This is a genomic window from Pseudomonas sp. PDM20 (genome assembly GCF_014852575.3).
In the GTDB taxonomy this organism is placed as follows: domain Bacteria; phylum Pseudomonadota; class Gammaproteobacteria; order Pseudomonadales; family Pseudomonadaceae; genus Pseudomonas.
In genome coordinates this window covers 2182769-2413454 of record NZ_CM181224.1, presented here as the reverse complement: position 1 = coordinate 2413454, position 230686 = coordinate 2182769, and the positions used below count along the sequence as shown (strand labels likewise).

The window sequence follows — 230686 nt, the reverse complement described above, 5'->3', positions numbered from 1 at the left end:
AGACATGGGTATTCGCCCTGTCGATGACGCTGCTGCTCACCGTCACCAACCTGTTCAGCGTCGCCAAGTACGGCGAGTTCGAATTCTGGTTCGCCATGCTCAAGGTGGTCGCCATCGTCGCCTTCATCGGCCTTGGCGCGGCCGCGCTGTTCGGCCTGCTGCCGGGGCGCGAGGTGAGCGGCCTGAACAAGCTGATGGGCGAGCACGGCGGCTTCATGCCCAACGGCTGGACGGCCATCTTCAGCGCACTGATCACCACCCTGTTCAGCTTCATCGGCACCGAGGCGGTGACCATCGCCGCCGCCGAATCCAGCGACCCCAGCCGCAACATCGCCAAGGCCACGCGCTCGGTGATCTGGCGCATCAGCGTGTTCTACCTGCTGTCGATCCTGGTGATCATCTCGGTGGTGCCGTGGAACGACCCGCGCCTGGTGGAGATCGGCTCCTACCAGCGCACCCTGGAACTGCTGAACATCCCCAACGCGCAACTGCTGATGGACCTGGTGGTGCTGGTCGCCGTGGCCAGCTGCCTGAACTCCTCGGTGTACATCGCCTCGCGGATGATCTATTCCCTGAGCCGGCGCCACGATGCGCCGGCTTTCATCCAGCGCACCTCCGCCGCCGGCGTGCCGCGCGCGGCGGTGATCGCCAGCACGCTGATCGGCATGTTCACCACCCTGCTCAATTTCTTCGCACCGGGGCGGCTGTTCGAGTTCCTGCTGGCCAGCTCCGGCTCCATCGCCCTGCTCGTCTACCTCGCCATCGCCGTGTCGCAGCTGCGCATGCGCGGCATCCTGCGCCGGCGCAACCACGAGCTGGTGTTCCGCATGTGGCTGTTCCCCTGGCTGACCTGGCTGGTGATCGGGATCATCAGCTTCATCCTCGCGGTGATGTTCATCATGCCGACGCACCGCATCGAAGTGAGTTCGACCCTGGCGCTGACGGTAATCATCATCCTGCTCAGCCAGACCAGCCGGCGCACTTCGCCCTCAGGCCAATCCGCCCTCGGCCGCCGCGCCGTGCGCGGTTGAGCCGGTCACCAACCCACGCAGACGAGGTGCCGATTGGTCGAACGCCGCCAGTTCAGTGGGGCCATGCAGGGCCGCAACCTGCGCTACCTCGACGGTGATTCCAGGGAGCCCGGCCGCCTCGCGCGGGTGGGCTTCCTGCTGCTCGAACACTTCTCCCTGCCCGCCTTCACCCAGGCGCTGGACACACTGGTCACCGCCAACCTGATCCGCACGCAGACGTTCGCTACCGAGACCTTCAGCCTCGACGGAGAGTCGGTCACCAGCGACCTCGGTCTGGTGATCTGCCCCGGCGCCATGCTGACCTCGACGCAGCTCGCCGAGCTGGACCTGCTGGTGGTCTGCGGTGGGTTGCGCACTCCGCTGCGCGCCATCCCGGAGCTGACCCGCCTGCTCCAGGCCGCCGCCGACAAGGGCATCGCCCTGGCCGGCCTGTGGAACGGCGCCTGGTTCCTCGGCCAGGCCGGCCTGCTCGACGGCTACCGGTGCGCCGTCCACCCGGAGAACCGCGCGGCGCTGGCGGAAATCGCCCGGCACAGCGAAGTCACCAGCGAGAGCTACCAGGCCGACCGCGACCGCCTCACCGCCGCCAGCCCCACGGGCGCCTTCAACCTGGTACTGGAGTGGATCAACGCCCGCCACGGCCGCGAACTGGTGGACGCCATCGTCGACATCCTCGCCTTCGAGGAATCACGCTTCCGCCGCACCCGCCCGGCGCTGCACGAGAAGCTCAGCGAGCCGCTGCGCGAGGCGATCAACCTGATGAGCGCGAATATCGAAGAGCCGCTGAACCAGGACCAGTTGTCGAGCTACGTCGGGCGTTCCAAGCGGCAGATCGAGCGACTGTTCCAGGAGCAACTGGGGACCACGCCGGTGCGCTATTACCTGGAACTGCGCATCACCGAAAGCCGCCGCCTGCTGCAGCATTCAAGCCTGCCGATGTACGAGGTCGGCCTGGCCTGCGGCTTCGTCTCGCCCAGCCATTTCAGCAAGTGCTACACGTCGTTCTATGGCTACTCGCCGTCGAAGGAAGCACGCTTTGGTTGCGTGAAGGCACAGCGAACCTTGTAGGTGCGGGAGATTGGGTGCTGTGCGGTTCGCGAGCAAGCTTGCTCCTACAAATAGCCCTCACGCCCACCCCTGACGTTGGCTCGGTTCGTAGGGCGCATAGCGCGCCAGCGTTATCCGCCGCAATGACATCGGCGGATAACCCGTTCCGGGTTATGCGCCCTACATGTCTGAGTGCACACCAAAGCGGTGCAGGAACACCCAAGCCAAAGCAGCAAAACCTGCACCAGAGGAGCTGAGACAGGCGCCGGCTCTGCCGACGGATCGCGGGCATGGCCCGCTCCTACAGGGGAGTGCCAGTGCCACCGGTGAATACCAGGCTGGTTCACGAGCTACCCATGCATCGGACCATCGACAACGAGGCCCCCACACTTTGCGACCATAAAAAAACCGCGCCCAGGGGCGCGGTTTTTCGTCATGCAACCGGTCAGGCCAGCGGCGGCGTGCTCGGCGGCACCAGGCGCTTGGAGCCGGTGGCTTCGAAGGCCGCTGCGAAGCGCAGCAGCGCGGAGTCGTCATAGGCGCGACCGGCGAAGGTCAGGCCCACCGGCATGCCGATGTCGGCCATCACGCCCATCGGCACGGTGACGGTCGGCACGCCCAGGTGACGGATCGCCAGGTTGCCGTTGGCGACCCAGATACCGTTACTCCAGGCGATGTCGGCCGACTCCGGATTGACGTCGGCGTCCGCCGGGCCGACGTCGGCCACGGTGGGGAACAGCACGGCGTCGAGCTTCAGGCCGTCCATCCAGTCTTCCAGGTCGAGCTTGCGGGTCTTCTCCAGGCCGCGCAGGCCGTCGGGCAGGGACTCGATCTGGTCCCAGGTCTTCAGGCCGCGCTTGGCCATGTTGACGTACTCGTCCATGCCGGCGACCAGGTCGTCCTCACGGTTCGGCAGGGTGCCCGGGTCGTGCGGAAATATCTGCGGGCCATCGACGTCGGCCAGCTTGTTCAGCTTGGGGTCGCCGTTGGCGCGGAGGAAATCGTCAAAGCCCCAGCCGGACAGCTCCCACAGCTCGTCATGCATGAACTGCTCGGTGACGAAACCACGGTTGAACACGGTCGGCGCGCCCGGGCGGTCGCCCTCGCAGTTGGAAACCAGCGGGAAGTCCACTTCGACGACTTCGGCGCCAGCGGCTTCCAGGGCCTTGCGGGCCTGTTCCCAGAGGTCGATGACCGAGGCGCGGGTGTTGATGCGCTGGCCGGTCGGGCCGCCGATGCCGGGCTTCTCGCTGGTGCCGGCGAGTTCGTCCTTGTTGATGAACATGCGCGGCACGCCCAGGCGCTTGCCCTTGAGGGCTTCGGGGCCTGCTGCGAGGTCCAGGTAGGACGCCGGGCGCACGTCGGCAACGGCGGGAATCGGCACCCACGGCTGCAGGCGCCAGAGGTCGCCACGCTTGTCGGCGTCTTCGGCAACGACCACGTCGAGCACTTCCAGCAGGTCGGCCATGGTGCGTGCATAGGGCACCACCACGTCCATGGTCGGGGTCAGCGGCCAGTTGCCGCGCACCGAGATCACGCCACGGGACGGGGTGTAGGCGCACAGGCCGTTGTTCGAGGCCGGGCCACGACCGCTGGACCAGGTTTCCTCCGCCAGGCCGAAGGCCGAGAAGCTCGCGGCGGTCGCGGTGCCGGCACCGTTGGAGGAGCCGGAGGCGAAGGGCGCGGTGAGGAACTTGCGGTTGTACGGGCTTTCCGCACGGCCGTAGACGCCGCGCTGCATGCCACCGTTGGCCATGGGCGGCATGTTGGTCTTGCCCAGGCAGATGGCGCCGCCAGCGCGCAGGCGCTCGACGGTGAAGGCGTCGCGGTAGGCGACCAGGTCCTTGAAGGCCGGGCTACCGGAGGCGGCGGTCAGGCCCTTGACCAGGTAGCTGTCCTTGGCGGTATAGGGGATGCCATCCAGCGGGCCGAGGGTCTCGCCACGGGCGCGACGGGCGTCGGAGGCTTCGGCTTCCTTCAGGGCCTGCGTGTTGCGCACGACCACGGCATTGAGCTTGCCCGGGCCATCGTAGGCATCGATGCGCGCGAGGTAGGCCTTGACCAGTTCGACCGCGGTGGTGCGGCCCGACTCCAGGGCTTCACGCAGCTGCGCAATGGAAACTTCGGTTACCTCGATCATGCTGTCACCGTCGGCTGAAGGGTGGTGGGAAGGGGCAGGTCTGCGTCGCGACGGACCCAGACGGCGCAAGTCGGAAAATGCGTGTTCATCTCGATTCTCTTGTACTTCTGTTACGCGACGGGAGTGAGTGTACCGTCGGCCGGCGGCAGCGTTCAGCGCCCGGCGGACAAACCGGATGCGCATCGACAGGCTGTGAAGGGCGAATACAGCCGCCAGGGCGCACACACTGGCATGACCGATCAGAATACACAACAGTCGTAAATTAAAAAAAACGCCCGCCGAGTGGGGGGACTCGCCGGGCGATAGTCGGGCGCTGGGGGGAGCGCCCCTGGAGAGTGAATCAGCGGCAGCCCGAAGGCAGACGCTGACGCAGGCTATTCGCCGCCTGCCGGCGCTGAGCGGGCCGCTGGGGGGAGCGGCCCGCTCGAAGACGGTTCAACTGTGCTGTGCGCACTGGTAGGCGGCATCCAGCAGCTCGCCCTTGTCCTGCCAGGCGCTGCGCTGGTAGGCGCTGAAGTGGTTGCCACCGGCAATCGGGGTCACCTGGACGATGCCACTGGCCTGCCGCGGATCGGCGCTGCCGGTGAGCAGCTGGCGGGTGGCGCCGCTGTCACTGACGAAGGTGGCGGTGCCGGGGGTGAGCCGGCCGTCGACGCAGCTCAGGTAGGTGCTGCTGTCCTGGGCGGTGGTACCGCCGAGGCTGTCCCAGCTCAGCCGGGTTTCCGAGGTCGCCGCGCAGCCGGTCAGACTGGCCACGGCCAGCAGCAACGGACCAAGGGCGATGCGGGCGGCCAGGCGATTGGGTGTGGGGCGCTGTGTGTTCATCGTTTCTGTCCCTTGCTCGGTTCGACAAGCTCTTGGGACAGATAGTCAGCTGCGCCCGGCCGGCGCACCACTCGATTGCATCGATAGTGAAGCTCGACGTCGTCGATGGTTGCGCCGCACCGCGTTGGCGCACCGCCGCGCAGGAAGTTCGAACCCTCCCCGCCCGGCCGGGTCGCAACTCAGGAAGGCCCTGCATTGATGACCCCGGAGGACACGCCATGAGCTACGACTGGGACCTGATCGAACGCCTGCTGCTGCGCGCCCAGGAATGCGCCGACCAACCCTACAAGGCCCGCGAGTGCGGCGAGGAAGTGGCCGAGCAGCACCGGCTGCAGGGCGAGCCGGTGGACGGCAGCGTCGATCACCTGAAGAAGGTCGCCGGCGACCTGGAGGGCGACCTGCTCGCCAACGGCTATATCCAGGAACGCCCCCGCGAGCACGGTGGCACCGGCAACAACTTCGAGCTGACCGAGCGCGGCACCGAGCTGCTGACACTGATCAGCCGCAGCTTCCCGGACCACCTGGTGTTCCGCCAACTGCTCGACGAACAGGGCGAAGCCGCGCTGCTGCCGGAAACCTTCGACCTGCTGGCCGAACGCGCCACCCGCGACCGGGTGAACGACCGGCCGGAGCGCTGACGCTTCAGCGATCAGGCGGCAGGCAGCTCCATCACCATCTCGTGCCACGCCATGCCGCCGTGGTCGGACGCCGACGGCTTCACGTAGCGATAGCCGAAGCGCTCGTAGAGCGGCACGTGACGGTCCTTGCACATCAGGTGGATGCTGCGCTTGCCCAGGCCGGTCATGCGTTCGATGAAGGTACGCATCAGCAATGTGGCGTAGCTCCTGCCCTGCTGCGCCGGGTCGATCACCACCGACATGATCACCACGTTGGGCGCCGCCGCGTCGTGGCCGATGAGTTCCTTGAACTCCTCGTCGGACATCACCACCTCGAAAGCGCAGCCGCTGTTGATGAAGCCAATGATCTCGCCGTCCAGCTCCATGATCAGGAAGCCTTCGGGATACTGTGCGATGCGCGTGGCGATCTTCTCGCGGGTCGCGGCCTCGTCGCCTTCGTAGGCGGATATCTCGATCTCGAAGCAGCGGTCGGTATCGGCGGCTGTGGCGGTGCGGAAAGTCGGTTGGCTCATGGTGATGTTCCGGTGGATCAGGTGGATCGGAGACAACAGGATAATGAAAGCGCAGAATGCACGTACTGCATTTTCTTCACCGGATACTGAACACCGTGCACGCCAACCTGCGCCGCCTCGACCTCAATCTGCTGCTGGTGTTCGACGCTCTGTTCCGCCACCGTAGCGTGGTGACCGCCGCCGACGAGCTGGCCATGAGTCCCTCCGCCTGCAGCCACGCGCTGGGCCGCCTGCGCGACACCCTGGGCGACGAGCTGTTCGTCCGCGCCGGTAGCGCCATGCAGCCCACCGCCCAGGCCGAGCTGATGGCCGAAGGCATCGGCGAGGCCCTGGCGCTGCTTGCCGAAAGGCTGTCCAGCGCCGCGCCTTTCGACCCGGCAAGCACCACCCAGACCTTCGTCTTCGCCGCCACCGACTACACCAGCTTCACCCTGCTGCCGGGACTTGTTTCGCGGATCGAGAAACTCGCCCCGCACCTGCGCATCAAGGTGGTCTACGCGACGCAGCAGGACTCGCTGGACGACCTACGCGAAGGCCGTGTGCACTTCGCCCTGGGCGTTACCCACGAGCGCAGCGAAGGCGATGCCCTGGAGGCCATCGAGTGCTTCAGCGACGACTACGTGATAGTCGCGCGCAAAGGGCACTCGCGGATCAGCGGCGGGCTTTCACTGCAGCAATACCTCGCCGAGCGACACGTGGTGGTGCTGCCCTGGAGCGACGCCGTCGGCGTGATCGACGCTGCCCTGGCGCGTCAGGGCATTCAGCGCGACGTGGCGGTGCAACTGCCCAGCCTGCTGGCCGCACCGAGCCTGATCGCCGTCTCCGACTACCTGCTCACCCTGCCCCGCCGCGTGGCGCAACAGCTCAATGCCGACGGTGCGCTGGTGTTGTACCCGGCGCCCCTCGAGCTGCCGCGCTACAGCCTGCGCATCCTCTACCACCCGCGCCACGCGAGCCGCCCGGCGCACCGCTGGCTGCGCGAGCAGATGCTGCGGGCGCTGGGCGACACCTAGCGGCCTTCCGGCAGCCTGGCGATCACCTTGATCTCGAAATCGAAGCCATACAGCCAGGTCACTCCCACCGCCGTCGCCGTCGGATAGGGCGCCATGCCCCAGTAGTCGGCAGCGACCTGCCAGGCACGCTCGAAATTCATCTGCGGATCGACCATGAATACCGTCACGTCGATCACGTCCTCGAAGCTGCAGCCGGCGGCGGCGAGTATCGCGTTGAGGTTGTCGAAGGCCCGGCGCACCTGGGCTTCCAGCTCCGGTTCGGGCGAACCGTCCTCGCGGCTGCCGACCTGGCCGGAGACGAACAGCAGGCCGTTGCTGCGGATCGCCGGGGAATAGCGGTTGCGTTCATAGAGGGCCTGGCGGCCAGCGGGGAAAACCACGTCGCGAGTAGTCATGGACTTGCTCCATCAGAGGGGGCCACAGCCCCGGTTTCAACGATGGAGTCAGGTTAGGGCGCAGCGCACCGGCGATAATCGGGCAATACGGGTCAGCATTGTTTGTAGAATCCAAACAATCAGCCCGGGGACAGCCCCTTTCACCAGCCAGCCGGAGCCACCATGGACCGTTTCGATGCGATGCAAGCCTTCGCCCGCGTGGTGGAAACCGGCAGCTTCACCAAAGCCGCCGACACCCTGCACATGAGCCGCACCAGCGTGACCCAGCTGATCCAGCAACTGGAGGCGCGGCTGCGTGTGCGCCTGCTCAACCGCACCACGCGCAAGCTCAACCTCACCGCCGATGGCTCTGCGTACTACGAGCGCGTGGTACGCCTGCTGGCGGACATGGACGATGCCGAGACCAGCCTCTCCAGCGCTGCCGCCCTGCCGCGCGGGCGCCTGCGGGTGGACGTCCCCAGCCCGCTGGCGCGCCTGCTGCTGATCCCCGCGCTGCCCGACTTCCACGAGCGCTATCCGGACATCCAGATCGACCTGGGCGTCAGCGACCGAATGGTCGACCTGATCGACGAGAACGTCGACTGCGTGGTGCGCGGCGGCGAGCTCACCGACCTGTCGCTGATGGCGCGCAAGATTGGCGAGCTGCAACTGGGGGTTTTCGCAGCTCCCGCCTACCTGCAACGCGCCGGTGTGCCGCAGCACCCGAGCGAGCTGGAAAACAGCCAGCAACGCATCGTCGGCTACCTCTGGGCGCGCACCGGCAAGCCACTTTCCTATGCCCTGCAGAAGGACGGTGAGAGCGTTCAGGTCCACGGTCGCCCGGTACTCACGGTGGACGATGGCAACGCCTACCTGGCCGCCGGAATTGCCGGCATGGGCGTGCTCTGGTTGCCGCGTTACATGGCGCTGGATGCCCTGGCGCGCGGCGAGCTGGTGGAACTGTTCGGCGACTGGAGCATGGAGAGCATGCCGCTGTACCTGGCTTTCCCGCCCAATCGCCACGTCAGCGCCAAGCTGCGGGTGTTCATCGACTGGGTCGCCGAGCTGATGGCGCGGCATGCACCGGTGGCCCACCCGCCGCTCTAGCCAGCGCAGCTTCAGCCCAGGCGCATGGACAGCTCCACATCGTCCGCGAAGGGAATCGACAGGTAGCGCCCGCCCGGCAGGCGAACTTCGGCCAGGTACTCGGGGCAGTAGTCGGCGTTGTCGGCGATGACCATCGCGCCGGGGCGAAGACGGCTTTCCACCAGGGCGAGGATCTCCGGATAGAGCGACTTGGCGCCGTCGAGCAGCAGCAGGTCGATGCTCTCCGGCAGGTCGCGGGCCAGGGTCTGCAGCGCGTCGCCCTGGCGAATCTCCACCAGGTCGGCGACGCCGCCGGCCTCCAGGTTGGCCTGAGCCCGCGCCACTTTCGACGGCTCGAACTCGCTGGTGATCAGCCAGCCACCGCCGTTGTCGCGCAGGGCTGCGGCCAGGTGCAGGGTGGAGATGCCGAACGAGGTGCCGAACTCGACAATGTTTTTCGCGCCGATGCCGCGCGCCAGCATGTACAGCAGCGCACCGGTTTCCCGCGAGACGGGCAGCGGCTGGTCCTTGAGCTGGCCGTAAAGCTCGCGGTACTGCGTCTTGCTCTGCATCAGGCGGGTCAGCACGGCCTGGTCGAGGTTGGCGAAAGCTGGGCTGGACTGCGGAGAAGCCGCGTCGGCCTCCTCGAACAGGTGTTGCAGCAGGGGCGCCACGGGGGCGGAAGTGAGGGTTGTCATGGTGGGTTTCCCGTGTGGAATTTGAGTGCGAAAAAGCGCCCGACTAGAATGCGATCTTTTCGTCAGGTTTTACTATTCGCATTGCCGGAGCCAGCCATGAGCGAACGCCGCAGCCCGCGTATTTCCACGCGCAAGGAGCCGAAACAGGCCCGTTCCAACGACCTCGTGACGGCCGTTCTCGACGCTGCTGTTCAGGTTCTGGAGAAGGAAGGCGCCCAGCGTTTCACCACCGCGCGGGTCGCCGAGCGCGCCGGGGTCAGCGTCGGTTCGCTGTACCAGTACTTCCCGAACAAGGCCGCGATTCTGTTCCGCCTGCAGAGCGACGAATGGCGGCAGACCACCGAGATGCTGCGCGGCCTGTTGGTCGATGAAAGCCAGCCGCCGCTGCAACGCTTGCGCAACCTGGTGCACGCCTTCATCCGCTCAGAGTGCGAGGAAGCGCGCATGCGTATCGCCCTGAGCGATGCCGCCCCGCTCTACCGCGACGCCCCCGAGGCCAGGGAAGCCAAGGCTGCCAGCGAAGGCATCTTCCAGGCGTTCATCGCCGAGGTCCTGCCGCAAGCCAGCGACACGCAGCGCACGCTGGCCCGCGAACTGATCACCACGACGCTGAGTTCGGTGGGCAAGCAGTTCTCGGAAAGCCCGCGCAGTGCGGAGGAAATCCAGGCTTTCAGCGAGGCCATGGCGGACATGTTCTGCGCATACCTGGAAAGCCTGGTGAAGTGACGGCTCACGCCCTGCAATGCACCAGCAGCACCTCGGCCCGAGCCCCCGGCATCATCGCCAGCAATCCGGCGACAAGCTGGTCGCCCGCTTCGCGCAGGGCCTCCAGCGGCATCTCCGGCAGGCTTTCGAGGATGAACCACATACGCTGCGCCTCGGCGTCCAGGCGAGTGCGCACGCCCTGGCGCCAGTTCCAGCGGCGGCAGGTGACACCCATCTCGTCGCGCCAGATGACTTCGCCGGCGCCGGGGGATTCATGGGCCGGCGCGCCGTCCTTCAGGGTGTCGAAGGTCTCGCTGCCCTCGGCGATTACCAGGCGCGGAGTACCGGCGTAGGCGGCGAGGTTTTCCCCGCCGACTGGAATGGCGAATTGCACGCTGATGGCGTTGTACAGGTCCACTACCGGGTCGATGCTGGGCAGGCTGCCGTCGCGCAGCGCGCGCTTGCGCAGCGCCTCCGCCGAACAGGGCGTGCGCTGGGGCTTGGCGCCGAAACGGCGGAACACCTCGGCCCAGGCCGCCAGGTGCGCGTCGCCCCAGGCCGGCTCGCCCGCCGCCAGTGCCGCGCAGGCTCGCTGCAGCGCCAGCTCCGCCACCTCCGGATGGAGGATCGGTGCGGCGTCCACGGTGATGCTCAGGGCACGAAAGCCAGGAGCGAGGGTTGCGATGGCAGGGTCGATTTGCGGCGTGACGGCTTGCATGGCGGAATCCTTGAGGTGCAGCGGCAACGAGGTGGAACGGTCTGGCGCAGGGCCTGCCTCAGCGGCGGACGAAGTTGCGTTTGTTGTAGTCGCCCCAGGCGACGGAGAGGGTTTTCAGCACACACAGCAAAGCGGTCCATCTGGACGTCATTGGAATAACTCCGGAATCAGTGGGAATGGGCACGAACAGCGCGCCCGACCCGCACAGTTCTACCGGCATGGCGACATCGCTGCCATGAAATCCCCGAATGAATAATTAGCTCTGCTTATGAAGCGCCGCGAAAATCACTTCCGCTAATCGCGATCACCAACGGATCCGCAGGCCGATAGCACCGCTCAGAGACTCCTGGTTCTCGCTGTCGACATTGCCGCTGTAGGTGGTCGAAGCGTACAGCGCGACCTCCTCGGACAGGCGCGCGGCGATGCCGCCACCGATGTCCATGGCAGAGCCCTGGTGATCGGTGCGAATGGCATTCGTGTGGTCGTAGACCACCGCGTCGCGGCCACCGAAGTTGTGCCAGAGGTTGGTACGCAGCCAAGGCTCCAGCGGCGTGCCGTTGACCAGGTAACGGCCCTTCAGGCGCGCGCCGAGCCGACCGGTGTAGTACTCCTGGTTGTCGAAGGAGACGTGGGAAATACCATCGTTGTCGCTGTCCAGCGAGACCTTCTGGACGATCAACTGCGCCTGGGGTTCGACCACCCAGCGCAGACTGACCGGGATCGGCCGGCCGACCTCGGCGGATACCGCCCAGGCGTGGCCATCGAGGTCGAGCTTGTAACCGCGCTCCGAACGGCTGCGTCCGTCCAGGCGTGTACCCATGGCCAGCAGGTCGAGGTAGCCGCCAGCGGGGCTGCTCAAGGTCCAGTAGGCGCCCAGGTTGTCTGCATCTAGATCGAGATCGCCTGCGCGCAGGCTCTCGAAGCCGAGATTGAAGCCCCTGACATCGCCATCGACACTCGAATGCCCGACGAACAGGCCGGCGCGCTGGATATAGCCGTTGTCCATGGCCGCGCCAAACAGGTCATGGCCGACCTGGAAGCCGTTGAGGTGGCCATCGAAACTGGGCGAAACGGTGCCCGACCAGCTCTGTCGCAGACTCTGCCCCATCACCCGCACCCAGCCGGCCGGCGCACCGCCGGTTTCACCAAGCAGGCTCTGTTCACCCTGGCGCTCGTGGAAGGTACCGATGGCACTGGTGACCAGCAGCGCCGCCACGGGTGGGACGGCGGAGTACACCGGCACTTCCGGGCGGTAGATGACGATGGTTTCGCCGGGGTTCGGCGTGGGCAGCGACGGAGTACCCGGAGCCGCCACCGGCGCGGTGGCCGCGGGTTCCAGCGGAGCTTGCGGACCGGGGACTGTCGGCTGAGCAGGAGGGACAGCTGGCGGCGTTACCGGTGGCGTCGGCGGCGGCTCAGGTGGCGTGCCGGGTGGATTTTCCGGTTGTTCGGGCGGTGTGACCGGTGGCTCTACAGGCGGCTCAGGCGGTGCTACCGGCGGCTCAGGCGGAGTGACCGGTGGCTCAGGCGAGTTGGCCACACTGGAACGCAGGTACCAGGCGTTCTCCGAGCCGGCGGTGTAGCCACCCTTGAACAGGTAATACTGATAGGGGCCGGCGGAAAGTCCGTGGGCCAGGCGGAAGGCATCGCTGCTGCTAACTGCGCCCTGCCCGGCTTCCACGACCTGAATGCCGTTCAGCTCGGTGAGAGCACCAGCGCCGCCGAGGTTGCTGACCTCCAGCAGCGTATTGCCGGAAAGGCCACCGCGATTGACCACCAGGCGGTCGGAAGGGGCATCGTCACCGGCCAGTACGGCCTGCAGGCGCACGCTGCCATTCTCGCCGAGGTAGTCACCATCGATCGAAAGGCGATCGGCAGCACTGGTACCAGAGGCAGTGAGGTCAATGACCCCGGCATTCACCACCCGCGCATTGAGGGCACTGTTGAACGGCAGAATGCTCCCGCGGCTGGAGGTCAGCAGGCTGCTGGAGTCCAGCAACAGGCTGCCGGTACCGCTGCCGGCGTCGCCCAGCCCCAGGCTGTCATTGAGGTCCAGCCGCGCCCCCTGGGTCAGCGCAATGCTCTCCCAGCCGACGTAGCGCCCGCCCCGGTTGGTCGTGCTGCCGACAAAGGTGAGGCTGTCGCTCCCCGGCCCACCATCGAGGGAGGAAGTGCTGGCCAACTGGGTTTCGCTGAGGTTGCGCAACTGCGCCGTGTCGTCGCCATCGCCCATGAAGATGGCGCTGCGCACGGTGCCGCCACCCTCCCAGGTCAACCGATCGTTGCCGGCACTCAGCAGGACCTGCCCGCGAATGACGCCGCCGTTGATCGTGACGTTATCGTCGCCGCCGCTGAGGCTGACATTTCCGCCAATGCTGCCGCCGGAAACGATGACGGTGTCATGGCCGAAGCCGGTAATCAGGTTGCCGATGATCGAGCCGCCGGAAAGCTCGAAGAGGTTGTTGTCCAGTTTCATGTCCACCCGGCCGATGGTGCCGCCACTCATGGTCGCCGTGTCGCCGTCCTCGAAGGCCCCGACGATGGTGCCGCCAGTCATGGTGAAGGTATCGTGCTGGTCGCCCTGGGCCAGCGAGCCGATGACACCGCCGGTCATGCTGAAATCGTCGCCGCCCTCCCCCTGGTTGACAGCACCCTGGACCGCTCCCGCGCTCATGTGGAAGCTGTCGGATCCACTGCCCAGGCTGAGGCTGCCGCCGATGCTGCCCGAATCCATGACGACCGTGTCGTCGCCGTTGCCAAAGGCAACGTTGCCGGTGACGACGCCGCTGCCCCCGGCGGGAAAAGTCAGGCTGTTGTTGCCCGCCGTATCACTCAATGACGCGGCGGTCCCGGAACTGCAGAGGTGTGGATCGTTCCCCGCCCCCGGAGAAAAACTGCAATCGGCCCGGGCGGAGGCTTCCGGCAGGAGCAGAGCCAGCGGCAGAAGCGCTCCCAGGGCTTGATGCAGGCAGGACCTTGTCATCGTGGGTTGTATCCCGGTGATGGCTCTCCGAAAGTCATAGTTGAATGGTCGGATATGACAAGGCAGCCGATCGGCTGCCGCTTCGCTTTCCCGCCCCCCGCTCTGGCAGGCGATACGGACCATGCCGGCGGATGCTTTAGCCGGACGCCAGCCTGAGGCTTTAGAAATCGTGCATTGAAGTACACCCTCGCCAGCGGTGAGATGGGCCGGCGGACAACCCGCCACCCCCGACAACAACGAGAAAGAGGTTCGCGCCCCATGCGCACGCTGATCAAAGCCCTGGCCCTGGCTTCCACCACACTCCTCGGCGCGCCCTTCGCCACGACCGCCGCCGAAGCCCCCAAGGCCGAAGCCCCCAAGGCTGAAAAGCCGGCCTTCGTGGTACACAAGCTGACGGACTTCCTCTACGCCATCGGCGAGCCGAACTACTACCAGAAGAATTATTCGTACCTGCTGGTGGGAGCGAACCAGGCGCTGATGTTCGACTCCGGCGCCAACCAGAAGGAAGACATCACCCAGGTCGCCCGCCAGATCACCGACAAGCCGCTGTCGGTGCTACCTTCGCACCTGCACTTCGACCACCTGGGCGGGCTGCACAACTTCCAGAGCATCTACCTGGTGGATACGCCCTTCACGGCGAAATTCCGCCGTGCCGACGGCCTCTACCAGGTGCCCGAGCCGGTCTACCTGGGCAACATCGACCACATGACCCTGGCGCCCTTCAAGGTCTCGCGACTGGTGAAGCCCGACGAGGTGATCGACCTGGGCGGTCTCAAGCTGCGCCTGCTGAGCATGCCCGGCCACACCCCGGACGAAGTGGCGCTGCTCGATGAGGCGCACAACATCCTGCTCTCCGGTGACCACCTCTATCCGTCCTGGCTGCTGGCCGGGAATCTCAAGGACTACGTCGCCTCGCTGGACGCCACGCTGAAGGTGATCAACCCGCAGACCACTCTCTACGGCGCCCACGCCGACGAGGACCCGAGCAAGGTACCGGCCATGACCTACGCCGACGTGGTGGCGGTGCGCGACAAGATGCAGCAGATCCAGGCCGGCCGCGCCAAGGGCGAAGCCTTCAGCGACCCGGAGCTGATCAGGAGCTCGGAGCTGTACAAAGTGGAGAAGGACATCAGCATCCTCACCGATATCCAGTTCACCGATGGACGCGGTTACGGCTACTGAGCCGGCTCGCTGATCGACAGCAACCACTCGATGAACGCCCGGACCTCCGGGCGTTCGCGTTTCGCCTCAGGGCAGACCACGTAGTAGTTGTGCACCGCCGCCACCGAGATCGGCAGCGGGCGCACCAGCCGGCCTTCGTCGAGGTCGCGCTGTGACACCGTCTCATCGCTGAGCGCCACGCCGAAACCATCGCGCGCGGCCTGCAGGACCATGCCGAAGTCTTCGAAATGGATGTCCTCGGCACCACCCCGACTGTATCCAGCCTCGGCCAGCCATTGCTGCCACTGGCTGCCGTCATCCTCATGCAGCAACCGGTGCCGCGCCAGATCGGCGGCCTCGACGATGGCCAGCGGCCCGCGCAGGTATTGCGGGCTGCACACCGGCGTCATGCGGATGCCATGCAGCAGGCGCCACCAGACACCCGGCCAGGGCGGTGTGCCGTAGATCACCGCCACGTCGGCGCGGCGCCAGTCCACCTGCGGCATGCCCGGCGCGGTGATCACGCTGACCCGCACCGAGCGCGACTCCTCCATGAAGCGCAGCAGCGGCCGGGTCAGCCACTCCACGCCTTCGGCCGGCGGGATCGACAGGCAGATGTCCACCCTGTCCTCTTCCAGCCGAACTCCCGCCTGCAACGCCTGGACCGCCTCGGTGATCTCGCCCATGGCACTGGCCACGCGCTTTTGCAGCTCGCGGCCGCTGTCGGTCAGCACCAGCTGACGGCCGCGTTTCTCGAACAGCTCCACGCCCAGGCTGGCCTGCAGCGCCTTGACCTGCTGGCTGACCGCGCCCGTGGTGACGTGCAGCTCGACAGCAGCCGCGGCCAGGCTGCCCAGGCGGGCCACGCTTTCGAACACCCTGAAACTGTGCAGCGGTGGGAGGGCCATCTCTTTTCGAAATCCAACGAAAACCAAGGCGGACGGTTATAGCAGGAGCAGCCTTCGCCGGGGAGGACGGCGAGCACGGCGCATCACTGGCCCGCAATTTGCGATGACCTGTGTACAGGTGGCCGGCACGAGTCTTTCAGAGACTTGCATGCAGCCAAGTGGTGCTTTTGGATTCAAACATGCACACATTTCGTGCAACACACTCCGGGTCAGGAATTCATGCAGAAAGCCGATTGCAGAGCCATCCACCCCGATAAAACACATAACCGACCGGTCAGATTCCGGACCATCGACCGCAAACATGTATACAAAACAGTGGATATTCACCACGGACTTTGTCTACAGTGGCCCCACAACAAAAACAAGCGAGTCCTCAGCCATGAATGATCGTTCAGCTGTAGCGTCCGCCGGAGCACGCCCGGAAGACGAGAACCTCGGAATCGGCGCCAACCTGGCGTACGGCCTGCAACACGTTCTGACCATGTACGGCGGTATCGTCGCCGTGCCCCTGATCCTCGGCCAGGCGGCCGGGCTCTCCCCCAGCGAGATCGGCCTGCTGATCGCAGCCTCTCTCTTCGCCGGTGGCCTCGCCACCTTGCTGCAGACCCTCGGTCTTCCCTTCTTCGGTTGTCAGTTGCCGCTGGTGCAAGGCGTGTCCTTCGCCGGTGTGGCCACCATGATCGCCATCCTGGGCGGCGGTTATGAAGGCGGAGGCCTGCCTGCCGTGCTCGGCGCAGTCATGGTGGCGTCGCTGATCGGCTTCCTGATCACGCCGATTTTCTCGCGCATCACCAAGTTCTTCCCGCCCCTGGTGACCGGTATCGTGATCACCACCATTGGTCTGACGCTGATGCCGGTGGCGGCGCGCTGGGCCATGGGTGGCAACTCCAAGGCGCCCGACTTCGGCAGCATGAGCAACATCGGCCTGGCGGCCATGACCCTGGTGATCGTCCTGCTGCTGAGCAAGCTGGGCAGCGCAACTATCTCGCGTCTATCGATCCTGCTGGCCATGGTAATCGGCACCCTGATCGCCGCTGCCCTGGGCATGACCGACTTCTCCCGTGTGGCCGAAGGCCCGATGGTTGCCTTCCCGACGATCTTCCATTTCGGCATGCCGACCTTCCACGTCGCCGCCATCATCTCGATGCTGCTGGTGATCATGGTGACCCTGGTGGAAACCTCGGCGGACATACTCGCCGTCGGTGAAATCATCGGCACCAAGGTCGACTCCAAGCGCCTGGGCAACGGCCTGCGCGCGGACATGGCCTCCAGCATCGTGGCGCCGATCTTCGGCTCCTTCACCCAGAGCGCCTTCGCCCAGAACGTCGGCCTGGTGGCCGTGACCGGCGTGAAGAGCCGCTACGTGGTCGCCACCGGCGGCCTGATCCTGGTGACTCTCGGCCTCCTGCCAGTGATGGGCCGGGTGATCGCTGCGGTGCCCACATCCGTTCTCGGTGGCGCCGGCATCGTCTTGTTCGGCACCGTAGCTGCCAGCGGCATTCGCACCTTGTCCTTCGTGGACTACCGCAACAACATGAACCTGATCATCGTCGCCACCTCCCTGGGCTTCGGCATGATCCCGATCGCCGCCCCGAGCTTCTACGAGCATTTCCCCAGCTGGTTCGCCACCATCTTCCACTCGGGCATCAGCTCGGCCGCGATCATGGCCATCGTTCTCAACCTGCTGTTCAACCACTTCAAGACTGGCAACTCGGACCAGCAGTCGGTGTTCGTCGCCGCCAGCGAGCGCACCCTGCGCTATCAGGACATCGCCGCGCTGAACGACGGCGACTACTTCCAGAACGGCAAGCTGTACGACGCCAAGGGCAACGAGGTTCCGCTGATCAAGGACGATCACGACAACCACCACGCGCCAGCACCCCGCCCCTCACGACGAGAGGCGGAAAACAGCAGCGCCTGACGCTCAGTCAGACGCCCATGAAAAAGGCCCCTTCCGGGGCCTTTTTCGTTCTTGCCAGCCAAGGGCAACTTCAGTGCAGCGCCACCGCAGAGTCTTCTTCGGCCGAAGCCACCACCATCGCCACCGGACCAGCGTGCGGCGGCTCTGATTCCGCTTCGGCCTGCGGCGGCGCGCTCACTTCCAGCATCAGCGACGCAGAAGGACCACCACCCGGCGGCGGGTTGACCACCACCACGGCCAGGCTGCCGCCAACGGCGACATCCTCGGGCAACAGCTGGAAGGCCAGGCGCGAACTGTCGGCCAGCGACGTTTCGCGCTCCTTTCCATTCACCTGCACCCGCGCGCCACGGCTGAAACCCTTGCCACGCAGGGTGACGTAGAGCGACTGGGCATCGAGGACCGGCGGCTGTGCTTCGGTGATAACGGCGAGGGGGTTTTCCAGCGGGTCCTTGCGCCGCGCGTCACCGGCCGGATGGCGGATGCGAAATAGCGCATCAAGGAGGACGGCGAACTTGTCGGTACCCTGCTTGGACGCCATCCCCACCAGAGCGGCCATGGCCATCAGCCCATAGAGATTGACGCTGGCCGGTTCGCTGGCGCCGCTCACCGTGAGCACCACCGCGCGCACGATCAGGTAGAGCATCAGCGCCAGCGCCATGCCGATGCAGGGCTTGAGCAGGTACCACCAGATCCAGCTGGCCATGAAGCGGTCGTTGCCGACGAAGTCGCCGAAGGACTTCGCGACATGGACGAAACTGCCCAGCGCGCCTGCGACCATGACCATCACCAGCAGCCGCGCGTCCGGGCCAGGACACCAGCCGACCAGGCATTGCACGCCGGGGTCGCCCACTGCGCCGGCGCGAGGAAACTGCGGGTAGGACTGCGGCCACAGGCCGACCAGGGCGACCGCAAGGGTCAGGGCGAGGAGCATCAGCCCCGCCCCCATCAGGGTGATCTGCAGGGTATTGGCGCGTCGTCTCTTGCTGCGTGTCTCCATCATGCGCTCCGGGCAGAAGGTCAGCGGGAAAAACGCCCTGCCGCGAAGGGTGTTTCCCGCCTTCGCACGACGAACAGAGAAACTCACGTTAGCGCAGCGCCAAGCCGCTGCAAGAGGCCCTGGTGAATTTTTAACCGCTGTCTCGACGGCGTTACGTAACGCTGGCGAAACGGCGCGCGCGAAGTCCCGCGCTCAGGCCACTTCAGCCTCGGACAGGGGCGCATCCAGTAGTCCGATAAATGCCCGCAGCGCCGGCGTATCGGTGCCGCGCCGCCAGAACAGCCAGGTCGTCGCGTCGGCATGCTGCGGCGCCAGGCGATGGATCGCCACGTTGCGCCCGCCAGCCAGGCTTTCGAACATCGCCCGCGGGATGATCGCCACGCCGCCGCCCGCCGCGATGCAGGCGAGCATGCCGTGGTAGGACTCCATCTCCATGATCTTGCCCGGCACCACGCGGTGCTCGGCGAACCAGCCTTCCAGGCGCTTGCGGTAGGAGCAGGTGTCGCGGAAGGCGAACACCGTCTCCCCCGCCACGTCCCGCGCGTCATGCACCGGTGCATGGTGCTTGGCACTCATCAGCACCAGCTCCTCGCGGTACACCGGCTTGCCGTCCAGTTGCGGATGGTTGGCCGGGCCATCGGCAAAGGCGGCGATGAAACGGCCGGAGAGCACGCCGTCGATCATCTCGCCTGAGGGGCCGGTAGACAGGTCCAGCTGCACCTTCGGGCACTGCTGGTGATAGCGCGCCAGCATCTCGGGAATGCGCACCGCCGCCGTGCTCTCCATCGAACCCAGGGAGAAGCCGCCATGGGGCTCGGCGCCCACCGCCACCTGCCGGGCCTCTTCCACCAGATCGAGGATGCGCTCGGCATATTCGAGGAAGCTGCGGCCGGTAGGCGACAGACGGAGGCGCAGCTTCTCGCGGATGAACAGCTCGGTGCCCAGCTCCGCTTCCAGCTGCTTGATCCGCGTGGTCAGGTTGGAAGGCACGCGGTGTAGACGGGCCGCGGCGGCGGTGATGCTGCCCTCGTTGGCGACGGCGCGGACGATTTCCAGCTGGGTGAGGTCCATAATTCTCTCCGAGAGAAAGAGTCTTTCTTGATTATTCATTTTACATGAATGGTTGCGCATCTTAATTTCTGCGCCATCCCGGAGCCACCGCGCCCGGACGAACGACCGGCCTTGCGCCCCCCCCTAGAACAAGCAGGACTCACCATGAACCAGATCGCCGCCATCCCCGCTGCCATCTCCCGCAGCCCCGCCACCGGCCAGGAACTGGCCCGCTACACCTTCGAAGACGCCGCCCAGCTGGAAACCTCGCTGGCCCACACCGATGCCGCGTTCCGCCAATGGCGCGACACCAGCATCGCCGAACGTGTCGCCGTGCTGCGCAAGATGGCCGAAGTCCTGCGCGCCAACGTCGAGCCGATGGCCCGCATGGAAGCCCAGGAAATGGGCATGCCGGTCACCCAGGCCCGTGGCGAGATCAACAAGTGCGCCAACCTCTGCGAGTGGTACGCCGACAACGGCCCGGCCATGCTCGAAGACGAGAAGACCAGCATCGAAGGCGCGTACATCTCCTACCTGCCGCTGGGCCCGGTGCTGGCCGTGATGCCGTGGAACTTCCCCACCTGGCAGGTCATGCGTGGCGCGGTGAGCATCATCCTGGGCGGCAACACCTACGTCCTCAAGCACGCGCCGAACGTCATGGGCTGCGCCTATCAGCTGCGCGACGCGTGGCTGCAGGCCGGCCTGCCCGAAGGCGTGTTCGAGGTGCTGAACGTCGAGCCGCCGCTGGTCTCCAAGGCCATCGCCGATGACCGCATCGCTTCCATCGCCGTGACCGGCAGTGTCGGCGCCGGCGCCGCCATCGCCTCCCAGGCCGGTGCCGCGCTGAAGAAGTGCGTGTTGGAGCTGGGCGGTTCCGACGCCTTCATCGTGCTCGCCGACGCCGACCTCGATGCCGCCGTGAAAGCCGCCGTCGCCAGCCGCTTCGGCAACTGCGGCCAGGTTTGCATCGCCGCCAAGCGCATGATCCTCGAAGAATCCATCGCCCCGGCCTTCACCGAGAAGCTGCTGGCAGCCGTCAAGGCGCTGAAGATTGGCGACCCGCTGGCGGACGACACCTTCGTCGGCCCGATGGCCCGCTTCGACCTGCGTGACGAACTGGACGGCCAGGTACAGCAGGCCATCGCCGATGGCGCCACCCTGCTGCTGGGCGGCCACAAGCTCGAAGGCGAAGGCAACTACTACGCACCGACCGTGCTGGCCGACGTAAAACCGGGCAACACCGCGTTCAGGAAGGAAATCTTCGGCCCCGTCGCTTCGCTGATCGTCGCCCGAGACGCCGAGCACGCCCTGGAGCTGGCCAACGACAGCGAGTTCGGCCTCTCCGGCGCGATCTGGAGTGCCGACAAGGCCAAGGCCCAGCACATGGCCCGTCGCCTGGTCAGCGGCGGCGTGTTCATCAACGGCTTCTCCGCCTCCGATCCCCGCGTACCGATCGGCGGCGTGAAGAAGAGCGGCTTCGGTCGCGAGCTGTCGCACTTCGGCCTGCGCGAGTTCACCAACCCGCAGACCGTGTGGATCGACCGCAAGTAAGTCGCCCCACAAAAAAGGCCCCTTCGAGGGGCCTTTTTTATTGCGCGTCACAACGCCCACACCGCTCCTACAATGTACGTCAGGGCTTGCTCGCGTCCTTCTTCAGCTGCAGCAGCTCCAGGGTGCTATGCCGCAGGTTCTCGGCCAGGCTGCCCTGCTCGTTGAAGCAGTCTTCGACGAGCCAGCCGCCAGCCGTGCGATGCAGCAACAGGCCGAGATCGCGATCCTCCCCCGTCAGGGCATCCTTGAGCACTACCCGTGCCTTGATGCGCTCGTCGTCCACCGGAGTGAACGCCAGCGACTTCACCTTGATATCGCCCCAGTCCTGGCAATCACACAAAGGGTCGCCACCGAGGTAGCCCAACTCGCCATCGGCGGCGTCCTGGTCAGCCTTCATCAGTGCGATCAGCGAGGCATCGTAGACGTCCTCTTCCTTCAATGTCGGGTTCGGCACGCCCGGGCCGTCCGGCGTATAGCTGGCGTACAGCCGGCGCAGGAAGCGTTCGGCGCTGGCGCTATCGGTCGCCGACGTCGAGGCCGCGAGCGAAGTATCGAAGAGCGTCAGCAGGATCAGCGACAGGGCGAAAGCGGATCGCAGGAAGGCCATGGGATTCTCCATCGGTCAGCCGGTCATCATCGCCCGACGCGGCCTCGAAATTCCGTGAAGTGGTTAAAGCTGCAGTCGATAGCCCTGGGACAAAAAACAGATCCGTAGGGCGCATAACGCCTACGGTGTTATCCGCCACACCCAGTCACCGGCTAGCGCCGGAGTAGGATGGGTGGAGCTTGCGATACCCATCGAGCGACCCCTCCCAGGAATTGATGGGTATCGCTTCGCTCCACGCCATCCTGCGAAGAGCCCTCACGCGAACGTCCAGCGGACCCATAACGCCAGCGGCGCTATCCGCCATGACGGGGGCTGCGCAATCAGGATCGCGGACGATATCCCTGGGACAGCAGCCAGCCCTGGAAGGCCCGGCGGCGCTCCGGCGGCAGGTCTGCCAGCACCTGGGCCTCGGGCTCCGCGCGCAACCGCCGCAGCCAGGGCGCCAGCTCCAGCCCGTCGAGGTGCCAGATGCCCAGCGGCTGATCGGCGCTGACCACCACTTCCGCCTCGTCGACGAACTCACCCTTCAACACGGGAGCGCGCTCGATACGCAGGCTGGCGAAGTCCGCCGACATGTGGCTCGGCTGCTCGTCGGGCCAGGCGCGGCGCGCCTGCCAGAACGGCAGATCGGCCCACTGCGTTTCGCTGGCATAGAAGTCGCGGCCGACACGGGCGAAGCGCAGGAACAACTGCTCGACCCGCTGCTGATGGAAGCGCTTGGCCAACTCCGCCCGCTCCGGCGCGCGCAGCAGCGTGTTGATCACCAGCGGCGCCTGCAGGGCCGAGGACAGCGACTGGAAGATGCCATTGCCGGACAGCGGGTCCACGGCCATCGCCGCATCGCCCACGCGAATCCAGTAGTCGCCACAGGCTTCCAGGCAGAGGATCGCCGTGCTGCTGCGGGCGTGCAGGTCCAGCTCGTGCTCGGCGGCATCGCCGAAGAACTGTCGGACCAGCGTCGACGCGGCGCGGCGCTCGCGGCAGTAGTCCAGCAACTGCTCGCGGGGCGGCAGTTGGCTGCAGGCAACATCCAGGGTGAGCTGCCAGTAGCAGCGCCCGTCCTCCAGCCGCGCCATCCATGCCCAGCCATCGGCCAGGCTTTCCACCGCCGTCGCCAGCGGGCCAGGCGCGCCCTGCCAGCGATTGAGCAGGCTGAGGGTTTCCGGGCCGCGCCGGGCCTTGCTGCCCTTCTGGTTCAGCGGCGCCTGCCGGCCGCGGGCCTCGACCAGAAAGGCGCCCTGCACTTCGCGGCCGCCTTCGAGCTTTACCCGCCAGCCGGGGGCTTCTTCCGCCACGGTCAGCACCTGGGCTTCGATCAGTTCGACGCCGGCTTGCTTCAGGTCCTCGCGCAGCCCGGCATCGAAGCGCGGGCGGTCGAGGACGCATTCGATGTTCTGCGCGCTTGCCACGCCGTTCCAGTGCACGCGCCGTTGCGACGGCGGCGCGGCGCACGCCAGTGCGCGCTGCAGGCCGGAATTGCGCAGACCTTCCAGCACGCGCTGGGACACACCTTCCACCGCAGCGAAGCGACGCCATTCACTGATCACGGTGACGGGGTGTCCGAGACGGCGCAGGCCGAGGCCGACCGCCGCTCCGGCCGGGCCGGCACCGAGGATCAGGATGGGGAGATCAGTCATGCTCCGGATGCCCTCACCCTAACCCTCTCCCAGAGGGAGAGGGGACTGTTCGGTGCTTTTGGAGGTTTCTGCGCACGCCGATAGCAATGGACAAACGCCAGAGATGAGCCCCTACGGAGGACGGCCCCCTCTCCCTCCGGGAGAGGGCTGGGGTGAGGAGGACGGACTCGACCTCCACTCACAACCCCACCCTCCGCTCAATCCCCCGAAAAGCCGCCTGCGCCCGCATCAGCTCGACGAGCTGAACATTCGACAACTCCGGCCGCTCCGCCAGCAACGCCGCCAGATGCCCAGCGAATGCCGCGCATCCCAGGCTCGCACCGGAGCGCCCGCCCACCTTCACCGCCGCACCGAAATCGGCCTGCGGGCTGTCCAGCCAGGACCACTCGCCCTCGCCGCAACGGGCATCGCCGGTCACCCGGATCACCCCCGCGTAGCTTGCCGGGAACACCGGCTCGCCCCGCGCCGGGCTGGACGCGCAAACCAGTACGCCGGCCTCGATCAGCTCCGTCACGGCTTCGCGCAGGATCGGCCGGTCCTGGCGCACGCCCAGGCTCAGGTTGATCAGCCGCACACCCTGCTCGCCGAGCCAGTGCAGCGCGGCGGCGATCTGCAGCGGGCTGGTCACGCCACGCTCATCGAAGACCTGGGCGACGGAAAGGCGAGCTTCGGGCGCCTGGGAAAGAATCGCTTCGCAGACGACGCTGCCGTGGCCCAGTGCATCCACCACAGGCTCGCCGTCAGCATGACCGTCATCAGTCAGGAAGAACCGCCGCGCACCGCTGACGCTCGCGGATTGAGCCTCGGCAAAACCACTGTCGACCACTCCAACCCGCAGTTCAGGCCTCATGCTGCTGCACCAGCTGCGCCTCACGCACACGCATCTGCCCATCCTGCAACTCCAGGTGCAGGTCGGCGGCGGCCAGGGTCGAGGTGCGGTGGCTGATCAGCAGCCGCGTGCGCCCGGCGAACAGTCGGTCGATAGCCGCGATCACCTCGCGCTCGGTGCTCTCGTCCACCTGCGAAGTGGCTTCGTCGAGCACCAGGATCAGCGGGTCCTGCAACAGCGCGCGGGCGATGGCGATGCGTTGCTTCTGGCCGCCGGAAAGCTGCTGACCCCGTTCGCCCAGGGGGCTGTCGAGGCCTTCGGGCAGGCTGGCGATCAGGCTGTCCAGCTGCGCCGCGCGGGCGGCCCTGTCGATGGCCTCGCGGCTCGACTCGGGCGCGCTGTAGGCCAGGTTGTCGGCGAGGCTGCCGCGGAACAGCACGATGTCCTGGCTGACCACCGCCACGCGCCGGCGCAGGGCGTGCAGGTCGAGTTCGCGCAGGTCGATGCCGTCGAGCAGGATGCGCCCCTGGTCGGGGTCGTAGAAGCGTTGCAGCAGATCGATCAGGGTGCTCTTGCCGACCCCGGACGGGCCGCTCAGGGCAACCTTGAGGCCGGCGGGAATCACCGCCTGCACATCCTGTAAAACCGGCTGCACACGGCCAGGCCAGGCGTAGTGCAGATTCTCCAGGCGCAGCTCGCCCACCGCCGGCATCGGTCGCGGCGCGGCGGGCGAAACGATGGTCGCTTCCTCGCCACGCAGCTCCATTACCCGGCCGAGGCTGACGGTCATGCGCTGCAGCGCGACGTACAGGCCGAGCAGGCTCTGCACCGGCCCGATGGCCATGCCCAGGTAGGTGGAAAAAGCGATCAGCGAGCCGAGCTGCCAGGTGCCCTGCACCACCCAGTAACCGCCGACCAGGAAGGCGCAGGCGCGGGACAGGGACATCAGCGTGCCGGGCACCGCCTGGGTGAAGAACTCGGTGAGTTGCAGGCGCAGCAGTTGGCCGAGGTAGCCCTGCCCCAGGCCTTCCAGGCGCCCGGATTCGCGGGATTGCTGGCCGGCGGACTGGATGAATTTCATCGCCGGCAGCGTCTCGACGAAGAACGACGACAGGTCTGCCGAACGCTCGCGCAGGCCCCGCGCCTCGCGCTCCACCTTGCGCCGCATCCAGCGCAGCCAGAGCACGTCCAGCGGAATCAGCAGCGCCACCAGCAGCGAAAGCTTCCATGACAGGGTCAGCAGAAGCACCAGCGCGCCGACCAGGCCGATCACGCTGGAGACCGCGGAGAACAGCGAGTCCACGGCGAAGCGCTGGATCTCGGCGACGTCGCCGTCGAGCCGGGACATCAGGTCGCCGATGCGGCGGCGGCCGAAGAAGCTCGGCGAGAGCGTCTGCAGGTGGCGGTACAGCGCGTCGCGCAGGGAGAACAGGATGCGTCCGGACAGGCGCGTGTGCAGGTAGCGGTTCAGGCCGGACAACGCCGTGCCGACCAGGCCGACGACGATCATCGCGCCGGCCACCATCACCAGCACCGGGAAATCCCTCGCCAGCAGGCCGTCGTCGATCAGCGTCTTGGTCAGCCAGGGCTGCGCGAGCACCAGGATCGAGGCACAGAAAGACAACCCGAGCAGGCCGGCAATGGCGGTCTTGTGCGGCCGCACGAAGCCGTACAGCCAGCGCAGCGAGGCCTTGAGCTGCTGCGGGTCCTCGGTGTCGATAAGGCGGGTGAAGAACATCAGCCCACCTTGAGTTGCTTGAGCTTGCGGTACAGCGTGGCGCGGCTGATACCCAGTGCGTCGGCGGCGGCGGAGACGTTGCCCTGGTGGCGCTCCAGTGCCTGGCGGATCAGCTCCAGTTCGTTCTCGCGGATGCTGCCGCTCTGCGGGCGCTCGCCGGCGGCGAGTTCGTCCAGGGTGCTGTCGGGCAGGTGCTCGAGGGCCAGTTCCTCCTCGCCCTCCTCGCGCATGGCCAGCGCGGTGCGCAGGACCATCTCCAGCTGGCGGATGTTGCCCGGCCAGTGGTACTCGCGCAGCAGGCCGAGCAGCTCGGCGGAGAGCTTGACCTTCGGCGCGCCCAGGCGCGCCAGCAAGCCAGTGGCGAGCTCGGCGAGGTCGTCGCGCTCGCGCAGCGCCGGCAGCTTCACGCTGATGCCGTTGACGCGGTAGTAGAGGTCCTCGCGGAAGTGCTTTTCCTCCACCAGGCGCTTGAGGTCGCGGTGGGTCGCACAGATCAGCGCGACGTCGATGTCCTGTTCCTCGCCCGCGCCCAGCGGCGCCACCTTGCGCTCCTGCAGCACGCGCAACAGGCGCGCCTGCAGGGCCAGCGGCATGTCGCCGATTTCGTCGAGGAACAGCGTGCCGCCATGGGCCTGCTGCAGCCGGCCGACCATTCCGCCGCGCCGCGAGCCGGTGAAAGCGCCGTCGCGGTAGCCGAACAGTTCAGATTCGATCAGGCCCTCGGGGATCGCCGCGCAGTTCACCGCGACGAAGGGTTTGTCGCTGCGCGCGCTGGCCTGGTGCAGGGCGCGGGCGACCACTTCCTTGCCGCTGCCGGTTTCACCCAGCAGCAACACCGGCAGTTCGTTCACCAGACCCTGGCGCGCCATGCGCAGGGCGCGGGCGTAGCGCGGGTGGCTGCCGGCGAGGGCTTCGAGTTCGGGGCCGGCGGCCGGGCGCGGCGCGCGGGCGCTGACCGGCACCGCGTGGCTGCGCAGCGGCGCTTGCAGCGTCTTGTAGAACAGCTCGCCCTTGGGCGTCTGCAGGCTGCCGACGCCGCCCTGGTAGAGGCGGCCGAGCAGCTGGTCGCCGCGCAGGCCGAGGAAATCCTCGCTGCGCCGGCCCACCAGGCTCTCTCGGTTGGCACCAAGCAGTTGGCAAGCCTGGCCGCTGACGGCCAGTACCTTGCCGTCCAGCCCCAGCGCCAGCAAGCCCTGCCAGGCGGAATCGAGGTACTGGCGACGGTAATGGAAGGCGATCACCACCTGCCCCGGATGGCTGACGGCGAACAGCCGCGCCTCGATCTGGAACACCGCGAGACTGAGCAGCGAGAGGCTTTCGCGCGGGCCGGAGAGCGGCCCTTCACGGGTCATGTCGAGCACACCGAGCAGTGTGCCCTGCGGCCCCTCGATGGGCACCGAGGTGCAGGAGAAACGGCTCAGGCGATCGAGGAAGTGTTCGCCGCAGTCGATCTGCGTGGCGCGCTTCTCTACCAGCGCGGTGCCCAGGGCGTTGGTACCGCGCGAGGCTTCGCTCCAGCAGGCGCCCTGGACGATGTCGGCCAGGCCCTTGCTCTGCATGCGCTCGCGGGCGCCTTCGACACAGAGGATGGTGGCGTCGGCGTTGGCCAGGATGATCACGCCGTCGTGGCCCTGGCGCTGTTGCAGGTAGTCGAGTTCGGGGGTGGCGGCGTCGAGCAGCAGGCGGTTGCCGGCCAGCAGCACGTCGGGCTTCACCCGCGTATCGAGGCCGTGCTCGGTGCCGCTGGCGCAGTCCAGGCCATGGCCGACACTGCGCCGCCAGGAGGCGTCGATTTCCTCGCGGAGCACGCCGCTGGGGACTTCGCCTTCCTGTTGCAGGCGTTCACGGGCCAGGTGGGCTTCACGCAGCAGGTCGCTGCTTATTGTTCTTGTAGTCATGCATCGCTCCGGTAGGTTCCGTGCCCCTTTTCAGGGATGTCGGGGCGCGGAACTCGCAGGCTGGTCAGGGCTGTGTACACCCGCAGACGGCGTCAGTAAAGGGGAAGCCCCAGGTAGGAAAGTCTAGTAGGGAGCAGCAGGCAATTCCCGCGCCACTCCCCCTTCCTACGCCGCCTTCGAGTTGTATTGACACTGACTCAAGGCAGGTTTACGTTAACGTAAAGGTAAACGACCTAGCAAGAGCATTCCCATGGCCACGACCTACACCATCTCCGAGCTTGCCCGCGAACTGGACGTCACCACCCGCGCCATCCGCTTCTACGAGGAGCAGGAAATGCTCAGCCCCGAGCGTCGCGGCCAGGAGCGCGTCTACAGCGCGAAGGACCTGGTGGCACTGAAGCTGATCCTGCGCGGCAAGCGCATCGGCTTCTCGCTGGCCGAGTGCAAGGAGCTGATCGACCTCTACGACCCCAGCAGCGGCAACACCAAGCAGCTGCAGACCTTCCTCGACAAGATCACCGCGCGCCGCGCACAGCTGGAACAGCAGTTGCTCGACATCGAGCAGATGAAACTGGAACTGGACACGGCCGAGGAGCGCTGCCTGGCGGCCATGGCCGAGACCGACAAACCCCGCAAGCAGCGCGTGCCGGTTTAAGACAATCTCCTGGGCCTCGCGAGCTAGAGCCAGGCAAGGCGAAAGGCGCCGAGAACGCGGAGTTTACGCTTGTAAATGAGCAGTTCTCGGCGGCTTTCAACGCAGCATGGCCGACGCGCAGCAGGTCCATTCACCCATCAGATTACAAATACAAGTACAGGTGATCCCATGAGCTACCCCTCCCTCAACTTCGGCCTCGGCGAAACCATCGACATGCTGCGCGAGCAGGTGCAGGGCTTCGTCGCCAGCGAACTCGCCCCGCGCGCCGCGCAGATCGACGCCGACAACCTGTTCCCCATGGACATGTGGAAGAAGTTCGGTGACATGGGCCTGCTCGGCATCACCGTCGCTGAGGAGTACGGCGGCGCCAACATGGGTTACCTGGCCCACGTCATCGCCATCGAGGAAATCAGCCGTGGCTCGGCTTCGGTCGGCTTGTCCTACGGCGCGCACTCCAACCTGTGCGTCAACCAGATCAAGCGCAACGGCAACGCCGAGCAGAAGGCCAAGTACCTGCCCAAGCTGATCAGCGGCGAGCACATCGGCGCCCTGGCCATGAGCGAGCCCAACGCCGGCTCCGACGTGGTGTCGATGAAGCTGCGCGCCGAGAAGCGCGGCGACCGCTTCGTCCTCAATGGCAGCAAGACCTGGATCACCAACGGCCCGGACGCCAACACCTACGTCATCTACGCCAAGACCGAGCCGGAGAAAGGCGCCCACGGCATCACCGCGTTCATCGTCGAGCGCGACTGGAAAGGCTTCAGCCGTGGCAGCAAGTTCGACAAGCTGGGCATGCGCGGCTCGAACACCTGCGAGCTGTTCTTCGATGACGTGGAAGTGCCGGAAGAGAACGTACTGGGCGCAGTCAACGGCGGCGTGAAGGTGCTGATGAGCGGCCTGGACTACGAGCGCGTCGTCCTCGCCGGTGGCCCGATCGGCATCATGCAGGCCTGCATGGACGTGATCGTCCCCTACATCCACGACCGCAAGCAGTTCGGCCAGAGCATCGGCGAGTTCCAGCTGATCCAGGGCAAGGTCGCCGACATGTACACCCAGCTCAACGCCAGCCGCGCCTACCTCTATGCCGTGGCCCAGGCCTGCGACCGTGGCGAGACCACCCGCAAGGACGCCGCCGGGGTGATCCTCTACACCGCCGAGCGCGCCACCCAGATGGCCCTGGACGCCATCCAGATCCTGGGCGGCAACGGCTACATCAACGAGTTCCCCACTGGCCGCCTGCTGCGCGACGCCAAGCTCTACGAGATCGGCGCCGGCACCAGCGAAATCCGCCGCATGCTGATCGGCCGCGAGCTGTTCAACGAGACCCGTTAAGCCTAACTCGCCGATTCGTAGGATGGGTGGAGCGAAGCGATACCCATCAGCTTGACCTGCGATGGGTATCGCAGGCTCCACCCATCCTACCTGCCCTTCGCACGTGGAGACGCCATGACCATCCTCGGCACCCAACTCAACACCCGTTCCCCGGAATACGCCGCCAACGCCGCGACCATGCTGGAGAACGTCCAGGACCTGCGCGCCGTCCTCGGCCGCGTCCATGAAGGCGGCGGCGCCGCCGCCCAGGCCAAGCACACCGCGCGCGGCAAGCTGCTGGTGCGCGAACGCATCAACCGCCTGCTCGACGCCGGCTCGCCCTTCCTCGAAGTCTCCGCCCTCGCCGCCCATGACGTGTACGGCGAAGACGTCGCCGCCGCCGGCGTGGTCGCCGGCATCGGCCGCGTGGAAGGCGTGGAATGCATGATCGTCGGCAACGACGCCACGGTGAAAGGCGGCAGCTACTACCCGCTGACCGTGAAGAAGCACCTGCGCGCCCAGACCATCGCCCAGCAGAACCGCCTGCCGTGCATCTACCTGGTGGACTCCGGCGGCGCCAACCTGCCGCGCCAGGACGAAGTCTTCCCCGACCGCGAACACTTCGGCCGCATCTTCTTCAACCAGGCCAACATGAGCGCCCAGGGCATCCCGCAGATCGCCGTGGTGATGGGCTCCTGCACCGCCGGCGGCGCCTACGTGCCGGCGATGAGCGACGAGACCATCATGGTGCGCAACCAGGCCACCATCTTCCTCGCCGGCCCGCCGCTGGTGAAGGCCGCCACCGGTGAAGTGGTGAGCGCCGAGGACCTGGGCGGCGCCGACGTGCACTGCAAGACCTCCGGCGTGGCCGACCATTACGCCGAGGACGACGAGCACGCGCTGGCCATCGCCCGCCGCTGCATCGCCAACCTCAACTGGAGCAAGCAGGGCCAGCTCAACACCCGAGCTCCGCGCGCCCCGCTGTACGCCAGCGACGAGCTGTACGGGGTGATCCCGGTGGACAGCAAGCAGCCCTTCGACGTGCGCGAGATCATCGCCCGCCTGGTCGACGGCAGCGAATTCGACGAGTTCAAGGCGCTGTTCGGCACCACCCTGGTGTGCGGCTTCGCCCACCTGCACGGCTACCCGGTGGCGATCCTCGCCAACAACGGCATCCTCTTCGCCGAGGCCGCGCAGAAAGGCGCGCACTTCATCGAACTGGCCTGCCAGCGCGGCATCCCGCTGGTATTCCTGCAGAACATCACCGGCTTCATGGTCGGCCAGAAGTACGAGGCCGGCGGCATCGCCAAGCACGGCGCCAAGCTGGTCACCGCGGTGGCCTGCGCCCAGGTGCCGAAGTTCACCGTGATCATCGGTGGCAGCTTCGGCGCCGGTAACTACGGCATGTGCGGCCGCGCCTACGACCCGCGCTTCCTGTGGATGTGGCCCAACGCGCGGATCGGCGTGATGGGTGGCGAGCAGGCCGCCGGCGTGCTCGCCCAGGTCAAGCGCGAGCAGGCCGAACGCGCCGGTAACGCGCTGTCGGCCGAGGACGAGGCGAAGATCAAGGCGCCGATCCTCGAACAGTACGAGCGCCAGGGTCACCCCTACTACTCCAGCGCGCGCCTGTGGGATGACGGTGTCATCGACCCGGCGCAGACCCGCGACGTGCTCGGCCTGGCCCTCTCCGCCTCGCTCAACGCGCCTGTCGAAGCCACGCGCTTCGGCGTCTTCCGCATGTAAGGCCGCAGCCATGACCGACTATCAGAACATTGAGCTTGATATCGACCCGCGCGGCGTCGCCACTCTCTGGCTGAACCGCCCGGAGAAGAACAACGCCTTCAACGCCCAGACCATCGCCGAGCTGATCCAGGCGCTGGCTGCCGTGGCCAGCGACGAGCGCGTGCGCCTGGTCGTGCTGCGCGGCCGCGGCCGGCACTTCTGCGGTGGCGCGGACCTGGCGTGGATGCAGGAATCCGTGCAGCTGGACTACCAGGGCAACCTCAACGACGCCCAGCAGCTCGCCGAACTGCTCTACAACCTGCACCAGCTGAACAAGCCGACCCTCGCCATCGTGCAGGGCGCGGCCTTCGGTGGTGGCGTCGGGCTGGTGGCCTGCTGCGACATGGCGCTGGCCGCCGAGGACGCGCAGTTCTGCCTGTCCGAAGTGCGCATCGGCCTGATCCCCGCGACCATCGGCCCGTTCGTCACCAAGGCCATCGGCCAGCGTGCCGCCACCCGCTACGCCATGACTGCCGAACGCTTCAGCGGCCTGCGCGCCCGCGAACTGGGCCTGGTGGACGAGCACTACCCGGCCGCCGACCTGGATGACGAAGCCGACGCCTGGATCGCCAACCTGCTGAACAACAGTCCGGCGGCCCTGGTGGCCTGCAAGGCGCTGTTCCACGAAATCGGCGCCGGCGAACTCACGCCCGAGCGCCGCCGCTACACCGAAGCCGCCATCGCCCGCATCCGCATCAGCCCCGAAGGGCAGGAAGGCCTGCGCGCCTTCCTGGAAAAACGCAAACCGGCCTGGCAGGAGCAAGTCTGATGAAGAAGATCGATACCCTGCTGGTGGCCAACCGCGGCGAGATCGCCTGCCGCGTGATGCGCACCGCCAAGGCCCTGGGCCTGACCACCGTGGCCGTGCACAGCGCCACCGACCGCAACGCCCGCCACGTCGAAGAGGCGGATATCGCCATCGACCTGGGCGGCGCCAAACCCGCTGAAAGCTACTTGCGCGCAGACGCCGTGCTGGCCGCCGCGAAAGCCGCCGGCGCCCAGGCCATCCACCCCGGCTATGGCTTCCTTTCGGAGAACGCCGGCTTCGCCCGCGCCTGCGAAGAGGCCGGACTGGTGTTCCTCGGCCCGCCGGCCAGCGCCATCGACGCCATGGGCAGCAAGTCCGCCGCCAAGGCGCTGATGGAAACCGCCGGCGTGCCACTGGTACCCGGCTACCACGGCGAGGCGCAGGACTATGCGACCTTCCAGCGCGAGGCCGAGCGCATCGGCTACCCGGTGCTGCTCAAGGCCGCCGCCGGTGGCGGTGGCAAGGGCATGAAGGTGGTCGAGCGCGAGGCCGAACTGGCCGAGGCGCTGGAGTCCGCCCAGCGTGAAGCACAGTCCGGTTTCGGCGACTCGCGCATGCTGGTGGAGAAGTACCTGACCAAGCCGCGCCACGTGGAAATCCAGGTATTCGCCGACCAGCACGGCAACTGCCTGTACCTCAACGAACGCGACTGCTCGATCCAGCGTCGTCACCAGAAAGTGGTCGAAGAAGCGCCGGCTCCGGGCCTCTCCCTGGAACTGCGCCAGGGCATGGGCGAGGCCGCCGTGCGCGCCGCCCAGGCCATCGGCTACGTCGGCGCCGGCACCGTGGAGTTCCTCTACGACGAAGGCAGCGGCCAGTTCTTCTTCATGGAAATGAACACCCGCCTGCAGGTGGAGCACCCGGTCACCGAAGCCATCACCGGCCTCGACCTGGTCGCCCTGCAGATTCGCGTTGCCCGTGGCGAACCGCTGCCGATCACCCAGGAACAGGTGCCGCTGATCGGCCACGCCATCGAAGTGCGCCTCTACGCCGAAGACCCCGAGGGCGGCTTCCTGCCTGCCAGCGGCCACCTCGCGCTGTACCGCGAACCCGCCGCCGGCCCCGGCCGCCGGGTGGACAGCGGCATCCGCGAGGGCGACGACATCTCGCCGTTCTACGACCCGATGCTGGCCAAGCTGATCGCCTGGGGCGAGAACCGCGAGGAAGCGCGCCAGCGCCTGCTGTCGATGCTCGGCGAAACCGCCGTCGGCGGCTTCAAGACCAACCTGGCTTTCCTGCGCCGCGTGCTGGCCCACCCGGCCTTCGCCGAGGGCGAGCTGGATACCGGCTTCATCGGCCGCTACCAGGATGACCTGCTGCCCGCGGCCACCGCCCTGCCCGAACGTTTCTGGCAGCTCGCCGCCGAAGCCTGGGTGCAGAGCGAAGCCGCCCGCGTGCGTGGCGACGATGCCCATTCGCCATGGTCCGCCCAGAGCGGCTGGCGCAGTGGCCTGCCGGGGGAAACCGACCTACACCTGCTGGCCAAGGGCGAGTCGCATGTCGTGCGCCTGCGCCACGCTGATGGCCAGCGCATTGCGAATCTGGACGGCCAGTATCTGGACGTGAAGGACGGCGACATCCGCCGCCGTCACCAGGTGATCCGCCGTGGCGACAGCCTCTACCTGGAATGGAACGGCGAGCTGGTCAGCGTGCAACGCTTCGACCCTATCGCCGAGGCCGAAGCCGCGCACTCGCACCAGGGTGGCCTGGGCGCGCCCATGAACGGCAGCATCGTGCGCATCCTGGTCGAACCCGGCCAGAGCGTCGAAGCCGGCGCCGCGCTGGTGGTGCTCGAAGCGATGAAGATGGAACACAGCATTCGCGCGCCGCACGCTGGCGTGGTGAAATCGCTGTATTGCAGCGAAGGCGAACTGGTGTCGGAAGGTACGGCGCTGGTGGAGCTGGAGGAGGCGTCGGCCTGACGCCGGCTTTTGTAGGGCGCATAACGCGCCAGCGTTATCCGCCGCCAGACAATGGCGGATAAAGCGTTCCGCTTTATGCGCCCTACACGACTTCCGCTTGATGCCGCATTTGCAGGAGCGAGCAAGCTCGCTCCTGCAGAAAGCACCGCCCTTCGCGTGAACCCAACGAGGACATTCCATGACCCTGCCCCCATCCGTCCGCCTGGTCGAAGTCGGCCCGCGCGACGGCCTGCAGAACGAGAAACAGCCCATCGCCGTCGCCGACAAGGTGCGCCTGGTGGACGACCTCACCGCCGCCGGCCTGAGCTACATCGAGGTCGGCAGCTTCGTCTCGCCCAAGTGGGTGCCGCAGATGGCCGGCTCGGCCGAAGTCTTCGCCGGCATCCAGCAGAAGGCCGGCGTCACCTACGCCGCGCTGGCACCGAACCTGAAGGGCTTCGAGGCCGCACTGGAATCGCAGGTGAAGGAAGTCGCGGTATTCGCCGCCGCCTCCGAGGCCTTCTCGCAGAAGAACATCAACTGCTCGATCAAGGAGAGCCTGGAGCGCTTCGTGCCGGTGATGGAAGCCGCGCGCCAGCACGGCGTGCGCGTGCGCGGCTACGTCTCCTGCGTGCTCGGCTGCCCCTACCAGGGTGAGGTGGACGCGGAACAGGTTGCTGCCGTCGCTGCGGAATTGCACGCCATGGGCTGCTATGAAGTTTCCCTGGGCGACACCATCGGCGTCGGCACCGCCGGCGCTACCCGGCACATGTTCGAAGTCGTCGGCCAGCGCGTGCCGCGCGCGCAACTGGCCGGGCACTTCCACGACACCTATGGCCAGGCCACGGCGAACGTCTACGCGAGCCTGCTGGAAGGCATCGCGGTGTTCGACAGCTCGGTCGCGGGTCTTGGCGGTTGCCCCTACGCCAAGGGCGCCACCGGCAACGTTGCCACCGAAGACGTGCTCTACCTGCTCAACGGCCTGGGCATCCACACCGGCATCGACCTGGACCTGCTGATCGACGCCGGCCAGCGCATCTGCGCCGTGCTCGACAAGCCCAACGGCTCCCGCGTGGCCAAGGCGCAGCTGTCCAAGCGCTGAAGTCGGCGCAGACCGTAGGGCGCATAAAGCGGAACGCGTTATCCGCCGCCAGGCCATCGGCGGGTAACGCCCTACCCGGCTGACCTCATCTCCACATCCCGGTACAGTGCGCTCTCTGCCCTTCTCGCGCACGGCCCCCCGATGACCGATTCCGACAGCCTCAAGGACTACCCCAGCGTCCGCCAACTGGCGATCCGCTCGCTGTTCGAGATCTTCGAGCAGTTCAGCGAAGGCACGGTGATAGTCGACCGCGAGGCGCGCATCGTCTGGATCAACCAGCGCTACGCCCAGCGCTTCGGCCTGGACAGCGCCGAGCAGGCCGTCGGCCGCCCGGTGGAACAGGTGATCCCCGGCAGCCTGATGCGCGAAGTGGTCAGCAGCGGCCGGCCGATGCTGCTGGACATCCTCGACATGGCCAAGGACCCGCTGGTGGTCATGCGCGTGCCGATCCGCGACGATTCAGGCGTGGTCATCGGCGGCATCGGCTTCGCCCTGTTCGACGAACTGCGCGCACTCTCGCCGCTGCTCACCCGTTACCAGCGCATGCAGGCCGAACTGGCCTCGACCCGCTCGCTGCTGCAGGCGCGCCAGGCCAAGTACAGCTTCGCGCATTTCATCGGCACCAGCCCGGCCAGCCTGGAAGTGAAGCGCCGCGCCCGCCGCGGCGCCGCCAGCGAGGCGCCGATCCTGCTGCTGGGCGAGACCGGCACCGGCAAGGAACTGCTCGCCCATGCCATCCACGCATCTTCGCCACGCGCAGACAAACCCTTCGTCAGCCTCAACGCCGCCGCCATCCCCGAGACCCTGCTGGAAGCCGAGTTCTTCGGCACCGCACCGGGCGCCTTCACCGGCGCCGACCGCAAGGGCCGCGCCGGCAAGCTGCAGATCGCCCAGGGCGGCACGCTGTTCCTCGACGAGATCGGCGACATGCCGCTGACCCTGCAGAGCAAGCTGCTGCGCGTGCTGCAGGAAAAGGAATTCGAGCCGGTGGGCTCCAACGAGGTGCTGCGCAGCGACATCCGCCTGATCGCGGCCACCTCCATCGACCTCGACGCCGCCGTGCGCGAAGGGCGTTTCCGCGCCGACCTGTTCTACCGCATCAACGTCCTGCCCATCGAGATTCCGCCGCTACGTGAGCGCCTGGAAGACCTGCCGGCGCTGTGCGAAGCCATCCTCGACGGCCTGCGCGACGACCGTCAGACCCTCTTCGAGCTGGATGCCGGCGGCCTCGCCCTGCTTGCCCGGCACGCCTGGCCGGGCAACGTGCGCGAACTGCGCAACCTGCTGGAGCGCACCGTGCTGCTGGGCGACCGCCCGCAGATCGATGCCGCTGCCCTGCGCTCGGCGCTGGGTGAGCTGCAACCGTTGCCGGTCGGCACAGCAGCGCCGTCAGCCAGGCTGGGCGAAGGGCAGGATTTCTATGCGGCACGGGATGCCTTCGAGCGCGAGCTGATCGCCAACACCCTGGCCGAGCAGGCCGGCAACGTCGACGCCGCCGCGCAGCGCCTCGGACTGGGCCGTTCCACCCTGTACAAGAAGATGGCGACACTGGGTCTGCAATCCTGACCCGCCAATCCCGAAACAGAGACAAGTCTCAAAAACGAGACAAGCCAGTTTCTCCACAAAATCACTGCCCCCTGGCATAGCCTTGCGGAAATCCGTCTCCATTCAGAGACAAACGATACCCATCAGCAGTCGATTTTCTCAAAATAAGACTTGAAAATCATATAGTTACAATCCTGGCACGGTCCTGGCTATGTCGCCTCTCGCGGCCTTCGCGCCGCACAGCCGACATAACAACAATCAACGCTGCCCGAACGCGAACAGACCCCAGCGGACACCACGGCTAGTCCCGCTTCGCACACGGCGCCGCGCCAGGAGATCACCCGATGAGCCGTACCGCCATTCTGGCCGCCCTCGGTTCCACCCTCGTCCTTTCGCCCCAGGCCTTCGCCGAATTTCTTGCCGACAGCAAGGCCAGCGTCGAACTGCGCAACTTCTACTTCAACCGCGACTTCCGCCAGGACAACGCCGCGCAGTCCAAGCAGGACGAATGGGCGCAGGGCTTTCTGCTGCGCTACGAATCCGGCTACACCGAAGGCACCATCGGCGTGGGTGTGGATGCCCTCGGCCTGCTCGGCGTGAAGCTGGATTCCAGCCCCGACCGCGCCGGCTCCGGCCTGCTGCCGCGCGCCAAGGACAAGGTCAACGGCGCGCCGGACGACTACAGCGAGCTGGGCCTGACCGCCAAGCTGCGCGCCTCAAAAAGCACGCTGAAGATCGGCACCCTGTTGCCCAAGCTGCCCACCGTGCTGGCCAACGATTCGCGCCTGCTGCCGCAGACCTTCGAAGGCGCGCACCTGAATTCCGCCGAGTTCGCCGGCCTGACCTTCGACGGTGGCCGCCTGCGCCAGGTGAGCCAGCGCGACTCGTCCAACCGCGAGGACATGACCGTCACCAGCGGCAGCGCGCGCGGCATCGTCGCCACCGACACCAGCGACCAGTTCGACTTCGCCGGCCTGAGCTACAAGTGGACGCCGCAACTCACCACCGGCTACAGCTACGCCAAGCTCGACGGGCTCTACGACCAGCACATCGTCAACCTGGTGCACGTGCTGCCCGTCGCTGCCGGCCAGTCGCTGAAGACCGATCTGCGCTACGCGCGTTCCGACGACGACGGCCACAGCAACGTCGACAACCGCGCCTTCGGCGCGATGCTCACCTACACGCTGGGCGGCCACGGCTTCGGCGCCGGCTACCAGAAAATGAGCGGCGACACCGGCTTCGCCTACATCGGCGGCACAGACGCCTTCCTGGTCAACTTCGTGCAGATCGGCGACTTCGCCAACCGCGACGAGAAGTCCTGGCAGGCTCGCTACGACTACGACTTCGGCGCCCTCGGGGTTCCCGGCCTGACCTTCATGACGCGCTACCTGTCCGGCGACAGCATCGAGCTGGGCGCGGGCAAGCCCGAAGGCAAGGAATGGGAACGCGACACCGATATCGGCTACGTGGTGCAGAGCGGCCCGCTGAAGAACGTCGGCGTGAAGTGGCGCAATGCGACGGTGCGCTCCAGCCACTTCGGCAACGACCTGGACGAGAACCGCCTGATCCTCAGCTACGTGCTGCCGCTCTGGTAACCAACTGACCGCCTGACTCCTGATCGTCAAGCAAGCCCACTACAACAAGAACGACGCGCGGCTCCTGGCCGCGCGACAACTGGAGATACTTCGATGAGCGTGGTCATCGCCCTTGCGGCCCTCGCCCTGCTGATGCTCGCCGCCTACCGCGGCTACAGCGTGATCCTCTTCGCCCCCATCGCGGCGCTGCTCGCGGTGCTGCTGACGGACCCTGCCGCCGTCGCCCCGGCCTTCACCGGGGTGTTCATGGAGAAGATGGTCGGCTTCGTCAAACTCTACTTCCCGGTGTTCCTGCTCGGCGCGGTGTTCGGCAAGCTGATCGAGCTGTCGGGCTTCTCGCGCTCCATTGTCGCCGCCGCCATCCGCCTGCTTGGCACCAGCCAGGCGATGCTGGTGATCGTGCTGGTCTGCGCCCTGCTCACCTACGGCGGCGTCTCGCTCTTCGTGGTGGTGTTCGCGGTCTATCCGTTCGCCGCCGAGATGTTCCGCCAGAGCAACATTCCCAAGCGCCTGATCCCGGCAACCATCGCCCTGGGCGCGTTCAGCTTCACCATGGACGCCCTGCCCGGCACCCCGCAGATCCAGAACATCATCCCCACCGCCTTCTTCAACACCACCGGCTGGGCCGCGCCCTGGCTGGGGGTGATCGGCAGCCTGTTCGTCTTCACGGTGGGCATGCTGTTCCTGCGCCGCCAGGCCGGCAAGGCGCGCGCCGCCGGCGAGGGCTACGGCAGCGAGCTGCGCAACGAGCCGGAAACCGCCGACGACATCCGGCTGCCCAACCCGCTGCTGGCGCTCTCGCCGCTGGTGCTGGTGGGCGTCGCCAACCTGCTGTTCACCCACTGGATTCCCCAGGTCTACGGCAAGACCCACAGCCTGCAACTGGCCGGCATGGCCGCCCCGGTGGCCAGCGACGTGGCCAAGCTGACCGGCATCTGGGCGGTGCAGGCGGCGCTGCTGCTGGGCATCCTGCTGGTGCTGGTGACCAGCTTCACGGTGATCCGCAGCAAGCTTGCCGAGGGCAGCAAGACCGCCGTGGGCGGCGCACTGCTGGCGGCCATGAACACGGCCTCGGAATACGGCTTCGGTGCGGTGATCGCCTCGCTGCCGGGCTTCCTGGTGCTGGCCGATGCGCTGAAGAAGATTCCCGATCCGCTGATCAACGAGGCCATCACCGTCACCACCCTGGCCGGCATCACCGGCTCGGCGTCGGGCGGCATGAGTATCGCCCTGGCGGCCATGTCCGAGCAGTTCATCGCCGCCGCCCACGCCGCCAACATCCCGCTGGAAGTGCTGCACCGGGTCGCGGCCATGGCCTCCGGCGGCATGGACACCCTGCCGCACAACGGCGCGGTCATCACCCTGCTCGCGGTCACCGGCCTGACCCACCGCGAGGCCTACAAGGACATCTTCGCCATCACCCTGATCAAGACCCTCGCGGTGTTCGTGGTGATCGGCACGTTCTACGCCACCGGCATCGTCTGAGAATCCGCTTGTGGCTAGCTGCGCGTCGGCATAACTGCGTCAAAAGCAGGCGATGGCTGCTCATTGACTACACGTCAACTCCGCGTCCTCGCCTGCTTTTTCCTTGTTCTGCTCTAGCTCGCAAGGCCACAAACGAATTCTGGGCAATCCAATGTTTTGATAGTCGCAGCAATGCGGCCAACCCGTTCCAGAGGAGATTTGCATGACTCTCAAAGGCAAGACCGCACTGGTCACCGGCTCCACCAGCGGCATCGGCCTGGGCATCGCCGCGCGCCTTGCACAGGCGGGTGCCAACGTGGTGGTCAACGGCTTCGGCGATATCGACGCGGCGGTACGCGAGCTGTCGGTACACGGCACGCGTATCGGCCACCACGGCGCGGACATGGCGCAACCCGAACAGATCGCCGAGATGATCGCCTACGTCGAGCGCGAGTTCGGCGGCCTCGACATCCTGGTCAACAATGCCGGCATCCAGCACGTCGCGGCGCTGGAGGAGTTCCCCGTGGAGCGCTGGAACGCGATCATCGCCATCAACCTCTCCTCGGTGTTCCACACCACCCGCCTGGCGTTGCCGGGCATGCGCCAGCGCGGCTGGGGGCGCATCCTCAACATCGCCTCGACCCACGGCCTGGTCGCCTCCGCCGGCAAGAGCGCCTACGTGGCCGCCAAGCACGGGGTGATCGGCCTGACCAAGACCACCGCCCTGGAAACCGCTACCAGCGCCATCACCTGCAACGCCATCTGCCCCGGCTGGGTGCTGACGCCGCTGGTGCAGCAGCAGATCGACGCGCGCATAGCGGCCGGTGTCACACCCGAACAGGCACGCCACGACCTGCTGGCGGAGAAGCAGCCGTCGCTCGACTTCGTCACCGCCGACCAGCTGGGCGAGCTGGCGCTATTCTTGTGCTCTGAATCCGCCGCCCAGGTCCGCGGCGCCGCCTGGAACATGGATGGCGGTTGGGTCGCGCAGTGATCCACCCGCAGCGGCGAAGCACTTCCGGCGACGCTTCGTGTCAAGATGATGGGGGCCGCTGGTCGGCGGTGCCCACCGTTCCTTCGCTGGAGTCGTCGTCAATGAACCCACTGCTCTGGACACCCTCCCCCGAACGCATCGCCGCCACCCGGATGGACGCCTTCCGCCGCAAGGTGGCGCAGCAGCACAGAGTCGACCTGCCCGACTACGCCGCATTGCATGCCTGGAGCATCGCCGAGCGCGAAGCCTTCTGGCTGGCCATCATCGACACCTTCGGCGTGCAGTTCCACGAGGCACCCACGGCGGTCCTCGAGGAAGGCCCGGAAATGCCCGATGCGCGCTGGTTCCCCGGCGCCACCCTGAACTTCGCCGAACACCTGCTGCGCCGTCGCGACAACAAGCCGGCGCTGATCGCCATCAGCGAGGATGAGCGTCGCGAGGTGATCAGCCATGCCGAGCTGGCCGCCCAGGTCGCCGGCCTGCAGCGTGCACTGCGCGAAGCCGGCGTGGGCGTCGGCGACCGCGTCGCGGCCTTCATGCCCAACACCTGGCAGACCGTGGTCGGCATGCTCGCCACCACCAGCCTCGGCGCCACCTGGTCGAGCTGCTCGCCGGACTTCGGCACCCATGGCGTGATCGACCGCTTCGGCCAGATCGAGCCCAAGGTGCTGATCGCCTGCGCCGGCTACCGCTACGCCGGCAAGATGCTGGACCTCAGCGCCAAGCTCAACGAAATCCTCGCCCAGCTGCCCACCCTGGAGCAGCTGGTGATCGTCCCCTACGCCAACGGCCACGCGCGACGCAGCGACTTCCAGACGCCGGCACGGGTCAGCCTCTGGCAGGACTTCTTCCACAGCGGAGGCGAGCCGGTATTCACCCCGGTGCCTTTCGACCACCCGCTGTACATCCTCTACTCCTCCGGCACCACCGGCGTGCCCAAGTGCATTGTCCACGGCGCCGGCGGCGTGCTGCTGCAGCACCTGAAGGAGCACGGCCTGCACGTCGACCTGGGCAACGACGACACGCTGTTCTACTACACCACCTGCGGCTGGATGATGTGGAACTGGCTGGTCTCGGGACTCGCCGTCGGCGCGACGCTGGTGCTCTACGACGGCTCGCCCTTCCACCCCGGCCCCGAGCGCCTGATGGACCTGATCGACGCGGAGAACATCAGCGTGTTCGGCACCAGCGCCAAGTACATCGCCGCACTGGAAAAGGCCAACGTGCGGCCGCGCCAGAGCCACTCGCTGGAACGTCTGAAGACCCTGCTCTCGACCGGCTCGCCACTGGCCCACGAGAGCTTCGACTACGTCTACCGCGAGGTGAAACCCGACCTCTGCCTGTCGTCGATCTCCGGCGGCACCGACATCGTTTCCTGCTTCGCCATCGGCAATCCGACCCTGCCGGTGTGGCGCGGGGAAATCCAGTGCAAGGCACTGGGCATGGCGGTGGAAGTCTGGGACGAGGCCGGCAGACCGGTGCGCGGCGAGAAAGGCGAGCTGGTCTGCGTGCGGCACTTCCCGTCGATCCCGGCGGGCTTCTGGAACGACGAGAACAACGAGAGATTCCTCGATGCCTACTTCGCCACCTTCCCCGGCGTCTGGGCCCACGGCGACTACGCCGAGGAAACCGAGCACGGCGGTCTGGTGATCCATGGCCGTTCCGATGCCGTGCTCAACCCCGGCGGTGTGCGCATCGGCACCGCGGAAATCTACCGCCAGGTGGAGAAGATCGAACAGGTGCTGGAGTCCATCGCCATCGGCCAGGAGTGGCAGGGCGACGTGCGCGTGGTGCTGTTCGTGCGACTGCGTGACGGCGTGGAGCTGGACGAAGCGCTGCAGGAACGCATCCGCCAGACCATCCGCAGCAACACCACCCCACGCCATGTGCCGGCGAAGATCCTCGCGGTCAGCGACATCCCGCGCACCATCAGCGGCAAGATCGTCGAACTGGCGGTACGCAACGTGGTGCACGGCCAGCCGGTGAAGAACACCGACGCGCTGGCCAACCCGCAGGCGCTGGAGTTGTTCAGGGATCGCAAGGAGTTGGAGAGCTGAGGCCTTTCAGCATGGGCATCGCTTCGCTCCACCCATCCTGCGAGAGCTCGATTGACCTGCAGGAGCGGGCCCATGGGGCGCTCCTGCGGGATCGGATCGTAGGGCGCATAACCTGGAACAGGTTATCCGCCGGCAAATCCTGCGGCGGATAACGCTGGCGCGTTAGCCGCCCTACCAGAGCGGCCCGAGCGTCAGCCAATCAGTCACCGCCCGGATGCGTGGTCCGGGCGGCACTGATCAGGCGTCGCCCAGCGACTCGGTGCCCAGCTCGTCCCACACCGCCTCGGCGAGGTGGAAGGTGGCGTTGGCGGCCGGAATGCCGCAGTAGATCGCACTCTGCAGCAGGACTTCCTTGATCTCTTCGCGGGTCACGCCGTTGTTGCGCGCGGCGCGCAGGTGCAGCGTCAGCTCGCCCTCGCGGTTCATGCCAATCAGCATGGCGATGGTGATCAGGCTGCGGGTGTGGCGCGGCAAGCCGGGGCGGGTCCAGATGTCACCCCAGGCATGGCGGGTGATCATTTCCTGGAACTCTTCGTTGAAGGTGTTGCGCTTCTGCAGGCTGCGGTCGACGTGGGCGTCGCCCAGCACCGCGCGGCGCACCTGCATGCCGGCTTCGTAGCGTTCTTTCTCGTCCATCTGGTAACTCCAAAGTGAACCTGTAGGAGCAACTGTCTTTCTCTGAAAACTCGTGCCTGGGTTTCCCCTCTCCCCCAAGCACAGTACTTTCCAGGTAAGCGGGCCCATGGGGCGCTCCTACAAGGGAAGGCAATCAGGCGCGCAGGAAGTCCAGCACGCGCTGGCTGAAGGCATCGCCGGCCTGCACGTTGGACAGGTGCGCGGCGCGGAATTCCGCCAGCTCGGCGCCGGGAATGCGCGCCTGCAGGAAGCGGCCGTCCTCGGTGGTGGTCACCGGGTCGGCAGCGCCGCAGACCACCAGGGTCGGCGCAGTGATCGCACCGATCTCACCACGGAAATCGGCATCACGCACAGCCGCGCAGTTGGCTGCGTAACCTTCCGGCGAGGTCTGCGCCAGCATGCCGACGATAGGCTCGACCTTGCCCGGCTCAGCTTCGGCGAAGTCGGCGGTGAACCAGCGCGAGATCGAAGCATCACGCAGATTGCGCATGGCCTCGGCGCCGCCGCTGAGCACGGTCTCGATACGCGGGTTCCAGACTTCCGGGGTGCCGATCTTGGCGGCGGTGTTGCACAGCACCAGGCGCTCGATGCGCTCCGGCGCATGGATGGCCAGCCACTGGCCGATCAGGCCGCCCATGGACAGGCCGCAGAAATGCGCGCGCGGGATGTCCAGAGCGTCCAGCAGGGCCAGCACGTCGCGGCCATTCTGCTCGATGCTGTACGGGCCGGGAGTGACCAGCGAAGCGCCGTGGCCACGGGTGTCATAGCGCAGCACGCGGAAGTGTTCGGCGAAGGCGGCGACCTGCGCGTCCCACATGTGCAGGTCGGTGCCCAGGGAGTTGGACAGCACCAAAACCGGAGCGTCGGCGGGGCCTGAGAGTTGCGGCCCTTCAAGTAAGTAATTCAGGTCGCCATCGGCGAGACGTACGGCAGGCATGCAAGGCTCCTATGGGGATTCTTTGCGCAAGGAAAGTGCGTGGTGTTCGGCCAGCGCGCGCTCGACCCAGCGACGCGCCTGGCCCAGGTAATGGGCGGGATCGAGCAGGCGATCCAGTTCCCCGGCATTCAGTTGGGCGGCGACTTCGGCGTTGGCGCCGAGCACCGCGCGCAGGTGTGCACCCTCCTTCACCGCCTGCTTGCAGCACTGCTCCACCAGGTGGTGTGCCGCGTCGCGGCCGATGCGCTGGGCCAGGGCGATGCTCACGGCTTCGGCGAGCACCAGGCCACGGGTCAGGTCGAGGTTGGCCAGCATGCGCTCGGCATCCACTTCCAGGCCCGGTACCAGGCTCAGTGCCTGTTGCAGCGCACCAGAGACAAGGCAGCACAGCTCCGGCAGGCTTTCCCATTCGGCGTGCCACAGGCCGAGGCTGCGCTCGTGCTCCTGGGGCATGGCGGCGAACAGGGTCGAGACCAGGCCGGGCGCGCGGGTCGCCGCGCCAATCAGCACGGCGGCGCCCACCGGGTTGCGCTTGTGCGGCATGGTGGAGGAACCACCCTTGCCCGGCGCGGAAGGCTCGAAGACTTCGCCGGCCTCGGTCTGCATCAGCAGGCTGAGATCGCGGCCCAGCTTGCCCAGGCTGCCGGCGATCAGGCCGAGCAGGCTGGCGAACTCCACCAGGCGGTCGCGCTGGGTGTGCCAGGGTTGTTCGGGGAGTTGCAGGTCCAGCTCTTCAGCCAGCGCTTCGGCCACGGCGAAGCCCTGCTCGCCCAGCGCGGCGAGGCTGCCGGAGGCGCCGCCGAATTGCAGGCACAGCAGGCGCGGCTTGAGTTCGCTCAGACGCTGGCGATGGCGGGTAATCGCACCCAGCCAGCCGGCGATCTTCATGCCGAGGGTGACGGGCGTGGCGTGCTGCAGCCAGGTGCGGCCGACCATGGGCGTGCCGGCGTGGGCTTGTGCTTGTACGGCGAGCGCGTCGGCCAACTGGGCGAGGTCGCCTTCGAGCAGCTCGATGGCGGCACGCAACTGCAGGACCAACCCGGAGTCCATGGCGTCCTGGCTGGTGGCGCCCAGGTGCACGTAGCGCTCGGCTTCGGCGTCCTCGGCGGCGATACGCTTGCCCAGCGCCTTCACCAGCGGGATCGCGGAATTACCGGCGCTGCAGATGGCCTGCGCCAGTGCAGCGAAATCGTAGAGTTCGGCGCGGCAGGCGGCGGCGACGGGCGCCACGGCGCTTGCCGGGATCACACCCACGCGGGCCTCGGCACGGGCCAGCGCGGCCTCGAAGTCGAGCATGCCCTGCACCCGGCCGAGGTCGCTGAAGATCGCGCGCATGGCGGGCTGGGTGAAGTAGGCGTCGAACAGAAGGTTGGTGCTCACGAGGTGGCTCCGGAGATCGGCGGGCGTTGTCGGACAGTATGACCGGAGAGTTGCCTTTCGTAGGGCGCATAACGCGCCAGCGTATCCGCCGACCCATGGCCGGCGGATAACCTGTTCCAGGTTATGCGCCCTACAAGGCCAGAGGTCAGACGCGCTCGACGACCAGCGCCACGCCCTGCCCTACGCCCACGCACATGGTGCACAGGCCAAGCTTGCCGCCGGACTTCTGCAGCTGGTGCACAGCGGTCAGCACCAGGCGCGCGCCGCTGGCACCCAGCGGGTGGCCGAGGGCGATGGCGCCGCCGTTGGGGTTCACCCGTACGTCGTCATCGGCGATGCCCAGATCACGGGTCACCGCCAGACCTTGCGCGGCAAAGGCTTCGTTCAGCTCGATGGCATCGAACTGGTCGACCGACAGGTTCAGGCGTTCCAGCAGCTTGCGCACCGCCGGCACCGGGCCGATTCCCATCACGCGCGGGGCGACACCGGCGCTGGCCATGCCGAGCACCTTCGCGCGCGGCGTCAGGCCGTGTTTCTTCACCGCCTCGGCGCTGGCGAGGATCAGAGCCACGGCACCGTCATTCACGCCGGAAGCGTTGCCGGCAGTGACGGTCTTGCCTTCGCCGTTGACCGGCTTGAGCTTGGCCAGCGCTTCCAGGGTGGTGTCCGGGCGCGGGTGTTCGTCGGTGTCGACGACGGTCTCGCCCTTGCGGCCCTTGATCACCACCGGGACGATTTCCTCGGCGAAGTAGCCGTTGGCCTGGGCGACGCCGGCACGCTGCTGGCTGCGCAGGGAAAAGGCGTCCTGGTCGGCGCGGTTGACGTTGTAATCGTCGGCCACGTTGTCGGCGGTCTGCGGCATGGCGTCCACGCCGTACTGCGCCTTCATCAGCGGATTGATGAAGCGCCAGCCGATGGTAGTGTCCTCGATCTTCTGACCGCGGCCGAAGGCGCTGTCGGCCTTGCCCATCACGTAGGGCGCGCGGGACATGGACTCGACGCCGCCAGCGATGACCAGCTCGGCCTCGCCGCTGGCGATGGCGCGGAAGCCGGTGCCTACCGCGTCCAGGCCCGAGGCGCAGAGACGGTTGAGGGTCACGCCCGGCACGCTTTCCGGCAGGCCGGCCAGCAGCAGCGCCATACGCGCCACGTTGCGGTTGTCCTCGCCGGCCTGGTTGGCGCAGCCGAGGTAGACCTCGTCCAGCGCGGCCCAGTCGACTTGCGGGTTACGTTCCAGCAGCGCCTTCACCGGCACGGCGGCGAGGTCGTCGGCGCGCACACCGGAGAGCGAGCCGCCGAAGCGACCGATGGGCGTGCGCACGGCGTCGCAGATGAAGACCTCGCGGCTCATTCCTCACCTCCCAGCTGGCCGTGGGCGGCGGCGGTGCGGGCTTCGAGGGCGCGCAGGGCTTCCAGCTCGACGTCGGTCGGCGCGACGGTCTCGGTCACCTGCTCGGCGAAGCGGATCGCCCAGCCGGTGTTCTCGACCACCTGCTCGCGGGTCACGCCCGGGTGCAGGGTGGTGACGATGAATTCGTTGCTGCCGGCTTCCGGCTCCATGATGCACAGGTCGGTGATGATCGCCACCGGGCCCTTGCCTGGGAGGCCGAGCTGCTTGCGATGGTCGCCGCCCTCGCCGAAGCCGACCGAGGTGATGAAGGCCAGCTTGTCGACGAAGGTGCGGTGGGACTGCTTGAGGATGATCAGCACTTCCTTGGCGGAACCGGCGATCTCCGGTGCGCCACCGGCGCCGGGCAGGCGCACCTTGGGCTTGTTGTAGTCGCCGATTACGGTGGTGTTGATGTTGCCGAAGCGGTCGACCTGGGCTGCGCCGAGGAAGCCGACGTCGATGCGCCCGCCCTGCAGCCAGTAGCGGAAGATCTCGCCGGTGGGCACCACGGTGTCGGCGGTCTCGGCCAGCTCGCCGTCACCGATGGACAGCGGCAGCACGCTGGGCTTGGCGCCGATGGGGCCCGATTCGTAGATCAGGACCACGTCCGGCGAGGCGGTCAGACGCGCGAGGTTGGCGGCCTTGGACGGCAGGCCGATACCGACGAAGCAGACGGCACCGTTCTTCAGGCGGCGGGCGGCGGCCACGGTCATCATTTCATTGGTGCTGTAGGCGCTCATTACTTGGCCTCCGCGAGCTTGGCTTTGAACTCGTTGAAATCTTTCGTGCCGCGGATGTAGGTATCGATCCAGGCGTTGAAGGTGTCGCGGTCGCGGGCGATCGGGTCCCAGGCCTGGTAGAAGCGGTTGTCGCGTTCGGAGTAGCCGTGGGCGTAGGAAGGGTGCGAACCGCCGGGCACCAGGCAGACGGCGGACAGTGCCCAGGTCGGCAGCACGCAGGAGTTCATCGGCGCATTCAGGTCGTCGACGATTTCCTCGACGGTGACGATGCAGCGCTTGGCGGCCAGGGCGGCTTCCTTCTGCACGCCAAGGATGCCCCACAGCAGCACGTTGCCCTTGCGGTCGGCCTTCTGCGCGTGGATCACGGTGACGTCCGGACGCACCGACGGCACGGCAGCCAGTTGCTCACCGGTGAACGGGCAGTTGATGAACTTGATGTTCGGGTTGACCTTCGGCAGGTCGGAGCCGGCGTAGGCGCGCAGCACGGCGAACGGCAGGCCCGAGGCGCCGGCGACGTAGGAGTTGGCGAGGTCGGCGTGGCTGTGCTCGTCGATCTCCAGCTCCCGCGGCCAGCCCTTCTCCACCGCGTCACGCAGGCGATGCAGCGAACCGACACCGGGGTTGCCGCCCCAGGAGAAGGTCAGCTTGCGCACGCAGCCGGCACCGATCAGCAGGTCGTAGACCAGGTCGGGGGTCATGCGCACCAGGTGCAGGTCTTTCTTGCCCTGGCGGATCAGCTCGTGGGAGGCAGCGGTCGGGATCAGGTGGGTGAAGCCTTCGAGCGCGACGGTATCGCCGTCGTTGACGAAGCGCTCGACCGCTTCGCGGAGAGTCAGGAGTTCAGCCATGGTCGGTCTCGTTGTGTAGGGGGTGCCGATGGGAAAACAGTACCGTCGGGGGGATGGGCGAACAATGCGATAATCGACTATTGGTGCGAATATCGAACACTTCTCTTAGGGGGCTAACGGCTGGTTTTCACGGGATCGGAGGTGTCTGAAGGTGGACGCGGACGTTGTCCGCGGGTCGCGGGCATGGCCCGCTCCTACAGTGTTGGCACAGCGTTGATCTGTAGGAGCTGGCCATGCCTGCGACAGCCCGAGCTGCGGAGCATCAGGGCGCTCTGCGTAGGATGGGTGGAGCGCAGCGATACCCATGCGGTCGGTGCACGGATCGATGGGTATCGCTGCGCTCCACGCCATCCTACGTCGGGGTTACCGGCAAAGTCGGAGCGTTGGCGGGAATCAGGCTTCCTGCAAGGCGCGGGGACGGTTGCTGCGGTCCTCGGCATCGGCAGAAACCGCCTGCTGCAACTGGAAGTCGAACTCGATCTCGGCGAAGCGCCCTTCCACGCCGCGCGCCTTGGCGGCAGCCGCGTCCTCGACAAAACGCACCTCGCCGATCAGTCCGTCACGGGTGGCATAGGCGAAGTCGTCCCACAGGTATTGGTCGCCGGCGAGGTTGATCTGCGTGGTCAGGTGGCGATGCCCCGGTGCGGAGATGAAGAAGTGGATGTGCGCCGGGCGCTGGCCATGGCGGCCAAGCTGATCGAGGAGCTCCTGGGTCGGGCCGTCCGGCGGGCAGCCGTAGCCGCTGGGCACGATGCTGCGGGCCTTGTAGCGGCCTTCGGCGTCGGTGACGATGCGCCGGCGCAGGTTGAACTCGGACTGGGTGCTGTCGAAGTACGAGTAGGTGCCCTGGGTGTTGGCGTGCCAGAGGTCGACCACGGCGCCGGCCAGCGGCTTGCCCTGCGGGTCGAACACGCGGCCGGAAAGGAACATCACGGTGCCCGCGTCCTTGCCGTCATCCATCCGCGCTTCGCCTTCGGACAGCGGCGCGCCGGCCACATACAGCGGGCCTTCGATGGTGCGCGGGGTACCGCCGCCGATGCCGGCAGCCGCGTCCTGGGCATCCAGCAGCAGGTCGAGGTAGTGCTCGACGCCGAGGCCGGCGACGACCAGGCCGGCTTCCTGGCGGGAGCCAAGACGGTTGAGGTAGTCCACCGCTTTCCAGAATTCGTCGGGAGTGACGTTCATGTCTTCGATGAGTTTCGCGGTGTCCTGCAGGATGCGCAGGACGAGGTTCTTCACGCGCGGGTTGCCCTGGTCATTCAGGGCGCCGCTGGCCTCTTCGAAGAACTTCTGGATGTCGGCAGTCTGGGAAATCTTCACGGTCATGATGCGATCCTCAAGTCTTGTTCTTGTTGATTCGTCCGGGACGTAAATCAGCGGTCGTCGGTATGGATCGAGGACGGATGGCGGCAGAGCCCGTCGACCTCGATGTCCATGTAGGGGAACAGCGGCAGCTGCATCAGGGTGTCGTGCAGCTCCTCGACGCTGGCGAGGTCGAACACGCTGTAGTTGGCGTAGTGCCCGGCGATGCGCCACAGGTGGCGCCACTTGCCCTCGCGCTGCAGGCGCTGGGCCAGCTCCTTCTCGTCGGCCTTGAGCTGGGCGGCCTTGGCCGGGTCCATGTCGACGGGCAATTTCACGGTCATCTTCACGTGGAACAGCATCGGGTCTTCTCCTCTATCGGGCAGTCGGAAAGGGTTGCAAATCAGTGGCGGCGGAAGCGCGCCAGGCGCTCCTCGTCGAGGGTCAGGCCCAGGCCGGGCGTGCGCGGAACGTGCAGCTGGAAGTCGCGGTAGACCGGCGCCTCGGTGACGATTTCCTCGGTGAGCAGCAGCGGGCCGAATAGCTCGGTGGCCCAGGTCAGCTTCTCCAGGGTGAGGAAGGCGTGGGCCGAGGCCAGGGTGCCGACCGCGCCTTCGAGCATGGTCCCGCCGTACAGCGCGATGCCGGCGGCTTCGGCGATCTGCGCAGTGCGCAGCACGGCGCGCGGGCCACCGTTCTTGGCGATCTTCAGGGCGAAGATGCTGGCGGCGCCGTCAGCGGCGAGGCTGAAGGCGTCGGCCACGCTCTCGATGGATTCGTCGGCCATGATCGGCGCCGGGCTGCGCTGGTTCAGGCGCACCTGGCCGCTGCGGTTGATGCGCGAGATGGGTTGTTCGACGAGGTCGATGCCGTTCTCGCCGAGCACCTGGCAGCCACGGATGGCCTGGGATTCGTCCCAGCCCTGGTTGACGTCCACGCGCACGCTGGCGCGCTCGCCCAGTGCCTTCTTGATCGCCACCACATGCTTGAGGTCCTGCTCCAGCGGGTTGGCGCCGATCTTCAGCTTGAAGATGCGGTGGCGGCGGATGTCGAGCATCTGCTCGGCTTCGGCGATGTCGCGGGCGGTGTCGCCGGAGGCCAGGGTCCAGGCCACTTCGAGACTGTCGCGCAGCCGACCGCCGAGCAGCTCGCTGACCGGCAGGCCGAGGCGCTTGCCCTGGGCGTCCAACAGCGCGCTCTCGATACCCGAGCGGGCAAAGGTGTTGCCCTTGATCGACTTGTCCAGGCGCTGCATGCAGGCGTTGATGTTGCTGGCGTCCTGGCCCTTGAGCAGCGGCGCGAAGTGCGCGTCGATGTTGGCCTTGATGCTTTCCGGGCTCTCGTTGCCATAGGCCAGGCCACCGATGGTGGTGGCTTCGCCGATGCCCTCGACGCCGTCGGAGCAGCGCAGGCGGATGATCACCAGCGTCTGCTGCTGCATGGTGTGCATGGCCAGCTTGTGCGGGCGGATGGTCGGCAGGTCGACGATGATCGACTCGATGCGTTCGATGACGGGGCTACTCATGGACGGCGTTCCGGTCTGGGATTTGTGGGTGGGCCGGGCCGCATTGCGGCGATACCCGACAGGTCTTTTCACGATTGACGAAGGATTGCGCCGGGGCCTGCAGGCAGTCCAATATCGTTGCCATCTTGTTGCATACCCTGGAGGTATCATGGAGCTGCGACACCTGCGCTACTTCCGCGAAGTGGCCGGCACCCTCAACTTCACCCGCGCCGCCGAGCGCCTGCACATCGCCCAGCCGCCACTGAGCCGGCAGATCCAGCAGCTCGAGGAACTGCTTGGCGTAGCGCTGCTGGAGCGTGGCCGACCGCTGCGCCTGACCGACGCCGGGCGCTACTTCCACGAGCAGACCGGCACCCTGCTGGCGCAGCTGGAAAGCATCTGCGAGAGCACCCGGCGCATCGGCCAGGGCGAGCGCCAGTGGTTCGGCATCGGCTTCGCGCCCTCGACGCTGTACGACGGCTTGCCCGAGCTGATCCGCGAGTTGCGCGGCGACGCCGCTCTGGAGCTGGGGCTGCAGGAAATGACCACGGTGCAGCAGGTCGAGGCGCTGAAAAGCGGGCGCATCGACATCGGCTTCGGGCGCATCCGCATCGACGATCCGGCGATTACCCAGCAGGTCTTGCGCGAGGAGCCGATGGTCGCCGTGTTGCCCGCCGGCCATCGCCTGCTCGGCACGCCGCTGAGCCTGGAACAGCTGGCCGGCGAGGACTTCGTGCTCTACCCCGCCAACCCGCGCCCCAGCTACGCCGACCACGTGCTCGCGCTGTTCGCCAACCACGGCCTGAGCATCCGCGTGGCGCAGTGGACCAACGAATTGCAGACCGCCATCGGCCTGGTCGCCGCCGGCCTGGGCGTGGCGCTGGTGCCGGCGTCGGTGCAACAGCAGCACCGCGCCGACATCGGCTACGCCACGCTGACCGACGCCGGGGCGGTCTCGCCGATCATCCTCAGCCAGCGCCGCGGCGACGTCAGCGCGCCGCTGCAACGCTGCCTGCAACTGATCGGCGCAAACCTGCCGTAAGGGCATCATGGCGGCGACTCAGCCCAGGTCGCCGCCACCCACCGGCAGGGTCACGCCGGTGATGTAGCTGGCTTCGTCGGAGGCGAGGAAGAGGATCGCGCCGACCTGCTCGTCGATGCTGCCGTAGCGCTTCATCAGGCTGCTGTCGAGGGTCTGGTCGACGATCTGCTGGTACCAGGCTTTCTCCTCCTCGCTCTGCTGCGCCGCGTTGCGCGGGATGCGCCGCGGCGGCGCTTCGGTGCCGCCGGGCGCGGTGGCGTTGACCCGCACGCCGCGCTCGGCGGTCTCGAAGGCCAGGCACGCAGTCAGCGCGTTCACCCCGCCCTTCGCCGCCCCGTAGGGCACGCGATTAACCCCACGGGTGGCGATGGACGAGACGTTGACGATGGCGCCCGCGCCCTGCTCCAGCATCGGCACCAACGCCGCGCGGCAGCACCACAGGGTCGGGAACAGCGAGCGGCGCACCTCGGCTTCGATCTCGTCCTCGGCGTAATGCTCGAAGGGCTTCGCCCAGATGGTGCCGCCGACGTTGTTGACCAGGATGTCGAGGCGGCCGAAGCGCTCGATGGCCTGGGCGACCACGCCCTGGCAGTCGGCAAAGCGCTCCAGGTCGGCAGTCAGGGTGAGCACTTCGCCGTGCTGGCCGAGGGCTTCCTGCAGTTCGTGGACGATTTCCGAGCGGTCCACGGCGATGACCTTGGCGCCCTCTTCCACCAGGCGTTCGGCGACGCGCCGGCCGATGCCCTGGGCGGCGCCGGTGACGAGGGCGATCTTGTTGTTGAATCGGTTCATGGAAACCTCATGTTCAGTTGATTCCCGAAACTTGGTGCGTTACCCACCACCCTCACCCCAGCCCTCTCCCAGAGGGAGAGGGGGCCGTCCGTACCGGTTGATACCGTGGTTCTATCCTGCGCCGAACGGTCCCCTCTCCCGCTTGCGGGAGAGGGTTAGGGTGAGGGGCTCTTGACCCATCAGGCCGCGCTCGCCGCAAACTTCTCGTAGTAGAAATTCGCCGGCGTGATGCCCTGCTCGCGGATGTGCTGGCTGACCGCCTCGACCATCGGCGGCGGACCGCAGAGGTAGATGTCCACCTCGCCGTCGTTCAGATGCACCGGCTCGATGTGCTGGGTGACGTAGCCCTTGCGCGGATAGCTGCTCTCCGGGCTGGCCACGCAGGCGCTCCAGGTGAAATTGGGGATGCGCGCGGCGAAGGCTTCCAGGCGGTCCATCTCCACCAGGTCGAAGTCATGGGTGACGCCGTAGATCAGGTGCAGCGGATGTTCGCTGCCACGCTCGGCGATCTGTTCGAGCATCGCGGTGAAGGGCGCCAGGCCCGTGCCACCGGCCAGCAGAAGCAAGGGCCGCTTGATCTCGCGCAGGTAGAAGCTGCCCAGCGGGCCGGCCAGGAACAGCGCGTCCCCGGCCTTGGCCAGACCGGTGAGGAAGCTGCTCATCAGGCCGCCCGGCACGTTGCGGATCAGGAAGCTGACCTCGCCGTCCTTCTGCAGCGAGCTGAAGGAGTAAGCGCGGCTTTGCTCGCTGCCCGGCACCTGCAGGTTGACGTACTGCCCCGGCAGGAAGGCCAGCCTGCTCAGCGACTCGCCCTTGATCGACAGCGCGATGGTGCTTTCGGAGAGCTGGCGCACCGCGCTGATGCTGGCCTCGAAACTGGCCTGGGCGGTCTTGCAGACTTGCGAGGAGGCCGGCACGCGCACCACGCAATCGCTCTGCACGCGCATCTGGCAGGTGAGCACGTAGCCCTGCTCGGCTTCGTCCTCGGTGAGCGCGTCCTCGATGTAGTCCTGGCCCAGGTCGTAGCGGCCGGCTTCGGCGAAGCACTTGCAGGTGCCGCAGGCGCCGTCGCGGCAATCCAGCGGAATGTTGATGCCCTGGCGGTAGGCCGCATCGGCCACGGTCTCGCTGGGGCTGGCGTCGATGAAGCGGGTAACGCCGTCTTCGAAATTGAGGGCGATCTTGTGGTTCATGGCGTGCACCTCGGTGCCGCGCAGGCAGCATCGCGCGCGGCGAATCCACGCACGCGCCGCACAGCCTGCGACGGCGAATCAGATGTGGTAGATGTCGATGACTTGCCTGACGTAGTCGTTCTTCAGCACGACCTTCTTCGCCTTTACCAGCGGCTGCTCGCCACGCACGTCGAGCGTGTAGAAGCTGGTGCCGAAGTAGCTGTCGACGGTCTTGTAGCGGAAGCTCAGGGTGTGCCAGTTGAAGCGCACCTGGCACTGCCCGTCGGCCTCGCCGAGCACCTCGATGTTGCTCAGGTTGTGCGAGGTGCGCGTGTCCGGCAGGGTCGCGCTGGAGCGCTCGGTCTTGATGCGGAACACGCGGTCTTCCAGGCCGCCACGGCTGCCGTACCAGATCAGCGAGATTTCCCGCTGCGCGTCTTCGGTGAGCTGGTCGCGGTCATCCCAGGAGGGCATCCAGAAGGTGGCGTCGGCGGCGTACAGCTCCAGCCACGCATCCCAGTCCTTGTCATCGAGGTAGCGCGCTTCGCGGTAGAGGAAGTCGCGGACGCTCTCGTAGCGGCTCATCACACGCCCTCCTCTGTCACGGCGATGCGATTGGCCTGCTCGGCGGCCAGCGCATCGATCATGATCTGCTGCCAGTACTGGTGCTGCAGCACGAACAGGCCTTCGTCCTCGGTGCGTACGCCGGACAGAGCCGGCGCCAGGTCGATTTCCCGCGCCGCATCGTCGGCGCCGTCGATCCAGTGCTGCGCCCCGCGCGACATGTCGTTCCAGCCGCCCGCGCTGCCCTGGTAGGCCTGCTGGCAGGATCGGAATTCCTCCAGGTCGTCCGGCGTGGCCATGCCGCTGACGTTGAAGAAGTCCTCGTACTGGCGGATGCGCTGGGCACGAGCCTCGCTGCTCTCGCCCCTGGGCGCGATGCAGTAGATGGTGATTTCGGTGCGGTTGACGTCGATGGGCCGGGCGATGCGGATCTGCGAGCTGAACTGGTCCATCAGGTAGACGTTGGGGTACAGGCAGAGGTTGCGCGAGTTCTCGATCATCCAGTCGGCGCGGGCGCGGCCATGGTCGCGGGCCAGTTCGTCGCGGCGCTCGAAGGCCGGGCGCGCCTCGGGGTTGGCCCAGCGGCTCCAGAGCAGCAGGTGGCCGTGGTCGAAGGAGTAGAAACCGCCGCCATGCTTGGCCCAACCACCGGCGCTCATGGTCTTCACTTCTTCGCCGGCTTCGCGCTGCTGGCGCTGGCTCTGGGTGGCGGCGTAGTTCCAGTGCACCGAGCTGACGTGGTAGCCGTCGGCGCCGTTTTCGGCGGTGAGTTTCCAGTTGCCTTCGTAGATGTAGCTGCTGGAGCCGCGCAGCACTTCCAGGCCTTCGGGGGACTGGTCGACGATCATGTCGATGATCTTCGCCGACTCGCCCAGGTGCTCCACCAGCGGCTTGACCTCGGCCTTCAAACTGCCGAAGAGGAAGCCGCGGTAGGACTCGAAGCGCGCCACTTTCGTCAGGTCGTGGGAGCCTTCGCAGTTGAAGCCTTCCGGGTAGCCGGCCTCGGCCGGGTCCTTGACCTTGAGCAGCTTGCCGGAGTTGTTGAAGGTCCAGCCGTGGAACGGGCAGGTGTAGCTTGCGCGGTTGCCGGACTTGTGCCGGCAGAGCATGGCGCCCTTGTGGCTGCAGGCGTTCAGGAAGGCGTTGAGCACGCCGTCCTTGTTGCGCGCGATGAAGACCGACTGGCGACCGATCATCGTGGTCAGGAAGTCGTTCTTCTCGGGGATCTGGCTTTCATGGGCGAGGTAGACCCAGTTGCCTTCGAAGATGTGTTTCATCTCCAGGTCGAACAGGCGCGGGTCGGTGAACATCTCCCGCCGGCAGCGATAGACGCCTTTGGCAGGGTCTTCCTCAAGCAGCGAACGCAGGTAGTCGATACCCAGGGACATGGCCGGGGCCTCCGTTGTTATTGTTCAGGCAGGCTCAGGTTAGGGCTGGGTTCGGCGGGGCAATATCCGCTTTGTGCAGAGTGCTATCCGTTTTCTGCAGGGTTGCCGTGAAGCCGCAACGAAGGCCCGCGCGAGCAGGCCGCCGGGGATTCAGAGGTGGAAGATAACGCCGTATTCAGCGGCCACTTCGACGGTCTTCGGTACGTCCACGGGGCCGGGCGCAAGCTCGCGATCCAGGGCGCGGAACATCTCGATGGCCTGGCTCTGGGCGCCGGTGATTTCGAGCATCTCGCCACCGCCGGGGCCGAAGTTGAAGCCATGCAAAGTGCCGGCGGGAATGTGGATCAACGTGCCGGCCTGGCAGGCGGCCGTGCGTTCGGCGACCGTGAAGACGACTTCGCCGTGGAGCACATAGAAGGACTCGTCCCAGTCATGGGTGTGCGGCGGCGGCCCGGCCCCCTCCTCGCCTGCCTGAAAGGTAATCCTCAGCGCCGCCGAGTCGGTGTCGGCGACCAGCACGTTGATGCGGATGCCGACGACATTGAGGGCCGGGCTGCGCGCTCCCGGCGAGAGAATGAACGGGGTGGGATTCATGGACGCGACCTCGCTGGAATTGCGCACGCCTCTTCCCAGTACAGCCCCACCCCGGCAAGCGAAGCGGGGAATCGGAGGAACGGCAGCACGTAGGGCGCATAACCCGGAACGGGTTTTCCGCCGGCCACCTCGCGGCAGATAACGCTGGCGCGTTATGCGCCCTACCAATCGGCTTTCGCAGGAATGGCCTGGTGCCCTGCCGCCTTCCCCGGCGAACGCTTGAGTAGGATGGGTGGAGCTTGCGATACCCATGCTGTCGGTGCGCCGGAATTGATGGGTATCGCTGCGCTCCACGCCATCCTACGTTGGTGCTCAAGCATAACGTCGGCGTGAGCCAGCAGAGATCAGCTGCGGCGCTTGAGCGTCTCCGAGGGCAATTCGCCGAACTGCTGGCGGTAACCTTCGGCGAAGCGCCCCAGGTGCAGGAAGCCATAGTCCAGCGCCAGCTCGGTGACGTTGCGCACCGGGCAGGCCGGGTCGCTCAGGCAGGCGCGGATGCGCTCCAGCTTGAGGCGGCGGATGTACTGGCGCGGCGTGGCGCCTGCATGCCGCTCGAACAGCGCGTAGAGCGAGCGCAGGCTCATTGAAGCCTGGCGCGCCAGCGCTTCGACGTCGATGTCCTCGCGCAGGTGGCCCTCGATGTACGCCTCGATGCGTTCGAAGGAAGCGCTGGCACCGGCGATGGGTTCGCGGCTGACGTTGGTCTTCAGCAGGGTCAGCAGCTTGCTGGCGACTATCTGCTGGTAGTGCTCGTCGACCCGCGCCAGGCGCTCGCCGGCTTCGGACTCCTGGCAGACCATCGACAGCAGGTTGACGAAGCCTTCCAGTTCGCCCAGCTGGTAGCGGTTCTCGGTGAAGCGCACACCGGCGCGCGGGTGGTTCCAGCGCTGCTCGGCGCAGACGGCTTCGAGCAGGGTCACCGGAATCTTCAGGATGAATTTCTCGCAGTCGTCCGAGTAGGTCAGGTCGACCGGGTCGTCCGGGTTGATCAGCAGCAGCTCGCCCGGCGCCAGGTAGTGCTCCTGGCGCTGGCCGCGCCACAGGCAGTGGCCACTGAGGAGGATCTGCAGGTGGAAGATGCTCTCCAGCGCCGGCGAGGTGACGCGCACCGCGCCGCCATAGCTGATGCGGCACAGGTCGAGGCTGGCAAAACGCCGGTGATTGAGGCTGGCCTGGGGATGGCCGTGGGCCGGCAGGCGCAGGTCGTGGGTGCCCACATGCTGGTTGACGTAGCCGGACACCGCATAGGGATCGGCACGCTCGAACACGCGGCTGCGCTCGCTCAGCAGGCTTTGCATACAGGCACTCACTCTTGTGGTTGGCCGCGCTCTTCGTCGCGGCTCGTGCGCCCAGTCTATGCCGTGGCCCGGAATACGGGCAGCGGCCGGGATGGACGGTCGCGCGGGTAATCCAGGTGCAAGGCAGGCCCGCGAATCCGCTTCACCCTAGGGGCCGGTACCGGCCGGCGCAATTCGACCTGTGGCGCAGTGTTCGCCAATCGCACGCTTTCGTCGCCCACTCATTGCCAGCAGGTGGTGCCGGTTCCGGTGCCGGTATTGCTGCGAGTGCCGGCCTGGTCGAGGCTCAGGGTCAGGCACGGGGCATCCTTGGCCTGGGAGCCCGTGGCGGTGGCGGTGAGCGTGTAGGTGGTGGCGGTGATGTTGGAAATGACCAGGCTGTAGTACTGCAGAGCGTTGACATTGCTGGTCATGTTCAGCGCGGCGGCAGTGCTGGCGTAGGCATTGTTCTGCGAGTAGTAGCGCTCCTGCCGGGCCGCCGCCTCGCTGAGCACGGCCTGGGCTTCGACCCGGTGGCCGCGCAGCACGTAACGCTGGTAGCTGGGGAAGGCGATGGCGGCGAGGATCGCCACTATCGCCACCGTGACCATCAGTTCGATCAGGGTGAACCCCCTCTCCTGCCGACGTTGATTCATGCTTTCTCCCTGTCAGTTGGCTGGCTGGATCTGCCAGGTACGCCGGCCGCTCACGGTGCCGGAGTTGGTGCGGATGGCGTCCGGCAGCAGGTTGGTGCCGCCGCCCTCGCCGCCGGTGTAGGTGTAGCCACCGGAGACGGTGATATCGCCACCGCCGGTGATGAACGCCGAGAGCGCATCGAAGCTGCCGTCGTTGTTCAGGTCGAAGACGTTGTACGGCGTCAGCCCGCCGCGCTCGGGATCGATGGCGTAGCGGGTGCCGGAGAGGCCGGCGGCGCAGGTGCCGGTCTGCGGCGTGGAGCTGCTGAAGATGAGGGCGGAGCCGTAGAGCGTCATGTCGTAGATCTGCCGCTCGCCGGCCACCGGGAAGTCGAAGTACCAGCCCCATTTGTTGACGTTGGCATCGGCGGTGTTGCCAGAGGTGTCATACCACGCCACTTCGTTGTTGCTCAGGGTGTAGGTCGAGGTGCTGTTGAAGGTCCCCGTGCTGAGCGTCTGTGCCTGCAGGTTGCTGCGCGTGCGCGCCGCCGTCAGTGAGGAGGTGGTGGCCTCGCCGGCGATCTTGCGGTCCCAGATGCCGTAGACACTCTGTTGCGCCGTGGAGGTCTTGTCGGCGGTGAGCAGATAGCGGCCCGTGCCGAAGGCGACGATGTAGCCGGTGCCGCTGGGGTGATCGACCAGCGACGGCGCGGTGGTGATCGGTTGGCGCGTACCGCTGGCATTGCGCGCAACGTACAGCGGGTTGCCGCCGAAGGAAACGGCGTATCGCGCCTCCGAGGCCGTGCTGTTGAGCGGGTCGCCCCCGCTGGTGTCGATCAGGTCGAAACGCCAGAGGTTGCCCAGCAGGTCGCCGCCGTAGGCATAGTCGGCGATGCCGTCATTGTTGGCGTCCGCCACGAACAGTCGCGACAGGCCGTTGTTGAGGGCATCCAGAGAGGCGGTCTCGGCGGCGGTCAGGCTCGGCGTGGCGGTGATCTTCTTCAGCAACGCACCGGTCTGGATGTCGATGATCAGCAGCGACGCAGTGCTGCTGCCGATGTCGTAGCCATTGGGCACCAGTGCCACCCACTTGCCGTTGTGCAGGCGCGCAATGGAAGGACGCGCCGCCGTGTAGCCGAGGCTGCTGTCGTTGTCGCTGGTGAACTCCCAGAGCAGCCTGGGCGCGGCAGGGTCGGTGACGTCAAGGGCGAACACCTCGCGGCCGCCGGCGCCAAGGCTGCCCAGCAGGACCTTGTGCCAGGCCGAGCCGTAGTAGACGTCGGACACCACGGGCGTGCCGTCGACGAAAAAGCGATGCTCGGTGCCTTGCTGCTTGCCGTAGTCCGGCGCGGTGAGGGCGTTCAGGTTGGGGATCACCGCGCTGGGGATGAAGGCGAAGATCTCGGCGCCGGTGGTCGCGTTGAAGGCATGCAGCATGCCGTCGTTGGCGCCGACATAGACCACCGAGGGCTTCGCCGCCAGCGCGGTGGCGAACGCCGCATAGGTGGTGCTGCCCTCCAGGGCGTCGGCGCGCGAGGACAGATAGTCGGAGCCGCTGACCAGCACCGGTGCCGAATTGATCATGTCGCCGAGCAGCGTCGTGCGGGTGCGGAAGGTGTTGTTCTCACCACGCAGGAAACCGACCCGCGCCTGCCCCTGGGTATCGACCACACCGGCAACGGTGCGATTGAGCTGGGTCTGCTGGGCGGCGGTCAGGTTGCTCCAGTTGAAGGCGGTGAGCGCTCCGCTCTTGGCGAACAGGATGTTGCGCGTGCTGGGTGTGCCCAGTTGCGCCGACGCCCGCCACAGCGTGGTTGTGGTCGTGGTGACGGCGCCGGAGCTGCTGGTGGTCATGGTTCGCTGCTTCTTCAGCAGGTCGCCGGTCCAGTCGCCGGTGACGAAGCTGGTGCCGTAGGTGTAGCTGCCACTGTCCAGCGACTGGGAGTCGACCGCCACGGCGGCGACCGACGTATTGAGCTGGAGGATGTCGTCGAAGGCCGACTTGAGCTGGGAGGCGAGTTTGCTGGGGTTGCTGACCAGGAAGTAGTTGTCCGGCACGCCATCGCCGTCGCGGTCCCAATTGGTGAGGTCGGTCTTGCCGTACTTGGCGGCGTACCACATGGGGTCCTGCAGGCTGGTCACGGCGGTAGTGGCCGACGGCGTGAAATTGCGCGTGTGATAGGCCGGCCGGTTGCCGCTGAGCGCGCCGCTGCTGCCACTCAGGCCAGGCAACAGCGCGCAGGTGATCGACGAGCAGTCGCCGGGGGACCGGCCATCCGGAGTGTCGAGCCGGAAACGCGAACTGCCGCTGCCACCGCCGGTGACCTCCAGGTACACGCCATCCTTGGTGGTGCCGGCCATGGTGTAGCCCATGTGCGATTCATCGCCGGCCACCGAGTATTCGGTCTGGCTGGTCACGTCCACGGTACCGTCGCTCCTGGCCGTCACCGTGTAGAGCACGATGGCGTCCATGTCGTAGTCACGGCCCTGGGCGGAGTCGTCGTAGACCACGCGGAAGGTGATGGAGGTGAGGTTGCCAGCGCTGTCGCGGGTCAATGTGTCGATGTAGAAGCCGGTGATCTGGCTGACCACGCTCTGGCTGACGTTCATGCTGAACGGCACCAGGCGCAATGTCCCCTTGCTGGTCTTGATGCGGATGTTGGGCAGGGTCGAGGACTGGGCGATGGAGAAGCTCTGCACCCGGTTCGAACCCGCGGTGGTGAGCGCGTTCTGGCTGCCGAAGAAGGACACGGCCGAGGTTGCGTAGCTGCCCTGGCGCGTGGGCTCCTCGGCAAGCCCGCGAATGGTGGCGAAGCTGCTGGCGGTCTTGGCGGTGGGCGCCGAGTCATTGGTGCCGCCGGACTGGCCGACGTTCACCGAGGCACTGCCGCCGACCTCGCGGCTCCACAGGGTGGCGCCGATGCTGGCGAAGTTGAAGCTGATGTCGTTGGTCGGCTGGCTGTCGGTGCCCAGGGAGCTGCCCGGCACATCCGAGTCGTAGCTCGGGTTGACGTCGCTCATCAGCGTCATGAACGGCCGGGTGCAGGACGGGTAGGTGCTGTAGGGGTTGGCCCAGCTGGTCAGGCTGGAGAGGCCCAGGTTGGTGTCGGCTGTGCCGGCCGCGTAAGCCGCGGTCGGCGCCTTGCCGGCGTAGTAGCGCAGCGTCTCGTAGGCCATCTCGCCGAGCGGGTTGCCCCAGTCGACGCACTTGCCGTTGGTCAGCGGATTGAGGTTGTAGCCGCTGGAGTCAGTGCAGCCGGCGGAAAACACCAGGCGGTCGAGGTTGGCGACTATGCCGCTGTTGTTCACGTAGCAGCGGCCGTTGAGGCAGCCGGTGCCGGTGGTGGAGTCGGTCAGAAAGCGCCCGGTGGAGCTGTTGTATTCGTTGCTGAAGGACGCCGCCGCCTTGCGCACCACGCCACCGCGCAGGTTGTTGGCGTAGGTGCCGGTGACCAGGCCGAAGTACATCTTGTCCGAGGCGCCGTAGTCGTGGAGCACACCGGTAGGTTTGTAGAGACTGCCGTACTGGGCGCAGTTGCTTTCCAGCAGACCGGCCACACACACCTGCACCCTGACGTTGAGGTCGTACGCGGGGATGATGGTGGTGTCGCTGTTGGTGGTGCTGGTGACGGTGTTGGTGCCCTGGGCCGACTCGCGCGACACCCAGCCCCAGATCCGGTACGTGCCCAGCAGCGCCTGCTGCAGGCTGGTGATGATCCGCAGCCGCGGCGTGGCGCTGCTGTTGTACGAGCCCAGCGTGCTGGAGCCGATCGAGGTGTTGGCGAAGAGCACGTACTTGCCGTTGGTCGGCACCGGGATCGGGGTGTAGTCCGCCAGGCTGTAACCGTCACGGGCGACGCTCAGGTATTCCTTGCCCCAGCTGTGCGCATCATTGGGGATGAAGGCGCGTTCGAGCACAGTGGAAAGGGTGTTGTCGGTGGAGCGGTAGCCGCCGTAGAGCACCTTGCGCAGCACATCCTGGCGCGACATGGTCAGGTAGTTCAGGTAGTCGCCGCTCCAGCGGCCAACCGCGCTGGTGCACTTCTTGGTGCTGGTGGCGCTGGAGGGCGCGAAGGTGCCGCTCAGCACATCGTAGATGTAGCACTTGTAGGAGTCGAAGTAGCCGGTGTAGTCGATGCTGGGCTTGTAATAGGTATCCAGCTGGCCGTCGCCGTCGATGTCGGAGGCGTCGTTGTAGGCCGGGAAGTAGAGCTTCTGGTCGCGGCCCACCACCAGCATGTTCATCGGCGGCGCGATGTTGCTGACGAACAGCGGCGTCTGCGCCAGGGACGCGCCCCAGGCCTGGCCACCCGCCAGGCAGGACAGCAGCAGGAACAGCGTCGCACGCAACGACTTCATGGTGTCGGCATCCTTGTACGACCGGAAAAATTCACTGGATCACCAGCCCGAAGGTCGAGCGCAGGCACAGCGCGTCGGCACCGCAGGCCTTGCTGGTGGCCGTGCCCTTGTAGGCCTGGGAGTTGACCTCGTAGTAGTAGGTGCACCCCACCTGCCCCTTCGACAGGTAGGAATTCGCGCTGCCTCCCGCGCCGCCCTTGCAGTTGTTGGAGATGTAGCGCAGGTACCAGCGCGCACTGCGCAGCAGGCTGGTGCCGCCTTCCATGCCGGAGTACAGGTTGGACTTGCTGAAGTCGGTGCTGTAGTTGGTCGCCGCTGCGGTGAAGCACGGCGAGGTGCCCGCCGTGCAGTTGTCCAGTGCGCGGGTACTCTTGCGCAGGCGCCCTTCCCCTTCGCGCAACGCGGACTCGGCCGCGCTCATCAGCCGTTGCTGCTCCAGGCGATTGCCGGTCATCCGCCCTTCCAGCTGCATGCCGCGCATGCCGCTGACGGCAGCCAGGGTGATCAGCAGCAACATCACCAGCGCGACGAACAACACCGCGCCACGCTGCCGGCGGGAAGACAGTCGTTTCATGGCATCAGGTTCCTCAACATGCTGGTGCCGCTGACGATGCGCCGCACGGGCCCGTCGCCATCGGTGCAGGCCTTGCTGCCGTAGAGGTCCTGCCAGCGCTGGCAGGTGGTGGCAGCCAAGCCGCCGCTCACCGAGCTGCTGCTGGCCAGCAGCAACGCGTAACGCAGACTGCGCACTGTCTGACCAGCCGCCGGCGTGGCGACGTACTGCGCCACCTGGCGATTGAATTCGTCGCTCTCGCTGTCCACCCCGAAGTCGAAGCGCAGCGCCACCACGTTCTCCACCAGGCTGGAACCGTTACAGGTCAGCTTGCCGTTGCTCAGGGTGAGTTTCTCGACCACGTTGTTGCTCGGGCTGTAGTTGCTGTAGGGCTTGTTGACCCCGGCGCGGCTGGCCAGCGATGCGCCGGTGCAATCGACGTCAGTGGTGTCGCGCGGCTGGTAGCGCAGGCAGACGGTGTTGGCATCCACCCGCACCAGCGCCTGGCCGGCTGCGAAGACGCAGCCATTGCTGGTCTGCGCGGGAAACGCGGCGGTCATGCGCGAGGACGGCAGGCGCCGGTAACCGGCTTTCGACAGGCGCCCATCAAGCATCTGCTGGGCGTAGCGCGCGCTGTCCTGGTTCTGCGCCTGGCCATCGAAGTAGCGCGAACGGTTCTGCCCGTCGAGGAACATCTGGGTGATGCCCAGGATCAGGAACAGGCTCAGGCCCATGGAGATCATCAGCTCGATGAGCGTCACCCCAGCCTGGGCACGCAAGCCTGGCCCGCGCATCCTAGGGTTCCTCCCGCAGCACGTAACGGCAGATGGTGTTGTCGCCGGTGGCGTTGGCGTCCAGGCACTCGCCGGCCTTCACCCGCCAGGCCAGCTGGATCTCGATCGCTGACCCGCTGTTACTGCACGTGCTGCTGCCATTGGTACGGCAGACATAGAATTCGCTGGCCAGGTCGGAAGCGCCCGGCAGCGCCTGGTTAACCCGCTGCGACCAGCAGGCCAGGCGCTGGCTGGCAGTCAGCGAAGCCAGTGAGGCGCAACTGCTGGGAGCGGTGGGAAATGACGCGCTGGCAGCCTTGTAGTAGCCCCAACTGGTCGGTGGCACCACCTGGGCCGCGCTGCCGTCCTGGGTGGAGTAGATATCGGTGCGCATCATCTCCATCAGCTCGTCCGCCAGCTCCGCCGCGTTGCTGCGCAGGATGGTGTCCTGGGCATAGGCGATGGTTCGCCCCTGCATCGCCAGCATGCCGAGCACGCCGAAGCAGGTGACCAGCAGGGCCACCATCACCTCCACCAGGCTGAAACCGGCCATGCTCCGGCTCGCCATGTTCCGTTTCATTGCCCGGTCGCTCCCTGCAGGCTGATGTAACCCGAAGCGGCCACCTTGATGCTGAATGCCTTGCTGGTGCCGCTGCTGGATATGTCCAGGTCAGCCGCCGCGGCGCTGCCATCAGGCTTGAACGAGAGGTTACTGATGGTGCTGCTCACGCTGAGGCTGCTCGGCAGGTCCAGGCGCTGGCTCACCGAGGTGGAGGTGATCGAACCACAGGTGCTGGCGCGCACCACCACCCACTGCAGGTTTCCACTGCTGGGGCAGAGCGTGAGGGTCTGTCGGGTGTTGACCGCATCCGCACGGGACGCCTGGAGCAGCCGGAAAAGCGTCGATGCGCCGCTCTGCACACGGCTGGATTCGATCAGGTAGCGAAAACCTGGCAAGGCCACGCCAGCGAAGATCGCCAGCAGCGCGACAACCACCATCATTTCCACCAGGGAGAAGCCTTCCTGGCGTCCGGGGCCCCGCCGCGATTTCAGGCGGGAAAATGAGCATCCAACTGCATGAAGAACCATGGACTTTTCCAACGATGGTCAGGTGGCCGGGCCCCGTGTGGAGCCCCCCTTTTGGGGTGCCAGGACAAAGATTGGCTATTGGTCCGACAGCAATTTCTTCAGGGAGTTGAATCTATTTCAGCGAAACGGGCCGATTTTTCGACCGTTCACTCCCACCCAGAGACCGTTCATCCTATTGACGCCAGAACAACCGACATTGCGTCGAGCTCTGCAGCGTAGGAAACGTTCGCCAGCGGAAGGGCCACGACCTTGCATCGCGGCCCCTTTCAGACGCGTCCGTCAGGTCGCGTCGGCGTGGCTCACCAGCCCCTTGATCAGCACCGCGGCGGTGGCGATGGCGGCGGGCACCATCAGCGCGGTCAGCACCTGCTCGAAGTTCCAGCCCAGGCCCAGCAGCGTGGCGCCGATCCAGGCACCGAGGATGGCGCCGAAACGACCAATGCCAAGCATCCAGGAAACCCCCGTCGCACGACCCTGAGTCGGATAGAAGCGTGCTGCCAGCGACGGCATGGCCGACTGCGCGCCGTTCACGCACATGCCAGCCGCCAGCACCAGGGTCGCCAGCAGCGTGACGGTGCCCAGGCTCTGCCCCACGCAATAGGCGAACACCCCGGCCAGGCAGTAGAAGATGCCGATGACCTTGTGCGGATTGAAGCGGTCCATGGCCCAACCGACCGCCACCGAACTGAGCACCCCGCCGAGCTGGAACAGCGCACCGATGAAGGCAGCCTGTTCCATGCTCGCGCCGGCGTCGCGCATCAGCGTCGGCAACCAGTTGGTGAGCAGGTAGACGATCACCAGACCCATGAAGTAGGTCAGCCACAGCAAAAGGGTTCCGGCGCTGTAGGTGCCGGAGAAGATCACCCTGAACACGTTGCGGCTCTGCACCGTCTTCTGCTCGGGCACGCTGAAGTCACGGGCGGCAACCACCTCGGCCGGCGCGATGGGCGCCAGGGCGCGCTTGACCTTGTCCGCCCCGCGATTGCGCACCACCAGGAAGCGCGCCGACTCCGGCAGCCACACCAGCAGCACCACCGCCAGCACCAGCGGCAGCACGCCGCCGAGCAGCAGCAGGCTATGCCAGCCGTAGGCCGGGATCAGCTTGGCGGAGACGAAGCCGCCCGACGCCATGCCCAGGTTGAAGCCGCAGAACATGCTGGTCACCAGCAGCGACTTGAGGCGCTCGGGGGTGTACTCCGAGAGCAGCGTGGTGGCGTTGGGCATCGCCGCGCCGAGGCCGATGCCGGTCAGCAGGCGCAGCGCCATCAATTGCTCAAGGTTGCTGCTGTAGGCCGAGATCAGGCTGAACAGGCCGAAGAGGAACACCGCCACCACCAGCACGCCCTTGCGCCCGAAGCGGTCGGCCAATGGGCCGGAGCCCAGGGCGCCGAACACCATGCCAATCAGCGCGGCGCTCATCACCGGGCCGAGGCTGGCGCGGTCGATGCCCCAGTCCTGGGTCAGCGCCGGGGCGATGAAGCCCATGGCGGCGGTATCCAGGCCGTCGAGGAAAACGATGAGGAAGCACAGCAGCACGATGCGGCACTGGTACAGCGACAGCGGCTGGGCGTTGATGAAGGACTGGACGTCGAGGGTGCCGGCAGCGGGCACGTGGGCGGAGCTGGTCATGCGAAGACTTCCTGCGAAGGCGTCGTCGCGGGAAGGCCGGCTTTATCGCCCTGCACTCCCGCAAGCTGGACAGGAATGAGGCGCGAGCCGGTGGACGCACGGACCGGCGGATGGGGCAGGCACACAGGGGCCATGGCTGACGCTCATTGTTGTTATTGCCCGTCCGGCTGGACGGGTCGCTCAACAGTACGAAGAGACGTTCAGCCGTTCAATTCGATAATCGCGCCTGTGGGCGGTTAGCGAACAGGGAATGCCGAAGGCCGGCGAAAGACGCCCGACCTCCCTCACACTCAATGGAACAGCCGCGTGCCCAGCTCGCGGCTGGCTTCCAGCAGCACCGGCAGGAAGCGCGTTTCCAGTTCCTGGCGGGAGACGCGGCCGGCGTGGGTGCCGACGTTCAGCGCGGCCAGCACCTGGCCGGCGGAATCCTTCAACGGCACGGCGATGGAGCGCAGGCCGACCTCCAGTTCCTGGTCGATGATCACCCAGCCCTGCTGGCGGATCTCGGCGATGCTCGCACGGAGCATTTCCGGGGTATGTACGGTGCGGCTGGTCTTCACCTGCAGGTCGGCGTGGGCCAGGTAATCCTCCAGCGCGTCGTCGTTCAGCCCGGCGAGCAGGATGCGCCCCATGGATGTGCAGTAGGCCGGCAGGCGGCTGCCGACGCTCAGGTCCACCGAGATCAGGCGCTGCGGCGTGGCCGAGCGGGCGATGTAGAGAATCTCGTCGCCTTCGAGCGTGGCCATGGAGCAGGCCTCGTGCAGTTGCTCGCTGAGACGGTCGAGGATCGGCTGGGCGGTGACCGCCAGCGGCGTCGAAGACAGGTAGGCGTGACCGAGGGTCAGTACCTTGGGCAGCAGCGAATAGGTGCGGCCGTCGGAAGTGACGTAGCCCAGCTTCATCAGTGTGTGCAGGCAGCGGCGCACGGCGGCGCGGGGTATCTCGGTACGGTGGCTGATCTGCGCGATGGTCAGGTGGCGCTTGCGCTCCTGGAACGCATGGATCACCGCCAGGCCTCGGGCCAGCGAGGTCATGAAATTCGGGTCGCCGGTAAAGGCCTCGATGCGCTTGGCGGGCGAAGCGATGATCGGCGGCGCGAGGGGCGGCAGGCTGGCACGGGGAGCGTCGGTCATTGTTGTTGTCCTGGCAGGCGAATGCCGGGCGATTATCGACACGCGCGGGCGATTATCGCAATACAAATGGCCGATTATCGAACAGAGGTTGTAACCCTTTCTTGGGAAATACCCTGCACAGCCTAACCCTCTCCCCCGCCCTCTCCCTGAAGGGAGAGGGCTGGGGTGAGGGGGAAAGCACAAACACCGAACTACCAGGGAAAGACAGTTGCTCCTACAGGTTGAATCCGTCCTTCGCTGAAACAGCGCGGCTACAGCGGCTCCAGCTTAAGCTGCCGCAGCCGGCTCAGCGTGCGCGAGAAATCCAGTGCTGCGCCGCCTGCCGCCAGCTCCTCCAGCGATACCCTGGCGAACAGCTGCAGCTTCAGCTGCCGGTCATAGGCAATGTCGATGAAATTGAGGAAACGCATGCTCACGTCCGGCGGGTAATCCGCCAGCGGGCCGAGGCCGCTCACCGCCATGCGCGGGTAATGCTCGATCAGCCACAGGTAGTCGCTGGCCGAGCGCGGACGTTCGAACATCTCGCTGAAATCCATCCACGCACAATGATCGTCGTGGGCATGCACCTTCAGCGGGTGGTGGTTGACGCTGAGCGTTTCATTGAAGTGCGCCTCGTCCGCCAACCCCAGGCGCGAATCAATCAACTCGATATCATCCGTCGTCGCCGGCCAAAGATAAGTGCCCCACTCCTCCAGCGACGTGCTGTGCTCGCGGTAGTCCTGGCCGGCATCCACCGAAATCACGTCGAAGCGCTTTTCGATCAGCTCGATGGCCGGGCGGAAGCGCTCGCGGTACAGCGGGTTCGGACAGAGATTTTCCGGCTCGTAGTTGGACGTACAGACCAGGCCTACGCCCTCGTCCACCAATACCTTCAGCATCCGCCCCAGGAGCATGGCGTCGCCGATGTCGTGCACGTGGAATTCGTCGAAGCACAGCAACCGGGTTTCTTCGGCGATGGCGCGGGCCACGCGCACCAGCGGGTCGGACTGCCCGGTGATCGCCAGCATGCGCACCTGCAGTTCCTGCAGGAAGGCATGGAAGTGCACGCGGCGCTTGGCCTGGGTCGGCGCGGCAGCGAAGAACTGGTCCATGACGAAGCTCTTGCCGCGCCCCACCCCGCCCCAGAGGTATACGCCGGCGACAGGTTTGCGCAGGAAGCCGTGACGGCCGGCGAGGAAGTCGTCGAGCCAGTTGGCGAGGTGGTCCACCGCTGCCATCTGCGCATCATCCGCGCGGTAGCCGCGCTCATCGAGCGCGGCGGCGAAATGCCGCCGGACACGGTCGGCGACCGGCTCGGCGGATGTTTCCTGTAGTCGTGTATCAGAAGTCAAAGAACACCGTTTCCGCATTTCCCTGGACGCGGATATCAAACCGGTAAGCGAGCTTCCCGTCCACCTCGCAACGCTTTGCGATGAGGGTTTGCCGACGTTCGGGCTGCTCGATCAGGTTCAGCACCGGGTCCACCGCGTTCGCCTGCGCCTCGTCCTCGAAGTACAGGCGGGTCTGCAGGTGGATGTTGATGCCACGAGCGAACAGCGACAGGTTGATGTGCGGCGCCATGGGCACACCGGCGGCGTTTTTCACCACTCCGGGCTTGATGGTCTGCACCTGCCACTCGCCGGCATCGAAGGTCGTTGCCGTGCGTCCGAAGCCGTTGAAGGGCTTCTCCTGATCGTAGGCAGCGTCATACACACCTTCATGATTCGCCTGCCACAGCTCCAGGAAGGAGTCGCGGATCAGATGGCCGTTGCCGTCGTACACGTTACCGATCAGCAGGATGTGTTCGCCGGGCGCGCCAGACTTGGCCATCTCGCTCCAGATTTCCTGGTCACGGGCCAGGTTGCCGGCGGCGGAAAGCGCCAGGCCGATGTGTACGTACGGGCCGGCGGTCTGCGAGGGGGTTTCCGGCAGCAGTTCGATAGGCATGGTCGGTCCTCCTCACTGGTTCTCGAAATGGGTCTTGCGTTGGCCGCGCAGCACGATGTCGAAGCGGTAGGCCAGGCAATCCATGGGATTGGCGTTGCTCATGTCGAGCTTCGCGATCAGCGACTCCACCGCGTCCGGGTTGGCGATGGACTTGACGATGGGGCACATCGGAATCAGCGGGTCACCCTCGAAGTACAGCTGGGTAATCAGCCGCGTGGAGATCGACGGGCCGCTGATGGAGAAGTGGATGTGCGCCGGGCGCCAGTCGTTCGGGCCGTTGCGCCACGGGTATGGGCCGGGCTTGATGGTGCGGAAGACGTAGCGCCCTTCGCTGTCGGTCAGCGCACGGCCGACACCGCCGAAGTTCGGGTCCAGCGGGGCCAGGTAGCGGTCGTTCTTGTGCCGGTAGCGGCCGCCGGCGTTGGCCTGCCACATCTCCACCAGGGTGTGCGGGATGGGCTTGCCGTACTGGTCCATGACCCGGCCGGAGACGATGATGCGCTCGCCGATGGGCAGGCCGCCGTTGTTGAAGTTGAGCAGCAGGTCGTTGTCGTGCTCGCCCATCTTGAGGTGCGAGAAGTCCGGGCCGCTGGTTTCGGAGACCGATTGCGGAATGCTCACCAGCGCCTGGCGCGGGGAGCGGGCGATGGAGGTCTTGTAGTCGGGGGTCAGGGCTTTGGGGTGCCAGTTTCGGTCACGAATGACGAAGCGGCTGTTCTCCGCGTCGGACATGTCGGTCTCCTCTTGTTGGATTTATAGGAGCCTGTTGCATCAGGCAGTGCGACGGAGTGTCGCCCGCAAGCCCGACGCCGAAAACTGAAAAGATGCCCACAATCCATAACCATTCAGTTATGGATAAGCACCCTCGCGGTACGCTTCCCCGACCTCGCGCAGCACCTCCAGGCACCAGTGCGCACCGAGCGAAAGCGGCAGCGTCGAGTTGCTGCAAACCCCTACTGAACCGCCCGGTTCCTGTACATCCAGAGGCAGTTCGACCATCTCGCCGGAACGCAGGTCCAGGCGCACCGAATCCAGCGGGGCGATCCACAGTGCGTCGCTGGTCAATACATAACGGCGGCTGAGTACCGTGGACAGGGTTTCCAGTCGACGACGCGGCTGGCCGAGGCCGCTCTGCACCAGCAGGCTGTCGGCGGACTTGCGGATGGTGGTGCCGGCCAACGGCAGCACCAGCGGCCAGTCGTCCAGCGCCGAGGGCGGCAGCGGGCGACCCAGCAGTGGGTGCCCGGCGCGGGCCACCAGGGTCATGGATTCGCTGTACAGGTGTTCGAAGGCAAGACCCTGGATCTGCGGGCTTTCGGTCATGCGGCCGACCACCAGGTCCAGCTCGCCCACGCGCAGTTGCGAGAGCAGGTGCGCGCTCGGCCCGGTCACCACGCTGACCACCAGCGCCGGGTGGCGCTCGTGCAGGCGCCGCACCGTCTCCGGCATCAGCAGGCTTTCCACGGTGGAGAGCACGCCAAGGCGCACGGTGCTGGAGGCGTACTCGCCGCCGCGCAGGCTGTTCACCCCGTCGCGCAACGCCTGCACGCAAGGGCCGGCGTAGCGCAGGAAGGCCACGCCGGCCTCGGTCAGGCTGGCGCCGCTCTTGCCGCGCTCGAACAGGCTGGCCTCGAGCAGGTCCTCCAGCTCCTTGAGCGTCTTCGAGATGGCCGGCTGGCTCACCGCCAGGGCGTCCGCCGCCCGAGCCAGGCTGCCCTGCCGGGCCACTTCGAGGAAACACACCAGGTGGCGGAACTTGATACGCGAATCGATATTCATGGCGGCTCAACGCGGCTCGCGGAACGCGCGGGGCGAGACCCCGGCGTAGCGCTTGAAGAATCGGGAGAAGTAGGCGGGTTCGGAGAAGCCCAGGCTGTCCGACACCTGCTGGATGGTCATGGCTGTGTACACCAGGTTGCGCTTGGCCTCCAGCAGCAGGCGCTGGTGGATCATCTGTAGCGCCGACTGCCCGGCCAGTCGCCGGCACAGCGCATTGAGGTGCGCGGCGCTGATACCCAGCGCCGCCGCGTAATGCTCGATGGGCCGGTGTAAACGGAAGTCCTGCTCGAGCAGGCGGGAGAACGCATGCACATGCTCGACGCCACGATCCTGCTGGCTCGCCTGCGCGCGAGCCTGCTCCAGCGCCCGGCGGCTGAGCCAGACCAGCAGCATGTTGAGCAGCGACTGCAGCATCAGGTCGCGGCCCGGCGCCTGCTGGGCGTACTCACGGTCGATGGACTCGAACAGCGCATCCAGCTGGCGCTTGCCCTCGCCCACCGTGAAGCACGCCGGCTGCTCCAGTACCGGGCTCTGCAGCAGGCCGCCGAGCTGCTCGGCCAGCGGCAGGCCCATGCTCAGCACCCAGCCCTGCACGTCCTCGGCAAAGCGGAAGCCGTGCACAGCCAGCGCCGGCGTGACCTGAAGCGAAGCCTCGCGGACTGGCGTGACCCGCCCTTCCACTTCCAGCTCCGCCGCGCCGGACTGCACATACAGCAACTGCACCAGATCGCCATGCCGGTGCGGGCGGATTTCCCAGTCATGCAGGCGGCTGCGCGAGGCGATGGATTCGCAGTGGATCAGGTCCGGCGTCGGCCACACCGTCGTCTCGCCATACAGGCGGAACACCGGGACCGGCGTGTCAGCGCGTTGTTCGATCACCGCCCACATCCATGAAAAATCCAAGAAGACTGTTGGAAATTACCTTCAAAGGCCGATCTCATCCACAAAAAATGCAGGAGACAAAAACAACAGCGCTCTCCAAGGAGCCACCCCATGAAGACTCAAGTCGCCATCATCGGTGCCGGTCCTGCCGGCCTCCTGCTTGGCCAGCTGCTGCACAAGGCTGGCATCGACACCGTGATCCTCGAACGCCAGACGCCTGACTACGTGCTCGGCCGCATCCGCGCCGGCGTACTGGAACAAGGCACCGCCGACCTGCTGCGCGACGCCGGCGCCAGCGCCCGGATGGACGCCGAAGGCCTGCTCCACGACGGCTTCGAACTGGTCCTCAATGGCCGCCGCGAGCGCATCGACCTCAAGGCCCTCACCGGCGGCAAGCAGGTGATGGTCTACGGCCAGACCGAAGTCACCCGCGACCTGATGCAGGCCCGCGCAGCCAGCGGCGCGATGAGCGTGTATGAAGCGGCCGACGTGGCGCTGCATGACGTAACCAGCGAAAAGCCCTACGTCACTTTCACTCACCAGGGCGAACACGTGCGCCTGGACTGCGACTACATCGCCGGCTGCGACGGCTTCCACGGCGTGGCCCGGCGCAGCATTCCCGCCGAGCGCCTGAGCGTCTTCGAGCGCGTCTACCCGTTCGGCTGGCTCGGCCTGCTCAGCGACACCCCGCCGGTCAACCACGAACTCATCTACGCCAGCAGCGAGCGCGGCTTCAGCCTGTGCAGCCAGCGCAGCGCCACCCGCAGCCGCTACTACCTGCAAGTGGGGCTGGAAGAGAAGGTGGAAGACTGGTCCGACGAACGCTTCTGGGAAGAACTCAAGCGCCGCATTCCCGAGGACGCCGCACGCCAGCTGGTCACCGGCCCGTCGCTGGAAAAGAGCATCGCCCCGCTGCGCAGCTTCGTGGTGGAGCCGCTGCAATACGGCCGGCTGTTCCTCGTCGGCGACGCCGGCCACATCGTCCCGCCCACCGGCGCCAAAGGCCTGAACCTCGCCGCCAGCGACGTCGACGCGCTGCACCGCATCCTCGTGAAGGTCTATGGCGAGGGCCGCATCGACCTGCTGGAACAGTATTCGCCCATCGCCCTGCGGCGCATCTGGAAGGCCGAACGCTTCTCCTGGTGGATGACCTCGATGCTGCACCAGTTCCCCGACAGCGACGCCTTCACCCGGCGCATGCTGGAGACCGAACTGGACTACTTCCTCGGCTCCGAAGCTGGCCGCACGACCATCGCGGAAAACTACGTCGGCCTGCCGTTCGAGAAAGTGGACTGACGGCATTTCTCCAGCCCCGTAGGGCGCATAACGCGCCAGCGTTATCCGCCATTCAAGAGCCGGCGGATAACCTGTTCCAGGTTATTCGCCCTACGATTCTGTAGGAGCGAGCTTGCTCGCTCCTACAAGCAGCCCGCTACTATCCTTACCCTCCAGCCACACCGCTCGCCGCGACACCGCCGGAGGCCGTCATCGACCCGGACGAAGCGAACTTCCTCAGCTACCTGCTTGCCGAAAGCGGCGACGGTGACGCGCGCGCCTTTGCCACGCTGTACCGCAGCACAGCCTCGCGCCTCTACCCACTGGCGCTGAAGCTGAAGACCGATCAGACAGAAGCGGAAGCCCTGCTGGTCGACACCTTCCTCCACGTCTGGACAGACGCCGATCGCTATCACCCCACGCGCATCGCCGCGCTGGACTGGATGATCGCCCTGCTCTACCAGCTCGCCGACCACCCTTCCCCACCAGCCAGCGACGAACCCTGGCCAGAACTGCCACCACCGGACGAACTCTGGCCCGCCATCCACGCGCGCATTCCCGATGACGAGGCCGACAGCCCCGGCCTGCGCTGGCCGCTGATCATCGCCAGCGTGGTCGGTGTGCTGATCGGCGCGGCGATCTGCCTGAGCCTGCTGCTGGAGCTGCGCCCCGCGTCCTAGGCATTCACCTGAAGGGCGATGGGTATCGCTTCGCTCCACACCATCCTACGACGTGCCACCTGCCCACCTTGGAGCTTCCGCAGGATGGGTGGAGCGCAGCGATTACCCATGCTGTCGCTCTTCGAACAAAGCCAGAAACACGCCGCTCCAGCCCCGTAACCCGCCATAAAAACCCTGAATTCCGTACGGCATCACCTTGCCAAGCCGCCGCGTACTTGGCATAAACGTCCGATTCTTTTTCGCACACATAACAAGGAAGTTTCGATGCGCATTATCGGCCGCGTCCTACTTGCAGTCCTGCTGCTGCTTTTGCTCATCGGGGGCGTCATCGCCTGGTACACCGCGCATCCCAATCTCCCCGAGTATTCCAGGCCGGAGAAGATGATCCACCTCGACCAGTGGAGCCCGGCAGACCGCGAAACCTACTACTACACGCCCCAGGGCACCCAGGTGAAAGGCCTGCGCTACGACTGGTTCACCCACCTCGAGCAGCCCTTCTCCAGGGACAAGTTCGCCAGCCCCGAAAACCTCGCGCGCTTCGGCTTCCTCATCGAGCCCGAACAGATCGGCCGCGACGCCGACGACACCCTGGCGGCCACCTCCAGGAACCCCGGCAACCTGCCGGTCGGCTTCGCCCGCCACCAGGACGGCGAGTCCGGCGCCTGGTACCTCGACATCACCTGCTCCGCCTGCCACACCGGCGAGCTGCGCTACAAAGGCACCGCTGTGCGCATCGACGGCGGCGCCGCCATGCACTCCATCGCCTCCACCGTGCCTACCCTGCGCGGCGGCGCGTTCGGCCAGGCGCTGGGCGCCAGCCTTGCCTCCACCTACTACGTGCCGTGGAAGTTCGACCGCTTCGCCAAGGGCGTACTCGGCGACCGCTATCCCAAGGGCAAGGCCGCACTCAAGCGCGACGTGCGCAACGTGCTTGGCACCCTGGTCTCCACCGCCTGGAACGACACCCACCGCGGCCTCTACCCAACCCTGGAAGGCCCCGGCCGCGCCGACGCCTTCGGCCGCATCGCCAACAGCGTTTTCGGCGACGGCATCGATGCCTCCAACTACCGCGTCGCCAACGCCCCGGTGAACTACCCGCAGGTGTGGGACATCTGGAAGTTCGACTGGGTGCAGTGGAACGGCTCGGCCATGCAGCCCATGGCACGCAACATCGGCGAAGCCCTCGGCGTCGGCGCCACCCTGCGCATGTTCGAGAGCGACGGCAAACCGGTGATGGGCGATGAGCGCTACGCCTCCAGCGTGCGCCTGCGCGACCTCTACACCCTGGAAGAGACCCTCAAACAGCTCAAGCCGCCGGCCTGGCCGAAGGACGTCTTCGGCGAGATCGACCTGAAGAAGGCCTCCCAGGGCCGCGCCCTGTTCCAGGCCAACTGCGTCTACTGCCACGGCCCGCACGTCAAGGAGCCGGGCGCCAAGGACTACATCGCCCCGGCCCGCGTGCCCGAGTGGCGCATGAAGATGGTCCCCACCAGCGAGATCGGCACCGACCCGACCACCGCCGACAACATCGCCGACCACACCTTCGACGTGCGCCCGCTGAAGCTCAAGCTCGATGAGCTGCAGAACATGAACGTGGTCCTCGTGCCCAAATCCGACGCGCCGCTGGACCTGTCGAAGATCTCCGCCGCCAAGGGCCTGGCCTACGTCACCGCCTTCGTCGAGCAGCGCGCCTACCGCGACGCCCACATCAGCCCGCTGCAGCAGCAGGAAATGAACGGCTACGGCCTGCCCATCGGCGTCCGCGAACTGCGCGCCTACAAGGCCCGCCCGCTGGATGGCATCTGGGCCACCCCACCCTTCCTGCACAACGGCTCGGTGCCCAACCTGTTCCAGATGCTCTCCCCGGTGGCCGAGCGCGACAGCCAGTTCTGGGTCGGCAGCTTCGAGTACGACCCGAAATACGCCGGCTACCGCACCGAGCGCTTCCCCGGCGGCTTCCTCTACAAGACCAGCGTCACCGGCAACAGCAACGGCGGCCACGAATTCCGCGACGGCTGCCGCAAGGACGGCGCCATCGGCCGCGCCCTGTCGCCGGAAGAACGCTGGGCACTGGTGGAATACCTGAAGGTGCTGGGCAACCCCGACTACGAAAGCAAGCTCGACCCGAACGTCCCCACCCCGCCGTGGACGCCGGGGCCGAAGTGCGAGTGAGCCAGGCAGGGGAATACGCCACCACTCGGACCAGTTCCCTCTCCCTTCAGGGAGAGGGCTAGGGAGAGGGAAACGCCCAGCGCCATTCCCCTCCCGCAACACCGATCCGCCAAGCAGTCCCCTCTCCCCAGAGAGAGGGTCAGGGAGAGGGAAGCTCCTGGGGTCCCCTCCATAAAAAGAACACGAAAGGACCCCGTGCCATGCGCTCCCTGCTCACCCGAATCTGGCTCTTCCTCGGCAAATGGCTCGGCCGTCTGCTGCTCGCCGTCGCCGCCATCGGCCTGCTCGGCTGGGGCATCGGCAGCCTCTACTACGCGTGGAAATTCTCCGGCCCCGTCTCCGCCCAGGAAGAAATCCCGCCGGGCGAAGCCCAGCTCACCCAGGCCATCATCGAAGACGCCGTGCGCATCGTCGAACAGCACCGCGACAACACCCGCGTCCTGCGCGACGCCCACGCCAAGGCCCACGGCTGCGTGAAGGCCGAAGTCACGGTCGCCAGCGACCTCGCCCCCGGCCTGCGCCAGGGCGTGTTCGCCGAACCGGGGCACAAATGGGAGGCCATGGTCCGCTTCTCCAACGGCAACGCCTACCCGCAGTTCGACAGCGCCCGCGACGCCCGCGGCATGGCCATCAAGCTGCTCGACGTGCCCGGCGCCAAGTTGATGCCCGGCAAGGGCCACGACACCGAGCAGGACTTCGTCATGTTCAACCACCCGGTGTTCTTCGTCCGCGACGTCGCCGAGTACCGGCAGAACTTCGCCGCGCAAGCCAGCGGCCAGAAGGTCGCCGCGTTCTTCCCCAGCTGGAAGCCCAGCACCTGGGAAGTCCGCCACCTGGTCATCGCCCTGCAGACCCTCGCCCCCGCCCCGGACAGCCCCCTTCAGGCCGGCTACAACGGCATCGCCCCCTACAAGCTCGGCGAAGCCAACAACATCAAATACCGCGTCATCCCGCTGAGCGAAGGCTGCCCGGCCTACCAGCTACCCAAGCTCAACGAGAAGCTGCCCAACTTCCTGCGCACTGCGATGTACCAGCAACTCTCGGTCGACCGCGTCCCCGCCTGCTTCGCCCTGCAAGTGCAGAAACAGGACCCGAGCAAGTACATGCCCATCGAAGACGTCAGCGTCGAATGGAGCGAAAAGGACTCCCCCTTCCAGACCGTCGCCACCGTCAGCATCCCGCCCCAGGACTTCGACAGCCGCGAACAGAACCTCGCCTGCGACAACCTCTCCTACAACCCCTGGCACGCCCTCCCCGAACACCGCCCGATTGGCGGCATCAACCGGCTAAGGAAGGCGGTTTATGAAGCGGTGAGTGTTTATCGGCATCAGAGGAATGGGAGCAGTGACTCTCAATAAATAAAAGGCCTTCGAATTAATCGAAGGCCATTTTTAAATCGAACAATTCAAATATGAAAACCACTAGTCCGGCTCATAATCCTTTACAGCAGCAGCCAACTGATCTTCTGCCTTCCAACTGAGAACACCAGCCGGACACTTATCAACCTTTCCCACCAAGTACTCTAGCAAACTCGAAACTCTTTCACGCACCTCGGCATCACCTCGCAATTTCTCCCATGCGCCATAGGGCTTTTCTCCATCAGCAGGCTCACCAAACATTGCCATTTCGAAATTCGGTATAGAAGCGGCCAGCCTTGCCGTGCCAGGGACTGCATTAACGACGTCAAGAATCTTAGAATTGGCTGCCCATGCAGAATTTTTCCTTAACCCCTTCTTCCCCCTGACAGTGGTTGTATCAGCATCATGAAGAACGGCATAGGGGCTGCCAAATTGGTTCAAAATCTTGCACAATGCAACAATAGTATATTTACCTCTTGCTCGCACAACATGAACCCCTCCGAAAGTTTCCTTATTCGACTGAATTACTTCTTTAAAAGCAGTATATTCCGTATCACCTTCAACCACGACGGTGCTTCCACCGAAGAAGAATTCCGCCACGTATGGATCATAAATATTGAGAAGCTTCAACTCCTCGCGATCATCTTCGCTTAACCGTGCGCGCTCGGGCCTAAATATAGTTGTCCCAGAAACCTCACCCTTGGCCGTTCGCTCCACTCTAACTATCGAAGTATTATCTCGAGAGAGATCAATGAACACTGGAGAGTGCGTTGTAACAACAACCTGCCACTTTCCAGATTTCGGGAGAGAATAAAGCACATTACAAGCATCTCTAATAGCGCTTGGGTGCAAGCACATCTCGGGCTCATCAAGCAATAGGACATGCGGCCGTTCTACAGCATCGGCTTTTGCGGGTTTTGCCCTATTATGTTCAGCGAGGATTCTAAGCGCTGTCCAAAGCAATGTTCTTCGCGCACCGCTGCCTTGTCGCTCAAGCGTCGTCTGGTGGCCATCAGCCGGGCCCATACGTAGAACAGGCGCAGCCTTGAAAAGACTGATTGCCTTATCAAGGTCGTCCTCTGGCCTTGCATCTAGACTGACGCTGTACCCTGGAAAAACTTCTGCAATTGACGTATTCAGACTAGCCTTAACTTCATCAATCGCCCCAACTGCATCGATAGCCAAACTTCTCTGAAGCTGAGCTACTGATTCTAGAAGTTTTTCGTATGGCCCTTTCTCCTCCCCTTCCCCCGCCCGTCTCTGGCTAATGTCCTTAACTTTTTCTTTAATGGCCTCTTGCAACAGCCCAACGACCTCAGCAGCTTGCTCTTCCGGATCATGAAAAGCATCTATACGATGAGGCTCTGGGCGATTTACTTGCGCTACGGAGCTCACCCCCCAAGGGCCATGATTCTCATCCCACGCACCATCAATAACGTTGAAGCCTCTCTTCTCCGGCTTCCCAATATCACGCCAAACCCAGCGCTCTTTGACGTGCCTATCACCATTCTCTTTAACTTCAACCCACTTTTCAGCAGGTGGGTTACTACCTTCGTAAAGTACAGTTTCGAGCTCTATTGTTGGGAAAAGCCCCGCATCATCACTCGGAACTTTCCCTCCAGGAAAGTCTTCAACTGAAAGCTCATTGAGCTTTCCAGACTGCATAACCACCTCATAAGCCCGGAGTATCGAGCTCTTCCCCGCATTATTCGGCCCAACCAGCACCACAATATCGTCCAGCTCTATGGTTACTGGAACATTTCCTATAGCGCGGAAATTCCTAATTATAAGCTTATGAAGTCGCGCCCTCGGAGCGATCTCGTCGACAACATCCCCAGCCTTCTTTGCACTTTGCTTTGCCATTCCCTTGTTCCTTGTGCTAGTTAGAACATCCTAAATACTCCAGCAAAAATAAAAATTCAATAAATGCAGCAAGAAATAATTTTCAACAACATAAGTATATAATTTTTAATGCTTTTCTAAAAAACACTCCCTGCTCGCCGTACGCTCTTGACCACGCTATCCGAAAATCTTTAATCTCCACCGGCCCCGTGAAACCGACGGGGCCGGGATTAGCAGCCCGAAAACTCCAAAGACTCGGTAATGCCATGGCATTTCCCGACGACTGTGTTCGTCCGGAGATCGCCTTTTATGGCGGCCGCACTGGGAGGCTTTCGGGCCTGCCGATGTCTTTGGAGATCGGTACTGCTAACCCTTTGCGGCTCGCCTCCATTACCGATTAGCAGCGGCTGGTGGCGATTTTTGGACACTCCAAAGGACTACCACCATGGACGATTTACCCTTACCCACCCCACTCCCCTTCCTCCGCAATCGCCGCACCCTGCGCGCCCTGCTGATCGACGATCAGGTCTGGTTCATCCTCTCCGACTTCTGCCGCGTGACGGGCTACCCGCACGAAGACCGCCTGGCCATGCGCATGGCCGACGACCAGATTCGCCAGGAGCGGCTGCTGACCGAGGACGGCCTTGAACTCGATTACGTGCTGCTGAGCGAATCCGCCGTGTACCAGGCGCTGGTGACGTTCAACGTGCCGGACTATGGCGCGCTGCGGCGCTGGATCAGCGGCACGGTGGTGCCGCAGGTGCGCAGCCAGTTCAACGCCGCCGGCCCGCGCCATGTGCAGCTGCAATTCGAACGGCACTGCCTGCGGGTGCTGGATTGGCAGGATGATCTGTGGGTGCGCTTCGGCGATCTGCCGCGCGTGCTCGGCGGGCGCTCGCCGATTGCCGGGCGCGGCGGCTGGCGGGGTTGGGCGAAGCGGTTGCGGACGTAGGGTGTCGTCTGACCGAGGCTGCGAAGCTCCCTGTAGGAGCGCGCCATGCGCGTGATCGCGGGCATGGCCCGCTCCTACAGGTACTTACCGGCTTTTCAGATAGAGAACGGCAGAGCCGTAACGCTCCAGCTTGGCGTCCGCCGTCACTAGTTGCAGCCCCTCGACCTGTGCCTGGGCAACCAGCATGCGATCGTGCGGGTCCTTGTGGTCCTCATGCAGCGGCAGCGCGCGCAGTGCAACAGCATGAGCGCCGACGAAGGGCAGTTCGCGCAGACCACCCTCAAGGGACGCTCGGCGCAGATCATCGGGCTCCACGCCCAGCGACTTTTTCGCAAGGCTGGCCTTGATGGCGACTTCCGCCAGGCTGATGGCGCTGAAATGCACAGGCTGGCCATTGTCCAGCGCACTCTCGATCATCTGGCGGGCTTTGGGAGTCAGCCGTGGGTCATCCGTGGCGGCCCAGATCAGGATGTGGGTATCCAGCAATATCAATCGGATGGCTCCTCGAGATAAAGCTGGGCAATTTCGTCATCCAGAGCATCGAACTCGTCGGACAGACGTCCTTTCAGGCTACCGATGAAGGGTTTGCGCTGCCCCTCTCCATAGGTCAGCGATACCAGCTTGGCGACGGGCTTGCCTGCCTTGCCAATGATCACCACCTCCCCTTTCGCCGCCTGATCGACAAGCTTGGACAGGTTGGATTTTGCGTCATGGATGTTGTGGACGTCAGGTGCTTGCATGGCTGCGCCCCTCCGGGGGCAGGTTGGCGACGTGTCCAGCTTAGCTAAGGTATTAGCTAAAATACATCGGCTTCCGCCGAATCACCTGCAGGAGCGCGCCATGCGCGCGATCGCGGGCATGGCCCGCTTCTACAGGGTTAGCCTAGAGGGTCCCGTCAGAGCTTCCCGCCCAGTTTGAGGAGGGTCGTTATCAGCCCGCCGATGGTCATGAAGGACGCGAGCAGCGTGCCGAGGATCAGCGGGACGACACCGATCGGCGAGACGTAGGGCGTCACTTCCAGCAGGAAGCCAGGGCGGATGTGCTGCGGGGTCAGGCAGGTGATCCGGTAGTCGCCGGGGTCGCTGCAGTGGAATTCGCCCAGGGGATTGCTGGAGTTGCCGCCCATGTCGCTGCGGCGCACGGTGAAGACGTTGAAGCGGCTGTACGCCTCGTAGGGCACGGGATTGCCACTGGCGCTGGCGGTGATGGCGAAATCGGCGTTGAAGTGCGCGGTACCGGTGACGACGGTGAAGGGCGGGAAGACGATGTTGACCACGTAGCGCCCCGGTTGCGGCAGCGCCACTACTTCCGCGCGGGCGGGGTCGGCCCAGCGGTAGCAGATGTCAGGGGCGATCACCCGGCGCAGCCCGCCGATGCAGCGGATCAGCAGGTAGCCACCGAGCAGCATCACCAGCGGTGCGCCCCACAGGAGCATCGACAAGTCTGACTTCATTCCACCAACCCTTGGTTAACCATCATGCTGTCCCTTTGCGACGCGGCGGACAGACCGTCTACATCAGATCACAGGCCAGTGCTTCAGCTCTTGGCAGGAACGCACCAGTCATGCATCAGCCGCCGAAGTTGGCCACGAGAGACTTCGTAATTATCGCCGCTACGTGCAGGAATTTTCCGATAGAGCTCATTCCCTCGGCTCCCTAGCCTTGCGCTCCATGTCATCGACGCGCGCAAGCTGCTCATCCCGTGCAGCACTTTCCGCCGTCGTCGTGCCCTGGAGAATCCTGCATGTCTGCCGCCGAGAAGAAGTTGAACAAGCTGGCCGCCACTTTTCGGGCGGCGCTGGCCAAGGGGAATTACCGACTGGGCCGCGATACGGCGCGCGAGGCGCTGAAGATCGCGCCGACCCATCCCACGCTGCTGGCGGATTATGCCCTGTGCCTGATGCGGACCCAAGACTACGAACAGGCCTACAAGACCTACCTGAAACTGCTGAACAAACTGGGCGAGGAGAATATGCCGGGCACGGCGCTGGACGGGCTGACCGAGGCCTGCGGCTGGCTGAAACGAGAGGACCTGGTGCGCCGCTACGGCAACCTGTCGCTGAGCGTGGCGGACCGCAAGTACAGCCAGTTCCCCGCCCACCCGCTGCCCGAGGCGCCGCCACCGGCTTTCGACGGGAGCAACCCCGAGCACAACCTGATCGTCTTTTCGCTGTTCGGCGCCCGCCCGCGCTATTGCGAGAGCGCGCTGAAGAACGTGGAGGCCGCGCACGAGCTGTTCCCGCAATGGCGCTGCCGCTTCTACGTGGATGACTCGGTGCCGCAGGCAGTGCTGACCCGATTGAAGGAGTCTGGCGCGCAGGTCGTGCTGGTTGACGAAGCGACTCGCAGCGCCATCCCCGCGACCATGTGGCGCTTCCTGGTGATGGAGGACCGCGAGGTCTCGCGCTTCCAGGTGCGCGACGCCGACTCGCTGCTCTCCGAGCGCGACCGCGCGGCGGTGGAGGCCTGGCTGCAGAGCGGCTGCTGGTACCACCACATGCGCGATTACTTCAGCCACACCGAATTGCTGCTGGCGGGCATGTGGGCCGGTTGCCACAACCCGAACCTGCCGGGCATCCGCGAGTTGATCGCCCAGTACCTGAAGGAAGAGAAAGCGCACCAGCGCTTTGCCGACCAGTACTTCCTGCGCCGCAGCCTGTGGCCGACCATCCGCCAGAGCCTGTTGAGCCATGACGATCTGTTCGGCTTCCTTGAGGCGCAGCCCTTCCCGCCGCATGAGCCGGTGCGCTGGCGGACGGAGTCGTTCCATGTGGGCTGCAATGCCAGCTACCAGGGCATCAAGGTGCAGAGCAAGCTGAAGGACGGTGAGTTGCAGCCCTGGGGGTTGTTCGATACCGAGGGCACGCTGCTGTGTCGTTACGAATCGCCGGTGGCCAGGGGGCACTGGGAGGAATGGATGCCCTACTTCCTCTGCGAAGCCATTGCGGATGGCAGTTGCTCGGTGCGCAGTCTGGCCAAGTAAGGGGATCGCTTCGGGAGCGGGTCCGTTCCTGCTACGCAGCCGGGGCAACCGTAGGATGGGTGGAGCCTGGGTGATACCCGTGCTGTTGGTGCGCCGGACAGCATGGGTATCGCTGCGCTCCCCGCCATCCTGCAAAAGCCGCCCGAAGTCAGCCGGTGCAGCGTCAGTAGACTTCCGGCACCTGCAGTTCCTGCGGCGTGGGATGCCGGCGATAGCCTTCGTGGCGCTGCCGCTCGGGCAGGTCGACGGCGGGCTGTTGTACTTCCTGGTAGGGAATCTGGCTCAACAGGTGGCTGATGCAGTTCAGCCGAGCGCGCTTCTTGTCGTCGGCCTGGACGATCCACCAGGGCGCTTCGGGGATGTGGGTGCGTTCGAGCATCACTTCCTTGGCCTTGGTGTAGGACTCCCAGCGACGGCGCGATTCCAGGTCCATCGGGCTGAGCTTCCACTGCTTGAGCGGGTCGTGGATGCGGCTGAGGAAGCGGTAGTGCTGTTCCTCGTCGGAGATCGAGAACCAGTACTTGAGCACCTGCACGCCGGAGCGCACGAGCATGCGCTCGAACTCGGGCACGCTGCGGAAGAATTCCTCGTACTGGGCGTCGGTACAGAAGCCCATTACCCGCTCGACGCCGGCGCGGTTGTACCAGCTGCGGTCGAACAGGACGATCTCCCCCGCCGCTGGCAGGTGCGAGACGTAGCGCTGGAAGTACCACTGGGTGCGTTCGCGATCGTTCGGCGCGGGCAGCGCGGCGACCCGGCACACGCGCGGGTTCAGGCGCTGGGTGATGCGCTTGATCACCCCGCCCTTGCCGGCGGCGTCGCGACCTTCGAAGAGGATGACCACCTTGTGGCCGGTCTTCACCACCCAGTTCTGCAGCTTGACCAGCTCGGCCTGCAGGCTGAACAGGGTGTGGAAGTAACGCTGGCGCGCCAGGCGTTCCTCGTGGGTCTGCAGGCTGCCTTCGCGCAGCCCTTCGAAGTCGTAGAGTTCGTCGAACAGTTCGAGTTCGAGCTCTTCGTCGCGGTCATCCAGCAGGTCGCGCTGGACGCGTCGTGGGAAGTTCTTGTCATCGAGCAGCATGGTGGGTTGCCTTGTGCCGTCACTGGCTCAGTCACATCGAGTGACACTTTCATGACAGAAAAATGTAATCACGCTTTATGACGAATTCATTACAGCCAGCGAAAGATATTTCTTACAAAGCCCGTGCTAGAGCGTTCTTCGATAGGACACCCAATGGATTAAGAAGGTCTTCATGATAGCCATCTCTGCGCTAAGCGGTTTTGCGGATTTATTGAGCCCGCCTCGCATAAGACGATGAACAGTGTGAACCTGCGGTTTTATACTCCCCTCGATTCCAGGCATTCGCCAGTTCCCAGAGGCCAGTTGCCGGACCGTGCTGCCTTGCCTGAGCAGAGACAAACAGATGAATGGAAGCACCCCCAGCGGATTTACAAAACGGAGATTTCTCCAGGCCGGTATGACCGTGATAGCGGTTGGTGCACTGGCACCCTGGCCCTCATGGGCGAGGGAACCGCGCGTCCTTATCAACGATGTGACGCGGCTCAATCCGGTGTGGGTCAAGCAGGTTCTCGTACCCACTAGCACCGCCGAAATCTGCCAGGCGCTGGCCACCAGTGATGATCCCGTGAGCATCGGCGGTGGCTGCTACAGCATGGGCGGGCAGATCGCGGCGCAGGACAGCCTGCATCTGGATATGCGCCAGCTCAACCAGGTGGTCAGTTTCGCCCCCGAACGACGTGCCATCCGCGTGCAGAGTGGCATCCGCTGGCGCGATCTGCAGACGGTCATCGACCCGTACGACCTCTCCGTCAAGATCATGCAGAGCTACGCCGACTTCACCGTGGGTGGGGCATTGTCGGTCAATGCTCACGGGCGATACGTCGGCGCAGGCCCACTGATCAATTCGGTGCGCAGCCTCCAACTGGTGCTGGCCAATGGTTCGGTAGTCGAAGCCTCCCGCCAGGAGAATGCGGACCTGTTCCACGGCGCCATTGGTGGATACGGTGCACTGGGGGTCATTACCGAGGTCGAGTTGGACCTGGTGCCCAATGTCGTCATGGAGCGCCACGTGGAGCACATGCCGTTAGCTGCTTATCTCGCATTCTTCAACGAGCAGGTCCGAGGCAGTGCGAAAGCGATCCTGCACAATGCCGATCTTGCCCCACCCCACTTCGACCAAGCCGTTTGCGTGACCTGGCGAGAGACGAACAAGAAGCTGACGGTCAACGATCGACTGGTCCCAGCGCAGGCATCCTACAAACTGGAGCGGGCAGCGATGTGGAGCATCACCAGGCTGCCGGGTGGCCCCCTGATTCGCCAGGCCCTGATCGATCCCCTGCGATACAGGGGTGCTGCAGTGGTCCACCGAAACTACGAGGCGAGCCTGGATGTTACCTCCCTCGGGCCTATTGCCACTCAACACGACACCTATGCGCTGCAGGAATATTTTGTGCCGATCGCTCAGTTCGGCCCATTCGCCATGCGGATGGCGGAGATCCTCCAGGCGCACAAGGCGAATGTCATCAACGTTTCCGTTCGCCATGCGCCGCGTGAAACGGAATCGTACCTGTGCTGGGCGCGTGAGGAGGTCTTTTCATTCGTGCTCTTTTACTGGCAACGAACAGCCCCGGAGGCCTGCCTGGAAGTCGGACGGTGGACACGCGAGCTTATCGACTGCGCCTTGGCACTGGGCGGCACCTACTACCTCCCCTATCAACTTCACGCCACACGCGAACAATTCTCGGCAGCTTATCCCGGTGCGCGACGTCTGCGCGATCTCAAGGCCAAGGTGGACCCAGGCAATCGCCTGCGCAATAAGTTGCTGGAGCACTATTTCCCCGTGTAGCAGCCGGATGAACCGGTTGGTCGAAACCAACTCGCCGAGCAGTCAAAGGTGCAGTCGGACGGACGGCTTCCAATCCGATAGCTTTCGACTCGCTGGCCGGGCGTCAGGCGTCAGCCAGCGGGCGTGGCTTATTGACGTACTTGAAGGTGCCGGAAGCGGTCGCGACGACCACGCCCTGGCTGTTGCGCAGTTCGCCCTCGCAGAAGGCGATGGAGCGGGTGTGGTGCTGCACCTTGCCGTGGGCTTCGAGTACTTCGCCGACTTCGCCGCCGGGGCGCAGGAAGCTGGTCTTCATCTCCACGGTCACCACGCCGCGATAGGCTTCGTCGGCATCGCTGGCACTCAGGGCCATGGCGACATCGAGCAGGGTCATGATCAGGCCGCCATGGGCGTTGGCCCAGCCATTCACATGCTGCGGTTCGACGCGTATGACCAGGCGGCCCGGCCCGTTTCCATCTTCCGCCGGGGCATGGCGGAACTGCAGGAAGTCGAGCATGGGAATGGCGATGCCACGGTGGGCGGTGTAGAGCTTGAGCTGGTCGATATCGAGGGGCATGGGGCTTCCTGGTGCACGAGTGAGGCCAGGCGATGTTCCCCGCTCAGGCCAGCGGATCGCAAGCCCGAAGTGGCTTCATGCACGACAGGAATGCCCGGCGATTGCAGCGCTCGGGCGAACAATCGGCGCCCCTCGCCCCGGGTGGTCAGCGCGAGCGGCGGGTGCCGTTCTTCTTTTCGCTCTGGCGCTCGACGGCCTGGACAAAGAGTTCCTCTACCAGCAGTGACTGGATTGGCGTGCGGGTCTCCAGCGACAGGCTCATGGCCTCCAGCTTCTGGTTCACCCCCAGGCGGGCGATGCCGCACAGCAGGATGCGCTGGGCGCCGAAGATATTTCCCTTGTCGACCAGCACTTCCCGGGGCTTTTCGCCGTCCAGGTAGCTGATCTTGAGGGCGATGGCGGTGTCATCGCGCACGGCCAGGTTGAGCCAGGTGGCGACGTTGAACTCGACCACCCAGCCCAGGCCTGTCTTCTTGGCCACGGCTTCACGGACCAGATGAGCGGGAACCGGACCCAGGGGGGTGCTGTGGTTTTCCATGGGGCTACTTCTGACTGCTGCGGGTAGAGCGAAATGCGCTAACGGTATCCCCGATTTTATGTGAAGCAGTTCAAGTTTTCAGTCTGAATTTTGTAAGACAACTGCTATCAGGTATGCGTGACATTACAGAAGCGGGCCGCTCTGGAATGCCGCTCTGCTGCCGGAATGAGCTGAAGGAAGGGCGCGCGGCAGTGTCGGGATACCGAATACTGTCCGACGAAGTGAATGAGTGGGGTCAAGCGTCACGCAAGGCCGGTCCGGCGCGATGCCGAATCGACCCTGCCGTGTCTCCTTGGCTGGCGCAAGCGCCAGTGAGGCCGGGCCTGGGGCCCGCTTGCTCAGGCCGCGCCAGCGAAAGTGCGGGGCCTGTGTTCGCCCGAGCGGTTCTTGCGCACTTCCCGGCGCTCTCTGAAGTCCAGTTCTTCCAGGGCGTCCATGCGTTCCTGCAGGTCTTCGATGACCTGCGGGGTCAACAGCTTGCGATGTCGAGTCATACGCACCTCCTGCGTGCTGATGCCTCATTAATTGGACTAGCACGCGGGTACGAAGATTCAACAGCCAGGCGGGGTGGATTGACCAAACGGTCAGGCGGGCGAGGTGTAGGCATTGTGCAGAAAAGCGTCGCGGGCATGGCCCGCTCCTACACGGAATGCCGGTGCAGGAGCGGTCCATGCCCGCGATCAGCGCCTGAAGGCGCTCAATCGATCAACGCAATTCGTCGATCAGGCTCGCCACCGTCACCAGCACCGCCCCCGCCAGCGCCTTCGAACGCGCGCCGCTCCACCCGGTGCGGGCATTGGGCGACAGGTTGTGGTCCTTGAACGGCATCTCCAGGGTCAGCGACAGGCAGTCGTAGGTGCGGCCGACGTGGTTGCAGGCCAGGGTCAGGTTGGCCTGGCCGGGGGCGTCCTTCGGGTAGCCGTGCACGCTCTGGAATTCGCCGTTGGCTTCCAGGCGCTCGCGGAACAGGCTTTCCAGGCGATCCAGGCGCGGCGTGAACTCCGGGTTGCCCTCGCAGCCGGCGGCGAACACGAAGGGGATTTCCTCGTCGCCGTGCACGTCGAGGAACAGGTCCACGCCGTATTTGGCCATCTGCTGCTGGACAAACAGCACTTCCGGGCTTTCCTCGGCGCTGGGCGCGGCCCAGGCGCGGTTGAGGTCCTTGCCGGCAGCGTTGGTGCGCAGGTGGCCGTGGAAGGCGCCGTCCGGGTTCATGTTCGGCACCAGGTAGAAGTCGGCGCGCTCCAGCAGGCGCTGGATGTCAGCGTCGCCGGATTGCAGGCGGTCGATCAGGCCTTCCATGAACCACTCGGCCATGTGCTCGCCGGGGTGCTGCTGGGCGATCAGCCAGATCTTGCGCGCACCCGCCGCGCCCTTGCCGATGCGCAGCAGGGGCAGCTCGCGGCCTTCGAGGCTATGGCCAGTGGCGAGCAGTTCGGCGCCACTGGCCTGGGCGCGTTTCACCAGTTCGGCGTGGCGTTCGCGGCTGTAGGGCTCGAAGTAGGCGAACCAGGCCTGGGGCTGCTCGGCATCGAGGCTGAAGTGCAGGCCATTGGAGTCGTAGGTACTCGGCACGCGGAACCACTCGCGCTGATCGAACGACGCCACGGCGTTGTAGCCCGGCCAGCCGCCGATGTAGCTGGAGCCGGGGGTGTTGGTCAGGCTGAACTGGTACTGCTGGCCGGGTTCGAGGCCTTCGGCCTTGAAGTGGAACCACTGGAAGTGCGGGCTTTTGCTGTCCGGGCGCAGCGCCAGGCGCACGTGGCGCGGATCGCTGTCGTCAATGACCTGGATGTTGCCGCTGTCGAAATCGCAGTCGATCTTCATGAATTCTCCGTAGGCGCACGAACCTGAGGCGCCAAAGCCCTGCATTTTCGCCCTCCCCGCCGCGCCTGTCATGTAGCGGCGACTTGCCCGCACAAATATATTATGCATGCAATATAAATAAGGTGACGGATTGAAGCGGCCCTGCGCTGGTGATCCAGCGACCACCGGCTAACCTCGATTGACCCTTTCCACTGACTCTTTCCAAGCATGGAGAACACGGCATGAGCGCATACGATGTGATCGTCATTGGCGGCGGCCCCGGTGGCTACAACGCTGCGATTCGCGCGGGCCAGCTGGGCCTGAAAGTCGCCTGCGTGGAGGGTCGCGAAACCCTCGGCGGCACCTGCCTGAACGTCGGCTGCATGCCGTCCAAGGCGCTGCTGCATGCATCCGAGCTGTATGAAGCGGCGGCCGGCGGCGAGTTCGCCAACCTTGGCATCCAGGTCAATCCCAAGCTGGACCTGGCGCAGATGATGAAGCAGAAGGCCGAGAGCGTGGCCGCGCTGACCAAGGGCGTGGAATTCCTGTTCCGCAAGAACAAGGTGGACTGGGTGAAGGGCTGGGGCCGCATCGACGGGCCGGGCAAGGTCGAGGTGACCGACGCTGAAGGCAGCAAGACCACGCTGACCGCCAAGGACATCATCATCGCCACCGGCTCGGAGCCCTCCCCGCTGCCGGGCGTCGAGGTCGACAACAAGCGCATCCTCGATTCCACCGGCGCGCTGTCCATCCCCGAGGTGCCCAAGCACCTGGTGGTGATCGGCGCCGGCGTCATCGGCCTGGAGCTGGGCTCGGTGTGGCGCCGCCTGGGCGCGGAAGTCACGGTGATCGAATACCTCGACCGCATCTGCCCCGGCATGGACCTGGAAACCGCCAGGACCTTCCAGCGCGCACTGACCAAGCAGGGCATGAGCTTCAAGCTGGGCTCGAAGGTCACCCAGGCCAAGGTCAGCAGCAAGCAGGTGACCCTGAGCGTGGAGCCGGCCGCCGGCGGCGCGGCGGAGTCGATCCAGGCCGATTACGTCCTGCTCGCCATCGGCCGCCGCCCCTATACCCAGGGCCTCGGGCTGGAGAGCGTGGGGCTTACGACCGACAAGCGCGGCATGCTGGAGAACCACGAGCACCGCAGCAGCGTGCCGGGCATCTGGGTGATCGGCGACGTCACCTCCGGCCCGATGCTCGCGCACAAGGCCGAGGACGAGGCCATCGCCTGCGTCGAACTGATCGCCGGCAAGGCCGGGGAAGTGAACTACGAGGTGATCCCCAGCGTGATCTACACCCACCCGGAAGTCGCCACCGTGGGCAGGACCGAGGAACAGCTCAAGGCCGAGGGCCGCGCCTACAAGGTGGGCAAGTTCCCCTTCACCGCCAACAGCCGGGCGAAGATCAACCACGAGACCGAGGGCTTCGTGAAGGTGCTGGCGGACGAGCGCAGCGACGAGATCCTCGGCGTCCACATGATCGGCCCGAACGTCGGCGACATGATCGCGGAGTACTGCGTGGCGATGGAATTCCGCGGCGCCGCCGAGGACATCGCCCGCACCTGTCACCCGCATCCGACCCGTTCCGAGGCGCTGCGCCAGGCGGCGATGAACGTGGACGGCTGGGCCATGCAGGCCTGACCGCCCGTCGCTTCTGACGAGCGGTAGGTGCGGCGCGATAGCGCACCCACCACAACGCTGCAGGCCACGGCTGACGGGGCCTGCAGCGATTAACTCGGATTAATTTGCGACTACTTTGTGTACAAACGCGACATGGGCTGTGACTTTCTTCGACTCTGAAACCATCAATTGCGTGAACGAACACGAAAGTGGATGAACCGCTTTCGCCACCTTCGCAATGGATTACCGCAGAGAGATCACAACCATGCATGCGACTCTTCGTTTCAACGAGGCTCTGCTGATCACCGGACGAGCCTTCCAACCCTTCAATTGTGTGACCTGGGTTGACCAAGGGGGCGACGGCAGCCTCGACCTGTCCGTCCTCGATCGTACCGGTGCCCGTCTGCTGGGCCTCACCCGCATTCCCAGCTCCGCCTACTCCGACCCGGAGCAGCTCGAAGGCCTGCTGAACCAGGCCCGCGACGAGCTGAACCGCGAAGGCTACCGCCTGCAGGAATGGCACATGCCCGCCTGATCCGCAGACAGGTACCCGCGAAAAAGCCCGGCCTCCGCCGGGCTTTTTCATGGGCGCTGCCAGCCGTCGGCAAGCGCTCAATTTCCCGCCTCTTCCGCCGATAGCGCGTTATCGGTCGCCTCACCGGCTGCATCGTTTCAGCTTCGATTCCGAACCCTGGCTTCCCACTCGTCTGAATCCGTCCTCGTGACGCGGCTTTCGCGGGTGCAGCGACCGACAATGATGGCAATTTGCAGCCATCCTGTGTTTTGCTTCCCCCAGTCTCGTCTTCCACCGGGCCTTCGGCACGCAGTACGGTCTTCGTTCAATGCTCGATCTGCAGCGATATTTCTACAGTGGCGACACCCCTTCGCTGCTGGTTTTCGGCGAGCACAACACGGCGCTGGTGGCGCTCTCCATCCTCATCGCCATCTTCACCTCGGCCATGGCCCTGCAGCTGTCGGGCGTGGCGCGGCTGGCGCGCAGCCCGTTCTACCGCCAGTTGGCCATCGGCACCGGCGCGGTGGCGCTGGGCGGCGGCGTGTGGGCGATGCACTTCATCGGCATGCTGTCCTTCCAGCTTTGCGCGGCGGTGCGCTATGACCCGCTGATCACCCTGCTCTCCGGCCTGCCCAGCCTGTTCGCCTCGTGGATCGCCCTGAACCTGCTGGCCCGGCGCAACGTCAGCCCCCTGCAGCTTATCGGCGGCGGCGTGCTGGTCGGCGCCGGCATCGGCGCCATGCACTACAGCGGCATGGCAGCGATGCAGATGGCTCCGCTGCTGCGCTACAACCCTTGGATGTTCGCCCTGTCGATCCTGGTCGCCGTGGTGCTGGCGGTGATCGCGCTGTGGGTGCGCTTCGGCCTGCGCGGGCGGATGCGGCCGAACCTGACGATTCTGGTCAGCGGCGTGGTGATGGGGCTGGCGATTGCCGGCATGCACTACACCGGGATGGCCGCCGCGCGTTTCGTCGGCCGGGAGGAATTCGGTGTGCCGCAGGGCGTGCAGGGCAGTTTCTACCTGGCGATGGCAGTGTCCATGGCCACCATCAGCCTGAGCATCTGCGTCGCCGCGGTGAACGGCCTGCTGCGCTACCGCCAGCTGTTCCAGGAACTGCAGCGCCGGCGCAAGCACCTGGACTCGCTGCTCGACGCCGCCGTCGAGGCCATCCTCACCATCGACCACAGCGGCGTGATCCGCTCGGTCAACCACGCCGTGCTGCGCCTGTTCGGCTGGCACCCTCACGAGCTGGTCGGCCAGCCGATGCAGGTGCTGATGAACGAGGCCTACGGGCAGCAGTTCCGCATCGCGCTGGAGAACTACAAGCGCAGCGGCGAACGCCAGTTCCACAACTCCGAACTGGAGCTGGAAGGCCTGACCCGTGACGGCCGTGAATTCCCCGCGCGGGTCAGCCTTGGCGTCACCGACCACGACGGCAAGCCCTGGTTCGTGGTGTTCGTTGCCGATATCAGCGAGCGCCGCGTGATGGAGCAGGCCCTGCGTACCAGCGAGGAACAGTACCGCTCGCTGATTCGCAACATGCCCGGCATCGCCTTCCGCGTCCTGCCGGACGACGTCTGGAGCACGCTGTTCGTCAGCGACGCCGTCGAGGCCGTCACCGGCTGGTCGGCACAGGACTTCATCGAACGGCGCATCACCTTCGGCGAGCTGTATCACCCCGATGACCAACCGGCGGTGAACGAAGAAGTCCGTCGCGCCATCGCTGAACGCCGCAGCTATGTCGTCGAATACCGCATGTTCGACCGCAGCGGCGCGGAGCATTGGATCTGGGAAGGCGGCAGCGCCTGCTACGACGAAGCCGGCAAGCCGCAGTGGATCGACGGCGTGCTGCTCGACCAGACCGAAACCAAGTTGCTGAGCAACGAGTACGAAGGCAAGGTCACCGCCATCGGACGCGCCATGGCGCTGATCGAGTTCGACCTCGACGGCCGCGTGCTCGCCGCCAACGAGAACATCCTCGAACTCTTCGGCTACACCGAAGCCGAGGTGCTGGGCCAGCACCACAGCCTGTTCTGCCCGCCGGACGTCGCCGCCAGCGCCCGCTACCAGACGTTCTGGCAGGGGCTGCGCGACGGCGAGTACAGCGCCGGCGAATACCGCCGCCTGGCCAAGGACGGACGCGAGGTGTGGATCCACGCCACCTACAACCCGATCCTCGACTTCGACGGCAAGCCGGTGAAGGTGGTGAAACTGGCCACCGACCTCACCCCGCGCCGCGTCATGGAGCAGGAACTGCGCAGCGCCCGCGACCGCGCCGAACAGGCCGCTGCCGCGCGCAGCAGCTTCCTCGCCAACATGAGCCACGAAATCCGCACGCCGATGAACGCCATCATGGGCTTCACCGAACTGCTGCTGGATTCGCCGCTGGAAGAGAACCAGCGGCGCTACCTGACCACCGTGCAGAACGCCTCGCGCTCGCTGCTGGGCCTGCTCAACGACATCCTCGACACCGCCAAGCTCGACCGTGGCGCCATCGAACTGGAAGCGCTCGACTTCTCCCTGCCGGAGCTGTGCGAGCAGGTCTGCGCGGCGCTGCGACTGTCCGCCGAGCGCAAGGGCCTGAGCCTGCAGATCGACTACGGCCAGCGCGCCGGCGAGTACTTCCAGGGCGACCCGCTGCGCCTGCAGCAGGTGCTGACCAACCTGCTGGGCAACGCGGTGAAGTTCACCGAGCGCGGCGAAGTCCGGCTGCTCATCAGTGGCGAACCGGGCGCGCTGCGCCTGGCCATCCGCGACACCGGCATCGGCATCGCCGCCGACCGCCTGGAACGCATCTTCGACCCCTTCGCCCAGGCCGACGCCTCCATGAGCCGGCGCTTCGGCGGCACCGGGCTGGGCACCACCATCTCGCGCCAGTTGGTGGAGCTGATGGGCGGCCGCATCACCGTGGAAAGTGAAGTGGGCCGCGGCAGCGTGTTCACCGTCGACCTGCCGTTGCCGGCCGGGCGCTGCGTGCAACCGACGGCCCGCAGCCACGCGCCGAGCCTGCCACCGCTACGCATTCTGGTGGCCGACGATGTACCGCAGAACGTCGAGCTGCTGGAGCTGAACCTGCGCCGTCTGGGCCACCAACCGTACAGCGTCGGCGACGGCCAGGCCGCCGTGGATGCGTACAGCGCAGAGGACTTCGACCTGATCCTGATGGATGTGCAGATGCCCGGCATGGATGGCCTGGAAGCCACCCGGCGCATCCGCAGCATCGAACAGGAAAGGGGCATTGAGGCCGTGCCGATCATCGCCCTCACCGCCAGCGTACTCGACCGCGACCGGCAGAACGCCCTGGACGCCGGCATGAACGGCTTCGCCAGCAAGCCGCTGGACCTCGCCGGCCTGCTGGATGAAATGGCCCGCCTGCTCGGCACCGCTCCTGCGGTGCGCAGCGCGCAGACCGCCGACAGCACGCCGCTGGCAACCCTGGACTGGGCCGCCGGCGCGCGCCTGTGGGGCGGCCCGCTGCCCATGGCGCGGGCCATTGTGCGCTTCCTCGACGAGCAGAAAGCCAGCCTGGATACCCTGGAAATCGCCGTGAGCGAAGGTGACCGCGCCGGCATCGCCGCCCTCGCCCACCGCCTGCGCGGTGCCGCTGCCAACCTTGCCCTGCCGCGCCTGGCCAGTGCCATCGGCGCGCTGGAAGGTGCCGCCGAGCATGGCCCGGCTGAGCAGCTGAACTCCACGCTGGAGCGTGTCCGCGTGGAGTTCGCCACGGTCCGCGAGTCGGTGCCACTGGTGCCGGAAGCGGTTACCGAGGCGGTCGGCCAGATCGTCGGCGAGGCCGCCTCGCAGGACCTGCGCGACGCGCTGCAAGCCCTGCAACTGGCCCTCTCCCGTGGCGGTCTCGACGACCAGGCACTGGAACGCCTGCGCCTGGGCACCGCCCAGGGCGAGCACCGCGAGGCCTTCGAGGCCCTGCGCTACGCCATCGACGATTTCGACTTCGACCAGGCCCTGGAATGGGTCCGGACCCTCGGCACCCGCCTGGAGCAAGCATGACCCAGACCGCCCAAGATCATCGGCCCTGCCTGCTGCTGGTGGACGACGAAGCCACCAACCTCCAGGTGCTGCGCCACATCCTGCAGGATGACTACCGCCTGCTGTTCGCCAAGGACGGCGACAAGGCGTTGGAGCTGGCCAACCGCGAGCGCCCCGACCTGGTCCTGCTGGACGTGATGATGCCCGGCATGACCGGCTTCGAGGTCTGCCAGCGGCTCAAGGCCGAGCAGGCCACCTGCGCCATCCCGGTGATCTTCGTCACCGCCCTGGCCGACGTGCCGGACGAGGCCAAGGGCTTCGAGGTGGGCGCGGTGGACTACATCACCAAGCCGGTCAGCCCGCCCATCGTCAAGGCGCGGGTGCGCACGCACCTGTCGCTGGTGAGCGTGGAGGAGCTGCGCGAGACGCGCCTGCAGATCGTCCAGCGCCTGGGCAAGGCCTCGGAGTACAAGGACAACGAGACCGGCCTGCACGTCATCCGCATGAGCCACTACGCCCACCTGCTGGCGCGCGCCGCCGGCTACTCGGAGAAGGCCGCCGACGACCTGCTCAACGCCGCGCCCATGCACGACGTGGGCAAGATCGGCATTCCCGACGCCATCCTGCGCAAACCCGGCCGGCTCGACGAGCACGAATGGCAGGTGATGCGCCAGCACCCGGAGATCGGCGCGCGGATCATCGGCGAACATGACTCCAACCTGCTGCGCCTGGCCCGCAGCATCGCCCTCACCCACCACGAGCGCTGGGACGGCACCGGCTACCCGAAGGGCCTGCGCGGCGAGGAGATTCCCGTCGAGGGGCGCATCGTCGCCATCGCCGACGTGTTCGACGCGCTGACCAGCGTGCGCCCCTACAAGCCGGCCTGGAGCATCGACGAGGCGGTGGAACTGCTGCGCCGGGAGAAAGGCAGCCAGTTCGACCCTGAGCTGGTGGAGCTGTTCCTCGGCTGCCTGCCCGACATCCTCGCGGTGCGCGAGCGCTGGGCCGACGCCGGCTGAACGGCGGACCGCGCAAATCCTGCTTTACTCTCTGACCTTTCCCCTGCCGAGAGTAAGCAAGATGAATGCGAAACAGCACGACACCCTGCTGGCAACACTGCAGGCCCGCTTCGACCAGCACCCCGAACGCCACCAGGGCATCGACTGGGCGGACGTCCAGGCGCGCCTGAAGAGTGCCCCGGCCAAGCTCAAGGCGCTGGAGCAGATGGAAGCCACCGGTGGCGAGCCTGACGTGGTCGGCCGCGAGAGCGCCAGCGGCGCCATCCTGTTCTTCGACTGCTCCGCCGAGACCCCGACCGGGCGCCGCAGCCTCTGCTACGACCGCGAGGCGCTGGACGCCCGCAAGAAGGACAAGCCCGCCGGCTGCGCCACCGAGCTGGCCGCACAGATCGGCATCGAGCTGCTCGACGAGGCGCAGTACCGCCAGTTGCAGGAGCTGGGCAGCTTCGACCAGAAGACCTCCAGCTGGCTGCGCACCCCCGGCTCCATGCGCAAGCTGGACGGCGCGCTGTTCGGCGACCGCCGCTACGAGCGGGTCTTCACCTACCACAACGGCGTGCAGTCGTATTACGCGGCGCGGGGCTTTCGCGGCGTGCTGAAAGTCTGACGGAGGACTGGATGTAGTCCGTTTCTGAACGATTCCTGTACCGCCGCTGAACTTTCCCAGGGCCGCCCGGCGGCCCTTGATACAAGTCAGGCGGATTCCTCCGAGTGGCGCGCAGCCTTGTCGCATCCCACTCGATGACGAGGAATCTTCCGTGAAAACCCCCGCCTGCCTTCTGCTCGCCAGCCTGCTCGTCGGTTGCGGCCCGACGCCTTCGGTGCCGGCCGACAGCGTGCGCCCGGTGAAGCTCTACAGCGTGCCCGCCGCGGCTGCCGAAGGTGTGCGTCAGTTCCCCGGCCAACTGGTGGCCTCGGATGAAGTCGACCTGTCCTTCCGCCTCGCCGGGCATCTCAAGACCCTGGCGGTGAAGACCGGCCAGCGCGTGGAGCGCGGCCAGCTGATCGCCGAGCTGGATGATGCCGACCTGCGCCTGCGCCTGCGTGACCGCGAAGCCACTTTCAACCTGGCCCGCGCCCAGTACCAGCGCGTCGCCACGCTCAACGAGCGGCAACTGGTGGCCCGCGCCGAGCTGGACCAGCGCAAGGCCCAGCTGGACTCCGCCGAGGCCGCGCTGAAGCTGGCCCGCCAGGAGCTCGGCTATGCGCGCCTGACCGCGCCGTTCGAGGGCGTCATCGCCCAGCTGCCGGTGCAGAACCACCAGATGCTGCAACCCAAGCAGCCGGTGGCGATCCTGCAGTCCGCCGATACCTATGACGTGCAGTTCCAGCTGCCGGAAAGCCTGCTGGAACGCGTCAACGGCGCCAGCCTGCGCATTGACTACCAGCCCATCGTGCGCCTGGCCCGCGTGCCCGGGCGCGACTTCCTGGCGCAGTACAAGGAACACAGCACCCGCCCCGATCCGGCGACCCTGAGCTACACCGTCACCCTGACCCTGCAGCGGCCGAAGGACGTCACCCTGCTGCCGGGCATGAGCGCCACCGTCGAGGTGGACTTCGCCCAGCTCGGCCGCGACGCCCAGACCAGCCTGCGCGTCCCGGTGGAAGCAGTGTTCAGTGCTGACGACAGCGCGCCGGGCCAGAGCCAGGTGTGGGTGGTGAAAGGTACTGGCGATGCGCTGCACGTCGAGCGCCGCGCGGTGCAGCTCGGCCAGCCGGGCGCCGAGGGCATCCAGATCCTTTCCGGGCTCGAGCCGGGTGAGCATATAGTCGCCGCCGGCACTGCCGAGCTGCGCGAAGGCCAGCGCGTGCGCCCGTGGCAACGCGAACGGGGGCTGTGATGGATATCAGCGGCTACTTCATCCACAACAAGGTCAGCAGCTGGATCGTCATTCTCCTGCTGGCCCTCGGCGGCCTCTACGCGATCCTCGAGATCGGCCGCCTGGAAGACCCGGCCTTCACCGTGAAGACCGCCGTGGTCGCCACCCGCTATGCCGGCGCCTCGCCGCAACAGGTCGAGGAAGAGGTCACCTACCCGCTGGAAAACGCCATCCAGCAGCTGGCCTACGTCGACAAGCTCACCTCGATTTCCAGCGCCGGGCTGTCGCAGATCACCGTCAACGTGAAGCCGCAGTATCGCGCCGGCGAGCTGCCGCAGATATGGGACGAGCTGCGGCGCAAGGTCAACGACCTCGCCCCGCATCTGCCGCCGGGCGCTTCGCCGCCGCAGGTGAACGATGATTTCGGCGACGTCTACGGCATCCTCCTGTCGCTGTCCGGCGACGGCTATCGCTACCAGGAACTGCGCGACTACGCCGACTATCTGCGCCGCGAACTGGTGCTGGTGCCGGGCGTGAGCAAGGTGGTGGTTTCCGGGCTGCAGGCCGAGCAGGTCCAGGTGGAGGTCTCGCGGGAGAAGATGAACGCCATGGGCGTGCCGCTGCAGCGTCTGGCGGACCTGCTGAACCGGCAGAATGTGGTGTCCGACGCGGGCAGCCTGCGGGTCGGCAGCGAGAGCATCCGCCTGCATCCGACCGGCGAGTTCGCCGACGTCGGCGAGCTGGAGCGCCTGCTGGTCAGCGCGCCGGGCAGCGCCCAGTTGATCCGCCTGGGCGATATCGCCACGGTGAAGCGCGGCTTCACCGACACGCCCAGCCACCTCTGGCGCGCCGATGGCAAGCCGGCGCTGGCGCTGGGCATCGCCTTCGCCCCGCAGGTGAACGTGGTGAAAGTCGGCGACGCCGTGCACCAGCGCCTCGACCAACTGGAAAGCGAACGCCCGGCCGGCATGCAACTGACGCCCTTCTATGACCAGGCCGTGGAAGTGCACGGCGCGGTCAACGGCTTCCTGCTCAGCTTCGTCATCGCGCTGGCGATTGTCGTCGGCACCCTGCTGGTGTTCATGGGCCTGCGCAGCGGGCTGGTGATCGCCGGGGTGCTGGCGCTCAACGTGCTGGGCAGCCTGCTGCTGATGTACCTGCTGGGCATCGAGCTGCAGCGCATCAGCCTCGGCGCGCTGATCATTTCCCTGTGCATGCTGGTGGACAACGCCATCGTCGTGGTCGAGGGCGTGCTGGTCGGCCGCCTGCGCGGCCAGGGCATCGACGCCGCGATCCGCCATATCGTCCGCCTCACTGCCCTGCCCCTGCTTGGCGCCACGGTGATCGCGGTGCTGGCCTTCGCCCCCATCGGCCTGTCCGCGGACTCCACCGGCGAATACTGCCGCTCGCTGTTCGACGTGCTGCTGGTGTCGCTGCTGCTCAGCTGGGTCACCGCCATGACCCTGGCGCCGCTGCTCGCCCGCTGGGCCTTCGCCAAAATGCCGGTGAAGGCGGACAGCGCCGAGCCGCACGCCGGCTGGCTGTACCGTGCCTACCGCAGCCTGCTGGAAGCCTGCCTGCGCCAGCGCGCGCTGACCCTCGGCGTACTCGCCGTGGCGCTGGCCGCCTCGCTGCTGGGCTTCTCCCAGGTGCGGCAGAACTTCTTCCCGCCGGCCAACACGCCAATGTTCTTCGTCGACCTGTGGCTGCCCCAGGGCACCGCCATCGAGCACACCCGCGACCTGGCCGCCGAGATCGACCGGCACATCACCGCCCTGCCGGGCGTGGAGCGCACGGTCACCAGCATCGGCCAGGGCGCGCCGCGCTTCATCCTCACCTACGGCGCCGAGCGCCAGCACGCCAACTACGCCCAGGTGCTGGTGCGCACCGAGAACCGCGCGCAGATTCCGGGGCTGATCGCAGGCCTGCAGCACTACCTCGACGAGAACTACCCGCAGGTACAGACGGGGCTGAAGCGCCTGATGTTCGGCCCCTCCAACGGCAGCGCCATCGAAGTGCGCCTGACCGGCCCGGACCCGCAGGAGCTGCGCCGCCTCGGCGCGCAGGTGGGCGACATCCTCGCCGCCGACCCGGTGGCCACCGGCGTCAGCCACGACTGGCAGGCCCGTGCGCTGCTGGTCAGGCCGCAGTTCAATGAGGCCCGCGGCCGCGAGCTGGGCATCGACAAGCGCGACCTCGACAGCCTGCTGCGCATGAGCTTCAGCGGCCTGACCGTAGGCCTCTACCGCGACGGCACCCAGCAGATGCCGATCGTCGTGCGCGAACGCGACGTGGACGCCGGGCAGATCAACGACCTGATGCTGTGGAGCCCGGTGAGCCAGCGCTACCTGCCCATCGAGCAGGTGGTCGGCGGTTTCGACAGCGTCTGGGAGGACCCGCTGATCCTGCGCGAGGACCGCAAGCGCACGCTGACGGTGATGGCCGACGTCGCCCCGCAGAGCGGCGAGACCTCCTCGCAACTGCTGAATCGGGTGCGCCCGCAGATCGAGGCGCTGACCCTGCCGCCGGGCTACGAGCTGGCCTGGGGCGGCGACGTGGAAAGCTCCAGCGACGCCCGCAACGGCGTGCTCGGCAGCCTGCCCATGGCCTTCCTGGCGATGTTCATCATCACCGTGCTGATGTTCTCCTCGCCGCGCAAGGCGCTGCTGATCTGGCTGACCGTGCCGCTGGCGATGATCGGCGTGACGCTGGGCTTCCTGCTCACCGGCATCCCCTTCGGCTTCATGGCCCTGCTGGGGCTGCTGAGCCTGTCCGGCATGCTGGTGCGCAACGGCATCGTGCTGCTGGAAGAAGTGGACAACCTCGCCGAAAGCGGCCAGCCGCCCCGCGAGGCACTGGTGAACGCTGCCTGCGCGAGGCTGCGGCCGATCTGCCTGACCGCGCTGACTACCATCCTCGGCCTGGCGCCGCTGCTGCTGGACGCCTTCTTCCAGAGCATGTCGGTGGTGATCATGTTCGGCCTGGGTTTCGCCACGCTGCTGACGTTGATCGTGCTGCCGGTGCTGTACGCCAGCGCCTACCGCCTCGGCGGTTCGAAGGTGACTGCCCACTGATTTGGCAAGATCCGTGGGGTGACTGACGTTGCCGCCAGCGTCGGTCACCGCCACACTCGTGGCATCCAATGAACGAGCCTTGCCATGGAATCGCCACGCCGTATCGCCTGCCTGCTCTACCCCGAGGTCATGAGCCTGGACATCACCGGGCCGCTGCAGGTGTTCGCCTCCGCGAACGTCGAGCGCCAGCGCCAGGGCCTGGCGCCGCTCTACGAGCTGCTGGTGCTGGGCGAACAGGCCGGACCGGTGGCGACCTCGGCTGGCATCCGCATCTGCGCCGACCAGGCGTGGCGCGAAGTCGATCCCTCGAGCCTGGATACCCTGCTGGTCCCCGGCGGGCTGGGCGTACCGGAGCAATGCGGGAACAGCGAGCTGCTGCACTGGCTGGCAGCCGCCGAACCGCAGGTGCGCCGCCTCGGCTCGGTGTGCTCCGGTGCGCTGATCCTCGCCGCCGCCGGCGTGCTCAATGGCCGCCCGGCCACCACCCACTGGGCGGATGTCGACGAACTGTGCGCCGGCTTCCCCGAAGTGCTGGTCCAGGGCGACCGCCTGCACACCTACGACCCGCAGCGCCGCGACGGCGACGATCACGTGTTCACCTCGGCGGGCGTCACCGCCGGTATCGACCTTGCCCTGGCGCTGGTGGAGGCCGACCTCGGTCGAGCGCTGGCCCTGGCGGTCGCACGGCGACTGGTGATGTTCCTCAAGCGTCCCGGCGGGCAGGCGCAGTTCAGCCACTGGCTGACCCCGGAGCCGACCCGCACGCCAAGGCTGGCCGCGCTGCTGGAGTGGATTCCAGCGCACCTGGGCACCGACCTGTCGCTGGAAGCCCTGGCCGAGCAGGCCTGCATGAGCCCGCGCACGCTCTCGCGGGTGTTCATCAACGAACTGGGCATGGGGCCCGGCCGTTACGTCGAGCGGGTGCGCCTGGAAGCGGCTCGGGCGCTGCTGCAGGACGCCCAGGCGTCGATCAGCACGGTGTCGCGGCTGTGCGGTTTCGGTCATCCGGAAAACCTGCGCCGCACCTTCCACAAGCACCTGGCGATCAGCCCGCAGGAATACGCCGAGCGCTTCGGCCAGTTGCACTGACAACGACGACCACCCAAAGGAAGATTGCCATGCTCGAACTCCGCCCCGGCTGCGAGTGCTGCGACCGCGACCTGCCCGGCGACAGCGCCGACGCCCGCATCTGCAGCTTCGAATGCACCTTCTGCACCGACTGCGCCGAGCAGGTGCTGAAAGGCCAATGCCCGAACTGCGGCGGTGAGCTGGTGCCGCGTCCGCGCCGCCCGCTGGCGAAGCTGGCGGCCAATCCGGCCTCGACCCAGCGGGTGCTCAAGCCCAACGGCTGCCAGGGCTGAGGACGGACCATGCTGCTGCGCACCCCGGCAATCCGCCTGCTGTTCACCAGCCAGGCGCTGTACTGGTCCTGCTCGCTGATCGGTATCACCCTCACCTCGCTGGTGGGCGCCCAGCTCGCTCCGCTCAACAGCCTGGCCACGCTGCCCCTGGCGATCCTGGTGCTGGGCAATCTGCTGGCGGTGCAGCCGCTGTCGCTGTTCATGCAGCGCCACGGGCGCCGGCGCGGCCTGCTGCTGGGCGCCGCCTGCGGCGTGCTCGGCGGCCTGCTCTGCGCGCTGGGAGTGTGGCTGGCGGATTTCCTGCTGTTCTGTCTCGGCGCGCTGCCCATCGGCGCGTACCAGGCCTCGGCGATGTACTACCGCTTTGCCGCGCTGGAGGCGGTCGATGAAACCCACAAGGGCCGTGCGACGGCCTATGTGATCGGCGGCGGCGTGCTCGCGGCACTGCTGGCGCCGAGCCTCGCCCTGTGGTCGCGCAACGCCCTGCCCGCTCCTTTCGTGGGTTCCTATCTGGCGATCGCCGTCCTGGCGCTGGTCGCCATCGCCGTGCTCAGCCGTCTGCCGGAGGGTGCGGCGCCCGCGCCATCCACCGGAGGCTGGAAAGTGATGCGCGAGCTGCTGGCGCGCCCGGCGGTCCGCGCGGCCATGGCCTGCACCGCCGCCGGCCACGGGCTGATGATCCTGATCATGAACGCCACGCCGCTGGCGATGAGCTTCTGTGGGCTGCCGCTGGAGCGCTCGGTGAGCGTGATCCAGTGGCATGTGCTGGGGATGTTCCTGCCCGCCTTCGTCGCCGGTCCGCTGGTAGACAGATTGGGCGGGCGCCGGGTGGCCTGGGTCGGCATGGCGTTACTGGCGGTGAGCGCGGCGGTGGCCCTGAGCGGGCAGTCGGTGGCGCAGTTCCTGGTCAGCTCGCTGCTGCTGGGTATGGGCTGGAACCTGATGCTGGTGGCAGGCACCACACTGCTTGCCTTTGGCCACACGCCCCAGGAGCGCGGCCATGCGCAGGGCCTGATGGAGCTGGGCAATGGCAGCCTGGCGGCGCTTATGTCCTTCAGCTCCGGCGCGCTGATCACCAGCGTCGGCTGGAGCGCGGTGAACCTGCTGGTGTGGCCGGTGCTGCTGGTGGCGCTGGTGATGGTCTGGTCGGGGCGCAGGGAATTGGCGGCCGCTTCGTAGGGCGCATAACCCGGAACGGGTTATCCGCCGCATTGGCGGATAACGCTTGAGGCGTTATGCGCCCTACGACTGCGTGGAAGTCCACCAATGAAAAAGGCGACCCGAAGGTCGCCTTTTCGCTGCCAGACGCCGACTCAGTAGTAGGCGTTCTCGCGGTTGCTGTGGTCGGTGACGTCACGCACGCCCTTCAGCTCCGGGATGCGCTCGATCAGGGTCTTCTCGACGCCATCCTTCAAGGTCATCTCGACCGCGCCGCAGCCCTGGCAACCACCGCCGAAACGCAGCACGGCGATGTTGTCCTCGACCACGTCCACCAGGCTCACCTGGCCGCCATGGCTGGCAAGCCCTGGGTTGATCTCGGTCTGCAGGTAGTAGTTGATGCGCTCGGTGATCGGACTGTCTTCGTTGACCATCGGTACCTTGGCGTTGGGCGCCTTGATGGTCAGCTGGCCGCCCATGCGGTCGGTGGCGTAATCGACCACGGCGTCGTCCAGGAACGGCTCGCTGATGGCGTCGATGTAGGCGGTGAAGGCTTTCAGGCCGACCGGGGTGTCTTCCGGCTTCTGCTCGCCCGGCTTGCAATAGGCGATGCAGGTTTCGGCGTACTGGGTGCCCGGCTGGGTGATGAAGATGCGAATGCCGATGCCGGGAGTGTCCTGCTTGGACAGCAGCTCGGCCAGGTAATCCTGTGCGGCTTCGGTGATGGTGATAGCGCTCATGGCAACTCCTCGCAAACGTGGCGCCAGTTTACGCCATTCGGGGGGACGGGATAAAGCCCTACCGTTTTAGTAGGAATAATTCGCAGCTGGATGGACAGCAGGTAACTCCCTGCAGGATGGGCGGGGGCGCCTGGCCCATGCCCGCGATCACGGGCATGGGCCGTTCCTACAAAGAGCGTACCGGTCAGAGGTTCTCGTAGCGGTTCATGTCCAGCACGCCCGCTTCCACCGGCTCGGTTTCGCGCAGGTAAGCGTCCAGGTCATGGAAGTAGAACCAGAACTGCGGGTGGCTGCGGCGAATGCCCCAGCGGTCGGCGACCTTCTCGAAGTCCGCCGCGCTCTTCACCTGCTCCAGCGCGGCGACGAAATCGCTCACCTCGGCGGCCTTCAGGTTGAACATGAAGTTCGGGTAGCTCGACAGCACGCCGGGGTAGATGGTCAGGGTGTCCAGCCCCGGCTGGTAGCGCAGGGATTCGCCCGCAATGAAAGCGACGTTGCTGTGCGCGCGGTTGCGCAGCACGGTGTAGATCTCGCGCTCGCCGTCGGGCAGTTCCACACGCAGGATGGTCGCCTCGGGGAACTGGTCGATCACCGGCAACCCGGCGGCCGGACGGCTGACCAGCCGGCTGAAGGCCTGCTCGGCGTCCTGCAGCGGCGCCGCCACGGTGTTGCGGTAGCAGGCACCGTTCTCACACAGGTTGATCGGGTCGGGCCGCGCATTGAGCGCCACGTAGTTCTTCAGCAACTGCTTGGCGAAGGCCAGCTTGGCGCCCTTTTCCGGCAGGAACAGGCCGGTCGGCTGGTCACTGTCATTGCTGTAGTAGTCGGCCCACATCTTGATTTTCCCGCTGTTCTGGTACCAGTCGTCGAGCAGCTTCTTGCGTGCGCCGACAGGCATCAGCCGCAGGAAGTTCTGTTCGGCGCCGTTGCGGATCAGGTCGAAGTACAACCGCGTCTGCGCCTGGTGGGCGACGTTGCCGAACACGTCGAAATTCACCACCAGCCCGTAGTAGGTGCGCTCCAGCAGCGGGTAGTCGAGCCACCAGATGGTCTGCGGCACGCCGCCGATCAGGCCCTTGCGCACCGAAGCGCTGTCGTACTGGCGGAAGATGCTCAGCACGGCATTGTCGTTGCCGGCCCAGATATCGGCCCAGGTCGGCGTCGGCGCATCGTCGTAGACGTCCTGGCGCAGCTCTTCGTACTGGTTGCGCTTGTCGCGGTAGGAACGCCACTGCGACAGCATGGCGCCCACGTCATCGATCTGCCCCGGCAGCGCCAGCAGCGGCGAGGCCTGGCGCTGGAATTTCGGGTCGGTGACATAGAGGTCGTGGTCCGGGTCCTGGAACAGCGCCCAGAAATTGTCGCGGATCACATCGGTGGCGATCTGCCCGCGGCACACCGGACCGCGAATGAAGGTGCGGACAAAGTACTCGGCATTGTCGAGCATGAACTGGTAGCGCGCCCGCGCCGGGATCGCCTCGAAGGTCACGAAAGGATTGGCGCGGTGCTGCAGGCCGTAGCCCGGTACCTTGTCGGTGTTCCAGTCGCTGCCGTAGAACAGCTCCTGGTTGCGCTTGAGGCGTGCCTCGTTGAGCGGATAGGTGATGTGCGTCTTGTGCACGATCACGCCCTGGATGGGCCACAGGCGGTAGTAGAAGGTATTGCCCGGATCGTCGTTGGGCCGACGCGTGGCGATAGGGTCGATGGGCTGGCCGCTGGGCGTGCGCGAACGCACCAGCTGGAAGAAATGCCCCGGCTCGCCGCGTTCGGTGAAGTACAGGTGGGCAAGGAACAGGTGCTCGTAGATCCAGCGCTGCACCAGGCTCTGGCGCGCGCCGGGCTGGTTGAGGAAGGCTTCCCAGTCGGCGATCTGCGCGGCCTCGCCGGCGCCCGCCTGCCAGGCCTTTTCGTCCACCGGCGCGCCCTGGGCCAGCCAGGTCTTGATGGTCGACAACTGCTTGTCGCTCAGGCCGGTGACGGCGAACGGCATGCCGCTGCGAGGATTTTTGGCAGCGAAGTCGTCGATGGAATCGGGTGTCGGGCACTGGTTGGTGCGGTTGATCGACAGGTCCAGCCCGTCGGGAATCTTCGCGTTGGGCACCAGCGGATGCTCATGTCCAAGGTCGATCATCCGCGCCATCAGCGCCGCCTGGCTGCCGCGGCCGTCGAGCACCGACCAGAAGTCCTTGCGCCGCCAGGCATCCGCGCCCTGGGCGTCGAGGAACAGCCGCGTCGGGTCCTGCGCCTTGCTGCGCCCACCGTCGTAGACCGGCAGCTTGTTCGCCCCGCGCTGCGCGCCTTCGGCGGCCGTCAGGTTGAGCTGGCAAGGCGAGTCGTAGCAGGCGTGGCAGGCCACGCACTTCTCGGTGAAGATCGGCTGGATGTCCCTGGTGTAGGACAGCCCTCCCGCCAGGGCCTGCGCCGAAAACGCCAGGGATGCGATGAGCAACGTGAAACGGGCTCGCAGGGACATGAAGGACTCCGGACATCAGAATGGAGCGGATTCTAGCGGGAGTACCGGCGCAATGCGCTCCAACCAAAGGCGGAACATGAGGAATCTTCATGTAAAACCGCGCCCGGTCAAATTTCCTGCAGCTTTGTTATCATCAGCGACCTTTCGTCACGCCTTTTTCCGAGAATTCCAATGATCGACCGTGCCGCACGCCTGCAAGCCCTCCAGCAAGCCCTCAAGGAGCGCATCCTGATCCTCGATGGCGGCATGGGCACCATGATCCAGAGCTACAAGCTGCAGGAAGAGGACTACCGTGGCGCGCGCTTCGCCGACTGGCCGAGCGACGTGAAGGGCAACAACGACCTGCTGCTGCTCAGCCGCCCGGACGTCATCCAGGCCATCGAGAAGGCCTACCTCGACGCCGGTGCCGACATCCTCGAGACCAACACCTTCAACGCCACCCGCGTGTCCCAGGCGGACTACGACATGCAGGAACTGGCCTACGAGATGAACGTCGAGGGCGCGCGCCTGGCCCGTGAAGTGGCCGACGCCAAGACCGCCGAAACCCCCGACCGCCCGCGCTTCGTCGCCGGCGTCCTCGGCCCGACCAGCCGCACCTGCTCGATCTCCCCGGACGTCAACGACCCGGGCTTCCGCAACGTCACCTTCGACGAGCTGGTGGAGAACTACAGCGAATCGACTCGCGGCCTGATCGAGGGCGGCGCGGACCTGATCCTGATCGAGACCATCTTCGACACCCTCAACGCCAAGGCGGCTATCTTCGCCGTGCAGGGCGTCTATGAAGAGCTGGGCGTCGAGCTGCCGATCATGATCTCCGGCACCATCACCGACGCTTCCGGCCGCACCCTGTCGGGCCAGACCACCGAAGCCTTCTGGAACTCGGTAAGCCACGCCAACCCGATCTCCGTCGGCCTGAACTGCGCCCTCGGCGCGAAAGAGCTGCGCCCGTACCTGGAAGAGCTGTCGAACAAGGCCGGCACCCACGTCTCCGCGCACCCCAACGCCGGTCTGCCCAACGCCTTCGGCGAATACGACGAGACCCCGGCGGAAATGGCCGTGGTCGTGGAAGAGTTCGCCGCGTCGGGCTTCCTCAACATCATCGGCGGTTGCTGCGGCACCACGCCTGGGCACATCGAAGCCATCGCCAAGGCCGTGGCCAAGTACGCGCCGCGTGCGATTCCGGAAATCCCCCGCGCCTGCCGCCTGTCCGGCCTCGAGCCGTTCACCATCGACCGCAATTCGCTGTTCGTGAACGTCGGCGAGCGCACCAACATCACTGGCTCGGCCAAGTTCGCCCGCCTCATTCGCGAGGAGAACTACGCCGAAGCGCTGGAAGTGGCGCAGCAGCAGGTGGAAGCCGGCGCCCAGGTGATCGACATCAACATGGACGAGGGCATGCTGGATTCGAAGGCCGCCATGGTCCGGTTCCTCAACCTGATCGCCTCCGAGCCGGACATCTCCCGCGTGCCGATCATGATCGACTCCTCCAAGTGGGAAGTGATCGAGGCAGGCCTGAAGTGCATCCAGGGCAAGGGCATCGTCAACTCCATCTCCATGAAGGAAGGCGTCGAGCAGTTCAAGCACCACGCCCGTCTCTGCAAGCGCTATGGCGCCGCCGTGGTGGTGATGGCCTTCGACGAAGCCGGCCAGGCCGACACCCAGGCGCGCAAGGAAGAAATCTGCCAGCGTTCCTACGACATCCTGGTCAACGAAGTGGGCTTCCCGCCGGAAGACATCATCTTCGACCCGAACATCTTCGCGGTCGCCACCGGCATCGAGGAACACAACAACTACGCGGTCGACTTCATCGAGGCGTGCGCCTACATCCGCGACAACCTCCCCTACGCCCTGACTTCGGGCGGGGTGTCCAACGTGTCGTTCTCGTTCCGCGGCAACAACCCGGTGCGCGAAGCGATCCACTCGGTATTCCTCTACTACGCCATCCAGAACGGCCTGACGATGGGCATCGTCAACGCCGGCCAGCTGGAGATCTACGACGAGATCCCGCAGGAACTGCGCGACAAGGTCGAGGACGTGGTGCTCAACCGCAGCCCGGACGCAACCGAGGCCTTGCTCGCTATCGCGGACAACTACAAGGGCGGCGGCGCGGTCAAGGAAGTGGAAGACGAAGAGTGGCGCAGCCACAGCGTCGAGAAGCGCCTGGAGCATGCACTGGTCAAGGGCATCACCACCTTCATCGTCGAGGACACCGAGGAGTGCCGGCAGAAGTGCGCGCGCCCCATCGAGGTCATCGAGGGCCCGCTGATGAACGGCATGAACGTGGTCGGCGACCTGTTCGGCGCCGGCAAGATGTTCCTTCCGCAGGTGGTGAAGTCCGCCCGCGTGATGAAGCAGGCGGTGGCCCACCTGATCCCCTTCATCGAAGCCGAGAAAGGCGACAAGCCCGAGGCCAAGGGCAAGATCCTCATGGCCACGGTGAAGGGCGACGTGCACGACATCGGCAAGAACATCGTCGGCGTGGTGCTGGGCTGCAACGGCTATGACATCGTCGACCTGGGCGTGATGGTCCCGGCCGAGAAGATCCTGCAGACCGCCCGCGAGCAGAAGTGCGACATCATCGGCCTGTCCGGCCTGATCACCCCGTCGCTGGACGAGATGGTCCACGTCGCCAAGGAAATGCAGCGGCAGAACTTCCACCTGCCCCTGCTGATCGGCGGCGCCACCACCTCCAAGGCGCACACTGCGGTGAAAATCGACCCGCAGTACAGCAACGACGCCGTGGTCTACGTGACCGACGCCTCCCGCGCAGTGGGCGTGGCGACCACCCTGCTGTCGAAGGAAATGAAGCCCGAGTACACCCGCAAGCTGCGCGAGGAGTACGCGGAAGTCCGCGAGCGCACCGCCAACCGCAGCGCACGCACCGAGCGCCTGAGCTACGAACAGGCCATCGCCGCCAAGCCGAAGTTCGACTGGGCCGGCTACCAGCCGCCGGTGCCGAGCTTCACCGGCGTCAAGGTGCTGGATGACATCGACCTCAACGTGCTGGCCGAGTACATCGACTGGACGCCCTTCTTCATCTCCTGGGACCTGGCCGGCAAGTACCCGCGCATCCTCACCGACGAAGTCGTGGGCGAAGCGGCGACCAGCCTGTTCAACGACGCCCAGGCGATGCTCAAGAAGCTGATCGGCGAGAAACTCATTCGCGCCAAGGCAGTCTTCGGCTTCTGGCCGGCCAACCAGGTGCACCACGACGACCTGGAAGTCTACGGTGACGATGGCCACAAGCTGGCTACCCTGCACCACCTGCGCCAGCAGACCATCAAGCCCGACGGCAAGCCGAACTTCAGCCTGGCCGACTTCGTCGCGCCGAAGGACAGCGGCGTGAAGGACTACGTCGGCGGCTTCATCACCACCGCCGGCATCGGCGCCGAGGAAGTGGCCAAGGCCTACGAGGCCAAGGGCGACGACTACAACGCGATCATGGTCAAGGCCCTGGCCGACCGCCTCGCCGAAGCCTGCGCCGAATGGCTGCACCAGCGTGTGCGCAAGGAATACTGGGGCTACCAGCCCGAGGAGCACCTGGACAACGAGGCGCTGATCAAGGAGCAGTACGTCGGTATCCGCCCGGCGCCCGGCTACCCGGCCTGCCCGGACCACACCGAGAAAGGCACGCTGTTCAAGCTGCTCGACCCGAAGGGCCTGTCCGGCGTGACCCTGACCGAGCACTTCGCCATGTTCCCCGCCGCCGCCGTCAGCGGCTGGTACTTCGCCCACCCGCAGGCGCAGTACTTCGCCGTGGGCAAGGTCGACAAGGACCAGATCGAACGCTACAGCGTGCGCAAGGACCAGGAAATCACTACCAGCGAACGCTGGCTGTCGCCGAATCTGGGCTACGACAACTGAGCACCCCATGTCGCGACCGGGCCCGCCCGGCGCGACATCCTCGTCAGGGCTTGCAACTGCCCGGGCAAAACCTTCGCTGCACTTGCGGCGCAGATGCGGGATAATCCCGCCATCCTGGGTACCCCCGGGCCACAACGGACCGAAGCCGGCCACCCGCCAGGCTTCCGCTGACGAGAGCAATGCGAATGAAATACCTCACCCCCGAACAGATGGCCAAACCGCGCAAGCGCCGCCTGCTGAAGAAACTGCGCCTGGCCGAGTTCCAGGAATTCGGCTTCAGCCTGGAAGTGAACTACAGCGGCGACCTGGATGACGTGCTCGACCAGTGGATCGCCTTCGTCGAGTCCGAGGGCTGGGTCTTCGTCGGCGGCGCCACCGAAGCCGGCGAGTTCACCGGCTACCTGTGCCTGAACGCCGTCGGCAGCCTGACCGAAGCCGACCGCGAGACCACCCGCCTGTGGCTGGAAAAGCAGTCCTGGGCCAAGTCCTTCGAGCTGGGCGAGCTGAGCGACTGCTGGCACGGTCTGTTCGAGTAATACCCGCACCAAAGGAAACGTGGGCAAGCCTCCCCGGCAAGCCCACGCTTTCACCCCGCCCTTTTCGTTACATCGCCATCTGCCCCTCCACCTCCTGCAGCTTGCGCCGGGCCAGCGCCAGATTGGCTTTCACCTTGTCCAGCACGTAGTACATGAACACGCCTTCATGCTTCGCCATGGGGCGGATGATGTGGTACTGGCGGCCCAGGGTGATGAGGATGTCCTCGATCACATCGTTGAGCGCCAGCGACTTCATGGTCTTGAGCTTGGCGCGGACCACCTCGGTGTTACCCGCTGCCGCCAGTTCCAGGTCCACGCCGCCACCCGCCTGCCCGAGCAGCATGCCGCTCTTGGCATCCACCACGGCCGACGCCAGGGCACCATCCAGGTTCAGCAGTTCGTCCAGCGATTGTTGCAGTGCTGCCATAGCGATTACTCCTTGAGTGCGCGTCCTGTTGTAGGGGCCCCGCAGCCGCGCGCGCCGCGAAGCCTTTTGTCTCAGCCGGCCAGCGACAGATCCGCCAGCCGTGTTGCCGTGCGTTTTGCCTGGTAGAGCACCTGGCCGAGCATCTCCTCGCGGTCGGCGACCAGGTTGAGGATCATCGGGTGGCTCGGGTGCGGGATGTCGACGATGACGATGTAGCCTTCGCTCGCCTCGACGATCACGTTCTGGTGCGGCCCGACTTCGCTCTCCTGGCCGACCATCGCACCCAGGGCAGAGATCGAGCAGGCCATCGCCGCCAGCTTGGAAACCTCCAGCCCCTTGCCGGCGCGGGAGGCGACTTCGAAACCATCGGTGGTGGCAATCACCGCCGCGCTCAGCCGGCCGAGGCTGGCGCCCAGTTCGTCCAGCGCCAGCTCGGCGTCGTGGCGCAGTCTTTCCGGCAGGCTCATCAGGGCATGTTCCATGGTCGACTCCAGTCGGTGGCGAACGTCAGGCCTCAGGCCGCCGTGCATTCCAGTTGCAGCAGGAGCAGGTCGAGCAGCAGCCGCACCTCCTCCGCTTCGCGTACGTCCACCTCGATCACCGGGAAGCTGTATCCGGCCTGCGCCAGGGCGGCGGCGTAGTCGTCCAGGCCGGGATGGGGATTACCCGGCAGGCGGCCGACACCGATCACACAGGGCGCGCGGCCGATACAATCGGCGAAGCCGTCGAGGTAGACGCGCAGGTCGCCCAGCGGGTCTGGCCGCGAGTTGTCGATCAGGATCACCAGCCCGAGCGCACCTCGGGCGAGGATTCCCCACATGAAGGCGAAGCGCGCCTGGCCTGGGGTGCCGTACAGGCGCAGGCGCTCTTCCGGGCCGAGGACCACTTCGCCGTAGTCCAGGCCGACCGTGGTGCGCGCCTTGTCCAGGCTCGGGTCGTTGTTCTGCACATCGGTGCTGACCGGGTCGATATCGCTGATCGCGGCGATGGCGGTGGTCTTGCCGGCGCCCATGGTGCCGGTGAAGAGGATCTTGTATTCCCTCATCGGCTGGCCTCCGCAGTACCGCCCAGACCGAGATGACGACGGATGCGCGCCAGCAGGCCGATGGGCGCTGCGGTTTGCTGCGCGGGCGCAGCAGGCATGGCCTCGACGGGTTGAAGCATCTGCTGGGCGTCCATCAGGCGGACGAAGCTTTCCGCCACCTGGCGCGGCACGCCGGAGCGCTCGCACAACTCATCCAGGCTCATGGCCCGCGCGCAGAGCAGTGTGGCCAGGCGCACGTAGCGATGCTCACCCTTGAGCAAGGAAGCCGCCGGCCAGTGCTTCAGGCGCAGCGCTCCGCCAGGAGTCTCCACTGGCCGGTGACCGATGGCACGGGCGGCGCGCTCAAGACAGTCGAAGACTTCACTGGCACGCAGTGGCCAATGGACCCAGAGCGGCTCGCCTTCGGCGGTGCGCAACTGGACGCGGGGCTCGCCTTCCTCCCCCTCGACCAGCAGATCGGCCGGGCCATCGACATACGCCCAGCTCGCCAGCGTGCGACCGCTGAGCAGGCCGACAATGGATTTGAAAACCACCTGATCCCGCAACGCCATCCGGGCGAACCCGTAGGTGTAGTGAACCTGATACGGCTGATTCATCGGCGCGCTCCCTTGGGCCAACAAACACCATCAACCTGCACGGGTTGATCAGGAGGCTCACCGGGACGTTGGAAGATGCCGAGCGCAAGCTCGCAGAAGGCGCGGACGAACGTCCGGCCTGCTTGGCAACCCCGCGGTCATGGCCCTTTCGGGCTGTAGATCGGTGGCTTTGCGTCCCTGGCTTTCGCACAGGTTTGCCCTGGTCAATTGAGTCTCAGCGTAGTACGCCGATCTCGTTCGCCAAGGCGAAAAAACGTGACGCGCCTCACACAAATATCGGAAATATCGCCGGAACAACTTCGCAATATTCGTAGGCATACTCCGTTCTAAAAGGGGGCGGGAAGCGCTCCCTTCGGCTAGGATTTCCTGCAGCGAAGCCCTACCGGCACGGGCCCGCCGGATGTCCAGAACAGGCCGGAGCTTACTGCCCAGAGACGCCATGCTAGAGCGCCAGCGGTTCCAGAATATTCTCAGCCTGGGCTTGCCGATCATCGGCGGGATGCTCAGTCAGAGCCTGCTTAACCTGGTGGATGCGGCCATGGTCGGCCACCTCGGGGAAAAGTCCCTCGCCGGGGTCGGCATCGGCAGTTACGCCAACTTCGTCGCCATCTCGCTGGTGATGGGCCTGGGCGCAGGCGTGCAGGCACTGGTGGCGCGCCGGCGGGGTGAAGGCCGCAACGCCGAGCTCGCCGCTCCGTTGAACTGCGGGCTGCTGGTGGCGCTGGGCCTGTCGCTGCCGATCACGCTGATCTGCCTGTTGTTCGCCGAGCCCATTGTCCGCGCTCTGTCCAACGACCCCGAGGTGCTCGCGGTCGGTATTCCCTACTTCGAATGGCGCGCCTTGTCGGTGCTAGCCGTCGGCCTGAACTTCTCCTTCCGCGGCTACTGGAACGGCACCCGGCGCTCGGGCATGTACATGCGAACCCTGGTGGTGATGCACCTGGCCAACGCGGCGATCAGCTACAGCCTGATCCACGGCCTGTTCGGCCTGCCCCGGATGGGCGCGGTGGGCAGCGGCCTGGGCACCACGCTGGCGCTGTACCTCGGCTCGCTGATCTACGCCTGGATCACCTGGCGCGACGCCCGCGCCCAGGGCTTCCACCCGCGCCTGCCAAGCGAAAGGGACATCCGCACGCTGCTGCGCCTGTCGCTGCCCAACTCGTTGCAGCAGTTCTTCTTCGCCGCCGGCATCACCCTGCTGTTCTGGATCATCGCCCAGGTCGGCACCCGCGAGCTGGCAGTGGCCCACGTGCTGATCAACCTGGCGCTGTTCCTGATCCTGCCCGGCGTCGGCCTGGGCATGGCGGCCACCACGCTGGTCAGCCAGAGCATGGGCGAGCGCGACTTCGACAGCGCGCACCGCTGGGGCTGGGACGTGGTGAAGGTGGCGGCCTGCGGCCTGGCACTGCTGGGCGCGCCGTTCTGGATCTTCCCCGAAGCCATCCTGCGGCTGTTCGTCAGCGATCCTGCGCTGATCGAACTGGGCCGGGTGCCGCTGATGCTCACCGGCATGGGCATGGTGATCGATGCCACCGCGCTGGTACTGACCCAGGCGCTGCTGGGCGCAGGCGCCGTGCGCACGGTGATGGCGGTCAGCCTGGGCAACCAGTGGCTGTTCTTCCTGCCGCTGGCCTACCTGGTCGGCCCGGTGCTGGGCGGCGGGCTGCTGGCGATCTGGAGCATGCAGATACTCCAGCGAGGGCTGGCCTCGGCGATCTTCGCGGTGATGTGGCAGAAGCGCCAGTGGACGCAGATCGAACTCTAACGTCTAGGATTGGATGCAAAAGGAGGACGAACGATGGACGAGCAACAGAACAAGCCGCCGAGCTTCTGGCAGATGCTCCACAGCGTGCTGGCCGCGGCCTTCGGCGTACAGAGCGGGCGCAACCGCGCGCGCGACTTCACCCACGGCAAGCCCAGTCATTTCATCGCCATGGGCATTCTCTTCACGCTGGTCTTCGTGTTGCTGCTCTACGGGCTGGTGCAGTTGGTGCTGCATTTCGCCGGGCTGTAGAAAAGCCGGCCGGGAAGTGAGGTACCGGGCGGGCCGCAGCGCGACCCGCCGGCACCGCTGTCACTGGTGGCTGACCCAGAATACGGCGGTCGCGACCACCAGCAGGATCAGGATGAATGCGGCGCGGGCATCGACGACGCTGTCGCTGGTCTTGCTGGACGTTTCTTCGCTCATGCTTCCCCCATCTTCTCGTTATTGGCTGAAGGACCACAGCCCAGAGTTAAGACCAGCCCGGCCCGCAGCTCAAGGAACCGCCCCTTTCCGCCACTGCGCAAATGCCGTTAGGCTGCTGGCTCCATAAGAACAAGCGAGTGGATGAAGCACGTGGACTCACTGCAAGACACTGTCGCGCCGGAAGGCGTCTGCTACGGCTGCGGCGGCAGCAACCCGCACGGACTGCACATCAAGAGCCGCTGGCACGAGGACGGCATCCACGTCGTCGCCGAACACCTGCCCGAAGCCAAGTACTGCGGCTGGCCGGAACTGGTCTACGGCGGCCTGATCGCCATGCTGGTGGACTGCCACTCGAACTGGACCGCCATGGCCTACCACTACCGCGCCGAAGGCCGCGAGCCGGGCAGCCTGCCGCGCATCGACTGCGTCACCGGCAACCTCGGTATCAAGTACATCAAGCCGACGCCCATGGGCGTGCCGCTGACCCTGAAGGCCCATGTAGAAGGTGAAGTCGGACGCAAGAGCCGGATCATCTGCGAGGTCTACGCCGGGGACGTGCTGACCTGCGTCGGCGACTCGATCTTCGTCCGCGTCGACACCTCACAATTGCGCGACGCTGCCCACGGCCGGGATGCCTGATCGGCTCCCGTTGCGCCGCCGCCCATAGCCCGGCGAAGCGGCGCAACGGAGCAACGGCCGTCCTGCTTCAAGTCCCCGTCCCGCCTGTGTTTCAGGCCTGGCGCGACTTATACCCGAAAGTTCTCGCCATATACTCAAACATCACTTTTGCGCATATTCCCGAACTGGTATCGTGCGCCCCACTCCGCGTGGAGCGCGTTGCCGTGCGCGCTGGGATACGCAATACGCCCTGAGCGCTATAGCCTGACAGCAGGATGATTCATGTACGTATATGACGAATACGATCAGAGGATCGTAGAAGATCGCGTCAAGCAGTTCCGCGATCAGACCCACCGTTACCTGGCGGGTGAACTGACCGGCGAGGAATTCCGCCCGCTGCGTCTGCAGAATGGCCTGTACATCCAGCGCTACGCGCCCATGCTGCGAGTGGCTGTGCCTTACGGCCTGCTGTCCTCCCGGCAGGTCCGCAAGCTGGCGCAGATCGCCCGCGACTACGACAAGGGCTACGCGCATATCAGCACCCGCCAGAACGTGCAGTACAACTGGCCGGAACTGGAAGACGTGCCGGAAATCCTCGCCGAACTGGCCACCGTGCAGATGCACGCGATCCAGACCAGCGGCAACTGCATCCGCAACACCACCACCGACCAGTTCGCCGGCGTCGCCCGCGATGAACTCGTGGACCCGCGCCCCTGGTGCGAGATCATCCGCCAGTGGTCGACCTTCCACCCCGAATTCGCCCACCTGCCGCGCAAGTTCAAGATCGCCGTCAACGGCGCCGTGAGCGACCGTGCGGCCATCGAGGTGCACGACATCGGTCTGGAAGCGGTGCAGAACGAAGCCGGCGAGCTGGGCTTCCGCGTCTCCGTCGGCGGCGGCCTGGGCCGTACCCCGATCGTCGGCAGCTTCATCAATGAATTCCTGCCTTGGCAGCACCTGCTGTCCTACCTGGACGCCATCCTGCGCGTGTACAACCGCTATGGCCGTCGGGACAACAAGTACAAGGCGCGCATCAAGATCCTGGTCAAGGCGCTGACGCCGGAAGTCTTCGCCCAGAAGGTCGACGCCGAATGGGCGAACCTGAAGGACGGCCCGAGCACCCTGACCGACGCCGAGCTGCAGCGCGTGGCTGCGCACTTCGTCGATCCGGCCTACCAGGCCCTGGAAGACCAGGACGCCACCCTCGCCCAGCTGGACGCCGAGAACCCCGGCTTCGCCCGCTGGCGCACCCGCAACACCTTCGCCCACAAGAAGCCCGGCTACGTCGCCGTGACCCTGTCGCTCAAGCCCACCGGCGTGGCGCCTGGCGACATCACCGACAAGCAGCTGGACGTGGTCGCCGACCTGGCCGACCGCTACAGCTTCGGCGAAGTGCGCAACAGCCATAACCAGAACATCATCCTCGCCGACGTCGAGCAGGCGCAGCTGTTCACCCTCTGGGGCGAACTGCGCGAGAACGGTTTCGCGACCCCGAACGTGGGCCTGCTGACCGACCTCATCTGCTGCCCGGGCGGCGACTTCTGCTCCCTGGCCAACGCCAAGTCGCTGCCGGTGGCCGAAGCCATCCAGCGTCGCTTCGATGACCTGGACTACCTGTTCGACATCGGCGACCTCGACCTCAACATCTCCGGCTGCATGAACGCCTGCGGCCACCACCACGTGGGCCACATCGGCATCCTCGGCGTGGACAAGAAGGGCGAGGAGTTCTACCAGGTCTCCCTCGGCGGCAGCGCCAGCCGTGAGGCGAGCCTCGCGCAGATCCTCGGCCCGTCGTTCGCCCAGGACCAGATGGCCGACGTGATCGAGAAGATCATCAAGGTCTACGTGGAACAGCGCACCGAAGAGGAACGTTTCCTCGATACCTACCGTCGCATCGGCATCGACCTCTTCAAGGAGCGCGTATATGCAGCGAATCATTAAGAACCGCGAGGTCGTCGACGATCGCTGGCACCTGCTGCCCAAGGACGCGACCCTCGAGACCGTGCCCAACTGCGACGACGTGATCATCCCGCTGAACCTGTGGCTGGAACACGGCCCTGCGCTGCGCGGCCGTGACGGCGGCCTGGGCGTGTGGCTGGACGCGGACGAAGAGCCCGAAGCCATCGCGCAAGACCTGGACAAGTTCAAGGTCATCGCCGTGAACTTCCCCGCCTTCACCGACGGCCGCGGCTTCAGCACCGCGCGCCTGCTGCGCGAGCGCTTCGGCTACAAGGGCGAAGTGCGCGCCATCGGCGACGTGCTGCGTGACCAGCTGTTCTTCATGCAGAGCTGCGGCTTCGACGCCTACGCCATCCGCGCCGACCGCGACCCGCAAGCGGCGCTGGCCGGTCTGGATGACTTCTCCGAGGTCTACCAGACCTCGGTGACCCAGCCGCAACCGCTGTTCCGTCGCCGTCAGCTCGCCTGATTCAGCGACAGGAAAAAGCCCCGCACTGCGGGGCTTTTTCATTTCTGCTCGGCACGGTTTCTCGCAGGGCGCCTATCGCGCCAGCGTTATCCGCAGCCGGGACAACGGCGGATAACCTGTTCCAGGTTATTCGTCCTACGGTTCGGCGAGCCCCCTAGTGGCTCGCTCCTACCGGGTGCCATTGCGCGACCACGGTATCAGGCGCGGACGCTGTCCCACGCGATCTGCGCCAGTTGCTCACGGCACTCGATCAGGTCCACCCGCGTGCGACCGGCCAGCCAGTTGCGCGCGTAGTCATGAGTCGGACCAATCACCACGGAGTTGAACAACTCCGCCGACAGCGCCTTGAACGCCCCCGCCTTGCGGTGTTCGGCCAGCAGCTCGGCAATACGCCGGCCCTGCTGGCGGTTGGCTTCGCGCAGTTCCTCGCCCACCTCCCCCGCTTCCACCCGCCCGCGGCTGTGCAGGATGAAGCGCGCCCACTGCGGATTGGCCGAGACCCAGTCGATGTAGGAGGTGACGAACAGCTTCACCACTGCCTCGGCGCTCTTCGCCCCCTCCAGCCCGGCGTCGAGCAACGCCGCGTACTGGCCGATGCCGGTCAGGTACAGCGCGCCGATGATGCGCTCCTTGTTGCCGTAGTGGTGATAGAGGCTGCCGATGCTGGCACCGGAGCGATCGCGGATCATCTCGATGGTGGTGGCGTCCACGCCGGATTCACTGAAACAGGCCAGCGCGGCCTGGAGGATGTCGTCTTTGCGGGAAGGTCGGGCCATGGGGGTCCTGTATCGGAATTCGGTCCAGAAAGTAATTCTAGAATAATTTTCTAGAATTACTTTCTAATCTTCGTATACTGCCTGGGCGCGCACCGCTCTTCAATGACAGTTCTTCAATCACAGCTCTTCAATCCCAGCTTGCCCACCCCATCAGCCTGCGGAGCCACCATGAGCCAGATGCTGCAGATGTTCCAACAGGCCGGCCCGGCGCAGTTCAGCGCCATGATCGGCCAGGTCGCCCCCTACTTCTCTACCATCGCCCCGCAGTTCGTCGAGCTGCGTCCGGGCTATGCAGAAGTCACCTTCCCCAAGCGCCGAGAAGTGCTGAACCACATCGGCACCGTGCACGCCATCGCCCTGTGCAACGCCGCCGAACTGGCGGCCGGTACCCTGACCGACGTGTCGATCCCCAAGGGTCGCCGCTGGATTCCCCGCGGCATGACCGTGGAATACCTGGACAAGGCCGAAGGTGATGTCCGCGCCGTGGCCGACGGCCTGGCAATCGACTGGAACCAGGAAGGCGACATCACCGTACCGGTGCTGGCTTATGTCGGTGACAAGAAGGTCTTCCGCGCCGACATCACCCTGTACGTCAGCCAGGCCTGAGGGACGCTGCCATGATCACCCCGCTCCCCCGCCCCCTGGACAACGGTAACGGCCACAGCCTCTCCAGCCACTGGTACTACCCACCCGGCGAAGCCCGCGGAGCGGTGCTGATCGTCCCCGCCATGGGCGTCGAACAGCGCTTCTACACCGCCTTCGCCAACTGGCTAGCGGAGCGCGGCTTCCTCACCGTGACCTTCGACTACGTCGGCATGGGCAAGTCCCGCGCCGGCCACCTGCGCGACCTGGACGTCAACGTCGTCGCCTGGGGCAACCACGATTGCAGCGCCATGCTCGACGCCGTGGTCGAGGCCGCTGGCGAGTTGCCGGTGTACTGGATCGGCCACAGCCTGGGCGGGCAGATCCTGCCCTTCGTCCGTGGTAACGAACGCATCCAGCGAGCCTTCACCATCGCCACCGGCAGCGGCTACTGGCGCGAGAACACCAAGGGATTGCGGCACAAGGCCTGGCTGCTCTGGTACTGCCTGGCACCGACCATCACGCCGTTGCTGGGCTACTTCCCGGGCAAGCGCCTGGGCGTGGTAGGCGACCTGCCGCGCGGGGTGATCGAGCAATGGCGGCGCTGGTGCCTCGACCCTGAGTATGCCGTGGGCGCGGAAGGCGGTGCGGTGCGCGAGGCGTATTCATCGGTGCGCACGCCCATCACCTCCATCTCCTTCACCGACGACGAGATGATGTCCGGCCGCAATACCGAGTCGCTGCACGGCTTCTACCGTGGCTCGCCAAAGACCGTGAAGCGAATCGCCCCGGAGGACATCGGCGTGAAACGCATCGGCCACTTCGGCTTCTTCCGCAGCCAGTTCGCCGATTCGCTGTGGGCGGGCTACCTGCTGCCGGACCTGGGCTGAAGCTCAAGCGGCAACAAGCGCAGAAAGATACCCAGCGGTTAGCGAACCAGCTCTCCGCTGGAAGTCCTGATCTCGTCGACATGAAAGCCCAACGACGACGTCCGCCCCACTAACCGATATTGAGCAGTCACCGGCAAGGCCTCGAACTGCTCCGCGCCGACACAGAGGTAATCAGGCCACACCGCACGCAGCACGGGCCCCACGAGTCGGTAGTCGCAAGCCCGCCGACTATGCACGCGCTCTTTCGTCAAAACAGCCTCGACCTGCATCGCGCGCCCAACCAACCGCGAATACAGATCGGCAGCCCCTCGCACCACCCCCAGCCACACTACGAAGTAAAGAAACAGCGGAAGCGCCAGAACGGCCAGCCACTTGCGCCAGAAGGAATTTGTGCTTTTCAGGGGAACGCGTCCCAGCGCCAGGTTCACTAGGAAGACAAACATCGCGATGGCCGTGATGGCAGCTGCAATGTAGGCGCCAATGGACTGCCAAACGGGGGCAGGCACAAAATCGGTGATCGCTCCATAACCGAACATGCCCAGCGCAAAGTACATGCAGAGCACCCAAGCTAACCGCTCTTTTGATGGGCTTTCGCTGCCGATAACCGCTGTTTTCCAGCTCACTCTGCGGCCTCCCTGCCCCAGAAAGAACAAAGGAGCCCATTGCAGGCTCCTCCATAGTCCATCTCAGTCCAGCGTCACCAGCACCCGGCCGACCAGCTTGCCGGCGAGGATCTGGTGGATGGCGGCGGGCAGGTCGTCGAGCTTGACCTCGCGCACCGCCGCTTCGAGGTTGTCGAGCTTCCACTGCAGGGACAGCTTGTCCCACATGGACGCCTTGACCACCAGCGGCAGCTCTACCGAGTCGACGCCCAGCAGGTTCACGCCGCGCAGGATGAAGGGCAGCACGGTGGCCTTGAAGGCGGCGCCGGCAGTCAGGCCGCAGCAGGCGACGCTGCCGCCGTATTGCAGCGACTTGACCACGTTGAACAGGATGTCGCCGCCCACGGTGTCCACCGCGCCGGCCCACTGCTCGCGCAGCAGCGGCTTGTCGACGCCATCGGAGACGGTGGCACGGTCGAGGATCTGCCGCGCGCCCAGGCGGTTCAGCAGCTCGGCCTGCTCCAGCTTGCCGGTGGCGGCGGCCACGGTGTAGCCCAGTTGCGCCAGCAGCATCACCGCGATGCTGCCCACGCCGCCGGTGGCGCCGGTGACCAGGATCGGGCCCGCGGACGGCGTGACGCCAGCGCGCTCCAGCTTGTCGACGCACAGCGCGGCGGTCAGGCCGGCGGTGCCGAGGATCATCGATTCACGCAGCGACAGGCCCTGCGGGCGCTTGATCAGCCAGGCCGCGGGCACACGGATGTACTGGCCGAAACCGCCAGGGGTGTTCATGCCCAGGTCGTAGCCGGTAACGATGACTTCGTCGCCAACGGCGAATTCGCCCACCGAGGATTCTTCCACCACGCCAGCAGCATCGATGCCGGGAGTATGCGGGTACTTGCGGGTGACGCCACGGTTGCCGCTGGCGGACAGCGCATCCTTGTAGTTCAGCGAGGAATACTTCACCCGCACCAGCACTTCACCCGCCGGCAGATCGGCAACCTGCCGCTCGGCCACCTGCAGGTCATACACGCCATGCGCGCTCTCCGTGACCCACAACGCCTTGAATGCACTCATCTCGACCCTCCTCTTTCGAATTTGGAACGGGCGCGATCCCGGCGCCCGACGACGATCATTGCCAGAAGCGGCTGCGACCCAGGCGGTCCCACCAGGTCACCAGCACGCGATCGATCACACCGCTGACGCCCACGCCGAAGCGCTCCTGGATGGACTTCTTCTGTACGTAACTGAGCTGGTAGACATCCGCCTCGCGAGCGCGTTCGGCCAGGTATTCGTCACTGGTCTTGAGCTCGTCGACCAGCTTCTTGCCCAGCGCCGCCTGACCCAGCCAGACCTCGCCGGTGGCGATCTCGTCGATGGCCAGTTGCGGGCGGTAGTGGACAACGAAGCGCTTGAACAGCTCGTGGGTGGTTTCCAGGTCTTCCTGGAACTTCTCCCGGCCCTTGTCGGTGTTCTCGCCGAACACGGTCAGGGTGCGCTTGTACTCGCCAGCGGTGAGCACCTCGAAATCGACGTCGTGCTTCTTCAGCAGGCGATGGATGTTGGGCAGCTGCGCCACCACGCCAATGGAGCCGAGAATGGCGAAGGGTGCGGAAAGGATGCGTTCGCCGATGCAGGCCATCATGTAGCCGCCGCTGGCTGCAACCTTGTCGACGCAGACGGTCAGCGGTACGCCAGCCTGACGGATGCGCGCCAGCTGAGAGGCCGCCAGGCCGTAGCCGTGGACCATGCCGCCGCCGCTCTCCAGGCGCAGCACCACTTCGTCACGCGGGGTGGCGAGGGTCAGCAGCGCGGTCACTTCATGGCGCAGCTGCTCGGTGGCCGAGGCCTTGATGTCGCCGTCGAAGTCGAGCACATAGACGCGGTTCTTCTCGCCGCCCTTCTTCTTTTTCGCTTCCTTCAGGCTTTTCGCCTCGGATTTGCGCAGGGCCTTGAGCTTGGTCTTTTCCAATACGCTATGTTGCAGGCGCTCGCGCAATTCCTTGTAGAAGTCGTTGAGCTTGTGCACTTCAAGATGCCCGCTGCCGCCGCGACGACCGCGGCCGCGCAGTGCGGCGATCACCACCAGGACGATGACGATGGCCACCACCACGGTGAAGGTCTTGGCCAGGAAACCCGCGTAATCCGCTAGAAACTCCACTCACATCCCCTTTTACAATTCTGGTCGAGCCCGCCAGGCGAGCGCAGCGAATCCCGCAAGCATACCCACGCCGCAGGCCCGCCACCAGCGCTGGCAAACCGCTGCATCAGTCCAGCGAATGCCATTCAAACAAGCGTATGTTTTTTCGTTGACAGCCCCAGGTGATCCTCATAACCTCGCCGGAACTTTCAGCCCTGCCGGGATACTGCGCGTGGGAAGCATCTACCTGATTCGACATGGCCAGGCTTCATTCGGTGCCGACGACTACGATGTGCTCTCGGCCACTGGCGTACGCCAGGCTCAAATCCTCGGCGAACACTTGGCCGGCCTGGGCCTGCGCTTCGATCGCTGCGTGGCCGGCGACCTGCGCCGCCAGCGCCACACCGCCGAAGCGGTGATGGGCCGGCTGAACGAAGCCGGGATCGAAACCCCCACCCTGGAAATCGACTCCGCCTTCAACGAATTCGAAGCTGACGCCGTGATCCGCGCGCACCTGCCGGACCTGCTCGAGATCGAGCCGCAGGCGCTGCACATCATGCGCAACGCCGCCGACCACCGCGCCGAGTTCCAGCGCCTGTTCTCCACCGTGATTGCCCGCTGGGTTTCCGGCGACCACGACAAGGACGGCCTGGTCAGCTGGGCCGAGTTCCTCGACACCGTGCACGGCGGCCTCCAGCGCCTGCTGGAGTCGGCCAGCGGCAAGGACAACATCGGCGTGTTCACCTCCGGCGGCACCATTACCGCGGTGCTCCAGCATGTGACCGGGATTCCGGCGCTGAACGCCTTCGAACTCAACTGGCAGATCGTCAACACCTCGCTCAACCGCCTGAAGTTCCGCGGCAGCGAAGTGGCCCTGGCTTCCTTCAACAGTCACGTGCATCTGGAACTGTTGAGGGCGCCGGAACTCATCACCTATCGTTGAGTACCGGCCCATTGCGACGCGAGCGTCGCGCGAGAAAACCTAGAAAAGGAATAGAACCATGAGTGTTGCTGACATCGTTTCCACCATGCAGAGCAAGTTCAACGCCAGCGCGGCCGCCGGCCTGGATCTGGTGTTCCAGTTCAACATCGAAGACGGCGACAACCACTACCTGGTCGTCAAGGACGGTACCTGCCAGGTCGTACAGGGCGACGCCGAGTCCCCCAACGTCACCCTGATCATGGACAGCGAAACCCTCAAGGGCATCACCAGCGGCGAAACCGACGGCATGCAGGCCTTCATGGCTGGCAAGCTGCGCGCCGAAGGCGACATGATGCTGGCGATGAAGCTGGGCGAACTGTTCCCGGTCTGATCCGAGGAAAACCTGCCCGCGCAGCACGAGAAACCGGAGTCCATGGCTCCGGTTTTTTTATGCCCGCGCCCCGCTGCAATACCCGGATCAGGCAGCTTGATCGGGGTCCAACACGAACGCCAATAAGGGCTTTGTGTGCTTGTGACGGGCAAGGCCTGACATTAGATTAGCCAATGATCACCCGGCGCCATCATTGCTTTGCCTGATCCTGCCGCGACCCATCGGGCAAGATACAGACGCCGGCCTGCGCGCACCTCGCCAGGAGCCCTGGGCCCTCGCGGGGACGATTCGTAAAAGCCCGTACAAGAAAGGGACCAGCATGTCGTTGACCGACCAGACCATCCGCTCCCGCGAAGGCGAAGAACTCGATGCCGCCGTGATCGACGGCTTCCTCAAGGACCACATTCCCGGCCTGCAGGGTCAGCCGCGCATCAGCCAGTTCCCCGGCGGCGCCTCGAACCTGACCTACCTGATCCAGTACGACAACCAGGAACTGGTCCTGCGCCGCCCGCCGTTCGGCAAGAAGGCCAAGTCCGCCCATGACATGGGCCGCGAATACCGCATCCTGAATCAGCTCAAGGACGGTTTCCCCTACTGCCCCAAGGCGTACGCCTACTGCACCGACGAGTCGGTGATCGGCGCCGAGTTCTATGTCATGGAGCGGGTCAACGGCATCATCCTGCGCAGCGACCTGCCCAAGGAACTGAACCTCGACGCCGGGAAGACCACCGCGCTGTGCAAGAGCTTCATCGACAAGTTCGTCGACCTGCACAACGTCGACTACAACGCCTGCGGCCTGGGTGACCTGGGCAAGCCCGAGGGCTACGTGCAGCGTCAGATCGGCGGCTGGATCGATCGCTACGAGAAATCCCTGACCCCCGACGCGCCGGCCTGGGAACAGGTGAAGGTGTGGCTGCGCGAGAAGATGCCGGCCGACCACCACAAGCCGGGCATCGTCCACAACGACTATCGCTTCGACAACGTCATCCTCGACCCGAACAACCCGATGCAGATCATCGGCGTGCTCGACTGGGAGATGACCACCATCGGCGACCCGCTGATGGACCTGGGCAACACCCTCGCCTACTGGATCGAAGCGGGCGACCCGCAGCCGATGCAGATGCTGCGCCGTCAGCCCAGCCACGAGCCGGGCATGCTGACCCGCCAGCAGTTCGCCGACTACTACGCCGAGCGCGCCGGCATCCAGATCGACAACCTCGATTACTACTACACCTACGGCCTGTTCCGCCTGGCCGGCATCATGCAGCAGATCTACTACCGCTTCTTCCACGGCCAGACCCAGGACAAGCGCTTCGCCACCTTCATCCACGCCAACAAGCTGCTGGAACAGGTGAGCCTGCAGGTCATCGGCAAGTCCCGCCTGTAACGGCGCCCCAGAACAAGGAGAACCCCCATGTCCAAGACCCAACTGTTCGACCTCGAAGGCAAGATCGCCTTCGTCTCCGGCGCCAGCCGCGGCATCGGCGAGGCCATCGCCAAGCTGCTGGCCCAGCAGGGTGCCCACGTGATCGTCTCCAGCCGCAAGATCGACGGCTGCCAGGCCGTGGCTGACGAAATCGTCGCCGCCGGCGGCAAGGCCACCGCGATTGCCTGCCACATCGGCGAGATGGAGCAGATCCAGGCTGTCTTCGCACAGATCCGCGAGCAGTTCGGCCGCCTGGACATCCTGGTCAACAACGCCGCCACCAACCCGCAGTTCTGCAATGTGCTGGACACCGACCTGTCGGCCTTCCAGAAGACCGTCGACGTGAACATCCGCGGCTACTACTTCATGTCCATCGAAGGCGGCAAGCTGATGAAGGCCAACGGCGGCGGCAGCATCATCAACGTCGCCTCGGTCAACGGCGTCACCCCGGGCGAGTTCCAGGGCATCTACTCGGTAACCAAGGCCGCGGTAATCAGCATGACCAAGGTCTTCGCCAAGGAATGCGCGCAGTTCAACATCCGCTGCAACGCCCTGCTGCCGGGCCTGACCGACACCAAGTTCGCCTCGGCGCTGGTGAGCAACGATGCCATTCGCAACGTCGCCCTGCAGCGCATCCCGCTCAAGCGCGTGGCCGATCCGAGCGAGATGGCCGGTGCCGTGCTGTACCTCGCCAGCGACGCCTCCAGCTACACCACTGGCGTGACGCTGAACGTGGACGGCGGCTTCCTCGCCTAAGCGCTATCGCGGAAACCAAAAAGGGAGCCGGTTGGCTCCCTTTTTCTTTGGTGAGGATTGGGCTCGCTCAGACAAGATCAAAAGCCCCTCACCCTAACCCTCTCCCGCAAGCGGGAGAGGGGACTGTTTGGTGCAGGATGACACCACAGTGCCAGCCGGCACGAGTTGCCCCCTCTCCCCCTGGGAGAGGGTTGGGGTGAGGGAATGAGGCGGCACAGACTTCACAGAGGAAACCAGTTGCTCCCGGCTCACTGCCAATCCTTGAGAGCCTGGTTCGCCGCCGCATTCATCGGCTCGGCGGTCAGCCCGCCGGCCCCGTAACGCACCGCGAAAACAGCCTGGTCGGCCAGCGGCAGGTAGTTCACCCGGCCCGCCTTGGGCACGAAGGTCAGCAGGTCATGCTGGCCGTCGCGCAGCCATCGCCACAGATCGAGACCCAGCACGTCGTCCGCCAGCGCCACCTTGCGCCCCAGGCTCTGCTGCTCGACGGCGAGGAATCGGCCGCTGAGGTCCTGCAGGCGGTAACCCGGCGCCATCCCTATCAGCCGCGCCAGGCCTTTCCATTCCAGCACCCGCGCATCCAGTTGCCAGAGGTCGCCGGCCAGTTCAACACGACGCTCGTCATCGCCCTGCAGCAACGTCACGTCATACCGCTGCTCACCGACCTTGTGGAAGCTCAGCGTCGCCAGCGGGCGCTCTGCCGGTAGCGGGTCGTAGCTGCGCAGGTCCCAGGCCACCAGCGCCACCAGTGCGGCCACGGCCACGAACAGCATGCCCGCCGTACCCCGCAGCCAGCCGAGGAACCAGTGACGGTCGAACAGAATGCGGGCGGCTACCACCAGGGCCAACAGCGCCAGGAAGGCAACGACCCAGGCCAGACCGTCGTACTGCATCGAATGATTTCCTTCCTCGTAGAAATGCCGGCATTATGCGCACCGCGTACCTGCACGGCCAGCCAGACCGTCGCAGCTTTCGGGCCCGTTAACGTTTCCCGCGCACCATTCTTTACGAGAGAGTGGCGCCACGGGCCCCCGATCAAGGCCAACCCCATGCCCTTCGAACTCGTCGTAGACCCGACCACCCTCGTCATTCTCGCCGGCGTCGCCTTCCTTGCCGGCTTCATCGACGCCATCGCCGGCGGCGGTGGCCTGCTGACCATCCCTGCCCTGCTCACCGCTGGCGTCCCTCCGCACCTGGCGCTGGGCACCAACAAGCTGAGCTCGACCTTCGGCGCCGCCGTGGCCAGCTACACCTTCTACCGCCGCAAGCTGTTCCAGCCGCGCCAGTGGCGCAAGGGCCTGATCGCCACAGCCATCGGCGCAGCGCTCGGCGCCTGGGCCGCGCACCTGATGCCGGCGGAATGGCTCAACCGCATGCTGCCGGTGGTGGTCTTCGGCTGCGGCCTGTACCTGCTGTTCGGCAAGACGCCCGAAGCGCCTCTGGACGCCAATCCGCAAATCGCCCAGGGCCGTCAGTGGCCGCAAGGCCTCGGACTGGGCTTTTACGACGGCGTGGCAGGCCCCGGAACCGGCGCCTTCTGGACCGTCAGCACCCTGCTGATGTACCCGCTCGACCTGGTCCGCGCCAGCGGCGTGGCGCGCAGCATGAACTTCGTCAGCAACATAGTCGCGCTGGCGGTGTTCATCGCCTCGGGTCAGGTGGTCTGGCTGATGGGCCTGTGCATGGGCAGTTCGCTGATGATCGGCGCCTACTTCGGCGCGCGCACGGCGATTGGCGGCGGCGCCAAATTCATCCGTCCGGTATTCATCCTGGTGGTACTCGCCTTGACCGTGCGCCTGGCCTGGCAGCACTGGTTCACCGCCGCGGCCTGAGGGAGGCCGGAGCGGCGCCTGGAATCAGGCGCCGCCGGGCAGGACAGGATCGGGACGACCGGCGCGGCGCGCCAGGTAGACCTCGATCAGGTAGCGGGCGATCGAGCGTTCGGCCGGCAGGCGCGGCAGCTCGTCGACGTGGAACCAGCGGGCGTCCTCGATTTCGTCCGGCTGCATGACGATCTCACCGCTGACGTACTCGGCGTGGTAGCCGAACATCAGCGAATGCGGGAACGGCCAGGGCTGGCTGCCCATGTAGCGGATATTGCCGATCTCGACGCCCACCTCTTCGCGCACTTCGCGCGCAACGCAGTGCTCCACCGACTCGCCCGGCTCGACGAAGCCGGCCAGGGTGCTGTACATCCCCGGCACGAAGCGCGGCGAACGTGCCAGCAGTACCTCATCGCCACGGGTCACCAGCACGATCATGCTCGGCGACAGCAGCGGGTAGCGCTGGATGCCGCAGCTTTCGCAGTGCATGGCGCGGTCGCGGGGCATGCGCAGGCTGGGCTGGCCGCAGCTGCCGCAGAAGCGGTTCTGCCGCCACCAGATGCCGATCTGGCTGGCGAAGCCGAGCATGGCGAAGATGTCTTCCTCGGCCTGCATCATGAACTGGCGCAGGCCGATCCAACTGGCGCCTTCCAGCGGGTCGGTACGGTCGATTTCCAGCAGGTACACCGGTTCGCCGTCGAACTGGCCGACAGCATGTTCGGACAGCACCGAAAGATCCTGGCGCTTGAGCCAGTCACGGGGGAACAGCACGCCGTTGCTGTCGGCGAGGAACTGCTGCTGGCAGTGGGCAAGCGCCCAGCCGCCGTTGGCAGCGACCTCGAACATCGAGGACTCCCAGCGCCCGGTGCGCATCAGGCTGCCACCGTCAGGCCCAGGGCCTTGACGCTCTCGCTGGCGACGTCGAGGACGTCGGGTTGGCCTTCAGGCCGCATCATGGCTCCACCCTCCAGGTAGTACTCCAGGCCGGTCAGCGCATCCGCCAGGGTTTCCAGCATCTGCTCGGACGGCATCTGGGTCGTCTCGATCATCTGCCCCTGAATGTAATCGGCACAGGCGCCCACGAGCAATGCCGCGCGCTCCTGGCCGAGGAACCACAGGCCGCCGCGCACTGCCTGCAGGCTGATCGGCACGTTGGCCAGGTGAAGTTTGTCGCCATTGGATTCCAGGTAGGCGGTGATCGCGCGCTTGGCCAACGCCAGGCCCGCCTGAGCCTCGTCGATCACCACAATGCGCGCTTCGGCGAGCTGGTGCACAGCGAAGGAGTCATCCTCACCCATCGGCGCCGGACGCGCATTCATGCGCTCGCCACGCTCCAGGTTGCCGACCATGCTCTCGACGTAGAGCAGCGCGTCGGCCAGGGAGTTGAGGGCGGCAGGCTCGTCCACCGAGCCCTTGGCGACCCAGCCGGCGACCACGCCGTGCTGGTGCTGCAGCGAAGTGGCGGCGGAATTCAGGCCGACCATGCCCAGGGTCTTGGCCAGCTTGCCCAACTGAGTGTGCAGGATGCCCAGCGCATCGGCCTGGGACACGCCACGCTCGATCAGGTCGAGCTGGTCCTTCACCGCCGTGAGTTCCTCGCGGATCGCCACCGACAGCGAGCGCATCACCGACTTGCCCGGGCCGGACAGGCGTTGCGACTCGTCTTCGAGCAGGTGATCGGTGAACGGCAGCGGTGCCAGGCCGAAGACCTGGCGCAGTTCGGTCGCGCGCACGCCGCTGGTGTCAGCCAGCGTGGTGAGATACAGCAACTCCTTGAGCAGCTGCCGTGGCGCTTCGTACTGCGGGTTGGCGATCAGCTGCTTGAGTTCGCGGTCCAGGCGCGAGAACACCTGCTTGCGCGTCTTGCGCGGCAGCATCTGCGCGTCCACCAGCGACTCCAGCGCGCCAGCGCCGACCCAGCACAGGCGGGTGCGCGCGGCGCTGCCCAGCAGTACGTCGAGCTTGCCCAGTGCGCGCCCCATGAGCTTGAGGCTGGGATAGAGATTCTGTTCGCGAATCAGCCCGACCAGGCCGACCTGGTACATCTGCCGCAGACGGCGGACTTCGCGGGCCGGGTCTTCCACCTGCGGTGCGGTAACGGCGCGCAGCGGGCGTGGCAGGTCCAGGCGCGCGCTGAAGAAGAAGCTCTCCGGCAGCGCGGGCTGGCCAGCGGCCTGGCGCACATCGTTGATCGCCGGCAGCAGCAGCTCGGGGATTTCCTGGCGGTGCGCCTCGAGGTTTTCCAGGTAGCGGCGCAGCACGTAAAGCGCATTGCCGAGCGCTGCCAGCTGGCCGTCGCGGTCTTCACTGACCCCGGTCGGAATGTCGGTGGCCAGGTCCAGCGCTTCCTGCGCCAGCAGCTCGGCGCCGGCCAGTTCGATGAGATTCAGCGTACCGCGAATCTGGCTCAGGCAATCGACGGAATGTTGCAGCAGGCTGCCGTTCTGACGCTCGGCGATGAAGTGCTCGAGATTCTGCTCGGCCTCCTCCATCGTCGCGAACAGCTCGTCGCGGACCAGACTGAGGGACGTGGCTCCAGTAACCATCGGCCTAGTGCGCCTCCTGCGCGCAAGAAGAGTGGACGGACATCAATCGGCGAACTCGGGGGTCTTCTTGCTCATGTGCGCCATCATCGCGGCCTGCAGGTCAGCGGACTGCAGCATGGCGGCGTTCCAGGTGGCGATGTATTCCAGGCCGTCCTCGACGCGGTGGTCGCGGGCGTAGCCGATCATTTCCTTGGTGCCGCGGATGGCAATCGGCGACTTGGCGGCAATCTGTCGGGCCAGTTCCATCACGCCGTCCTGCAGCGCGGAATGGTCGGCGTAGACGCTGTTGACCAGGCCGATGCGCTGCGCTTCCTCGGCGTTGACGTTACGCCCGGTGTAGGCCAGCTCACGCATGATGCCGTCGCCGATCAGGCGCGGCAGGCGTTGCAGGGTGCCGACATCGGCTGCCATGCCCATGTCGATTTCCTTGATGGAGAACTGCGCGTCCGCGCTGCAGTAGCGCATGTCGCAAGCGGAGATCAGGTCGATGCCGCCGCCGATGCAGTAGCCCTGGATCGCCGCAAGGACCGGCTTGCTGCACTTGTCCACGGCGTTGAAGGAGCCCTGCAGCTGCAGGATGGTCTTGCGCAGTGCGCGGGCGTTGCGGCCGACGTCCTTGCCCAGGTGGCTGGCGGCCTGGGCCAGCAGGGCGAGGTCGATACCGGCGGAGAAGTGCTTGCCGGCGCCGCTGAGGACGACGACGCGGACTTCATCCGTTTCATCGGCCCACTGGAAGATATCGATGATTTCCTTCCAGAAATCGGCGTTCATCGCGTTGAGTTTTTCCGGGCGGTTGATCTGCACATGGGCGATCTTGTCCGCCAGTTCAACGCGGAAGGCTTTGTATTCGGTCACGGGAGATGTCCTCGGGAATGCCCTGCTTCTCGTCTGGGTGCGGCGCGCTGCCGCTGGAGCCCGGGCCAACAGTTCTTATGGTTGCCGCATACAGATTTTTGGCATCGCGCCACTATAACAAGGCAAGACCAAAAGTCGATGCCGCGGTCTGTGACACAGGCCACGGCATCGGGCGTGAATCCGCTCGCAATTCGCTCACCAACTGCTTGATCTGGCAGGAAGGTGGCCGCCGCGACAATCAGTCGCCGGCGGCCATCGGCAGCCCCTGCGCGCGGTTGCGGTACTGGCGCCAGGTATACATCGGGATGCCCGCCATGAACACCAGGAAGCCCCAGAAGATCGCCTGCTGCCCAGTGCCGTAGAGCGCCCACAGCGAGTAGAGGAAGCCCAGGCAACCAATCGCCAGCACCTGCGGGCGCGAACGCGGGGAGAAGGACTCCGGTTTCACCGCCAGCATCTGGATCAGCGCGGCAGTGCAGAAGGCGTAGGGTACGACGCCCGTCATGGTGCCGAGCAGGATGATGACGTTGAACACCTCCACCAGCTCGCCATGGCCATCGACCATCACCAGCGCGGTGACCAGCAGCCCGGAGGACAGCAGGCCGTTGGCCGGCGCGCCGTTCTTGTTGAGCTTGCCCAGGGACTCGGGGAACAGCCCGTCGCGGGCCGGCGCCACCGGGATCTGGCCCTGCAGCAATACCCAGCCGTTGAGCGCGCCGAGGCAGGCGATCACTGCCCCGCCAGCCACCAGGTAATAGCCCCAGGTGCCCAGCAGGATGCGCGCGGCATCAGCGAACGGCGACGTGGACTTGGCCAGCACTTCCGGCGGCATCAGGCCCTGTACGGCGGTGATCGACAGGATGTACACCGCGGCAGCCGCCAGGGTGCCGAACAGCGTGGCGCGGGGGATGGTCTTCTTCGGGTCGCGCACATCGTCCGCCGGCACAGTGGCCGATTCCAGGCCGATGAACGACCAGAGCGTCAGCGCTGCCGTGGTGGCGATGGCCTGGGCATAGCCCATGTTCGGCAGCTCGCTGGGCGCCGGGATGGTCAGGTAGTCGGGGTTGAAGTGGAACCAGCCGAGAATGCCCACCAGCAGCAGCGGGATCAGCTTGAGCGCGGTCAAGCAGTTCTGCACCACGGCAAAGGCGGTGATGCCGCGCAGGTTGATCAGGGTGCACAGCCAGATGGCGCCGATGGCCGTGGCGACCATCAGCAGCGGGTCGGCCAGTGCCGGAATGAAAACCCGCAGATAACCGACCAGCGTGACGGCGATGGCGGCGTTGCCGATCCAGGCGGCTTTCCAGTATGTCCAGGCACAGAGATAGCCGGCGAAGCTGCCGAAGCCGTCACGGGTATAGGCGTATGGCCCGCCAGCTCCAGGGTTGAGCCGCGCCAGCCGGGCGAAGGTGAAGGCGAGGATCACGGCCCCGGTGCTCGACACCAGCCAGCCGAACAGACTGAGCCCGCCGAACGCGGCCAGGCTCGACGGCAACAGGAACACCCCCGACCCCACCATGTTGCCAACCACCAGCGCGGTGCAGCTCCAGAACCCCATGCTGCCCTTTTTCGCTTCCGCCATCTGCGCTCCTTAGAAGCCCGCGATCTGTATTTTCGTGTTGTCGCCCTGGCCATCGAAGGGGCGCAGAGCGGCGATCTGTCCTACAGGGTAGACAGCGCCGGGCAAAGGAGGAAACCGTTTTGCAGGACGAGACCGCCCGTTTCGAGCGATTTCGCCCCGCGCGGTCAATGCCGCTGCAGAAATTCCGCCGCTCAGGCGGAGCCGAACTGCCGCGTGCCGATCCCGTAGAGCTGCTCGAACTGCAGCGACGGCATCGGCTTGGCGAACAGGTAGCCCTGCCCTTCGGTGCAGCGTTCGGCGCGCAGGCGGTCGCGCTGGGCGGAGGTTTCGATGCCTTCGGCGATGGTCTCCAAATCGAAGCTGCGGGCCATGTCGAGGATCGCGCGGATCACCGAGAGGTCCTGCTGGGTCTCCAGCATGCCGATGACGAAGGTGCGGTCGATCTTGATGCGGCTCAGCGGATAGGTCTTGAGCAGGCTGAGGGAGGCGTAGCCGGTGCCGAAGTCGTCGAAAGCGATCCCGACCCCATAGGAGCGCAGGCTCTGCAGGGTACTGAGAACGGTGTCGTCGTGGTTGAGCACGATGTTCTCGGTGATCTCCAGTTCCAGCGCCTCCGCCGGCAGGCCGTGCCGTTCCAGTGCCTCCAACACCTGGGTGACCAGGTTGCCCATGCGGAACTGCGCGCCGAACAGATTTACCCCCATGCGCAGGTCGGGCGCACCGTTGCGCCGCCAGTAGGCAGCCTGGGCGCAGGCCTCATCCAGTATCCAGGCACCGACGATGGCCGCCAGCGGGCCGCCCTCCAGCGACGGCAGGAAGGCCGCCGGCGACAGCAGGCCGCGCTGTGGATGCTGCCAGCGGATCAGCGCCTCGGCCCCGCGCAGGGAGCCGTCGCGCAGGCTGACCTGGGGCTGGTAGAACAACAGGAACTCGCCGTTGGCCACGGCACGATGCAACTCCATGCCATACAGGTGCCGCGCCGCCGCTTCCATCTTCAGCGCCGGAAGGAACACAAACGCGTGGCTGCGACCGCTGCTCTTGGCCTTGAACAGCGCCAGGTCGGCGTCACCCACCAGCTCCAGCGCTTCCTGCGCATGCAGAGGCGCCAGAGCCACGCCGCAACTGGCAGCGACCCGCACCTCATGAGCGTCGATGACGATGGGCTCGGCGATACTGGCGATCACCGCCTGGGCGAAGCGCATGGCGTGTTCGGGCGAGAGCAGGTTCGGCTCGAGGATGGCGAACTCGTCGCCACCGATGCGCGCCACCGTGGCGCCAGCGGTGGCCAGCCGGGCCAGTCGCTCGGCAACCTGCCGCAGAATGCCGTCGCCGACGGCGTGGCCGAGGGAGTCGTTGACGTCCTTGAAGCCGTCCAGGTCGATCATCAGCACGGCCGCCGGGCGCGACTGCACCAGGACTTCCTCGGTGCGCCGGTAGAACTGGCCGCGATTGGCCAGCCCCGTGAGTACATCGACGCTGGCCAGTTGGCGCAGCGCCTCCTCTTCCCGATGGCGGGCGGTGAGGTCCTTGAGCACTGCCTCGAACTTGAGCTTGCCCCTTTCCGACCAACTGAAGAGCGTCAGGCCCAGCGAGAGTTCGGAGCCGTCCTTGCGCAGGCCGGCGATTTCCCCCGGCACGGCCATGCCGTCCAGGGAGGTGGCATCGCTGGCTCCGCTGATCAGGGCGCGGAAGGACTGGCGACTGCGCTCGGGCAGCAGCAGCTCGAAGGACTGGCCGCTGCCTTCGATCAGGTCGTAGCCGAACAGGTTGGCCGCCGCTTCGTTCCAGGCACCGATCTCGCCCCAGCAGTCGAACCAGACCACGGGAGTCGGCGAGGTGCCGGCGTACTCCTCGAACAGCGGCCGGGTGCGCGACGAGGCCACCTCGATGCGGCGCAGTTCGAGCCGGTCGGACGCCATGCGCGCCAGCTCGACCAGACGCTCGCGGTCCTCGCCGGAAAAGTCTTCGTGGGGCTGGCTGTCGATGATGCACAGCGCGCCCAGCGCCTGTCCCTCGACCGAGAGCAGCGGCACGCCCGCGTAGAAGCGCACGCCATTGGGCGCCGTCACCAGCGGGTTGTCGTGGAAGCGCTCATCGCGGCTGGCGTCGCCCACCACCATCACGCCGTCCTGGGCGATGGCATGGGCGCAGAAGGATACGTCGCGCCCCATGTCGACTTCGCCGATGCCGGTGGCGGCGGCGAAGAACACGTGGTCACTGCCGATCATGTTCACCGCTGCGACCGGCATGCCGAACATGCGCACAGCGATCTGCACCACCGGGTCGAGGCTGGGCAGCAGGCTTTCGTCGTCGAAACCGTAATCGGAGAGCGCACTCAGGCGCTCGCTCTCGTTCGGCAACGTCACGGGACAGCGCATGGGGGAAACCTCCCTTTTTCCTCAATTTCTCCCTTTACCGATGCGCACAAGGATAGTTCCACTTTTCATACAGTGATGTATGTCGCTGCTGTCAGTAGTCGGACGGTCACTTGCAGCACTCCACGGTATAGCGCCGCTCGCCGTCTACCTCGCGCACCTGCAGGCCATGGACGTCGGAGTCGAAGCCGGGAAAATTGCGTTCGAAGCTCTGCGCGAAGGCCAGGTAATCGAGTATGGAGCGGGTGGATTCGGTGAACCGCTCGCCCGGCATGATCAGCGGGATACCTGGCGGATATGGCACCAGCATCACCGCGGCGATGCGCCCTTCCAACCGATCGATGGGCACCGCCTCGACCTCGCCGCGCACCAGTTGCGCGTAAGCGTCCGCCGGGCGCATGGCGATTTCCGGCAGCACCGTGTACATGCGCTTCATCGCCTTGGCGGTGGCGTGGTCGCGATAGCAACGGTGCAGCTCATCGCAGAGGTCGCGCAGGCCCATACCCGCATAACGTACGCCGCCGGCCTGGGCGACGCTGGGCAGCGCGTCCGCCAGCGGCTGGTTGGCGTCGTAGCTGCGCTTGAACTCCAGCAGTTCGGTGACCAGGGTGCTCCACTTGCCCTTGGTCACGCCCATGGAGAACAGCACGAGGAAGGAGTACAGCCCGGTCTTCTCCACCACCAGCCCGCGCTCCCAGAGGAAGCGGCTGACCACCGCGGCGGGAATCCCGCGCGAATCCAGGCGCCCGCCGGCGGTGAGCCCCGGCGTGGCCAGGGTGACCTTGATCGGGTCGAGCAGCACGTAGTCTTCCACCGCGTCGCCGAAGCCGTGCCAGTCGGCGTTGGGTTCCAGCACCCAGTCGCGGGTCTTCACCTCGTCAGTGCCCTCGACGCCCGGCGGCTGCCAGACGCAGAACCACCAGTCGTTCTCCGCGAGGTTCTGTTGCACATTGGCCAGGGCGCGGCGGAAGCTCAGGGCTTCGTCGAAGGTTTCCTGGATCAGCGAGCGCCCCGCCGGGCCTTCCATCATCGCCGAGGCCACGTCCAGCGAGGCGATGATGCCGTACTGCGGCGAGGTGGAGATGTGCATCATGAAGGCTTCGTTGAAGCGTGCCTGCTCGAAGCGCCGCGCGCCGGCATCCTGCACATGGATCATCGAGGCCTGGCTGAAGGCGGCGAGCATCTTGTGCGTGGAGTGAGTGGTGAACACCAGCGGGCCGCTGTCGTCACGACTGGTGCCCATGCCGTAGCGTCCGTCATAGAACTCGTGGAAGGCCGCGTAGGCGTACCAGGCTTCGTCGAAATGCAGTACCTCGACGCTGTCGCCCAGGGCCTGCTTGATCATCTGCGCGTTGTAACAGAGGCCGTCGTAGGTGGAGTTGGTCACCACCGCCAGCCGCACCCTGGGCTCTCGGCCGCGCGCCAGCGGGCTGGCCTCGATCTTCGCGGCGATGGATTCGCGGCTGAACTCCGACAGCGGGATCGGCCCGATGATGCCCAGCTCGTTGCGCTCAGGCGTCAGGTACAGCGGGATGGCGCCGGTCATGATGATCGAATGGAGGATCGACTTGTGGCAGTTGCGGTCCACCAGCACCAGGTCGTCGCGGCAGACCATGGAGTGCCAGACGATCTTGTTCGCCGTGGAGGTGCCGTTGATCACGAAGAAGGTATGGTCGGCGCCGAAATTGCGCGCCGCACGGGCTTCCGCCTCGGCCAGCGGACCAGTGTGATCGAGCAGCGAGCCCAGCTCGGGGACCGAGACGGAAAGGTCCGAACGCAGCGTGTTCTCCCCGAAGAACTGATGGAAGGCCTGTCCCACCGGACTCTTGCGGTAGGCCACGCCCCCTCCGTGGCCAGGCGTGTGCCAGGAATAATTGGACTGCGCGGTGTGCTCCACCAGCGCGCGGAAGAACGGCGGCAACAGGCCTTCCAGGTACTTGCGCGCAGCGCGACTGACCTGGCGGGCGAGAAAGGGCACGGTGTCTTCGAACAGGTAGAGGATGCCGCGCAGCTGGTGCAGGTCGGCCATGGACTCGGCCGGCGCGTTCTCGATGGTCATCTGTTCGCCGAGGGCGAAGATCGGCAGTTGTGGCGCGCGCACCCGCGCCATGCGGATCAGCTCCACCACATCCTGCAGAAGGCGCTGGTTCTCCCCCGCCCCCTCGGCGGCGACCAGGATGCAGGCGAGACCGTGGTGGGTCGAGGCAACGATGCGCCCCTCGGCGGAGCTGGCGGTGGAAAGGATGCTGAAGCCATCCTGCTCCAGCTCCCGCGCGATATCCCTCACCCGGTCGCCGGCCACGGTATCGGCCTTGATGTCGCGGTGAACGATGAGGATGGGGAATTTTAAGTCTTTGTACATTGTGAACCCCTGAATGGACGTACGACTGGCGTCGATCCCTTTCAGAGTATGGGCTCACGGAATGTAGGGGAATGCACCCGGCAGACGGCTGTAATAAAACGTCGCGTGGCTGACAGGTGCGCTCACCTTGAGCGTTTTGCTCTGGCTCTGGCTCTGGCTCTAAAAGACTTCCAGAGAAATGCCAGCGCACTCCAGACTGCCCCGTTCAGGAGGCCTCGTTGAATTGGAGTTTCAGGGGTTGTGTCGCGAGAGCCGCGATGGGCCAGGGATGGCCCTTCGTGGGGGGACGCCTAGTTCGTGCCCCTGAAACTTCGATTCAACGAGGGAGTTTTTCGCCTAAGCGAAAAACCGGACGTCCGGGGCAAGCCTTCTTGGTTACTTCTTCGGCGCTTGGAAGAAGTGACTCGCCCGAGGGGGCGAAACACAGAGTTCGCGCGTATGTCAGAGCGACGCCGAACCGCCTAAGTCAAAGCAGCGTTACAGGATCAACACCCGAGCAGAGAACGGCGCCGGCCCTGCCGGCGGATCGCGGGCATGGCCCGCTCCTACAGAAGTCGCATCCGTGCGTTGACCCTCGGAAACGAAAAAGGCCCCTGTTCAGGGGCCTTTTCTCAGGTAGCGCGGAGGATCACTCCTTCGGCGCCTCCATCTGCGCCCACAGCGCCGGACCACCCGCGGACTTCTCGATCACCGCCAGGCGCGCCACATGCGCCTCGATCTCCGCATCGCTCGCGCGAATCACCCGGGTCAACCCGCGATCTGCCGCCAGGCGACGGATCGCCGAGGCCGTGGCACGGCCGCTGCCGTCACCCTCCGCACCATTGCCAGCCAGCGATAGGCTGGTCTGGCCACCGGTCATCGCCAGGTAGACGTCGGCAAGAATCTCGGCGTCGAGCAATGCGCCGTGCAGGTCACGGCCGGAGTTGTCGACGCCATAGCGCTTGCACAGCGCATCGAGGTTGTTGCGCTGGCCCGGATGGCGCTCGCGGGCCATCAGCAGGGTGTCGAGGATGCCGCAGTAGTCGGCGACGTCCGCACGCTCGGACTGCCCCAGCAGGGCGAACTCGTTGTTGATGAAGCCAACGTCGAACGCCGCGTTGTGGATGATCAGTTGGGCGCCCTTGATGAATTCGAAGAAGTCATCCGCCACTTCACGGAAGCGCGGCATGTCCTTGACGTATTCATTGGTGATGCCGTGGACCGCGATCGCACCTTCGTCGATCTCGCGGTCGGGCTGCAGGTAGACGTGGAAATGCCGGCCGGTCAGGCGGCGACCGTCGAGTTCGACGCAACCGATCTCGATGATCCGGTGGCCGTCGGTGACCGGCATACCGGTCGTTTCAGTATCGAGTACGACGCTGCGCATTCTGTGTGAAACCTTCTTGCGATTGATGCGCCCGAATGACTTCGGGCGACCTTGATTCTGAGAGCGGACGCTTAGCGCGGCAGCTCGCTCACGCCACGGTTGGCGAGCATGTCGGCGCGCTCATTGCCGGGGTGGCCGGTGTGGCCGCGCACCCAGCGCCATTCGACAGTATGCCGGTTTACCTGCTCATCCAGCGCCTGCCACAGGTCGGCGTTCTTCACCGGCTGCTTGGCGGCGGTCTTCCAGCCGCGCTTCTTCCAGTTGACCATCCACTCGGTGATGCCCTGCATGACGTACTGCGAGTCGGTGACGATACGCACATCGCAATGCCGCTTGAGTGCGGCCAGGGCCATGATGGCGGCCATCAGTTCCATGCGGTTGTTGGTAGTTTCGGCCTCGCCGCCCCACAGTTCGCGCTCGGCGCCCTTGTAGAACAGCACGGCGCCCCAGCCACCCGGTCCCGGGTTGCCCTTGCAGGCGCCGTCGGTGTAGATCTCGACTTTCTCTTCGCTCATTTGGCTCGCTTTCAGGACTCGGAATCGCGGCGGCTGACCTTGGCCACCGGCAGCGGCACCAGTTGGCCGCGCGGCTCGCGACGGGGCTGACGCAGGGGCCGCAGACCGACCACCAGCTTGCGCGCCACCAATAGATAGAAGCCGGCGCCGGAGCCCTGCAGGACGGGGCCCCAGGTCTCCATGCGGGCCAGACGGCCCTGCCATTTCGCCGATGCAAGCGGCGGACGATAACACCCGAAGCGGCGTTTCTCCAGCGCGAAGCCCAGCAGGTTGAGCCAGTCGCAGACCCGGTTCGGCGAGATGCAACGGGCGCGGCGCAAGGCATCGCGGGCGAAGTAGTGGCGGATGCCCCAGGCACTCCAGGGATTCACCCCGACCACCAGCAGGTGCCCGCCCGGACGCACGCTGCGCGCGGCTTCGCGCAACAGGCGATGCGGCGACAGGCAGAAATCCAGGCCATGCTGCAGCAACACCACATCAGCGGCATGCTCGCCCAGCGGCCAGGCCGCCTCGTCGCAGGCGATCTCCACGCCGGGCAACGGCGGCCCGAGGCGCACGCCACGCTGGATATTGCCAACGCTGGCCGGCAGCTCCGCATGCGGCCCGTAATGCACCAGGTAGCCGCCGAAATAGCGCTCCAGCTCGTCGATCAGCAACTGCTGTTCTTCGGCGAGCATCATTCCGCCGATCGGCCCGGACAGCCAGTGGCGGGCCTGGTCGATCAGCTCCAGCCAGTCGGCATCGGCCTGGGCGAAGGGTTCTTCGATCATCACTACCCCCTGTGGGACAGCGCGACACAAAAGTGCGTATCCGCACTACTATGCGCCAATGCCCACCACTTGGCGACTTTCCACCCATGATACAGATAGATGCTCTGCCCGCCTTTTCCGACAACTACCTCTGGCTGTTGCAGGATGTGACCCGCCGCGAATGCGCGGTGGTCGATCCGGGTGACGCCGCGCCAGTCGAGCAATGGCTGCAGGCCCATCCCGGCTGGAAGCTGACCGACATCATCATCACCCACCACCATGCCGACCACGTCGGCGGCGTCGCCCGCCTCAAGGCGGAAACCGGCGCCCGCGTGCTGGGCCCGGCCGGAGAGAAGATTCCGGGACGCGACGTGGCGCTGGAAGACGGCGACCAGGTCGAAGTGCTGGGGCTGGGCTTCGAAGTCATCCATGTGCCCGGCCACACCCTCGGCCACATTGCCTATTTCCATGCAACGAACAGCCATGACGATGAAAGCCAGCCACTGCTGTTCTGCGGCGACACCCTGTTCGCCGCCGGTTGCGGCCGCCTGTTCGAAGGCACGCCGGCGCAGATGCATGCCTCGCTGAGCCGGCTGGCCGCCCTGCCCGGCCGCACCGCCGTGTACTGCGCCCACGAATACACCCTGAGCAACCTGCGCTTCGCCTGTGCGGTCGAACCGGAGAATCCGGAGGTCCTCGCGCGCTTCGAAGGGGTCAGCCGCTGGCGCGAACAGGGCAGGATCAGCCTTCCTTCTTCCATTGCCCTAGAACGAGCTACGAATCCTTTCCTTCGCGTGTCGGAAATATCCGTTAAGAAAGTCGCCGACGAGCGGAGCGGCCAGCAAATCCGCACGCCGGACGAGGTCTTTGCGACCATTCGCCGCTGGAAGGATCAATTCTGAAGGCTGGCGAAATCTTGACCAGGGCAGGCTCGGTTTCTAGAATCGCCGAAATTTTTGCCCCGGACATAGTCATCAGCCAATGCCGCCCAAGACCAGAAAGACCTCCGATCTAGACGCATTGGCACGTGCCATCCGAGTCTCCATCGTCCTCCTCGCAGCGGGCCTGGCGGGTTGCCAGTCGACCCAGCAGACCGCCAGCGACAACCAGGCCCGCAGCGCCTCCCGCGCCGTCGACGTGCAGTTCAATCCAGCCTGGAACCAGGCCCAGAACGATATCTGGGAACGCATGCGTGGCGGCTTCCAGTTGCAGGACCAGCTCAATACCAACCCGCGTATCGAGCGTCAGCGCCTTTGGTTCATGAGCAACCAGTCGTTCCTGGAAAACGCCAGCGAGCGCGGCGCGCCGTACATGCACTACGTCGTCGAGCGCCTGGAAGAGCGCGACATGCCGCTGGAACTGGCGCTGTTGCCGATGATCGAGAGCTCCTACAACCCGATGGCCGTGTCGCGTGCCCAGGCCGTAGGCCTGTGGCAGTTCATCCCGAGCACCGGTACGCACTTCAACCTGCGCCAGACCAACTTCTATGACGGCCGCCGCGACATCACCGCGTCGACCAATGCCGCGCTGACCTACCTGAACCGCCTGCACGACATGTTCAACGGCGACTGGCTGCTCGCGCTGGCCGCCTACAACGCCGGCGAAGGCACTGTCAGCCGCGCGATCGAGCGCAACGAGCGCCTCGGCCTGCCCACCGACTACTGGAACCTGCCGCTGCCGCAGGAAACCCAGGACTACGTGCCCAAGCTGCTGGCCCTGTCGCAACTGGTGAATGCCCCGACTATCTACGGAATCAACCTCAGCCCGATCGCCAACCAGCCCTATTTCACCTCGATCCGCGTCAAGCCGGGCCTGGACCTCTCCCAGGTCGCCGCCGCAGGCGATCTGGACCAGGACGAACTGCAGCAGCTCAACCCCGCCTTCAAGCGTGGCGTGACCTTGGATGGCCCGCACCACCTGCTGGTGCCGCTGGCCAAGGCGGATTCGCTCAAGGCCGGCGTTGCGAACCTGGAGCCGGTACAGGTCAAGCCCCTGGTGGCTTCGAGCAATGGCCATTATCGCGTGCGCAAAGGCGACAGCCTGCACAGCATCGCCCAGCGCTACCGTCTGAGCGTGGCTGAACTCAAGGCCGCCAACCGCCTGAGCGCCAACCGTCTGCGCAATGGCCAGACCCTGGTCATCCCCGGCCAGCCCGGCCGTCCGACCATCGAGCCGGAGAGCCCGCGCCAACTGGCCCAGGTGGAAAGCTCGAAGACCGTCGCCAGCGCCCGCGTCGCTACTCGCAGCTACACCGTGAAGAATGGCGACACCCTGTGGAACATCGCCAAGAAGAACGGCGTCGAGGTCGCGGACCTCAAGCGCTGGAACGGCCTGGACAGCCATGGCGTCAAGCCCGGCCAGACCCTCAAGTTGCAGAGCGCCGCCGCTACCCAGCTGGCTTCCAGCAGCAAGAGCAAGGCCAAGCAGGACACCGCGACCTACTACAAGGTCAAGCAGGGCGATTCGATGTACCTGATCGCCAAGCGCTTCAACGTCGAGATGCAGCACATCAAACGCTGGAACCCGCGCAGTGGTCAGGCCCTGAAGCCGGGCCAGACCATCACGCTGTACCTCGATACCGCCAGCCGCTGAGTTTCACCTTGCGCCGGGGCGCACAGCCCCGGCCGCATGTCTTCTGGCAGCAAGGACAAGCTGCTACTGTACGACGCAACTCTCCTTCAGCCAGCCGGGATCGGATCCTACGCCTGATGCGTCGCTTGTCTCTCCTGTTCCTGGGACTCTTCCTGGGCCTCCCCGCCTCCGCCCAGATCACCGAGAGCCACGGCTACGCCCAGTTCGGCGACCTCAAGTACCCGGCCAGTTTCGACCATTTCGACTGGGTCAACCCCAAGGCGCCCAAGGGCGGCCTGCTGCGGCTGATGGGCCTGGGCACCTTCGACACGCTCAACCCCTACACCTTCAAGGGCAGCCCGCCGGTCAGCACCGCGGACTTCCTGCAGTACGGCGTCAGCGAGCTGAACGAGCCACTGATGGTCGGGACCGGGCTGTATGACCCGTCCGGCGACGAGCCTGCCTCCAGCTACGGCCTGATCGCCCGCAGCGTGGAATACGCCGAGGACCGCAGCTGGGTGGTGTTCAACCTGCGCCCGGAAGCCCGCTTCCACGACGGCAAGCCGATCACCGCCTACGACGTGGCGTTCTCCTACCGCACCCTGCTCAAGCATGGCCACCCGATGTACCGCACCAACCTGCAGGAAGTGCAGCGGGTCGACATCCTCTCGCCACAGAGCATCCGCTTCGTCTTCAAGCGCCACGACAACCCGCTGCTGATCCTGCGCCTGGGCGAGATGCCGGTGCTGCCGCAGCACTACTGGAAAGGCCGCGACTTCCAGGCCACCACCTTCGAGCCGCCGCTGGGCAGCGGCCCCTACCGAATCACCGAGGTGGTGCCGGGGCGCCGGCTGGTGTTCGAGCGGGTCAAGGACTGGTGGGGCAAGGACCTGCCGGTGAATCGCGGCAAGTACAACTTCGACCGTGTCGAGGTGGACTTCTACCGTGACGCCGGCATCGCCTTCGAAGCCTTCAAGGCTGGCGAGTTCGATGTCTACATCGAGCACCAGGCCAAGAACTGGCGCAGCAACTACCGCTTCCCGGCCGTTCGCCGGGGCGAGGTTATGAAGGTGGAAATCCCCCACCAGATTCCCACCCAGACCCAGGCGCTGTTCCTCAACACCCGCCGCGCGACCTTCGCCGATCGCCGCCTGCGCGAGGCGCTGGGGATGATGTTCGACTTCGAATGGACCAACCGCGCGCTGTTCAACGATGCGTACGTGCGCGCCAGCAGCTACTACCCCAACAGCACCCTCGCGGCCACCGGCGTACCGCAGGGCCAGGAGTGGCTGCTGCTTTCGCCGTACCGCTCGCAACTGCCCGAAGCACTGTTCAAGCGCCCCTTCACCGTCCCGGTGACCAAGGGCGCCGGCATCCCGCGGGAAACCCTGCGCCACGCTTTGGGTCTATTGGGCGAAGCCGGCTGGAAGCTCTCCGGCGACCGCCTGCTGGACGCCAACGGCAAGCAGCTGCGCTTCGAGATCCTGCTGGTCAACCCCAGTCTGGAACGCATTCTCCAGCCGTATCGCGAGAACCTCGCCAGCATCGGCATCGATGCGAGCTTGCGCACCGTGGACCGCGCCCAGTACAAACAGCGTCTGGACCAGTTCGACTACGACATGATTCTGATGACCCTGCCCCAGACCCTGAGCCCCGGCCTCGAACAATGGCAGTACTTCCATTCCAGCCAGGTGGCGGTGAAGGGCAGCAAGAACTATGCAGGCATCGCCAACCCCGTGGTGGACGCGATGCTCGAGAAACTCCTCGGCGCCACCAACCGCGACCAGCAGGAAGCCGCGGCGCGCGCCCTGGACCGGGTGCTGCTGTGGCAGCACTACAGCATTCCCAACTGGTACCTGAACAAGCACCGACTGGCGTACCGCAACCGCTTCGCCTTCGTCACCACGCCGCCCTATACGCTGGGTCTGCGAGCCTGGTGGCAAAAAGACCAGGAGAAAACCCTATGAAAAGCCCCCGCCGCGCCGCGCTCTGCGCCGGCCTGTTGCTGGGACTGCTGGGCAGTGCGCAGGCCGCGCCGCAGCACGCCATCACCCTGTATGACGAGGCGCCCAAGTACCCGGCGAACTTCAAGCACTTCGACTTCGTCAATGCCGATGCGCCCAAGGGCGGCACGCTGCGCCTCTCCGACTTCGGCGGCTTCGACAGCCTCAACCCCTTCATCGCCAAGGGCAACTCCGCGCCGCAGATCAACCTGATCTACGACACCCTGACCTTCCACTCCCTCGACGAGCCCTTCACCGAGTACGGCCTGCTCGCCGAGAAGATCGAGAAGGACCCGGAGCACCGCTTCGTCCGCTACTACCTGCGCCCCGAGGCGCGCTTCCAGGACGGCACGCCGGTCACTGCCGAAGACGTGGTGTTCACCTTCGAGACGCTGATGAAGGACGGCGACCCGATGTACCGCAACTACTACGCGGACGTCGACAAGGTGGTGGCCGAAGACAAGCTGCGCGTACGCTTCGACTTCAAGCACGGCGACAACCGCGAGCTGCCGCTGATCCTCGGCCAGCTGTCGATCCTGCCCAAGCACTGGTGGGCCAGCCGCGATTTCAACAAGACCAACATGGAGCCACCACTGGGCAGCGGCCCGTACCGCATCGCCAAGGTCGAGGCCGGCCGTTCGATCCGCTACGAGAAGGTCAAGGACTGGTGGGGCGACAAGCTGCCGGTGAACCGCGGCTTCAACAACTTCGACGCCGTGGTGGTGGAGTCCTACCGCGACCTCACCGTCGCCCTGGAAGCCTTCAAGGCCGGGCAGTTCGACTTCAACGACGAGCGCATCGCGAAGAACTGGGCGACCGCCTACGACTCGCCCGCCGTACGCGACGGCCGCATCGTCCGCGAGGAGCCGGTGAACGGCAACCCGTGGGGCATGCAGGCTTATGCCTTCAACATCCGCCGCCCGGTGTTCCAGGACCCGCGCGTGCGTGAAGCGATCACCAACCTGTTCGACTTCGAGTGGACCAACAAGCAGCTGTTCTTCGGCTCCTACCTGCGTGACGGCAGCTACTTCGAGAACTCCGAGATGGCCGCCAAGGAACTGCCCGACGCCGAGGAGCTGAAGATTCTCGAGCCGCTGCGCGAAAAGCTGCCGCCAGAGGTCTTCACCCAGGTCTACGTGCCGCCCACCAGCGACGGCAGCGGCATCATCCGCGAGCAGAAGCGCAAGGCCTACCAGTTGCTGCTGGAGGCCGGCTACAAGATCGAGAACGACAAGATGGTCGGCCCCGACGGCAAGCAGCTGAGCTTCGAGTTCATGCTCGCCCAGGCGGACTTCGAGCGCGTGCTGCTGCCCTTCAAGCGCAACCTCGCGGAGCTGGGCATCGACATGCAGCTGCGCCGCGTCGACGTCTCGCAATACATCAACCGCCTGCGCTCGCGCGACTACGACATGATCGTCAGCAGTTGGCCGCAGTCCAGCTCGCCCGGTAACGAACAGCGCGAGTTCTGGCATTCCAGCAGCGCCGACAAGCCCGGTAGTCGCAATTTCATCGGCCTGCGCGATCCAGGCATCGACGCTCTGGTGGAAGGCCTGATCAACGCCGGCTCCCGCGAAAGCCTGGTGCGCCACGCCCGAGCCCTCGACCGCGCGCTGCTCTGGGGCCACTACGTGGTGCCCAACTGGTACCTGGGCAATTGGCGCATCGCCTACTGGAACCGCATCGCCCACCCGGAAAAACTGCCGCCCTACAGCTACGCGCTGCAGACCTGGTGGCAGGCCCGCGACAAGGCCGTACCGACCAAGACGGATGCCAAGGCCGCGAGCGAAACGCCGGCTGACGGCACCGTCGCCCAAGGGACCCACTGATGCTGGCCTACATCCTGCGGCGCCTGCTGCTGATCATCCCCACCCTGTTCGGCATCCTGCTGATCAACTTCATCATCATCCAGGCCGCCCCCGGCGGCCCGGTGGAGCAGATGATCGCCAAGCTGGAAGGCTTCGACGCCGCCAGCGGCGGTGCCACCGGGCGCATTTCCGGCGGCGGTGGTGAAGTCGCCTCCGCCGGCACGCACTACCGCGGCGCCCAGGGCCTGGACCCGGAACTGGTGAAGGAAATCGAGCGCATGTACGGCTTCGACAAGCCGGCGCCCGAGCGCTTCTGGATCATGCTCAAGAACTACGTGCACCTGGACTTCGGCCAGAGCTTCTTCCGCGACGCCAAGGTCACCGACCTGATCGTCGAGAAGCTGCCGGTGTCCATCTCCCTCGGGTTGTGGAGCACATTGATCATGTACCTGGTGTCGATCCCGCTGGGCATCGCCAAGGCGGTGCGCCACGGCAGCCACTTCGACGTCTGGACCAGCTCGGCGATCATCGTCGGCTACGCCATCCCCGCCTTCCTCTTCGCCATCCTGCTGGTGGTGCTGTTCGCCGGCGGCAGCTACTGGGACTGGTTCCCCTTGCGCGGACTGACCTCCAACAACTTCGACGAGCTGACCTGGGGCGGCAAGGTCCGCGACTACTTCTGGCACCTCGCGCTGCCCATCACCGCGCTGGTGATCGGCAACTTCGCCACCATCACCCTGCTGACCAAGAACAGCTTCCTCGACGAGATCGGCAAGCAGTACGTGGTCACCGCCCGCGCCAAGGGCCTGACCGAGCGCCGCGTGCTCTACGGCCACGTGTTCCGCAACGCCATGCTGCTGATCATCGCGGGGCTGCCCTCGGCCCTGCTGGGCATCTTCTTCACCGGCTCGCTGCTGATCGAGGTGATCTTCTCCCTCGACGGCCTGGGCCTGCTCAGCTTCGAGGCAGCGCTGAACCGCGATTACCCGGTGGTGTTCGGCACGCTGTTCATCTTCACCCTGTTCGGCCTGATCATGAAGCTGGTCAGCGACGTCCTCTACACGCTGGTCGATCCGCGCATCGACTTCGAGAACCGGGAGTAATCCGATGCGCCTGTCTCCCATCAATCAGCGCCGCTGGGCGCGCTTCAAGGCCAACAAGCGCGGCTGGTGGTCACTCTGGCTGTTCCTCACGCTGTTCATCCTCAGCCTGGGTGCCGAGCTGATCGCCAACGACAAGCCCCTGGCGATCCGCTACGACGGCGAGTGGTATTTCCCGGTGGTCAAGCGCTACCCGGAAACCGCCTTCGGCGGCGAGTTCCCCATGGAGGCGAACTACAAGAGCCCGTACATGCGCGAACAGATCGCGCAGAAGGACGGCTGGATACTCTGGCCGCCGATCGCCTACAGCTACGACACCATCAACTACGACCTGCGGGTGCCGGCGCCCTCGGCGCCCACCGCGGAAAACTGGCTAGGCACCGACGACCAGGCGCGCGATGTGATGGCGCGGGTGATCTACGGCTTCCGCGTGTCGGTGCTGTTCGCCCTGATCCTCACCGTGCTCAGCTCCATCCTCGGTGTCGCCGTGGGTGCATTGCAGGGTTTCTACGGCGGCTGGATCGACCTGCTCGGCCAGCGCTTCCTGGAGATATGGTCGGGCCTGCCGGTGCTCTACCTGCTGATCATCCTCGCCAGCTTCGTGCAGCCGGGCTTCTGGTGGCTGCTGGGCATCATGTTGCTGTTCTCCTGGATGAGCCTGGTGGACGTGGTGCGCGCCGAGTTCCTCCGCGGCCGCAACCTGGAATACGTGCGTGCAGCGCGCGCCCTGGGCATGCGCAACGGAGCGATCATGTTCCGCCACATCCTGCCCAACGCGATGATCTCCACCCTGACCTTCATGCCCTTCATCCTCACCGGCGCGATCGGCACCCTGACCTCCCTGGACTTCCTGGGCTTCGGCCTGCCCGCCGGTGCGCCGTCACTGGGCGAGCTGGTCGCCCAGGGCAAGTCCAACCTGCAGGCGCCCTGGCTGGGCATCACCGCCTTCGTGGTGCTGGCCGTGATGCTGAGCCTGCTGGTGTTCATCGGCGAAGCCGCCCGCGATGCCTTCGACCCGAGGAAGTGACATGAACCAGAACGAAAACCTCATCGAGGTCCGCGACCTGTCCGTCGACTTCCTCTGCGGCGACGAACAGGTGCGCGCGGTAGAACACATCAGCTTCGACATCCGCAAGGGCGAGACCCTGGCGCTGGTGGGCGAAAGCGGCTCGGGCAAGTCGGTCACCGCGCATTCCATCCTGCGCCTGCTGCCCTACCCCACCGCCAGCCATCCCTCCGGCAGCATCCAGTACGCCGGCAAGGACCTGCTCAAGCTGCCCGAGCGCAAGTTGCGCGGCATCCGCGGCAACCGCATCGCCATGGTGTTCCAGGAACCCATGACCTCACTGAACCCGCTGCACACCATCGAGAAGCAGATCGGCGAAGTGCTCGCGCTGCACAAGGGCATGAACGGCAATCAGGCCCGTGCCCGTACGCTGGAGCTGCTCGACCTGGTCGGCATCCCCAATCCCGCCAGCCGACTCAAGGCCTACCCGCACGAGCTCTCCGGCGGCCAGCGACAACGGGTGATGATCGCCATGGCCCTGGCCTGCGAGCCGGAGCTGCTGATCGCCGACGAACCGACCACGGCGCTGGATGTCACCGTGCAGCTGAAGATCCTCGACCTGCTGCGTGACCTGCAGCAGCGCCTGGGCATGGCCATGCTGCTGATCACCCACGACCTCAACCTGGTGCGGCGCATCGCCCATCGCGTCTGCGTGATGAAACGCGGCTGCATCGTCGAGCAGGCCGATTGCGACACCCTCTTCGCGGCCCCACAGCACCCCTACACGCGCGAATTGCTCGGTGCCGAGCCCAGCGGCAAGCCCGCGCAGAACGAGCCCGGTGCGCCGCTGCTGGAGGTCGACGACCTGCGCGTGTGGTTCCCGATCAAGAAAGGCGTGTTCCGCAAGACCGTCGACCACGTCAAGGCGGTGGACGGCATCGACTTCAGCCTGCCGCGTGGCCAGACCCTGGGCATCGTCGGCGAGAGCGGCTCGGGCAAATCGACCCTGGGCCTGGCCATCCTCCGGCTGATCAACAGCCAGGGCGGCATCCGCTTCGAGGGCCAGGCCATCGAAAGCATGAACCAGGCGGAAGTCAGGCCGCTACGGCGCGAGATGCAGGTAGTCTTCCAGGACCCGTTCGGCAGTCTCAGCCCACGCATGTCGGTGGGCCAGATCGTTGGCGAAGGCCTGGAAATACATGGCATGGGCACGCCCGAGGAGCGCGAGCAGGCGATCATCGAGGCGCTCAAGGAAGTCGGACTCGACCCCGACACCCGCCACCGCTACCCCCACGAGTTTTCCGGGGGCCAGCGGCAACGCATCGCCATCGCCCGCGCGCTGGTGCTCAAGCCGGCGCTGATCCTGCTGGACGAACCGACCTCGGCACTGGACCGCACCGTGCAGCGCCAGGTCGTCGAACTGCTGCGCGGGCTGCAAGCCAAGTACAACCTGACCTACCTGTTCATCAGCCACGACCTGGCGGTGGTGAAAGCCCTCAGCCACCAACTGATGGTGATCCGCCACGGCAAGGTGGTCGAACAGGGCATGGCCGAGGAAGTCTTCGCCGCGCCGCAACATGCCTACACACAGCAACTGCTGGAAGCAGCCTTCATGGTACCGACGCAAGCCTGAGCCAGCAGCAGACAAGGAAGCAATGACATGGGGTTTCTCGCCGGTAAACGCGTACTGATCGTCGGTGTCGCCAGCAAGCTGTCCATCGCCTCCGGCATCGCCGCGGCGATGCACCGCGAAGGCGCCGAGCTCGCCTTCACCTACCAGAACGACAAGCTCAAGAGCCGCGTCGAGGAATTCGCCGCCGGCTGGGGCTCCAGCGCCGAGCTGTGCTTCCCCTGCGACGTGGCCAGCGATGCTGACATCGAAGCCGTGTTCGCCGCATTGGCAAAGCAGTGGGACGGCCTGGACTGCATCGTCCACTCGGTGGGGTTCGCACCGGGCGACCAGCTCGACGGCGACTTCACCGAAGTCACCACCCGCGATGGCTTCCGCATCGCCCACGACATCAGCGCCTACAGCTTCGTCGCCCTGGCCAAGGCCGGCCGCGAACTGATGCAGGGCCGCAACGGCTGCCTGCTGACGCTCTCCTACCTGGGCGCCGAACGCACGATGCCCAACTACAACGTGATGGGCATGGCCAAGGCCAGCCTGGAAGCCGGCGTGCGCTACCTGGCCAGCAGCCTCGGCCCGGAAGGCACCCGGGTCAATGCAATCTCCGCCGGCCCGATCCGCACCCTCGCCGCCTCGGGCATCAAGAGCTTCCGCAAGATGCTCGCCGCCAACGAACGCCAGACGCCGCTGCGGCGCAACGTGACCATCGAGGAAGTCGGCAACGCTGGCGCCTTCCTCTGCTCGGACCTGGCCAGTGGCATCAGCGGCGAGATCCTTTACGTCGACGGTGGCTTCAACACCACGGCCATGGGCCCGCTGGACACGGACTAAGTCTTCCGGACAGGCAACCAAGAAGGCCCCTTTTCAGGGGCCTTTGACTGAGCCCGTCAGTTGTACGCCATCGTCACGGTGGCAATGCTCGCTACGGTTCCAGGCGATACCGTCCCCGTTCTCACGTACCGGACCGACAAGGGAATACTGACGGTCGTTGTGCCGGTTACCGTTGTGACATACCACTGGTTCAGTGTTCCAACGGTGCTGGAGTCCGGGCCGAACCGCACTGCGCTCCCATCAGCCTTGAACACCCGCAGCCCCACCCCCTTGGCGGTCGAGCCGGACGCGAGCGACAAAACATCGGTGATGTTACCGGTGTTGTTGGCATCCGAGAGGGTGATGTACATCTTGCTGGCCCCTCCCGTACCAGTGCCCGCCTTGCAGTTGAGGTCGACGCTGAAGTTTGTCGCCTTGCCTGCCGCGTCGCCGATCGCCCCGAAAGCCCCCATGGAAATCGGGTCAAGTTTGACGGATTGCGAAAATGCACTGATGGCGCAGGTCGGGTTGGTCGGTTTGATCGGAATCGAACCGCTGATGACGATAGTCGCCAGTTGCTTTCCCTGGCTGGGTACCCACCAGCCCGCGACCTCACCGTTGATAGTGCCACCGTCGGCGATCGGCCCTGTCTTGACAAAGGTGATGGTCAGGTTAGCAGTCGGGTTAACGTGGCTCGGATCACCGGGCGTATTGAAATAATAAGGGAATGTGGACTTATTGGAGCCCGTATATTGGAACTTCATTCCGAGGCCGGCGATGCCAGTTGAGTAGATCGCCTGCGCTCCTACCGCTCCTATCTGCGGTGTACTTCCCCGGTGGACCTGCTGCACACCATCACAACCCGTGATGTCGCCTGCAACAGTGCTGAGGGGAACGGACTTGGTAAATAAATCCGTCCCGTCGGGGACGTTGGTATCGATGGCGGCATCGAATCCGGGCAGTGTAAAGGTGAACATTGGCTGTATGGTCGTATCGCAGGCCGCCCATGCGCCGGCAGATGCAAAGAACGGCAGCAAGGCCAGTAGACTGACGGAAATCCGAGTCTTGACCGGGGTAACCCGCTGGCGATCCAGATGAAAGTGGCAACGGTTGGGTTTGGAAAACAGCTTCATCCCGGTCTCCTGACCTACTGCTGCAGGTCCATATGCATAAATATTCATGGCGACAGACTGACTGCCTCCTCCTTGATGACGATGAGCGCTGGCCGGCAGCGCCGTTTATTCTGCGTCCTTCCGAGCACAGTCATCTGTCAGCCTGCCCCGCCTTTTTCTCTGAACTTTCCCAAGACCTGGCAAGCACCATCCCGCTGCCGGGGCCGCGTCTCACAAACATCCAGGGAAGAATTACCCACCTCTTCCTGGATAAAAGGAAATCTCCTTCAGGACTGACTGATAACTGGCGTACCGATGAAAAACTCGGGCGAATCGTCCACCCGCCCAATGCATCGATAGACCGCCGCAAAAAAGAAGGCCGCTGATGCGGCCTTTTTTGAGGATTGTTAGAGGAAGAGCTCCGGATGGATATTCCACCCGGAGCGTTCTGCAATCTCGGGCAAAAAAGGATCAATGCCCGATTCGGCTCACACCAGGTTGACCTTCACCGCCTGTTGCACCAGCAACTCGGCGTCCAGGCCGGAGTGCTGATAGACGTTGTATGTCGTGCCACCAACGTTGATCGATCCGTTGTTGGCCCAGTCGCCGTAGTCCGGCCCCTTGGCGCCCAGCAGGTCATCAAGGTTCACCACGCTCTTGGCGTTGCCCTTCACCATCATCTGCACCGTGTGCTTGTCGGTGCCGTGGAACAGGTCGGTCTGACCGTTCTCCAGCACGTCCTGCACGGACAGCTTCAGCGTGTTGCCATAAGAGGCGTTGGTGCTGGTGAGATCGATGATTTCCATGCTGCTGACCTTGCCCTTGGAGGTGGCCAGGGTCAGGTCCAGCACCTGGTTGTAGTTCTCCACCTTCAGGGTATCGACGCCGTCGCCACCATGGATGCCGGTGTTGCCGGTGTAGGCCAGGTAGCTGCTGGCAGCGTACTTGAGCAGCGCCACGTCGTCGCCAGCGGTGCCGTAGTAGCTGTCCGTCGCATGGTCGATGGTCTGCGCCCGGGTATCACTCACATGCAGGGCCTCGGTGAAGCTGAAGCTGCTCAGCGTCACGCTGTCGCTGCCGGCCACCACCTTGAAGCTGCCCACTTCCACACCCGCCGTCGCCGTGTAGGTGTAGTACTTGTAGTAATACGGAGTGGTCAGCGTCTCGTGGGCAAGCTCCTTGCCATCCACGCCGTAGACATAGACCGTGGCGCCCGTCTTGGCCAGCGCAGCGCCCGACAGGTACATCGCGAACTTGGTCGCCGGCTGGTTCAGGGTGACGGCGGCATTGGCGTTGCTCGCGTCGCCGAGCGTCAGGCCCGCCATCTGCTTGTTGGCTAGCGCCGCAGTCTTGGCCATGCTGGTGCCGCTGGTGCTCACCGAGAAGTCATTGCCGGTATAGACGTTGCTCGACACCGCTCCGGCCGTGAAGGCCGCATCGCTGATCGCCTTGGTGGCAAAGCCGCCGCCCACGATCGCGTAGGGCTGCGAACTGGCCCCAGCCACGCCGTTGGAAACGATAGACGCGCTCACGTTGAAGTTGTAAGCGACGCCCTGTTCGCTGTACGCCACGGCGGAAGGTACCTTGACGGTGACCTGGCCGGCGGTGATGTTCGCCGCGGTCAGTGCCTGGTCATACAGCCCCACGCCCCACTGCACGTGAACGATATCGCCTGCCTTGGCGCCGGTGTCGGCCAGGGACACCACCATGTCGACACCGCTGTAGGCCTCGCTCGCAGTCAGCAACCCGTCATCTGCCTTGGGGATGCTGAGGATCGTCGGGGCCTTGGCGATATCCGCCAGGGCCACCTTCTGGCTGGCCAGGTTGGCGCTCAGACCAGTGCCATCGCTGACCCGCAACTGAACGTTCCAGTCGGAGGTATGCGCGATCTTGTCGACGAAGGCCCACTCCGAGCCCGAGATTGCCGTAACCTTGCTCCAGCTGGCGCCATTGTCCGAGGAGGCCTCGAGATAGCTGCCGCTGGCCAGGGCGCCGGAAAGCTTGCCCGTTACCAGACGACCGGCCAAGCCGTCCTCAGTGATGAAGTCGGTCAGGACGCCGGTGTCCTTGGTCATGGCATCGATGCTGCCGGCGCCACCACCTTCGGCACTGATCGTGATGCTGGTGGTCACGCCCTGCTTGATGAAGATTTCCGCATCCAGCGCGTTGTAGCTGTAGACCTGATAGACCACGCCGCCAATGGTGGCGGTGCCGCTGTTCTGCCAGCCGCCGATGCCCGCGCCATGCCCTTCCAGGCCGTACAGCTCGACGATGTCGCCGGCATTGCCGTCAACCATCACCTGCACCTTGCCGTCTTTACGGAACATGTCCGTTTCGCCCAGGTGCAGCACTTCGTTGAGGGAAATCTTCAACGTGTTGTTGCCGATGCCGGTGATGTCGAACTTCTCGATGCTGCTGATCTTGCCTTCGCCGCTCTCACCGGTCAGACCGCGCAGGTCCAGGACCTGATCCTTGCCGGTGAGCTTCAGCGTATCCATGTGGTTGCCGCCATGGACATGCGCCGAGCTCTGCTTGAAGTAGGCCGTCGGATCAATCGACATGGAGATGACATCGCTCGCCGACGAGCTAATGCTGTCGGAGAAGTAGGACTCCCAGGGATGGTCGATGAGCTTCTGGTTCGGCGCCTGCCAGGGTGCCGTAACGGTGACTTCAACCGGGACCAAGTACGGCACCTGCACCTGCACGGTCGTCGTGACCTGTTGCGTTGTGGTGAAGTTATCGATCGGCAGGCCAAACATGTCGCTGTACACCATCACCTTGCCGATGGTGGTGCCCGAGGGCGCGCTATAGCTGAAGTTATTCACCAGCCCATAAGGCCCATGGTTGTTATAGCTGTAGATCAGCCTGTAGCTACTGTCGAAAACCTGAACCAGCGAGCCGTTGCTCCCGATGTTCTCGGTGCCCCAGTAATCATAAGAGAAGGACGTCACCGGATTGTCGAAGGTGAAGATTGCCGCACTCTTGCCGCTGGCATTCGGGTCTGTGATGCCGCCGATATACAGACCACCGCCATGGCCCTTGCCGCCGGGGAGTATAACTTTCACGATGCCGAAGGAATTGACGGTGAAGTGGCCCGTTCTGCTGTAGAAACTTCCGCTATAGCCAACCTCGCTGTCAAAGTTGTCGAGGTACGTGACGCTCTTGGTTTGCGTCTGCGTCTCGGTCCTGTAACGAGTCTCGTAATGGATCTCGGTACGGGTCTGGTTGAGCGCGAAGACGGAGCTGGGGTTACTGATCTGCCCCTCGTCGGTCACGATCTGCGCCGTCACCCCGAAGCTGTAGGAAACGCCCTGGGACAAGGTCTGAACGGCCGGTACGTTGGCCGTGACGCTGCCATTGGCGATATCGGCCGCGGTCAGTACCTGGTCGTAGGTGGTGTTGCCCCAGATGATATGCACCGTGTCGCCGGCCTTGGCGCCAGTATTGGCCAGCGAGACGTTCACGTCACTGCCATCGGCGGCCTTGGCCAGCGTGTACCCACCAATGCTGTCCGGGATACCGGTGATGGTCGGGGAAGCGACCTGCGGAGCCAGGTAGGTCACATCCTGCGAGGCGAAAGCCGACTCCAATGGTGGCGAGATATTGGCGATAACACGAGCCTGGATGGTCCAGTTGGCGCTATGGGCCTTGGTATCCACGGCGACCCAGTTCTGACCACTGACGACGGCATTCGTCCAGGTGGCGCCTTTGTCGAAGGACACCTGAACTGTCTCGTATTCGAGCAACTCCTTGCTCAGAGAGCCGTAGACCCCACGCCCCGCTGTACCATCGGCAGTGATGAAGTCGACGGAGTGCGCCAGGTCGGTCGAGGAGTCCTTGCTCATGCTGTCGATGGTAATCACCAGCTCGGGCTCTTCCACGGTGTACCTATGGGGCAAGGTGGTAATGGTCCCCGCATTGCCCGCCGCATCGTGTGCCACCAGCGTGGCCACAATCGATTGGCTGGCATCAGCCACCAGCTTGCTGCCGGGCACGCTCGTGCTCCAGCTGCCATCCGCCGCGACCTTGGCGTTGTACTGAGTGCCATCGACCGTGACGGACACCAGATCACCGGCGGTGAAGTCACCAGATACCTTACCGCTGATGGCCACGTTTGCCTTGGCCTCACCGACACTGATGAAGTCGTCACCAGTGATGGCATCGATGCTCAGGAAGGTCGATTTCGCGTTGGGCCCGGTGTAGTCGGAGATGACGTTGAACGGGTCGGACTTGACGCTGGTGTTGCCCATCGCGTTGGTCGCCTCAACGGTAAAGGCGTGCGAGCCTTCGCTGAGGTTCGTCACCGGCGTGAAGCTCCACTTGCCATCCTTGTCGGCGGTCGTGGCGCCCAGCTTGCTGCCATTGTCGTAAAGGGTCACGGTGGAACCGGCTTCGGCCTTGCCCGACAGGATCGGCGCCGCGTCGTCGGTGGCGCCGCCGCTGGCGACTGGGCCCTGGATGCTGCCCTGGCCGTCATAGACCTGCTCGATGCTCGGCTTGGCCGGTGTATCGAGGTTCACCTCGTAGGCGTGGACCTCGGTCACGGTGTTGACCTTGCCCGCTTCGCCATGCGCGCTGACAGTGGCGGTGATCGCATGCAGATCATTGGCCACCAGATCGCCTCCCGCCACGCTGACGCTCCACTTTCCATCAGCACCAATGGTGGCACTGTAGTCGTGGCCATTCAGCGTGAAAGTAACCTGGTCGCCCTCCTGGAAGACGCCACGGACCTTGCCGCTAATGACTTGTGACGCCTTCGACTCGGGCAGGTTGACGATGTCATCCCCGGCGACCGTCGCGATAGTGAGCGCGGTGGCGCCCGGCGCCAGGTGCGAAAGGGTAATCGGGTAAGGTTCGGACAGGGCGCTCAGGTTGCCAGCCGGGTCCTGCGCCTGCACGGTGAGCTGGTGATCGCCATCACTCAGGGCCTTGTCGGCCGGCACTTCGAACGACCAGGTGCCATCCGTCTTGGCCACGGTACTGCCCAGCTCGGTTTGCTTGCCGTCGACGCGGTCGAAAATGTGGATAACGGCGCCCTTCTCGGCACCACTTCCGGAAATCACCGGCGTGGCGTCCTCGCTCGAACCATTCCTGGGCACCTCGACCTGATGCGCGGGATCGCTGCCATCCGCGATCTGTTCGATGACCGGGACATCGGTCTGGGTATCAACGGTCAGTTGTACGACCGTTGGCGCACTGGCGTTACCCGCCGGATCGGTGGCAACGATGCTGATGGTATTGGGGCCTTCCGGCAGTGCCAGGGCCGGAGTGACCTTCCAATCACCGTTCTCGTCCGCCAGGACAGTGAGCGTTTCGCCGGTCGGGAACTGGACACTGACGCTGGCGCCAGGCTCGGTCCTACCCTCGATGGTCGGCTTAGTGACATTGGTGATGCCGTCTCCCTTGATCCCGGAGTCGAAAGCCGGGTCGAGCGAGACCTGTGGTGCCCCCGGTGGGGTGAGGTCCACGACGTAGCCATGGTCGGCCACGATATTGCCGGCAATGCCGTTGGCATTGTGGGCCACCAGGGTGGCGTGAATGTTGTTGGCGGCCGCCAGGTCGGCACCGGCCACCTTGACGCTCCACTCGCCCTTGGCGTTCACGGCGGTGCTATAGGTGACGCCATTCAGCGCGAACTTGACCACATCGCCGGCCTGGAAAATGCCACTTGCCTTACCGGTAACGGTTTGTTCGGCCTTCGATTCGGCCAGATTGACGAAGTCATCGCCCGTGACGCTGAAGATGCTCAGCTGCGTGGTATCTGCATCCGGGACATCCTCAACGACAGTCGTGGTCACGCCCAGCTTGATGAAGATTTCCGCGTCCAGAGCGCTGTAGCTGTAGACCTGATAGACCACGCCGCCGATAGTGGCGGTGCCGCTGTTCTGCCAACTGCCAATACCTTTGCCGTGCCCTTCCAGGCCGAACAGTTCCACCTTGTCGCCGGCATTGCCGTCGACCATCACCTGGATCTTGCCATCGGTGCGGAACATGTTCGTTTCGCCCAGATGCAGCACTTCGTTGAGGGAAATCTTCAACGTGTTGTTGCCGGTGCCGGTAATGTCGAACTTCTCGATGCTGCTGATCTTCCCTTCGCCGCTCTCACCGGCCAGACCGCGCAAGTCCAGGACCTGACCCGTGCCGGTCAGTTTCAGCGTATCGAGCCCTGCGCCACCCAGCACATGAGCCGAATCCTGAGCAAAGTAGGCGGTCGGGTCGACCGTCATCGAGACGACCTTTGCCGCACTGCTCTCGGAAAAGTAAGTTTCCCAATTGTGGTCGATAACCGTCTGGCCGGTATCAGGCGCTGTGCTGTGAACCTCCTGGGTGAACTTGAGATTGCTGAGCACCACTGGCCCGTCGATACTACGGATTTCCAACCTTCCGATCTTCCAGGCATCTGTGGCGGCATAGCTGAAAGTGTTGTAGTACTGGGTTATGTTGTACGTACCGGTCCACAGAGCCGCACCATTCGTGCTGTAGACGGAGATGAAGACACTATGGCTGCCCGCAAGGGTACTGTTGAGGCGCACACTCAGGGACTTGGTCGTCTCAACGAAGTCGACTACTGCGGTGCCTGAACTCAACAACAACCCGTCACTGACGAAGGCCTGCATGTTGTTGCTAATACGCACCTGATCGAGTGAGTCAGGATATTCTCTTAGCGACTCGATGAAGGACTTCATGACTCCCGCACCCGACACGGAGACAGCACTGCTGGGTGCACTGACCTGCCCCTCGGGGGTCACGATCTGGGCCTTCACAACGAAATCGTAGGCAGCACCTTCCAGTACAGTCTGTTGCGCCGGAACCGAGGCCGTCACACTGCCCTTGACCACATCCGCCGCCGTCAGTATCTGATCGTAGGTGGTGTTACCCCAGACGATATGCAGGGTATCACCAGCCTTGGCGCCGGTATTGGCCAGCGAGACATTTACGTCGCTGCCATCTGCTGCCTTGGCCGCGGTGTAGCCACCAACGCTGTCGGGAATACCGGTGATGGTCGGAGCGGCGACCTGAGGCGCGAGATAGGTCACATCCTGCGAAGTAAATGCCGTCTCCGGCGATGGTGATGGCGATGCATTTCCGATAACGCGAGCCTGGATGGTCCAGCCAGCGTTATGGGCTTGGGTATCCACGGCGACCCAGTTCAGGCCACTGACAACCGCATCCCTCCAGGTGACGCCGTTATCGACGGAAACCTGAACCGTCTGGAAAGTGGTCAACTCTTTATTCAGAGTGCCGTAGATTCCGCGCCCTGCCGAACCATCGGCAGTGATGAAGTCAACGGAGTGCGCCAGGTCGGTCGAAGAGTCCTTGCTCATGCTGTCGATGGTGATCGCCAGCGCGGGCTCTTCCACGGTGTACCCATGGGGCAAGGCGGTAATGGTCCCCGCATTGCCCGCCGCATCGTGCGCCACCAGCGTGGCCACGATCGATTGGCTGGCATCAGCCACCAGCTTGCTGCCGGGCACGCTCGTGCTCCAGCTGCCATCCGCCGCGACCTTGGCGTTGTACTGAGTGCCATCGACCGTGACGGACACCAGATCACCGGCGGTGAAGTCACCAGATACCTTACCGCTGATGGCCACGTTTGCCTTGGCCTCACCGACACTGATGAAGTCGTCACCAGTGATGGCATCGATGCTCAGGAAGGTCGATTTCGCGTTGGGCCCGGTGTAGTCGGAGATGACGTTGAACGGGTCGGACTTGACGCTGGTGTTGCCCATCGCGTTGGTCGCCTCAACGGTAAAGGCGTGCGAGCCTTCGCTGAGGTTCGTCACCGGCGTGAAGCTCCACTTGCCATCCTTGTCGGCGGTCGTGGCGCCCAGCTTGCTGCCATTGTCGTAAAGGGTCACGGTGGAACCGGCTTCGGCCTTGCCCGACAGGATCGGCGCCGCGTCGTCGGTGGCGCCGCCGCTGGCGACTGGGCCCTGGATGCTGCCCTGGCCGTCATAGACCTGCTCGATGCTCGGCTTGGCCGGTGTATCGAGGTTCACCTCGTAGGCGTGGACCTCGGTCACGGTGTTGACCTTGCCCGCTTCGCCATGCGCGCTGACAGTGGCGGTGATCGCATGCAGATCATTGGCCACCAGATCGCCTCCCGCCACGCTGACGCTCCACTTTCCATCAGCACCAACGGTGGCACTGTAGTCGTGGCCATTCAGCGTGAAAGTAACCTGGTCGCCCTCCTGGAAGACGCCACGGACCTTGCCGCTAATGACTTGTGACGCCTTCGAATCGGGCAGGTTGACGATGTCATCCTCGGCAACTGTCGCGATAGTGAGCTCGGTGGCGCCCGGCTCGACAGCCGAGATAGTGATCGTATGGGGCTCTGACAAGTCGCTGAGCTTACCGGTCGGGCCTTCCGCACGGAGTGTGATCGAATGGTCGCCATTGGAGAAAGCCATCGCGGCCGGCACCTGGAACGACCAGGAGCCATCCTCGTCAGCCACAACGCTACCCAACTGGGCTGCGCCGCTGAAGACATGGATGATGACGTCCTTCTCGGCGCCCACGCCTGAAATCAGCGGATGCGCGGTGTCCTGGTCGATGACGGTGGCGACACCAGGTACGTCGGGAGCCAGTACATCGACAAGCACTTGAAGAGTCTTGGAGGAGCTCGGATTGCCAGCAGCGTCCTTGGCGATCAGGATAATGTCATTGTTGCCTGCGGACATGGCCTGGACCGGGGTAACCGTCCAATCGCCATTCTTGTCCGCCGTGACATTGATCGTTTCGCCAGTCGGGAAGGACACGGTGACCACCGCGCCCGGCTCGGTCTTGCCTTCGATGGTCGGTTTGTTTACGCCGGCAGCGGCCGGATCAATCCAGGCATCCGGTGCAGCAGGTGCAACGAGATCCACACTGTAGGCATGATCCTGGGTGATGGTACCGGCGGCGCCAGCCTTGCTGTGTGCCACGATGGAAGCGTGGATGCTGGTGCCGGCGGCGAGCTCGCCTCCGGGCACCGACACGCTCCATTCACCCTTGGCGTTCACTGTCGTGCTGTAGAGGGTGCCATGCAGGTCGACCTTGACCACATCACCGGCCTGGAAAATACCCACGACTTTGCCACTGACGGTCTGCGCGGCCTTTGAATCGGCCAGGTTGACGACGTTGTCGCTCATCACTGGGTCAACGATGAGTTGGGTATCCCGCGCAGTGACGGTTCCCAGCATCGTTTCAGCAATTTTCTGCGCCGAGGGCTCCTCGATGGTCGCGCTGGTGGTGATCTGCGACAGATAGTAGTCACCGATACCGGCACCAATGCGGAATGTCGTCACCGGAATTGGCTCATGGGTCGCCGATGGCTTGTCCATGAAGGCATGCCAGGCCTTGAGCGTCGCGGCAGAGGGCACATGGGTCGTATAAGGAGCGGCGCTACCGTTGGAGATGAAGAACACTTGCTTGTTCTCCACCATGCCGGCCGACGCTTCCTTCTGCAGATTGGCCAGAGCCATCTTCAGACTGGCTTCGTAGTTCGAATTCCCCGACGCCATGAAGCCGTTGATCACATTGAGCAGCTTGTTGTAATCCGGGTCCGCGGGGCTACTGAACTTGAAGGAGCCAAGATCTTTCGCGGTGTCTTTCATTTCGATCAAGTTGAAGGTCACCGCGGAGCCGGACCTCAACGAGACGCTCACCATCTCCATCAGCGCCATTTTGACCGAGTTCAGGCCGATGAAGCCCATGCTTCCAGAGGCATCGACCACGACGGTATAGCTTTGCGGAGCGGCAACCGCTGATAACGTACTCGCCTGATCAGCTTGTGCACCCAGGGTCGCCCCGAGAACGAAGGACTTGGGGGACGCACTGGTGCTGGTCGTCTGGGAAATCTCACTGCTCAGCAGGCTCGGACTCGAACCGACGGCAAGGCCCGATTTGCCAGGCAACTCCTGTGTGGCACCGAGGCTGCTGCCCAGGGGGGCAACGACAACACCCGGCTGCACCATGGGGGTGGTTATTCCGGCGTCCTTAGCGGTGATCTGGGCGTCACTTGCCAAATGGTCTTGCGCCATGGCCGCGACGGGAGAGCTGGTCGGTCCTTGCTCCTGCAGAACTGCTGACTGCTGTGGCGGTACTGACGAGGTGGACTGGACGATAGCCTCTCCACCATTGGTGTCCGGCGAACCGGACCGCAGCAGCTCGGATTGGGCAGTGATCAATTCCGTCTGGGCAACGGCCAATTGGCGCGGTGTAAGGGAGTTGGGTTCAGTCATGGTGCTCTCCTGGAAACCTCACCGACAACGGCGAGGAAAAGTGAAGTAGCGAAAGCATTGCCAGGGCACGAAGTACCCCGTCGGCGCATCGCTGTCATCGGAATCGAAAAGATGTCGTCTGCGGTTGAGTTCGCCGTGCTCAGCGGCATTGAGGCGGGGTCAGGGCCTGCCTCATCGCGACTATCTATTCGGCGTGACTCGAAAACAGGCTCTGGAGCAACCCGGGAGCGACTGTCGGGCGACAGCGCTGTGATGCAGGGTTGGCGGCAGCTGCACCACGTCTTCGGCGTCACCCGGGGCGGTGACGAAGTCGGGCAAGACGTTGCTGCCTTCGTGGTATTGGCCCTTCGCTTCACCCGACGCTGTGTCGTCGACCTTGGGCGATGCTTTCAGGCCTGCGTGGGGAGAAAAGAGAGTCAGAGCTACCTTTTCCATGGGTATCTGTTTCCTTCCTTATGAAATCTGTCACCTCCAAATCTTAAAATTCACCCCACTGGCGTGGCTGTCAGACGAAGCTTTTCAGCGGCGTGACGTTTCCCGCACCGACGTACTAAACCCCCCCGCCCCTCAGAAGAAGAATCTCTGAATTCCGCCCCCGGGTAGAAAGGCAGATACACCAGGCCGCCGAGAAGCGGGATCGCACCCCGCGAGCAAAAACACAGGACCAAAAAAAACGCCGTTTCCCTCACGGGAAACGGCGTTTTTTGAGAAGACCGAGTCAGGGCCGTCGTCGACAGCCCATACCGATCACTTCTTGGCGTCGTCGAATTTCTCGATCTTCGCCTGATCCTGCAGGTAGCGACGGAACGCGGAGAAATCGTCCTGGCCGCTACGCGAAGCGAGGAAGCGCTGGTACATCGCTTTCTCCTGCTCGGTCGGCTTGGCATCCGGCTCACTTACACCGCTGAGCTTGACCAGCACGAAGTCGCCGTTCTGCAGCGCGACACCGCCCAGGCTGGGCTTGCCGGCGCCTTCCGGACGAGCCATGCGGAACACACTCTGCAGCACGACCGGATCGACGCCTTCCTGACCGCGGGCAGCGGCTTCCACGACTTTCCAGTCCTGGCCTTCCTGGGCCTGGGTCAACGGGATCTTGCCGTCGCGCAGACCTGCCAGCAGCGCTTCACCACGAGCCTTGACATCGGTGGCAGCGTGCTCGACCTGCAGGCGCTTGAGGATATCGGCACTCACCTGCTCCAGGGTTTCCTGCTCAGGTTTGTGGTGCTCTTTCACGCGCAGCACGACCACGGTGTCGGGGTCCAGCTCGATGGCGCCGCTGTTGGCACCCTCTTCCAGCACTTCGGGACTGAAAGCGGTCTGGATGACCTGGCGGTTGGCGGTCACGCCCTCACCACCTTCCTTGCCGAACGGCTTGCTGGTCTGCACCTTCAGGCCCATGTCCTGAGCCGGCTGGCCCAGATCGGAGGCTTCGTAGGCAGAGCTTTCCAGTTGCTTGGTCGCATCGACGAAGCGCTGTTCGACCAGTTGGGTCTTGGCTTCGTGCTCCAGCTTGGCCTTCAGGCTGTCGAAGGTCGGAACCTCCGGCGCTTCAACGCCCAGCAGCTTGATCAGGTGCCAGCCGTAGGAGGTCTTCACCGGAGCAGAGACTTCGCCCTTCTTCAGCGCATACAGCGACTCTTCGAAGGCCGGGTCATACACGCCACGACCGGCGAAGCCGAGGTCACCACCGTTGGCGGCGGAGCCGGTGTCGTTGGACAGCTCCTTGGCCAGCTTGGCGAAGTCTTCACCCTTGTCCAGGCGTGCCTTGATCTCGTCGATCTTGGCCTTGGCCTGCTGGTCGTTCTGCTTGTCGTTCACCTCGATCAGGATGTGCGCGGCGTCGCGCTGCTCGGCCAGACCGGCGATTTCCTTCTGATAGAGGGCATCGAGGTCTTCTTTCTTCACCTCGACCTGGTCGAAGAAGGCGGACTTCTTCAGCTCGACGTAGTCGATGGTGACCTGTTCGGGTGTCATGAACTCGGTGCTGTGGGCGTCGTAGTACGCCTTGATCTCACTGTCCTCGACCTTGCTCTTGGCCGGGTCGGCCTTCAGGGTCAGGGTGGCGAAGTCGCGGGTCTGCTTCTCCAGGCGGGCGAAGGCATTCAGCTCGTCGTCGGTGACGAAGCCAGTACCGGCGATACCGGCGCGTAGCTGACCAATGAGCATTTCCTCGCCGAACATGCGACGGAACTGCATGCGGTCATAGCCCATCTGGCGGATGACCTGGTCGAAGCGCTCGGCGCTGAACTTGCCGTCCACCTGGAATTCCGGGGTCGACAGGATCAACTGATCCAGCGCCTGCTGGGAAAAGGCGAACTTGTCGTTCTGGGCGGCCTGCAGAATCAGCTTGCGCTCGATGAGCGACTTCAGCGCGGAGTCCTTGAGCAGCTTGTCGTCAAGCATGGACGAATCGAAGTCCTTGCCCAGACGCTGCATCAACTGGCGACGCTGCATGTCCGCAGCCTGCTGCAGCTCCGGCAGACCGATGTCTTCACCGTTGACCTGAGCAGCGACGTTCTCGTGGTGGGTTGCGCGAATGATCTGATCGAACCCGGTCAAAGCCATGAGGACAACGATCACGCCCAGGATGGTCTTGGTGATCCAGCCTTGGGAATTGTCCCTGATGTTTTGCAGCATGCGGCCCCCGACGCGGCCACGGCTCACCGTCAATGGCGGCGCGGCGTGGAAAAAAGGCGGATATAAGAAAGGCGCATCCGAGGATGCGCCTTCTCGTAACTGGTGGAGCTTGCGGGCATTGAGCCCGTGACCCCTGATGATTCCAACCGACCTACGCCAGCCGGGTCATCGCTCCGTGACCGATTCAACCGAGGTTGAACCGGTCCAGGTCAAGTCCAAAAAGACGCTTAGTTGACAGCGTCCTTGAGGGCTTTACCGGCCTTGAAGCCCGGGATCTTAGCAGCAGCGATCTTGATCGGCTTGCCGGTTTGCGGGTTGCGACCGGTGCGAGCAGCGCGCTCTTTGACAGCGAAGGTGCCGAAGCCTACCAGTACGACGGAGTCACCAGCCTTCAGGGCGCCAGTTACGGACTCGATCACCGCGTCCAGAGCGCGACCGGCAACAGCTTTCGGGATATCAGCAGATGCGGCGATAGCATCGATCAGTTCCGACTTGTTCACTCTAAGTCCCCTTATTTCTGTTGAGTATGTTTCTATGTGTTAGGTGTAAGCAAAAGCAGGTGCTGGTTTGCCAACTGACAAAGCAAGTGCCGCTTTATAACAAGGGCTCAAAAACAGTGTCAAGAAAGCCCCCCAACTAATGCGTGCTGATTCGCTCCTTGGAATCAGACTCGCGCTTCTCATCCTTTGCAACCATCTCGGGAGCCGCATCGGGCAAGGGCTCCGGGGCGTATTGCAGCGCAATTTGCAGGACCTCGTCAATCCATTTAACCGGTTTAATAACGAGATCGGCCTTAATATTATCCGGAATTTCCCTAAGGTCCCGTACGTTTTCCTCGGGAATGATCACCGTCTTGATTCCACCACGGTGCGCAGCCAGAAGTTTTTCCTTCAGGCCGCCAATCGCCAGCACCTGCCCCCGAAGGGTGATCTCGCCGGTCATGGCAACGTCCGCGCGGACCGGGATCTGGGTGATCGCCGAAACCAGTGCGGTACACATGCCAATGCCCGCGCTAGGGCCGTCCTTGGGCGTCGCGCCTTCCGGCACGTGGATGTGGATATCGTGCTTTTCGTGGAAGTCCGGGGCGATGCCCAGGCTCTTCGAACGACTACGAACCACGGTCAGCGCGGCGGTGATGGACTCCGCCATGACGTCGCCCAGCGAGCCGGTCTTGGTCAATGCGCCCTTGCCGGGAACCATTGCCGATTCGATGGTCAGCAATTCGCCGCCCACCTGGGTCCAGGCCAGGCCAGTAACCTGGCCGATCTGGTCCTGCTGCTCGGCCAGGCCGTAGCGGAACTTTCGCACACCCAGGTAGTTCTCCAGCGAATCCGGAGTCACCACGGCTTCGATGCGCTTGGCCTTGCCGCCGTCCTTGACGGCCTTGCGGCAGACCTTGGCGATCTGGCGCTCGAGGCTGCGGACACCGGCCTCGCGGGTGTAATAGCGGATGATGTCACGGGTAGCCGCTTCCTCGAAGACCACCTCGCCCTTCTTGAGACCATTGGCCGCAGTCTGTTTCGGCACAAGATATTTCGAGGCGATGTTGATCTTCTCGTCCTCGGTGTAACCCGGCAGGCGGATGACCTCCATGCGGTCCAGCAAGGCTGCCGGGATGTTCATGGAGTTCGCCGTGCAGAGGAACATCACATCGGAGAGGTCGTAGTCGACTTCGAGGTAGTGGTCGTTGAAGTTGTGGTTCTGCTCCGGATCGAGCACTTCGAGCAGCGCCGACGCGGGGTCGCCGCGCATGTCGCTACCCATCTTGTCGATCTCGTCGAGCAGGAACAGCGGGTTGCGCACGCCCACCTTGGTCATTTTCTGAATCAGACGACCGGGCATGGAACCGATGTAGGTGCGACGGTGACCGCGAATCTCGGCCTCGTCACGCACGCCCCCCAGGGCCATGCGCACGAACTTGCGGTTGGTCGCGCGGGCGATGGACTCGGCCAGCGAGGTCTTGCCCACGCCGGGCGGGCCGACCAGGCAGAGCACCGGGCCCTTGAGCTTCTTCACGCGCTTCTGGACGGCGAGATACTCGAGGATGCGCTCCTTGACCTCTTCCAGGCCATAGTGGTCCGCGTCGAGGATATCCTCGGCCTTGTCCAGGTCGTGGCGCACCTTGCTTTCGGCCTTCCACGGCACATTCACCAGCCAGTCGATGTAGGAACGCACCACGGTCGCCTCGGCGGACATCGGCGACATCTGCTTGAGCTTGTTCAGCTCGGCAGTGGCCTTGGCCAGGGCCTCCTTGGTCAGGCCGGCGGCGTCGATGCGCTTCTTCAGCTCCTCGACTTCGTTGTGGCCTTCGTCGATGTCACCCAGTTCTTTCTGGATGGCCTTCATCTGCTCGTTGAGGTAGTACTCGCGCTGGCTGCGCTCCATCTGCTTCTTCACGCGACCACGAATGCGCTTCTCGACCTGCAGCAGGTCGATCTCGGCATCCAGCATGGCCAGCACGTGCTCGACGCGGGCGGACAGCTCGGTGATCTCGAGGATTTCCTGCTTCTGTTCGATCTTCAGCGCCATGTGGGCAGCCATGGTGTCTACAAGACGGCCCGGCTCATCGATGCTGTTGAGCGAAGACAGGACTTCGGCCGGGACTTTCTTGCCCAGCTGCACGTACTGCTCGAACTGGCTGAGCAGGCTGCGGGTAAAGACTTCGGATTCGCGCTCGCCGACGGTGGCCTCGTCAATGATCGAAACTTCCGCGCGGCAGTAGGCTTCCTCGTCGATGAAGCGCTCTACCTGGCCGCGCTGCTCGCCTTCGACCAGCACCTTGACGGTGCCATCGGGCAGTTTCAGCAGCTGCAGGACGGTGGCTACGGTGCCCATGCGGTACAGACCGTCAGCGCCCGGATCGTCGTCGGCCGGATTCTTCTGCGCCAGCAACAGGATCTGCTTGTCACTGGTCATGGCGGCCTCGAGGGCCTCGATGGATTTCTCTCGTCCCACGAAAAGCGGGATGACCATGTGCGGATACACCACTACGTCACGCAGGGGGAGCAGGGGCAACTCGACGAGTGTTTTCATGATATTCGGCTCTACAGCGGCACTTGGCCAAAACGATGGGATTGGACCCTTCGGCCTAAGATGGGGTTAGGACTGGGAAAAAACAAGCGCGGTAGATGGGAAGAAAAAAGGGGCCCTAGGGCCCCTTCTGGTTTCAGGCGTCAGGTGCAGCCTTGGCCGGCTGCTCGCTGTTCTCGTAGATCAGCAGCGGCTGGGAGGAGCCCTCGATGACGCTTTCGTCGATCACCACCTTGCTGACATCGTTCTGCGAGGGGATCTCGTACATGGTATCGAGCAGGATGCCTTCGAGGATCGAACGCAGGCCACGGGCGCCGGTCTTGCGCTCCAGCGCGCGACGGGCGACAGCCTTGAGCGCGTCCGGGCGGAACTCGAGGTCCACGCCTTCCATTTCGAAGAGCTTGGCATACTGCTTGGTCAGCGCGTTCTTCGGCTCGGTCAGAATCTGCATCAGCGCAGGCTCGTCCAGCTCGTCGAGGGTCGCGATGATCGGCAGACGGCCGACGAACTCGGGGATCAGGCCGAATTTCACCAGATCTTCCGGCTCGACCTCACGCAGCGCTTCGCCAACCTTCTTGCCCGCTTCCTGGCTGCGAACCTCGGCATTGAAGCCGATGCCGCCCTTGGTGGAACGGTTCTGGATGACCTTTTCCAGGCCAGCGAACGCGCCACCGCAGATGAACAGGATGTTGCGGGTGTCGACCTGCAGGAATTCCTGCTGCGGGTGCTTGCGGCCGCCCTGGGGCGGTACGGAAGCCACGGTGCCTTCGATCAGCTTCAGCAGAGCCTGCTGAACGCCTTCGCCGGACACGTCGCGGGTGATCGACGGGTTGTCGGATTTGCGCGAGATCTTGTCGATTTCGTCGATGTAGACGATGCCCATCTGGGCCTTCTCGACATCGTAATCACACTTCTGCAGCAGCTTCTGGATGATGTTCTCGACGTCCTCGCCCACGTAGCCAGCCTCGGTGAGGGTGGTGGCATCGGCGATGGTGAAGGGAACATTGAGCAGACGCGCCAGGGTCTCGGCGAGCAGGGTCTTGCCCGAGCCGGTCGGCCCGATCAGCAGGATGTTGCTCTTGCCGAGTTCGACGTCGTCCTTGCGCTCACGCTGGTTCAGGCGCTTGTAGTGGTTGTACACCGCTACTGCCAGGGTTTTCTTGGCACGTTCCTGGCCGATCACGTACTGATCGAGGATGGTGCGGATCTCTTTCGGCGCCGGAAGCTTGTGCGCACTGCTCTCCGCCTGTGCTTCCTGCACCTCCTCACGGATGATGTCATTGCACAGGTCGACGCACTCGTCGCAGATAAAGACCGAGGGGCCGGCAATCAACTTGCGCACTTCGTGCTGGCTCTTGCCGCAGAAGGAGCAATACAGCAGCTTGCCGTTGTCCTCGCCGTTGCGGGTGTCAGTCATTCGATCGTTCCAATCGGGGATATACGTGAAGGACAAGATGAAGGCATTCGCAGGCATTTTCAAGCCCGCGAGCGGCCGGATTACCGGCCGCGGTACAGCGGAGAGACTCAGCTGGCGGAAGGACGCTGAGTGAAGACCTGATCGATCAGACCGTACTTGACAGCCTCGTCGCCGCTCATGAAGCGGTCACGGTCGGTATCGCGGGCGATGACGTCCAGCGGCTGGCCGGTGTGGTGTGCCAGCACCTGGTTCAGGCGCTCCTTGATGAAGAGGATTTCCTTGGCGTGGATCTCGATGTCCGAGGCCTGGCCCTGGAAGCCGCCCAGCGGCTGGTGGATCATCATGCGCGAATGCGGCAGGCAGTAGCGCTTGCCTGCGGCGCCGCCGGCCAGCAGCAGGGCACCCATGCTGCACGCCTGGCCCACGCAGATGGTGGACACGTCGGGCTTGATGAACTGCATGGTGTCGTAGATCGACATGCCAGCGGTGACGGAACCACCCGGGGAGTTGATGTAGAGGTGGATGTCCTTGTCCGGATTCTCGGCTTCAAGGAACAGCAACTGGGCAACCACGAGGTTGGCCATGTAGTCCTCGACCTGGCCGACCAGGAAGATGATCCGCTCCTTCAGCAGGCGCGAATAGATGTCGTAGGAACGCTCACCGCGGGCGGACTGCTCCACCACCATCGGCACCAGACCACCAGCGGCCTGAATGTTCGGAACTTGCGGCATATAAGGATTATGCATGTCCGACGATCACTCCCTAATAAAAAGTCATGTCTCTATAGACGCACAAGCCAGCCCGAAGGCTGGCTTGTGACAATCGAACGAAGAAGCGCTGGATCAGGCCGCTTGCGGAGCTTCTGCAGGCTTGACCGCGTCTTCGTAGGATACCTGCTTGTCGGTCACATTGGCCTTCTGCAGGACAGTATCTACAACTTGTTCTTCCAGTACAACCGAACGAACTTCGTTCAGTTGCTGGTCGTTCTTGTAGTACCAGGAAACAACTTGTTCCGGCTCCTGATAAGCGGAAGCCATTTCTTCGATCATTTCGCGAACGCGGGCTTCGTCAGCCTTCAGCTCGTGCTGCTTGACCAGCTCGGCAACGATCAGACCCAGTACGACGCGGCGCTTGGCCTGCTCTTCGAACAGCTCGGCCGGCAGTTGGTCGGGCTTGATGTTGCCACCGAACTGCTGGACAGCCTGGACGCGCAGACGATTGACTTCGTTGCCGATCAGGGCTTTCGGAACTTCGATCGGGTTGGTCTCGACCAGACCTTCCATCACCTGGTTCTTCACCTTGGACTTGATGGCCTGACGCAGTTCACGCTCCATGTTCTTGCGAACTTCGGTGCGGAAGCCTTCCAGGGTGCTTTCCTTCACGCCGAACAGAGCGAAGAACTCTTCGTTCAGTTCCGGCAGCTTCGGCTCGGCGACGCTGTTGACGGTAGCGGTGAACTCGGCGGCTTTGCCGGCCAGGTCCAGGTTCTGGTAGTCCTCGGGGAAGGTCACGTTCAGAACACGCTCTTCACCAGCCTTGGCGCCGACCAGGCCTTCTTCGAAGCCCGGGATCATGCGGCCGGAGCCCAGCACCAGCAGGGTGCCCTTGGCGGAACCACCAGCGAAGGCTTCGCCGTCGATCTTGCCAACGAAGTCGATGTTCACCTGGTCGTCGTTCTGAGCGGCGCGGTCAACAGCTTCGAAGCGGGTGTTCTGCTTGCGCAGGATTTCCAGCATGTTGTCGAGATCGGCGTCAGCCACGTCGGCCTGCAGGCGCTCGACCTTGATGCCGTCGAAACCGGCAACCTGGAACTCGGGGAAGACTTCGAAGGTAGCGATGTACTCGAGGCCCTTCTCTTTCTCGAACACTTTCGGCTCGACGGAAGGAGCACCGGCCGGGTTCAGCTTCTGCTCGACCACGGCTTCGTAGAAGGTCTCCTGGATCAGGTCACCGAGGGCTTCCTGACGAGCGGCGGCTTCGTAGCGCTGACGGATCACGCTCATCGGCACCTTGCCGGGACGGAAGCCAGGAACCTTGGCGCGACGAGCGGTCTGCTGCAGACGCTTGTTGACTTCGGTCTCGATGCGCTCGGCCGGCACGCCAACGGTCATGCGGCGCTCAAGAGCGGAGGTGCTTTCAACGGAAACTTGCATGGATATTCCTCGTGGCACAGACGTAAGCCGGTCCTTCCGGCTCCCAGAATCAAGGGCAAGCATTCTAGTAGCTAGAAATGCAGAAGTCACCCTGAGCGGAAGCTGCGGAAATTCACGGATGCGAGAGCTTATGGAAAGAAGATGGTGCGGACGGAGAGACTCGAACTCTCACAGCTTGCGCCACCGGAACCTAAATCCGGCGTGTCTACCAATTTCACCACGTCCGCAGGGTACCGCAGAAACGAAAACGCCAGGCTCTGGGCCTGGCGCTTCGGAATATGGGGTGGACGATGGGAATCGAACCCACGACACCAGGAGCCACAATCCTGTGCTCTACCAACTGAGCTACGCCCACCATATTACATTTGCTTGTACCGAACGCCACTTGGCGCACCCGGCAGGACTCGAACCTGCGACCATCCGCTTAGAAGGCGGATGCTCTATCCAGCTGAGCTACGGGCGCTTTAGTGGCGGCAACCCTTGCTAAGCAGACTCAGTGGAAACCACCGAATCGGTTGGCACCGCCTCTTTCGTGTTTCAGGCTGTGCTCGGCAAGCGGGGCGCATGTTATCGATGAGGCCATACCCCGTCAACAACTTTTTTAAAAAAAGTTCAAAGAGATAAAGGAGTTACGCCAAATCAGGGGCTCCCGCCTTTGCCTTATGGAGGCAGCATGCGAAAATGCGCGCCTTCTTTTCACCCGCCTTAATGGTTATCCCCCCGACATGACTGCAAAACTGATCGACGGCAAAGCGATCGCCGCCAGCCTCCGCCAGCAGATTGGCCAACGCGTCAATGAACGCCGCCAGCAAGGACTGCGCATCCCCGGCCTGGCTGTGATCCTGGTCGGTAGCGACCCCGCCTCTCAGGTCTATGTCGCGCACAAGCGCAAGGACTGTGAAGAGGTTGGCTTCCTCTCCCAGGCGTACGACCTCCCCGCCAGCACCACCCAGGAAGAGCTGCTGGCACTGATCGACCGCCTGAACGCCGACCCGGCCATCGACGGCATCCTCGTCCAGCTCCCCCTCCCCGCCCACCTCGACGCCTCCCAGCTGCTGGAACGCATCAGCCCGGACAAGGACGTGGACGGCTTCCACCCCTTCAATATCGGCCGCCTGGCCCAACGCATCCCGCTGCTGCGTCCCTGCACCCCGAAAGGCATCATGACCCTGCTGCAGAGCACCGGCGTCGACCTATACGGCATGGACGCAGTGGTAGTGGGCGCATCGAACATCGTCGGCCGCCCCATGGCGCTGGAGCTGCTGCTGGGCGGCTGCACCGTCACCGTAACCCACCGCTTCACCCGCGACCTGGCCGAGCACGTACGCCGCGCCGACCTGGTGGTCGTGGCCGCCGGCAAGCCGGGCCTGGTCAAGGGCGAGTGGATCAAGGAAGGCGCCATCGTCATCGACGTGGGCATCAACCGCCAGGAAGACGGCAAGCTGGTGGGCGACGTGGAATACGACGTCGCCGCCGAGCGCGCCAGCTGGATCACCCCGGTTCCAGGCGGTGTCGGCCCGATGACCCGCGCCTGCCTGCTGGAAAACACCCTGTACGCCGCCGAACACCTGCACACCTGACAGGTTTTCGACGAGCAAGAAAAAGGCCGCTGATCAGCGGCCTTTTTCATTTCCGGGGAGCTGTTACTCGGCGAGGCGCCAGGTAGTGCCGCCCTTGCCGTCTTCCAGCACTACGCCCAGAGCGGTCAGCTCGTCGCGGATACGGTCGGATTCGGCCCAGTTCTTCGCCGCACGGGCATCCAGACGAGCCTGGATCAGTGCCTCGACCTGCGCCGCGTCGACCTTGCCGGCTGCGCCGGCCTGGAGAAACTCGTCGGCATCCAGTTGCAGAACACCGATCAGCCCACCCAGCTCACGCACACGTGCCGCCAGGGCAGCCGCGACCGCCGGCTCGCTCTCGCGCAGGCGGTTGACCTCACGGACCATCTCGAACAGCACGGCAACCGCTTCCGGCGTACCGAAGTCGTCGTCCATCGCGGCGCCGAAGCGCTCGACGAACTCCTCGCCACCCGCCGCAGCCACCTGCGGCAGACCACGCAGCGCGGTGTAGAAACGCTCCAGCGCGCCCTTGGCTTCCTTCAGGTTGTCTTCGGAGTAGTTGATCGGGCTGCGGTAGTGGCTGGAGACCAGCAGGAAGCGCACGACTTCCGGGTGGTATTTCTCCAGCACCTCGCGGATGGTGAAGAAGTTGCCCAGGGACTTGGACATCTTCTCGCCGTCCACGCGCACCGCTCCGGCGTGCATCCAGCTGGCCGCATAGAGTTTGCCGGTGGCCGCCTCGCTCTGGGCGATCTCGTTCTCGTGGTGCGGGAACACCAGGTCCGGGCCGCCGCCGTGGATGTCGAAGGTCTCGCCCAGGCAGCAGGTGGACATTACCGAGCACTCGATGTGCCAGCCCGGACGCCCGGCGCCCCAGGGCGACTCCCAGCTCGGCTCGCCCGGCTTGGCGCCCTTCCAGAGCACGAAGTCCAGCGGGTCTTCCTTGGATTCGTCGACCTCGATCCGCGCACCGATGCGCAGGTCCTCGATCTTCTTGCGCGACAGCTTGCCGTAGCCGGCGAACTTGCCGACCCGGTAGTAGACGTCGCCATTACCCGGCGCGTAGGCGTAACCCTTGTCGATCAAGGTCTGGATCATCTCGTGCATGCCGGCGATGTGACCGGTGGCGCGCGGCTCGATGTCCGGACGCAGGACCGACAGGCGCGCCTCGTCTTCATGCATCGCGGCGATCATGCGGGCGGTCAGGTCTTCGAACGATTCACCGTTCTCCTGGGCGCGGCGGATGATCTTGTCGTCGATGTCGGTGATGTTGCGCACATAGGTCAGGTCATAGCCGCGATGGCGCAGCCAGCGCGCAATGACGTCGAACGCCACCATCACGCGGGCATGGCCGATGTGGCAGAAGTCGTACACGGTCATGCCGCACACGTACATGCGCACCTGGTTGCCCACCAGCGGTTTGAAGCTGTCCTTTGTCTTGGACAGCGTGCTGTATATCTGCAAGTCAGCCATCCGTTACTGCCCCCAGGAATCGCGCAGGGTCACGGTACGGTTGAATACCAGGGCGTCAGCCCTGGAATCCTTGGCATCCGCGCAGAAGTAGCCTTCGCGCTCGAACTGGAAGCGATCCTCGGCGGTGGCGCTGGCCAGCGACGGCTCGGCGCGGCAACCCTTGAGCACCACCAGGGAGTCCGGGTTGATGTTGTCGAGGAAGCTGCCGCCCTCTTCCGACTTCTCCGGGTTGGCGGAGCGGAACAGGCGGTCGTACAGGCGCACTTCGCACTCGACGCTCTCGGCGGCCGGCACCCAGTGGATCACGCCCTTGACCTTGCGGCCTTCCGGGTTCTTGCCCAGGGTGTTCTCGTCGTAGCTGCAGCGCAGCTCGACGACGCTGCCGGCGGCGTCCTTGATGGCTTCGTCGGCGCGGATCACGTAGCTGCCGCGCAGGCGCACTTCGCCACCCGGGATCAGGCGCTTGTAGCCGGCCGGCGGGACTTCCTCGAAGTCGCTGGCGTCGATGTAGATCTCGCGGCTGAACGGCAGCACGCGCACGCCCATGTCCTGTTTCGGATGGCGCGGCAGCTCGAGGTTCTCGACCTGGCCTTCCGGATAGTTGGTGATGACCACTTTCAGCGGCTTGAGCACGCACATGGCGCGGCCAGCGTTGGCATCCAGATCGTCACGGATGGCGAATTCCAGCATGCCGATGTCCACCACGCCGCCGGCGCGGTTCACGCCGATCATGTCGCAGAAGGTACGGATCGATGCAGGGGTGTAGCCGCGGCGGCGGTAGCCGGACAGCGTCGACATGCGCGGGTCGTCCCAGCCATGCACGTGGTTTTCATCGACCAGTTGCTTGAGCTTGCGCTTGCTGGTGATGGTGTAGTTCAGGTTCAGGCGCGCGAATTCGTACTGGCGCGGCTGGGCCGGTACCGGCAGGTTGGCCAGGAACCACTCGTACAGCGGGCGGTGATCCTCGAACTCCAGGGTGCAGATGGAGTGGGTAATACCCTCGATGGCGTCCGACTGACCGTGGGTGAAGTCGTAGCTGGGGTAGATGCACCACTTGTCGCCGGTCTGGTGGTGATGGGCGTGGCGGATGCGGTAGAGGATCGGGTCGCGCAGGTTGATGTTCGGCGAGGCCATGTCGATCTTCGCGCGCAGGGAGCGGGCGCCGTCCGGGAACTCGCCGGCTTTCATGCGGGCGAACAGGTCCAGGTTCTCTTCCACAGAACGCTCGCGGAAGGGGCTGTTCTTGCCCGGCTCGGTCAGCGAACCACGGTACGCGCGCATTTCCTCGGCGTTCAGGTCGCAGACGAAAGCCTTGCCGGCCTTGATCAGGTCTACCGCCCAGTCATGCAGCTGGTCGAAGTAGTTGGACGCATAGCGCACCTGCCCGGCCCAGTCGAAGCCCAGCCACTTCACATCGGCCTCGATGGCATCGATGTACTCCTGGTCTTCCTTCGCCGGGTTGGTGTCGTCGAAGCGCAGGTGGCAGTCACCGCCGAACTCCTTGGCCAGGCCGAAGTTCAGACAGATGGACTTGGCGTGACCGATATGCAGGTAGCCGTTGGGCTCCGGCGGGAAGCGGGTGACGATTTTCTGGTGCTTGCCACTTTCCAGGTCGGCCGCAACGATCGGGCGCAGGAAGTTGGCGGCAACAGTGGCTTCTTTCGTATCGGCGGTAGGCTTGCTCATGGTGTCCTTGATCATGCTGGTGTTCGGCCAGGGTAGGCCAGCCAAACCAAAGCGCTTATCATAGCCGAAGCTGTCAACCCCCTGACAGGCCTTCGATTTTTCCAAAGAGCGGAATTCCCTGATGACTACCACCGTCAAACTGCAGACCAACTTCGGCGACATCACCCTTGAACTCTTCGACGACAAGGCGCCGGAAACCGTGGCCAATTTCAAGGAGTACGTGAAGGCCGGCCATTACGACAACACCGTTTTCCACCGTGTGATCAACAACTTCATGATCCAGGGCGGCGGTTTCGAGCCGGGCATGAAGCAGAAGTCCACCCGCAAGTCGATCAAGAACGAAGCCAACAACGGCGTCGGCAACAAGATCGGCACCGTCGCCATGGCCCGCACCATGGAGCCGCATTCGGCCAGCGCACAATTCTTCATCAACGTCGCCGACAACGATTTCCTCAACCACAGCGCGCCGACCGTGCAGGGCTGGGGCTACTGCGTGTTCGGTGAAGTGAAGGACGGCATGGACGTGGTCAACAAGATCAAGACCGTCGCCACCACCATGCGCTCCGGCCACCAGGACGTACCGGCCGACGACGTGATCATCGAGAAAGCAGAAGTCATCGGCGAGTGAGTCGATGAGCGTCCTGTTCATCTCGGACCTGCATCTCGAAGCGGAACGCCCGGACATTACCCGGGCGTTCTTGCATTTTCTCTCCACCCGCGCCCGCATGGCCGAGGCGCTGTACATCCTCGGCGACTTCTTCGAAGCCTGGATCGGCGACGATGGCATGGACGAGTTCCAGCACTCCATCGCCCGCGCCCTGCGGGAGTTGTCCGACAGCGGCACGCGTATCTACCTGATGCACGGCAACCGCGACTTCCTGATCGGCCAGGCCTTCTGCCGCGAAGCAGGCTGCACGCTGCTGCGTGACCCGAGCCTGATCGACCTGGACGGCGAGAAGATCCTGCTGATGCACGGCGACAGCCTGTGCACCCTCGACGCGGCCTATATGAAGCTGCGTCGCTGGCTGCGCAATCCGCTGACCCTGTTCATCCTGCGCAACCTGCCGCTGGCCACCCGCCACAAGCTGGCGCGCAAGCTGCGCAAGGAAAGCCGCGCGCAGACCCGCATGAAAGCCAGCGAGATCGTCGACGTCACCCCGGCGGAAGTGGAGAAGATCATGCGCGACAAGGGCGTGCGCATCCTGATCCACGGCCACACCCACCGCCCCGCCGTCCACGAACTGGAAATCGACGGCCGCCCCGCACGACGCATCGTCCTCGGCGACTGGGACAGCCAGGGCTGGGCTCTGGAGGCCGACGACCAGGGCCTGCAGCAGGCACCCTTTTCCCTGTGAAGCTCCAGGCCACCGCAATGGTGGCCTTTTGGCGTTAACCCACACGCACTGTCAGACATTTCTCCTTGACCAGCACCGACCGCCTTGCGCAGCATTCGCGGTTTGCTCAATCAAGGAAGAAACATGTTCAGCAAGGGAAACCTCATCAAGTTCGGCGCCCTGCCCCTGGCATTGGTCGCCGCCGCCTTCATCCTGTTCAACGGCGTCTTCTTCTATAACGAAGCCGGCTTCATGACCCACGTGCGGACCATCTTCGGCGACGAGAAGATCGTCGACGACGTCGGCTACGCCACCAAGTGGTTCGGCCGCGCCACCACCTGGAAGAAAGCCATCAGCGTGCAGTCCGTGCTGATCATGGACGAGAACGACAACAACCCGGACAACGACGGGCTGGGCGCGACCATCGAAGCCTTTCCCATCGTCTTCCTTGGCAACGTCGACGCCAAGGTCGAATCCTCGGCGCGCTTCCGCCTGCCCGGCGGCGACCAGTTCCTGAAGATGGCCCAGGAATACCGCAACCCGGACAACTTCATCCGCACCGCGCTGGTCCCGGCGATCAAGGAAACCCTGCAGGCCACCGCCTCGCTGATGACCGCCGACGACTACTACGCCGGCGCCCGCAGCGAATTCGCCGCGGAGTTCGAGAACCAGCTCAACGATGGCCTGTACCTGATCAAGCGCAAGGAAGTCCGCGGCCCACGCGGCGCCGTACCACACCAGACCGCGATCCTGCAGGCCGGCACCGAACAGGGCAGCTTCGGCGACAACAACGCCAGCCAGTTCGTCACCGAGAAGGTCACCGACGCCAAGGGCATCCCGGTGCGCAAACAGCAGCAGTTCCGCAAGTTCGGCGTGGAAGTGGTGGAGGCGCGAATCACCAACGTCGACCCGAACCCGCAGTACAAGCAGCGCATGGTCAAGGTGCAGCAGGCACTGGCCGAGCTGGCCGTGGCGCGCCAGAACCGACTGAAGGAAGAGGAAGAGAAGCTGCTGGTCACCGCCCGTGGCGAGAAGGAAGTAGAAGCCAAGCGCCAGGAAACCCTGCGCGACCAGATCGAGCGCACCACCCAGGCGGAAACCGAGAAGCAGCTGGCGGTGATCAACGCCGAGCGCGAGAAGCAGCGCGCCGAGATCGAGAAGCAGACTGCTGAGTTGCTGCGCGACAAGGCTGCCGTGACGGCGCAAGCCACCAAGATCACCGCCGACGCCGATGCCTACGCCCGCGAAGCGGTGATCAAGGCGGACGGCGCGCTGCAGCCGAAGCTGGACGCGCTGATCGCCATCAACAGGGTCTGGGCCGAAGCAGCCGCCCAGGCGCCCGTCCCCAGCGTGATGATGGCCGGCGGACAGAACAGTGCCAGCAGCCGCCAGGATGAAATCGGCCAACTGATGGGCGTCCTGGCGACCAAGGCCGCGCGCGACCTGGCGCTGGATCTGAAGGTGAAGGACTGAGCCCCACCAGCAGCGACAAAGAAAAAGCGCCCGTCAGGGCGCTTTTTTTCATTTCGGCGGACGACTCAGGCCGCCTGCTCCACCGGCACTCCGCTGTGGAAGCGGAACTCGCTGTCCGGCGACTGGATCAGGCCAGCCTCCACTTCGCGAATCTCCGCCACGCGGCGGTCGATGTCGGCGTCATCGCCATAGCGGCGCGCCAGGCTCAGGTAGCCCTGGAAGTGCCTTGCCTCGGATTTGAGCAGCGAGCCGTAGAACTTGGCCAGGTCGGCGTCCAGGTGATCCACCAGCGCGGCGAAGCGCTCGCAGCTGCGGCATTCGATGAAGGCGCCGACGATCAGGGTATCCACCAGCTTCTGCGGCTCATGGTTGCGCACCACGGTGCGCAGGCTGGAGGCGTAGCGGCCGGCGGAGATCGGCCGCAGGGGGATGCCGCGCTTCTTCAGGATCGCCAGCACTTGCTCATGGTGGCGCAGTTCCTCGCGCGCCAGGCGCGACATGAAGTTCACCAGTTCCTCGTGGGCGCTGTACTTGGCGATCAGGGCCAGGGCCGTGCTGGCGGCCTTGAACTCGTTGTTCTTGTGGTCGATCAGCATCACCGCCTGATCCCGCAGCGCGGCTTCCACCCACGCATCCGGCGTGGCACAACCGAGGAATTCCCTGATTTCAGACAGCATGTTCAAAACTCCGAGCTCGCGACCCACCGGCTGGCCGGTGTCATAAAGGCGGAGCATTATACGAATGCCACCGCGCGGAACCAGCTTCCGGCGTTGATATGCCTCAACGTCATGAACGAGATATCCCGACTACAGTTGTTCCACATAAACAACGCGCACGAAGGGAAACGATCATGCAAGCCATCCGTAGCATCCTCGTAGTCGTCGACCCGGACCAGCCGGAAGGTCTCGCGCTGAAACGGGCCCGCCTGATCGCCAGCGTTACCCAGTCGCACCTGCATCTTCTGGCCTGCGAGCGGCGCGCCGACTACAGCGCCAAGCTCGAGGAAGTCGCCGAGGTGCTGCGCCAGGAAGGCTTCAGCGCTTCCAGCCGCCAGGCCTGGAAGGACAACCTGCACCAGACCATCATCGCGGAGCAGCAGGCCGAAGGCTGCGGGCTGGTGATCAAGCAGCACAGCCCGGACAACCCGCTGAAAAAAGCACTGCTCACCCCGGACGACTGGAAGCTGCTGCGCTTCTGCCCGTCTCCGGTGCTGCTGGTGAAGACCAGCCTGCCCTGGGCCGGACGCAACATCCTCGCCGCCGTGGACGTGGGCAACAACGATATCGAGCACCGCACCCTGCACGCCGGCATCGTCAGCCACGCCTACGATATTGCAGGCCTCGCCCACGGCCAGTTGCACGTCATCAGCGCGCACCCCTCGCCCATGCTCTCGGCCGCCGACCCGACCTTCCAGCTCAGCGAGACCATCGAGGCCAAGTACCGCGAGGCGTGCAAGGCGTTCCAGGCCGAATTCGGCGTCGACGACCAGCACCTGCACATCGAGGAAGGCCCGGCGGACGTACTGATCCCCCGCGCGGCGCACAACCTCGACGCGGCGGTGACGGTGATCGGCAGCGTGGCACGCACCGGGCTGTCCGGCGCACTGATCGGCAACACCGCCGAAGTGGTGCTGGATTCGCTGGAGAGCGACATCCTGGTCCTCAAGCCGGACGACATCATCGCCCACCTGGAAGAGATCGCCGCCAAGCCGTGATCCGGCAGCCATGACGAAAAAAGCCGCCCATCGGGCGGCTTTCTCATTGCGCGGCGACGATCAGACCCGCGACTCCAGCGCGTCAGCCAGGAAGCTCGGCGCGATATAACGCTCGTAATGCGCCTCGGAGAGGATGAAGAACTCCTTGTCGATGGCGTCGCGCAGGTCCGGCAGCGGCCACTCGCGAAACTCCGGCAGCAGCGCCAGGCCGTAGGCTTCCACCTGGTTGATCATCCGCGAGCCGCGGGCAATCAGCTGGTAGGCCCAGCAATAGGGCGACTGCTCGGGCACGAAGCGGATCTGCCGCTGCTCCAGCTGGCTGCGCAGCAAGGACGCATCGAAGACTTCCAGCTTGGCCATCATCACCTGCGTCAGCAGGATCTCCAGACGGCTCAGCACCGCCCGCTTCTCCTCGTCGCCGTAGCGGTTCCAGTTCACCACTTCGTGGTGGAAGCGCTTGCAGCCACGGCAGACCAGGTCGCCATAGACCGTCGAGCAGAGCCCGACACAGGGGGTTTTGATGCGTTGCGAAGACATGGCTGAACAGATAGCTGGCAAAGCGGGCATGTTAGCCCTTTGTCTAGGCAAGATCACCCTCGGGCGCCACGCAAATCGGCTTACCAAGGCCCATTAATTCCATTAGAATGGCTGCGCCTTTTTGGCGTCATTGTCCGAAAGAAGCTGTTTTCAAAGCGTCACGAAGCACAGATTCCGGCAGCCGCGCGGTCTGGGCGCCTCCCTCAAGCGCCCATTCCCATCAGTCCCAGGCCACCCCGGCGTAAAACTTTGAAAACAGCTTCTGCCCGGAGATCGCCGGTGCCGTCGTAGGTCAGTGGATTACCGTCCACCATGCCTGACGAATGGATCGGAGGGGTCTCCTGGATACGCGTCCTCCGGGACCACTGATGAGGGAAATACTGTGCTTGAAGCCTATCGCAAACACGTAGAAGAGCGTGCCGCCCAGGGCGTCGTGCCCCAGCCGCTGAACGCCGAACAGACCGCTGGTCTGGTCGAACTCCTGAAGAACCCGCCGGCCGGCGAAGAAGAATTTCTCCTCGACCTGATCACCAACCGCGTACCGCCGGGCGTGGACGAAGCTGCCTACGTCAAGGCCGGTTTCCTGTCCGCCGTCGCCAAGGGTGAAGCCACTTCCCCGCTGCTTTCCAAGACCCGCGCCCTCGAGCTGCTGGGCACCATGCAGGGTGGCTACAACATCACCACCATGGTCGAGCTGCTGGACAGCGCCGAGCTGGCCGAAGTCGCCGCCGCGCAACTGAAGCACACCCTGCTGATGTTCGACGCCTTCCACGACGTCGCCGAGCGCGCCAAGAAAGGCAACGCCGCCGCCAAGTCCGTGCTGCAGTCCTGGGCCGAAGGCGAGTGGTTCAAGGCCCGTCCGGCCGTCGCCGAGAAGCTGACCCTGACCGTGTTCAAGGTCCCCGGCGAAACCAACACCGACGACCTGTCCCCCGCTCCGGACGCCTGGTCGCGCCCTGACATCCCGCTGCACGCCCTGGCCATGCTGAAAATGGCCCGCGACGGCATCGAGCCGATCCAGCCGGGCTCCGTCGGTCCGCTGAAGCAGATCGAAGCGGTCAAGGCCAAGGGCTTCCCGGTTGCCTACGTCGGTGACGTGGTCGGTACCGGTTCTTCCCGTAAGTCCGCCACCAACTCGGTGCTGTGGTTCTTCGGCGACGACATCCCCTACGTGCCGAACAAGCGCGGCGGTGGTTTCTGCTTCGGCACCAAGATCGCCCCGATCTTCTACAACACCATGGAAGACGCCGGCGCCCTGCCGATCGAATTCGACTGCACCAACCTGGCCATGGGCGACGTCATCGACGTATACCCGTACGAAGGCAAGGTCACCCGTCATGACAGCGGCGAAGTGGTCACCACCTTCGAGCTGAAGACCCCGGTTCTGCTGGACGAAGTCCGCGCCGGCGGCCGTATCCCGCTGATCGTTGGCCGCGGCCTGACCGAGAAGGCCCGCGCCGAGCTGGGTCTGCCTGCCTCCGACCTGTTCAAGAAGCCGGAAGCGCCGGCCGACAGCGGCAAGGGCTTCACCCTCGCCCAGAAGATGGTTGGCCGCGCCTGCGGTCTGGTCGAAGGCCAGGGCGTACGTCCGGGCACCTACTGCGAACCGAAGATGACCACCGTCGGTTCCCAGGACACCACCGGCCCGATGACCCGCGACGAGCTGAAAGACCTGGCTTGCCTGGGCTTCTCCGCCGACCTGGTGATGCAGTCCTTCTGCCACACCGCCGCTTATCCGAAGCCGATCGACGTCAAGACCCACCACACCCTGCCGGACTTCATCATGACCCGCGGCGGTGTTTCCCTGCGTCCGGGCGACGGCATCATCCACAGCTGGCTGAACCGCATGCTGCTGCCTGACACCGTCGGCACCGGCGGCGACTCGCACACCCGCTTCCCGATCGGCATCAGCTTCCCGGCCGGTTCCGGCCTGGTCGCCTTCGCCGCTGCCACCGGCGTCATGCCGCTGGATATGCCGGAATCGGTTCTGGTGCGCTTCAAGGGCCAGCTGCAACCGGGCATCACCCTGCGTGACCTGGTCCATGCGATCCCCTACTACGCCATCCAGGCTGGCCTGCTGACCGTCGAGAAGAAGGGCAAGAAGAACATCTTCTCCGGCCGCATCCTCGAGATCGAAGGCCTCAACGACCTGACCGTCGAGCAAGCCTTCGAGCTGTCCGACGCCTCCGCCGAGCGTTCGGCTGCCGGTTGCACCATCAAGCTCCCGGAAGAGGCGATCGCCGAGTACCTGAAGTCCAACATCACCCTGCTGCGCTGGATGATCGGCGAAGGCTACGGCGACGCCCGCACCCTGGAGCGCCGCGCGCAAGCGATGGAAGCCTGGCTGGCCAACCCGCAACTGCTGGAAGCCGACAAGGACGCCGAGTACGCCGCGGTCATCGAGATCGACCTGGCCGACGTCAAGGAGCCGGTACTCTGCGCTCCGAACGACCCGGACGACGCCCGTCTGCTGTCCAGCGTCGAAGGCCGCAAGATCGATGAAGTCTTCATCGGTTCCTGCATGACCAACATCGGTCACTTCCGCGCTGCCGGCAAACTGCTGGACAAGGTCAAGGGTGGCATTCCGACCCGTCTGTGGCTGGCTCCGCCGACCAAGATGGACGCCCACCAGCTGACCGAAGAAGGCTACTACGGCATCTACGGCAAGGCTGGCGCGCGCATGGAAATGCCGGGCTGCTCGCTGTGCATGGGTAACCAGGCTCGCGTACAGACCGGTTCGACCGTGGTCTCCACCTCGACCCGTAACTTCCCGAACCGTCTGGGCGACGCCACCGACGTGTTCCTGGCATCTGCCGAGCTGGCCGCTGTCGCTTCGATCATCGGCAAGCTGCCGACCGTCGAGGAGTACATGGCCTACGCGAAGGACATCGACAGCATGTCTGCCGACATCTACCGCTACCTGAGCTTCGACCAGATCGCCGAGTTCCGCGAAGCTGCCGCCAACGCGAAGATCCCGGCCGTCCAGGTCTGAGTCTCCTAGCGTGATGAAAAGCCCCGCCCCGTGCGGGGCTTTTCTTTTCCAGGCCCCGAAACAGAGCGCTCCCGCCCGCCCCTAACGATGGGCCTAATACTTATTGACCGGTTGCGCCGCAGGCCACCGGGTCTAAGGTGGACGACAGGCTCCTGCCGATATCCGTGCCCAGGTGCCCTTGTGGAACCCTCCAGAGGTGCGCTCCCTTCCTCTGCGCCCCGCCCTCCATGGCGGGGCTTCTTTTTTTCTGCACCGCCACTGGCACAGCCCTTGCTCCACTCCTCACACCTGCGGTCCAACGGCGGATCGCGCCCGACAATCAACAATCGACAATGGCGTCGTGCCTACCTCCTGTGACAGCAGGTGGCGCGGCGCCATTTTTTGCATTGAAAGCGCGTTGAGAGTGTGTTCAGAGGTGGAGATGATCGACAGCACCAGCCCACTGCCGGACAGCCTGGCCTGGGTGGCCGGTTCCGATGCCCCGGAGAAGACAGCCCTTAACCTGGGCTTCATGGCCCTTACCGACTCCGCCTCGCTGGTGGTAGCCGCGACCCAGGGCTTCGGCCAGCCCTACGGCCTGACGCTCAACCTGCAGCGGCAGAATTCCTGGGCCGGGTTGCGCGACCGCCTGCTCAGCGGCGAGCTGGACGCGGCGCAAAGCCTCTACGGGCTCATCTATGACCTGCAACTGGGCCTGGGCGGCGCCCCAGCCACCGACATGGCCGTGCTCATGGGCCTGTGCCAGAACGGCCAGTCGATCAATCTTTCCGCCCCACTGATGCGCGACGGTGTGACCTCTGCCGGGGCACTGCAGAGCCACGTGCGCCAGAACGGTGCGCAACTGACCCTGGCCCACACCTTCCCCACCGGCACCCATGCGATGTGGCTCTACTACTGGCTGGCCAGCCACGGCATCCACCCCCTGCAGGACGTCCGCAGCCTGGTGGTGCCGCCGGCACAGATGGTCGAGCACCTGAAGGCCGGGCGCATCGACGGCTTCTGCGCCGGGGGCCCGTGGGGCGCCCTGGCGGTGGACGAAGGCATGGGCTTTACCCTCGCCACCAGCCAGCAGATCTGGCCGGACCACCCGGAAAAGGTCCTGGGCACCACCCGTGCCTTCGTCGAGGAGTATCCCAACACCGCGCGCGCACTGGTCATGAGCCTGCTCGATGCCAGTCGCTTCATCGAAGCCAGCGCAGACAACCTGCGCAGCGCCGCCCAGCTGATCAGCAGCGAAGACTACGTCGACGCCCCACTCGCCAGCGTCGAGCCGCGCCTGCTCGGTCGCTACCAGGACGGCCTCGGTCACGCCTGGCAGGACGCGCATCCACTGCGTTTCTTCAATGCAGGCCACGCCACCTATCCCTGGCTCTCCGACGGGCTGTGGTTCATGACCCAGTTCCGCCGCTGGGGCCTGCTGCGAGAAGACGTCGACTACCTTGGCATCGCCCGCCAGGTCCAGCAGCTCGACCTCTACCGCGAAGCTGCCAGCGCCGTGGGCGCAAGCGTGCCGGACGCCGAGATGCGCACCTCGACCCTGATCGACGGCCGCCTCTGGGACGGCAGCGACCCGGCCGGCTATGCCCGCAGCTTCGAGCTGAATGCCCTGGCGGAGCGAGGTTGAGCATGCTGCGCGTCCTGCTGATCAACGACACCCCGAAGAAGGTCGGGCGCCTCAAGGCCGCGCTGGTGGAAAGCGGCTTCGAGGTCATCGACGAATCCGGCCTGACGGTCGACCTGGCGCAACGGGTGGAGGCCCTGCATCCGGATGTGATCCTCATCGACACCGAGTCCCCTGGCCGCGACGTAATGGAGCAGGTAGTGCTGGTCAGCCGCGACCAGCCGCGCCCCATCGTCATGTTCACCGACGAGCACGACCCGCAGGTGATGCGCCAGGCGATCCGCTCCGGGGTCAGTGCCTACATTGTCGAGGGCATCCAGGCCGAGCGGCTGCAGCCGATCCTCGATGTCGCCATGGCCCGCTTCGAGAGCGACCAGGCCCTGCGTGCCCAGTTGCAGGCCCGCGAGCTGCAGCTGGCGGAGCGCAAGCGCATCGAGCTGGCCAAGGGGCTGCTGATGAAAATGAAAGGCTGCGCCGAGGAAGAGGCCTACACCCTGATGCGCCGCCAAGCCATGGGCCGCCAGCAGAAGCTGGTGCAGGTGGCCGAGCAGATCATCGCCATGCACGAGATGCTCGGGCACTGAGGCTGCAAGTGCGAATCGGCTGAAAGTGCGAGGCGGCCAACGGCCAGCGGCGGCAAGGCGCGATCATTTCGCCAGCCGCCGAGCTGGCCCCCACCTCGCCCGCAACGCCCTATGCTGCGGCCGCCCGGTCTTCTGGCCGGGCCCCAGGAGCGTCATCGGCAGGGTTCGATGGCGCATCGCAGTGGCCGCCGCCGGCTAGGCACCTCGGCGCCCACCCGACCTCGCCGCCTGCGCGGCTCAGCAAGGGCAAGCCCATGATCGACCTCACCACCTGGAACCTCAGCGTTCCCACCGACCCTCGCCCCACCGAAGTCACCACCGAACAGATCGCCCGGGGCTACCAGAGCCGCTACTTCCAGCGCGGCGGCAGCCAGGTGGTGTTCTGGGTGCCCGTCACCGGCTCGCACACCTCCGACAGCGTCTACCCCCGCAGCGAGCTGCGCGAGACTCTGTCCAACGGCGAGGTTTCCAACTGGTACTACACCCAGGGCGACAACGAGCTGCGCGTGACCATGAGCGTCCAGCAGGTGCCCTCGAAGAACAAGATCATCATTGGCCAGATCCACAGCCGCTCGCCCTACACCGGCAACGGCGAGCCGCTGGTCAAGCTGCAGTACCACTACTTGCCCACCCTGGAGAGCGGACGTCTGGAAGCCCTGGTGCGCAACCACCCCGACGACAGCGCCAGCATCAACGTCCCGCTGATCGACAACATCGCCCTGGACCAGACCTTCAACTACAGCCTGCGCGTCACCTCGGTGGGCAACCTGGCGATCCGCGTGGAGACCTCCGACGGCCGGGCCAACTACTACCGCAAGATCCTCAGCACCACCTGGTCCAAGCAACTGCTCTACTTCAAGGCCGGCGCCTACATCAACGACAACTACGGCGACACCAGCGAAGGCGCGCGGGTAACCGTCTTCCACCTGAACTCGGCGCACCGCTGATTCGCCATTCACTGGCCTGATGAGGCGCGGGGCGCGCGGACTGCGCGTAGAATGCGCGGCACATCCGCACTACCCGTTGCCTTGTCACCGAGACCGCCATGGCCCGCCTGAAACTGGAATTCCCCGAAGAACTCTTCATCTACGAAACCAAGCTCACCGTCCGCGTCACCGACATCAACGGCGCCAACCATCTGGGCAACGACTCGATGATCTCGATGATCTCCGAAGCCCGCGCGCGCTTCCTGTTCGACTACGGCATCCGCGAGACCGGCATCATCGTCACCGACCTCGCCACCACCTATCGCGCCGAGGCCCACGCGCGCGACCAGCTGCTGTTCGAGGTCGGCGTGATGGACTTCAACAAGTACGGCGGCGACATCATCTTCCGCATCACCCGCCCGGCCGACGACACGCTGGTAGCCATGGCCAAGTCGGGCTTCGTGTTCTTCGACTACAAGGCCGGCAAGGTCGTGCCGATCCCCGAGGCATTCCGCGACACCTTCCCCAGCGTCAACTGGATCGCCTGACGCTCCAGTACAGGGCACGCCGCAGCACGGCGCGCCCTCTGATGGATCAGCATCGGTCCTGACCCTCCCCTCATCTCTTTGATCTGACTGGGATTTCTCATCCTGGCCCGCGCCTTGCTCTGCACAAGGCGATGGTAATCAACGGCGATTACCCGACTTCGACAAAGGCGTCGCATCCACACCCGCGCAGTGCGGTGGGTGGAGCGACGCCTTTTTCGTTTGCCCCGGCGCAGGGGCACTGGGGTCTGATGACGTTTTGCCGCGACCGCGACGGCGCCGCATTTTGCGCAGTGTTAGGCGCGAGGAGTGTGGTTTGGTCATTCCAAATGAACGACGAGTAACGCAGCACTGCGCAAAATGCGGCCCGTCCCTTCGGGTTGCGCGGCAAATCACGCCATGCGTCGTTGCGGGACTTGAAAAGGGAATGACCATTTCCTGCATCCCGCGCCTAGCCTGGCGTGATTTGTCGCAGCAACGCGGCTTGCGTCAAAACGTCATCAGACCCCACGACCTTCTCGAACCCGGCGGCTGCCAAGTGGCGCATGACCGGGCTCCTCTACCGTTGCTGATGAGGTGTTCGATGAACACGAGTTTCTGGAAAGCCGGCCACGCGCCGACCCTGTTTGCCGCCTTCCTGTATTTCGACCTGAGCTTCATGGTCTGGTACGTCCTCGGCCCGCTGGCGGTGCAGATCGCCACCGACCTGCAACTGACCACCCAGCAGCGCGCGCTGATGGTCGCCACGCCGATCCTCTCCGGCGCCATCCTGCGCTTCCTCATGGGCCTGCTGGCCGATCGCTGGTCGCCCAAGGCCGCCGGCATCCTCGGCCAGGTGATCGTCATCTGCGCGCTGTTCGGCGCCTGGCGACTGGGCATCCACAGCCTGGAGCAGGCGATGATCCTCGGCGTGCTACTGGGCATGGCCGGCGCCTCCTTCGCCGTGGCGCTGCCGCTGGCCTCGCAGTGGTACCCGCCGCAGCACCAGGGCAAGGCCATGGGTATCGCCGGAGCCGGCAACTCCGGTACCGTGCTCACCGCGCTGTTCGCCCCGGCCATCGCCGCCGCCTTCGGCTGGCAGAACGTCTTCGGCTTCGCGCTGATCCCGCTGCTGGCCACCCTGGTGGTGTTCGCCCTGCTCGCCCGCAACGCCCCGGAGCGCCCGCCAGTCAAGTCACTGGCGGATTACCTGAAGGCCCTGGGCGACCGCGACAGCTGGTGGTTCATGTTCTTCTACAGCGTGACCTTCGGCGGCTTCCTCGGCCTCGCCAGCACCCTGCCCGGATACTTCCACGACCAGTACGGCCTAGACCCGGTGAAAGCCGGCTACTACACCGCCGCCTGCGTCTTCGCCGGCAGCCTGATGCGTCCGCTGGGCGGCGCCCTGGCCGACCGCATCGGCGGCATCCGCAGCCTGCTGGTGATGTACACCGTCGCCTCGATCTGCATCGCCGCCGTAGGCTTCCACCTGCCCAGCGCAGTGGCGGCACTGAGCCTCTTCGTGGTCGCCATGCTCAGCCTCGGCGCGGGCAACGGTGCGGTGTTCCAGCTGGTGCCGCAGCGCTTCCGCCAGACCATTGGCGTGATGACCGGCCTGATCGGCATGGCCGGCGGCATCGGCGGTTTCTGCCTGACGGCGGGCCTGGGCGCAATCAAGCAGGCCACCGGCGACTACCAGATCGGCCTCTGGCTGTTCGCCAGCCTCGGCGTACTGGCCTGGTTCGGCCTGCACGCGGTGAAAGCCCGCTGGCGCACCACCTGGGGTAGCGCGGCCGTTACCGCGGCGCGGGTGTAGGCCATGGCCTTTGCAGCAACACTCATTTTCTGCAGGGGTGACAGCCTTTTCACGGGCAAGTCCGTGCCTGTGCTTTCCCCCTCACCCCAGCCCTCTCCCTCAGGGAGAGGGCGCTGTCAATACCGGCTGACACCAAGGTTTCATCCTGTGCCGAACGGTCCCCTCTCCCTCTGGGAGAGGGTTAGGGTGAGGGCCGCCCCGAGCGCCGGTCCATCCCGCAGGAGCAGGCCATGAGCCTGGCCCTGAGCTTCGCCCAGGCCAGCGCCACCGGCCCGCGCGACGAGAACCAGGATGCCCTGCGGGTGGTCACCCCGCCCGCAGGGCTGGCCGCCAGCAAGGGGCACCTGTTTGCCATCGCCGACGGCGTCAGCCACTGCGCCGACGGCGGCCTCGCCGCGCGCCTGAGCCTGCAGGCGCTGGCCGCCGACTACTACGCCACCCCCGAGACCTGGGCCGTCGCCCAGGCCCTCGACCGCCTGCTGATCTCGCAGAACCGCTGGCTGCAGGCCAACGGCGGTGGCCAGCCGCTGCTCACCACCCTCACCGCGCTGGTCCTGCGGGGCCGGCGCTTCACCCTCGCCCATGTCGGCGACTGCCGCCTGTACCGCTGGCACGCCGGCCAGCTGGATTGCCTGACCCAGGACCACGTCTGGGAACAACCCGGCATGCAGCACGTGCTCAAGCGCGCACTGGGCCTCGACCAGCATCTGGTGGTGGACTACTGCGACGGCGAACTGGAAGCCGGACAGAGCTTCCTGCTGGTCAGCGACGGCATCTGGGCTGCTCTTGGCGACAGCGCCATCCAGCGCCTGCTGGAGGACGCACAGAGCTTGCAGGCCTGCGCCGACGCACTGGTCAGCGCCGCCCACCTGGCCGGCAGCCAGGACAACGCCAGCGCGCTGCTCCTGCAGGTGGACGAACTGCCACCCGCGAGCCTCGGCGACGCCCTCGCCCAACTCGACCACTGGCCCGCGCCGCCGGCCCTGCGGGACGACCAGGAGTTCGAAGGCTGGCGGGTGGAAGGCCGACTGGCGCAGTCGCGCCAATCGCTGATCTACCGCGTGCGCGACCGGCAGAACCGCCACTGGCTGCTCAAGACCCTGCCGCCGGCACTGCGCGACTCCGCGGAAGCCGCCCAGGCGCTGCTGCTGGAGGAGTGGTTCCTGCGCCGCGTGCAGGGCCGCTACTTCCCCGAACTGCACAGCCTGCCGCAACGCCAGCACCTGTACTACGTGATGCGCGAATATCCGGGGCAAACCCTGGACGAGCACCTGAAACTCAACGGCCCGTTGAACCTGCCCGACTGGCTGGACCTCGCCCAGCGCCTGTTGCGCGGCCTGGGCCAGCTGCACCGGCGCAACATCCTGCACCGCGACATCAAGCCGGAAAACCTGCACTGGGCCGACGACGGCGAGCTGCGCCTGCTGGACTTCGGCCTGGCCTACTGCCCGGGCTTGTCGCAGGAAGACCCGCACGACCTGCCCGGCACCCCGAGCTACCTCGCCCCGGAATCCTTCCAGGGCGCGGCGCCGGAAGCCCGCCAGGACCTCTACGCGGCCGGGGTCACGCTCTACCGCCTGCTCTGTGGGCACTACCCCTATGGCGAGATCGAAGCCTTCCAGCATCCGCGCTTCGGCACGCCCGCACCGGCCAGCCGCTATCGCCCGGATGTGCCAACCTGGCTGGACGACTGGCTGGCAAAGCTGATCGCCGCCCAACCGCAACAGCGCTTCGAAACCGCCGAAGAATGCCTGCTCGCCCTGGAACAAGGTGAACGCCAGGCACCGCCGCGCCCACGCCCGCTGCTGGAACGCGAACCGCTGCGGGTCTGGCGCGGCGTCGCCCTGGCCTCGCTGGCGATCAACCTGGGGCTGCTGCTCTGGCTGCTGCACGGGGGCTGAAGGCGCACCAGATCGGTTCAGAACGCATCACCGCAGTGCAGCAAAAAGGCCAACCGGCAGAACAGGCCAGCCGAGAGCCCCGAAAACCGGGGGCCGAGAAAGTTGGCACAGCCCCTGCAATAACCGTTTCAACAATCTACAAAAGCGCGTCCCTCAACGAAGAGGCTCGCACTTCCCGATCGATCGGGACTTGGACAAAGGCGTCCTCGCTGGGTAACCGGCGGGACGCCTTTTTTGTTTTCCGCGATTGCGTGACGGAGCCCTGACATGAAGAAGCTCAAGCTCGTACTGATCGGCAACGGCATGGCCGGTGTGCGGACCCTGGAAGAACTGTTGAAGATCGCCCCCGATCTTTACGACATCACCGTGTTCGGCGCCGAGCCCCACCCCAACTACAACCGCATCCTGCTCTCCCCCGTGCTGGCCGGTGAGCAGGCCTTCGAGGACATCGTCCTCAACGACCTCAACTGGTACAGCGAGAATGGCATTCGCCTGCTGCTCAACCGCAAGGTCAGCCGCATCGACCGTCATCGCCGCAAGGTCTACGCCGAAGACGGCACCGAGGCCGAGTACGATCGACTGCTGATTGCCACCGGCTCCAATCCCTTCATCCTGCCGGTGCCGGGCAGCCGCCTGCAGGGCGTGATCGGCTACCGCGACATCGCCGACACCCAGACCATGATCGACACCGCCGGGACCCACAGCCATGCAGTGGTCATCGGCGGCGGCCTGCTCGGCCTGGAAGCGGCCAACGGCCTCAAGCAGCGCGGCATGGACGTCACCGTGGTGCACCTCTCCGACTGGCTGCTGGAGCGCCAGCTGGACCGCACCGCCGGCAAGCTGCTGCAGGAAGCGCTGGAATCGCGCGGCATCAACTTCCGCCTGAACACCCACACCGAAGAACTGATCGACGACGGCAGCGGCCGCGTCTGCGCCATCCGCTTCAAGGACGGCGAAGTGATCGCCGCCGACCTGGTGGTGATGGCCGCCGGCATCCGCCCCAACACCGAACTGGCGGAGAAGACCGGCCTGCCCTGCAACCGCGGCATCCTGGTCAACGACACCCTGCAGACCTATGACCCGCGCATCTACGCCCTGGGCGAATGCGCCAGCCACCGCGGCATCGCCTATGGCCTGGTGGCCCCGCTGTTCGAGCAGGCCAAGGTCTGCGCCAACCACCTGGCCATGCTCGGCTTCGCCCGCTACCAGGGCTCGGTGACCTCCACCAAGCTCAAGGTCACCGGCATCGACCTGTTCTCCGCCGGCCAGTTCATGGGCGGCGAAGGCACCGAGACCATCACCCTCTCCGATCCCATCGGCGGCGTGTACAAGAAGCTGGTGATCAAGGACGACGTGCTGGTCGGTGCCTGCCTCTACGGCGACACCGCCGATGGCGGCTGGTACTTCCGGCAGATCCGCGAGAACCACAACGTCGGCGAAATCCGCGACCACCTGATGTTCGGCGAGAGCAGCATCGGCGACGTCGGCCACCAGGGCCAGAACAGCGCAGCGAACATGCCCGACACCGCCGAAGTCTGCGGCTGCAATGGCGTATGCAAGGGCACCATCGTCAAGGCGATCCAGGAGAACGGCCTGTTCAGCGTCGATGAGGTGAAGAAGCACACCAAGGCCGCCAGCTCCTGCGGCTCCTGCGCCGGGCTTGTCGAGCAGATCCTGATCAGCACCGTGGGCGGCGCGGCGGACGTGAAGCCCAAGAGCGAAAAGGCCATCTGCGGCTGCAGCGACCTCAACCACGGCCAGGTACGCCAGGCGATCCGCGACCATCACCTGATCACCCTGAGCAGCGCCATGCGCTTCATGGACTGGCGCACCCCGGACGGCTGCGCCACCTGCCGCCCGGCGCTGAACTACTACCTGATCTCCACCTGGCCGGGAGAAGCCAAGGACGACCCGCAGTCGCGCCTGATCAACGAGCGCGCCCACGCCAACATCCAGAAGGACGGCACCTACTCGGTAGTCCCGCGTATGTGGGGTGGCGTCACCAACGCCGCCGAACTGCGGCGCATCGCCGACGTCGCCGACAAGTACCAGGTACCCATGGTCAAGGTCACCGGCGGCCAGCGCATCGACCTGCTGGGCATCAGAAAGGACGACCTGCCGGCGATCTGGAAGGAACTGGACATGCCCTCCGGCCACGCCTACGGCAAGTCCATCCGCACCGTGAAGACCTGCGTCGGCAGCGAGTTCTGCCGTTTCGGCACGCAGAACTCGACCCAGCTGGGTATCGACCTCGAGCACGACCTGTTCAACATGTGGTCGCCGCACAAGGTCAAGCTGGCGGTCTCCGGCTGCCCGCGCAACTGCGCCGAGGCCGGCATCAAGGACATCGGCATCATCGGTGTGGATTCGGGCTGGGAGCTGTACATCGGCGGCAACGGCGGGATCAAGACCGAGGTGGCGGAGTTCTTCGTCAAGCTCAGGACCTCCGACGAAGTCCGCGAATACAGCGGCGCCTTCCTCCAGCTCTACCGCGAGGAGGCCTTCTACCTCGAACGCACCGTGCACTACCTGCAGCGCGTCGGCATGGAGCGCATCAAGAAAGCCGTGCTGGAAGACGCGGAAAACCGCAAGGCGCTCAATGCCCGCCTGCAGTTCTCCCTGTCGCTGGAGCAGGACCCGTGGCAGGAGCGCATCGCCCAGCAGCCGCTGAAGAAGGAATTCGAACGGATTCCCCTCAAGCAGCTGGAACCCGCCTGAGTGCCCCGCCGGGCCCCGCCAGCGGGGCCCCTACTACCCGATTGCCGGAGACACCCCATGAACTGGTTAGACATCTGCGCCCTGGACGACATCAACCCGCTGGGCTCGCGCGTCATCGCCGGCCCCAAGGGCGACATCGCGATCTTCCGCACCTCCGATGACGAGGTCTTCGCCCTCGACGACCGCTGCCCGCACAAGGGCGGCCCCCTGTCCCAGGGCCTGATCTACGGCAAGCGCGTGGCCTGCCCGCTGCACAACTGGCAGATCGAACTGGCCAGCGGCGAGGCCGTGGCCCCCGACCAGGGCTGCGCCCATCGCCACGAGGTAAAGATCGAAGATGGTCGCGTGCTGCTGGCCCTGCGCGACAACCTCGCCCACTGCGCCTGATCCCCCTGCGATTGATTTCCCTGCTTCCGATTCAGAGCGAGGCTGCGCCATGACCCACAACCGTCGCACTACTGCCTCCACCTGCTGCTACTGCGGCGTGGGTTGCGGTGTACTGATCGAGCACGACGACGAGCGCATCCTCGGCGTACAGGGCGACCCGCAGCATCCGGCCAACTTCGGCCGCCTGTGCAGCAAGGGCTCGACCCTGCACCTCACCGGCGACGCGGACGCCCGCGCGCAATTCCCGGAGCTGCGCCTGGGCAAGGGACTGTCACGCGCCCGCACCGACTGGGACACCGCACTGGAGCATGCCGCCGGCGTCTTCGCCGAAACCCTCCGCGAGCACGGGCCGGACAGCGTGGCCTTCTACGTCTCCGGCCAGCTGCTGACCGAGGACTACTACGCCTTCAACAAGCTCGCCCGCGCCCTGGTCGGCACCAACAACATCGACAGCAACTCGCGCCTGTGCATGTCCTCGGCGGTGGTCGGCTACAAGCGCAGCCTGGGCGCCGACGCCCCGCCCTGCAGCTACGAGGACATCGAGCTGGCCGACTGCGTGATGATCGCCGGCAGCAACATGGCCTACGCCCACCCGGTACTGTTCCGCCGTCTGGAAGAGGCCCGCGCACGTCGCCCGGAGATGAAGCTGATCGTCATCGATCCGCGCGTCACCGACACCGCGGAGCAGGCCGACCTGCACCTGGCGATCCTGCCCGGCACCGACGTTGCGCTGTTCCACGGCATCCTGCACATCCTGCTCTGGGAAGGCTGGACCGACCGCGCCTTCATCGACGCCCACACCGACGGCCTGGATGAACTCAAGGCCCTGGTGCGGGACTACGGTCCGCTGGCCGTGGCGGAAATCTGCGGCATCGCCGTCGATGACCTGCAGCGCGCGGCCCAGTGGATCGGCCAGTCGCCCTCCTTCCTCTCGCTCTGGTGCATGGGGCTGAACCAGTCCACCGCCGGCAGCGCGAAGAACAGTGCGCTGATCAACCTGCACCTGGCCACCGGGCAGATCGGCCGACCCGGTGCCGGCCCCTTCTCCCTCACCGGCCAACCCAATGCCATGGGCGGCCGCGAGACTGGCAGCCTGTCCAACCTGCTGCCCGGCCACCGCGAGGCGGCCAACGCCGAACACCGTGCCGAAGTGGCTGATTACTGGGGTGTCGAACAACTGCCGGAGAACCCCGGCCTGAGCGCCATCGAACTCTTCGACGCAGTACGCGACGGGCGCATCAAGGCCCTGTGGATCGCCTGCACCAACCCGGCCCAATCACTGCCGGACCAGACCCGCGTGCGCGAAGCCCTGGCCGCCTGCCCCTTCGTCATCGTCCAGGAAGCCTTCACCACCAGCGAGACCTGCCAGTACGCCGACCTGCTGCTGCCGGCCGCCAGCTGGGGCGAGAAGGAAGGCACGGTGACCAACTCCGAACGCCGCATCAGCCACGTGCGCCCGGCCATCCCGGCCATCGGCGAAGCGCGGGCGGACTGGAACATCGTCTGCGACTTCGCCCGCCGCCTCGAGCAGCGCTTGCGCCCCGGCGAAAACAGCCTGTTCGACTTCGATTCGCCGTCCTCGCTGTTCGACGAATTCAAGCTGCTGACCCGTGATCGTGATCTTGATCTGTCCGGCGTCGACTACGCCCTGCTGGACACCCGTGGCCCGCAGCAATGGCCCTTCCGGGCCGGTGCAACCCAGGGTACCGAGCGCCTGTATGGCGACGGACAGTTCCCCACCGCCAATGGCCGCGCGCGACTGATCGCCGAGCCCTACCGAGCACCGAAGGAAAAGCGCGATGCACGTTACCCGCTGATCCTCAACACCGGCCGCCTGCGCGATCAGTGGCATGGCATGACCCGTACCGGCACCGCGCCGCAACTGTTCGGCCACGTGGAAGAAGCCGTGCTCGGCCTGCACCCGGACGAGCTGCGCCGCCGGCGCATCAGCGACGGCCAACTGGTTCGCCTGCACAGTCGCCGTGGCGAACTGGTGCTGCCGGTGCAAGCCGACGACCGCCTGCGTCCCGGCCAGGCCTTCCTGCCGATGCACTGGGGCGACCGCTTCCTCAAGGGCCTGGGCATCAACGTGCTGACCCTGCCGGCGGTGGACCCGCTGTCGCGCCAGCCCGAGCTGAAGCACGCCACGGTGGAAGTCAGCCGCATCGAGCTGCCCTGGCAGTTCTTCGCGCTGGTGGAAGGTGAGGTGCAGAAGCGCTTCGACGCCCTGCGCCCGCTGTTCGAAGACCTGCGCTACGCCAGCTTCAGCCCCACCGGCCGTGAACGCCCGGCACTGGTGATCCGTGCCGCACACCACGAAGCGCCCAGCGCGGACTGGCTGGCCCGCATCGACGCCCTGCTCGACCTCGGCGACGGTCCGGTCATGGCCTATGACGACCCGCGCCGCACCGTCGGCAAACGCGTGCGTATCGAACAATCGCGAATCGTCTCGCTGCGCCTGGCTGGCGAAACCGCCGCCCGCGCCTGGCTGCGCGAATTGTGGAAGGAAGGCCGCGCCGACCAGGAGCTGCGCCGCTGGCTGCTCGCCCCGCTCAGCGCCGCCCCGGGTAAAGCCGGCGCGGCGGCGGACAAGACGCTGTGCAACTGCCTGAACGTCAGCCAGAGCCGCATCCAGGCCGGGATCGACAAGGGCCTGGACCTGGAAGGCCTCAAATGCGAACTCAAGTGCGGGACCGCCTGCGGCTCCTGCGTACCGGAAATCAAGCGCCTGCTGGCTCAGAAGCCACTGGCCGCTACCGCCTGAATCAAGCCGCGAAGACGGCAGCCTGAGGAGAACGACATGAGTGGAAAAGTCTGGCTGATCGGCGCCGGCCCCGGCGACCCGGAACTGCTGACCCTGAAGGCCGTCCGGGCCATGGCCCAGGCCGACGTGGTGCTCATCGACGACCTGGTGAATCCGGCGGTGCTGGAGCACTGCCCTTCGGCGCGAGTGATTTGCGTCGGGAAACGCGGCGGCTGCCGCTCCACCCCGCAGGACTTTATCCACCGCCTGATGCTGCGCTACGCCCGCCAGGGGCGCCGCGTCGCACGTCTGAAAGGCGGCGACCCGTGCATCTTCGGCCGTGGCGGCGAAGAAGCTGACTGGCTGATTGCGCGGGGCATCGATTGTGAGTTGGTCAACGGCATCACTGCCGGGCTGGCAGCAGCGACTCAGTGCGGCATCTCCGTAACCCTGCGTGGTGTCAGCCGGGGTGTGACCCTGGTGACCGCACACACCCAGGACGACAGCCCGCTGAACTGGCGCGGCCTGGCCGAAGGCGGAACAACGCTGGTGGTGTACATGGGCGTGGCGAAACTGGCGGAAATCCGCGACGGACTGCTCGAAGGCGGCATGGCGGCCGGCACGCCGGTGGCGATGATCGAGAACGCATCCCTGCCCGCCCAACGCGAATACCGCAGCCAGTTGGGCGACCTGCTGGAAGACGCCCAGAGTTTTGCCCTGAAGAGTCCGGCAATCCTGGTGATCGGCGAAGTCGCCGCCGCTGCGCAGCAGGCAATCCTGGCCCGCACCGCCTGAGATTCACTTTCCTGCAGGCAAAGAAAAACCCGGCCTAGGCCGGGTTTTTCTCGTCAGCTCAGACCAATTACTTGGCTTGGGCTTCCACTTCGGCTTCTACGCGGCGGTTAACAGCGCGGCCTTCGGCGGTTGCGTTGTCAGCAACCGGACGGGACTCACCGTAACCAACAGCGTTTACGCGGCCGCCTTCAACACCGTACTCGTTGACCAGTACGTCACGAACGGCGTTGGCACGACGCTCGGACAGCTTCTGGTTGTAGGCGTCGGTGCCGACGGAGTCGGTGTGGCCTTCAACGGTGGTGGAGGTGGACGGGTACTGCTTCATGAAGTCAGCCAGGTTTTTGATGTCAGCGTAGCTGTTCTCTTTAACCTTGGACTTGTCGAAGTCGAACTTCACGTCCAGCTGAACGCGAACGACTTCAGCAACAGCCGGGCAGCCGTTGGCGTCAACGGTGACGTTGGCCGGGGTGTTCGGGCACTTGTCGACGTTGTCGCAGACGCCGTCGTTGTCGGAGTCGGAGCAGACTTCAGCAACCGGCTCGGGAGCCGGGGCCGGCTTGGCGCCGCCGCCGAAGTTCATGCCGACGCCCAGGCCAGCCATCCACTCGCCCTGGTGACCGTTCTCACGCTTCTCCAGGCCGTACTGACCGTCGAGGCTGGCTTTGGCGTAGAAGTTTTCGGTGAAGTAGTACTTCAGACCGGTACCGACCATGGCCATGGTCAGGTTCTGACGACCACCGTTGTCGGAGTTGATGTTGGTCAGGCTCTGGTGGCCAACGCCGGCGGAAACGTACGGACGCAGGTTGCCAGCACCCGGAGTGCCGAAGTGGTAGATGGCGTCCAGAGTGCTCAGGTTGCCATGGACCTTCTTGTTGCCGGTCTCGTAGGTGCCACGTACGTCGTGGTACTCACCGTAGGACAGAGCCAGCTCGACGTCGTCGGTCAGGAAGTAACCAACGGAGCCGCCGTACAGGTCCGCGTTCTTCATGTTGCGGGTGCTGTCGGTGAAGTAGCGCTTGCCGAATGCTTCGACTTCGACGGCGCCCTGGCCTTGAGCGAAGGCATTGACAGCGGCGGTGGCGATCAGCGAGCCAACTACGACGCCTAAGGTGTTCTTCAGTTTCATCCGTTAAATCCCCATCTTGGTGGTCAATAAGTTGTCCTAACCATAGGCCGTACAACTTGGGTGGCAAGTTTATCAGAACTTGCCAAACAGAGAGACAATATTTCCCGGACTAAGATTCCGTCACATTCGAAAACTTTTCTCTCATTCGATCGAGTGCACGTTTGTAGCGCATCTTTGTGGCGCTAAGCCCCATGTGCATGATGTCGGCGATCTCCTGGAACTCCAGTTCCGCAACAAATCGAAGCACGAGGATTTCCCGATCAATGGGATTGACATGAACTAGCCAGCGGTCTAGTCCACCCCGTTCTTCGACTTTCGGAGCCTTCTCTTCAGAGGCTTCCTCGACTGGATCCAGACTCAGCGCATCGAGCAATCTGCGTTTGCGCCGTTCCTTCCGATACTGGGTAATGCACTCGTTGTAAGTGATGCTGTACAGCCAGGTCTTGAACTTCGACTTTCCCTCGAAGTTCTTCAGACCATACAGCACCTTGAGCATGACCTCTTGACACACATCATCGGCGTCCCGGTCGTTGCCCAGATAGCGCGCGCAGACGTTGAACAGCGTGCGCTGGTATCGGCGCATCAGCTCTTCATAGGCCCGCGTCACGTGGTAGAGCTCCTCGTGGGAACGCTCCACCAGCTCCTCGTCGGTGAGCTGGCGCGGGTCATAGCGCAAGGACAGTGATTGCGGCTTGTTCAAGTCGGGTCGGGCCAGGTCAAGTCAGCGTCCGGCGCGGCTTTCAGGAAGCCGTACCGGTAATCGGTCATCATCTTCAGCGACTGGTTACACGCTGATCGAGCAGGATGCGGTTGGCGATCGACACCAGCTCACCCTCGTCTGTCAGCAGGATAGTCTTGATGGTACCAATTTCCTCGATGATGCCTTCGACATCAGCCACTTTCACCTGTTGTCCGACCTGATACAGCTCCCGCACGTAAATACCCGCGATGATCTGCCCTGCCACCTCACGGCTGCCCAGGCCCAGGGCCAGGGCGGCAGCCAGGCCGATGGTGATCAGCACGATGGCGATGATGTAGTTCAGCAGGTCGGTCTTGACCTCGAGCTGGCCGATAGCCACCGAGATGCTGATGATGATGACCAGCCACTGGGCAACGCGGCCCAGACCGTTGGCGTATTCCAGGCCGACACCATCGGCCGCGCCGCGCACCAGGCTGTTGGCCAGTTGGGCGAGCAGGATGCCGACGATCAGCACCAGCGCCGCGCCGAACACCTTGGGCAGGTACAGCGCGAGCATGTCCAGGGTTGCCGAGACGCGCTGCAGACCGAGGGACTCCGCCGCGGAGACGAGGAATACCAGCAGCACGAACCAGTAGATGATCTTGCCAATCAGGGTCGAGACCGGCACCTGGATGCCGGCACGAGCCAGCAGCTTGGTCAGGCCGGTACCCGCCATGAGGCGGTCGAGGCCGAGCTTGGCCAGCAGCTTGGAGATCAGCGCATCGAGCAGTTTGGCGACGACGAAGCCGAGCAGCACGATCACCAGCGCGGCGAGCAGGTTCGGGATGAACCCGGCCAGCTTGCCCCACAGGGTGTTCATGGCGGTGAGCAGGCTTTGCGTCCAGATGTCGAATTGCATGTTCAGTCGGCCTTGTCAGCGGAAGGGGCGGAATTCTGCGCGTGGCGCGAGACGGGTGCAAGGTGCGCGGCGCCACGGCTCACACCAATGGACAGGGCCTGGAACCAGTGCCCCATCAGGCTGAACAGATCGCCCGCGCCTACCTGGCGGTTGGCGGTCTTCAGGACGCGATCCAGGCGCGAATCGTCTCCCGGCTGTTCCGGGGGCATTCGCAGCAGATCGCGCAAGGATTCTTCAAATGGGTCGTGCATACGCACCTCGCCTGTGTGAGGTGCTTGACGCCCCCACCACCTCAAAAGTCACACCTAGAGCCAACGCATGCGGCGGAATATCCACCATTGGAAAGCCACTATCCCGAGGATTACCAGGCAGGCCACGGCGAAGCCGTAGGGTGCACTGGAGCCGGGAATGCCGCCGACGTTGATGCCCAGGAGACCGGTCACGAAGCTCATGGGCAGGAAAAAGCCGGTAATGATACCAAGCAGGTACATGGTGCGGTTCATCCGCTCGGTAATTCGACGATGTTCGGCTTCCTGGATCAGGCTGATGCGCTCGCGCACCAGCTCCAGTTCTTCCAGGTTGCGGGTCAGGCGGTTGTAGAGCTCGTTCCAGTAGTCGGCGTCGTCGGCCACCGTCCAGGACGCCTTGAACCGGACCATCTGCGAGTAGATTTCCCGCTGCGGCGCCAGGTAACGGCGCAATCCCGCGGCACGTCGCCGCAGGGTGCGCAGCTGGTGCTGGTCGGGAATGCTGCGCTCGTCTTCTTCGATGGCCTCTTCCATCGCGTCGAGCTGATCAGCCAGGCCGCCGATCAGGGTATCGACGCGGTCGGTGAGGTAGTGGGCGAGGTACAGCACCACTTCCGAGGCCGTCTTCGGGCCGGTGCCGGCATCCAGGTCGGCGCGCAGGTCGGCCACCGCCTTGAGCGGACGCAGACGCAGGGAAATCACCCGCTGCGACTCGGCATAGACCCGCAGCGAGACCATGTCCTCAGGTACCGCACCGGGGTTCAGGTTGACCCCGCGCAGGAACAGCAGCAGGCGCTCACCCCCCAGGTCGACCAGGCGCGGGCGGGTGGCCTCTTCCAGCAGCAGGTCGCAGGCGAATTCGTTCAGACCGCTGGATTCGCGCAGCCAGGACTGGGCTTCGGGCACACCGCGATCCCAATGCACCCAGAGGCTTTCCTCGGGCTTGAGATCCAGCAGCGGCAATTCGCTCCGGGTGATCCGCCGGCCACCACCGTGGCCGTCCAGCACGAAGCCGTCGATCAGTCCGCGTTCCGTGCCGCTCTCGTACTGCTGCATGCCCTTTTCCTTCGCTCAAGGTCGCTTGCGCGAGGCCCCATGAAAAATGCCGGAAGCTTTCGCTCCCGGCATTGACCCGAACTTCAGCTGGAAGGTTCGAATTATTCCGGCATTTTCAACGCTTTAGGCGAGACGATGATGCCGTTGTTGTCGGCATAGACGAACTCGCCCGGGCGGAAGGTGATGCCGCCGAAGGTCACGGCCACGTTGAGGTCGCCGATACCGCGCTTGTCGGTCTTCATCGGGTGGCTGGCCAGCGCCTGCACGCCCAGATCGGTCTGCGCGATCACGTCGACGTCACGGATGCAGCCGTACACCACGATGCCTTCCCAGCCGCTCTTAGCGGCCTTCTCGGCCAGCATGTCACCCAGCAGTGCACGGCGCAGCGAGCCGCCGCCGTCGACCACCAGCACCTTGCCCTTGCCGTCCTTCTCGACCTGCTCCTTGACCAGCGAGTTGTCCTCGAAGCACTTGATGGTGACGATCTCGCCACCGAAGGAGTCCCGTCCGCCGAAGTTGCTGAACATCGGCTCGACGACCTGGACCAGCTCCGGGTAGGCATCGCACAGATCGGGGGTGACGTAATGCATGGAGAAGCTCCTCTTGATGAAATCCGGCAGGGTTTCAGGCCTGGATGTGACCGAAAGCCGCAATGGCGTCACAGTCTACTCCCTGCCACGCCAAGCTCAAGCCTGCGCCAGAGCGCCCTGCCCTTCCGGCAAGCCGCTGTGCTCCAGCCAGTATTGCAGCAGTGGCCAGACCTCACGCTGCGCGCCCTTGCTGATCAGCATCTCGATGTGACCAAAATCTTCCGAGAAGCCCTGGCGCCGTCCCAGGTGCAGGAACTGCCGGATCTCGGAGCCGAACTGCTCCAGCAACTTGCGACAGGCCCAGGCCGGGTCCTGGATATCGCCATCGGAGCCGATGGCCAGCACCGGCAGGGAAACCTTCTGCAAACCGCCCCACCAGTCGTTGTCCTTCTCGCCGAAGCGGCCGAACAGGCTGTACCAGTGCAGGGCCTCGAGGGCGAGCCCCAACGGCTCGTCCTCCGGCCCGCGTTTCAGGCGCGAACCGGACAGCCCGCCCATGCGTTTGAGCAGCAAGCGCCCGCCCCAGGCCACGGGCGGTAGCTTCAGCGGCCAGTAGGTACGGCTGATCTGGCTACCGCACAGCGCCGCGCTGGCGGCCTGCTGCTCATCCAGGTAGCCGCCGCCCAGCGCGGCAGCCAGGGTGACGCCGCCCAGAGAGTGCCCGACCCAATGCGGCGCCTGGCCGCTCTGCTCGACCACGAAATTGGCAATGGCCGGCAGGTCGAAACGTGCGTAGTCGGCGACACGATTGCGATCGTAGTCAGCGTTACGGGGCGACAGGCCATGCCCGCGCATCTCGGCGATCCAGACATCGAAGCCGGCACGCGCCAGATACGCACCCAGGCCAATACCCTTGGGCGAGAACCAGAAGCGGCGGTTGGAGAAGCTGCCGTGCAACAGGATCACCGGCACGCCACGCCGCCCTTCGGGGCGACCGAGACGGGTGACCGCCAGCTCGACGCTGGAGTCCGGGCTGTTGTTCGGCTTGAGGCGGTAGACGTCCTCGGTGAGGTCGCCGCGCAATTCCGCGCTGACTAGCGCGACGGGGAAGAGTTGACTGCTGCTTTGCATGGAATCGCTTGCATAAAAAAGGGCGGGTGAAATCACCCGCCCTTCTCAGGATGGAGAAGGAACCGTCAGGACTGGCCTTCGGCGAGGAAGAACCAGGTGTCGAGGACCGAGTCAGGGTTCAGCGACACGCTCTCGATGCCCTGCTCCATCAGCCACTTGGCGAGGTCCGGGTGGTCCGACGGGCCCTGGCCGCAGATGCCGATGTACTTGCCGGCGCGGTTGCACGCCTGGATGGCATTGGACAGCAGCTTCTTCACCGCCGGGTTACGTTCGTCGAACAGGTGCGCGACGATGCCCGAGTCACGGTCCAGGCCCAGGGTCAGCTGGGTCAGGTCGTTGGAGCCGATGGAGAAGCCGTCGAAGAACTCAAGGAACTCGTCGGCCAGCAGGGCGTTGGACGGCAGCTCGCACATCATGATGACGCGCAGGCCGTTCTCGCCACGCTTGAGGCCGTTGGTGGCCAGCAGGTCGACGACCTGGGAGGCTTCACCGAGGGTACGGACGAACGGCACCATCAGCTCGACGTTGGTCAGGCCCATCTCGTTGCGGACCTTCTTCATCGCGCGGCATTCGAGCTCGAAGCAGTCGCGGAAGGATTCGCTGATGTAGCGCGAGGCGCCACGGAAGCCGAGCATCGGGTTCTCTTCTTCCGGCTCGTAGAGCTTGCCACCGATGAGGTTGGCGTATTCGTTGGACTTGAAGTCCGACAGACGCACGATGACCTTCTTCGGCCAGAAAGCCGCGGCCAGGGTGCTGACGCCCTCGACCAGCTTCTCGACGTAGAAGCCGACCGGATCGTCGTAGCCGGCGATGCGCTTCTCGACGCTTTCCTTGATGTCCGCCGGCAGGCTGGCGAAGTTCAGCAGCGCCTTGGGATGCACGCCGATCATGCGGTTGATGATGAATTCCAGGCGGGCCAGGCCCACACCTTCATTCGGCAACTGGGCGAAGTCGAAGGCACGATCCGGGTTGCCGACGTTCATCATGATCTTGAACGGCAGGTCGGGCATGGCGTCGACCGAGTTCTGGCGGACGTCGAAGCCCAGTTCACCTTCGTAGATCAGGCCGGTATCGCCTTCGGCGCAGGATACGGTCACGCGCTGGCCATCCTTCAGCGCCGCGGTGGCGTTGCCACAGCCGACGACTGCCGGGATACCCAGTTCACGGGCGATGATCGCGGCGTGGCAGGTACGGCCGCCACGGTTGGTGACGATGGCGCTGGCGCGCTTCATCACGGGTTCCCAGTCCGGGTCGGTCATGTCGGAGACCAGCACGTCGCCCGGCTGGACCTTGTCCATCTCGGAAACGTCGTGGATCACCTTCACCGGGCCGGCGCCGATGCGCTGGCCGATGGCGCGGCCTTCGACCAGGACCTTGCCTTTTTCCTTGAGCAGGTAGCGTTCCATCACGTTGGCGCTGGAACGGCTCTTAACGGTTTCCGGACGGGCCTGCACGATGTACAGCTTGCCGTCGTCACCGTCCTTGGCCCACTCGATGTCCATCGGACGCTCGTAGTGCTTCTCGATGATCAGGGCCTGCTTGGCCAGCTCGGTCACTTCGGCGTCGGACAGGGCGAAGCGGGCGCGGTCGGCCTTCTCCACGTCGACCACCTTGACCGATTTGCCGGCCTTGGCTTCGTCGCCGTAGATCATCTTGATCGCCTTGCTGCCCAGGTTGCGACGCAGGATGGCCGGGCGGCCGGCTTCCAGGGTCGGCTTGTGGACGTAGAACTCGTCGGGGTTCACCGCGCCCTGCACCACGGTCTCGCCGAGGCCGTAGGCGCCGGTGATGAACACCACGTCACGGAAACCGGATTCGGTGTCCAGGGTGAACATCACGCCGGCGGTGCCGGTTTCCGAGCGGACCATGCGCTGCACGCCGGCGGACAGGGCGACCAGTTTGTGGTCGAAGCCCTGGTGGACGCGGTAGGCAATGGCACGGTCGTTGAAGAGGGAGGCGAAGACTTCCTTGGCCGCGCGGATCACGTTGTCCACGCCGCGGATGTTCAGGAAGGTCTCCTGCTGGCCGGCGAAGGAAGCGTCCGGCAGGTCTTCGGCGGTGGCGGAGGAACGCACGGCCACGGCCATGTTGTCGTTGCTGCCAGCCATCTCGGCGAAAGCCTTGCGAATCTCGGCATCCAGACGCTCGGGGAACTCGGCGTCCATCACCCACTGGCGGATCTGCGCGCCGGTCTTGGCCAGGGCGTTGACGTCGTCCACGTCCAGGGCGTCGAGGGCCGCGTGGATGCGATCGTTCAGGCCGCTCTGGTCGAGGAAGTCACGGTAGGCCTGGGCGGTAGTGGCGAAGCCACCCGGTACGGAAACGCCGGCACCGGCGAGGTTGCTGATCATTTCGCCCAGGGATGCGTTCTTGCCCCCCACATGTTCGACATCGTGGACGCCGAGCTTATCGAGGGAAACTACGTACTCTACCAAGGTGATCTCTCCACTAAGTGTTGGAAAAGGTCATACAAGTCGGTGCGGCCCCACCCTGTCTGGCCGGAGCCGGAAAAATGGGTGAGAATGCCCCGGCAAAGGGCCTTGCAAACGCGGGGCCTATCATAACCAGGATTCGATCCTACCTATAAGGCCCGCAGCGCACATGAAACGAACTGCATTCTTCATCTCCGACGGCACCGGCATCACTGCCGAAACCCTCGGCCAGAGCCTTCTGGCGCAGTTCGAGAACATCAACTTCACCAAACTGACACGACCTTACATCGATACCGAAGAAAAGGCGCGCGTCATGGTACAGCAAATCAACCGGGCTGCGGAGGCGGACGGGGCAAGACCGATCATCTTCGATACCATCGTCAATCGTGAGATCCGCTCGGTCCTGGCGCAATCCAACGGTTTCATGATTGACATCTTCTCGACCTTTTTGTCCCCGCTCGAGCAAGAATTATCCTCAGACTCGTCGTATTCCGTCGGAAAATCCCACAGCATCGGCCATAACCCGCACTACATGGAGCGGATCGATGCGGTGAACTTCGCCCTCGACAACGACGACGGCGCCCGCACCCACTACTACGACAAGGCCGACCTGATCCTGGTCGGCGTCTCGCGCTGCGGCAAGACGCCCACCTGCCTCTATATGGCCCTGCAATACGGCATCCGCGCGGCGAACTACCCGCTGACCGAAGAAGACATGGAGCGCCTGCAACTGCCCAACGCGCTCAAGCCCTACAAGCACAAGCTGTTCGGCCTGACCATCGACCCGGACCGGCTCACCGCCATTCGCCACGAGCGCAAGCCCAACAGCCGCTACGCCAGCTTCGCCCAGTGTGAGTTCGAGGTTCGCGAGGTGGAGAATCTGTTCCGCCGCGAGAACATCGCCTACATCAACTCGACGCATTTCTCGGTGGAGGAGATCTCCGCCAAGATCCTCGTCGAGAAAGGCGTCGAGCGCCGGCTAAAGTAACCGGCCACCGCGTAAAAATCCCCCAACCGACGGCCGGCATCACCGGCCGTTCGACTTTCTGCAGCCTTTCATTCGGGCGCCTATCATTCTCTGAACCCGCGTTTTACCCGTGGCAGTTTTCACGGATCGGGCATTCCCGGCACAGGAGAGCGCCATGCGAGAATGTCAGTACCTGATTCTGGTCGCCTTGTTGGCATTGACGGGTTGCGATTCGGGCGACAAGCCCGTCGCCAAGACCGCCACGGCCGCCACGCCACCCGCCAGCCCGCCCGCCGCGACAGCGCCTCCTCCGCCAGCGCCCCCTGCCCCGCCTCCAGCCGCCGCCCCGGCTGCGCCCGCTGCCGCGCCCTCGCAGGCGGTGTTCAGCGTCGAGGAACTGGACCAGATGCTCGCGCCGCTGGCGCTGTATCCCGACTCGCTGCTGGCCCAGGTGCTGATGGCCACCACCTACCCCGGTAACGTGGCCGACGCCGCAGCCTGGTCGAAGGCCAATCCCAAGGCGGTAGGCGATGACGCGGTGAAACAGGTCGCCAACCAACCCTGGGACCCCAGCGTCCAGTCGCTGGTCGCCTTCCCCCTGGTGCTCGCCACGCTGGGGCAGGACCCGGCCTGGGTGCAACGCGTCGGCGATGCCTTCCTCGCCCAGCCCGATGCGATGATGGATTCCATCCAGCGCCTGCGTCGCCAGGCCCAGGCCGCCGGCAACCTGCAGTCGAACGAGCAGCAGACCGTGACCATCAAGCCGGCCGCCCAGCCGGCACCGGCGCAGCCCGCTTCCGGTGGAGACACCGTAGTAGTGCAGCAACCGGCAGCGGCGCAGACGATCATCATCGAGCCCACCGATCCGCAGGTGGTCTATGTGCCCAGCTACAACCCCACGCAGGTCTACGGCTCCTGGCCCTATCCCGCCAGCCCGCCGGTGTATTACCCGCCGCCGCCCGAATACCCGGTCGCCACGGCGCTGGCCACCGGCCTGGCGTTCGGCGCGGGCGTCGCCATCGTCGGTTCGCTCTGGGGCGATTGTGATTGGGACGACCATGACATCGACGTCGACGTCGAGCATTACAACAACTTCAACAGCAACCGGAACGTGAACCGGAATGTGAATCGAGATTTCACCGGCAACGTCAATGGCAACCGGGCGAAGTGGCAGCACAACCCGACCTACCGCAATGGCGTGCCCTACCGCGACTCGGCCAGCCGCGAGCAGTACAACCGCCGGCTGGCCGGGGGCGAGCAGCGCGATGCGCTGCGCGGGTTCGACTCGGCCCGCACCCAGGAGCGCGCGAAAGCCAGGGAGAGCCTGAGCCAACGCGGCATCGCCCCACCGGCGGCGAACAATGCCCAGGCCCGCGAGCGCGCCCAGGCGGCAACCCGCGACCTGCGGGACAACCCGCAAGCCCAGCAGCGTCTGCAGCAAGGCAACCGCGACAACGCCCAGGCCCGTGAGCGGGCGCAGGCTGCCACCCGCGAGTTGAACCGTACCCCGGAGAACCGCCAGCGTGCGCAGAGCCAGGTGCAGAACCGCAGCAACCAGGCACAGCAACGGCCGCGGACGCAGAACAACCAGCAGATCCGCGAACAGGCGCGCCAGCAGCATGCCCGCACCCAGGCCCCACGCAACAATGCCTTCGCCGGCGCCAACAACCCCAGACAGTCCCGCGAAGTTGCCAACCGCGGCCAAGCCAGTCGCGCCGCCGCCAGCCGCCCGCAGGCCGCCCGCGCCGGTCACACCGTCCAACGTCCTGCCCGCGCGCCCTCCGGCGGCGGCCGGCGCCGCTAGGAGACGAGCCATGCCCATCGCATCGCGCCTGCTGGCGCTCGCCCTCCTCGCCGCCCTGCCCGCCAGCCTGCTGGCCCAGGACAGCTTCCCCACCCCCGACGCGGCCGCCGACGCCTTCATCGCCGCGCTCGGCACCGAAAAAGCCGATCCCGAACGCCTGGCCGCCCTGCTGGGCAAGGACTGGCAGAGCTATATACCGACCGCCGGCATCGACCGGGATGAAGTGGACGCCTTCCTCGCCCACTACAAGGACAAGCATCGGATCGAGAAGGACAACCCGCACCTCGCCCATCTGGTCGTCGGCAACGATCCCTGGACCCTGCCCCTGCCGATCGTCCACGACAAGAACGGCTGGGCTTTCAACGCCAAGGCCGGCGGCGAGGAAATCCGCATTCGCCGCATCGGCCGCAACGAGGAGTCGACCCTGGAGGCCGTGCAGGCGTACCACGATGCGCAGATGGACTACGCCGAGGTCGACCGCAACGGCGATGGCGTCCTGGAGTACGCGCAGCAGTTCGTCAGTAGCGACGGGCACCATGACGGTCTGTACTGGCCGGAAGAAGACGGCGGCGAGGAAAGCCCGCTCGGCCCATTGTTCGGCGACGACCTGCCGGGCGACGGCTGGCATGGCTACCACTACCGCATCCTCACCGCCCAGGGCCCCTCGGCCCCCGGTGGCGCCTACGACTACAAGATCGGCGGCAGGATGACCCGCGGCTTTGCCCTGATCGCCTGGCCGGTGAAGTACGGCGACAGCGGCGTGATGAGCTTCATGATCAGCCACGATGGCGAGATCTTCTCCAAGAACCTCGGCCCGGAGAGCGACAAGATTGCCAAGAAGATGAGCCGCTTCGACCCGGACAGTAGCTGGACCGAGGTCACCGCCGAGGAGGAAAAGCCCTGAGTGACTGAACCCACCCGGCCGCCTGGCAGTCGGACGGGTTCTGGCAGAGCCCGCCGCTCGCCCGGCATTCGGCGGGCCCGCAAGGCCCCTGTCATATGCCTGAAACAAATACCCTGCCAACACGCCAACCGACTGTCGCCAGCGAAAAACCACATGATAGAATTCGGCGCGCTATTGCCTGGCGTCACCAGGCCACGCCGGCCGGCATGCCGGCCACAGCCATTTGGGGTGACGACCGGGGCGTTTCTTTTCAAGGCTTTGCGGCCACTCACTCATCAAGGCCCATGAGACTCAAGCCCACTGCCCTGCTCCTCTTCCTGAGCATCTTCCTGCTTCCCGGCATCAGCGCAGCTGCCGGCAAGACCGTCTATGGCCTGAACGAATACGCCCGGATCAACGACCTGGACATCGAACTGGCCGCCAAGCTCGACACCGGTGCCAAGACCGCCTCCCTCAGCGCCCGCGACATCAAGCGCTTCAAGCGCGATGGCGAGACCTGGGTGCGGTTCTACCTGGCCACCGACACCGCCGACAGCCAGCCGATCGAGAAACCCCTGGCGCGCATCAGCAAGATCAAGCGCCGCCACGGCGACTACGACCCTGACGAAGGCAAGGCCTATACCGCGCGTCCGGTCATCGAGCTTCAGCTGTGCATGGGCAAGGCCCTGCGCACCATCGAAGTGAACCTTACCGACCGCAGCGCCTTCCAATACCCGCTTCTGATCGGCTCCGACGCGCTCAAGCGCTTCGGTGCCCTGGTCGACCCGAGCCTGAAATACGCTGCCGGCAAGCCCGGCTGCCAACCCGTAGCGAAACCTGCCGAGTAATCCCATGCGCTCTCTTACCCTGCATCTGAAGGTCCTGATCGCCATCCTGCTGACGCTGGGCGTCGCGATCACCGCCTACCAGATCTTCGTCCTCGGCATTCCCATGACCGAGGCCGAGACCGACGACCTGTGGAACATCGACGCCAAGGTCGAGTTCGTCGCCACGCCGAAGACTCCGGTGAAGGTGCAGATGTTCGTGCCGCCATTGGCCCAGGATTACGTCAGCCTCAACGAGAGCTTCGTCTCCAACAACTACGGCGTGGGCATCAACCGCTCCGACGGCAACCGCAAGGTGACCTGGTCCTCGCGCCGCGCCAGCGGCCAGCAGACCCTCTACTACCGCCTGGTGCTGACCAAGCGCTATGCCGGCGCCACCGAGAAGGCCAAGGAAAAGGGCCCGATCTTCCGCGACAGCCTGCCCCTGGAAGGCCCGGACAAGATCGCCGCCGAAGCCCTGATCGCGCCCATCCGCCAGCACTCGGCGGACGTCGAGACCTTCGTCAGCGAAGCCATCAAGCGTGCCAACAACCTCAATGACGACAACGTGAAGCTGCTGCTGGCCGGCGATACCAGCCTGGACAAGCGCTCGCATGTGGTCGAAACCCTGCTCGCGGTGGCCCATGTGCCGCTGGAGCGCGTGCACACCATCCGCCTGGTCGCCAACCAGCCGCAGCAGCCCGAACTCTGGCTGCGCAGCTACAACGGCAAGGAATGGCTGTACTTCAACCCGGAAACCGGCGAGCGCGGCCTGCCCAACGATCGCCTGATCTGGTGGCTGGGTGACGAGAGCCTGCTGTCCATCGAAGGTGGCAAGAAGGCCCAGGTCAGCTTCAGCCTCAACAGCAGCGAGATGAACGCCATCCGCCTGGCCAAGCTGTCGGACGAGAACACCGACGCGGCCTTCCTCGAGTACTCGCTGTACGGCCTGCCGCTGTCCACCCAGCAGACCTTCCAGATCATGATCATGATCCCGTTCGGCGTGCTGGTGATCCTGATCCTGCGCAACCTGATCGGCCTGCAGACCCTGGGCACCTTCACCCCGGTGCTGATCGCCCTGGCCTTCCGCGAGACCGGCCTGCAGTGGGGCATCGGCCTGTTCACCGTGATCACCGCGCTGGGCCTGTCGCTACGCTCGTACCTGGAACACCTGAAGTTGCAGATGCTGCCACGCCTGTCGGTGGTGCTGACCTTCGTGGTGGTGATGATCGCCGCCATCAGCCTGCTCAGCCACAAGCTCGGCTTCGAGAGCGGCCTGTCGGTCGCCCTGTTCCCGATGGTGATCCTGACCATGAGCATCGAACGCCTGTCGATCACCTGGGAAGAGCGCGGCGCCGCCCACGCCATGAAGGCTGCCATCGGCACCCTGTTCGCCGCTGCCCTGGCGCACATCCTGATGCGCGTACCGGAGCTGGTGTACTTCGTGTTCACCTTCCCGGCCGTGCTGCTGATTCTGGTGTCGTTCATGCTGGCGATGGGTCGCTACCGCGGTTACCGCCTGACCGAACTGTTCCGCTTCAAAGCCTTCCTCAAGGACTAAGCCATGTTCGGCCTGATCAAGCGATGGAAAGCCCTGGAAGCCAAAGGCATCATGGGCATCAACCGACGCAACGCGGACTACGTGCTCAAGTACAACCAGCGGCACCTGTACCCGATCGTCGACGACAAGATCATCACCAAGCAGCGCGCCATCGAGGCGGGCATCCACGTACCGGAAATGTACGGGATCATCTCCACCGAGAAGGAGATCGAACGCCTGCCGGAGATCATCGGCGAGCGCAGCGACTTCGTGATCAAGCCGGCGCAGGGCGCCGGCGGCGACGGCATCCTGGTGATCGCCGATCGCTTCGAGGAGCGCTACAAGACGGTCTCCGGGCGGATCATCAGCCATGAGGAAATCGAGCACCAGCTGTCGAGTATCCTCACCGGCCTGTACTCCCTGGGCGGCCACCGTGACCGCGCGCTGATCGAGTACCGGGTGACCCCGGACCAGATCTTCAAGAGCATCAGCTACGAAGGTGTACCGGACATCCGCATCATCGTGCTGATGGGCTACCCGGTGATGGCGATGCTGCGTCTGCCGACCCGCCAGTCCAACGGCAAGGCCAACCTGCACCAGGGCGCCATCGGCGTGGGTGTGGACCTCGCCACTGGCCTGACCCTGCGCGGCACCTGGCTGAACAACAAGATCAGCAAGCACCCGGACACCACCAACGCGGTGGACGGCGTGCAGTTGCCCAACTGGGACGGCTTCATGAAGCTCGCTGCCGGCTGCTACGAGTTGTGCGGCCTGGGCTACATCGGCGTGGACATGGTGCTGGACCAGGACAAGGGCCCGCTGATCCTCGAACTCAATGCCCGCCCCGGCCTGAACATCCAGATCGCCAACGACTGCGGCCTGACCTTGCGTACCCATGCCGTCGAGGCGCATCTCGCCGAGCTGGAAGCCAAGGGCGTGAAGGAGACGGTGGAAGAGCGCGTGCGCTTCTCCCAGCAGCTCTTCGGTCATGTGCACCCGAAGGAAGTCTGAGGCGCCCCGCCCCACAAAAAAGCCCGGCATTCGCCGGGCTTTTTCATGGTCATCTGATTTCGCGGACAGCGCGTAGGGCGCATAACACGCCAACGGCGTTATCCGCCGTGGAGGCTGGCGGATAACCCGTTCCGGGTTATCCGCCCTACGGAACTGCTTCAGCGCACTACGGCCAGCTCGAACCCACCCTGGTCTCCGTGCTCGCGCACCTTCATCCCGGCCTCGTTCACCGCCAGGTCTTCCAGCGGTCGCTTGTAGGGCTTGTTGTCGAGGGTCTGCAGGCTGCGGTCCTCGTCGGTAGTGAGCAGCAGGACGTAACGCTCACCCTGGTTGGCGCGCACCGGGATTGTCCCCTCGATGAAGGCATAGCGGTACCAGGTCTCCGGGTTGAGCTTGTACACCGCGTCACTCACCAGGCGCGTCGGGCGCTTCTGCTCGTCGAGGAACAGCAGCGACGGGTAGACCACCTGGTGGTTTGCGAAGCTGCGCACGCGCAAGCCGTAGACGTGTTGTGAGCTGGGTAGCTTCATTGCCACGAAGTAGCTCTTGCCCATGGGGAAATCGAAGCTCGGCGAGAACTTGTTCAGCTCCTCGTAGCGCGGTTCTTCCACCGACAGCTCGGTGAAGTCACCGTCGCCCATCTGATCGCAGCAACGCCGCTGCAGGTCGACATAGAGGTCGTCCAGGGTCTTGCCACTGCCCTTGAGCAGCGCCTTCATGGCGTCAGTCTGCTCGCCCATGCCGTCGAGCCCCGGCAGGTTGTTCGGGCGCCCCTTCAGGTCGATCTGCCGGCCTTCGGTAAAGGCGATAGTGCTACCACCCTGCTCGCCCCGACGAAACATCGCCCCGCGCTGCTCCGCCGTGATCGGCGAGTTGCGCACCTGCCCCTTGTCGTCGACCCAGGTGAAGTACGGGTTGCCGTTCTCACTGCGGACAAAGCCGCGATCCTCGTAGGACTCGGCGTCGATGTACTCGGAAGAGTGCTCACCATTGGGCAGCACGTAATCCGCGCGGCCGGGTGCTACCTGGCCGGCGGCGTAGAAGCTGTTCTGCAGGTTGCCCTGAGCGTCCACCCAGGTGAAGTAGCGGCGCTTGCTCTCCCCTGCCGGCCGGGCACCCGGCCACTGGGTGGCGCTGAGGTCGATCAAGCGTGCGCGGTCGCTCTGGTCGATGCGCTTGTCCGCCTGGCGCTGCTGTTGGGCGTAGTTGGCATCGACGAAGGTGTTATGCACCTGGCCGCTGTCGTCGATCCACGACAGGTAGCGACCGCTGGCAGCCTGCGCCGATGCGCTCGCCACGCCGACGGCGGCGACGCAGGAAATCAGGAGGGTCAGCCTGTTCATGTTGTTGCCCTCAGAAGGTGGTGCGGTAAGTCATGGCGAACACATAGGCCTTTACCGTGGTGCTGACGTCGAGGCCGGCATAGGGGTTGTACACCAGGTTGTCGATGCCGGTGCAGTTCAGATTGCAACTGGTGCCCGCCTTGATGCTCTGCTTGGAGACGAAGTAGTTGAAGCCCAGGTCGATCACCGTGTCCTTGTCCCACTGATAGCCCAGGCCCAGGCCGTAGAGATCGGCGTCGCCGATGGGCACCAGGGCATCGGCCTTGTCCTTGGGGATCGCCGAGGGACGGTACTCGTATCCGGCGCGCAGTTGCAGGCGGTCGTTGACGTCGTACTGCACGCCCATGGCATAGCTCCAGGTGTCCTGGTAGCCGCGGTCGAGGATGATGCTGTGGTCGGTGGCGCCGTTGGGCGCAAAGTTCTTGGCGATGCGCAGCAGGTCGAGCTCCTTGTCGAACTCGATTTCCAGCTTGTTCCAGTCGCTGTAGTCGGTCCACTTCAGGTCGAAGTTGAACTGCCACCTATCGAACGGACGCACCTTGATGCCGGTGGAGAAGCTGTCCGGGTTGACCATGTTCAGCGTCGCCACGCCGTGCTCTTCCTCGGCGTTGCCGTAGGGGAACAGCGGGCTGAGGAAGGCGCCGAACACCGAGTTCTGCATGCCGGACCAGAAGCCCTGCCAGTCCTTGGTGTAGTCGACGCGGTACTTGCCCTTGAGGTGCATGCGCGACTCGCTCTGGTAGGTCGCGCCCCAGGCAAGCCAGTCGTAGGGTTCCCAGAGCACGCCCAGGTTGAAGCTCGGCGACAGGGTCTGCTGCATGTCCAGCTTGAGGTTGGCCAGCGAGTCGTAGGGACCGATGCGGCCGCCGCAGACGTTGAACACCAGCTCGACGATCTCCTGCGCACCCGGCACGCAGGTGGTGTCGTGCAGGGTCTGCAGCAGGCCGGTGAGCAGGCCGGGGTTGCGGAAGTCGGTATCCAGCGCCATCGCCTGGTGGGAGAAGCCGATGCTCAGGCCCACCGACAGGTCGTCGTTGACCTCGTAGCCCACCGAGGGCGAGAAGTAGGTGATGCGCTGCAGCGAGACGCGGCGGCCTTCGTAGCGTGCCGGGTCGCTGTCGGAGTCGCGCGAATAGCCCAGCGCCTGGGGCGCGTAGACGTTGGTGGCGAAGGTGAACTTGGAGCCCGGCGGGTTGATCGACAGGCCGGCCAGTGGCGCCACCAGCAGCGGCATGTCGGTCATGCCGCCGAGGCCCGGCAGGTACATGGTCGGAGTCAGGGTACGGCTGTTCTCACCGGCCACCGGGTCGTCGTCCAGGCCGAAGGAGGACGAACCATAGTCCGGCGGCGCCTTGAAACCGGCGCGGATATCCATGACCCCGGTGATCAGCTTGAGCTGGGTCTGGCGGCCCTTGAGCTTGGTCAGGGCAGCAGGGTTGTAGTGCACCGCGTCGATGCCGGTGGAGTCGGCCGTGACCGCGTTGGCCATGGCCATGGCCTTGGGGTTGCCGATGGTCAGGTCGTTGGCGAGCTGGGCGTTGGCGAGCGTCGCCCAGCCAAACCCTACCCCTGCCATCGCCACCGCGAGGGGCGAAATGCGCATAGTCATGTGGTGGTCGCTCGTCGGTTACTGGGCTTTTAGGCCTTGGATATCCAGGGGAAGGGAAACCCCCAGCAGTACATCCGGCGAGTCTTCGGTCAGACCGAAACCGGCGTTCACGTTGACGATGTAGTCCGGCGATGTTCGCAGGCCGAGCGAGAAGTTCATGATCGCGCTGGTCTGCTCGGGCGCCTCGACCGTGCGGTCGTTGAAGTAGTACTTGTTCTTGAACGAGTAGGCCATCTGGTAGGAGGTGGCCAGGGAAACGTCGTAGGACAGCGCGTAGGCCATACCCATGGCGAAGTTCAGCGTGTCACCCGGCACCACCTTCTCCAGCTCCTCGCCGAACTGGTTCTGGTGGATGTCATCAACCTTCATGTTGTAGGTGTAACCCAGCGAGCCGTAGAGCACGACGGGGTCGATCACGTAGGACATGTTGGCGCCGGCGCCCAGGCTGTAGAAGCCGTTGCCGGTGGAGACGTCATCCTGCACGTTGCCCTTGTACGGGCTATCGCCGGTGGGCAGGCCGAGGGTCGCGTAGAGCGTGGTGACCGGGGCGCCGCGGCGCGCGGCCCAGGGCTGCCAGCGCAGGGTGGCGGAGACGTCGCCCAGGCTGTAGGCATGGATGTCGCGCTCGGTGTCGTACTTGGCCACGAACGGCAGGCGCATGCTGAAGGTCAGGTTGTCCCAGATGCCATAGTCGAAGGTGAACGAGTTGGTGAAGGTGTGTTGCGCCTCGCTCTGGGCCAGCACGCTGTAGACGTTCTCGCCACTGCGCACGGCCTGCAGGCGGGTGTCGCGCATCAGGGTGTAGTCGAAGCCGTAGGTCAGCTGGCGCTCACCTTTCTTGAGCAGGGTGTAGCTCTTCTCGGCGGCCTGGAATACCTGCTCCAGCGCCTTGGCGCTGTCGGCGTCGGTATCCTTCTTGGCCAGCGCATCACGCGCGTCTTCGGTTGTCGCTTCTTCGGCGATGGTGCTGGTACTTGCCAGCAAGGCCAGAGCGGCAACGCACGCAAACCCCTTGAAATCCATGTTGCTATCCCCTGGTCTTGTTCTTATTCGTATGGGCCGATCGGGCGATCACTTGCGCCGGATGTACTGGACATCTCCGTTCGTGGCGGCTGTGCCAATCTGGTTCTGGGTGACCTTGCTCATCTCCGGGAACTCGCGGAATGCCAGCAGGCTCACGGTCCGGTCGTCCACCAGGCGCATGTCGGCCTCCTTCAGCTCCAGGGCGTTCCTGGGCTCCTGGCCGCTGGGGTAGATCACGAAGAGCACGTTCTGGTCCCAGATTTCCTCGAAACGGGCGCGGGTGAAACTGATGTTGCCCAAGGCAGGATCGGCAACGAAGACGTGGTCGTTGTAGACGTCGCGGACCACGACGAAATGCTTGAAGCCGGCATAGTGGATCGGCACCAGCGCCGGGTGTTCGAGCGAGTCCAGGTCGGAGAACTCGGCACGGAAGCCGCCACTCTTGTAGCCGAGTGCGGCGGCATAGCGCTTCATGTCCAGAAGTGAGAATCCACGGCGCTGGACGATCTTGTCGGCCTCGCCGTACTTGATCAGGCCTTCCATGACCTGACGTTCTTCCAGGTTGCGGCCCAGGTAGTAGTCCAGCAGCGTGGTCAGCGCCGCCGAGCCGCAGCTGTAGTCGTAGGCCTGGCGGATGACGTTGCGGAACTGCACCTGGCTCATCGGCTCGAGCTGGACCGACTCACGGAAGGGACCGTTGGGCGTGAGCGGCTGCGAGATGTTCACTGTGCCCTGCTGTTGCGGCTTGGTATCCACGGCCTGGGTAAAACCGAACAGGCCCAGCAGGCTTCCCAGCAGAATCTCGAACATCCCACCCCTCGCTTCAAATTCTGGAAGTCATTCCTGGAAGACCCTCGCCGGCAGGCGCCGGCAAGGGGTACTGCGCTTCAACCTTCGGGATCAGTGACCCCAGACCTTCACGGTCGAACCGGCGAGGTTCAGGTTGGAAACGGTCAGCGAACCAATGCTGGCGCCGCCGGTGCCTACCTTGACGGCGTCGATGGTGACGTCACCGGTCACGGTGGGCAGGCCGATGGCCAGTTGTTCGGTGGCTACGGCAGTGCCGCCGCCAACCGGAGTGATGTTGGTTTTCACCACGTCGACGGTCATCGGCGCGTTGTCGGCGATGGTCACGCTCGGCAGGTGGATACCCTGCAGGACCAGGGAACCGCCGTTGGTGTCGGCGTCCTTGTAGGTGACAGCGCCAATGGAGGCGTTGAAGGTACCGGAAATGCTGATGCCATCCTGGCCGGTGATACCGGACAGTGCAGCGTCATCCATGGATTTCATGTCGGCATGTGCCAGGAACGGAGCGGCCAGAACTGCGCTTGCAAGAACCAGTTGCTTGATTTTCATTGTTATAACTCTCCAGTGTTCAGGTGGGGTTGCCCCAGGCACTGCAAGGGGCGTCCTACCCCGCTGCAGGTTGACCGGCTGCTGCCGATCTTCCAGACCCCCGACTTCTTCCTTAGGCGCCGCGGGTATGGATTCGTGAAGCACGAAGCTTCTCGTCCTGGTCTCCAAGCTACTGACCCGCCGTGAGCCTGCCAGCCCATCCAAGGGATGGCGCAAAACCAACCGTCCGACTCAAGCTTCGCTGAGCAGTCCCAGACTCTTCCCCTTGAGTACCGCCTGGGTGCGGCTGCGCACGCCGAGCTTGGCGAACAGGTTGTGCAGATGCCACTTGATGGTGGCCTCCGACAGATGCACCGCCTGGGCGATATCCCGGTTCGACAAACCCGCCGCCACGAGCCGCAGGATTTCCCGCTCGCGATGGCTAACATCTTGATTTTCATCGAAACTTTCGGGATCTACAGAGAGCCTGCGGCACTGTTCGCGAAGCATCTCGGCCACCCCTTGCCAGGCCGATGCGCGCTTGGGTTCGGCGCCTTTCCAGGCCTCCCAGAGCGGCAGTAGCCACAGGGCGTCGTCCTGGAACAGGCGCCGGTAACCCAGGTTCCAGGCTTCCTCGAGGGTGGGGGCGAACAGAGCGAAGGCTTTTTCGCTGTTACCTTTCTGCCAATACGCCACAGAAAGTAACAGCGAAAGACGCAGCCGCCGGTCGCGCTGATAGGGCGAGGTAAAGCCCGCCAGGCACGATTCCAGACGCTGCTGCGCACGTTCGGCGTGGCGCTCGGAAAGCGCCAGGCGCGCCTCCGCCATCACCAGCGCCGCGTGGGCATCGGCGTAGCGTTCGGCGTTGAGCCCTGACAGGTGCCGCGCCAGTTGCAGACACACGCGCTCGGCCTCGTTGGGCCGGCGCATCCACAGCAGCAGCTGCACCTTGCAGCTCATGGCCAGCGCATGCACCCGCTCGTAGCCCGGCGACTGCAGGCCAACCAGCCATTCGTCGAGCTGGGCCAACCCTTGTTCGGCCTCACCAGCGAAGAATCGCGCCTTGGCCATCACCAACTGGCCACGACTGATCAGCTCAACCGGTGTGGCAACGTCGCGCCAGGTGGTGGCCAGCGGCAGTTCGGCGAGAATTGCCGCGTGGCGATCCTGCTCGTAGAGCAGATCGGCATAGGCCAGGGACAACGGTCCTCCGACCCGGCTGCGCCGGCCGAAGACCCGCTCCACACGGCTGCGCGCGCTCTCGGCGATGGTCCGCCCACGCTCCAGCTCACCGCGCTCCTTGCAGATCAGCGCCTCGATCATGCTGACGACGACCTGCAGGTATTCGCTGTCGGCCATGCGCAGGCAATCGCGGGCGACACCGATAGCGTTCGCCGCTTCGGCGTAGTCACCCAGCAGCGCATAGGCCGCCGCCTGGATGCACGACAGGCTGGCGCGGAACACCGGCTGGTTGCCTGGCACCAGCGCCAGCCACTGGCGCGCCACCTTCAGGCAGGCCTCCAGCTTGTCCTGGTAGAGCAGCACCAGCGCCTTGAGTACCTGGGCCACGGCGAGCAATTCGGCCATGCCGAAGTGGCGCACCTTGCCCTGCCCCTGCAGCAGCCGGACGCTGAGCTCTTCGATCAGCGCCTCGGCCTCGGCGAACTTCTGCTCGAAGGCCAGTTGCCAGGCGTAGAAGATCTGGAACACCGGGTGCTCGCGGATCACCTCGGCGGGAATGCTGCTGAGCATGCCGAGGATGCCGTACACGCGGTTGCCGGCAATCAGCTTGGCGCCCTGGCGCTCCAGCAGGTCGGCGGCGAAGGCGTAGTCGCGGGCGCGCAGGGCGTACTTGATCGCACGGTCCGCCATGTCGCGACCCTCGCACCAGCGCGCGGCAGCATGCAGCAGCGGCGTCGGATCGGAGTTGCGCGCCAGGCGGCCCTGGAGGAATTCGGCGAACAGGTGGTGGTAGCGGAACCACTCGCGCTGGTCATCCAGCGGGATGATGAACAACTGCTCGTTCTGCAGCCGCATCAGCATGTCCAGGCCATCGCGGCGCCCGGTCAGGGCGTTGCACAGTTCAGCGCAGAATTCGTCGAGCACCGAGGTCTGGTCGAGGAACTGCTGCAGCGGTTCGGGCAGGCTGCGCAGAACGTCCTCGGCGAGGTAGTCGGCAAGGTCGCGCTCGGTACCGGAAAGCCCCTTGAGCAGCGCCGCGCGGTCCGGGTTGCGCGCCAGCGCCAGGGCCGCGAGATGCAGCGCAGTGATCCAGCCTTCGGTGCGTTTATGCAGCAGCTTGAGCTCGCTGTCGCTCAGGGCCAGCCCCTTGAGTTCGGTGAGGAAGGTGTCGGTTTCCTCGCGGGTCAGGCGCAGGTCGTCGCCGCTCAGGCAGAAGGCCCAGGGCGCCAGGCCAGGCTCGTCGACCAGGAAGCGCGGGCGATAGCGCGTGCTGGTGACCAGGCGGATGTTGTCCGGCAGGTGCTCGATCAGGTAGCGCGCACCGTGGGCCAGCGCCGGGTGGCGGATCTGGTGGAAGTCGTCGAGCAGCAGGTAGATCGGCCCGTCGAGGCGACGCAGGTCGGAAAGGAAGGCGTCGATGATGCCTTCCAGCGGCAGGGTCATGTCCGACTGCAGCAGGTTCGAGGTGTTGGTGCCGAAATCCGCCTCGACGCTGCGGATGCTCGCCACCAGGTACTGCACCAGGCGCTGCGGCTCGCTGTCGCCCTCGTCGCAGGACATCCAGGCGACCCGTGCGCCACCCTCCAGCAGGCGCTGGCGGAACAGGCTGAGAATGGTGCTCTTGCCGAACCCGGCCGGCGCACTGAGGATCAGCACGCGCTGCTGGCGGTGGGCATACAAGCGGTCGATCAGGGCGCGGCGCGGCAGCAGCGAATCGCTGTCGGTGCGCGGTGGGAACAGCTTGGTGCGCAGCAGCGGCATGGGCTGCTGCGGCAGTGTGGTCAGGGTCGTCATGTCAGAGCAGACTCAGCTCGCGGGCACGGCGTATCGCTTGGGTCCGATTGCGCACCTTGAGCTTCTCGTAGATGTTGTGCAGGTGCCATTTGACGGTGCCCAGGGCCAGCGACAGCTGCTGGCCGATCTCCTCGTTGGAGAGTCCCTGGGCCGCCAGGCATACCACCTCGCGCTCGCGGTCGGTCAGACCTTCCTCGAGCACCTCGGGTGACCTGCGTGCTTCCTGCCCCGGCCAGACGGTCAACATTCCGCGAATGAAGACCTGCAGCGCCGGTTGTCGCTCAGTGGACTCCAGCTGCTGCAGCAACTGGCGAATCCCCTCGCCTTCCTCGATGAAAATGCTCCGCACCCCTTCCCGCTCGGCGCCGACCAGGCATTGGCCGAGCAGGCTGTGGGAGCGTTCCTGGTAGCCCAGGCGCTGGTAGCTCAGGGCCGCCAGCAAGTCCAGGCGCAGCCGTTGCAGGCCGTGCCAGCCCGGCTGCAGCATGCCGCGCAGCTGGGTGATTTCGTGCAACGCCTCGCTGAAGTGCCCGCGCGCCTGGAGCAGGCGCACACGGCTGATGCCCTGCACCCAGAGCACCGGGTTGAACGGCATCTGTTTGTAGTGGCTGGCGAGCTTTGCCCAGTCGATCGCCTTGAGCCGCTGCTCGGCGCGCTTGCAGCGGTCGGTGGCGGTTTCCTGGAGGATCAGGTTGATCTCCTCGCCCACCGCCATGGCGAAGAAGCGCCAGGACTGGTTGCGCGAAGCCAGGGTCTGCATCAGCCCCAGAGTCGCCAGTGCTTCCTTGCCGCGGCCCTGCAGGCGCTGGATGCGCGCCAGGCACTGCATGCCCTGGGCGTACAGGTCGATGGGATTGACCACGTCGACCCGGCCCAGCGCCCAGCGCAGGCGTTCTTCAAGGCCATCCAGTTCGGTGCGGTAGTAGGCCGTCAGCGCTTCGGCGATGGCCGGCAACGCCAGGGCCTGGGAGCGTTTGTCGAACAGCGGCATGGCCTGCTCACGTACGCGCTCGATGAGCATCTGCGCCTGGTTGACGTGTCCCTGCTCCAGCGCCAGCACCACTTCGATGGTGCATTGCTGCATGTGCAGGTAGCGGCCATCGAGGAAGTGGTTGCGCTGCTGCGCCAGCCCCATCAGGCGACGTGCCTGCTCCGCCTGGCCACGCACGACCTGGGCGAAGGCGGCGATCAGCAGGATCGCGCCCTCGAGGAACGCCGAGTTCTGCCCCAGTTGGCTCTCCACCTTGCGAGCCAGGGTAATGCACTGTTCGAGGTCATCTTTCTGCAGCGCCAGTACGGCTTTCACCGCCAGCGCCGAGAGGTACTGGTTGCCCATCGGGCCGTTGCCGCGCGAGTCGCCCCAGCGCGCCAGCAGCTCGTCGATCATGCGATTGGCTTCGGGCAGGCTGAGCTCGGTGGCACGGGTCCAGACGTCGCTGAGCACGAGGATCGGGTAGCGCTCGGCGATCTCGTTCGGCACATGCTTGCGCCAACGCGAGATCAGGTAGAGCTGGCCCCGGTTGATCAGCTCCAGGCCGCAGCCATCGACCAGCGCGGCTAGCATCTCCGGGTCCTCAGCGAGACAGGCGTGCTCGATGGCCAGGGTCGGCATGTGGTGATTGGTGAACCACAGGCTGGCGTTGAAGTGCAGTTGCTTGAAGCGCTCCGGGTCGCGCTCGCGCAGGCGGGCGCGGAGGAAGTCGGCGAACAGCTGGTGGAAGCGGTACCACTGGCGGTCGCGGTCCAGCGGCAGGAGGAACAGCTGCATGCTGTCCAGGTGCTCCAGCAGCGCCTGGCCGTCCTGGCGACCGGTCAGGGTGTTGGCCAGATCGCCGTTCAGGCGATTGGCGATCCCCAGGGACAGCAGGGCGCCCTGCACGTCGGCCGGCAGGCGCTCGAACACCGCGCGCAGCAGGTAATCACCCACCGCCGCCTTGTCGCTGCTGAGCAGCCTGAGGTCTTCCGGAGCACCCGGCTGCTGGCGCAGCCACAGGCTGACCAGGTGAACCCCCGCCATCCAACCTTCGGTCTGGTTGTGCAGCGACTTCAGGCAGCTATCTTCGAGTTGCAGGCCATCGCGGGCCAGGTACTCGCGGGTTTCGTCGCGGGACAGGCGCAGCTCGTCCTGGCCGATTTCCAGCAGCAGCCCCTTGGCGCGCCAGGTAGCGAGGTTCAGCGGCGGCTGGGAACGGCTGCCGATGGCCAGGGTCAGGCCGGGCGGCGCGTACTGCACCAGGCGATTGAGGCCGGCGAAGACGTCGGAATGGGTGATCTCATGCAGGTCGTCGAGTACCAGCAGGACCTTGCGCTCGTCGCGGGAGAGGTCCATCAGCAGGCTTTCCATGACCGCGACCACGGGCACACGCATGGTGTTGTGCACGTAGCCCAGCGCATCCTCGCCAGTGCCCGGCACGGAGGTAGCCAGGGCCTGGATGAGCTTCAGGCAGAAACGACCGGGATCGTCGTCGTCACTCTCCAGGGAGAGCCAGGCGACCTTGTGGCCTTCGCTTGCACGCTTGCCGGCCAGCGCCGCCAGTGCGGTGGTCTTGCCGAAGCCGGCGGGCGCCGAGAACGACAGGATCGAGGCATAAGGATGTCGGTCCAGGGCATTCTGGACCTCGGGACGAATCAAATAATCAGCAGGCACCCGAGGGGGTGTTAATCTGGAGCGCAGAAGGCTGCCGGCTGCGGGCTCGAGCACTACATCCACGGCCTGTATCCCTATGTCATTATCGTTGTTGGTACGGAGCACTGTCCGCGTGGGATTCGTCACTTCTTATCAGAATGCTTTTCCTACGTAAACTGAAGAAATAGCTCTAGGATCGACACTTCAGCCGACCTGATCACCTCATTTGCCTGCACGCTGTTACCCATGCCTGACTGTTTTCTGTACCCGCTTCCTTACCGGGAAGACCCGGGCGAACGCTTCGCCCTGATTCATCGGGCACCCGGCGCCGTACTCCTGGACGCCGGTCGACCCATTGCCACACGTGGACGCTATGACCTTCTGAGCGCCTGGCCATTGGCAGAACTGGCACCAACCGCCGACGAATCGGCCAAGCGCTTCTTCGCTCGCGCAAGAGCCGCCTTGCAGAGCCTGGGCGAGGCAAAAGTCCCGGACAATCACCAATTGCCATTCGTCGGCGGAATGATCGGTTATCTCGGTTATGACTTCGGCCGGCGCGTCGAGCACCTGCCCGAACCGAACCTCGACGACCTCGCTCTCCCCGACGCACGCCTGGGCCTGTATGCCTGGGCGCTGGTCACCGACCACGAGGAGCGCAGCAGCCAGCTGGTTTTCCACCCGTCACTGGCGACGAGCGAGCGGGAGCGTCTGATCGCGCTGTTCGAGAACGCCCACGATGATGAAGCGCTGCCGCCCTTCCAGCTTGCTGCGCCCTTCCGTCCGGACCTGAGCCGCGAGCAGTACCGCGAAGCGCTGGAGCGGGTGCACGGCTACATCCTCGCTGGCGACTGCTACCAGGTGAACTACACGCAGCGCTTCCGTGCGCCCTGCCAGGGCTCGCCCTGGCTGGCCTACCGCGCGCTGCGCGAGGCCTGCCCTACGCCCTTTGCCGGTTACCTGGCATTGCCCGAAGGCGCCGTCCTCAGCCTGTCGCCGGAGCGCTTCATCCAGCTCCACGGCAAGCAGGTGGAAACCCGCCCGATCAAGGGCACCCGCCCGCGCGGCGACACCCCAGAGGCCGACCGACAGAATGCCGATGCCCTGCTCGCCAGCGAGAAGGATCGTGCCGAGAACCTGATGATCGTCGACCTGCTGCGCAACGACCTGGGCCGCAGCTGCCGCCCTGGCAGCGTGCGTGTGCCCGAGCTGTTCGCGGTGGAGACCTACCCCAACGTCCACCACCTGGTCAGCAGCGTGCGTGGCGAACTGGCGGACGGCAAGGACGCGCTGGACCTGCTCGAAGGCAGCTTCCCCGGTGGCTCCATCACCGGCGCACCGAAAGTCCGCGCCATGCAGATCATCGACGAGCTGGAGCCGACCCAGCGCAGCATTTACTGCGGCAGCCTGCTCTACCTCGATGTGCGCGGCGAAATGGACAGCTCCATCGCCATCCGCACCGTACTGGTCAAGGACGGCCAGGCAAGCTGCTGGGCCGGCGGCGGCATCGTGGCCGACTCGAAATGGGAAGAGGAATACGAGGAATCGCTGACCAAGGTGGGCGTGCTGCTGCGGACCCTGGAAAGCCTCTGACAGAAACGTAGAAAACAAAAAGCCCCGCATCAGCGGGGCTTTTTCGTCACAGCCGGTATTACAGGCTGAGCGGGCGGTTGGACGCCTTGAGGAATTCCTTCTTCAGGTCCTCATAGGTGTGCACGGCCGGGAACTGCGGGAACTCGCGAATCACGTTTTCCGGCGCGTGGAACAGGATGCCGGCGTGGGCTTCGGAGAGCATGGTGGTGTCGTTGTAGGAGTCGCCGGCGGCGATCACACGGTAGTACAGGCTCTTGAAGGCGATGACCGACTGACGCTTCGGGTCCTTCTGGCGCAGTTGGTAATCCACCACGCGATCGGTCTCGTCGGTGATCAGCTTGTGGCACAGCAGGGTCGGGAAACCGAGCTGGCGCATCAGCGGCTGGGAGAACTCGTAGAAGGTGTCGGAGAGGATCACCACCTGGAAGCGCTCGCGCAGCCAGTCGACGAACTCCACCGCGCCTTCCAGCGGCTTCAGGGTGGCGATCACTTCCTGGATGTCGGACAGCTTCAGGCCGTGCTCGTCGAGGATGCGCAGACGCTGCTTCATCAGCACGTCGTAATCCGGGATGTCACGGGTCGTCGCCTTCAGCGCTTCGATACCGGTTTTTTCAGCGAAGGCGATCCAGATTTCCGGAACCAGAACCCCTTCCAGGTCGAGACAGGCGATTTCCACGAACGATTTCCCCGCAGGTTTGACTTGAGAGGCGGCACTCTAGCCGCTCGCTCCAGGCGGTGCAACGCACCACTTATACCCAAACACCACAGTCGACCTTCCTGATGGTTATTTAGGGGCATATCCCCCTCTTTGCTACCATCGCGCCCACAGAGCGCCTTGCGCCATTAAAACTAGGAATACCGCCTGATGAGCCTCCCGTTCGATATCGCGGAAATCGCCGCGAGCTATGCCAGCAAAGCCCCACAGGACATCCTGAAGCTTGCCTTCGAGCACTTCGGCGACGAGCTGTGGATTTCCTTCAGCGGCGCCGAGGACGTGGTGCTGGTGGACATGGCCTGGAAGCTCAACAAGAACGTCAAGGTGTTCAGCCTGGACACCGGCCGCCTGCACCCGGAGACCTACCGCTTCATCGAGCAGGTTCGCGAGCACTACGGCATCGCCATCGAAGTGATGACCCCCGACCCGCGCCTGCTGGAGCCGTTCGTCAAGGAAAAGGGTCTGTTCAGCTTCTTCAAGGACGGCCATGGCGAGTGCTGCGGCATCCGCAAGATCGAGCCGCTCAAGCGCAAGCTGTCCACCGTGACCGCCTGGGCCACCGGCCAGCGCAAGGACCAGAGCCCCGGCACCCGCAGCCAGGTGGCCGTGGTCGAGGTGGACGGCGCCTTCTCCACCCCGGAGAAACCGCTGGTGAAGTTCAACCCGCTGGCGAACATGAGCAGCGAAGAGGTCTGGGCCTATATCCGCATGCTGGAAATCCCCTACAACAGCCTGCACGAGCGCGGCTTCATCAGCATCGGCTGCGAGCCCTGCACCCGCCCGGTGCTGCCGAACCAGCACGAGCGCGAAGGCCGCTGGTGGTGGGAAGAAGCCACGCAGAAAGAGTGCGGCCTGCACGCCGGCAATTTGATCAGCAAGGCCTGAAGCCGTACCCTCGGCTGACGGAAATTTCCTTGTCAGCCCGCAGCCCAGGATCGGACGCCTGCATGCCTGCGGCGGAGCCGATCCCATGCGCATCACCCTGGTGAAGAAGGTCCTGGCCGACGGCCAGGACTGCCGCAAGTGCCGCGAAGTCCACGAACGCCTGGTCAAGGGCGGCTATCTGAGTCGAATCGACCGCACCCTGGTCGCCGATGAGCGCAACCCCGCCAGCACTGGCTGGCTGGTCGCCGCGCAGTACGGTGTGGACACCGCGCCGTTCTTTGTCGTCCGCCACGATGATGGCCGCGAGGTCGTCTACACGGTGTTCATGAGCTTCCTCCATGAAGTTCTGGAAGGCCGTGGCGAACTCCCGCTGGACTCCCGCGAAGCGCTGG

Annotated in this window: 186 protein-coding genes, 3 tRNA genes and 1 riboswitch (2 of these 190 cut by a window edge); of the genes, 86 read left to right on the top strand and 103 right to left on the bottom strand. The window is 65.1% G+C overall.

What is annotated here, in order from left to right:
- Both gabP and souR read left to right on the top strand, forming a co-directional pair.
- On the top strand, positions 1–1031 hold the 3' portion of the coding sequence (gene gabP / locus IB261_RS11305) for a GABA permease (RefSeq protein WP_192223028.1). It extends 382 nt beyond the left edge of the window; 1031 of the gene's 1413 nt are visible here — the last part of the coding sequence; the start codon falls outside the window, past its left edge; it ends in the stop codon at positions 1029–1031.
- A gap of 63 nt (positions 1032–1094) precedes the next feature.
- Positions 1095–2099 (top strand): transcriptional regulator SouR, encoded by a 1005-nt coding sequence (gene souR, locus IB261_RS11300; RefSeq protein ID WP_151189652.1) that lies wholly within the window; start codon positions 1095–1097, stop codon positions 2097–2099.
- 424 nt (positions 2100–2523) lie between these two features.
- Here souR and IB261_RS11295 read toward each other — a convergent pair whose 3' ends face one another.
- Positions 2524–4218, bottom strand: coding sequence for an amidase (locus IB261_RS11295; protein WP_081516639.1), 1695 nt, complete (start codon positions 4216–4218; stop codon positions 2524–2526).
- Positions 4219–4653: 435 nt separating this feature from the next.
- The gene (locus IB261_RS11290) at positions 4654–5043 is read right to left on the bottom strand and encodes a hypothetical protein (RefSeq protein ID WP_225601930.1); all 390 of its coding nucleotides are present in this window, start codon (positions 5041–5043) and stop codon (positions 4654–4656) included.
- 218 nt (positions 5044–5261) lie between these two features.
- Between IB261_RS11290 and IB261_RS11285 the strand changes: the two genes are divergently transcribed.
- Positions 5262–5681: a transcriptional regulator gene (locus IB261_RS11285; RefSeq protein WP_081516638.1), complete on the top strand. Its 420-nt coding sequence runs from the start codon at positions 5262–5264 to the stop codon at positions 5679–5681.
- Positions 5682–5692: 11 nt separating this feature from the next.
- On the opposite strand, the gene IB261_RS11280 is transcribed toward IB261_RS11285, so the two are convergent.
- Positions 5693–6193, bottom strand: a complete 501-nt coding sequence (locus IB261_RS11280; RefSeq protein ID WP_081516637.1) for a GNAT family N-acetyltransferase — start codon at positions 6191–6193, stop codon at positions 5693–5695.
- A gap of 56 nt (positions 6194–6249) precedes the next feature.
- Here IB261_RS11280 and IB261_RS11275 point away from each other — a divergent pair, with 56 nt between their 5' ends.
- Positions 6250–7206 (top strand): LysR family transcriptional regulator, encoded by a 957-nt coding sequence (locus IB261_RS11275; protein WP_192383066.1) that lies wholly within the window; start codon positions 6250–6252, stop codon positions 7204–7206.
- On the opposite strand, the gene IB261_RS11270 is transcribed toward IB261_RS11275, so the two are convergent.
- Positions 7203–7601, bottom strand: a complete 399-nt coding sequence (locus IB261_RS11270; protein WP_151186632.1) for a RidA family protein — start codon at positions 7599–7601, stop codon at positions 7203–7205. The two genes, IB261_RS11275 and IB261_RS11270, sit on opposite strands and share 4 nt — an antisense overlap.
- A gap of 162 nt (positions 7602–7763) precedes the next feature.
- Between IB261_RS11270 and IB261_RS11265 the strand changes: the two genes are divergently transcribed.
- Complete coding sequence (locus tag IB261_RS11265; RefSeq protein WP_192383068.1) at positions 7764–8687, top strand: LysR family transcriptional regulator; 924 nt, start codon at positions 7764–7766, stop codon at positions 8685–8687.
- 11 nt (positions 8688–8698) lie between these two features.
- On the opposite strand, the gene IB261_RS11260 is transcribed toward IB261_RS11265, so the two are convergent.
- On the bottom strand, positions 8699–9364 hold the full coding sequence (locus IB261_RS11260) for an O-methyltransferase (protein WP_192383070.1): 666 nt from the start codon (positions 9362–9364) through the stop codon (positions 8699–8701).
- Between the two features lie 96 nt (positions 9365–9460).
- Between IB261_RS11260 and IB261_RS11255 the strand changes: the two genes are divergently transcribed.
- A complete protein-coding gene (locus IB261_RS11255) occupies positions 9461–10090 on the top strand; it encodes a TetR/AcrR family transcriptional regulator (protein WP_192383072.1) in 630 nt (209 codons plus the stop codon).
- 4 nt (positions 10091–10094) lie between these two features.
- Here the strand turns inward: IB261_RS11255 and IB261_RS11250 are convergent, their stop codons facing one another.
- Positions 10095–10787 carry a B3/B4 domain-containing protein gene (locus tag IB261_RS11250; protein WP_192383074.1) on the bottom strand — a complete coding sequence of 231 codons (693 nt, stop codon included), beginning with the start codon at positions 10785–10787 and terminating at the stop codon, positions 10095–10097.
- Positions 10788–11091: 304 nt separating this feature from the next.
- Positions 11092–13623 (bottom strand): autotransporter family protein, encoded by a 2532-nt coding sequence (locus tag IB261_RS11245; protein WP_225606127.1) that lies wholly within the window; start codon positions 13621–13623, stop codon positions 11092–11094.
- A 405-nt stretch (positions 13624–14028) separates the two neighbouring features.
- On the opposite strand from IB261_RS11245, the gene IB261_RS11240 reads away from it, so the two are divergent.
- Complete coding sequence (locus IB261_RS11240; protein ID WP_081516629.1) at positions 14029–14952, top strand: MBL fold metallo-hydrolase; 924 nt, start codon at positions 14029–14031, stop codon at positions 14950–14952.
- Here IB261_RS11240 and IB261_RS11235 read toward each other — a convergent pair.
- Entirely contained in the window at positions 14946–15839 is an 894-nt protein-coding gene (locus IB261_RS11235) for a LysR substrate-binding domain-containing protein (protein ID WP_151186628.1), read from the bottom strand. The genes IB261_RS11240 and IB261_RS11235 overlap by 7 nt on opposite strands.
- Positions 15840–16218: 379 nt before the next feature.
- Here IB261_RS11235 and IB261_RS11230 point away from each other — a divergent pair, with 379 nt between their 5' ends.
- Positions 16219–17760: a nucleobase:cation symporter-2 family protein gene (locus tag IB261_RS11230; protein ID WP_168190470.1), complete on the top strand. Its 1542-nt coding sequence runs from the start codon at positions 16219–16221 to the stop codon at positions 17758–17760.
- 70 nt (positions 17761–17830) lie between these two features.
- Here IB261_RS11230 and IB261_RS11225 read toward each other — a convergent pair whose 3' ends face one another.
- Both IB261_RS11225 and ptrR read right to left on the bottom strand, forming a co-directional pair.
- On the bottom strand, positions 17831–18757 hold the full coding sequence (locus IB261_RS11225; protein WP_192383077.1) for a choice-of-anchor Z repeating domain-containing protein: 927 nt from the start codon (positions 18755–18757) through the stop codon (positions 17831–17833).
- Positions 18758–18949: 192 nt separating this feature from the next.
- Positions 18950–19828 carry a putrescine utilization regulator PtrR gene (gene ptrR, locus IB261_RS11220; protein WP_081516626.1) on the bottom strand — a complete coding sequence of 293 codons (879 nt, stop codon included), beginning with the start codon at positions 19826–19828 and terminating at the stop codon, positions 18950–18952.
- Between the two features lie 144 nt (positions 19829–19972).
- Between ptrR and IB261_RS11215 the strand changes: the two genes are divergently transcribed.
- Positions 19973–21358 (top strand): NAD-dependent succinate-semialdehyde dehydrogenase, encoded by a 1386-nt coding sequence (locus IB261_RS11215; protein WP_192383079.1) that lies wholly within the window; start codon positions 19973–19975, stop codon positions 21356–21358.
- A gap of 79 nt (positions 21359–21437) precedes the next feature.
- Here IB261_RS11215 and IB261_RS11210 read toward each other — a convergent pair whose 3' ends face one another.
- From IB261_RS11210 to IB261_RS11190, 5 genes are all read right to left on the bottom strand, one after another.
- Entirely contained in the window at positions 21438–21965 is a 528-nt protein-coding gene (locus tag IB261_RS11210) for a DUF3828 domain-containing protein (protein WP_192223016.1), read from the bottom strand.
- 320 nt (positions 21966–22285) lie between these two features.
- Positions 22286–23602 carry a flavin-dependent monooxygenase QhpG gene (gene qhpG / locus IB261_RS11205; RefSeq protein ID WP_192383080.1) on the bottom strand — a complete coding sequence of 439 codons (1317 nt, stop codon included), beginning with the start codon at positions 23600–23602 and terminating at the stop codon, positions 22286–22288.
- A gap of 178 nt (positions 23603–23780) precedes the next feature.
- Positions 23781–24452 carry a subtilisin-like serine protease QhpE gene (gene qhpE / locus IB261_RS11200; protein ID WP_192383081.1) on the bottom strand — a complete coding sequence of 224 codons (672 nt, stop codon included), beginning with the start codon at positions 24450–24452 and terminating at the stop codon, positions 23781–23783.
- The gene (locus tag IB261_RS11195; protein WP_192383082.1) at positions 24442–26169 is read right to left on the bottom strand and encodes an ABC transporter ATP-binding protein; all 1728 of its coding nucleotides are present in this window, start codon (positions 26167–26169) and stop codon (positions 24442–24444) included. The genes qhpE and IB261_RS11195 overlap by 11 nt, the downstream gene beginning before the upstream one ends.
- Positions 26169–28067, bottom strand: a complete 1899-nt coding sequence (locus IB261_RS11190) for a sigma-54-dependent Fis family transcriptional regulator (RefSeq protein ID WP_192383083.1) — start codon at positions 28065–28067, stop codon at positions 26169–26171. Before IB261_RS11190 ends, IB261_RS11195 begins: the two co-directional genes overlap by 1 nt.
- Before the next feature lie 250 nt (positions 28068–28317).
- On the opposite strand from IB261_RS11190, the gene IB261_RS11185 reads away from it, so the two are divergent.
- From IB261_RS11185 to IB261_RS11135, 11 genes are all read left to right on the top strand, one after another.
- Entirely contained in the window at positions 28318–28722 is a 405-nt protein-coding gene (locus tag IB261_RS11185; RefSeq protein WP_081516619.1) for a MerR family transcriptional regulator, read from the top strand.
- A 168-nt stretch (positions 28723–28890) separates the two neighbouring features.
- A complete protein-coding gene (locus IB261_RS11180) occupies positions 28891–30054 on the top strand; it encodes an isovaleryl-CoA dehydrogenase (protein WP_024765596.1) in 1164 nt (387 codons plus the stop codon).
- 114 nt (positions 30055–30168) lie between these two features.
- Positions 30169–31776, top strand: coding sequence for a carboxyl transferase domain-containing protein (locus IB261_RS11175; protein ID WP_151186620.1), 1608 nt, complete (start codon positions 30169–30171; stop codon positions 31774–31776).
- A 10-nt stretch (positions 31777–31786) separates the two neighbouring features.
- Positions 31787–32584, top strand: coding sequence for a gamma-carboxygeranoyl-CoA hydratase (locus IB261_RS11170; RefSeq protein WP_138216247.1), 798 nt, complete (start codon positions 31787–31789; stop codon positions 32582–32584).
- Complete coding sequence (locus IB261_RS11165) at positions 32584–34545, top strand: acetyl/propionyl/methylcrotonyl-CoA carboxylase subunit alpha (protein WP_192383084.1); 1962 nt, start codon at positions 32584–32586, stop codon at positions 34543–34545. Before IB261_RS11170 ends, IB261_RS11165 begins: the two co-directional genes overlap by 1 nt.
- 178 nt (positions 34546–34723) lie before the next feature.
- Complete coding sequence (locus IB261_RS11160) at positions 34724–35626, top strand: hydroxymethylglutaryl-CoA lyase (protein WP_081516614.1); 903 nt, start codon at positions 34724–34726, stop codon at positions 35624–35626.
- 141 nt (positions 35627–35767) lie between these two features.
- Entirely contained in the window at positions 35768–37192 is a 1425-nt protein-coding gene (locus IB261_RS11155) for a sigma-54 interaction domain-containing protein (protein WP_192383085.1), read from the top strand.
- Between the two features lie 323 nt (positions 37193–37515).
- A complete protein-coding gene (locus IB261_RS11150; protein ID WP_192383086.1) occupies positions 37516–38766 on the top strand; it encodes an OprD family porin in 1251 nt (416 codons plus the stop codon).
- 93 nt (positions 38767–38859) lie between these two features.
- Positions 38860–40251, top strand: a complete 1392-nt coding sequence (locus IB261_RS11145; RefSeq protein WP_192383087.1) for a GntP family permease — start codon at positions 38860–38862, stop codon at positions 40249–40251.
- Positions 40252–40453: 202 nt separating this feature from the next.
- Positions 40454–41224, top strand: coding sequence for a 3-hydroxybutyrate dehydrogenase (locus IB261_RS11140; RefSeq protein WP_192383089.1), 771 nt, complete (start codon positions 40454–40456; stop codon positions 41222–41224).
- Between the two features lie 101 nt (positions 41225–41325).
- Positions 41326–43281: an acetoacetate--CoA ligase gene (locus tag IB261_RS11135; RefSeq protein WP_192383091.1), complete on the top strand. Its 1956-nt coding sequence runs from the start codon at positions 41326–41328 to the stop codon at positions 43279–43281.
- A 237-nt stretch (positions 43282–43518) separates the two neighbouring features.
- Here the strand turns inward: IB261_RS11135 and pcaC are convergent, their stop codons facing one another.
- From pcaC to IB261_RS11090, 9 genes are all read right to left on the bottom strand, one after another.
- Positions 43519–43917, bottom strand: a complete 399-nt coding sequence (gene pcaC, locus IB261_RS11130; protein ID WP_151186614.1) for a 4-carboxymuconolactone decarboxylase — start codon at positions 43915–43917, stop codon at positions 43519–43521.
- 133 nt (positions 43918–44050) lie between these two features.
- The gene (gene pcaD / locus IB261_RS11125) at positions 44051–44854 is read right to left on the bottom strand and encodes a 3-oxoadipate enol-lactonase (RefSeq protein WP_192383093.1); all 804 of its coding nucleotides are present in this window, start codon (positions 44852–44854) and stop codon (positions 44051–44053) included.
- A gap of 9 nt (positions 44855–44863) precedes the next feature.
- Positions 44864–46189, bottom strand: coding sequence for a 3-carboxy-cis,cis-muconate cycloisomerase (locus IB261_RS11120; protein WP_494515530.1), 1326 nt, complete (start codon positions 46187–46189; stop codon positions 44864–44866).
- A gap of 190 nt (positions 46190–46379) precedes the next feature.
- Positions 46380–47585, bottom strand: coding sequence for a 3-oxoadipyl-CoA thiolase (gene pcaF / locus IB261_RS11115; protein ID WP_192383096.1), 1206 nt, complete (start codon positions 47583–47585; stop codon positions 46380–46382).
- On the bottom strand, positions 47582–48364 hold the full coding sequence (locus tag IB261_RS11110; protein ID WP_081516605.1) for a CoA-transferase subunit beta: 783 nt from the start codon (positions 48362–48364) through the stop codon (positions 47582–47584). Before IB261_RS11110 ends, pcaF begins: the two co-directional genes overlap by 4 nt.
- The gene (locus tag IB261_RS11105) at positions 48364–49212 is read right to left on the bottom strand and encodes a CoA transferase subunit A (RefSeq protein ID WP_081516604.1); all 849 of its coding nucleotides are present in this window, start codon (positions 49210–49212) and stop codon (positions 48364–48366) included. Before IB261_RS11105 ends, IB261_RS11110 begins: the two co-directional genes overlap by 1 nt.
- 393 nt (positions 49213–49605) lie before the next feature.
- Positions 49606–50538 (bottom strand): catechol 1,2-dioxygenase, encoded by a 933-nt coding sequence (gene catA / locus IB261_RS11100; RefSeq protein WP_192383097.1) that lies wholly within the window; start codon positions 50536–50538, stop codon positions 49606–49608.
- Between the two features lie 47 nt (positions 50539–50585).
- Positions 50586–50876, bottom strand: a complete 291-nt coding sequence (catC, locus tag IB261_RS11095; RefSeq protein ID WP_081516603.1) for a muconolactone Delta-isomerase — start codon at positions 50874–50876, stop codon at positions 50586–50588.
- Positions 50877–50917: 41 nt separating this feature from the next.
- Positions 50918–52039: a muconate cycloisomerase family protein gene (locus IB261_RS11090; RefSeq protein ID WP_192383099.1), complete on the bottom strand. Its 1122-nt coding sequence runs from the start codon at positions 52037–52039 to the stop codon at positions 50918–50920.
- A gap of 148 nt (positions 52040–52187) precedes the next feature.
- Between IB261_RS11090 and IB261_RS11085 the strand changes: the two genes are divergently transcribed.
- Entirely contained in the window at positions 52188–53060 is an 873-nt protein-coding gene (locus IB261_RS11085) for a LysR family transcriptional regulator (protein WP_192383100.1), read from the top strand.
- An 18-nt stretch (positions 53061–53078) separates the two neighbouring features.
- Here the strand turns inward: IB261_RS11085 and IB261_RS11080 are convergent, their stop codons facing one another.
- The 19 genes from IB261_RS11080 to IB261_RS10990 all read right to left on the bottom strand — a co-directional run bounded on the left by IB261_RS11080 (position 53079) and on the right by IB261_RS10990 (position 73599).
- Complete coding sequence (locus IB261_RS11080; protein WP_192383102.1) at positions 53079–53852, bottom strand: 1,6-dihydroxycyclohexa-2,4-diene-1-carboxylate dehydrogenase; 774 nt, start codon at positions 53850–53852, stop codon at positions 53079–53081.
- A gap of 179 nt (positions 53853–54031) precedes the next feature.
- Positions 54032–55045: a benzoate 1,2-dioxygenase electron transfer component BenC gene (gene benC, locus IB261_RS11075; protein ID WP_192383103.1), complete on the bottom strand. Its 1014-nt coding sequence runs from the start codon at positions 55043–55045 to the stop codon at positions 54032–54034.
- Positions 55046–55123: 78 nt separating this feature from the next.
- Positions 55124–55609: a benzoate 1,2-dioxygenase small subunit gene (gene benB / locus IB261_RS11070; protein WP_225606128.1), complete on the bottom strand. Its 486-nt coding sequence runs from the start codon at positions 55607–55609 to the stop codon at positions 55124–55126.
- Positions 55609–56976 (bottom strand): benzoate 1,2-dioxygenase large subunit, encoded by a 1368-nt coding sequence (gene benA, locus IB261_RS11065; protein WP_081516597.1) that lies wholly within the window; start codon positions 56974–56976, stop codon positions 55609–55611. The genes benB and benA overlap by 1 nt, the downstream gene beginning before the upstream one ends.
- Positions 56977–57126: 150 nt before the next feature.
- Positions 57127–57597: a cupin domain-containing protein gene (locus IB261_RS11060; RefSeq protein ID WP_318653078.1), complete on the bottom strand. Its 471-nt coding sequence runs from the start codon at positions 57595–57597 to the stop codon at positions 57127–57129.
- Between the two features lie 317 nt (positions 57598–57914).
- On the bottom strand, positions 57915–58868 hold the full coding sequence (locus IB261_RS11055) for an AraC family transcriptional regulator (protein ID WP_081516595.1): 954 nt from the start codon (positions 58866–58868) through the stop codon (positions 57915–57917).
- A 221-nt stretch (positions 58869–59089) separates the two neighbouring features.
- Positions 59090–59503: a type IV pilin protein gene (locus IB261_RS11050; protein WP_192383107.1), complete on the bottom strand. Its 414-nt coding sequence runs from the start codon at positions 59501–59503 to the stop codon at positions 59090–59092.
- Positions 59504–59515: 12 nt separating this feature from the next.
- Positions 59516–63841 carry a pilus assembly protein gene (locus IB261_RS11045; RefSeq protein ID WP_192383109.1) on the bottom strand — a complete coding sequence of 1442 codons (4326 nt, stop codon included), beginning with the start codon at positions 63839–63841 and terminating at the stop codon, positions 59516–59518.
- A 31-nt stretch (positions 63842–63872) separates the two neighbouring features.
- Positions 63873–64415 (bottom strand): pilus assembly PilX family protein, encoded by a 543-nt coding sequence (locus IB261_RS11040; RefSeq protein ID WP_081516592.1) that lies wholly within the window; start codon positions 64413–64415, stop codon positions 63873–63875.
- On the bottom strand, positions 64412–65188 hold the full coding sequence (locus tag IB261_RS11035) for a PilW family protein (RefSeq protein WP_192383110.1): 777 nt from the start codon (positions 65186–65188) through the stop codon (positions 64412–64414). Before IB261_RS11035 ends, IB261_RS11040 begins: the two co-directional genes overlap by 4 nt.
- 1 nt (position 65189) lies before the next feature.
- A complete protein-coding gene (gene pilV, locus IB261_RS11030; protein ID WP_192383112.1) occupies positions 65190–65735 on the bottom strand; it encodes a type IV pilus modification protein PilV in 546 nt (181 codons plus the stop codon).
- 8 nt (positions 65736–65743) lie between these two features.
- Complete coding sequence (locus IB261_RS11025) at positions 65744–66169, bottom strand: GspH/FimT family pseudopilin (protein WP_230986113.1); 426 nt, start codon at positions 66167–66169, stop codon at positions 65744–65746.
- A 366-nt stretch (positions 66170–66535) separates the two neighbouring features.
- Complete coding sequence (gene pcaK, locus IB261_RS11020) at positions 66536–67885, bottom strand: 4-hydroxybenzoate transporter PcaK (RefSeq protein WP_192383116.1); 1350 nt, start codon at positions 67883–67885, stop codon at positions 66536–66538.
- A gap of 290 nt (positions 67886–68175) precedes the next feature.
- Positions 68176–69018, bottom strand: a complete 843-nt coding sequence (locus IB261_RS11015) for an IclR family transcriptional regulator (RefSeq protein WP_017519476.1) — start codon at positions 69016–69018, stop codon at positions 68176–68178.
- A 251-nt stretch (positions 69019–69269) separates the two neighbouring features.
- The gene (gene zapE, locus IB261_RS11010; protein WP_192383117.1) at positions 69270–70349 is read right to left on the bottom strand and encodes a cell division protein ZapE; all 1080 of its coding nucleotides are present in this window, start codon (positions 70347–70349) and stop codon (positions 69270–69272) included.
- Complete coding sequence (pcaG, locus tag IB261_RS11005) at positions 70339–70944, bottom strand: protocatechuate 3,4-dioxygenase subunit alpha (protein WP_192383119.1); 606 nt, start codon at positions 70942–70944, stop codon at positions 70339–70341. Before pcaG ends, zapE begins: the two co-directional genes overlap by 11 nt.
- A 12-nt stretch (positions 70945–70956) precedes the next feature.
- Positions 70957–71676: a protocatechuate 3,4-dioxygenase subunit beta gene (pcaH, locus tag IB261_RS11000; RefSeq protein WP_192383121.1), complete on the bottom strand. Its 720-nt coding sequence runs from the start codon at positions 71674–71676 to the stop codon at positions 70957–70959.
- Between the two features lie 117 nt (positions 71677–71793).
- Positions 71794–72723: a pca operon transcription factor PcaQ gene (gene pcaQ / locus IB261_RS10995; RefSeq protein WP_081516584.1), complete on the bottom strand. Its 930-nt coding sequence runs from the start codon at positions 72721–72723 to the stop codon at positions 71794–71796.
- A gap of 6 nt (positions 72724–72729) precedes the next feature.
- Positions 72730–73599, bottom strand: a complete 870-nt coding sequence (locus IB261_RS10990; RefSeq protein WP_192223785.1) for a helix-turn-helix domain-containing protein — start codon at positions 73597–73599, stop codon at positions 72730–72732.
- 117 nt (positions 73600–73716) lie between these two features.
- On the opposite strand from IB261_RS10990, the gene pobA reads away from it, so the two are divergent.
- The 4 genes from pobA (at position 73717) to IB261_RS10970 (ending at position 79090) form a co-directional block, all read left to right on the top strand.
- A complete protein-coding gene (gene pobA / locus IB261_RS10985; protein ID WP_192383123.1) occupies positions 73717–74901 on the top strand; it encodes a 4-hydroxybenzoate 3-monooxygenase in 1185 nt (394 codons plus the stop codon).
- A gap of 422 nt (positions 74902–75323) precedes the next feature.
- Positions 75324–75560 carry a hypothetical protein gene (locus IB261_RS10980; RefSeq protein ID WP_192222988.1) on the top strand — a complete coding sequence of 79 codons (237 nt, stop codon included), beginning with the start codon at positions 75324–75326 and terminating at the stop codon, positions 75558–75560.
- 264 nt (positions 75561–75824) lie between these two features.
- Positions 75825–77732 carry a di-heme-cytochrome C peroxidase gene (locus tag IB261_RS10975; RefSeq protein WP_192222987.1) on the top strand — a complete coding sequence of 636 codons (1908 nt, stop codon included), beginning with the start codon at positions 75825–75827 and terminating at the stop codon, positions 77730–77732.
- Positions 77733–77932: 200 nt separating this feature from the next.
- Positions 77933–79090, top strand: a complete 1158-nt coding sequence (locus IB261_RS10970; protein ID WP_192383125.1) for a catalase family protein — start codon at positions 77933–77935, stop codon at positions 79088–79090.
- 63 nt (positions 79091–79153) lie between these two features.
- Here the strand turns inward: IB261_RS10970 and IB261_RS10965 are convergent, their stop codons facing one another.
- A complete protein-coding gene (locus tag IB261_RS10965) occupies positions 79154–80953 on the bottom strand; it encodes an ATP-dependent nuclease (RefSeq protein WP_192383127.1) in 1800 nt (599 codons plus the stop codon).
- 424 nt (positions 80954–81377) lie between these two features.
- Between IB261_RS10965 and IB261_RS10960 the strand changes: the two genes are divergently transcribed.
- Complete coding sequence (locus IB261_RS10960) at positions 81378–81884, top strand: BRO family protein (RefSeq protein WP_192383128.1); 507 nt, start codon at positions 81378–81380, stop codon at positions 81882–81884.
- A gap of 84 nt (positions 81885–81968) precedes the next feature.
- Here the strand turns inward: IB261_RS10960 and IB261_RS10955 are convergent, their stop codons facing one another.
- From IB261_RS10955 to IB261_RS10945, 3 genes are all read right to left on the bottom strand, one after another.
- Positions 81969–82376 carry a type II toxin-antitoxin system VapC family toxin gene (locus tag IB261_RS10955; protein WP_151186592.1) on the bottom strand — a complete coding sequence of 136 codons (408 nt, stop codon included), beginning with the start codon at positions 82374–82376 and terminating at the stop codon, positions 81969–81971.
- Positions 82373–82624, bottom strand: a complete 252-nt coding sequence (locus IB261_RS10950) for a type II toxin-antitoxin system Phd/YefM family antitoxin (protein ID WP_081516574.1) — start codon at positions 82622–82624, stop codon at positions 82373–82375. Before IB261_RS10950 ends, IB261_RS10955 begins: the two co-directional genes overlap by 4 nt.
- Positions 82625–82779: 155 nt before the next feature.
- A complete protein-coding gene (locus IB261_RS10945; RefSeq protein WP_192383130.1) occupies positions 82780–83337 on the bottom strand; it encodes a hypothetical protein in 558 nt (185 codons plus the stop codon).
- Positions 83338–83627: 290 nt separating this feature from the next.
- On the opposite strand from IB261_RS10945, the gene IB261_RS10940 reads away from it, so the two are divergent.
- Positions 83628–84866 (top strand): tetratricopeptide repeat protein, encoded by a 1239-nt coding sequence (locus IB261_RS10940; protein ID WP_192383132.1) that lies wholly within the window; start codon positions 83628–83630, stop codon positions 84864–84866.
- A gap of 163 nt (positions 84867–85029) precedes the next feature.
- Here the strand turns inward: IB261_RS10940 and ppk2 are convergent, their stop codons facing one another.
- Positions 85030–85947, bottom strand: a complete 918-nt coding sequence (ppk2, locus tag IB261_RS10935) for a polyphosphate kinase 2 (protein ID WP_081516572.1) — start codon at positions 85945–85947, stop codon at positions 85030–85032.
- Between the two features lie 343 nt (positions 85948–86290).
- Between ppk2 and IB261_RS10930 the strand changes: the two genes are divergently transcribed.
- A complete protein-coding gene (locus IB261_RS10930; protein WP_225606130.1) occupies positions 86291–87733 on the top strand; it encodes an FAD-binding oxidoreductase in 1443 nt (480 codons plus the stop codon).
- Between the two features lie 103 nt (positions 87734–87836).
- Here IB261_RS10930 and IB261_RS10925 read toward each other — a convergent pair whose 3' ends face one another.
- The 4 genes from IB261_RS10925 to IB261_RS10910 all read right to left on the bottom strand — a co-directional run bounded on the left by IB261_RS10925 (position 87837) and on the right by IB261_RS10910 (position 90654).
- Entirely contained in the window at positions 87837–88289 is a 453-nt protein-coding gene (locus IB261_RS10925) for a PaaI family thioesterase (RefSeq protein WP_138216286.1), read from the bottom strand.
- Between the two features lie 145 nt (positions 88290–88434).
- Positions 88435–88827 carry a hypothetical protein gene (locus IB261_RS10920; protein WP_081516570.1) on the bottom strand — a complete coding sequence of 131 codons (393 nt, stop codon included), beginning with the start codon at positions 88825–88827 and terminating at the stop codon, positions 88435–88437.
- Positions 88828–89165: 338 nt separating this feature from the next.
- A complete protein-coding gene (locus IB261_RS10915; protein ID WP_167523163.1) occupies positions 89166–89321 on the bottom strand; it encodes a hypothetical protein in 156 nt (51 codons plus the stop codon).
- A gap of 211 nt (positions 89322–89532) precedes the next feature.
- Positions 89533–90654 (bottom strand): M14 family metallopeptidase, encoded by a 1122-nt coding sequence (locus tag IB261_RS10910; protein WP_081516569.1) that lies wholly within the window; start codon positions 90652–90654, stop codon positions 89533–89535.
- 221 nt (positions 90655–90875) lie between these two features.
- On the opposite strand from IB261_RS10910, the gene lpdA reads away from it, so the two are divergent.
- From lpdA to IB261_RS10860, 10 genes are all read left to right on the top strand, one after another.
- The gene (gene lpdA, locus IB261_RS10905) at positions 90876–92276 is read left to right on the top strand and encodes a dihydrolipoyl dehydrogenase (RefSeq protein ID WP_192383133.1); all 1401 of its coding nucleotides are present in this window, start codon (positions 90876–90878) and stop codon (positions 92274–92276) included.
- Positions 92277–92520: 244 nt separating this feature from the next.
- Positions 92521–92790, top strand: coding sequence for a DUF1652 domain-containing protein (locus tag IB261_RS10900; RefSeq protein ID WP_081516567.1), 270 nt, complete (start codon positions 92521–92523; stop codon positions 92788–92790).
- 307 nt (positions 92791–93097) lie between these two features.
- Positions 93098–96781 (top strand): PAS domain S-box protein, encoded by a 3684-nt coding sequence (locus IB261_RS10895; protein ID WP_192383135.1) that lies wholly within the window; start codon positions 93098–93100, stop codon positions 96779–96781.
- A complete protein-coding gene (locus IB261_RS10890) occupies positions 96778–97779 on the top strand; it encodes a response regulator (protein ID WP_081516565.1) in 1002 nt (333 codons plus the stop codon). Before IB261_RS10895 ends, IB261_RS10890 begins: the two co-directional genes overlap by 4 nt.
- Positions 97780–97840: 61 nt before the next feature.
- Positions 97841–98386, top strand: a complete 546-nt coding sequence (locus IB261_RS10885) for a DUF4256 domain-containing protein (protein WP_192210880.1) — start codon at positions 97841–97843, stop codon at positions 98384–98386.
- A 151-nt stretch (positions 98387–98537) separates the two neighbouring features.
- On the top strand, positions 98538–99620 hold the full coding sequence (locus tag IB261_RS10880) for an efflux RND transporter periplasmic adaptor subunit (protein WP_192383137.1): 1083 nt from the start codon (positions 98538–98540) through the stop codon (positions 99618–99620).
- Positions 99620–102673, top strand: a complete 3054-nt coding sequence (locus IB261_RS10875) for an efflux RND transporter permease subunit (RefSeq protein WP_192383138.1) — start codon at positions 99620–99622, stop codon at positions 102671–102673. Before IB261_RS10880 ends, IB261_RS10875 begins: the two co-directional genes overlap by 1 nt.
- Positions 102674–102757: 84 nt before the next feature.
- Entirely contained in the window at positions 102758–103762 is a 1005-nt protein-coding gene (locus IB261_RS10870; protein ID WP_192383140.1) for a GlxA family transcriptional regulator, read from the top strand.
- Positions 103763–103791: 29 nt separating this feature from the next.
- Complete coding sequence (locus IB261_RS10865; protein ID WP_081516560.1) at positions 103792–104034, top strand: DUF1272 domain-containing protein; 243 nt, start codon at positions 103792–103794, stop codon at positions 104032–104034.
- Positions 104035–104043: 9 nt separating this feature from the next.
- Positions 104044–105213 (top strand): MFS transporter, encoded by a 1170-nt coding sequence (locus IB261_RS10860; RefSeq protein WP_192383142.1) that lies wholly within the window; start codon positions 104044–104046, stop codon positions 105211–105213.
- A gap of 134 nt (positions 105214–105347) precedes the next feature.
- Here the strand turns inward: IB261_RS10860 and nfuA are convergent, their stop codons facing one another.
- Together nfuA and IB261_RS10850 are read right to left on the bottom strand one after the other, a co-directional pair.
- The gene (gene nfuA, locus IB261_RS10855) at positions 105348–105932 is read right to left on the bottom strand and encodes a Fe-S biogenesis protein NfuA (protein WP_045208304.1); all 585 of its coding nucleotides are present in this window, start codon (positions 105930–105932) and stop codon (positions 105348–105350) included.
- A gap of 184 nt (positions 105933–106116) precedes the next feature.
- On the bottom strand, positions 106117–108405 hold the full coding sequence (locus IB261_RS10850) for a fatty acid cis/trans isomerase (protein ID WP_192383144.1): 2289 nt from the start codon (positions 108403–108405) through the stop codon (positions 106117–106119).
- A gap of 171 nt (positions 108406–108576) precedes the next feature.
- Here IB261_RS10850 and metH point away from each other — a divergent pair, with 171 nt between their 5' ends.
- Positions 108577–112269: a methionine synthase gene (gene metH / locus IB261_RS10845; protein WP_081516558.1), complete on the top strand. Its 3693-nt coding sequence runs from the start codon at positions 108577–108579 to the stop codon at positions 112267–112269.
- A 185-nt stretch (positions 112270–112454) separates the two neighbouring features.
- Positions 112455–112805, top strand: coding sequence for a 50S ribosome-binding protein YggL (locus IB261_RS10840; protein WP_192383146.1), 351 nt, complete (start codon positions 112455–112457; stop codon positions 112803–112805).
- A 67-nt stretch (positions 112806–112872) separates the two neighbouring features.
- Here IB261_RS10840 and IB261_RS10835 read toward each other — a convergent pair whose 3' ends face one another.
- The 4 genes from IB261_RS10835 to IB261_RS10820 all read right to left on the bottom strand — a co-directional run bounded on the left by IB261_RS10835 (position 112873) and on the right by IB261_RS10820 (position 114873).
- Positions 112873–113232 (bottom strand): hypothetical protein, encoded by a 360-nt coding sequence (locus tag IB261_RS10835; protein WP_081516556.1) that lies wholly within the window; start codon positions 113230–113232, stop codon positions 112873–112875.
- Positions 113233–113303: 71 nt separating this feature from the next.
- Positions 113304–113714 (bottom strand): roadblock/LC7 domain-containing protein, encoded by a 411-nt coding sequence (locus tag IB261_RS10830; protein WP_138216302.1) that lies wholly within the window; start codon positions 113712–113714, stop codon positions 113304–113306.
- A 32-nt stretch (positions 113715–113746) separates the two neighbouring features.
- Positions 113747–114277, bottom strand: coding sequence for a GTP-binding protein (locus tag IB261_RS10825; RefSeq protein ID WP_192222972.1), 531 nt, complete (start codon positions 114275–114277; stop codon positions 113747–113749).
- Positions 114274–114873 (bottom strand): hypothetical protein, encoded by a 600-nt coding sequence (locus IB261_RS10820; RefSeq protein WP_151186579.1) that lies wholly within the window; start codon positions 114871–114873, stop codon positions 114274–114276. The genes IB261_RS10825 and IB261_RS10820 overlap by 4 nt, the downstream gene beginning before the upstream one ends.
- Positions 114874–114994: 121 nt before the next feature.
- Positions 114995–115082, bottom strand: a riboswitch (cyclic di-GMP riboswitch).
- 230 nt (positions 115083–115312) lie between these two features.
- On the opposite strand from IB261_RS10820, the gene IB261_RS10815 reads away from it, so the two are divergent.
- The 5 genes from IB261_RS10815 (at position 115313) to IB261_RS10795 (ending at position 120107) form a co-directional block, all read left to right on the top strand.
- Entirely contained in the window at positions 115313–116638 is a 1326-nt protein-coding gene (locus IB261_RS10815) for an MATE family efflux transporter (protein WP_151186578.1), read from the top strand.
- 33 nt (positions 116639–116671) lie between these two features.
- Positions 116672–116887 (top strand): DUF2970 domain-containing protein, encoded by a 216-nt coding sequence (locus tag IB261_RS10810; RefSeq protein ID WP_045208331.1) that lies wholly within the window; start codon positions 116672–116674, stop codon positions 116885–116887.
- Between the two features lie 315 nt (positions 116888–117202).
- Complete coding sequence (locus IB261_RS10805; RefSeq protein WP_081516551.1) at positions 117203–117700, top strand: PaaI family thioesterase; 498 nt, start codon at positions 117203–117205, stop codon at positions 117698–117700.
- A gap of 261 nt (positions 117701–117961) precedes the next feature.
- Positions 117962–119620 carry a nitrite/sulfite reductase gene (locus tag IB261_RS10800; protein ID WP_081516550.1) on the top strand — a complete coding sequence of 553 codons (1659 nt, stop codon included), beginning with the start codon at positions 117962–117964 and terminating at the stop codon, positions 119618–119620.
- On the top strand, positions 119604–120107 hold the full coding sequence (locus IB261_RS10795) for a DUF934 domain-containing protein (protein WP_081516549.1): 504 nt from the start codon (positions 119604–119606) through the stop codon (positions 120105–120107). The genes IB261_RS10800 and IB261_RS10795 overlap by 17 nt, the downstream gene beginning before the upstream one ends.
- A 197-nt stretch (positions 120108–120304) precedes the next feature.
- Here IB261_RS10795 and IB261_RS10790 read toward each other — a convergent pair whose 3' ends face one another.
- The gene (locus tag IB261_RS10790; protein ID WP_151186576.1) at positions 120305–120883 is read right to left on the bottom strand and encodes a TetR/AcrR family transcriptional regulator; all 579 of its coding nucleotides are present in this window, start codon (positions 120881–120883) and stop codon (positions 120305–120307) included.
- A 168-nt stretch (positions 120884–121051) separates the two neighbouring features.
- On the opposite strand from IB261_RS10790, the gene IB261_RS10785 reads away from it, so the two are divergent.
- Both IB261_RS10785 and IB261_RS10780 read left to right on the top strand, forming a co-directional pair.
- A complete protein-coding gene (locus IB261_RS10785) occupies positions 121052–121489 on the top strand; it encodes a hotdog fold domain-containing protein (RefSeq protein WP_192383147.1) in 438 nt (145 codons plus the stop codon).
- Between the two features lie 11 nt (positions 121490–121500).
- On the top strand, positions 121501–122355 hold the full coding sequence (locus tag IB261_RS10780; RefSeq protein ID WP_081516546.1) for an alpha/beta hydrolase family protein: 855 nt from the start codon (positions 121501–121503) through the stop codon (positions 122353–122355).
- Positions 122356–122393: 38 nt separating this feature from the next.
- Here the strand turns inward: IB261_RS10780 and IB261_RS10775 are convergent, their stop codons facing one another.
- The 3 genes from IB261_RS10775 to sohB form a co-directional block, all read right to left on the bottom strand.
- Complete coding sequence (locus IB261_RS10775; protein ID WP_192383149.1) at positions 122394–122978, bottom strand: hypothetical protein; 585 nt, start codon at positions 122976–122978, stop codon at positions 122394–122396.
- Between the two features lie 63 nt (positions 122979–123041).
- A complete protein-coding gene (locus IB261_RS10770; RefSeq protein ID WP_081516545.1) occupies positions 123042–124034 on the bottom strand; it encodes a YhdH/YhfP family quinone oxidoreductase in 993 nt (330 codons plus the stop codon).
- 55 nt (positions 124035–124089) lie between these two features.
- Positions 124090–125118, bottom strand: a complete 1029-nt coding sequence (gene sohB, locus IB261_RS10765) for a protease SohB (RefSeq protein WP_081516544.1) — start codon at positions 125116–125118, stop codon at positions 124090–124092.
- Positions 125119–125329: 211 nt separating this feature from the next.
- Here sohB and IB261_RS10760 point away from each other — a divergent pair, with 211 nt between their 5' ends.
- From IB261_RS10760 to IB261_RS10745, 4 genes are all read left to right on the top strand, one after another.
- A complete protein-coding gene (locus IB261_RS10760; protein WP_081516543.1) occupies positions 125330–126040 on the top strand; it encodes a histidine phosphatase family protein in 711 nt (236 codons plus the stop codon).
- Between the two features lie 58 nt (positions 126041–126098).
- The gene (locus IB261_RS10755; RefSeq protein ID WP_081516542.1) at positions 126099–126410 is read left to right on the top strand and encodes an SCP2 sterol-binding domain-containing protein; all 312 of its coding nucleotides are present in this window, start codon (positions 126099–126101) and stop codon (positions 126408–126410) included.
- 319 nt (positions 126411–126729) lie between these two features.
- Positions 126730–127797, top strand: a complete 1068-nt coding sequence (locus IB261_RS10750) for a phosphotransferase family protein (protein WP_081516541.1) — start codon at positions 126730–126732, stop codon at positions 127795–127797.
- A gap of 27 nt (positions 127798–127824) precedes the next feature.
- Positions 127825–128592: an SDR family oxidoreductase gene (locus IB261_RS10745; protein ID WP_045208354.1), complete on the top strand. Its 768-nt coding sequence runs from the start codon at positions 127825–127827 to the stop codon at positions 128590–128592.
- A 248-nt stretch (positions 128593–128840) separates the two neighbouring features.
- Here the strand turns inward: IB261_RS10745 and IB261_RS10740 are convergent, their stop codons facing one another.
- Positions 128841–129485: a hypothetical protein gene (locus IB261_RS10740; protein WP_081516540.1), complete on the bottom strand. Its 645-nt coding sequence runs from the start codon at positions 129483–129485 to the stop codon at positions 128841–128843.
- A 156-nt stretch (positions 129486–129641) separates the two neighbouring features.
- Between IB261_RS10740 and IB261_RS10735 the strand changes: the two genes are divergently transcribed.
- Positions 129642–130424: a TSUP family transporter gene (locus IB261_RS10735; protein WP_081516539.1), complete on the top strand. Its 783-nt coding sequence runs from the start codon at positions 129642–129644 to the stop codon at positions 130422–130424.
- A 24-nt stretch (positions 130425–130448) separates the two neighbouring features.
- On the opposite strand, the gene nudC is transcribed toward IB261_RS10735, so the two are convergent.
- From nudC to IB261_RS10690, 9 genes are all read right to left on the bottom strand, one after another.
- A complete protein-coding gene (gene nudC / locus IB261_RS10730) occupies positions 130449–131261 on the bottom strand; it encodes an NAD(+) diphosphatase (RefSeq protein ID WP_412548053.1) in 813 nt (270 codons plus the stop codon).
- 26 nt (positions 131262–131287) lie between these two features.
- Positions 131288–132961: a FimL-related protein gene (locus IB261_RS10725; RefSeq protein WP_081516537.1), complete on the bottom strand. Its 1674-nt coding sequence runs from the start codon at positions 132959–132961 to the stop codon at positions 131288–131290.
- 42 nt (positions 132962–133003) lie between these two features.
- Positions 133004–133816, bottom strand: a complete 813-nt coding sequence (locus IB261_RS10720; RefSeq protein ID WP_138216321.1) for a crotonase/enoyl-CoA hydratase family protein — start codon at positions 133814–133816, stop codon at positions 133004–133006.
- A 238-nt stretch (positions 133817–134054) separates the two neighbouring features.
- The gene (locus IB261_RS10715; RefSeq protein ID WP_045208363.1) at positions 134055–135398 is read right to left on the bottom strand and encodes an amino acid permease; all 1344 of its coding nucleotides are present in this window, start codon (positions 135396–135398) and stop codon (positions 134055–134057) included.
- 191 nt (positions 135399–135589) lie between these two features.
- Entirely contained in the window at positions 135590–137776 is a 2187-nt protein-coding gene (locus IB261_RS10710) for a putative bifunctional diguanylate cyclase/phosphodiesterase (RefSeq protein WP_081516535.1), read from the bottom strand.
- Positions 137777–137882: 106 nt separating this feature from the next.
- The gene (ldcA, locus tag IB261_RS10705) at positions 137883–140135 is read right to left on the bottom strand and encodes an Orn/Lys/Arg family decarboxylase (RefSeq protein ID WP_081516534.1); all 2253 of its coding nucleotides are present in this window, start codon (positions 140133–140135) and stop codon (positions 137883–137885) included.
- Between the two features lie 628 nt (positions 140136–140763).
- Entirely contained in the window at positions 140764–141501 is a 738-nt protein-coding gene (dnaQ, locus tag IB261_RS10700; protein WP_151186570.1) for a DNA polymerase III subunit epsilon, read from the bottom strand.
- 71 nt (positions 141502–141572) lie between these two features.
- Entirely contained in the window at positions 141573–142016 is a 444-nt protein-coding gene (gene rnhA / locus IB261_RS10695) for a ribonuclease HI (RefSeq protein ID WP_024763291.1), read from the bottom strand.
- Between the two features lie 11 nt (positions 142017–142027).
- Positions 142028–142783, bottom strand: a complete 756-nt coding sequence (locus tag IB261_RS10690) for a class I SAM-dependent methyltransferase (protein WP_151189651.1) — start codon at positions 142781–142783, stop codon at positions 142028–142030.
- Positions 142784–142872: 89 nt separating this feature from the next.
- Between IB261_RS10690 and gloB the strand changes: the two genes are divergently transcribed.
- The 8 genes from gloB (at position 142873) to fabI (ending at position 153708) form a co-directional block, all read left to right on the top strand.
- Positions 142873–143667, top strand: a complete 795-nt coding sequence (gloB, locus tag IB261_RS10685) for a hydroxyacylglutathione hydrolase (RefSeq protein ID WP_192383151.1) — start codon at positions 142873–142875, stop codon at positions 143665–143667.
- A 79-nt stretch (positions 143668–143746) separates the two neighbouring features.
- The gene (locus IB261_RS10680) at positions 143747–145357 is read left to right on the top strand and encodes a lytic transglycosylase (protein ID WP_192383153.1); all 1611 of its coding nucleotides are present in this window, start codon (positions 143747–143749) and stop codon (positions 145355–145357) included.
- 116 nt (positions 145358–145473) lie between these two features.
- Positions 145474–147303 (top strand): extracellular solute-binding protein, encoded by a 1830-nt coding sequence (locus tag IB261_RS10675; protein ID WP_192383155.1) that lies wholly within the window; start codon positions 145474–145476, stop codon positions 147301–147303.
- Entirely contained in the window at positions 147300–149165 is a 1866-nt protein-coding gene (locus IB261_RS10670; RefSeq protein WP_151186567.1) for an extracellular solute-binding protein, read from the top strand. The genes IB261_RS10675 and IB261_RS10670 overlap by 4 nt, the downstream gene beginning before the upstream one ends.
- The gene (locus IB261_RS10665) at positions 149165–150247 is read left to right on the top strand and encodes a microcin C ABC transporter permease YejB (RefSeq protein WP_081516482.1); all 1083 of its coding nucleotides are present in this window, start codon (positions 149165–149167) and stop codon (positions 150245–150247) included. Before IB261_RS10670 ends, IB261_RS10665 begins: the two co-directional genes overlap by 1 nt.
- Before the next feature lie 4 nt (positions 150248–150251).
- Positions 150252–151271 carry an ABC transporter permease gene (locus IB261_RS10660; RefSeq protein WP_081516481.1) on the top strand — a complete coding sequence of 340 codons (1020 nt, stop codon included), beginning with the start codon at positions 150252–150254 and terminating at the stop codon, positions 151269–151271.
- A 1-nt stretch (position 151272) separates the two neighbouring features.
- Positions 151273–152883 (top strand): ABC transporter ATP-binding protein, encoded by a 1611-nt coding sequence (locus tag IB261_RS10655; RefSeq protein WP_081516480.1) that lies wholly within the window; start codon positions 151273–151275, stop codon positions 152881–152883.
- 27 nt (positions 152884–152910) lie between these two features.
- Positions 152911–153708, top strand: a complete 798-nt coding sequence (gene fabI / locus IB261_RS10650; protein ID WP_192383157.1) for an enoyl-ACP reductase FabI — start codon at positions 152911–152913, stop codon at positions 153706–153708.
- Positions 153709–153764: 56 nt separating this feature from the next.
- Here fabI and IB261_RS10645 read toward each other — a convergent pair whose 3' ends face one another.
- Positions 153765–154820 carry a fimbrial protein gene (locus IB261_RS10645; RefSeq protein ID WP_192383158.1) on the bottom strand — a complete coding sequence of 352 codons (1056 nt, stop codon included), beginning with the start codon at positions 154818–154820 and terminating at the stop codon, positions 153765–153767.
- Positions 154821–154852: 32 nt separating this feature from the next.
- On the opposite strand from IB261_RS10645, the gene IB261_RS10640 reads away from it, so the two are divergent.
- Entirely contained in the window at positions 154853–155185 is a 333-nt protein-coding gene (locus tag IB261_RS10640) for a hypothetical protein (RefSeq protein ID WP_192383160.1), read from the top strand.
- Positions 155186–155287: 102 nt separating this feature from the next.
- On the opposite strand, the gene IB261_RS10635 is transcribed toward IB261_RS10640, so the two are convergent.
- The 10 genes from IB261_RS10635 to IB261_RS10590 form a co-directional block, all read right to left on the bottom strand.
- A complete protein-coding gene (locus tag IB261_RS10635; RefSeq protein WP_192383161.1) occupies positions 155288–165022 on the bottom strand; it encodes an Ig-like domain-containing protein in 9735 nt (3244 codons plus the stop codon).
- A 747-nt stretch (positions 165023–165769) separates the two neighbouring features.
- Positions 165770–167659 (bottom strand): SurA N-terminal domain-containing protein, encoded by a 1890-nt coding sequence (locus IB261_RS10630; RefSeq protein ID WP_192383163.1) that lies wholly within the window; start codon positions 167657–167659, stop codon positions 165770–165772.
- 227 nt (positions 167660–167886) lie between these two features.
- Complete coding sequence (gene hupB, locus IB261_RS10625) at positions 167887–168159, bottom strand: nucleoid-associated protein HU-beta (protein ID WP_003087931.1); 273 nt, start codon at positions 168157–168159, stop codon at positions 167887–167889.
- Positions 168160–168295: 136 nt separating this feature from the next.
- A complete protein-coding gene (gene lon, locus IB261_RS10620; RefSeq protein ID WP_081516474.1) occupies positions 168296–170692 on the bottom strand; it encodes an endopeptidase La in 2397 nt (798 codons plus the stop codon).
- Positions 170693–170825: 133 nt separating this feature from the next.
- Positions 170826–172106 (bottom strand): ATP-dependent Clp protease ATP-binding subunit ClpX, encoded by a 1281-nt coding sequence (clpX, locus tag IB261_RS10615; protein ID WP_017519553.1) that lies wholly within the window; start codon positions 172104–172106, stop codon positions 170826–170828.
- A 107-nt stretch (positions 172107–172213) separates the two neighbouring features.
- Positions 172214–172852: an ATP-dependent Clp endopeptidase proteolytic subunit ClpP gene (gene clpP, locus IB261_RS10610; RefSeq protein WP_081516473.1), complete on the bottom strand. Its 639-nt coding sequence runs from the start codon at positions 172850–172852 to the stop codon at positions 172214–172216.
- Between the two features lie 96 nt (positions 172853–172948).
- Positions 172949–174259, bottom strand: coding sequence for a trigger factor (gene tig, locus IB261_RS10605; protein WP_054907730.1), 1311 nt, complete (start codon positions 174257–174259; stop codon positions 172949–172951).
- Positions 174260–174401: 142 nt separating this feature from the next.
- Positions 174402–174486: transfer RNA gene (locus tag IB261_RS10600), tRNA-Leu, on the bottom strand.
- A 52-nt stretch (positions 174487–174538) separates the two neighbouring features.
- Positions 174539–174614 (bottom strand) — tRNA-His (locus IB261_RS10595).
- A 31-nt stretch (positions 174615–174645) separates the two neighbouring features.
- Positions 174646–174722 (bottom strand) — tRNA-Arg (locus tag IB261_RS10590).
- 262 nt (positions 174723–174984) lie between these two features.
- Between IB261_RS10590 and folD the strand changes: the two genes are divergently transcribed.
- Positions 174985–175839 (top strand): bifunctional methylenetetrahydrofolate dehydrogenase/methenyltetrahydrofolate cyclohydrolase FolD, encoded by an 855-nt coding sequence (gene folD, locus IB261_RS10585; RefSeq protein WP_081516471.1) that lies wholly within the window; start codon positions 174985–174987, stop codon positions 175837–175839.
- Positions 175840–175902: 63 nt separating this feature from the next.
- Here folD and cysS read toward each other — a convergent pair whose 3' ends face one another.
- Together cysS and IB261_RS10575 are read right to left on the bottom strand one after the other, a co-directional pair.
- Positions 175903–177291, bottom strand: a complete 1389-nt coding sequence (gene cysS / locus IB261_RS10580) for a cysteine--tRNA ligase (RefSeq protein WP_192383165.1) — start codon at positions 177289–177291, stop codon at positions 175903–175905.
- A gap of 3 nt (positions 177292–177294) precedes the next feature.
- Positions 177295–178977: a glutamine--tRNA ligase/YqeY domain fusion protein gene (locus IB261_RS10575; protein ID WP_192383256.1), complete on the bottom strand. Its 1683-nt coding sequence runs from the start codon at positions 178975–178977 to the stop codon at positions 177295–177297.
- A gap of 121 nt (positions 178978–179098) precedes the next feature.
- Between IB261_RS10575 and IB261_RS10570 the strand changes: the two genes are divergently transcribed.
- From IB261_RS10570 to IB261_RS10560, 3 genes are all read left to right on the top strand, one after another.
- Positions 179099–179605 (top strand): peptidylprolyl isomerase, encoded by a 507-nt coding sequence (locus IB261_RS10570; protein WP_081516469.1) that lies wholly within the window; start codon positions 179099–179101, stop codon positions 179603–179605.
- Positions 179606–179609: 4 nt separating this feature from the next.
- A complete protein-coding gene (gene lpxH, locus IB261_RS10565; protein WP_192383167.1) occupies positions 179610–180332 on the top strand; it encodes a UDP-2,3-diacylglucosamine diphosphatase in 723 nt (240 codons plus the stop codon).
- A gap of 123 nt (positions 180333–180455) precedes the next feature.
- Positions 180456–181784, top strand: coding sequence for an SPFH domain-containing protein (locus IB261_RS10560; protein WP_192383169.1), 1329 nt, complete (start codon positions 180456–180458; stop codon positions 181782–181784).
- Between the two features lie 65 nt (positions 181785–181849).
- On the opposite strand, the gene IB261_RS10555 is transcribed toward IB261_RS10560, so the two are convergent.
- Positions 181850–182461 (bottom strand): MiaE family protein, encoded by a 612-nt coding sequence (locus IB261_RS10555; RefSeq protein ID WP_412548052.1) that lies wholly within the window; start codon positions 182459–182461, stop codon positions 181850–181852.
- Between the two features lie 173 nt (positions 182462–182634).
- On the opposite strand from IB261_RS10555, the gene uspL reads away from it, so the two are divergent.
- Complete coding sequence (gene uspL, locus IB261_RS10550) at positions 182635–183498, top strand: universal stress protein UspL (RefSeq protein ID WP_081516466.1); 864 nt, start codon at positions 182635–182637, stop codon at positions 183496–183498.
- Positions 183499–183558: 60 nt separating this feature from the next.
- Here uspL and IB261_RS10545 read toward each other — a convergent pair whose 3' ends face one another.
- Positions 183559–184035 carry a DUF1289 domain-containing protein gene (locus IB261_RS10545; protein ID WP_081516465.1) on the bottom strand — a complete coding sequence of 159 codons (477 nt, stop codon included), beginning with the start codon at positions 184033–184035 and terminating at the stop codon, positions 183559–183561.
- 382 nt (positions 184036–184417) lie between these two features.
- Between IB261_RS10545 and acnB the strand changes: the two genes are divergently transcribed.
- The 11 genes from acnB (at position 184418) to cobA (ending at position 201042) form a co-directional block, all read left to right on the top strand.
- Positions 184418–187027, top strand: a complete 2610-nt coding sequence (acnB, locus tag IB261_RS10540) for a bifunctional aconitate hydratase 2/2-methylisocitrate dehydratase (protein ID WP_192383170.1) — start codon at positions 184418–184420, stop codon at positions 187025–187027.
- A 421-nt stretch (positions 187028–187448) separates the two neighbouring features.
- Positions 187449–188651 (top strand): CmpA/NrtA family ABC transporter substrate-binding protein, encoded by a 1203-nt coding sequence (locus tag IB261_RS10535; protein WP_081516463.1) that lies wholly within the window; start codon positions 187449–187451, stop codon positions 188649–188651.
- A 2-nt stretch (positions 188652–188653) separates the two neighbouring features.
- Positions 188654–189232: an ANTAR domain-containing response regulator gene (locus IB261_RS10530; RefSeq protein WP_081516462.1), complete on the top strand. Its 579-nt coding sequence runs from the start codon at positions 188654–188656 to the stop codon at positions 189230–189232.
- A 254-nt stretch (positions 189233–189486) separates the two neighbouring features.
- Positions 189487–190179: a polysaccharide lyase family 7 protein gene (locus IB261_RS10525; protein ID WP_081516461.1), complete on the top strand. Its 693-nt coding sequence runs from the start codon at positions 189487–189489 to the stop codon at positions 190177–190179.
- Positions 190180–190277: 98 nt separating this feature from the next.
- Positions 190278–190706, top strand: a complete 429-nt coding sequence (locus IB261_RS10520) for a thioesterase family protein (RefSeq protein WP_192383171.1) — start codon at positions 190278–190280, stop codon at positions 190704–190706.
- Between the two features lie 580 nt (positions 190707–191286).
- On the top strand, positions 191287–192498 hold the full coding sequence (locus IB261_RS10515) for a nitrate/nitrite transporter (RefSeq protein WP_081516459.1): 1212 nt from the start codon (positions 191287–191289) through the stop codon (positions 192496–192498).
- A 230-nt stretch (positions 192499–192728) separates the two neighbouring features.
- Complete coding sequence (locus IB261_RS10510; RefSeq protein WP_192383172.1) at positions 192729–194399, top strand: bifunctional protein-serine/threonine kinase/phosphatase; 1671 nt, start codon at positions 192729–192731, stop codon at positions 194397–194399.
- 267 nt (positions 194400–194666) lie between these two features.
- The gene (nirB, locus tag IB261_RS10505) at positions 194667–197117 is read left to right on the top strand and encodes a nitrite reductase large subunit NirB (RefSeq protein ID WP_192383173.1); all 2451 of its coding nucleotides are present in this window, start codon (positions 194667–194669) and stop codon (positions 197115–197117) included.
- 57 nt (positions 197118–197174) lie between these two features.
- Positions 197175–197504, top strand: coding sequence for a nitrite reductase small subunit NirD (nirD, locus tag IB261_RS10500; RefSeq protein WP_081516456.1), 330 nt, complete (start codon positions 197175–197177; stop codon positions 197502–197504).
- 49 nt (positions 197505–197553) lie between these two features.
- Positions 197554–200268, top strand: a complete 2715-nt coding sequence (locus IB261_RS10495; RefSeq protein WP_192383174.1) for a nitrate reductase — start codon at positions 197554–197556, stop codon at positions 200266–200268.
- A 36-nt stretch (positions 200269–200304) separates the two neighbouring features.
- On the top strand, positions 200305–201042 hold the full coding sequence (cobA, locus tag IB261_RS10490; protein WP_192383175.1) for a uroporphyrinogen-III C-methyltransferase: 738 nt from the start codon (positions 200305–200307) through the stop codon (positions 201040–201042).
- Between the two features lie 67 nt (positions 201043–201109).
- On the opposite strand, the gene IB261_RS10485 is transcribed toward cobA, so the two are convergent.
- The 8 genes from IB261_RS10485 to ppsA all read right to left on the bottom strand — a co-directional run bounded on the left by IB261_RS10485 (position 201110) and on the right by ppsA (position 209166).
- Positions 201110–202168 (bottom strand): OmpA family protein, encoded by a 1059-nt coding sequence (locus IB261_RS10485; protein ID WP_081516453.1) that lies wholly within the window; start codon positions 202166–202168, stop codon positions 201110–201112.
- Positions 202169–202277: 109 nt separating this feature from the next.
- A complete protein-coding gene (sigX, locus tag IB261_RS10480) occupies positions 202278–202868 on the bottom strand; it encodes an RNA polymerase sigma factor SigX (protein WP_045208526.1) in 591 nt (196 codons plus the stop codon).
- 73 nt (positions 202869–202941) lie between these two features.
- Positions 202942–203766 (bottom strand): mechanosensitive ion channel family protein, encoded by an 825-nt coding sequence (locus tag IB261_RS10475; RefSeq protein WP_081516452.1) that lies wholly within the window; start codon positions 203764–203766, stop codon positions 202942–202944.
- Between the two features lie 2 nt (positions 203767–203768).
- Positions 203769–204017, bottom strand: a complete 249-nt coding sequence (locus IB261_RS10470) for a hypothetical protein (protein ID WP_017516812.1) — start codon at positions 204015–204017, stop codon at positions 203769–203771.
- A 54-nt stretch (positions 204018–204071) separates the two neighbouring features.
- Entirely contained in the window at positions 204072–205070 is a 999-nt protein-coding gene (cmaX, locus tag IB261_RS10465) for a divalent cation transporter CmaX (RefSeq protein WP_081516451.1), read from the bottom strand.
- 101 nt (positions 205071–205171) lie between these two features.
- On the bottom strand, positions 205172–205660 hold the full coding sequence (gene rraA / locus IB261_RS10460; RefSeq protein WP_024765711.1) for a ribonuclease E activity regulator RraA: 489 nt from the start codon (positions 205658–205660) through the stop codon (positions 205172–205174).
- Between the two features lie 96 nt (positions 205661–205756).
- Positions 205757–206731, bottom strand: a complete 975-nt coding sequence (locus tag IB261_RS10455) for an alpha/beta fold hydrolase (protein WP_192222950.1) — start codon at positions 206729–206731, stop codon at positions 205757–205759.
- A gap of 65 nt (positions 206732–206796) precedes the next feature.
- Entirely contained in the window at positions 206797–209166 is a 2370-nt protein-coding gene (gene ppsA, locus IB261_RS10450; protein WP_081516449.1) for a phosphoenolpyruvate synthase, read from the bottom strand.
- 166 nt (positions 209167–209332) lie between these two features.
- Between ppsA and ppsR the strand changes: the two genes are divergently transcribed.
- From ppsR to IB261_RS10420, 6 genes are all read left to right on the top strand, one after another.
- Complete coding sequence (gene ppsR, locus IB261_RS10445) at positions 209333–210151, top strand: posphoenolpyruvate synthetase regulatory kinase/phosphorylase PpsR (RefSeq protein ID WP_017516884.1); 819 nt, start codon at positions 209333–209335, stop codon at positions 210149–210151.
- Between the two features lie 154 nt (positions 210152–210305).
- The gene (locus tag IB261_RS10440) at positions 210306–211934 is read left to right on the top strand and encodes a DUF3300 domain-containing protein (protein ID WP_192383176.1); all 1629 of its coding nucleotides are present in this window, start codon (positions 210306–210308) and stop codon (positions 211932–211934) included.
- Positions 211935–211944: 10 nt separating this feature from the next.
- The gene (locus tag IB261_RS10435) at positions 211945–212838 is read left to right on the top strand and encodes a DUF2950 domain-containing protein (protein WP_192383177.1); all 894 of its coding nucleotides are present in this window, start codon (positions 211945–211947) and stop codon (positions 212836–212838) included.
- A 284-nt stretch (positions 212839–213122) separates the two neighbouring features.
- Positions 213123–213665, top strand: a complete 543-nt coding sequence (rloA, locus tag IB261_RS10430; protein WP_081520578.1) for a retropepsin-like aspartic peptidase RloA — start codon at positions 213123–213125, stop codon at positions 213663–213665.
- A 4-nt stretch (positions 213666–213669) separates the two neighbouring features.
- On the top strand, positions 213670–215202 hold the full coding sequence (rloB, locus tag IB261_RS10425; RefSeq protein ID WP_081520579.1) for an osmotic stress tolerance membrane protein RloB: 1533 nt from the start codon (positions 213670–213672) through the stop codon (positions 215200–215202).
- Positions 215203–215205: 3 nt separating this feature from the next.
- Positions 215206–216192 (top strand): alpha-L-glutamate ligase-like protein, encoded by a 987-nt coding sequence (locus IB261_RS10420; protein WP_081520580.1) that lies wholly within the window; start codon positions 215206–215208, stop codon positions 216190–216192.
- Between the two features lie 158 nt (positions 216193–216350).
- Here IB261_RS10420 and IB261_RS10415 read toward each other — a convergent pair whose 3' ends face one another.
- From IB261_RS10415 to IB261_RS10385, 7 genes are all read right to left on the bottom strand, one after another.
- The gene (locus IB261_RS10415) at positions 216351–217535 is read right to left on the bottom strand and encodes a MalM family protein (RefSeq protein WP_192222947.1); all 1185 of its coding nucleotides are present in this window, start codon (positions 217533–217535) and stop codon (positions 216351–216353) included.
- Positions 217536–217545: 10 nt separating this feature from the next.
- Positions 217546–219144: an outer membrane protein transport protein gene (locus IB261_RS10410; protein ID WP_139791695.1), complete on the bottom strand. Its 1599-nt coding sequence runs from the start codon at positions 219142–219144 to the stop codon at positions 217546–217548.
- A gap of 18 nt (positions 219145–219162) precedes the next feature.
- On the bottom strand, positions 219163–220167 hold the full coding sequence (locus IB261_RS10405) for a transporter (protein ID WP_081520583.1): 1005 nt from the start codon (positions 220165–220167) through the stop codon (positions 219163–219165).
- Between the two features lie 48 nt (positions 220168–220215).
- On the bottom strand, positions 220216–220977 hold the full coding sequence (locus IB261_RS10400; RefSeq protein ID WP_081520584.1) for a C39 family peptidase: 762 nt from the start codon (positions 220975–220977) through the stop codon (positions 220216–220218).
- Between the two features lie 90 nt (positions 220978–221067).
- Entirely contained in the window at positions 221068–221523 is a 456-nt protein-coding gene (locus IB261_RS10395) for a DUF6160 family protein (RefSeq protein WP_017516894.1), read from the bottom strand.
- A gap of 231 nt (positions 221524–221754) precedes the next feature.
- Positions 221755–224478, bottom strand: a complete 2724-nt coding sequence (locus IB261_RS10390) for a winged helix-turn-helix domain-containing protein (RefSeq protein WP_081520585.1) — start codon at positions 224476–224478, stop codon at positions 221755–221757.
- A gap of 1 nt (position 224479) precedes the next feature.
- Positions 224480–227188: a winged helix-turn-helix domain-containing protein gene (locus tag IB261_RS10385; protein WP_192383179.1), complete on the bottom strand. Its 2709-nt coding sequence runs from the start codon at positions 227186–227188 to the stop codon at positions 224480–224482.
- A 162-nt stretch (positions 227189–227350) separates the two neighbouring features.
- Between IB261_RS10385 and pabB the strand changes: the two genes are divergently transcribed.
- Positions 227351–228694: an aminodeoxychorismate synthase component I gene (gene pabB, locus IB261_RS10380; RefSeq protein WP_192383181.1), complete on the top strand. Its 1344-nt coding sequence runs from the start codon at positions 227351–227353 to the stop codon at positions 228692–228694.
- A gap of 58 nt (positions 228695–228752) precedes the next feature.
- Here the strand turns inward: pabB and thrH are convergent, their stop codons facing one another.
- Positions 228753–229370 carry a bifunctional phosphoserine phosphatase/homoserine phosphotransferase ThrH gene (gene thrH / locus IB261_RS10375; RefSeq protein ID WP_024765701.1) on the bottom strand — a complete coding sequence of 206 codons (618 nt, stop codon included), beginning with the start codon at positions 229368–229370 and terminating at the stop codon, positions 228753–228755.
- A 189-nt stretch (positions 229371–229559) separates the two neighbouring features.
- Here thrH and IB261_RS10370 point away from each other — a divergent pair, with 189 nt between their 5' ends.
- Positions 229560–230294, top strand: coding sequence for a phosphoadenylyl-sulfate reductase (locus tag IB261_RS10370; RefSeq protein WP_081520588.1), 735 nt, complete (start codon positions 229560–229562; stop codon positions 230292–230294).
- Between the two features lie 85 nt (positions 230295–230379).
- Positions 230380–230686, top strand: partial view of a hypothetical protein gene (locus tag IB261_RS10365; protein WP_081520589.1) — the 5' portion only. The gene runs 38 nt beyond the window's last position; the window shows 307 of its 345 coding nt (coding positions 1–307); its start codon is at positions 230380–230382; the stop codon falls past the right edge of the window.

Excerpts from the sequence above, each read along its gene's own strand:
- souR (WP_151189652.1), top strand. The coding sequence starts at position 1,095 with ATGCAGGGCCGCAACCTGCGCTACCTCGACGGTGATTCCAGGGAGCCC.
- IB261_RS11295 (WP_081516639.1), bottom strand. The coding sequence starts at position 4,218 with ATGATCGAGGTAACCGAAGTTTCCATTGCGCAGCTGCGTGAAGCCCTG.
- IB261_RS11290 (WP_225601930.1), bottom strand. The coding sequence starts at position 5,043 with ATGAACACACAGCGCCCCACACCCAATCGCCTGGCCGCCCGCATCGCC.
- IB261_RS11285 (WP_081516638.1), top strand. The coding sequence starts at position 5,262 with ATGAGCTACGACTGGGACCTGATCGAACGCCTGCTGCTGCGCGCCCAG.
- IB261_RS11280 (WP_081516637.1), bottom strand. The coding sequence starts at position 6,193 with ATGAGCCAACCGACTTTCCGCACCGCCACAGCCGCCGATACCGACCGC.
- IB261_RS11275 (WP_192383066.1), top strand. The coding sequence starts at position 6,250 with ATGCACGTACTGCATTTTCTTCACCGGATACTGAACACCGTGCACGCC.
- IB261_RS11270 (WP_151186632.1), bottom strand. The coding sequence starts at position 7,601 with ATGACTACTCGCGACGTGGTTTTCCCCGCTGGCCGCCAGGCCCTCTAT.
- IB261_RS11265 (WP_192383068.1), top strand. The coding sequence starts at position 7,764 with ATGGACCGTTTCGATGCGATGCAAGCCTTCGCCCGCGTGGTGGAAACC.
- IB261_RS11260 (WP_192383070.1), bottom strand. The coding sequence starts at position 9,364 with ATGACAACCCTCACTTCCGCCCCCGTGGCGCCCCTGCTGCAACACCTG.
- IB261_RS11255 (WP_192383072.1), top strand. The coding sequence starts at position 9,461 with ATGAGCGAACGCCGCAGCCCGCGTATTTCCACGCGCAAGGAGCCGAAA.
- IB261_RS11250 (WP_192383074.1), bottom strand. The coding sequence starts at position 10,787 with ATGCAAGCCGTCACGCCGCAAATCGACCCTGCCATCGCAACCCTCGCT.
- IB261_RS11240 (WP_081516629.1), top strand. The coding sequence starts at position 14,029 with ATGCGCACGCTGATCAAAGCCCTGGCCCTGGCTTCCACCACACTCCTC.
- IB261_RS11235 (WP_151186628.1), bottom strand. The coding sequence starts at position 15,839 with ATGGCCCTCCCACCGCTGCACAGTTTCAGGGTGTTCGAAAGCGTGGCC.
- IB261_RS11230 (WP_168190470.1), top strand. The coding sequence starts at position 16,219 with ATGAATGATCGTTCAGCTGTAGCGTCCGCCGGAGCACGCCCGGAAGAC.
- IB261_RS11225 (WP_192383077.1), bottom strand. The coding sequence starts at position 18,757 with ATGGAGACACGCAGCAAGAGACGACGCGCCAATACCCTGCAGATCACC.
- ptrR (WP_081516626.1), bottom strand. The coding sequence starts at position 19,828 with ATGGACCTCACCCAGCTGGAAATCGTCCGCGCCGTCGCCAACGAGGGC.
- IB261_RS11215 (WP_192383079.1), top strand. The coding sequence starts at position 19,973 with ATGAACCAGATCGCCGCCATCCCCGCTGCCATCTCCCGCAGCCCCGCC.
- IB261_RS11210 (WP_192223016.1), bottom strand. The coding sequence starts at position 21,965 with ATGGCCTTCCTGCGATCCGCTTTCGCCCTGTCGCTGATCCTGCTGACG.
- qhpG (WP_192383080.1), bottom strand. The coding sequence starts at position 23,602 with ATGACTGATCTCCCCATCCTGATCCTCGGTGCCGGCCCGGCCGGAGCG.
- qhpE (WP_192383081.1), bottom strand. The coding sequence starts at position 24,452 with ATGAGGCCTGAACTGCGGGTTGGAGTGGTCGACAGTGGTTTTGCCGAG.
- IB261_RS11195 (WP_192383082.1), bottom strand. The coding sequence starts at position 26,169 with ATGTTCTTCACCCGCCTTATCGACACCGAGGACCCGCAGCAGCTCAAG.
- IB261_RS11190 (WP_192383083.1), bottom strand. The coding sequence starts at position 28,067 with ATGACTACAAGAACAATAAGCAGCGACCTGCTGCGTGAAGCCCACCTG.
- IB261_RS11185 (WP_081516619.1), top strand. The coding sequence starts at position 28,318 with ATGGCCACGACCTACACCATCTCCGAGCTTGCCCGCGAACTGGACGTC.
- IB261_RS11180 (WP_024765596.1), top strand. The coding sequence starts at position 28,891 with ATGAGCTACCCCTCCCTCAACTTCGGCCTCGGCGAAACCATCGACATG.
- IB261_RS11175 (WP_151186620.1), top strand. The coding sequence starts at position 30,169 with ATGACCATCCTCGGCACCCAACTCAACACCCGTTCCCCGGAATACGCC.
- IB261_RS11170 (WP_138216247.1), top strand. The coding sequence starts at position 31,787 with ATGACCGACTATCAGAACATTGAGCTTGATATCGACCCGCGCGGCGTC.
- IB261_RS11165 (WP_192383084.1), top strand. The coding sequence starts at position 32,584 with ATGAAGAAGATCGATACCCTGCTGGTGGCCAACCGCGGCGAGATCGCC.
- IB261_RS11160 (WP_081516614.1), top strand. The coding sequence starts at position 34,724 with ATGACCCTGCCCCCATCCGTCCGCCTGGTCGAAGTCGGCCCGCGCGAC.
- IB261_RS11155 (WP_192383085.1), top strand. The coding sequence starts at position 35,768 with ATGACCGATTCCGACAGCCTCAAGGACTACCCCAGCGTCCGCCAACTG.
- IB261_RS11150 (WP_192383086.1), top strand. The coding sequence starts at position 37,516 with ATGAGCCGTACCGCCATTCTGGCCGCCCTCGGTTCCACCCTCGTCCTT.
- IB261_RS11145 (WP_192383087.1), top strand. The coding sequence starts at position 38,860 with ATGAGCGTGGTCATCGCCCTTGCGGCCCTCGCCCTGCTGATGCTCGCC.
- IB261_RS11140 (WP_192383089.1), top strand. The coding sequence starts at position 40,454 with ATGACTCTCAAAGGCAAGACCGCACTGGTCACCGGCTCCACCAGCGGC.
- IB261_RS11135 (WP_192383091.1), top strand. The coding sequence starts at position 41,326 with ATGAACCCACTGCTCTGGACACCCTCCCCCGAACGCATCGCCGCCACC.
- pcaC (WP_151186614.1), bottom strand. The coding sequence starts at position 43,917 with ATGGACGAGAAAGAACGCTACGAAGCCGGCATGCAGGTGCGCCGCGCG.
- pcaD (WP_192383093.1), bottom strand. The coding sequence starts at position 44,854 with ATGCCTGCCGTACGTCTCGCCGATGGCGACCTGAATTACTTACTTGAA.
- IB261_RS11120 (WP_494515530.1), bottom strand. The coding sequence starts at position 46,189 with ATGCGCGCGATCTTCAGCGACCTCGGCCGGGTGCAGGGCATGCTCGAC.
- pcaF (WP_192383096.1), bottom strand. The coding sequence starts at position 47,585 with ATGAGCCGCGAGGTCTTCATCTGCGACGCCGTGCGCACGCCCATCGGT.
- IB261_RS11110 (WP_081516605.1), bottom strand. The coding sequence starts at position 48,364 with ATGAGCGCCTACAGCACCAATGAAATGATGACCGTGGCCGCCGCCCGC.
- IB261_RS11105 (WP_081516604.1), bottom strand. The coding sequence starts at position 49,212 with ATGGCTGAACTCCTGACTCTCCGCGAAGCGGTCGAGCGCTTCGTCAAC.
- catA (WP_192383097.1), bottom strand. The coding sequence starts at position 50,538 with ATGACCGTGAAGATTTCCCAGACTGCCGACATCCAGAAGTTCTTCGAA.
- catC (WP_081516603.1), bottom strand. The coding sequence starts at position 50,876 with ATGCTGTTCCACGTGAAGATGACCGTGAAATTGCCCGTCGACATGGAC.
- IB261_RS11090 (WP_192383099.1), bottom strand. The coding sequence starts at position 52,039 with ATGAGTAGCCCCGTCATCGAACGCATCGAGTCGATCATCGTCGACCTG.
- IB261_RS11085 (WP_192383100.1), top strand. The coding sequence starts at position 52,188 with ATGGAGCTGCGACACCTGCGCTACTTCCGCGAAGTGGCCGGCACCCTC.
- IB261_RS11080 (WP_192383102.1), bottom strand. The coding sequence starts at position 53,852 with ATGAACCGATTCAACAACAAGATCGCCCTCGTCACCGGCGCCGCCCAG.
- benC (WP_192383103.1), bottom strand. The coding sequence starts at position 55,045 with ATGAACCACAAGATCGCCCTCAATTTCGAAGACGGCGTTACCCGCTTC.
- benB (WP_225606128.1), bottom strand. The coding sequence starts at position 55,609 with ATGAGCCGCTACGAGAGCGTCCGCGACTTCCTCTACCGCGAAGCGCGC.
- benA (WP_081516597.1), bottom strand. The coding sequence starts at position 56,976 with ATGTCCCTGGGTATCGACTACCTGCGTTCGCTGCTTGAGGAAGACCCT.
- IB261_RS11055 (WP_081516595.1), bottom strand. The coding sequence starts at position 58,868 with ATGCAAAGCCTGCTGAGCGAGCGCAGCCGCGTGTTCGAGCGTGCCGAT.
- IB261_RS11050 (WP_192383107.1), bottom strand. The coding sequence starts at position 59,503 with ATGAATCAACGTCGGCAGGAGAGGGGGTTCACCCTGATCGAACTGATG.
- IB261_RS11045 (WP_192383109.1), bottom strand. The coding sequence starts at position 63,841 with ATGAAGTCGTTGCGTGCGACGCTGTTCCTGCTGCTGTCCTGCCTGGCG.
- IB261_RS11040 (WP_081516592.1), bottom strand. The coding sequence starts at position 64,415 with ATGAAACGACTGTCTTCCCGCCGGCAGCGTGGCGCGGTGTTGTTCGTC.
- IB261_RS11035 (WP_192383110.1), bottom strand. The coding sequence starts at position 65,188 with ATGCGCGGGCCAGGCTTGCGTGCCCAGGCTGGGGTGACGCTCATCGAG.
- pilV (WP_192383112.1), bottom strand. The coding sequence starts at position 65,735 with ATGGCGAGCCGGAGCATGGCCGGTTTCAGCCTGGTGGAGGTGATGGTG.
- IB261_RS11025 (WP_230986113.1), bottom strand. The coding sequence starts at position 66,169 with ATGATGGTGGTTGTCGCGCTGCTGGCGATCTTCGCTGGCGTGGCCTTG.
- pcaK (WP_192383116.1), bottom strand. The coding sequence starts at position 67,885 with ATGACCAGCTCCGCCCACGTGCCCGCTGCCGGCACCCTCGACGTCCAG.
- IB261_RS11015 (WP_017519476.1), bottom strand. The coding sequence starts at position 69,018 with ATGACCGACGCTCCCCGTGCCAGCCTGCCGCCCCTCGCGCCGCCGATC.
- pcaG (WP_192383119.1), bottom strand. The coding sequence starts at position 70,944 with ATGCCTATCGAACTGCTGCCGGAAACCCCCTCGCAGACCGCCGGCCCG.
- pcaH (WP_192383121.1), bottom strand. The coding sequence starts at position 71,676 with ATGTCCGACGCGGAGAACAGCCGCTTCGTCATTCGTGACCGAAACTGG.
- pcaQ (WP_081516584.1), bottom strand. The coding sequence starts at position 72,723 with ATGAATATCGATTCGCGTATCAAGTTCCGCCACCTGGTGTGTTTCCTC.
- pobA (WP_192383123.1), top strand. The coding sequence starts at position 73,717 with ATGAAGACTCAAGTCGCCATCATCGGTGCCGGTCCTGCCGGCCTCCTG.
- IB261_RS10980 (WP_192222988.1), top strand. The coding sequence starts at position 75,324 with ATGATCGCCCTGCTCTACCAGCTCGCCGACCACCCTTCCCCACCAGCC.
- IB261_RS10975 (WP_192222987.1), top strand. The coding sequence starts at position 75,825 with ATGCGCATTATCGGCCGCGTCCTACTTGCAGTCCTGCTGCTGCTTTTG.
- IB261_RS10970 (WP_192383125.1), top strand. The coding sequence starts at position 77,933 with ATGCGCTCCCTGCTCACCCGAATCTGGCTCTTCCTCGGCAAATGGCTC.
- IB261_RS10965 (WP_192383127.1), bottom strand. The coding sequence starts at position 80,953 with ATGGCAAAGCAAAGTGCAAAGAAGGCTGGGGATGTTGTCGACGAGATC.
- IB261_RS10960 (WP_192383128.1), top strand. The coding sequence starts at position 81,378 with ATGGACGATTTACCCTTACCCACCCCACTCCCCTTCCTCCGCAATCGC.
- IB261_RS10950 (WP_081516574.1), bottom strand. The coding sequence starts at position 82,624 with ATGCAAGCACCTGACGTCCACAACATCCATGACGCAAAATCCAACCTG.
- IB261_RS10945 (WP_192383130.1), bottom strand. The coding sequence starts at position 83,337 with ATGAAGTCAGACTTGTCGATGCTCCTGTGGGGCGCACCGCTGGTGATG.
- IB261_RS10940 (WP_192383132.1), top strand. The coding sequence starts at position 83,628 with ATGTCTGCCGCCGAGAAGAAGTTGAACAAGCTGGCCGCCACTTTTCGG.
- ppk2 (WP_081516572.1), bottom strand. The coding sequence starts at position 85,947 with ATGCTGCTCGATGACAAGAACTTCCCACGACGCGTCCAGCGCGACCTG.
- IB261_RS10930 (WP_225606130.1), top strand. The coding sequence starts at position 86,291 with ATGAATGGAAGCACCCCCAGCGGATTTACAAAACGGAGATTTCTCCAG.
- IB261_RS10925 (WP_138216286.1), bottom strand. The coding sequence starts at position 88,289 with ATGCCCCTCGATATCGACCAGCTCAAGCTCTACACCGCCCACCGTGGC.
- IB261_RS10920 (WP_081516570.1), bottom strand. The coding sequence starts at position 88,827 with ATGGAAAACCACAGCACCCCCCTGGGTCCGGTTCCCGCTCATCTGGTC.
- IB261_RS10915 (WP_167523163.1), bottom strand. The coding sequence starts at position 89,321 with ATGACTCGACATCGCAAGCTGTTGACCCCGCAGGTCATCGAAGACCTG.
- IB261_RS10910 (WP_081516569.1), bottom strand. The coding sequence starts at position 90,654 with ATGAAGATCGACTGCGATTTCGACAGCGGCAACATCCAGGTCATTGAC.
- lpdA (WP_192383133.1), top strand. The coding sequence starts at position 90,876 with ATGAGCGCATACGATGTGATCGTCATTGGCGGCGGCCCCGGTGGCTAC.
- IB261_RS10900 (WP_081516567.1), top strand. The coding sequence starts at position 92,521 with ATGCATGCGACTCTTCGTTTCAACGAGGCTCTGCTGATCACCGGACGA.
- IB261_RS10895 (WP_192383135.1), top strand. The coding sequence starts at position 93,098 with ATGCTCGATCTGCAGCGATATTTCTACAGTGGCGACACCCCTTCGCTG.
- IB261_RS10890 (WP_081516565.1), top strand. The coding sequence starts at position 96,778 with ATGACCCAGACCGCCCAAGATCATCGGCCCTGCCTGCTGCTGGTGGAC.
- IB261_RS10885 (WP_192210880.1), top strand. The coding sequence starts at position 97,841 with ATGAATGCGAAACAGCACGACACCCTGCTGGCAACACTGCAGGCCCGC.
- IB261_RS10875 (WP_192383138.1), top strand. The coding sequence starts at position 99,620 with ATGGATATCAGCGGCTACTTCATCCACAACAAGGTCAGCAGCTGGATC.
- IB261_RS10870 (WP_192383140.1), top strand. The coding sequence starts at position 102,758 with ATGGAATCGCCACGCCGTATCGCCTGCCTGCTCTACCCCGAGGTCATG.
- IB261_RS10865 (WP_081516560.1), top strand. The coding sequence starts at position 103,792 with ATGCTCGAACTCCGCCCCGGCTGCGAGTGCTGCGACCGCGACCTGCCC.
- IB261_RS10860 (WP_192383142.1), top strand. The coding sequence starts at position 104,044 with ATGCTGCTGCGCACCCCGGCAATCCGCCTGCTGTTCACCAGCCAGGCG.
- nfuA (WP_045208304.1), bottom strand. The coding sequence starts at position 105,932 with ATGAGCGCTATCACCATCACCGAAGCCGCACAGGATTACCTGGCCGAG.
- IB261_RS10850 (WP_192383144.1), bottom strand. The coding sequence starts at position 108,405 with ATGTCCCTGCGAGCCCGTTTCACGTTGCTCATCGCATCCCTGGCGTTT.
- metH (WP_081516558.1), top strand. The coding sequence starts at position 108,577 with ATGATCGACCGTGCCGCACGCCTGCAAGCCCTCCAGCAAGCCCTCAAG.
- IB261_RS10840 (WP_192383146.1), top strand. The coding sequence starts at position 112,455 with ATGAAATACCTCACCCCCGAACAGATGGCCAAACCGCGCAAGCGCCGC.
- IB261_RS10835 (WP_081516556.1), bottom strand. The coding sequence starts at position 113,232 with ATGGCAGCACTGCAACAATCGCTGGACGAACTGCTGAACCTGGATGGT.
- IB261_RS10830 (WP_138216302.1), bottom strand. The coding sequence starts at position 113,714 with ATGGAACATGCCCTGATGAGCCTGCCGGAAAGACTGCGCCACGACGCC.
- IB261_RS10825 (WP_192222972.1), bottom strand. The coding sequence starts at position 114,277 with ATGAGGGAATACAAGATCCTCTTCACCGGCACCATGGGCGCCGGCAAG.
- IB261_RS10820 (WP_151186579.1), bottom strand. The coding sequence starts at position 114,873 with ATGAATCAGCCGTATCAGGTTCACTACACCTACGGGTTCGCCCGGATG.
- IB261_RS10815 (WP_151186578.1), top strand. The coding sequence starts at position 115,313 with ATGCTAGAGCGCCAGCGGTTCCAGAATATTCTCAGCCTGGGCTTGCCG.
- IB261_RS10810 (WP_045208331.1), top strand. The coding sequence starts at position 116,672 with ATGGACGAGCAACAGAACAAGCCGCCGAGCTTCTGGCAGATGCTCCAC.
- IB261_RS10805 (WP_081516551.1), top strand. The coding sequence starts at position 117,203 with ATGAAGCACGTGGACTCACTGCAAGACACTGTCGCGCCGGAAGGCGTC.
- IB261_RS10800 (WP_081516550.1), top strand. The coding sequence starts at position 117,962 with ATGTACGTATATGACGAATACGATCAGAGGATCGTAGAAGATCGCGTC.
- IB261_RS10795 (WP_081516549.1), top strand. The coding sequence starts at position 119,604 with ATGCAGCGAATCATTAAGAACCGCGAGGTCGTCGACGATCGCTGGCAC.
- IB261_RS10790 (WP_151186576.1), bottom strand. The coding sequence starts at position 120,883 with ATGGCCCGACCTTCCCGCAAAGACGACATCCTCCAGGCCGCGCTGGCC.
- IB261_RS10785 (WP_192383147.1), top strand. The coding sequence starts at position 121,052 with ATGAGCCAGATGCTGCAGATGTTCCAACAGGCCGGCCCGGCGCAGTTC.
- IB261_RS10780 (WP_081516546.1), top strand. The coding sequence starts at position 121,501 with ATGATCACCCCGCTCCCCCGCCCCCTGGACAACGGTAACGGCCACAGC.
- IB261_RS10770 (WP_081516545.1), bottom strand. The coding sequence starts at position 124,034 with ATGAGTGCATTCAAGGCGTTGTGGGTCACGGAGAGCGCGCATGGCGTG.
- IB261_RS10755 (WP_081516542.1), top strand. The coding sequence starts at position 126,099 with ATGAGTGTTGCTGACATCGTTTCCACCATGCAGAGCAAGTTCAACGCC.
- IB261_RS10750 (WP_081516541.1), top strand. The coding sequence starts at position 126,730 with ATGTCGTTGACCGACCAGACCATCCGCTCCCGCGAAGGCGAAGAACTC.
- IB261_RS10745 (WP_045208354.1), top strand. The coding sequence starts at position 127,825 with ATGTCCAAGACCCAACTGTTCGACCTCGAAGGCAAGATCGCCTTCGTC.
- IB261_RS10740 (WP_081516540.1), bottom strand. The coding sequence starts at position 129,485 with ATGCAGTACGACGGTCTGGCCTGGGTCGTTGCCTTCCTGGCGCTGTTG.
- IB261_RS10735 (WP_081516539.1), top strand. The coding sequence starts at position 129,642 with ATGCCCTTCGAACTCGTCGTAGACCCGACCACCCTCGTCATTCTCGCC.
- nudC (WP_412548053.1), bottom strand. The coding sequence starts at position 131,261 with ATGTTCGAGGTCGCTGCCAACGGCGGCTGGGCGCTTGCCCACTGCCAG.
- IB261_RS10725 (WP_081516537.1), bottom strand. The coding sequence starts at position 132,961 with ATGGTTACTGGAGCCACGTCCCTCAGTCTGGTCCGCGACGAGCTGTTC.
- IB261_RS10715 (WP_045208363.1), bottom strand. The coding sequence starts at position 135,398 with ATGGCGGAAGCGAAAAAGGGCAGCATGGGGTTCTGGAGCTGCACCGCG.
- IB261_RS10710 (WP_081516535.1), bottom strand. The coding sequence starts at position 137,776 with ATGCGCTGTCCCGTGACGTTGCCGAACGAGAGCGAGCGCCTGAGTGCG.
- ldcA (WP_081516534.1), bottom strand. The coding sequence starts at position 140,135 with ATGTACAAAGACTTAAAATTCCCCATCCTCATCGTTCACCGCGACATC.
- dnaQ (WP_151186570.1), bottom strand. The coding sequence starts at position 141,501 with ATGCGCAGCGTCGTACTCGATACTGAAACGACCGGTATGCCGGTCACC.
- rnhA (WP_024763291.1), bottom strand. The coding sequence starts at position 142,016 with ATGAGCGAAGAGAAAGTCGAGATCTACACCGACGGCGCCTGCAAGGGC.
- gloB (WP_192383151.1), top strand. The coding sequence starts at position 142,873 with ATGATACAGATAGATGCTCTGCCCGCCTTTTCCGACAACTACCTCTGG.
- IB261_RS10680 (WP_192383153.1), top strand. The coding sequence starts at position 143,747 with ATGCCGCCCAAGACCAGAAAGACCTCCGATCTAGACGCATTGGCACGT.
- IB261_RS10675 (WP_192383155.1), top strand. The coding sequence starts at position 145,474 with ATGCGTCGCTTGTCTCTCCTGTTCCTGGGACTCTTCCTGGGCCTCCCC.
- IB261_RS10670 (WP_151186567.1), top strand. The coding sequence starts at position 147,300 with ATGAAAAGCCCCCGCCGCGCCGCGCTCTGCGCCGGCCTGTTGCTGGGA.
- IB261_RS10665 (WP_081516482.1), top strand. The coding sequence starts at position 149,165 with ATGCTGGCCTACATCCTGCGGCGCCTGCTGCTGATCATCCCCACCCTG.
- IB261_RS10660 (WP_081516481.1), top strand. The coding sequence starts at position 150,252 with ATGCGCCTGTCTCCCATCAATCAGCGCCGCTGGGCGCGCTTCAAGGCC.
- IB261_RS10655 (WP_081516480.1), top strand. The coding sequence starts at position 151,273 with ATGAACCAGAACGAAAACCTCATCGAGGTCCGCGACCTGTCCGTCGAC.
- fabI (WP_192383157.1), top strand. The coding sequence starts at position 152,911 with ATGGGGTTTCTCGCCGGTAAACGCGTACTGATCGTCGGTGTCGCCAGC.
- IB261_RS10645 (WP_192383158.1), bottom strand. The coding sequence starts at position 154,820 with ATGAAGCTGTTTTCCAAACCCAACCGTTGCCACTTTCATCTGGATCGC.
- IB261_RS10640 (WP_192383160.1), top strand. The coding sequence starts at position 154,853 with ATGCATAAATATTCATGGCGACAGACTGACTGCCTCCTCCTTGATGAC.
- IB261_RS10635 (WP_192383161.1), bottom strand. The coding sequence starts at position 165,022 with ATGACTGAACCCAACTCCCTTACACCGCGCCAATTGGCCGTTGCCCAG.
- IB261_RS10630 (WP_192383163.1), bottom strand. The coding sequence starts at position 167,659 with ATGCTGCAAAACATCAGGGACAATTCCCAAGGCTGGATCACCAAGACC.
- lon (WP_081516474.1), bottom strand. The coding sequence starts at position 170,692 with ATGAAAACACTCGTCGAGTTGCCCCTGCTCCCCCTGCGTGACGTAGTG.
- clpX (WP_017519553.1), bottom strand. The coding sequence starts at position 172,106 with ATGACTGACACCCGCAACGGCGAGGACAACGGCAAGCTGCTGTATTGC.
- clpP (WP_081516473.1), bottom strand. The coding sequence starts at position 172,852 with ATGCATAATCCTTATATGCCGCAAGTTCCGAACATTCAGGCCGCTGGT.
- tig (WP_054907730.1), bottom strand. The coding sequence starts at position 174,259 with ATGCAAGTTTCCGTTGAAAGCACCTCCGCTCTTGAGCGCCGCATGACC.
- folD (WP_081516471.1), top strand. The coding sequence starts at position 174,985 with ATGACTGCAAAACTGATCGACGGCAAAGCGATCGCCGCCAGCCTCCGC.
- cysS (WP_192383165.1), bottom strand. The coding sequence starts at position 177,291 with ATGGCTGACTTGCAGATATACAGCACGCTGTCCAAGACAAAGGACAGC.
- IB261_RS10575 (WP_192383256.1), bottom strand. The coding sequence starts at position 178,977 with ATGAGCAAGCCTACCGCCGATACGAAAGAAGCCACTGTTGCCGCCAAC.
- IB261_RS10570 (WP_081516469.1), top strand. The coding sequence starts at position 179,099 with ATGACTACCACCGTCAAACTGCAGACCAACTTCGGCGACATCACCCTT.
- lpxH (WP_192383167.1), top strand. The coding sequence starts at position 179,610 with ATGAGCGTCCTGTTCATCTCGGACCTGCATCTCGAAGCGGAACGCCCG.
- IB261_RS10560 (WP_192383169.1), top strand. The coding sequence starts at position 180,456 with ATGTTCAGCAAGGGAAACCTCATCAAGTTCGGCGCCCTGCCCCTGGCA.
- IB261_RS10555 (WP_412548052.1), bottom strand. The coding sequence starts at position 182,461 with ATGCTGTCTGAAATCAGGGAATTCCTCGGTTGTGCCACGCCGGATGCG.
- uspL (WP_081516466.1), top strand. The coding sequence starts at position 182,635 with ATGCAAGCCATCCGTAGCATCCTCGTAGTCGTCGACCCGGACCAGCCG.
- IB261_RS10545 (WP_081516465.1), bottom strand. The coding sequence starts at position 184,035 with ATGTCTTCGCAACGCATCAAAACCCCCTGTGTCGGGCTCTGCTCGACG.
- IB261_RS10535 (WP_081516463.1), top strand. The coding sequence starts at position 187,449 with ATGATCGACAGCACCAGCCCACTGCCGGACAGCCTGGCCTGGGTGGCC.
- IB261_RS10530 (WP_081516462.1), top strand. The coding sequence starts at position 188,654 with ATGCTGCGCGTCCTGCTGATCAACGACACCCCGAAGAAGGTCGGGCGC.
- IB261_RS10525 (WP_081516461.1), top strand. The coding sequence starts at position 189,487 with ATGATCGACCTCACCACCTGGAACCTCAGCGTTCCCACCGACCCTCGC.
- IB261_RS10520 (WP_192383171.1), top strand. The coding sequence starts at position 190,278 with ATGGCCCGCCTGAAACTGGAATTCCCCGAAGAACTCTTCATCTACGAA.
- IB261_RS10515 (WP_081516459.1), top strand. The coding sequence starts at position 191,287 with ATGAACACGAGTTTCTGGAAAGCCGGCCACGCGCCGACCCTGTTTGCC.
- IB261_RS10510 (WP_192383172.1), top strand. The coding sequence starts at position 192,729 with ATGAGCCTGGCCCTGAGCTTCGCCCAGGCCAGCGCCACCGGCCCGCGC.
- nirB (WP_192383173.1), top strand. The coding sequence starts at position 194,667 with ATGAAGAAGCTCAAGCTCGTACTGATCGGCAACGGCATGGCCGGTGTG.
- nirD (WP_081516456.1), top strand. The coding sequence starts at position 197,175 with ATGAACTGGTTAGACATCTGCGCCCTGGACGACATCAACCCGCTGGGC.
- IB261_RS10495 (WP_192383174.1), top strand. The coding sequence starts at position 197,554 with ATGACCCACAACCGTCGCACTACTGCCTCCACCTGCTGCTACTGCGGC.
- cobA (WP_192383175.1), top strand. The coding sequence starts at position 200,305 with ATGAGTGGAAAAGTCTGGCTGATCGGCGCCGGCCCCGGCGACCCGGAA.
- IB261_RS10485 (WP_081516453.1), bottom strand. The coding sequence starts at position 202,168 with ATGAAACTGAAGAACACCTTAGGCGTCGTAGTTGGCTCGCTGATCGCC.
- IB261_RS10475 (WP_081516452.1), bottom strand. The coding sequence starts at position 203,766 with ATGCAATTCGACATCTGGACGCAAAGCCTGCTCACCGCCATGAACACC.
- IB261_RS10470 (WP_017516812.1), bottom strand. The coding sequence starts at position 204,017 with ATGCACGACCCATTTGAAGAATCCTTGCGCGATCTGCTGCGAATGCCC.
- cmaX (WP_081516451.1), bottom strand. The coding sequence starts at position 205,070 with ATGCAGCAGTACGAGAGCGGCACGGAACGCGGACTGATCGACGGCTTC.
- rraA (WP_024765711.1), bottom strand. The coding sequence starts at position 205,660 with ATGCATTACGTCACCCCCGATCTGTGCGATGCCTACCCGGAGCTGGTC.
- IB261_RS10455 (WP_192222950.1), bottom strand. The coding sequence starts at position 206,731 with ATGCAAAGCAGCAGTCAACTCTTCCCCGTCGCGCTAGTCAGCGCGGAA.
- ppsR (WP_017516884.1), top strand. The coding sequence starts at position 209,333 with ATGAAACGAACTGCATTCTTCATCTCCGACGGCACCGGCATCACTGCC.
- IB261_RS10440 (WP_192383176.1), top strand. The coding sequence starts at position 210,306 with ATGCGAGAATGTCAGTACCTGATTCTGGTCGCCTTGTTGGCATTGACG.
- IB261_RS10435 (WP_192383177.1), top strand. The coding sequence starts at position 211,945 with ATGCCCATCGCATCGCGCCTGCTGGCGCTCGCCCTCCTCGCCGCCCTG.
- rloA (WP_081520578.1), top strand. The coding sequence starts at position 213,123 with ATGAGACTCAAGCCCACTGCCCTGCTCCTCTTCCTGAGCATCTTCCTG.
- rloB (WP_081520579.1), top strand. The coding sequence starts at position 213,670 with ATGCGCTCTCTTACCCTGCATCTGAAGGTCCTGATCGCCATCCTGCTG.
- IB261_RS10420 (WP_081520580.1), top strand. The coding sequence starts at position 215,206 with ATGTTCGGCCTGATCAAGCGATGGAAAGCCCTGGAAGCCAAAGGCATC.
- IB261_RS10415 (WP_192222947.1), bottom strand. The coding sequence starts at position 217,535 with ATGAACAGGCTGACCCTCCTGATTTCCTGCGTCGCCGCCGTCGGCGTG.
- IB261_RS10410 (WP_139791695.1), bottom strand. The coding sequence starts at position 219,144 with ATGACTATGCGCATTTCGCCCCTCGCGGTGGCGATGGCAGGGGTAGGG.
- IB261_RS10405 (WP_081520583.1), bottom strand. The coding sequence starts at position 220,167 with ATGGATTTCAAGGGGTTTGCGTGCGTTGCCGCTCTGGCCTTGCTGGCA.
- IB261_RS10400 (WP_081520584.1), bottom strand. The coding sequence starts at position 220,977 with ATGTTCGAGATTCTGCTGGGAAGCCTGCTGGGCCTGTTCGGTTTTACC.
- IB261_RS10395 (WP_017516894.1), bottom strand. The coding sequence starts at position 221,523 with ATGAAAATCAAGCAACTGGTTCTTGCAAGCGCAGTTCTGGCCGCTCCG.
- IB261_RS10390 (WP_081520585.1), bottom strand. The coding sequence starts at position 224,478 with ATGACGACCCTGACCACACTGCCGCAGCAGCCCATGCCGCTGCTGCGC.
- pabB (WP_192383181.1), top strand. The coding sequence starts at position 227,351 with ATGCCTGACTGTTTTCTGTACCCGCTTCCTTACCGGGAAGACCCGGGC.
- IB261_RS10370 (WP_081520588.1), top strand. The coding sequence starts at position 229,560 with ATGAGCCTCCCGTTCGATATCGCGGAAATCGCCGCGAGCTATGCCAGC.